Consider the following 230,686-nt stretch of genomic DNA (forward strand, 5'->3'; position numbering starts at 1 on the left):
CCAAAGTGGGGCCTGGGGCACCACCCAATAGATCGCAGCTGCGGCGTGGCGCGTTTTGCGCAGGCCGTAGCTTGCGACATCGAACAGCCTACGCGCATTTTCCTTGGTGAATAGGCTGCCGATGATCGGCACGGTCGGGCGGTCAGCACGGACGTCGCCGTGGCTCGTGAAGGCGTGTCGATAGAAGCGCTGCACGCTTAACCCATCGCGGCGCGTCCATTCCTTAAGATAGTCTTGGGCAAGTTGGATCAGGAGCTGGTATGCCTCGCCATCGTCTTCCCGCCGCGCAACAGCCATGCGCTCGACCATCTCGGCGACCGCAAGCCCCACTGCCTCACGATCTGACAACTCGTAGTCTGACTTCCACTCGGAAAGGTCGATGTCGGGTAAGGTTGGCTTGAGCCCCGATGACATCAACCGGACGCGCACGAGCGTCGAAAAGCGCTCCTCAGCCGCCACCCCGTCGATGGAATAGAGCGTGCGTCGCGGGGTCGAGATTGGATCGATCTTCAGCGCGAACTCGCGAAAGAACCGACGGAACGACGACGGCACCCTTTCCGTTGCCGAGCTGACTTGCTCAACGTCGGCCAGCGGCAGTTCGGGAAGGTTCCGCTCGAAGTAGCTCAGAAATTTCTTTTCGGCGGGCGCCAGCGAGATGAGGTCGAAGCCGACGCGTGCGATCTTGCGCTCGACCTCGTAGATAAGTGGTTCTTCGACACCAGGGCGGAAGAGCGAAAGCCCCGTCTGTGTCAGCGTGATGCGTCCCTCGCTCCGACGGATGTAGTCGGCGTCCTCGACCTCGTGGAAAACGTAGGCCATCTCGCGCCGGCTATATCCGAAGAAGGACTGGACCGCTTCCTCTGTGCAGCTTCCCATTGCGCGGACGAAGCGAATTAGAAACTCGGCTGTCACGGAGACCTTGCCAACATCAGCGACTTTGTGCTCGACGACGAACCGACGACAGGGCAGCGTTAGGTCGATCGTCGCCAACTGGAGCGGGCCGTCCTCCGATTCTTCGACGAGCCCCTCGCGCACGGGGCCGAGCGTCAGCTTACTGCGGGGCTGGACGGTCATTGTGCCTTCTCCAAGGCGCCATCAATGGGCGCGGCGTTGAGCCGATTCTCCAGTAAAGCCATTGCATCTACTTCCCTTGCGTGCCCGTATTCAACGTTACTGGCAAAGGCCCGCGCGATCCGGTCCATCGGCCCGGCCTCCTCCCATCGCTTCAAGCTACCCACGATAACAAGGCGGTCCATCGCGCGGCTGATCGCGACGTTGATGCGGTTGGGCCTTGCGAGGAATCCAGGCCGAATTGTCTTGAAGCCGCCCTGCACGGGCCCGTCCCAATTATTGCGAACAAGCGACACGATCACGATGGGGTTTTCCTTGCCCTGGTAGCTGTCGATCGTGTCCACCTTCATCGCGGCTCGCAGCGAGGGATGGATCGGTGCCAAGGCGATTTTGCGCCTCACGAGGTCACGTTGGGCCGAATAGGCGCAAATGATCCCGATGCCATGGGCATGCGTTGCTTGTTGGGCAAGCCAGTCGAGGAACAGCTGGCATTCGCTCCATCGCTTAAGAAGGCTTACGATCACGTCTGCCTCAACCGTATTGGTCAGGCTCTTGCGATGATTGGGATCGGCTTGCTTGGCGCGCTCGCCAAACGGCGCCGTGTCGAACCACGTGACAGGCGCGCTGAGGTCGGCAGGTAGCGCTTCTGCGTCGATGATCGGCGTCACGCGACCATGCTCAAGGCGCTTGCCATAGAATGACCGCGAGACAATCTCACCGATCGGGGGGAGCATACGATATTGCCGTCGCAGCGTGTGACCCGCGGCAATCCCATAGGGTGTCTCGAAGATGCGCTCGAAGTCGCTCCTCGCAACCTCCGCCACGCCCACGCCGAGGCGCTCGGCGACTTCGTCGACCACTGACTCCGGATGCTGTGGCTCAAGCTGTTTATGGTCGCCGACGAGTACGATCCATGCGCCCGCCTGGATCGGCACCGCGAGCTCGCTGGCGGTGCAGCGCGCCGCTTCGTCGACGATCACGAGGTCAAAGGGTGTTGAGGTCAAGCCAAGCGCCGATCTGCCGAGCCCCACACAGGTCCCAGCGACGATCTGGCGCGTTCCGGCGAGGAAAGTTTCGAGGCTCCGTTGCTCGGTCGAGACTGTTCCCACGAAGTCGCGTGCTAGCCCTGCGACTGCCTGGAACCTAGCAACACGGTCAGCGCTCGGGCGCTCGCCCTGCGGCATGGCCTGGAGGCAGGCGTCGACAATCGTCGTGACAATCTTCTCGGCCGCCAGGTCGGCGGGCAGCGTGTCGTCTATGCCAAGCGGCAAGACCTGCTGGCTGATTGTCTCGCGAAGCGCTGTTACTCGTTGCGCCGAACTTTCCTCGTCCTGCAAGCTGGCCAGCCGGGCCGCGACGGGCCTTATCGCAATCTCGACATGGGTCAGCGCGTCGGTCAGCGCCTCTGGAATGCCCAGTCCCTGGGCGGCGACGGCCAAGCGCTCGCGCATCTCGGCACGGAACCTATCCTTCTGGAGCTGCTCGACTCGCTCGACGTGGAATGGCAGCAGGCGGTCTGAGACAACACCCTCGTTGCCGACGCGAAGGATGCTCGGTATCTCACCCGCCCGAGCGAAGAGCTTAAGCACGGCCTCGGCGGCATTGTTGACCGCTTCATGCGCTTGGCTTGCGAGCAGGACATTGCGCGCCAGCCCCAAGGTGAGAGCGGCATGCACCAACGCCGCAATGAAGACCGTCTTGCCTGTTCCCGGCGGCCCCTGCACGAGGGCGAGCGGGCGTGTGGCGAGCACAGCTGACAAGGCCTCGGCCTGCTGGTCATTGAGCTCGTACTGCTCCTTCAACTTTTCGACCGGCTGGCGATCGGGCAACGACTGCGGTGTTGCCGCGGTGCGCGGATCGAGGATTCCGATCAGGTTGCGCGTACGCGAGGTGCGCCCGACGATCCGCCTGACCGCAGCCTGGCGACGGTCGAGGCTGGTCTCCTCCATGCGGCTCCGGAAGCGAAGCTCGTCGCCCTCCTCCACTAGCGGCGGTCCGTTTCGCTGCTCCGGCCGCATGCTTTCCAGATAGAGCGTGTCAGGCTTGGATCGCTGGAGGTCGAGTTGGCCGACGGGCCGCCAATTGCCTCGGCGGTCCTCGCGCTCGACCATGACACGGTCACGCCGATTGTAGTCAAACGACCCACTCAGCAGGTCAAACTGGACCTTGTGCCGGTTGATGCTTATGTCGAAGACGCTGTCCTCGGCAACCTGCCCATAGGTGACCAACTCCCGCTCGGCATCGACGAGGATCCCCCACAGCATCGCCACGTCTACCTGACCGTTCGGCGGTGGCTCAGCAGCGATCGCCTCGATCAGGTCGTCCTCGGGCGACTCGCCTGAAACGATGTCGCGTTGTTCGGCGGGCTGCTCGCCCTCCGCGCTCACCTCGGCGTCCGTCGCCCTGGGCTGCGTCGGACCCAGGGCCGCAGTGACATCCTCGCGTTCGAGCAGCGGAGTGAGGTCTTCCAGATTGGTAACTGGACCGTCCTCGACGATGATGGCAGCTTCGAGTGACGCGAACTCGAACCTCTGGAAAAGCCTGATCCTTGACTGCTCCAGAGCGCGCCGGTTGAGCCGGTAGGGCTTTCCGTCAGCCCCGATGCTGACCTCAAGCTCCTCGCAGGCCCCGCGGATAATGAGCGTACGTCCCCAGGGGGCGCGGCGCAGGAAATAATGGCCCTCGTCCGGTAGCAAAGGGCCTGCCCCTACGTGTGGGCTAGCGAGCCGGATCGTCGCCAAGTCCGCGTCGTGCGGCTCGCCGGCCGCCAGCACATCGATCAAGGGAAGCAACGTCGCGTTCGCCGGGTCGTCGGTTCGCACCTTCGCGATTGCCTCGCGAAGGCGGCCGGATATTCTCGAATCGCTTCCGGCGAGGAGCTCCTCGCCGATGACTGTGACCGCGAAGCAATCGCGTTCGAAGCGACCGCCGCTCTCGGGGGCATAGCGCGCAGTTACAGTGTCGCCTTCGGTGGCCGTCGTAAAGTCACTCAGGTCGACGATAACCGGGTCGCTCGGTGCTGCGGGATCGACGAGGATGTTGGCAGGTTTGAGGTCGCCATGCGCCAGGCGAAGGGTGTGCAACTCCTCGACCCGCCGGGCAAGAGCGTCGATTAATTGAAGCCGCGCTTCCTCGCCAAATTGCTCCGGGTGCTCCGCCATCAACAGCGCGAGGTCGGGGCGATCGATCCACTCCTGGATCATGACGATCGCATCGCCCAGCCACATCGCACCCAGAATTTTCGCGCATCCCTCGGGCTCGACTGCCGAGAGCTCGGCGAGCTGATCTAGGAAATCAAGGATGCGCGATCCTTCCTTCTTCTGGTCGCCCCACGAAGCACGCTTCCAGACCTTTACCAGCACCTCGCGACCGTCCTTGCAGGAGCGCCACAAGGCGCGCGTCTCGTCGTCTCGCAGGATCTCGGCAGGCGGATAGGCCTGGAAGAGAGCCATCTGACTCTTGATCGCGCCGCGATGCCGCTCAAGCCCTGCTATGACTTCCGCAGGCGTGGGCCGGATGGCGACTGCAGCGTTGAAGGCCGTCAGCGCGTCTCCCGCGTCCTTGAACCGGTGCATTGGGTCGGGCGCGAGCGCGGACGCCAGCCAGCCGTAAAGTTCGACGTAGTCGGATGCCTTGTCGCACTCGCTGTCCCACTCGGGAATTCCGCTCGAGGTTGCAGGGCCCGTGCCCAGGAGGATGCGGTGAATGGCGGAAGCGGCGAGGAACACGTCGCGACGTTTAGGGGTTGTTTCGACTCCGAAGATGTCCTCTGGCAGCTTGCCTGTTGACAGAAACTGGAAGCGCGACTCGCCGAGCGAGCGAACATCGGGGTAGCTTGCCGCCATCAGGTGCGAGAGCCGAACGGTGGACGGTCGCTGCACCCAGACGCTGTGCTGTCCGAGGTCGAGGTGCGCTGCCTCCGCGAGGTGAAGCGCGTCGAGGGATGAGAGCAATTGGCGAGCCAGTTCGATTCGATCGACCCGGCTAAGGTCAGCTAGCTCGGAGCTGCCAAAATCTGTCAGACGGTGAAGCCGGCGCCGGCGGTCATAGACCTCCCAGTATCGTACGCCGAAGGTCGGGTCGCGCGTCTTGCCGCCGACAATCACGCTGTCGCACTGTTCGCTTCGGTCCTGCAGGTAGGCGATGACCTCCTGCTCGCGACCAGCGATCTCGCTACGTCCTTCTTCGGTCTGGAAGCGAGTTTCCGCCTTGGAGAAATCCCATAGCCGCAGGACTCCGAGGGTTGGCGACTGCCGTTCGTCGCTCGCCTCGAACTCCGCGAAGATTCCCTCGGGGTGCTCGAACACCGGTGCGGCGGACGTGGCATAGAAGCCACCATAGGTCCGTCGGCCAGGTACGAAGACGCCCTTGCTCATATTGAAGAACTTCGAGAGCTGGTCCTTCCACTCCGCCGAGGTCAGGATGCCAGCGGGTGGCCCTTTGCCGAACACCTCGATCCGCTTGGGAACCGACTTGAGCGAAGAAGTGAACGCCGCGACGGGCATTACCGCCCGCCGCTCGGTCTCCGAAATGCCGCTGAGGTCTGTGGCCTTGGTCAGGACCACAAGGCCCTGTACCCTAGGGACGATCGGCTTTGCGCCCTTGGCGTGGCGCTTGAGGTGGGCCTCGAGCTGAATGAAGACGTGGCGCGCGTTGGCAGATATCTTCGCGACCGGCGACGGGCCATGGTCCCGCCCGGCGTTGTACCAATGCCCATCGCGGCTCTCGATCGGGCCGAACCAATCCTTGAGATCGACGACCAGTATGCGGTCGTCCGCCACGATGATGACGTCGATCTCGCGGCTTGAGCCGGGCGCGGTAGCAAGGTCGAGGTTCGTATAAGCGAACCAGTGCGAAGGCAATGAAGCTAAGGTCTCGATGCCCTTCACCTCGCGCACATGTAGGCCGTTCCCGCAGTTGATGATCTTCAAGCGAATTCCCCCGAGCCGCTACCGCGGCCACTCCAGATGTTAGCTTTCGTTTTTGCGCTGGCAACTTCCTTTGAGCAGGATACGCGCCTTGGCGGAAGGGGGTAGATCATAGCGAACAATGTTGTCCAGAAGATCGCGGGCCACTGGCGCGGGTCGACCGACTACGTCGCAGTCCTCGACCGAACGGCGGCTTCGGGGCTCTGCCGTGGACTATCAAGATGGCGATCGGAATGTCTGCTTCCAGGCGAAGGCAAAGTTTGCCTCACCGTCCGAAATTGGGCGCGAAGCAGCCTTGGTCAAGTGAGGCTCTCAGCAGTGCAGCCTCCAGTGATCCACAACACAGCCCAACTAAGCCAACTGTGCACCGTGCGGCATTCATCGCCGCCGCAGCGCGATACCGCCCTGTTGCCGACCTTCACAAGCACACCTTCCTTGGCCTCGATGTCGGCAAGTTCCCCCCTCGCCGCCAACAACATCGCGCATTGGCCGGCATCAATCATCTCCTGTGCGGCGCGGCACAGCCGACAGGTCTTGCCTTGTCCGGAACCGAAAGTGGGGCTTCGATCGACGCCGGCACGCCCCGCACATCCAATGGTCCGATCATATCTCGCCACCTGCAGGGCGTCTCGATTTGACGAAGAATCCACGGTATGCGCCGCGCCAAGGTCAGCCGCGCAGGATGAGATCGACCGCTTGAAGCAGGGCGTTTGCGAAAAGCGACACGCCGACCCCGTGCCTAAGCCGAGGAGCTGCGCCACAAACGCCTTGCGCTTGACGGAGATCTCCTCGCGCTCATCGACGAGTTCGGCCAGCATAGCATCGATCTCATCGGTGATTGCTGCCTCCGACCAGCCCGCCACTATGAGGGTCGCCAGAAAACGCCACACTTCAGGAGCGTCCAAGGTCTCGACGATGTGGCTGAACACCTTCCGGTGATATTCTTTCCGTCCGCCAGCGAAAGCGCAGCTCTAAGGTATCGAGATCCGCTGGACCTTTGCCATTTCGATGCGCGTTGCCGATTGACTCGACGAACTTTGCGAACGCATCCGTCCCATCGAGATTGTGATGAACCGGAATTCGGTTGGCTGTGCACCATTGCCCGCGGCCTCAAACAGATCTGGCAGCACCTCTTCAACGATCGTGCGCGAAGTCCAAGGCGCCATTCCCCGGCGGATCTTGATTTAGTCGACCCTGCGGACCACAGGTTGGAGCGTCTGGGCATCGCCGCCTCTCGCGCGCTCGACGACGATGCGGACGCTGGCACCGTCGCGGTTGGCTACCACTTCTTCGATCATTGCGGTGAGGCCGGCCTTCAACGTTGCAAGCAACTGGTAGAGGACACCGGAAAAGTTCCATTTCCCGACCGTCAATGCGCCGCCATCGCGCTGGTTCGCCATGCAAACGTCATATCCGCGACGCCCTCGAACCCAATCCCTAAGCCGAATTATACCGGCGCGATCCGATTGAAATGGCGACTGACGCGTATGGCTTTTTGAACGCCGTCGAGTACAACTCTCGCTATGGGGATCTCGCTCTATCGACAGTTCCGGAAAACCTTAAAGGGGACGCCGCTCACCGGGCGCTATATGCCCTACAATTGGTCGAACTTGCCCAATCCGATTGGCGTCCAATGGATGGCGTATTCGTGGATGCTCGACGAATTTGGGCGTGAGCTCGCCAATACCATCAATAGATTTACCAACGACGTCCATAGCCTGACAGCTTGGTCAAGGGTGATCCAGTCGCTAACGCAGAAGAAACAATTTGACGCGACCCATGAATTCATCGACACACTCGCCACCAACGCCTTGAACTCTCCCTATGTAGTCAAGGGGCGCTTCGGCTTCGCCGCCGCCCATCTGTGCCATCAGGCGAATATGCTCAAGCGGCCAGCCACCTGGAGCGACGACCTGCCGCTCGACTACGACATCTATCCCCACGTGGCTGACAAGTATGGCAAGTCTTGGCGAGGCTACAAAGGACTTAAGCGCGCGCTTGACGCCATTGGCGCAAGTGCCTTCCGCGGTGGCACCGACGATTTCCGCAATGCCTACAATCATCGTTTCTCGCCGCGGTTTGTGGTTGGAATGACGCAACTCGTAACGCGGATCGTCAACGAGAAGACGGGCCAGGTCCGTTACGGGTTCGGCGGACGTGAGCCGCTCGACCTTGCCAAGATTGTGACCTTGCTGGAGCGAGAACAGATGCTGTTCTACGTCGCGTTCGCTAGCTTCCAAGAACTCGTACGCGAACACGAAGCGGCAATCCGAGAACAAGCCCAATTCTAGTCAGCGAATGTTCAGTGGCGCAGGGGGAGTGCGCCGATCTGAGGGGTGCATTCAATATCTGCGTCTAGAAACTGCCGTCCGGTGCGGGCAACAATTCTGTCTGAAATCAGATCCTGGACAGAGTCGTTCTTCTATTGCCGGCAACAAAGCGCAATGCGGGACAGAAAGATTGGTTGGAATGATGGATTGGCTCCGGAGGGGCGGCGGTCTCTTGTCGCCGTCGTCAGCGCATTGGATTCATCGGCCATGACGAGTGGTGAATCTAGGCTGGCTGGTTTTCTGTCTTGCTTGCTTATCACCCCTTTTTCTCCCACAACTGACGGAACGTGCCTTGCTTCGTCAAGCTCCCTTTGGATATAAGCCACACAAGGTCGACCTTGGGAGGAATGTAACGTGCGAAAAGTTGAGACGGCGCTCAAGCTGCTTTCGATGACTTCAGGCAACGGTCCCGACTTTGCCGGACATTGGAAAAACGAGCTTGGTTCGAAGATGTTTCTTGCCGTTGTGGGGAACAAAGTGTCCGGTTCATATACGACCGCGAAAAGCGGGAGCGGGAAGTCCTTGACCGGAGACGTGGCCGGATTTGTAAATGGCGATCTAATCTCGTTTGTCGTCGCCTGGCCGGTAGCAGCGATAACTGCTTGGGTAGGGCAACTGACTACCGCTGCAGATGGTTCAGACGTTCTCGACACTCTTTGGCAGATGACGCAAAACGTTGCCGATGCCGAGGAACCCGACGATATGTGGGCTTCAATCAACGCAGGTGCGGATCAATTCGTTCGGGAATAGCCGCTGCCAGGTTTCGGCTGTTGCTCTCGCTCGAAGGTTCGGCGATGGTGGACCTGTGATCTGACGAAGGCTAGAATAGCCGGTCTTACCTGTCCCGGATGTATAAGTTCGTCAGACCATTTGGCGCACCGATTTTGACCGCAGCTTGCCAATTGCGAGATTTCCGCAACTTGGCAACAAGGACGGCGTCTGGCTGACCTTGTTCCTCGACCACCTGGCCCGATCCGGATCTAGCCGCCGAATTGGCAGCGGTGCCCTGGGCGCGCCTGGGTATCAGGACGGTGATTTCAGCGGAGAATCGTATGACGAGGCTGCTGCATCAGACGACCGAGGGGCTGAGCGAAGTGGCCGTGCCTGACTTCACCTTGGCGCAAGTGCGTGAACATCTCCGCCGGTCCGGCCGCGATCCTAAGTTCCTCCCTGACGACGTGCTGCTGTCGCTTACACGTCCCACATTGGCGGCGATCTATTGCCGAATTCCCGGAAGCGAGCGCTGGGCCGGCTGTCAGCGAATATGAGCTAATCGATCGATATTGGCGAAGGGCGACGATAGAGAACCGCACCCAGGCGCGTTCCATGCCAGCGACGGATATGCTTTGCTCCGTCTCGCTGGCACGCTACTTGATGGGAGTGCGATCTATCCGTGGACGGCCAGCGTTGCTGCCAGACTGGCCGTTGCAGACGCGACTCGCGATCGGCTCATCACCGCCGGCGTGCTGCGTCCCGCGCAGAGTCGGCCGCCTACCTGTTGTTGGAGCTCATGCCGAAAGGGCAGCGGACGTCGTGCTGGGCGACCACGCCGCAGCGCCGGTTCCCGTTCGCCATCAAATTAGGCGCTTGCTGTGCCGTGCCGCACCACGGCGACGCTTGGTCGAGACGATCACTCGCATGAGCGAGTGCACAGACAGTTCAGACCGTCTGATGGTCGCCGAACTTGCGGGATGGATGCCGATCGAGGAGTCTGTGGAGTTTCTCGAAGGCTTGGTCGACGGCGAGTCAGAAGCGGTTGAAAAGGCGGCTCTGGTCGCGTTGCGACAGCAACAGGCCGACGCCGAGACCGCAGAGCGCATCGCCGCTTTGCCGGACCAACCGCAACCGCGGCAGTGGGCTTGGCTACATGCCCTAATTCGGCGTGGCGACCCCGCTCACCTCGCAGACCCCAAGCCATCCGCGTTCGATCCATGCTTTGCTTGACCATCTTGGGGAATATTTCCGGGAGGAAGCGAATTCGCTGCTCAAGAAATGATCGAAGGAACTGGCGGACGCGGCCGAAAGGCTCGAGAAAAACTCCCACCGGTAGATCGCACGCATGCACGGCCCCGATACATACCAGGCGAGGTGGGGACTGGCGAAGGACTATCCCGTGGTCGCCCTGAACTATTCGGCCGCCTGATAAGCGCTGGCAAAATCGTTAGGTTTGGGAAGGAAGGCTGCTCCGGCCAAGAAAACCTACCTCAACGCGTAAAGCGAAAGCCTGATCTCAATTTTGCGAAGCGCTCGCTGGGACCGGCCGCAACGCGGTCAGGATCAAGAACCTAGCGTGCGACCAAACGACACCAAGCGCTACCCGTTGTCCAGCGTGGAAGATGATTGCCTTCGTGGTTTCTCCGACGCGCCAGCGCCCAGTAAACCTTCCTTTCTGGCCTTGGCAAATGCCCGGTCACCTTCCAGAAATCCGACCAGCATAAAGGGGATCAGTTCAGCCACGGTTTCGGACTCGCCATAGGTCTGACGGTAAAGTGCGGCATAGTCATTAAGTGCTTGGCTCAAGTCGGCGCCAACGGTGATGGTGATCTTCGAAGGTGTCCGGTCCGGAAGTTTTCCGAGTTTCAAATTAGCCATCAAGTCCTCCTGTTCACCCCGTATATGGCCGCAACACGAGGTCCTTGTGCACGACGACGCGCAACGGCCAACCAGGGCGGACAGTGATCGTGGGTTGGACGTTCAGGTTCTTTTCCGTGATCCGTTGGCCGGCTTGACTGACGTTCTGCTGGGCGGATTCACGAATTGCCTTGACCAAGTCGCTTTCATTTTCCCCAAAGCTCAACTCGGTACCAACCCCCAGCAATGTGGCCACCGCGACGCCTTTGATCAGCTGCCAAGTATGGAAATCCACTTTGTCCTCGAGCCCGGCATAGCCGGCCGCGTCGGTCACGGGCAGATTGTCGATTTCGGTAGAGGAGCCGTCCGGCATCACGATGCGTTGCCACACCAACAGAGCGCGCCTTTGCCCAAAGGCTACAACGCTGTCGTAGGTGCCGATCAGCCGTGAGCCCTGCGGGATGAGCAGGATGCTGCCGGTGACGCTGTCGTGCACATTCTCGGTGATCTGGGCGACGACAAGGCCGGGCAGATCGGAATTGATGCCGGTGATCAGGCTTGCAGCGATCACGCTACCGGCCATGATCTGATAGGGCGAAGCCGGCGTCTGCAGTGCATGCGGGTTGTAGATCCCGCCGGTGTTCCGTTGATCGATGAAATCGAGCTTGCGCTGTTGATTGTTCTGGTCGCCCTCGGCCGGCGCGACGGAAGCTCGCTGGCCTTCGGTATCTGGCTGCGGAGACGCCGTCTCGAAAGGCGAACGTCCGCCCTGCCCATTGCCAAAAGCTTCCGTCTGCTGGGGCCGGTTTTCGATGCGGAAGAGGACTTGCGACTCGCGCGCCTCAATCGCTTGTTGTGCAAGCCGCTGCGCCTCGGCGGAAACGTCTTGCCCAGGTGCGATGCCAAGCTGGCGCTGGTGCTCGAGAATAGGACGGCCGAGATCCCCGGGCAGCGGCGGTCCAAGCACCGGAGCCTTCGGCTTGCTCCCGGAATAGTCCTTGGGCAGCGATTCAAGTCCCTCGGCGGTCGGGTTGCGGTCGGTGCTGTAAAGCTCTTCAGCCTGCTGCTTCAGGCGCAGTGCCGGCCCCTGCAGCGCCATCATCGTGACGCCAAAGATGGTGGCGGAGCCAACAGCTGCGATCGCGACGATTATGCCGCGCTTGAAGCGCACGGCCCGGCGCGGTGAGGCCCGCAGCTGCAGCTGTTCGGGATCGAGTTTGGGCGGAACATTGGGGCGGGACGTGTCGGTCATGAGCCTCCCCTCACCTGCCAAACCGCGAAAAGAGCGATATCCGCCGCGGCAGTTGCCGTCCGTCGGTCCTGGTGATGCGCACCACCTGCTGCTGCTTGGCGCCGAGACGGAGTTCAGCCGCGGCAAAGAGGCGCTCGACGATGTAGTAGTTGCCGTGCATCCGATAGTTGACGAGCTGGTTGTCCCCGTCAGCACCGACGATGAAGAGCGGTGGCGCCTCGCCCTGATCAATGCGCTTCGGGAACTCTATGTAGACCTTGCTGCCATCATCGAAGGCGCGCGTCGGTCTCCACGGCGGCGTGTCGCCGGTGATCGAATAGCGGAAGCGGATGTTTTCGAGTGCTACGTTCGAGGCCGCGGGCATTTCAGCCTCTGCCTGAGCGTTGCGCCGCCGAAGCGCCACGAGTTGGTCTTCGCTGTAAATCCAGGAGAGCGCCGCCATGGCAGTTTTCTCAGTGCTTTGAAGCTGCAGGTGATAGGATCGCCTGTCCGTCGTGATGACCAGATTGGTGGCAAGCCCCGGCGCGAATGGCTTCACCAGCACATGAGTGCGCTGGTCATCGCCTGAGCCACTAACGGTGTCACCGATCACCCAACGGACCGTATCGCCGGCTGAGACCGAGGTCAGCTTCTCGCCCCGCTGCAATGAGATATCGGTGACGCGCTCCGGCGCGGCGTAGAGCTGGTAGAGCGCGCCGTCGGCAAAGGGGTAAACCTGCACCGCATTGACATAGCCAAACTTGGTGGGTTGTTGCGTCGCCGCCTTGTTGGCATCGGCGACCTGTTCTTCCGGCGAGCGCTTATCTGGGGCGGGCTTGCCGGGTGCGGGCATCAACTGACCAGGCAACGGTAACGGTTTCGGCACTTCCACGACCTTGACCGGCTTCTCCGGCGCCTTCTCGATCGCGGCTGGTTTGAAGTCCTCGTGGTCATAGGAAATCTGAGGCGGCGGCACTGGCTTCGAGGCACAGGCCGAAAGAACCGCAGCAGACGCCGACAGGATCAAGGCAGCACGAAGCAATGGGGCTCTATTTGTCATTGGCGGGCTCCTTAGGGGAAACGGGGGTTGGCGCGGCGCTGTCGAGCTCGCGCGACCAGTCGATGGCGTTGATGAAGACGCCGAGCGGGTTCTTGCGCAGCTGCTCGGTTGTCCTAGGCGGGCGGATGAGGATGGTGAGGATCCCGATCCAGCGCGTCGTGCTGGCGAGGCTGCCGCGCTCGAACACCTGCTCGGTCCATTTGACCTGGAACGAGCTGTCGGAAGCCCTGACCACGCTGGTCACCTGCACTGACACGCTGCGCGTGCCGATTTGGCCGAAAGGGTCGTTCGCCTTGGCATATTCGTTGAGGAAGAGAGCCGCTCGGTCGGTGGCAAAGTCGTAGGCCGACAGCCAATTCTGCCGCACCAGAACCGCATCGGTGGAAACCGAACGGACATTCTGGATGAAGCGGCTGAGATGCCAGGCGATCTGGGCATCGTCGGGCTGGTAGTTTTGGACTGCCGGCGCGACCGCGTGCGCCTCGCCAAAGCGGTCGACCTCGACGACATAAGGCACGACGCGGCCCTGCATCGACTGCCACAGAAGCCCACCGGAAAGCCCCGTCGTCAGAGCCAGGCAGCCAAAGGCCATGAAGCGCCAGTTCTTGGCCTGGACGCGCGCCGTGCCGATGCGCTCATCCCAGAGTTGGCTGGCCTTCTGGTAGGGTGTTACGGGTTCGGGCGTCTTTCCATAACGCTGAACGGGTCGCTTGAAGAGCATCTAGTCTTCCTTGTCATTGAGGGAGGGATTGGCGCCGCTTCCGCCCCGATCTCCATCGCGCACCGCCTGCGTGGCAGCATTGCGATGGGCGCGTGCGGTCTGTTCGGAACGCAGACGCCTTGCCCAGACCGGCGCGGGGTCAGAGGCTGCAGCGGGCGAGGTTCCTGTCTTTGACTCGGTCGGCATGCCGCCGGTCGCGGTCCAGCCGGCATCGCGACCGGCGTCGGCACTACGGCGGAATGGTTCTGCTGCGGATCGCATTCCCCGCATCGCGGCGCCGCTAGCGGCACTCGCAACCCCATGCAGCCCAGCAGCTACCCCGGACAGCCCGGACTCGGGCGATGTCGCGCGCCCCGTTTGCCAAGCGACGGTGGCAGCGGACCCCATGGCGGCGCCGGCACGGACTGCGGCGAGGCCGCCGCCTGTTGCCATGCGCGCGCCGGCAAACGCAGCGCCTCCGGCAACGAGCGTTGATCCAGCTGCGGCCGCCGTTGTTCCAAGTGCCGCGCCGGCGCCAAGCTGCGGCGCGCCGGAAACAAGACCCGAGGCAATCCCGGGGCCGAAAATGCCGAGCCCAAGCAGCGCCAGCGCACCCAGCACCTGAGACATGGCCGCCGCCAGGTCCGGCTCCTGGCCCTGCAGGGCGGAAGCGAACTCGCCAAAGAGCGTGGAGCCGATGCCGACGATGACGGCAAGCACCATCACCTTGATGCCCGACGAAATCACATTGCCGAGCACGCGCTCGGCCAGAAACGCCGAGCGGTTCCAGAGCGCGAAGGGCACCAGGACGAAGCCGGCCAGCGTGGTGAGCTTGAACTCGAGGATGGTGATGAAGAGCTGGATGGAAAGAATGAAGAAGGCGATGAGGACCAGGAACCAGGCCAGAAGCAGCACGAAGATGGTGAGCGCGTTACCGAAGATCTCGGGGAAGCCTACTAGCTGGCTCGCTTGATTGAGGAGCGGCCAGGCGCCCTCGAAGCCGGCCGCGGCAATGCGGCCTGGCCGCAGGAGACTGTCGGCGGACAGGTTGCCGGCCGATGCGTTGATGCCGAGACCGGCAAAGGAGCGGTAAATTATGTCGGCGAGGTTCTTGAAATTGTTCAGGACGAAGGCGAAGGCGCCGACATAGAGCACTTTGCGAACAAGCCGGCCGAGAATGTTGGGCTCGCCGCCGAACGCCCAGACCAAGCCCGCGAGCGTGATGTCAATGCCGATCAGAATGGTGGTGAGAAAGGCGACGTCGCCCGAAAGCAGACCGAACCCACTGTCAATGTAGCGGGTAAAGGTCTCCATGAAGCGATCGATGACTCCGAGGTCGTTCATGTCGCCGCCTTCCTCGTTGTCTTGAAGAACTGCCGCTCAGTTGCCGGGATAAGCCGTGCCGGTGCCCAGGAAACGCTTCGTCTTCTCGCGAGCGGCTTCCTCAGACTGCGCCTTGCGCGCCGCATCCTCGGCTTCGGCCCGGAACTGGGTCGCAAGCAGCGTCTGGATCTGCATCTGCTGCTTGGTCGAAAGCGCGATCAGCTGATTGGTAGCCTGGCTTGCCTCGAGGGCACCTGCCGCGCCCTGACTGCGATTGACGAGATCGGTAAGCAGGTCGCCATCGGCCTGCACGTTCTCGACGATCTGCGACTGCGCGCTCATGGTCTGGCGGAACGCCTGCATGGCGCTCTGCCAGCGCTCGCGCGCGGCGCTCGCCACATCGCTGACCTTGATGGTGGCGTCGTAGCTTTCCGGATATTGCTGGCGCCACTGGTCCTGCAGCTTGTCGAGATCGAAGCTCAGGCCGCTCGCCTGGGTCATCAGACCGTCAATCCGTTGGAGCGAGCCGGTAAGCTGGCCCACGGAAGAGAAATCCAGGCGCTGAAGGTTGCGCGCCATGTTCTGCAGCATGGTCGCCTGGTTCTGAAGCGACTGGATTTGGTTGTTGATCTGCTCCAATGCGCGTGCTGCCGACAGCACATTCTGCGTATAGTTGGACGGGTCAAACACGATGAGCGCATAGGCCGGCTGGACGTAGTCAGCCATCGGTTTGGCAATCAGGGAAACGGTGACCAGGCTAGTAAAAAGGCGGCGTCCGATCATGACGATTGCTCCTTGTTAGGTTGAGGAAATTGCTGGAGAAGCTCGGCAGCCCAATCCAGGCCGCGCGCACTGAAGAAACGGGCGGCAAAGCTGCCCTGCCCCTCTTCGGAAAGAATATTGTCGATCAGGGTCTGCGCGGCCGGGTCGGAGGCGCCGCAAAGCGCAAGAGCGATCGGGCCTAGCCCGAGCTCGAAGAGGCGATTGCCGCGGCGCGACTGCAGATAGTAGTGGCGCTTCGGCGTGGCGCGGGCGACCAATTCGATCTGTCGCTCATTAAGACCGAAGCGCTCATAGGCTGCCCGTGCCTGCGGCTCCACCGCACGATCATTGGGGAGAAAAATGCGCTGCGGGCAGCTCTCGATGATTGCGGGTGCGATAGAAGAGCCGGCGATGTCGGCAAGCGACTGCGTCGCGAAGATGACGGAGACGTTTTTCTTACGCAGCACCTTAAGCCATTCGCGGATGCGGGCGGCAAAGAGCGGGTTGTCGAGATAGACCCAGGCCTCGTCGAGCATGAGCAGCGTCGGCCGCCCGTCAAACCGGTCCTCAAGACGATGGAACAGATAGGTGAGCACAGGCAGCACAGCGCCTTGGCTGTGCATCAGCTCCTGGGTCTCGAAACACTGCACATCCGAGATGGCCAGCCGGTCGTCATCGGCATCGAGCAGGCGGCCGAATGGTCCGTCGAGCGTGTAGGGCATCAATGCCGATTTGAGCGCATTTGACTGAAGCAGGACCGACAGGCCAGTCAGCGTGCGTTCCTGCGCCGGCGCGGTGGCGAGGCTGGTGAGCGCCGACCAGATTGCCTCCTTCACCTCCGGGGTGACTGTGACATTCTCGTGGGCAATGAGGCCGGCGATCCATTCGGCAGCCCAGCTCTGTGTGGCCGGGTCGTCGATGTGGCGCAGCGGCTGGAAACCAAGCGCACCATTCGCACCCAACGCATGGTGGTCGCCGCCCATGGCAAGCGCGGCGGCGCGGGCCGAATTGCCTTTGTCGAAGACATAGATTTGCGCGCCAGCGTAGCGCCGGAACTGCAAAGCGATCAGGGCAAGCAGAACCGACTTGCCGGCACCGGTCGGCCCGACAACCAGCATGTGGCCGACATCGCCGATATGGGTCGAAAGCCGAAACGGCGTCGAGCCGCTGGTTTCGGCGAAAAGAAGCGGCGGAGCGTAATCGCCGGTGACCTCGGCAAGGTGCTCGTTCTCCGCTGGACCTGCCCACACGGACGACAGCGGCACGAGATGGGCAAGGTTAAGCGTGTGAACGAGCGGCTGGCGAACGTTGGCGTAGACATGACCCGGCAATGAACCAAGCCACGCTTCGACGGCATTGATGCTTTCGCGAATGGTGGTGAAGCCGAGCCCGTTGACGATCCGCTCGACGGCGCGAAGCTTTTCCGCGGCGGCTTTACGGTTCTGATCCCACACCGTCACCGTTGTGGTGAGATAGCCGAAGCCGACATGATCGCCGCCCAATGCCTGCAGTGCTGCATCGGCATCGAGCGCCTTGTTGTCGGCGTCACTGTCGACGAGAGGCACCGGTTCGTTGGTCACCACCTCGCGCAGAATAGCCGCGATCGATTTGCGCTTGGCAAACCACTGCCGGCGGAGCCGAGTCAGCGTCTTCGTGGCTTCCGCCTTGTCGAGTGGAATGAAGCGCGTCACCCAGCGATAGGCGAAATCCTGGTTATTGAGCGCATCAAGGATTCCTGGCCGGGTGACGTTCGGAAAGCCGAGAACTGTGAGCGTGCGCAGATGCTGCTCGCCCAGCATCGGCTCTAGGCCGCCGGTCAGCGGCGCGTCAACCAGGACGCCGTCGAGATACATTGGCGTTTCCGGCACGGCAACCGGATGACGGCGTGTCGAGATCGTGCCGTGCAGGTACGTCAGGCTCTCGGCATCGTCGAGCGCGCGCACCTCGGGCACGAAGCCCGAAAGAAGATCGAGAACGCGGTCAGTCTCGTCTCGGAACCGGGCAAGCTCCTGGCGCCAGTCTCTTTCCCCTCCCAAGTCATGCGAGTCGACGAGAGCACTTTCCGCGCGCGCTTGGCCATCGGGCCCAGGCATGAAGACCAAGGTCAGATGATAGATGCTCTCGAAATGCGCGACCTTGCCCTCGAAGGCCGCGCGCCGTTCCTCATCGATCAGCCATGAGGCAGCATCGGGAAGGGCCGAGCTCGCATAGCCCAGCGCTTCGATGCGCTCGGCCTCGAAGAATAATGCCCAGCCAGAGCCGAGCCTTCTCAGCGCATTGTTTGCCCGCGCGCATATGCCGATGAGTTCGGCCTCCGTCGCGCTTTCAAGGTCGGGGCCACGAAACCGCAATGTCCGTTGGAAGCTGCCATCCTTGTTGAGCACGATGCCGGGCGCGACGAGTGCTGCCCAGGGCAGATGGTCGGCAAGCCGGTCGGCTTTGCCGCGGTATTCGGAAAGCTTCAGCATGCAAGCCAGCCCTTTTGACGAAGATGACGGACAAGCACGCTGGCAAAATCCGGATCACGCCGTGCGGCAAAGACCGCGAGCGTGTGGCCGGCGATCCAGAGGATCACACCCGCAATCCACTGCTGCAGGCCTAGGCCGATGGCCGCGGCCACCGTGCCATTGAGGATCGCCACCGCCCGCGGCGCGCCGCCGAGCAGGATCGGCTCGGTGAGCGCCCGATGGACCAGAACCTCGAAGCCTTCGATATGCTGCTCTCCGGTGCTCATCAGACGACTGCCCCGCCGCCAAAGGAGAAGAAGGAAAGAAAGAAGCTCGAGGCCGCGAAGGCGATCGACAGGCCGAAGACGATCTGGATCAGCCGGCGGAAACCGCCCGCCGTGTCGCCGAAGGCAAGGGTCAGACCGGTGGTGATGATGATGATCACCGCGAGGATCTTGGCGACCGGCCCCTGCACCGATTCCAGAATCTGCTGCAGCGGCTGTTCCCACGGCATGCCGGAGCCGGCAGCGTGGGCCTGGGCCGTGAGAAGAAGCGCGACGGCGGCGAACGAAAGAAAGCGAAGCTTCTTGCGCATGAGGTGACCTTTCAGAGCTGCTGGACTTGCGGAAGTGTGAGCGGGGTGACGGCGTAATCGCCGCTGCCGTCGAGACCCGTGACCTCGGCGATCGCGTCAACGCGGCGCGCGGGTCCTCTTCCGGCAATAAAGATGACCAAGTCGACGGCATCGGCGATCAGCCGGCGGGGAACGGTGACAACGGCTTCCTGGGCGAGCTGCTCAATACGATAGAGTGCGGAGCGTGCCGAATTGGCGTGAACCGTGGCAATGCCGCCGGGATGTCCGGTGTTCCATGCCTTCAGCATATCGAGCGCTTCCGCGCCTCTGACTTCGCCGACGATGATGCGGTCGGGCCTCAGCCGTAAGGTCGAGCGTACGAGATCGGCGAGTGTGATGGAGCCCCGCCTCGTCCTCATGGCAACGCAGTCCTTGGCCGCGCATTGCAGCTCGCGGGTGTCCTCAATCAGGATCACCCGCTCATCGCATTCGGCGACTTCTGCCAGTAGAGCATTGGTAAGTGTCGTTTTGCCCGACGATGTGCCGCCGGCGACCAGGATGTTGCGCCGCTCGCGCACTGCCTTCCTCAGGGCATCAGCCTGCAGCGGGAGCATGACGCGATCGGCGACGTAGTTGGCCAGCGTGTAGAGTTTTGCCGCCGGTTTGCGGATGGCGAAGCATGGCGCCAGCACGACCGGCGGTAGCAGACCCTCGAAGCGCTCGCCTGATGGCAATTCGGCACTGACAATCGGACTATCTGCATGCGCCTCGGCGCGTACATGGGAGGCGACGAGCCGGATGATGCGTTCCGCCTCGGCAGGATGCATATGCACGCCTGTATCGACCCGGCCTTCTCCCAACTGGTCGAGCCTCAGCGCGCCGTCGGGGTTGACCATCACCTCGATGACGGTCGGATCGGCAAGGGCCTCGGTGATCGCGGCGCCCATGGCTGTGCGCAGCATGGCTCGGCGGCGGTGGTCCGCTGCGGGATGAGAGTTCATCCTTCGCCTCCGTTGCCATTGCCGTAACCAAGCGAGCGCTTCCCGGAGGCTATCTGGCGACCGACCTGCTCGACGAATTTGTCAAAGCGCTCTTGGGCGATCGCCTGTGTCGCCCGATCCGGAATTGGCGTGTGCGCATGAAGCGTGATTGAAAAGCGGATTAAGAGCGCCAGGCTCTCCAGAGTTATTTGGGCGTCGCGCCTGACATGGTCGAGATCGCGGGAAAGACGGTCCAGCCGCTTGCCGTAGCGCTGGTCGAGCTCGTTTTCACCACGCCGTTCGATGAAGGCCTCGACCGCTTTCGCGACGATTGCCGATTTCGTGGTCGACGGGTTGCGGCTGAGGGTTTCCAGCTTCTCGCTCAATTCGGGTTCGAGCAGAAACTGGTGGCGAATGCGATGGGGCTTCATACATCTCGTTCCGACTGGCCGGCGCTGATGCGCCGGCGGTGCGAACGAACATCGCCGATATCCGCAAAATCGCTTATGGGCGTTATCTACGCCGAGATACGCCTCAGTTGCGGAAAGCGTTCAGAAGCCGGGGATGATGTCCTTGTCGTCGCCCCTTCCCTCGTTGAGGCCGTAGGCGCTCGCCGCGGTAGAAACCCGGTCCATGACGCGCTTGTCTGCGAGTGCCTCGGCGTCATCGTCCGACAGATTGAAGAGGTCATCCTGATCAGGCTCCCGAGAGACGACGACGTGGTCTTCAGGCAGGCCGGGATGACGCTGCTGTTGCACGCCGCTCCCTTCTTCGATTGCCGCGCCGGCGTGTTCGTCATCGGCAGCGAGACGGCGGTCAACACTGCGGACTTGTCCGCTCCAATCGTCGGGGCGCGACGCAGGACAGTCCGCGTACAGACCGTCGCGCAACACCGGCGCCGGCAGCACCCGTTCGGTGAAATTCGGATCCTGGTAATAGCGCAACTTCTGGGCGCGGATCGGCGGCAACCCGGAAACAAGGATTAATTCGTCAGCTTGCGGCAACTGCATCACTTCGCCAGGCGTCAGCAGCGGGCGAGCGGTCTCCTGGCGACTGACCATGACGTGCGAAAGCCAGGGCGCCAGCCGGTGGCCGGCGTAGTTGCGCATGGACCTGAGTTCCGTCGCCGTACCGAGCGCATCCGATATGCGTTTGGCCGTGCGCTCGTCGTTGGAGGAAAAGGCAATGCGCACATGGCAATTGTCGAGAATGGCGTTGTTCTCGCCATAGGCTTTGGAGATCTGGTTCAAGGATTGCGCGATCAGATAGGCGCGGATGCCGTAACCCGCCATGAAGGCGAGCGCGGTCTCGAAGAAGTCGAGGCGACCAAGAGCCGGAAATTCGTCCAGCATCATGAGCAGTTGGTACTTGCGGCTTTTCTTCGGGTCACCTTCCAGCCGCTCCGTCAGTCGCCTGCCGATCTGATTGAGCACCAGTCGCACCAGTGGCTTGGTGCGCGAAATATCCGATGGCGGCACCACTAGATAGAGCGACATCGGTCGTTCCGCATCCATGAGGTCGGCAATGCGCCAGTCGCAGGCCGATGTTGCCGAGGCAACCGTCGGATCACGATAGAGCCCGAGAAACGACATTGCGGTCGAGAGAACGCCAGAACGCTCGTTCTCTGACTTGTTCAGCACCTCGCGAGCCGCCGAGGCCACGACGGGATGGACCCGAGGTGTGTCCGCCGTGCCGAGGTGGTTGGTGGTCATCATCCGCAGCAGTGTCGCGGCAAACGAGCGTTGCGGATCCGACAGGAAAGTGGCGACGCGCGCGAGCGTCTTTTCTTCTTCCGCGTAGAGCACGTGCAAGATGGCCCCGACCAAGAGTGAATGACTAGTCTTCTCCCAATGATTCCGCCGCTCCAGCGCGCCTTCCGGATCGACGAGAATGTCCGCGATGTTCTGAACGTCGCGGACCTCATCTGAACCCCTGCGCACTTCCAGCAGCGGGTTATAGCACGCCGATCTCGAGTCGGTCGGATTGAACAGGAGGCAGAAAGAGAACTTCGACCGCCAGCCGGAAGTCAGCTGCCAGTTCTCGCCTTTGATGTCGTGAATGACGGCCGAGCCGGTCCAGGAAAGAAGCGTTGGAACGACCAATCCCACGCCCTTGCCCGAACGTGTCGGCGCAAAGGCCATGACATGTTCCGGCCCGTCATGTCGCAGATAGTGGTCCTTCAGTTTGCCAAGGAAAACGCCGGCCGGCTCAAACAGGCCTGCCTTCTCGATTTCCCGAGCCGCGGCCCATCGTGAGGAACCGTAGGTGGTGACCAACCCCCTCTGCCGCGCGCGCCAGAGGGAGCCAGCTATTGCGGCCGCACACCCCAAGAATCCGCTGGCTCCGGCAAGCATGCCGGCCTTGTCGAAGACCTCAGGCGCATAGGCGTCGAAGTGAAACCACCATTCGAACAGTTTCCACGGCTTGTAGATCGGCCGGGCCGCCGCGGCAAACCATGGCGCGCCAAGCTGCGGCTGATAGTCCAGCATGTGGGCGCACCATTGCGTTGCCGCCCATATGCCAACGATGACGATGGCGAACACAACTACGATCTGGCCGACAAGGAGCTTCGTCGGTGTCACGGGCACAGCCTCCACTGTTTGGTAGTAGATGGAAGCAGCATGACGTGACGTTCCAGAATATTGAAGATACCCAACATACGCGCCCGTGCGATGCAGTGAACGTTGCAGGCTTGGAAGATTGGGGGGCGTCAAGAAATGTCATCGCGAAGGCACGAGCGAATGACTTGTATGGGCCGAGAGCGGACTGGCAGCTTACAGTATGATGATGTTCGGACGCAGCCGTTCCGCTGTTGGCCCGCGAGCTGACGTCAAAAACTCCTCGGGCATGCCGGAAAGTGTGAAAATCGCATTTTACACTCACAGACCATTCGAAATATGAGCGGCTTGGCGGCGCCTTCAGGTGCGCCTAACCCGGCAGCCAAGAGCTTCCTGGACTCGCAGAGCCACATCTTTGTGGATGACTTCAGCAAGTAGGTTTCAGACGTGTATAAGGTCCTCGACGGAGGCCTCTTGGGTTTTGAATGGTGGCACATGGCAAAGAAAATCGTTTGGAGAACGGATGGCCGGCTTTTTGAGCCCGGTGACGAGATGACCTCAGCCGGCGACCATGCGCTGACATCCCTGAATGCAGGTCACGCTCCGACCGAGCAGGCTTTCCGGGATGGAATCCCAAATGGACACGACCTTCGCGCCAACTCCCTCTATACATGGCGAGATGAGAGTTGGGCGCGGTGGACCTGGGACCACGAACCGGACAAGTTTCTCTACAAGCTTGAGATTGACGAGGACGAAACCAGGCACACCGGCGACGTGTGCTGGTATTCCGCAGCCGGGACGCTCATCGGGGAGGGCAAATCTCCCGCCGAAGCCGTGGACGCCTATGCGATCAGCCAACCCCATATCCAGGACCAGCACTACAAGCCGAGGGTGGAAATCCTAGTCAAGCGCGCGACCGTGCTGGAGCGCTACGAAAAGAAGTCCAGGAACGGCCCTTGCGGGCTTGGTACGGGCTAGGACAAGCGGACCAAGATGGGCCTAACACCGTGCTCTGCCTGCGGTGCTTGAGACGCAGGCTGCTCGCAATCCGCTTGACCCCCGAGAACCGGCTAGCCTTTCCCGGATACATGCATGGCGTACGCTTCCCGATATTGGAGTCTTCCGCGCGACCTTGGACGCGTGTACGGAACAAGTTATTAGAACGCAGTCCCGGCAACAGCGCAAATAAAAAGGCCGCTTTGCATGAAGTCTCCAAAAAAAGAAGTTGACGAAGAGCGGATGAAGACCAGGCACGTTTTCCTGGACACCCAGGTTTACCGCGCCTTGGGGCACAGCCCCGCTAATCCGGCCCTGCAACAATTGCAGGCGTTGATACAGGGCGGCCGCGTCGTCCTCCACATCACCGACATCACCTTTGCCGAGGTTGCCCGGCAAATCCGGGAGAAAGTGAATAGCAAAAATCGTGAGTTGCGAGCCATCGAGAAGGAGCTTGCCATCTGGAGAAAGCGAGCGCCCAAGGGGTTTCCAAAGGGCAACTTCGACTTCGACACGAAGGAAGTGACCTCTGCCCTCCAGAATCAGTTCAACGAGTTTATTCTCAGGGAGTGTGACGCCAAGCATCACCAAGCATCTCACCAGACAGCCGAGGCCGTTTTAATCGACTACTTCGACCGTCGGCCACCATTCGACGCCCCGAGCAGCAAGGAGTTTCCGGACGCTTTTGCGCTGAAGGCCCTCGCGGATTGGTGCAGCGCAAACGACAGCCATATGTATATCGTCACCGAGGATAAGGCATTCACAAACGCCGCACTCGCTGAGCCCGAGCTGTTCTTCCACCTCAACTCGATACACAAGGTATTGGATGCGGCGGCAGACCTGGGAGCGGAAGGCGAACAGGCGGTCGAGCAAGCTATCAATCAGCCCGATTTCGACGCCACCTTTGAGAGAAGGTTGGGCCTGGAATTGAAGGACGCTCATATCGTTTACATGGGGGATTTAGCCGAGGGTAACGCCTTCGACCCCAGGCTGCTAAAAATCTTCAGTGTTGAGTTCGAGGCTGTCGTTGCCTTGAGCGACAAGCTGGTAGTCGCCACAATGGTGGCAGAGGCTGAAGTTGAGGTTGACCTGGAATATGAAGACCACAGCGAGGGCGGTTACGATAGCGAGGACGGCGTTTGGCACGGCGCCCAAACCGCTACAATCGCGCTGGCTGAGCCGGTGAAAATACGAGTTATGGTTGAGATTGACCGAAACAGCGGCAAGGTTCGGGACGCTAAGCTTATCAAGCGAGATATCTATATGCACCACTCGCTGTACGAGTATCAGTAAGTGCGGCTTGGGGGGCGCAGATGTCTATTGCCGGCTGGTTTCGCACGAAGGTTTTTATCATCGCCTTCAGGTTAGCCCTGACTAAGGCTTCGCCCGGCGGCTTTACCATTGACGAGACCAACGACTTTTTGTCGGTCCGGCTTATCGATAAGGTAACTGACAAGAAGTTCCTGCTGACCGGCTTGGTCAAAGAGGGCGCCGAGGGCCTGTGGTTCAATGGTCATAACGAACACGGTCTTGAGTGCGTTATCCCCATGAAGAACCTTCGGGATTTCAGTTTTCTCGGCATCCACCACTACAGTGGCTATAACATCAAGTGGGACAACGCCCTCGCCTTCGTTTGGAGTTACTACACCCTGGGTTCTTGGAGAATCGAGAAGAAGGATAAGCGCGAGCAAGGCCGATTTAACAAGCGGACGTTGGCGCGGCAGGACCGGATGCAGGTGCTGGCCACTTTTGTCCAGCAGACGATCAAAGACCCGGACTTCAGAGCCAGTTCGTTTGCCTTGTTGGAGATCCTTTACACCCGTCGGTGGTTTCGGCACCCGGAGCAAGAAACCACCGGAGCCTACTACGATTTGGTGCTGGATTCGCTCATCGCCAGCGGCGACCTGAAGAAAGCGGATAATCTTATCTACTCCCTCCAGTCTCAGGGCCTCACCACGCTGGCCAACTACGAGTTGGAGGAGCGAAGGTTTCGAGATGCCGATACCCAGCAGCGGCGGATAGGCTGGCTTACAGCCGTGCTAGTGATTGTCGGGATAGTCCAAGCACTGGCGACTTACTATGCGCCAGGGTCGCCACCTGTGCTGTCGCCTGCGTCGGTTACTTCTGGCCGGTGAATGCGCGCATCGCGTCTTGGTGCCGCCGAAAGGATCTCATAGTAAGCCGTCGACAGGCCTAAGTGATCATCTAGGGCAACGATGGTCGGACTTTAGCGGGGGCTTCGCCTGCAAGTTGGCGGCTTGCTTGATGTGGCGCGATGTAGGCAAGCTCGTGTCGGCTTTCAGGTGATAAGAAATCTCGGCTCAAACGTCCGAGATGGTGAAGGGTTTCGGGTGCCGGCAGGCGTACGAAAGCCTCTCATGCAGGAACCCGCGGGCCACGAGGGTGGCTATGGGGATTTCGATTTACGGCTGATGTCGGCGATGTCGGGACCGCCGGAGGGAAGCGCCGCTATGGATGCTGCCAGGTCGCTTCGTCGCGTTTTCGCGGGGTGTTGTCGACCCGGCGCGCGACTGGACGTGTCCCCTTCGGCGTCGATGATCACCATGGACGCGCGTGGGTCCGTCGCCGAAGGCTGAGGGCCTGCGACTGAAGTCTGGACCATGCCATGCCGGGTCATGGGGAAGTCTCCCAGTTCGGTGCCGAAGTGTCCGGCGGTCCGCGCGGCGGCTTCCGGCGTTCGAACACTTCGATGATGATCATGCGTCCGCCGCAGCACGGGCACGGCGGGCGGAAGTCGTCCGGTTCGTTCGGGGTGTTCTCATCGGGCGGCGCAGCGACACTCAGCAGTTCGCGGGCACGTGCGAGGCTAGCCTTGCGGGCGGAGCCCGCGAGCAGGCCGTAGTGCCGAATGCGATGGAAGCCGCGCGGAAGGACATGGAGCAGGAAGCGGCGGATGAACTCGTCGGGGCCAAGCGTCATGACCTGCTGCCGGTCCACGCCGTCGCGGCGATAGTCCTTGTAGCGGAAGGTGACGCCGCTCTCGTCGAAGGCGATCAGGCGGCTGTTCGAGATCGCGACCCGATGCGTGTAGCGCGACAGGTAGGCGAGCACCGCATCCGGCCCGGCAAACGGCGCCTTGGCGACCCAGCGCTTCTTCCGGACGGCAGCAAGCTGGCGCAGGAAGGCGCGTCGCTCGGTGAAGTGCGCCATCGACTCGAAAAAGGTGAGACAGCCGGCGTCGTGCAGCGCGACCAGCCGGGTCAGGAACAGTCGGCGGAACAGCGCCCCAAGCACTCGCACCGGGAGCAGGAAAGCCGGGCGCGACGAGACCCAGCGTTTTCCGTCCGGTGCGATGCCGCCGCCCGGCACGATCATGTGCACGTGCGGATGGTGGGTCATTGCCGAGCCCCATGTGTGGAGCACGGCGGTGATGCCGATGCGTGCGCCGAGATGCTTGGGATCGGCGGCGATCGTCAGCATCGTCTCCGATGCCGCCTTGAACAGCAGGTCGTAGACCAGCGCCTTGTTGTGGAAGGCAATGTCGGCGATCTCGGCTGGCAGCGTGAACACGACGTGAAAGTAGCCGACCGGTAGCAGGTCGGCCTCGCGCTCAGCCAGCCATGTCCGCGCGGCCGCGCCCTGGCACTTCGGGCAGTGCCGGTTGCGGCAGGAGTTATAGGCGATCCGCCATTGTCCGCAGTCCTCGCAGGCCTCGACGTGACCGCCGAGCGCTGCGGTGCGGCAATGCTCGATCGCCGACATCACCTTGAACTGGATGAGGCTCAGGTGACCTGCATGGGCGGCCCGATAGGCGGGGCCGGCAGCACGGAAGATGTCGGCGACCTCGACAGAGGTGCGCACGGCTCAGCCGGGCGGCGTCTTGCCTTCCATCAGCGCCATCAGCCGGTCGAGCGGCCCTGCGACCGCATGGATCGTCCGCGTCGAGACCTTGGTGTAAAGCGCAGTCGTATCGAGCTTGCTGTGGCCAAGCAGCACCTGGATGACGCGGATGTCGACATCCTGTTCGAGCAGGTGGGTGGCGAAGCTGTGGCGCAGCGTGTGCGGGCTGACGCGTTTGCGGATGCCCGCGACTTCGGCTGCCTCCTGGACCGCCCGGTGCAATTGCCGCGACGAGATCGGCGCCGTGCAGCTGCGCCCCGGAAACAGCCAGCCATGCGGGAGCATCACCCCGCGCCGCCTGCCTTCGCGCCACCATAGCCGCAGCAGTTCAAGCAGTTGCGGTGAGAGCATCGCATTACGGTCCCTGCGGCCCTTGCCCTGCTCGACGCGGATCAGCATGCGCGTGCTATCGACATCGTCGACCTTGAGGTGTGCGACCTCGGACACGCGCAGGCCCGCGCCATAGGCGACGCCGAGTGCGGCCTTGTACTTGATGCCTGGTGCGGCTTCGAGCAGGCGCGCCGCTTCCTCCACGCTCAGCACGTCGGGGAGCTTGCGCTGATACCTCATGATCACCAGCGCACGCGCCAGATCTCGCCGCTTCAGCGTCACGAGGAACAGGAACCGCAAGGCTGAGACCGCGCCATTGATCGTCGCAGGGCCGACGCCGCTCTCATGCTGATGCAGCTGGAATCGACGGATGTCCTCAGCCGTCGCAGTGTGGGGCGAGCGGCCAAGGAACACAGCGAAGCGCCGGACGTGACGAACATAGTCCTGCTGGGTATGGGAGCCCAGGCCACGCATGAGCATGTCGTGCTGCATGCGCTGGCGAAGCGGAGAGATTGGTGCATCGGTCGACAGAGTAGCCATGGCGAGTTCCTCTCGTTGAAGGGAACTCCATGGTCAGATCGACGCCTCTACCCGCTCAAGGTCTATGAATATCGCGCCATCGCAGAACGAGGCGCCCCCTCCCGCGGAGTGGGTTCGTGCATGAGGCGCAAAACGGACGCCATGAAAAGTCTGGAATTAGGCCGTCAGCGGACGATCCGCCACCGGGGACGTTCAAGAGGAAAGCGGACATACCGTCGATGGAAGCCGGGGCGGAACTGGCCCGGCGCAAAATCTGGTGCCATTTCGAATTACCACCGAATGACGAGTTTCCTTCTTGCACGCTTGCACGGCGGCTCGCAACAAATGCACTTAATACGAAATGGCCGCCAGAGCCGCATCGGCCTTCGATATATGTGGCCAAAGCTGAGGAACAGCGCGGCAAAGCGCAAGAAGGTGGGAACGCAGCTGCGGAGCTTCCCCACGATCGATTTCGCCATCGGCGATTTCAAAGAACCATTCACCGACCGCTTTGCACCACTCTTCCAAATCCGATCTAGAGGCGCAGGCTGTAAGTGCAATTCGCATCTGATTGTCCGCGGCAGAGTCTATGACACCGCGGCGCCGGAGAACTCGCGACAAGATGCGCACCTCGTCGGCAAGCCCGGTATGCCGCGCCGAGGCGGCAATAATCGCGAGCCCTGATATGAGCGAGAAGCCGATATCGGAATCCGGCTCGAGCTTGAGGCGGTATTTCACCTTCCGGAGCAGGCCGGCGATGAGGTCAACGGTCTCCGTGTCGAACCGAAATACTAAGGAGAAGTTCACAACGCTCGCGAAGACACGCGCCTCAAGGGGTTTCTCGTCTCTCGGCTTGCGAAGCTCTTCCAGAAGGTCTTCCGGGAAAGGCAGCGGGGCGTCGATGCCGCCTTCGACAGGGCTAGGCGCGCAAGCCCATGGATGAGAAGTTCGGCTCTGGAGATCGTTCTCACCGTCTCCCAGCAGGAGGGTCTTGAGCGGGCCTTCCAGTAGAGTGTCTTTGGTTTCGTTGGCTACGATGCGGGCCCGCATCAAGAGCTCGACCTGGAATTGCTTCGCGCTTATCAGATCGGGAATACTACGTGGTTCCTGCCGTAGATCGGCGAGCGTTTGCATATAGAAGGGCTCTGCTCGCAAGCTTGCCCAGACGGAAGAGTCATCTCCGGTTCCTCCGAGCGCAACGATCTCCCTTTCGATCATAGACGCTTGCGCGCTCGCAGCGAGACGGCGCCAGAACGGGGGCTCGGCAGCGAAGAGGCGAAGGCGTGACAACTCCCCATCCACGAACACAAAGAGATTGACGGTGAGGGCTAGTCGTCCCGTTCTGTCCTCGGGATCCTCGTCTCGTATTCGCTCCAGCATCCGAACCAAAACGGGCTCAAGGATGGGAAAGCTTTTCAAACATCGGATGCCGATCTCAATGCCGGCAATCTGCGAAAAGAGATCGCCTCGCTCCGAGAGCCAGGCGAAGAAGGCTTCGACATCAGCTGCGGGGGTTTGCGAGATATCGATCAACGCACTGAGTCTCGGATTGGCGCAAAGTAAGAGACACTGGGCGAGGCCGCGCTCAAAATCCCATTTTAACAGCCGGCCGATCTGATCCCTTGCATTGCCAGCCGCATAAGCCTCGACATTGTTCGCGTCGCCACGTTCTCCGATAAGACCTCGGTAGTAGCTCGCTTTTCCGGGCACGATCACCGAAACTTGGCCGTCCGGCACGGTGAGCTCGCCACGTACTGCAGCTGCAACCGATTGCGGCGTTAGTTTCAGGTCCTCGCTCAGTGCATCCATCTCGTCTTCGCTGAGCGGACCCTTCTCGATCTTCTCCCTCCAGGCCTCGATCACGTTCGTAAGAAGATTGGCAGAACCGACTTCGTCTTCGAAGTAAGCAAGACGTACGCTTCGATCCTCAGCGAGCATCCAGAACGAAGGCATGCGATGACGCAGTTCGCCCAGCCTCAGGAAGAGCTCAGGTTTAGCGCCCCTTTCGATCGATAGTTCGACAGGCTCTCCCTCGATAGGTTGAACAAGGATCGAAGAATCTGGTCCTTTGAAGAGGGTTCGGATCGCTGGCAACAGCTGGGAGCTTCGGAATGCAATCCCAAGACCGTTGAGGGTCAACACCAAGTCCACCGTCAGCTCGTACTTTGAGCGGAAACTCTCAGAGTAAGAGATATCTTCCCGAATGGACTTCGGAAACAGCTTAAGCAGCTCCAGGGCAACATGACCGCGACGGTCAGGCTTGCTCGTCATCGTCTCCTCCTTCGAGGGTACGGGCAATCTGTTGCCCGACAATCTCGCGGATTGACGTGAGAAGCTCGGCGTACGATTCTGGCTGTTCTTCTTTGAAGCCCTTCAATACGACGCCCTCTAGCCAATCCCGGTACCGCGCTCGGACATCTTCGTCTGGCGTTGGAAGGATCAAAAGCATTAGGACTTGCGCGCGGTATCGCTCGATCGCGCCGAGCCCTGTTGCGGCCGACCTATGTGCCCAGCCGCGCGCATCGAACAGTTCAAGGAGCCAACTCGATCTCGCGCGTGCCGTCTCGTCCAGAACGGACCCCTGCCACTGGCTGCGCAAAGCCGCCGCTGCCTCTCGCGTAAGAGTATCGAGCCAGAGGCCTTCGTTGGGCAATTGAAGACCGTCGGTCATTCTTGCCCGAACGATGCTTTCGCGGATGGCTTTGAGTTCGGCCGTCTCTTGAACGAGGCCCTCGATAACGGGAGCAGCATTCAAGAGTGCGGCGAGCTCGCCGGGACGTAGCGGAACGAAAAGCATTCCTGCCTGCCGAATAACTGTCAGGGCTTCGGTCAGTTCCTCGGGGGTGAGCTCCCCGCTTTCGGTCATCGTTGCCAGTAGATCGATTGAGGTCGCGATGGGGTAGGTCTCGTGAGTCCCGAACCGATTTACAAATCGATCGTCGACGATCAGAGCGTCGACCTCCGGCCGCCCGGCAAAGAGCAGACGGCTGGGATGCAGATCGAAATGCTCGTCGTCGTCCTCTGCTGGCAGCAACCGACCGAGGCTCACCTTCCCGGATGCGATCCCATCGCGGAGGGCGACTTGTAGGTCCTCAACCATATGCCGGGCGTCATCTGCCGAGGCATCATAGCTGACAAGCTCATTCGCACGGTCGACTTCCGAGGAGGTGACAAAAACCTTAAACCCAGCCATCGGCAGACGGGACAGCAGGCCCAGATGCTGAAAGAACGATAGGGCGACATCGTCTAGATAGACCGTGGCGCCCGGCTGTACGACCGGATTGTGAGGCCAAGCCTGTTCGTGAAGGCGTAAGTATGCGTTGGCATTCGCATTCTCGACATCGGACAGATGTCCGCTGAGTTTGAGCGCCACGAACACATCGCCCACCCCGGCAAAAAAAGACTCGTACCCCGAAATATCCGCAGTCTCTTCGAGGAGAGAACCGGGTTTGGGAAGAGGCGCGGGCCGAACCACGAGCTTTTGCGACTTGTCTTGTTCGTCGAGCGTTTGGGCGGCAACGAGATATTGCGCGATGTCACCTCCGACCCGTAGCTCCAGGTCTTGCGGCGGAACTGCTCCCTCAAATCGGTGCACTCGATCCGCATCGATAAGCTGCTTTACCTCTCGCGCTCTCCGCACCTGACTTGGCTGATGGAACGCCAATTTATCTCGTTCTTCGAAGAGCCAGTCGAGCGTCGTGTGGGCGATCGTGACACTGTCCGCCCAGTTCAGGAACTTTCGAAGCCGGTCCGTTAGGCTGAGCGTAAGGAGGCTTGTAAGATCGATAGCAACGCGTTTACCCACATTCAAGCGTACAGGCTTCGTGCCGCCGAAAGCGAAGATCGGAGACCGTCTCCGAGGGTCCGCTTGTCCTAAGTTGCGCAGAGCGGGGCGCAAGAACACATCGAGCAGAGTGCGCCGGGCGACCTTTGCAGCGGCAAACAGAGGAGCCTCTCCACGAACGACGAGGTCCCAGGTCCGATCCATCCGCTCATCCCAATCGGGCTGCAGGTCCAAAAGCTCCCGAATATCCATGCGCCGAACCGGACCGTCTTCGCCCGACGCAACGATCGCTCCTTCGAGCCAGCCGTGAATTTCTTCCTCGTTTTCCCAGCCTGCCGAGGAAGCCGTGGAATAAGACGTTGAAAGGATGTCGGCATCGCCGTTCGCTTTGCCCGCAGCTTCGCGAACTAACTCTTGCGATCGAGCCGTGGCTCCAATCCGTTGGGCCAGCACACCGGCGCGCAGCAGTTCTGTGGCGCCCCGCTTCTCGCGATTCTGCCATTCGGTTTCGACGAAGGTGTTGAGTGAACTCCAATCGCCGGATGCAATCGCGATGTTCATTGCAAGGTGACGGTCGTTTTGAATGTCCCGTCCGGCGGAAAGCTTTTCTAAGCCGGCCTTAGCGTCGCCGAGCCTGCCAAGGCGGTAGTTGGCCCACGCCACCGTCGCGGCAATTTTGAGAGATGCGGCGACGATCCCCGGATACGTGTCCGCGAACGCAATGATCTTGTCGTCGGCATTCGTCTCGAAGAGAGCGAAGGTATAGGTTTCGGCGCTGGGAACGTTCTTGACCTGTTCGAAGAGAATCTCCGCGAATTCGGCAAGCTTCGAAAAATCCCGGATATGTTCTAGCTCACCCACAAGGTTGAGAAGGGCGGGTACTGTTGGGTTCGCTCGATATTCTGACTCCCTAAGCGCTGCGACATCGGCACCCGTCGCCCCCTCGACGAGATTACGCAATGTCGTGAGAGCGCTGGGCGGAACATCTTTGCCTTCCAGAACGGCGAGCTTCGATCGAGCCTCTTCGGTGCGTCCCGCTTTGACCAGCGATTCAATTTCAATCGAGGTCAAGAAATTCGAATGATAATATTCCAGGAGCTGCTCACGATGCCGGTCGATATAGGCGGCAACGTCCGATGCCTTTCGGTGCAAGGCCACTTCGAAGCGCGCAACCGCGGCGTCGAGCGATTTCCCGCCTGTGAGTGCTGTCGCCCGCTCTATGTCGTCTTCGACTGCCTGCAGGTTCAGATCGAGTTGGAATGCCAAAGCGAGCGGTATTCTACGAAGCCTAATCTTCTCGTCGGCCATGCTCGCTTGCAGATCTTCGAGAGCCTTTCCCACCAGCGAGGGGTCGCGCAACTGCAACCACAGCACTCTATCCGCCGCCGTCGATGCTGCCTGTTTGGCGCCGAGAGGTCCCAAGGCTGCAGCAGCTCTTTTGTAGTAGCCGATCGCTTTCGCGCGATGCGCCATCGCCTGAGTATCCTCGGCCAATGGGAAATCGGCAAGATTGGGAGGTAGCGGCGCCTGGAGCGCACCTCGAAGCTCAGGATGGACGGTCCGCTCCAGATACGCCGTCCCGGAAAGAACAAGGAGCGCAGGTGTCGTCTCGAAATCCGCCTCTCCAATCGCATCGACGACCTTAACCGCGGACTCGATGTCGTCCGCTGTGAGGTGCATACCGAGAATTCGGAACTTGCCGTCCGGATGAAATCTGTCGAGCGATAGACCGGTTCTCTCCAGCCATTGAAGGCCTTCTACCGGCGAAAGATCGTGAATGGCTACGATGAGCGAGGCTGCAAGAGACTCCGGTGTGTTGAGAGGCCCCAGAGCGGCGAGCGCCTTCGCCCTGTCGCCGTTCTGGGCGAAGGCTTCGACGAAGGCGCCCGCAATAGTCGTTTCTTCGCTGGGGCCGAACGCTTGGGCTTTCGATAAAGCATGCCGCGCCTTTTCGTGATCGACTGAAGCGAGAATTCGCGCGCACCAGGCAAAGATCGATTGACGGACGCTCGACGAAGCAGCGGTAAGCTCGCCGGTATCGACGGCCGTTAGAAGCGAATTGCAGGCAGCCGTTGAATCAAACCCGCCGGCGAACCGCGATTGCCGTAGTTCGCGAAGCCGTCTTTCCGCAAAATCGGTGACAACCGAGTTCTCTGCCGGAGCTCCGGAAAGCGCGCGAGCGATCTCCCGCTGGCCTACCAAAATTGCTTGCGTGTCTGCGCTTATGGCGGCCTGCGTTTCCAGAAGGCCTTTCGCAGCGGTCTTGATAAGAAGGCCATCGGCGGCAAGGGACGCTCGAAAGCTCTCGCCATCGAGGCGGCCTCTCTCTGTCATCGCATTTTGGCAATCGCGCTCGATCGCCTTGAACGCAGCCGGAGCCTCGTCCGGAAGCTCAAGCAGCCCCTTGAGCCTATCTTCGGCAAGCTCGCGCTGCGGCCCGCCGAAATCGTAGTCGATTACGTGAATGAACCTTAGGACTGCCTCGAGATCGAGGTCGGCAGGCGCGCCGTGCGCATCGAAAGCCGAACGCACCAACTTCTTGAAAGACGTCAGGAGTGTCCGCTCTGCGTACGTGAGCGTTGCGGTCGATTGCATCCTCAGCGCATCGAGCGCCTTTGCGAGGCCCACTTTGATGGGGCCGGACGTTTCGTGTCCGACCGCAAGAAGCATCGCGTCTTTGCCGCGGACGAGAGGGCGATCCCATCCTCTCTCGCCTTGGCCGTCTTTGGTCAGCAGCCACAGACGTGCAAACTCATCGCAGGTTTTTCCTAGTTCGCTCGTCAGAACGAAACGTCCCGTGAGCGAGTTTTTCGACTGGATAAACACCCACCCGCCGGAATCTGTTTCTATCAAGACATCGTCCACGGGTACTTCGGTTTCGAACCGGATCGCAGTCGCTTTGGCAGCGCCCAGTCCGAGCCGCTTATCTAACGCGACAGCGGCTAGAAGCCGGACCGCAATCGAGGCGGCAACCGAAGCTTGTATGGTGACGCCGCCGGCGGGCGCATTCCCGCCGCCCTTCGCCAGTAAACTCGTGTTTTCGGTTGCCCTCTTGGCCATCGTTTACTCGCCTAAGCCCGAATTGCTGCGACGGCGCTTCGGGTTCACCCTGCTGCAGTGCACAGCATCGCTGAAGAGGAGACCTACATTTCCGAGTCGCGACACCGTCCTCGATGGCCTTATTCGACGCGCGATTCAAGGATTTCCGCTGGTGGTGCAAAGGTGCCAACTTGCGCGTCTACGCCGATGTCCGCTTCCGGGAAGCTTTCAACACGGCGGCGGTGACCGGAATGCGGCGCAGAGCAGCGCGGTTTGGGGCCGCGAGTGAATCGACGGGTGTGGTCCTAAGTTAGTTACAATCATGCAAAAGTGGCTTGACGTTTTTTGGCGCTGACTGCAACGTGGTGATGGCCTCCCGCACAGGCCTGTGTGCCCACCATGCTAAGCCTCGCAGTGCGCTTTCGCTGAGTTTTAACCCACCATTCCCTCTGGGACGGGTCTGTCAGCAGTGGGCACATGTCGGATCCGTGACCTCGATAGGGATGGATCATGAGCAATAGCGATCAACTGAAAGAACTGAAGACCGCGGCACGGAATATCGCGCATGCCAAGCGGATCAAACACGTCGGCGCACTGGAAGTCGTTGCGCAGGCCTTGGGCTATCCACATTGGAACGCCCTCGCCAACGCGAACAAGAAAGGATGGCGCCCGTCTCCGGAGGATCTTGCCACCGCGGAGGCGCTGGTACTTGCCGAAAACCCGTTGATCTCCATCGACACTGATCCCTGGAGCGCACTTGGCGCTGACAGGTTCGAGGGCGAACTGCAGGGGCACAGCTATCGGGTGAGCACTCAGGCAGATGATGTTCGCATGTGGGGACGAGGTTGGGAACTCACCTTGCCTGAGGCCCCTTGGCTCCCCCTCGCTTCCGCGTCACGGATCGTCGACTTAGAGCAAACCCGATTGATGGTACGGACTTCCGGAATGCCGCGCTCGATGTAGCCTCGGGTTGGCGCAAGCTTGTCCACGCCCGGATCGCCTCCGATTGGCCTCGCCGCTCAACCGTGCCGGACAGCGCGGGCCGAGCCGAGCATCCCTTGGGTCATGGGGTGAGCGACATCTGGTTTTGCTTGCATTGCGACCGATCGTCTACCGGAGTTGAGATCGCCGCGAACCTCTTTCACTGCCCGCACTGCCTCGCGTCACCGCTTGACATTCACGCGTCGCCCTGGTGGCTTGGCGCGGCAGCGAAGTAGGCACCCTCAGCGACGGCCGGGCTGCTTTTGGAGCGTCAGATCTTGCTGCGCAATGACGCAGCGCGGCGAGATCGCCTCCGCGGGCTCAATGGATCGCAGCGCACAGGCACAGCCAACTAGTGCACGGCAATGTCGGCAAATACTGGAATCCTTGTAGGACATTAGCGGTCACCACCGTCACTGCCGGGTTGCACGACGTTCAAGCAAGAAGCCAGTCAGGGTCGAGAACTGATGTCTGTTCAAGATGCATGCGGTGGATGTCTGAGGAACGACTGATTTGCGGCGCATCGCTGCCAGGAGCATTGGGGCCGCAAGCAGACTGACTGCTTCCGGTTGTGATTGGCTCATAGCGGCCATATGAGGACGTATCCCCCGGCATCCGCTGTTTAGCTTACTCGCTGCCTGGAGCGACGCTCGCACGCTGGTTGACTGACTACTATTTGAACGAAGCCCGTATGCGCCCGTTGCCGCCTCTCACTCATGGTGCGAGGGTGTTGGGGGCGTATCCATCCGAGGCGCCAATGTCATGTTCCTGGGGTCGATAAGGAGCCTCAGATCGCAGGCCGTGGCCTGCTCCCTACCGTATTCTTCAAGGTCATCGACCTGTGGTCGGACATCGAGAGCTTCGAAACGGGTCGACCGATACTGCCATTCCGGATCATCGGACTGCTCGAAGAAGACCTTCGCGCTGAAGGTTATGCTGGTGTCGGCAAACGACGAGCTGCTGAAATACAGGCCTTCGGGCGGCGACGACGGTTCTTCAATCTCGAGGGTCTGGAACTCGAAGCGAGCCTGCGATTTCGGATTGAGCAGGATGTCCACCGCCATACGTGCTTCATTTGCCTCCCAGAACGCATCGAACTTGAATCTAGCGGTGGAGCGAAGGCCTGCATTCGTGAGGAGCTGAAGCCACCCATCCAAGAATGCGGAGATCAGCGGAATCTCCTTGAGGTACGGTCCGGTTATGGGTTGATCGACTGGGAAGGTAATTGACGGGATGCGGTCATTTCCGGCAATCGTCAGGGTCGCTCGCCCCGTCGCCATGAGCGTGAGCGCGCGAAGCAGCTCCGCCCATTCCTCCAGCGAATGCTCCGTGTCATCGATCGAGCCGACGGTCTCGAACCTGAGCGCCGGCCGTGTCAGCCGGATGATGAAGTCTGGGGCGCGGATGAGAAGCTCTGCTCCATGCGGCTCGGCCATCGGAGGGCCGATGAACATTTCGCCGTCGAATCGCGCTGCTTGTCCGAAGCCGGGTCCCCGGATCGAAATCTCGCAGGAACCCAGAGTAGGAGGCGTAAGACGCAGCTCCTCGATGTCGTCGAACAGCGTGCCCTGATAAAGAAGGCGTATGCCGAACCGGCTGTCAAACACGCGGAGCCGGTGCGGCTTCAAGGGCGCGAGGCCAAGCAATAGACTGCTGAAATGCTCCGGACCCTCGATTTGGATAAGTGCCTCGGCCTCGATCTGACCCTTCTCATATCCAAGTTCGGCGAGCTGCCGTTGCTTCTCAATCGTGTAGGCGCCAGGATTTTGACCGCAGGCTGCACTTATGGCCGCCAATAAGCCTGTGGGGGTCGGCTCGAAGCGCACCCCGACTTTCTCATAATCGTAGCTGATATCGGTGTGGTTGATGTCGTGGGCCTTGCTAGCCTCCGCCAGTCTCAATCGCCTGAGTACGCGCGCGAGCTCATTCCCAACAAGGTGGACAAGATAAGCGGATTGGAGTTCACCGTCGGCTCGCAGCCGAAACACAACGATGAGCGCCGGCCGAGGGTCCTTGGCCAAGCGATCGATGGCGGACAGGCTGAGGCGGATACGATTGCCGGTACGGCCGAGCGTCGACTTCAACTGAACCCGGGCGGCGTTGGTGGGGCGTTGATCGAGAGGTAGCGCTTGACCGGCCGGCGCCATCGGGAACTCCACGATGAAATCCCAGCCCATCACGTCGACGACGCTCTTGTTGCAATAGAGGCCTGCGCGCTCGCAGAGCACTTCGAACTGCCGTTCGCCGATGCGACCAATGCGATCGGAATCCAATTCGCTCTCCATGTCGTCCGTCCTCATCGATCGAGACGGACGCGAAGTCGCCGTGCGCGCTCCTTGAAGGCGCGGTCGCCACCTTCCAGGATGTCGCAGACATGCTTGCGCATCTCCGCGCTTTCGAGACCACCCGACAAGTAGCGAATGGGTGGCAGCTTGCCAGGCGTATGCGTGCCGGAAAACGCGACGATGACCTGGTCGGCATCCGTGTTGACGACGAGGTTCGCGTTGTGCGTCACCATGATGACCTGGCGCACATTCTTCGCGGCGATGAACAGCTCGACCAGCTCGTCGAAGATCGACTTCGGATCGAGGTTCTCCTCCGGCTGGTCGATGATTAGCGGGCGGTCATCGCTGTCGTCCAAGGCGAGATATAGCAGCAACAGGACGATGCCGCGCGTGCCTGGAGAGAGCTTGCGGATATCAACGGCTTCGTAGTCGATGCTGTAGATGATCTCGATATGCCTGCTGCCATAGAGCCATTTGGCGAACCGCCTCAACCAGGAGCGGTAATCCGCTTGCTGTGATCGCGGCACCTCGGAGAGATCGAGAAGCTCGGCTTGGTGGGCCTGACGAAATTCCACCATCGCATCGGCTACGGCTTTCGGATCGCCCGATTCCCACGCCGGCTTCAGCAACGCGTTGGCCCAGGTCTCCAACGTGCCCACGCCTTTGAAAGGGCCGGTGCGCCGCTTGTCGAACAAGCCTTCGCCCTCAGTCGCCCAGCGATGAACGTCCGCATGGCGAGACACCGAGAACGATAATTTGCGCAGCGTGCCGGACGCCTGCGCGAGGCGATCCATGAGCGGGCGATACAGCGCATGGAGCACTTGCTCTTCCGCGACGATGGACACGAAGACTCGCAAATAGGCCTGCTCTCGATCGGACTGAAGTTGGGTGGTCCGCACCGCGGCGCCTTCGCAATCCGCCAGCGCTTCCTTCAGGCGCTTCAGTGCAGCGTTCTCGTCCCCGATCTTGGAGGTTATCGTTCGCAGGCGATTGGCGGTGTCGGTATCGATGTTGATGAAGCGCTGAATACGGCCGATCTCAGCCTCAAGTTCGCCGAGCGACAATCGCATCAGGTCGGCATCGTCGGCTACATAAGGCTCCTGGTCGCTCGCCTTACGTGGCATCTCCTTACCCCGCCACCCGGCCGTTGCCTGCTCGGCCTTGGCCAGGCGCTCGGTCAATGTCCCATCGACATTCCCGGCGTAGGTCTGCCGGAATACCTCCCATGCGTTGTCATCCAGATGCGCGCCGACAAAGTTCTGCTTGGTCATCCGCAGCGCCATCGGCGCACGGTTGGTCCGGAAATCCGACACGTCGTTCTGCAAAGACCGCAGGGCTTGGCTCTCCTGCGACCACAACCGCATCTGGGTCCGGGCGTGATCGGCCGCTTCGGTCAGTGCGTTCAGCCGCGCGATACGTTCCGCGCTGCCGACGGTCACCAATGTGTCTCGGCTTTTGATGTAGCCGGCGATCAGTGCTTCGTTCTGAGTGATTTGCGACCTGAGGCCGGTGATCTGGCGTTGCTTCTCGCGTTCGAGCCCGATCTGGTCGGAGAGGGTCGCGATGGCGTCCTCGTCGCGGCTGCGGTTGTCGCGCAACACGGTCGTCCTCAGCTCCAGCAGTTCGCCGAAATCGGTCGCGCCGTCGCGTTGAAGCGTGCTGTGGGCTCCAAAGATGACCCGCTCGATCTCGCTCAGCAATTCGTCCTTGAGCCCGTCGGCCGAGCACAGCTCTTCGACGAATTTCTGTGAAAGATAGCGCGCCCGCGGATAGAGCGACGGATCGAAGGCATCGTCGAGCAAAGGGCGCACAGATGGATCCCCGGTCTCCCAGTTCAGCCGGACGCCGACGCCGTCGAGATGCTCACTGGCCCGCACGATAAACGACGCGTTACTCAAGCGGCCGTCCGTGGCGTCGCAGCCCGCCGCAATCGCATCTGCGAGCGCGGTTTTGCCCGAGCCGCGCGCACCAATTATGGCGACCAAACCCGGATTGAGGGCGAGCCTAGGCGTCTGTGCCCAGTCCGCACCCATCAATTCTATCTCCGCAATGACACGTGCGGGGGTGGCCCGAAGCGGGGGATGAGGGCCGACATAGGCCCGACCGGCGGGATCGATATAGGCTTGGCGCAACGCATCGAATTCCATCGTGCCCTTGATCCAGGAATAGCGGTCGCCCACGGGTTTGGCGACGGTAGCTTGCTCATGCGCGTCGCTGCCGTGCAGACAGGGCTTGCAGCCGTCGTATCGCTCGCGAAGCACGTCCTCTCCGACGCCGCTTTTCCGCCCCAGCCAGAAATCGCGCTGCGCCGGACTGCTGGCAAAAATGACGTGCGCGAACTTCTCGATTTCCTGCCGCAAGGTTGCGTCATTGGCATCCCGGATGCCGGAAGTGCCATCGGTTTCGGCCCCTGCGACGGCGATCAGGATGTTTTCTTTCGCCCAATCGCTCTTGCCGTATTCTTCGCGCAACTTCCCGAAGTTGACTTTAAACTGCGAAGCCCCGTGGCGGAACGCGGTCCGCTCGTCGCTCAGCTCCGGCTTGGATTTCCGGCCCAGTTTCGCGAGGTCTTCTCGCGTGCAGGCGAAGTTGTCGCCAAAGGCTTCGAATCTCAGTCGGCTGAGAAATCGCTCCACCTCCGCCACATGCTTCGGATCGTCGGGGCAGACGAGCAGGTGGATGTTGGTCCAGCGTTCTTTCACCGTCGCCACGTCGAGCCGGAGCTCGACATTGGGGAAAACAAGCGCAACCTTTGGCAGGCGGCCGTTCTCCCTCATCTCCCGGACGACGTCCTGATAGGTGTCGGCGCAATAATAGTCTGTCACCGCGATCGCGCGGATAACGGGCATCGCCTGTTCAAGGTTGGTTAGATAGTCGCCCCAGGCGTTCGGGCCTTTGAACTGGTTGTTGAACAGGGTGCCGGGCGCATGGATATGCGGCTCCCATCGATGCCATTCGGAACCGCGATTGATCATACACCCCCTGTTTTTCTTCCTTCTGGTTGTCTTGCGAAGCCGCGTCCGTTGCGGCCAGCGGCGGATCGGCCGGGAAGTCGACACCCGAGACGAACAGCTTCACGGTGTTTCCTTCGATGAAGATGCTGTCAGCATCATTGGTAATGAAGCCGGTGGCTGCGTCCCGGCTTCCCCTGATCCGCCCATGCGGCGTGTCGAAGGAAACTGCCTCGCAGATCGCGTAGCCGTAGCGAACGAAGTCGGAGCCGTAGAGGCCGTCCGTGCCCTTCGGGTAGCTCGCGAACCTCACCACATTGTAATCGGGCTTCAGGAGGCTAACGAAGGCCTTCTCGGCGTCGGCGACGATGCGCTTATGATCGTAGGCGCCGCTGAAATCCTCTTTCTCGAAGTCATGCTCCGGTTCGAAGGTCGTCATGATCAGCGGCTGGACGTTGAACAGGAACAAATAGATTTCGTCGGTCACCCGCGCTCCGGGATAGCGCTGGGGCTCGTTGCCAAGAATCGCCGTGCGGGCCTTGTGCCCATTGCTTATGAGGCGGTCGAAGCTGTCTCCGACTTTGGCGATGCCGACATAGAGGAGATCGTAGGTCGCGGCCTCGCGGTAACGATCGAAGCGTTGGATACCGGCGCGACCCCGTGACCGATTCCAGATCAACTTCTCGGTCGTGAACCACTCCAGAACGTTAGAGCCGAGCTCGCCGATAGGTCCGTCCCAGACCCTGATACCCTTCTCGCCAGCTTCGATCCAAAAGGATTCGGCTTCCGATAGCCCAACGGCCGGCAGGTCGCGGATGCGGATCTCGACGGGGTCGCGGAAATCGTCCCCAATCGCGAAGTCGAAGGTTATAACGTAGGTGTCGGGGTCGATGACGAGGTTCAAGTATTTGGCTTCGGCGCGACCGGCGATCACGTAGAAGTCGCTCTGCCTGAACAGCGCCTCAACCTCTGGATCATTTTGAAGCCAGACGGCCTCCTGATTGGAAATCGGCGGATAGACCGTTTCCAGGATGGTTAGCTTGGATTTTGTGCTCGTGGCTCGTTCGGACATGATCAACAGCCATAGTTGGAGACGAAGCAAAAAAGTCCTAGGCGTGTTGCCCGCGCGCAGTGTATCAGAGCAAACAATACTGGTTCATTATCGTATAGCTAAAATGCATACGTAGCGAGCCGGGGTCGATAGCTGAGATCGCCCGGCCGACCATCGCAATGGCAGCGAAAGAAGCGGCGTGTTTCTGAATGACCGGCATGCGGCGCGAAGCGGCCGTTCAAAACATGGTACTTGGAAGTCGTGCCGTCGCGCTATCGGGCGCAACGTGCCAAGGGGTCGATCCCTTCCAGAGCCATGCAAAAGCCGAATCTAGTATCCTACTTTGTCCATGAGCACCCGCAATTCGGACTGCGAAGCGACCCAGAAAGTTCGAAAAGCTTCCGGGAACCCCAGTCGATCGCGAATTGTAGAACTATCTGACGACCGGTTTGGGGCCCGACGCGGACCGATGGCATTGCAGTTACCTGCCATCGATCGATTTGAAAGTCGCGTCGCCTCGACATCGAAGCAAAGCCGCCGTCGCTGCCATGCGCCGTGCGGACTAGCCAGGACGTATGATGGTTACGCCAATCCACTCATTTGGGCGCGGCATCGCCAAATTGTGAAACTCTTCGAAATGGCACGGAAAATTGCGCGCCAGATATCGCACTACCCTGGCATTATCCATCAGTCGGTCAAAATAGCGACTGGCCACGACCAGTATCAGGCTCACGGAGCCACGTCGCTCCACAGCGCTCAAAAACTCACTGCTTAGCCCGCCAAGTTCAGCCGTCATCGCGCCCAGTTGGTCTTCAGACACGTTGGCAATCATCGCCGGATCGAAACCCTCGGCCAGCAGCGGGCGCGGCGTAAAAGCGACAAGGATCTTTGCGTACGTGAACGTGACCCGCTCCATAGCAACCATCAGCCGGGCAATTTCCAATCCCGTCAGGACCCGTCTTCGACGAAAGCTTATCCACGGCAACCGGGAGGAGCTTCGCAATGCTCGCCATATCGTCGGCAGCCCTCGTCGAAACTTCCTCTTCCTCGATTTTCTTTCGGCGACCTATCGACGGCTTTTCCTTGGGCTCCTCTTTGGCCGTAATGCGCACGATCGTGTCGCCGGCGACGACGACCCAGCCTTCCTCGCGTTGCTCGAAGAGCACCTGTCCCCCGTCGTGGAGCCCGCGCTGCGTCACGACTAGTGCGTCACGTCGCCGACGCGCGCCTCCGTCGCATCGTCTCGTAGTCATCCGTGTCGTCGAGGAACGGCACGATCTCCGGGTATCGATACAGGAGCGGCATGATGCTACTCCGAGCGAGCGACGCAAGGACGCCCGCGACTTGGGATTTCTACTCTTTGTTGATCCCGGAGATCATAATCTTGGCAGACCCGGGAATTGCCAAGCTTGGGTTGTTTGCTCCCTCTTCCGACGAAGCTCCTCCACCTATCCCCAAGGTAAGTTCGACCTTGTAGATGCCATCCGGGAACAAATAGGGTTTGTTGCTCACGGCCGTGCCGCTCGCCTCGCGTAGATCGGTTATGACATTCCGGAATGCTTCCACAAATCCAGTCTCGTCCGCCTGTGCATAACCGCCCTCATGCGGCTCGAAGGGTCCGACGTCGAGGCGCTCGCCGTACAGATCCTTCATACGCTTATCGATTTCCTTAACAGTATAAAGGCTCTTAGGGCCTGCCGCCTTTCTGAGCTGGACATGCGGCCAGTCCTTAAAGCTCGACCAATGCCCCCCTGCGTTAAGCCCGATCTGCTTGGTCTCGGCGAGGTCGGCGTAAACGTGATACCCTTTCACCCCGCCATGAACGGCATCAGGATCCCATTCGGGCTTGCCGTTGACTTCCCAGTAGCAATCCACCGCTTCGCCCCATTGGTGCCAACTCATGCCTGGTAGCGCGTTCGTCACATGCTGCCCTTTGGGTGCACTCGTCTGCTCAAGCACATCTGCAAGAAAGGGCGCGCCTTGCGCCCGAAGGGAGGAAACAGCCGCCTTGATCTGCGTAGCACTTCGCGATTGCTTCCAAAGCTTGGCCTGAACCTGAGGCGTTCTAACTCCGCCGGACGCCACCATCTTGACGCCCTGCTTCGCGCATTCCTGGATGAGCAAAAGGGTGCGGGCTTCCATGTCCGGATCGAGACCTTGTAGTGCACCCGCGGCGAGCAGGATTTCCCACTCTTCGTCAGCGGCCGCCGCAGTTGGCTTTACGAGAGCAACAAGACTGCTAAACGCGCCGAAATCTTTGCCACCTTGAGCTTCGTTATAGTCAACGCCGATCCTGCACAGGTTAGTGGACGGGTACTTCTGCAGAAGGCTCCAAAGATTGCTGTCTTTGAAGGCCCCATAACCGCTCCAACCAGTGGACTGTGCAAGCCATGTAAACTCAACAAGGCCCTTTTTGAGCAGCGTCGAGCAAGTTAGCCCACTTCCATACACGCCGATTTTGTAAATAGAGCCGGCAGCAGCCATTGAATCCCTGATACCTTGAAAGTACGGGACAATGCGCTGCTTTATGCTTGACTCGCTGACATCGAAGTCGATGGCAAAATAGATGGCTGAGCCGCTGGGCTGGCCGATCGCCTCACGCCCATACTTAATCGAATAGTCGGCATCCAACTTCCCAGATGCATAAGAAAAGAGCGAAAGGCTCGTTCCGATCTCATGGACGACCGCAATGCTCAGCTTTTCCGCAATAAGCTTTGTTGCTTCCGGTTCCCTGATGATTTTCCACGATCCCTGTGAGGCGCGACAATAATAACGTATGACTGTGTTTATACCCTCCTTCTTTAGGCACTTAGTGATATTTGTCGTTTTACTGCTGGCATCTATGATCGGAAATTTCCCTCCCAATCTCTGGTACTCGATTACAAATTCGTCATATTCATACTCAGAGATATCAAGATCGAGGCCCTCGAGCTCTGCTACCATAACTCATCCTCCCCCTTAACATTGGCGACGACAAACTGAACTCGCCACATTAGAAAGTCAAGATATGCATCTCGACTGCACTGATATGCATTCTCAGTGGATTTTGAAATATTGACCAACCATTTGATTTGCTTAAGAATTTCATATTTTGCTGCGGCGCACTAAGACAGCTAAGAGGTACTTCAGACTGCAAATTGCATCCTGCGTTGTATATTCATCAACCCGAGGCCAATTTCTGATCCCATTGTGGTTGTTCTGTTATGCCCTTTGCTTGCGCTTGCGAGCGCATTGTTGGCTTTCGGCTGGTTCGCTATCCGCGAGATGATCAACCACATGTTCCGCGAAATCCAATTTGAAGCGCTCAACCTGCATCGAAGGCCATCAGCCAAGCGTCAGGGAGGTGTCGTTTGGCGCAGTAGCGCTGCAAGCGACCGCGTGTCCTTTCTCCGCGACCCAAGCCCAGATACCGGACGGCGTTGCGCCAGTAGATATTCTGCAACTGGTCCGGCGTGAAGCCGGCGAGGCGAAGTTGCGCGTCGAGATTTGCGAGATAGTTGTTGTTGTCGAGTTCCTTGGCGATCATAGTCCAGTCGGTGCCGTACATCAGGTGGCGCACGTCTGGATCGTAAGCAATACGGAACGCTTCCAAACGGCGGCGGATCTCAGGGCGCTCTTCTTCTTGGCTATCCGGGATTGTCAGTTCGCTGAGATAGCTCAAATCAGCGAACAGAAAGTCACGACCATCGTCCTTGATCGTCTCACCGATAATTTCCTCCCACACTGGCCCAGAGTACTTATCTGCCTCGCATCTTAGTCCCTGAGGGGCATTGGCCCCAATGTCGAGTGCTTCGTCGAAGCCGCCGAAATGGGCAAGGTTGATTCGAAGGTGAGCATAGTTCGGCTTGGCAAGCACTTTGCGCCACCACTCGGGGCTTGCACGACGCCCATAGCCGCAAACTGAACCAAGGCTGTTTTCCGCATGCGCCATGATCGGCACATCTTCGGCCGCGCACCAATCGTATAGTTCCATAAGCGCGTGTTCAATGCTCTCCCCTTTTGGGCCTTCTGGCACTTTCGGAACGCCGAGCTTGCGGTTCTCAATGGGCTGAAATCCCATCGGCGGATAGAGCTTGACGCCAACGAAGCCGCAGTCGTTGATGGCATGCTTGACTACCTTTAAAACGTCGCGGTCTTCTGCCGAGCGGCGCGGATCGAAGCCCACCATGCTGTGCATGTGCATTCCGGTAGATTGCGCTATGGAAACCTGAAGCGCATCCATGACATCCACTTGTTCGGCGATGGACGAGATTGGCGGCTTGCCCAACCAACGATGCATATCGAGAAAGCTCGGCGTGATCATCTGCACGCAGCGCTTGTCTGCGAAGACCCGGATATATTCCCGCGCGATGGCCTCACGGCTGCCCAGCAGCAGACGAGCGAAATCTATATAACGTGCGATTTTCGAACCTTTGCCCTTTAGCTGACGGGCCACCTCAACCGATTTGGCTTTGTCGAGCGGCTCTCCACGTGCCTTGGCCGTCACAACGCCGGCTTCGGCGTAGATCTGGTTGAGCAGATCAGAGTAGTCGGGCTCGGCCTGGTCGCCGGCGATCGATTGAACGACCTTGTTTGGCGTGCGCTGGCTTTGATCAAGAGTCAGCAGTGCATCTGCCACTGCCTCGGTCTGGCGGTTGTCCAAGTGTTCGGGTGTTTCCATCGGCTGATGGCGGCGCAGATTGGCGGCTTCTCGCTTCGCGGTAATCGTATTGGCACTGAGGATTAAAACCAGCAACACAACCAGCGCGTCGACAATACCGCCCGCCCGGGCAACTTTTAGTTCCGGAATGACCTCTTCCCGGTGCTCGCCGAGCACGACATATCTGACAAAGCCTTCAACTGACACGTCCGAAGCGTTGAAGAGGTGGCAGTGGACATCAATGATGTTGCCCCGTCCATCTGCAACGCAGATTCCCGGGGGTAGCGGTCGCGTTACGCAGGCGGGCAGTATCGCGGCGGCTGCCGCACCACCCAGCCACTGTAGCAGTATCCGTCGATTTGGGATGCCCACAGCATCCACAACCAAGTTGCGCATTTGGCTGCCCCCTCGTTTCCCCAAGGTTATGTGCGTCAAAAAGGACCTGCTGTCGATCTGTCCGATCGCCCAGCATCACAGCTCTAATAGAGAACAATCGCCTGACGCGGGCCGATGCACAGCCTTTGGGGGAATGAACGTCTGCGTCCCAAAAATGGCTAGATTGAGCGAGCATAAAAGCAAGAGTTTCGCTGCGAACCGCGGAACGGGGTGTGGCACGTACGCGCCTGAGGTGCCACAACAGGAGTCGCGGGATCTAAGAGACAACAACCGCCGATATTGAGTTTGGAGGCGACTACCCCCATAACGAGATTCTCTCGATCGTCCGCAGCCACATCACCAATGCAGATGAGAAACTTCAGGTCTCAGTTCGTCGAGCGGACCGATCTCGCTATGAGCGGTGGGGCGACAATTCGCTCCTATCCGACGAGAAGTTGGAACTTTTCAACTATATCTTCAAAGAGCGGGAAAGGTTTATCAGACAGACCCGCTGGGTCACCAATTCCGAAACATAAGCCGGTCGCCGCTCTGCTCCAGCCACTCTTTGGCAGCCTTGTCGGCCTCCTCTTCCATGTTCTTCAACTGAGAAATCCGGTTGTAGATTTCACCCCCTTCGACCTCGAACACGGCAAGGGCACCGATCCAGTGGACATCGACTACGTTGCTGCCGAGGGTGGTTCACCTTGACCCGTGCTGCTCGGCTGTGGCCTTGTGAGATGGTCCAGCACCTCATCTAGGATCCGCTCCAGCTTGTCAGCCGGATAAGACAATCCAAATTTTCGGAGTTTTTTTATAGCGCGCTCAACGATACTAAGCTGGATATTTCGATCGGCTATAATGTCAGTAATTTTATCTACCTTATCGATAACATCATATATGGAATAGACGACAGAGCAGAACGTAACAATCTCATAGAGAAAAAGGTATATCGGCGCCCTCGGATTGTACTGGCCAGAGCGTGCTTTTATCGCCTCGCCTAATTTCGGATCGCCCTCATAGAACTCCGTCAGGAGGCGATCGAGCGACTGCGATGATATCGCACTGGCCGCCTCAGGGCGCAACGCCTTCACAATCTCTAGACATTGGTCGATTTCAGATGGCATGGTGACTTTCTCCCAGCATTTTTTGGATGGCCATGTCGAGCGTGAGCATCTTCCGGACGGCCTGATTGCGAGCGAAGATCGTTAGTATCACGAGGAGGGCGAATACTGTAGCCAACAGTCCGGTGGCGGGACGATGGATATCGGCATTCAGATAGATCCATAAGAACAATAGGCAGGCTGACGCATAGTGCGGCCAATTTGTCGGACGATGTCCGGCAAATTTCTCGACGGAAATTCCCCGCTCTAGTCTATTGAGATAGCCCGCGAGGTTAGCAACACGGGATTTGTTAATCAGTCGATCATATTGCGAAGTGAAGCTATTTGAATCGACAATTCGCTCCAGAAGTTTCCGAATCAAGGCCATCGCTAACTCCGGACTCTCGCGAGCGATATGAGTGAGCGCATAACCGTCTGCGAAGGTCTCGGCTGCGCTTTCGACTACGACCTTTCGAGAAAACACAAATGCGACAAGCAGCGTCAGCGCTATGGAGGCGCCGCCGAACCATGAGAGTCTAGCAACCGCGAGGCCAAAGACGCACGCGACGACTCCACTCAAGATCACCCATTTTGCGCCAACCCATATGACACCTCCCAACATAGATCCGTGAGCGATTTCGTGAAGCATAAGGTATTTCTGCAAGACCGGCATAGTCTTCATACTTAGGTCGCTGGCGATAAATAAGTACGAGTTTCCGAACATGTTAAAAGCGCATTGATAATCCATTAATCGACCTGTCGAATCATAAAGTATTGTCATGTTGCCCGCATTTTTCGCAAACGGTCCAAACCTAAATGCCCTATGCAGGTAGCCGTACTCTGTCGCCAGAACTTCGTTGGGGATGACGTCTGCGGTCCGGATTGAGTTCTTTTCGGAGTTGTGGACTATCCAATAGATCGACTAAAGGGACTTGGTCCCTTCAAAAATCGCTACCGCATTTGGAACAGATACAATGAAAAGGAACCCGGCAAACGCTACTGCCGCAGCGCTCCAGGTGGCGCTCGCTAACAAGTAGGCGAGTAGGGCTGCCTTCAGTTCGATAAAGGCCGGTTCGATGGCAAACCTGAGCAAAGCTCCGATGAGACGAACCATAAGGCGCTCCAAGCATGGATGGTCATGACCCCCGCGTGCGGGCTGCATTGAAAATCGTCCGGCATCGTTCGGCTTTGAGCAAGCTGAAACGCACAGAATTCATTGCGAAACCGCTCTGGACTTCATCGAACACGTTGTGGCACATACGCGATCGGGGAGCCACGCAGGAGTCGCGGGGGTCCCTGCAAAGACCATGAACGGACTGGCTGGTTGCATCCGGGTATGGTGGAATTGAAAGACGCGCTGGATTCAAAATGTAGCGTGTCTATCTGTCGGTTGCTTGAATGAATGTCGATCGACGCCCATGCGCTTTGGGTAGCCGTCGGACTGATGACGATAGAGGGCGCAACCGCTACCTGCCATCGCTGAACATCAGCAATGTCCGCTTTCGGGGAATGGTAACGCCCGGGCCTATGACCGACATTGGGCGCGTTCCCGCCTGGCAGCTTTGGGGCCGACTGCGGACTGTCCTCTTTCGGCTGTGAATTGGCGAATAGCTGCCATTAGATGCTGGTAGGAACCACCACTTTTGACCCCAAGTCGGATGCTTTCCTCAAGTTGTATCATGGTTTGATGATGTACCGCCGCCATCCCGTCTCTTTCCTCGAAGGCTAGTCGCCGCCGCCGATCGACAGACTGAAGAACATCGACGCAATCTTGCTCGCGGTTTCCCCAAAAGATATTGTCCAGCTGCGCCATTTGCTTGACCATTTCTGAAGCTGGACTTCCGTCTTCCTGCCGAAGGCATGCGACATTGGCTTGAACGAGACATCGCTGACCCCGGGGCCGAGCGGATTAGCGCAACGCCTTGAGCTCGCGGTGGGCAGGGAATTCGTCCAGTGCCGCGTCGATCACGCTCTCGCGCGAAATGCTGCCGCCACCGCCCAGGGAGATCAGGCGGAGCGCGGCGAACCACTGCGCTCGTCCGTTGCCGCTCAGCCTGAGGCGCGAGACGTCGCCCCCCGCCCGCAGCCAGATGTCCTGGTCCGTCGGGCCGAGCGGGAAGAGGTCCCCTCATGATCTGCTCGAGGTCCCGGTGGCGCTGATTGACGCCCGGCGAGATCGACTTGGTGCCGCCGAGCGCGAGTGCGACGGGGAAGTTCTCCTCAAGGTCGCTAGCCTTGAACACTGGGTGCTGCCTTCCCGGGACGGACTGCCTGACCGTCTCAGACACGTGGTTGAACAGGTCAAACCCGATGGTCCCGTCGCTGGCGGCGGTGGCAGCGCCCTTGAGGCCGGAGAGCATCGCGGTCGTGAACACGCTGTTCCGCTCGCGTCTGAGCACCAGAGACGTCTCGGTCGCACGCGACGACGCGAGCACAACCCGGCCTGTCCCCCGCGCCAGTTTCCGCAGAGACTTCTCGTCGAACCCTTCGTCGTTCCCGTCCTGCTATCATCGCCCAGGCCGGACTTAAGCGTGGCGGTGCCGGCGACATGGCACGCGTCGACGACGAGGATGACCCGCGGTGCCTTGATGGCGGCGATCGCAGCGGACAGCTCGGCCTCGCCGAGCGACGTTCCTGCGACGTCCGTGAGCTTGCAATCGTAGGGGAGGAGCGCGCTCGTCGCCTCGGCGCCACTGCCGATGCGCGCCCCGTGGCCCGAGAAGAAGATCGCGACGGTGTCGTCGGCGGTCGCGGTCGCCGCGAGGTAGGCAAGCGCTTTGCGGATGTTTTCGAGCGTGGACGCGTCGTCGGTGAGGACAGTGACGTTCGCCTCCGGATATCTGCGGCGGTCTGGTGTTCCAGCTTAGCGATGGAAGTCGTCTCGTTCGAACCGTGGTTCCGATGGCCTTTCAATCAGCGCTTGCCGGGATCATGCTTGCCGCAGACCTGGTCAAGCATAGTGCGGGTTTTCCGATGAGTCGGACAACCAGCACTCGCATGAATCTACTGCGCCCCCTTGGTTCTCACCTCCATGATCCGAAAGCCAAAGATTCCAGCGGCCGCTGCATCTGCAGCGATGAGGATTTCATTGCCGCCTACAGGCTGAAACACGGCTGTGCCGTTGGACAGCTGAGCAACGGGTCCGCCTAAGAAATATCTGAAGTCTTCGTTACCGCGGACGGCGAGCTGTCAAGCGCTCACCGATGTTTTCGACCACGATCGAGTGCCTGATGAGAGTGCGGGCGGATACTATGACACGCTCGGCCCGCTGCTTGCCAATGTCAGGCCCAGAACCCACGACAGAGATCCTTGAGCGACGGCTCGCCGTTTAACGTTTTTTGTACTGTTATCTACGTTCGACCATATTCGTCGTCGAAGCGAACGATATCATCCTCGGCGAGATAATCGCCGCTCTGCACTTCAATGATAACCAAGTCAATTCTGCCTGGGTTCTCGAGCCGATGCTTATGGCCGCAGGGGATGTAAGTAGATTCGTTTGTCCCCAGGAACAACTCCTGCTCGCCATTGACGATTTTGGCGGAGCCGCTGACCACGACCCAGTGCTCCGAACGATGATAGTGCATCTGCAGGCTCAACTGGCGACCGGGCTTCACCTCGATGCGTTTGATCTTGAAGCGCTCGCCTTCCTCCAGAACCGTATAGGTACCCCAGGGCCGGTGTACCGTGCTATGGACCAGATGAGCTTCATGTCCCGAAGCCTTGAGGCCCTCGAAGAGCTTCTTAACGTCCTGAACGCGGTCGCGGGATGTGACAAGCAAAGCGTCCGGAGAATCCACGATCACCAGATCGCTTACGCCCACCGTGCCGATGACGCGCTTGTCGGAGCTCACATAGGTGCCGGTCGTGTCGACCATATGCACATCGCCGCGTATCCTGTTCCCGCTTTCGTCGGGGGCGATCAAATCGGCCATTGCGTTCCAGGATCCGATGTCGTTCCAATCCATGTCGCAGGGAACCACGGCAAGTCTGTTAGTCTTCTCCATGACAGCGTGGTCGAGCGAGATTCGCGGCGCGGAACCGAAATGCTCAGGCGCGAGTTCGATTTTGGCAAAGCCTTGGCATTGACTGGCGCGGCCGTTCTCGTAGCTGTCGGCGACGGCCTGGAGCACCTCGGGACAATGCAAAACCATCTCGTCGAGCATGGTTTGCGCACTGAAGCAGAAGATGCCGGCGTTCCAGAAGAAGCATTTGGACGCGACATAGGCTTTGGCTGTCTCCAGATCCGGTTTTTCAACGAAACGGACGACGTTCTCACCATCTGCTTCGATGTAGCCGAATGCGGTTTCCGGTCTGGTTGGGGTGATGCCCAATGTGGCGATCCGCCCGAGCTTCGCATGTTCCATGGCCAGGCCCATGACGTCTAGAAACGCAGGCAGGTTGCTAATCAGGTGATCGGCCGGGAAGACGCACAGGATCGCGTCAGGGCCTTGCGTTGCCCTCGCATGGATCGCGGCTGCAGCCACGGCGGCGGCCGTATCCCGAGCTTCGGGCTCGAGCAGAAAGGTGCGTGGCAGGACCACGGAATCCAGTTCGTCAAATTCGTCCTTGGTCAGGAAGAGGTGGTCCCCGGATGTCACAGCGACGAGTTCCACGACACCTTCTATCGAAGCGGCGCGCAGCACAGTGTGCTGAATGAGAGAATATCCATCCGCTACTTTGAGGAAAGGTTTGGGGTGCGATTGCCTTGAGGCGGGCCATAGCCGCGATCCGGCTCCGCCGCTGATGATCACGGGAATGACTTTCATAACCAACCTCAATCTCGTCTCTGGAGTGATCGCCCGCGTTCTTTCGAGCGTCAGCGTCACGATCGCCGTCGCTCTGGCTTGTCTGCGGCCCCCGCGTAACAGCGAAGTTCTGGCGCGTTGCGGGCGGCGTCAGATGACGACGCTATCGGTAATGTACGACGCCTCCACTGGCGTCGGTGAGAAATGCGCATTCAACTATGCCTGTTGGTTGCGTCTGCCGAATTGCGCAGGTGGCGGGTCATAACTGAGATCAGAGACTTGGCTGTCTTCTATCAAAGTCAAACGACTTGGCTCTTTCAGATCGAATTCAATTACCCGTGGTGCGAAAAGGCGTGCATATCGTGTAAAGGCGCTCGTCGGGGGAAACCGAATTACGGTATCGCAGCGCCCGAGAAGATACATCTCAACGAGGGCGGAAATTCCGCCGTCAATCCCGAGTGCTGCAGTGTGTAAGGGGCCAGCTTGATTGGGTCCGAAGTGCTTCGGGACAGTGAGCAGATCGGGAAACCTGGCCGACAGAAGATCCAGTATCCGCGCGCTGTCCGTGCATAAGAACAGCCGCACAGGCCTAGGGTGCGGTAACGCCTTAGCCTTGTCAATTGCAGCGCACACTTGCCGAACGGCGAGCTCCGGATCGGCCCAGTAGGGCGCATGCTCCATGATGTCTTCACCGTTACCGTGCCGAACATGAATCCCGATGATGCTGTGCCCCTCAAAACGTTCCTGATAAATGGCATCTATGCGGGCTTGAATTTCTGGCCGAGGCTGGACACTCTGGAACACCTGCCGCTCTGCATCCTCATCGCACCGCCACATCAGACAAGCGTCACACACTACTGTGTTCGCTTCGACATCGTGTTCGGCCTGAAAGAGCTCGCCCAACTCATCGCGCTCTTGGAAAATCTGCTCATCTGGCCGGTAAAGGCACTCGATCGCCGGCCTGTTCCACCACTCCGGGAAGAATGGACCAGGGAAGGAAACGTCGTTGATCCGGTCGTCGGAAATAGCCGGCACGCCAGCGATGTCATTGATCGGCTGGAAGAACACCGGAAACGCATTTGTGAAGGGTTGGTCGAGGTAGCAGGCCCCCCGCCAGTCGATGACTAGAGTTCGTCCCGACCGCTGCGCGTAGCGCCAAGCGGCCGCCAATGACCACAGACAATCACCGAACCCCGTACGCCTCCGAGAGACGACGAACCGGCGCTTTTCCAATCCACTAACATGCATTTTCGGAAATCTCGTTCAGAGAGGAGGTTGCCCGGTTTGGTATCCTTAGTCGACACGTAGACCCTGACGCCGGGCGCTTGGCAGAGGCCGGGCCATAGGGCAGAAGAGCTCACTCAGCACTGCCCACTAATCCCGTGACGCTCGCACAGCTTGAAGCCGATGCCCTCGCTTCCGGTTCCGCCTTCTCTACTGGGCCTCCGCGGCATATGTAAAATCTATTGAGTGGATGCCGGCCATCCATGTGTTGGATGCCATGATGAAGGGGCTCGGCTGACGCGGGCCCGGCCAATAGAGCCGAAACAGCCGGGAAACGCTGCGACACTGCCTGCCGGAGCAAATCGTTCCGTCGACGCCATACGCCAAGGGTTCAAGGCTGCATACAGCAACCGGTACCGGGCGAGATGAGGTCGACAGCTCGACGCGCCTGGAACCAGCTGATCGACAGAATCTGCAGTCTGCTCCCAAAGTTCTGCACGACCTGTGCCGGATGCTGTGGTGAGGGCTCGCGGCCACGAACGTCGTCCTCGCCCCGAACGGAAGCTCGCGCCTACGACTCCGGGCCGGCGATGCGCCCCCGCTGCTCGGTCGGACCATCCATTCTGTGGATGCACTTTATCCAAACAATCGATTTCACTGATCCAAACAATTCCCATTAGAAGACGCTGAAGCAAGAAAGAAAGGCGTCCTCACTCGCTGATGGATGAGCAAATCAGCTGCAAGGTGCTGGGAGTACATGTCGCTCACGGCGTGAGCTGAGCGGCACTCAGACCGCATGTACGAAGCCGACAGGTTAGCGGCGCAACTCTATTTTGCTGTGACTCCGAGCAAGAGGTGTGCTCGGCTGGCGGACTGTCAATGACGAGCTTCGCGCCGCATCTGTCGAAGTGCTCCATAGCGCACGGGGCTGGCCGCACATTCTGTCGGCCTGGCGAGCCGGAGCCGAAACTTTAAACTTTAATAGGGCAGGAATAGAATGGGTGATAGCAGGAAAGTTGCTCTTATTACGGGCATAACTGGACAGGATGGTGCCTATCTTGCCCGTCTTCTTCTCAAAAAAGGCTACATCGTTCATGGGATTAAGCGACGTTCCTCTTCCTTCAACACGGGTCGTATCGAAGACCTCTACCAAGACCCGCACGAATCCGATCCGCGCCTGATCTTGCATTACGGTGACCTCACTGATTCGACTAACCTCATCCGCGTGGTTCAGGAATCTCAGCCAGACGAAATTTACAACTTGGCTGCTCAGAGCCATGTGCAGGTGTCGTTCGAAACACCTGAGTACACAGCAAACGCGGACGGTATCGGTACATTGCGACTTCTTGAGGCGATTCGCCTCCTCGGTCTGACGGACAAGACCCGCTTCTATCAAGCCTCGACTTCGGAGCTATACGGCCTCGTGCAGTCCGTACCGCAGAACGAAACGACGCCCTTTTATCCGCGCAGCCCTTACGCCGCCGCCAAGCTCTACGCCTACTGGATGGTCGTCAATTATCGCGAGGGCTATGGTATGCACGCTTCCAACGGCATTCTTTTTAATCACGAAAGCCCCCTTCGTGGCGAAACTTTTGTGACGCGCAAGATCAGCCGCGCTGCCGCTGCTATCTACCTGGGCAAGCAGGACAAGCTTTATCTTGGCAATCTCGATGCTCAACGCGATTGGGGCCATGCGCGTGAGTACGTGCGAGGTATGTGGATGATGATACAGCAGGATCAACCGGATGATTACGTGCTGGCTACGGGCAAAACGACTCCTGTCCGCCAATTCGTCGAGTGGGCTTTCGAAGATATCGGCGTCGAGATCGAATGGCGTGGCAAGGGTGTCGGCGAAAAGGGCTATGATGTAGCGAGCGGCAGATGCCTAGTCCAAGTGGACCCACGCTACTTCCGCCCCACGGAAGTCGATCTTCTCCTGGGTGACGCTACCAAGGCGAAGGAGAAGCTCGGCTGGGTGCATGAGACATCCGTGCGCGAGCTTGCTGCGGAAATGGTACGCGAAGACCTGAAGGTCATGCAGACATCTGTAGTCATGAAGGAAGCGTAATGTATGATCTGAACGGAAAAACCGTGTGGGTCGCTGGCCACAAAGGTATGGTGGGCAGCGCTGTTGTACGCCGACTCGCGTCTGAAGACTGCAAAGTTGTGGCCGCCCCTCGGGGAGAGCTAGACCTCAAGCGACAGACCGAAGTTGAAAACTTCGTGGCAGTGATGAAACCGGACGCTATCATTATGGCGGCGGCAAAGGTAGGTGGTATTCTCGCGAACGCCACCTATCCGGTCGACTTTCTTTACGACAATCTGATGATCGAGGCCAATATCTTCGCGGCAGCCCACGAAAACAATGTCGACCGCGTCCTCTTCCTCGGCTCGTCTTGCATCTATCCGAAGATGGCACCACAGCCCATTCCTGAAAGCGCGCTTTTGACCGGGCCACTAGAGCGCACCAACGAATGCTACGCCGTCGCCAAGATCACCGGCATCAAAATGGCTCAAGCCTATCGCCAGCAATACGGCCGCGACTACATCTCCGCTATGCCGACGAATCTCTACGGGCCAGGCGACAATTATGACTTGCAGTCAAGCCACGTCATCCCAGCGCTGATCCGGAAAGCGCATGAAGCTAAGCTCATAAGTGATAAGCAAATCACCATCTGGGGCACGGGCACACCACGTCGGGAATTCATGCACGTCGACGACTGCGCCGACGCATTAGTCTTCCTTCTGAAGAACTACTCTGACCATGATCACGTCAATCTCGGCTGCGGACAGGACATCACGATCCTAGAGCTGACTAGAATGATCTGCCGTGTAGTCGGATTTACCGGGGAGATCGCGCATGATCACTCTAGACCTGACGGTACACCGCGAAAGCTGATGAGCGTCGACAAGCTGCGCACTTTGGGATGGGCAGCAAAGATCACTCTCATGGAAGGCATCGAGAGTGTCTATCATGCATTTCTAAACGGGAGCTACACCGAACGGCGATAGATAAGAGGATTTGCTGCGTCTCAGGCCTGTACGCGCTTTCGGGACCCAGAGCTAATGTAGACTGAGACAATCACTCGATGGCGATAGCGCTCATGTGAGCCAGCCGCGAGGAGCCCCGCCGGACCCGGACCCCATCCGCTCCAACCTCGTCGCCGTGAAGGTCACGGTGCGCTGCCCACGCCGACGCCGACTGCGTCAATCCTCACAAGGGTAACCGTCGATAACCGAACGCGTCTACGGTAACCGAATGTACTTCTTGTTCTCGTCCGAGGGATCTGTCGATGGGCATTCCGGACGAGCCAAAGTTTGAGCATGTTACCTTCAAAACCCGGTTAGCAACGTCGGATTTGGTATGAAATTCGGAACAAGTGGATTACGGGGCCTGGCGACAGAATTGGCAGGAGCCGCCTCTGCCCTATATGCAACGGCATTCGCGACATTCCTGCTGGAATCCGGCCTGGCCAGAATTGGCGACGAGATACTCATAGGGCGCGACTTTCGCGCCTCGAGTCCGGCCATCGCCGCCGTCTGTGCGGCGGCACTGTCCGCGCTCGGCTTCATCGTAGTCGATTGCGGCGCAGTCCCCACCCCTGCCCTGGCACTGTATGCTCAGGCGCGTAAGAGTGGTTGTTTGATGATCACAGGCTCGCACATTCCGGCCGACCGTAATGGAATAAAATTCTATCGACCCGACGGTGAGATCGACAAGGGTGATGAGCGGGAGATAACGCGCATCGCCTTGCAGTTGGAGAAGCGCGGATACGTCCTTGAAGGTGCTGTTGCACGTCGGCAGCACCGGGAGGCCGAATGCAAGGCCTTTTTCATGGCGCGCAATCGAAAGCTTATGGAGATTAATGCTCTAAAGGGCTTAACGGTGGGCGTATATCAGCACAGCACAGTCGCGCGCGATCTCTTAGTTGACATTCTCTCATATCACTGTGCGACGGTCGTAACCCTGGGACGTTCGGAAGGTTTCATTCCTGTCGACACTGAAGCGGTCTCTGACGAGACTGCTCAACAGTTCAAGCTCTGGGCCAAAGAGCATCGGCTTGATGCGGTCGTCTCGGCAGATGGCGATGGTGACCGCCCACTGGTAGCTGACGACCACGGAGACCCCCTTCGCGGTGATTTGTTAGGCCTGATTACGGCGAACTTCCTGCAAGCGAAGGCAGTCGTCACGCCGGTCACATCAAACTCTGGTATCGAGACCGCAGGTTCTTTTAAAGTCGTGCGTACCAAGGTTGGATCGCCATTTGTTATTGCTGCCATGCTCGATTTGGTTGCGTCGGGTCACGAGCGCGTGGTTGGTTTCGAAGCAAACGGTGGTTTGTTGACCGGCACGGACTTTGACCCGAACGGAACTAAACTGACAGCGCTACCTACACGCGACAGTTTTCTCCCCATCCTTGCGGCACTTTCCCTTGTTAGTACAAGTGGGCAGCCACTGTCGGAGATTGGCAGTTCCTTTCAATTGCCGGCAGCGGCGGCGGATCGCTTGGAAAAGTTTTCCGTCGAAAGCAGCACTCGCCTCATGACATACCTTCGTACAGCGGAAACTAACATCGCCGCCTTCGTCGGGTCGATAGGAGTGGTAAGCAAGGTTAGCGATGTTGACGGACTTCGTATCACTCTCGCGGATAAGCGTGTCTTGCATTTGCGTCCATCCGGAAATGCCCCGGAAATGCGGTGCTACGTCGAAGCCGAAAATCGGGAGGACGCGGAGCTTTTGCTCCGGACTGGATTGGATCGAATTCGTAATTGGACGCAAGGCTAAATAAAAGCCGCCTCCCTGCGTATTCCAGGTGACCCTGGGGGTCGCACAAGCTACTCAAGCGCGATCAGAACGTCCACAGTGTCCCGGCCCTGTCCGCTTTGAAGCAAACCGGAACGCCCGTGGAAACAGCCGATCCGTACCAGCCACGGAGCATCCGGTAGCTCATGGTCAAGGCAGCGCCTTCCGGTAGCGAACAGCCGGTCCCGCACTCACCGCCTGTGCCGCATGTACGATGGCGTTGGTGTCCAGGCCGTGGTGACGGTATAGGTCCGCAATAGTCCCCGTCTGGCCGAACTGCTCGACCCCGAGCGCCTTCACGCGATGCCCGTTAACCCCACCGAGCCACGCGAGCGTCGCCGGGTGGCCGTCGATCACGGTGACGATGCCGCAGTCACGCGATAGCGGCGCGAGCAGCCGCTCGATATGACTCAGGGCGCCAATCGCGCCACGCTGCCGGGCACGTTCCGCCGCCTGCCAGCCCGCATTAAGCCGGTCCGCGGAGGTGATCGCGAGCAGCCCGACATCGCGCCGGTCCTCCGCCAGAAGACCCGTCGCGGCAATCGCCTCCGGCGCGACGACGCCTTGATAAGCAATGACGACACTCGCGTTGGGCCCAGGCGGACGCAGCCAATAGGCGCCATTGACGATGTCCCGCGCGAGCGCCGGGTTCATGTCGCGCGGCGGCTGCTCGAGCGGCCGGGTTGACAGGCGAAGATAGACCGATCCTCCGGTCTGATCACGCAGCCACGTCGTCTCATCCGGATCCCCCTCGCCATTACGTTGCATGTAATCGAAGGCAAAGCGCATGATCACGGACAGTTCGTCGACGAAGGCCGGTTCGAAGGCGCAAAGCCCATCCTGCGCCATGCCGATCAATGGGGTGCCGATCGACTGGTGTGCTCCGCCCTCGGGCGCTAGCGTCACGCCCGAGGGCGTTGCGACCAGCATGAAGCGCGCATCCTGATAGCAGGCGTAGTTTAGCTGGTCGGCCGATCGGTAGATGAAGGGATCATAGACTGTCCCGATCGGCAGCAGGCGCACGCCATTGATCGAGTGCGAGAGACCGAGCGCCCCGAGCATGATCATCAGGTTCGACTCGGCGATCCCGAGCTCGAGGTGCTGCCCCTTCGGCCCAAATTCCCAGGTAAAGGTCGACGGAATGCGTTCGGCCTTGAAGGTGTCCGCCATGGTCTCCCGGGCGAAAAGGCCGCGCCGGTTGACCCAGCCACCGAGATTGGTCGAGACCGTCACATCGGGCGAGGTGGTGACAATGCGATCGGCAAGCAGACTGCGCTCGCGTGCGATGTCGTTCAGGATCTGTCCGAACCCCATCTGGGTCGAGAGCGGCTTGCCGGGCTGCCCCGGTGACGGAAGGGTTTCAGGCACCGGCACCGACGGCGCAGACAGCCTCCTACGCCCCTCACTGAAGAACGGCGCCTTTGCGAAGAAGGCGTCAAGTTCCGCTTCCGGCAAGGTGGCGGCCGCCCATTTGTCCCACTCCTCACCCCGCTTTACGCCCATTTGCAGGCGGTAGTCTTCCATCTGCGTGGGCGTCATCTGCCCCGCGTGGTTGTCCTTGTGTCCGGCAAGCGGCAGACCGTAGCCCTTGATGGTGTAACAGATGAAGCAGACGGGACGGTCATGCCTGGACGCCGCCTCGAAGGCTTCGAGGAGGCTCGGCATGTCATGCCCGCCAAGGTTCGTCATCAACGCCTGCAACTCGTCGTCGGAGCGGCGTTCGATCAGAGTGGTGACCGGCCCTTGGTCTCCGATCTCGTCGAGCAGCCGCTTGCGCCAGGCAGCACCCCCTTGGAAGGTCAGCGCCGAATAGAGCTGGTTCGGACAGCGCTCTATCCACTCGAGCAGCTTCTCGCCCCCCGGCTCGGCAAAGGCAGCCTCTTGCAGAGCCCCGTGGCGCAGGACCATCACGTCCCAGCCGAAGTTGCGAAAAATCTGCTCGAACCGCTGCCAGAGGCCCTCCCGGATCACGGCGTCGAGCGACTGGCGATTGTAGTCGACCACCCACCAGCAGTTCCTGAGCCCGTGCTTCCAGCCTTCGATCAGGGCCTCGTAGATGTTGCCCTCATCCATCTCGGCGTCGCCGATCAGGCTGACCATTCGGCCCTCGGCACGCTCCTTCATCCAGCCGTGACCCGAGACGTAGTCCTGCACCAGCGACGAGAACAGCGTCTGAGCAACGCCGAGACCCACCGACCCGGTCGAGAAGTCGACATCGTCGACATCCTTCGTCCGCGAAGGGTAGCTCTGCGCGCCCTTGTAGCCGCGGAAGTTCATGAGCTTTTCGTGCGTCTGGTTGCCCGCCAGATACTGAAGTGCATGGAAGATCGGCGCCGCATGGGGTTTGACCGCCACTCGATCCTGCGGGCGCAGGACCGAACCGTAGAGCGCGGTCATGATGGTACTCAGCGACGCGGACGAGGCCTGATGCCCCCCGACCTTGATCTCATCGCCCTCGCGGACGTGGTTGGCGTGGTGGATCGTCCAGGCTGCGAGCCAGGAGACGCAGCGCTCGATCTCGTGCAGATATTCCAGTTTCCTCGTCATTCAGTTTCCCGCAAATCAGCTGCCGGTCTCACAGGACCCCCGCCCAAATGGTCAAAGATCGAGTTTCAACACACCTGTCGCGCGCGACACACAGGGGATGAAGCGGTGGTCGCGTGCCTCTTTGGACAGGACGGCATCCCGATGGATCGGCTGTCCCGCCAGCATTGCGCATTCGCAGGTCCCGCACACCCCGTTCTCACACGAGGCCATCAACGGCACACCGGCCGCACGCAAGGCGGCCAGTGCCGTGGTCTCAGCCGAAACCTCAATCACCCTGCCCGCACGGAGTTCTATGACGAATGGTTTCGGTGGCGCGCCATCAAACTCGGGAGGCTGGAAAGTTTCGAAATGAACCGTGCCCTCGGGCCAGGGTTCAGCCGCCCGCCCCACGGCGGCCATGAATCCGGGCGGCCCGCAATAGTAAACCTGAGCCTCGGCCGAACGGTTCGCCAGCAGCGCGGCGATGTCCTGGCGGGTCGCCGGCTCGTCGTCGAAATGGATCCGCACATTGCCGCCAGGAAGATCGCTCCCGATCGCCGCCAAGAGTGGGGTGAGCGCCCGGCTGCGGGTGAAATAGTGCAACTCGAAGGGCTTGGCCTGCCGGGTGAGCGCGCGCGCCATGGCCAGAATCGGGGTGATCCCGATTCCCCCTGCCAGCAGCAAAGTCGGCCCCTCGCCTGGCTTGAGCGCAAAATGGTTGCGTGGCGCGGAGACAGGCAGTGTGGAACCGACGGCAATGGTTTCGTGGATCCACGCCGAGCCGCCACGGCCGTCATTCTCGCGCTTCACCGCGATGGTGTAGCGGCCAAGCTCGGTCGGGTCGCCGCAAAGTGAATACTGACGCACCTTCCCTTCAGGCAGATGGACGTCGACGTGAGAACCCGCTTCGAACGCCGGCAGCACAGGTTTGCGTGGGTGTTTCAGGTCGATGACCAGCACCTCGCCCGGCTCCTTGCGGGCGGCGGTCACGGTCAGCTTCATGATGATGCGCGGCGAGGCCATGGCGTTTCACTCGTCGATGGGCAAGATCAGATCACCGGGGCGGATCACGCCCCCGACCTCGATTGTGCAGTTCAGGCCGGAGCGGTTCAGAAGCCCCTCGTAGAGACCCGGAAGCCCGAGCAACTCCTCGATATACTTGCACGGCACATTCATCCGGGCGGCCCTGAGAATCGTTTCCCCGACCCGGAAGCGTTTGCCGACAAGATGGCTAAGCGGAACGCCTCGTGTCGTCAGATTGCGCCGGTGATCTTCGGGTCCGAGCTTGGCCTTGAAGCCCGGAATCCTGGGCTCGCCCTTCGCGATGGCGTCCAGAACTTCAGCTTCGATCAATGTCACCTCCCGAACGTCGGGACGCGCCGAATAGGTCCCCGTCCCCAGGTAGTAGCGGTCTCCGACAATGCCTTGGCCGGCAATAAGCTGCGCCTGCGCCAGCTCCTCCATTTCATAGGAGGCGGCAGGCGCGATATGGACGTGAAGCAGCTTTCCTCGCCAGGTCATCATCGCTCTCGGAAATTCGTCTCGTGGAAACCTGCTGCAAAACTGGCCTGATCAACAGCGCCAGTTGCATGGCATTTTCCCGGTCCAGTTGGCTGTTTGGAAAGAAATACGGCGGGCCCTCGGACCGTTTTCAGCGCCAGCTTTCGGCGTCGCCCCGTCTCAGTTGTTCCGCGCCGGCATCGCGTCTTGCACCTGCTTGACAACCTCTCGCAGGACCTCAACGCCCTTCCCGATCTGCCGAATGCTCAAGGCGGCATAGCCCATGACAAGTCCGACGCGATCGGTGCGGCCTTGGTCCGATGGCCGTTCGTAGAGCGGCGAGATCAGGTGTAGCCCCAGGCCAGCGTCGCGGGCGGATTCGACCAAGGCCGTTTCCCGCGATCGTGGCAGGTCATTGAACCAAACCGCGACGTGCAGTCCCGCATCTGCTCCCTGGACAGTGATGCGATCCCCGAAGCTGTGCTGCAAGGCACCCAACAACGTTTCCCGACGCTCGCCGTTCAGCCTGCGCACACGGCGCACATGGCTTTCGTAGCCGCCGCTCTCGATCAACGATGCCAGCGCTTCCTGTTCAGCGACCGGCGAATGCCGGTCTGCGAATTGTTTGGCGGTTGCGAAGACCTCCTGCAATTCGGGCGGGACGACGAGGTAGCCGATGCGCAGCATCGGCGAGAGCGTTTTGGAGATCGTGCCGAGGTAGATGACAGCCCCGTGGTCCTCGAGACTGTGCAGCGGAGGGACCGGATTGATGTCGTAGCGATATTCGCTGTCGTAGTCGTCCTCGATCACATAGGCGTTGTTGTGCCGCGCCCATTTCAGAAGCTGATGGCGGCGCGCGATCGGCATGACGCCGCCAAGCGGAAACTGATGCGATGGCGTCACATACGCCAGTCGTGCTCCGATCCCCGCCAGCAACTCGGTCCTCATCCCGTCTTCGTCCACGATGACCGGGATGGGTGAGGCACCCGTACTGGCAAAGACCTGACGCGCCATCCTGTAGCACGGATCCTCGATGACGAAACGGTCGGCGGGATCGAGAAGCAGGCGCGCGCACAGATCAAGGCCCTGCTGCGAACCGTTCACAACTATGATCTGGTCGAGGTCGCAGCTCAGGGTCCGGGCGCGCCAGAGATAGCCCTGAAGCGCCTGGCGAAGCCGGCGCGAGCCGCGAGGATCGTCATAGGCAAGACGCAGCGGGCGCTGCCCCATCGCCTCGTTCATCGCGCGTTTCCAGACCAATGAAGGGAAATCCGACGGCGCGAGGTCGCCATAGCGGAACTCGACCTTCAGCCCAGTCGGCAGATAATCTGGCCAGGGTGACGTCGCGCGCAGCCGCTCGCCATATGCGGACAGGTGGATCGGGCCGACCCGTTGCGCGTGAGTGCGCCCCGTCCCATGGCCCATCAACGAAGACGCAACGCGAGGTCGTGCGCCTTGACGGACTTCGATGAAACCCTCCGCAGCCAGTTGCTCATAGGCGACCGTCACCGTGGTTCGCGAAACGCCGAGGTCATTTGCCAGGGCCCGGGAGGATGGCAACTGACTGCCGGTTTCGTAGACGCCGCCGAGGATTTGCTCGCGAAGGGCTTCGTATATCTGGCGTGCACCCATCGCGTGCGAGCGCGCTGCAGACCCGGCACTTGAAGACTGGACCATCTCTTTCATCGCCAACTGGATATTTCACATTGGCCAGGTTGCCGTCAATCTTTCGGAACCCCAAGAGAGATCGCAGAGGCCGAATGACCAGCTCCCATCAATCCGAAACCGATGCTCCCACGGGGTCGCTCAACCGCACCAGCCCCGGATTTGCCACCCGGGCGATCCATCATGGCTACGATCCGGCCGGCTTTTCCAATGCCGTCCAGCCGCCAGTGTTCCTGACGTCAACCTATGGGTTCGAAAGCGTGGCAGCAAACGATGCCGCCGCCGCCCTTGGTGGACGGCTCTATGCGCGCGAATACAATCCCACGACCGAGATCCTCGAGCAGCGGCTCGCGAATCTGGAAGGAGCCGAGGCGGGGCTGGTTGTTGCCTCGGGGATGGCGGCCTTCGGCACTCTGATCCTGTCGCTCCTGTCCCAGGGCGATGAACTCATCGTCCACAAGACGCTTTATGCGAACACGCTTGCCATGGTCGAACAGGCGGTCCCCCGCTTCGGCATCAAGGTCGTCGCGGTCGATCTGTCAGATCCCCAAAATCTCGATGCCGCGATCACCGAGCGGACGCGGCTGGTTTTCTTCGAGACGCCGGTGAATCCGCTGAGCCGCATCGTCGATATCTCTGCCATTGCCAAGCGCGCCCACGCGCGCGGTGTGAAGGTTGCCGTGGACAGCACCTTCGCCTCGCCCGCGCTCCAGCGACCGCTTGAGCACGGGGCGGACATCGTGCTCCATTCGCTGACCAAGTACATCAATGGTCATGGCGATGCGCTTGGCGGGGCGCTTCTCGGCGACGCCCAAACGCTCCGTACGCTGCATGAAACGGGCCTGCGCTACATCACCGGCGCAGCGCTCTCGCCCATGTCAGCTTTCCTGATCCTGCGCGGTCTGAAGACGCTGACGCTGCGTATGGAACGGCACAGCGCCACGGCCCTTGCGGTGGCTCGGGCGCTGGAAGCGCACCCGGCGGTGGCATTTGTGAGTTATCCGTTCCTCGACTCGCACCCTGATCAGGTGACGGCGCGAAAACAGATGTCCAACGGATCGGGCATGTTGGCCTTTGGCCTCCACGCTGGATACGAAGGAGCGCGCCGGATGATGGACCGGCTCAACCTGATCATTCGCGCCGTCAGCCTCGGCGATGCCGACAGCCTCATCTATCATCCAGCAAGCCTCACCCGTGCTCGGCAGCCGATCCGCAAGGATGCCCATTTGGCCGATGGAGTCGGCGAGGATCTCATGCGTCTCTCGGTGGGGCTTGAAGACGCTGATGACCTGATCGCCGATCTGCGGCGGGCTTTGGACGTCTTGTAATGACCTGGCGTGCGGCCATCTCTGCGCTCACACATAGATCTGGAGCCTTGCCATGGCATTCCTGAGCGGTCTTTCCGCGTTCCCCATCACCCCGACCAATCGTGACGGCCGCGTCGATAGCGTTGCCCTGCGCAGGCTGATTGCTCGGCTTGGCATTGCTCAGGTCGATTCCATCGGTCTTCTCGGCAGCACCGGCACATACATCTATCTGTCGCGCGAGCAACGGCGGCGGGCGCTCTCCGAGACCTTGGACCAAACGGCGGGGCAAATGCCGGTCGTGGTGGGTGTGGGCGCGCTGCGCACCGATGAAGCCGTGGGGCTCGCGCAAGACGCCAAGGCCCTTGGAGCAGCTGCGGGTTTGCTTGCCGCCGCCTCCTACACCCCGCTTACTGATGACGAGGTGTTCGAACATTTCTCCACTGTGGCGCGCGAAAGTGGCCTGCCGATCGTCGTCTACGACAATCCAGGAACGACGCATTTCCATTTCAGTCCACCCCTTGTCAGCCGCCTGGCAAAGGTGGCTGGGATTGTCGCCATCAAGAATCCGACAGACAAAAGCGATGCGATCAAGAACCACCTGACCGCCCAGAGGCGCACACTGCCGGAAGGGTTCTCGATTGGCTACAGCGGCGACTGGAACGCCGCCGAGGCCATGATCGCCGGCGCCGACACATGGTACAGCGTCCTTGCGGGCATCCTGCCCGAGGTCTGCATGACGATCGTCACAGCGGCGCAACAGGGCGATGCGGCCGAAGCGCGACGGATCAATGCCGCGCTGGTCCCGATCTGGAGCCTCTTCAAGGAGTTCTCGAGCCTTCGCGTCGTCCATGCACTCGCTGAATTGCTCGACGTTTGCAGTGCCGAACCCCCGCGTCCCATCCTGCCTCTGCCCCCAGCAGCGAAGCGCCAGATCGCCGCCGCGTTGAAAGGTTTGCCATCGGATGCCAGCCGGTGAACAGCAAACCCCGTTCGGCAAGTGAAAGGAAGTGCATGTATTTACCCGCTCATTTCGAGAATTGATCGAAAACAACGCACTCGGCGTGCTGATAGCCATGGCTGGAGCGGTCTCGACGCCAATCACACCCCTTCGAACTCGACAATCGACTGCGGAGGTACAGACTGCGCAGGGCACTCCGCCCATGCCGCACCGTTCGCCTTCAAACTAGGAATCGGTGGTTTGTCCATTTGAATGGCATCGAGCCGGCGCTTTACTCCGGCCCGGTGCGCGCATTGAAGCCGGTGCCAATGCCGCCGGCGAACACCAGATTTCCGTCCTCGACATTCGCCAGAGCACGCTTCCCGACCGCCGTAACTGTTGCCGGGTTCGCAGCCGATGACGATGAACTCATCACTCAGCACGCATTTTGTCTCACCCATTCTTGGCGCCGGCCGGATCGATATGGACTGACACGCAGCTTGGAGACGATGCCGTCGAGGCCGAACTGGCAGACTTGCGCGAGAATGTCGCTGCCGCCGCTGATCTCGTCGCTCAGAACGATGCCGTTTGGGCGGCGTCTCAGCAGGTTAACTAGCGCTTTGCGCCGATCGACGAGTGGCCGATCGCGAAGACCCTCGCCGTCGATCTTGAGCAGGTCGAAGCCGGCAAGCATGGTCCTGACGTCTCCCGCCGCGGCCAAGAACCCGCTGAAGACTGGGAATGCGCGACAAGCCTTCTGGTCAACGACGAACGCCTCACCGTCTATTATCGCGTCCGAGGCGCCGAGCTCGGCCACCGCCCGGGACGATAGTCGGAAACCTGAGGGTCCAGTCGTGGAGGTTGCGGGTCGAGGTAGGCCCCCATCGATAGTCGTCCCATTTCATTTCGTGTAGCCAATCAGGGCCCTGCCGGACGCGGCCGACCAGCGGTCGATGTTCGCGACGACCCGAATGTCCAGTCTCGTGTAACTCAGCCTAAAGCGGCCTGTCCGCCCAAAAAATGACATTCAGTTGCCTCCAGCCTTTCGACACGACCCACTTCACGATCTCGTAACTCGCCAACCTAGCGGCTTGTTGCTTGAGCTGCGCGTTCCTAGGGTGTGGTCGCTAGGCCTCAGCAACAAGAGCTGGTTGCCAGGCGGGCGGAGGCTCAACGAGATAGCCAGCTCAGGACAAGGAGAGCAAGCAATGGTCGCTTTTACCCTCAATGGCGAGGCGCGAACACTCGACGTCGATCCAGAGATGCCGCTGCTCTGGGCGGTCCGTGACGTCATCGGACTCACGGGAACGAAATTCGGTTGCGGGCTTGCCCAGTGCGGCGCTTGCACGGTTCACGTTAACGGCATGCCGACGCGCTCGTGCCAGACCGCAGTCGGCGACATCGAAGGAGCCTCGATCACCACCATTGAGGGTGTGTCGGGCAAGATAGGCGAAACGGTCCAGGCCGTGTGGGCCGAGTTCGACGTACCTCAATGCGGCTATTGCCAGTCTGGCCAGATCATGTCGGCCGTGGCCCTCCTTACAGAAACGCCTAAGCCGACGGACGATGATATTGATTCGGCGATGAGCGGCAATCTCTGCCGCTGCGCCACCTATCATCGCATCCGCGCGGCCATCCACGAGACCGCCAACCGGCTGGAGACTTGAGGCATGTCGCAGTTTCTCTCGAAGCATAACTCCGTGCGGCCCACGCGCCGCCGGTTCCTCGTCGGCGCGGGCGTCACCACCGCTGGCCTCGCCGTGGGCTACCGGCTAGTGCTGGCGGCGTCCGACATCGCACAAACGACTACTTCAAAGGTTCAGGCGAACCCCTTCCAGACCTATGTCGAGATCACAAAGGAGAACCGGATCATCATCTACTCCTCGCAGTTCGAGATGGGACAAGGCTCCTATTTCGGCATCGCCACCCTGGTTATGGAAGAGCTCGACGGCGACTGGGCGCAGGTGGACGTGGTCGGCGGATATGGCAATACCGCGCTCTACGGCAATGTCGCCTGGGGCGGGGCCGCACAGGTAACTGGTGGCTCCACGTCGATGAGTTCGTCGTGGGAACGCTACCGCAAGGCGGGTGCTGCCGCACGGGCCTTGCTGGTGGCGGCCGCGGCGCAGCGGTGGGATGTGCCAGCCGGCGAGATCAAAGTCGCTTCCGGGGTCGTGTCGCACGCCTCAGGGATGCAGGCGCGCTACGGTGACCTGGCTGAAGCCGCAGCGGGAATGCCGGTTCCCGACGACGTGCCGCTAAAGCCGCGCGACAAGTGGGCCCAGATCGGATCGGACAGCCTCAAGCGCTACGATTCCGCCGGCAAGACCAACGGCGCGCAGACCTACACGATCGACCTCATGATGGAGGGACTCCAGACGGCCGTTATGATCCATCCGCCGAAGTTCGGCGCCGAGATCGAGAGCTTCGACGCAACCAAGGCCAAGGCACTCGACGGCATTGTCGATGTCGTCCAGACGCCGCGAGGCATTGCCGTGGTTGGCAGGGACACCTGGACGGCGCTGAAGGGCCGCGACCTCGTGGAGGTGACCTGGAACGAGGAGAAGGCCGAAGAGCGCGGCACGGCCGAGATCATGGCCGAATACAACAAGGCAGCAGACGATCTGGGCGCGGCCACCGCGCGCGACGACGGTAACACTCCCGCAGCGTTCGCCAGTGCTGAGAAAATCATCGAGGGGCACTACGAATTCCCCTATCTTGTCCATGCTTCGATCGAGCCACTCAACGCGGCCGCCCGAATCAACGAAGACGGCACCATCGACGTCTGGGGCGGACACCAGATGCCCGACCTTTATCAGGCGGCTGCCGCTCAGGTAGGCGGCACCACGCCGGACAAGGTGAGGCTGCACGTGATGAAGACCGGCGGCAGTTTCGGCCGCCGCGCGGTCTTGGATGCAGATGTCATCATCGAAGCTGTTTCCACAGCGCGTGCACTGGGACGCGGCAAGCCAGTGAAGGTGCAGTGGACCCGCGAGAATGACATGCGGGGTGGGCGGTACCGGCCGGCCTATGTGCACGCAGTCAAGGCGGGGCTCGACAAGAAAGGCAATGTCGTCGCTCTCCATGACCACATCGTGGGCCAATCGGTCTTGGGCGGTTCGACCTCTGCGGCGATGATCAAGAACGGCATCGATCCAACCTCCGTAGAGGGCGCCACCAACCTGCCCTATGCGATCCCGAACCTGAAGGTCGAGCTGACCACCACGGACGTGAACATCCCGGTGCTGTGGTGGCGTTCGGTAGGCTCCACCCACACCGCTTACGCGGTGGAAACCCTGATCGATGAGCTCGCCGCCGCTGCGAACCGTGATCCGGTCGACTTCCGCTTGTCAATGCTCGGTCACCATCCACGGCATGCCGCCGTGCTTAAAGTGGCTGCTGAGAAGGCAGGCTGGGACAAGCCTCTGCCGGAAGGCCGTTTCCGCGGCGTGGCCCTGCATGAAAGCCTCTCGACCTATGTCGCCGATGTGGTGGAGATCACCCTCAACGATGAAAATGGTTTCAAGGTCGACCGCGTCGTCTGCGCGGTAGATTGCGGCACCGCGATAAATCCTGACCAGATTCGCGCTCAGATGGAGGGCGGTATCGGATTCGGGCTAGGCGCGATCCTCCAGGAGGAGCTGACCCTGAAGGGCGGTGTCGTAGACCAAGAGAACTACGATACCTATACACCGCTCAGGATCGAGCAGATGCCGCGAGTCGAGGTGCACATTGTGCCGTCCGAGGAGCCGCCCACGGGAGTTGGTGAGCCAGGTGTGCCGCCGATCGGCCCGGCCGTCGCCAACGCGCTACGGGCGGCGACGGGCAAGACTATCCGCAAGCTGCCGATTATAAAGAACATGTCAGGAATGACACCATGAAACAGCCGCGATGAAGATCGCGCCGTTTTCGAACGCCTCCTGACAGGCGCTCATTTCCATGGGTCAAATTCCGGCGGCTGCCCGCTCCAATAGCCGGTTTGGAGACGGCACCCCGTGTTCTGAACGACCACAGACGGGCCTTGGCGCCGGTTCCACTGAAGAACCGCTTTCGAGACGCAAATGCGTCCACTCCATTGAAGAGCACAACCGTATAGCACCAGGAAGGCTAGCTACCTCCATCGCTTCGGAGACCCAGGAACCCTCAGAAAACCGAACCTCCCGAGCTCAGAGGCGCTCGTGATCACAATCGCGCTGGTGCGTGGATCATTGTTCAAGGGTTTGCCGATAGGCAGGCGAGATGGCCGATCGACATGATCTTCGCCCGATGCCCTACAAACACAATGCCAGCCGCTGTCACGGAGTCGCGAAGACGAAGGCAATGAGGGTCGACGCCGATACTCGTCGTTTGGTTGACAGAGCGCTTGGAATGCCATGCGCTTCACATCGGAGTAGCCATCCGGGAAGCCTGAAGCGCTTTGAAAACGCATGTGCTGCGGCTGTTATTCATAGCGTGGATGACTTTGATCAAAACAATCGATTTCATCACTCTTCCGGAATCGTGCATGGACAAAAAAGAGCCTCACGCACCAATCACACGCTGCTCTATCGCGTGACGAAAGCTGCCTTAGGAATAATCCAAAGGAGAAAATCTTCGATGCGCCCTGACGTGCAGTGGAGGTCGTGCCGAGAAAGTGAGTTGCAACTGGCCGACAAAGTCGGGCGGTGCGACCATGGTCGCTTCGGAGAATGAAATCGGGCCAGTTCACGGGGGCGGTACTGTTATTCGTCGACGGCCGCCCTTCCCAAGAACAGGCGGCATCGCAAGTTGGTTCTGCCGATGAAAACGACATCGCCGGATACATTTCAGCAGCCGCTCAGGATTGGATGATCCAGCCAAGCTCTCGGCGTGATGGCACTGTAGGCGTCACAGTCGAAGCATCTCATTGATCGTTTATGAGGCTTTCTTCGATGCCGCTGATGCCTGACGGGCGGTCGCAGCTGCAGGCGACAACACGGCCTATTTAGTTGGAAACAGTCGAGGTAAGCCAATTTGGCTTCCCGTTACTATTTGGAGAAAGAAATGCTGTGCCTAGGAATCAGCGGCGGACTTGACCAAGTCCATGAAAACCGATTCGAGCGTCCGAACGCCTTTATGCACGATGGCGCCGCGGTGCTCGTCCGAGACGGAAAGGTGATAGCCGCCGTAGAAGAGGAACGCCTCAATCGAATCAAGCACTCGAACAAGCTGCCAAGTGGTTCGATTCAATACTGTCTCTCGACGGCCGGGGTTCAGCTCAGCGACATTGATCGTGTCGCGGTCTACGCCAGCGAGCCCTATGCCAACGCCATGCTTGAAGGTATGTCCGCTTCCCAACCGGACATTCTCTCCACTCCGTTGGATGCTAAAATGTTGGTGCAGAACCTGTTAGCGCGTGAGTTCGGCACTAAGTTGGACAGTTCGCGTATTTCATTCGTAGGTCATCATCAGGCGCACGCCGTGAGCGCCTTTGCAATGTCGGGCTTCGAACAAAGTCTCATTCTAGCGATTGATGGCTGTGGTGATTTCCTGTCGGGCCTTGTGGCGGTAGGGTCTGGCACAGAAATTACGCAAATCGAGGCTTTCCCGGAGGACAATTCTCTTGGGCTGTTTTATCTCGAGACGATCCGCTGTCTCGGCTACGGCATGTTCGACGAGTATAAGGTAATGGGACTCGCGCCCTATGGCGACCCCGCTCCCTATCGCGAGCTCTTCGAGCAGTTCTACGAGCTCTCCGCCAACGGTGGCTACCGTGTTCACCTCGACCGCATCGGTCCGGCGTTGCTCCGCAACATCGAGATCAGGCGAAAGGGAATGCCTTTCACCCAGCAGCATCGAGATGTGAGTGCGTCACTGCAGGAAGCGCTTGAGCGGATCGTGTTCCACATTCTCCGGCACCACCGTGAGGCCACCGGCATGAAGCGGTTGTGTCTGGCGGGAGGGGTAGCCCACAACTGCACGATGAACGGCAAGCTGCTGTATTCAGGGCTTTTCGAAGACATCTTCGTGCAACCCGCGTCTCACGACGCTGGCTGCGCATTGGGAGCTGCGCTGATAGTCTCTAACGAGATGGGCCGCCCCGCGCCGCGTGAGCGACTGCAGGAGGTCTATTGGGGTCCTGATCTCGGGAGCGACCGCGCCGTGGAACAGGAACTGAATGCATGGTCCGGACATCTCGAGGTTGAACGCTCTTATGACGTAGCGAGCAGTGCAGCCCACTGGATCACCAACGGCGCCGTGATCGGCTGGGTGCAGGGTCGTTCGGAGTTTGGGCCACGTGCGCTGGGCAACCGCAGCATTCTTGCCGACCCTCGGCCCGCTGCAAACAAGGACCGGATCAATGCCATGGTCAAGAAGCGCGAAGGCTATAGGCCTTTCGCACCATCTGTGCTGGAAGAGGATGCGAGCGAATTTTTCGACCTCCCGGACGGTAAGCACGAATTTCCATTCATGAATTTCGTCGTTCGCGTGCGTGACTCAAAGCGCGCCTTGTTGGGTGCCATTACGCACGTCGACGGTACGGCTCGGCTGCAAACAGTATCGCGCGATGCCAACCCCGCTTACTGGGAGGTCATCAATGCGTTCAAGAAGCGGACAGGCACTCCAATTCTGCTCAATACGTCCTTTAACAACAATGCTGAACCGATCGTGGATACGGTTGCAGACGCGATTGCCACATTTTTGACGACAGAGCTGGATGGACTTGTGGTCGGGCCCTTCTTGGTAAAAAAACGGGCTGCAACGCTGCAGGATTGGACTGCGCTTGCGATTTCATTGCCTCCCTCAGTCTCCCTCCATCAAACCCGTGCTTACACAGCGCGAGATCATCAGGAGACTGTCTGCGAGATTATTCCGAACCACTCCAGCATTGACAGTGTGCGAATTTCAAACGACCTGTTTAATCTGCTGATGCGGATTGAGGGCGAAGCCGTGTTAAGCGATCACCTCAATATAATTGCGCCGGATAAGGCTAAGCATGAAGCTCTGCTGGAGGACCTGCGAAGACTGTGGGAGCAGCGCCTGGTTCGGCTGCATCCCTCACAAGCTGCTCGGATGGATCATGGGTCCGATAAAACGCCGGACCAGCCTAATAGGCTATCAATGTGATAGAGATGCCGCTCAAGCTCGGCCAATCAATAGTGTTCATCGACCCCGCCTGCGAGCTCACCGCTGTGATTAGGGGGTCGAGGTCGCCCTGGTCAGTATGCTTAGGAATGCTATTGAATGGGTCGTGTGCCTGGGTTGGAAGGCGGGTCTGGCCTCACCGGACTTCTGTGTCGAGAGGTCCAGCCCGCAAAACTTTAGAAACTGGCGATGATGACCTAAGCGGCGAAGATCGCCGGCTTCGGCAATGACGGTCAATGCCTCGATCGGTCCGATGCCCGGGATTTGTCGCAGGAGCTGATAATCCTGGCTGTGCCGCAGCAGATCGTCGGCCTGTGCTTCGATCTCATTGCGGTGCCGGATCAGGCTGCGTGCTTCGTCAATGACCATCTGGAACATGCGAATGGCAGGCGCATCAAGTCATCCAGTGGCAGCGGCAATCCGATCGATGGGCGCGCTGTCTCGAAAACATCGTCAGAATCTGTGTCTTGCTGACCTTGCGGCCGACGGCATCCCAAGCTGCTGCCACAAACTCCTCCTTCGTCAGCGCCGTGAAGCTTGCTGGGGTCGGAAAGGCATGGAGGAAGGCAAAGGACCGATCGCTGCGGCTGTTCCCCCGGAAGCGATCGATCTCGGGAAAATACAGCGGCTGGTAGTGTGTCAGCATGCGGTGCTGGATCTCGGTCTAGGCCCTGGCGATCGCTTCATGTGTCTTCGACAGTTCATGCACTTCGTTGATGCCGGCTCGCAGCGGATCATGGTAGACCTGCGTCGCCTGTATCCTGAGCATGTGTAGGATCACCTGGGCATCGATCTTCTTGCCGAATATGACGCCGAAGGCCTAAGGAAGCCCAGGCATCTGTTCTCGATTTTGCCTGCTAGGCTGACGAGAAGGTCGCGTGCCGACAGCAGCACCCGCACGACACAGGTGCCGTGGCTCTTGATGCGACCTGCTTAAACCATCCGGTCCGTCCGATCTGAGCAAGGCCCGCCGCTCGCGGCGGCCCGATTTGTCCGGCATCATCGAGAGGGCGGCGCTTGACACGATCGGAAGTCCGCGCTTCGTTAACTCGTTCCAGAGCCAGATCGCAAGCGGTCACGGCTCCATGCCGATCCGCTCCGTCTCCGCAGCTCCACAGTCCCGCCCGCATCTCCCGGTCGCGCCCGGGTAGCCATTGCGCTGCAAGGCGGGTCTGATCGCTACGGCGGCGCCGCCACCATCAGTCGGTTCGGCGACAAAGCCAATCATCTCCCGTAAGAGAAGTGCTTTCGGGCAAGTTCCGCAGGTTCAAGGAGATCGTTGACGGCGCCGCCACTTGGGAGCTGCGTCGAGTGCATGGTCGAGCTTGCCGCCCAAGGTACGTGGCTTCGAAATGCGTGCGATTGCGCCTCATTCAAGACCGGTAGCGGGTGGTCGCCGACATACAACGGGGCGCCGGCGACTGAAACGAACCCGTCGGCCACGACGGAGCAATCCTGCCGCCTGACCAGGCGCGTGGAAAAATATCACAACGGTGACCACAGCGTCGCTTCAGGCCGTCAAAAGCTATTGCCGTGCGTCAAGGCGGGCTAGGTGACCCGTCGGAGGCCGGCACCAGCGGCTTTGTCGGGACAAGACCATGCTATTGGGATTTGGCCGCCGCAGCCGCGAGCATCGCTTCTCCCATCGCAATGGCCCCTTGGGCACGCAGCATTTCACCAGGGTTCTGAATGTCGCGCAAGTCTTTGTTCTGGCTGAGTTTTGATTTTCCAACCAGGCCGGTGATCTCGATCTCCAGGGCGACGATTGCCTTAACCATCGTGTCGATGAAGTCCTTCGGCGCGTCGCCCATCTTCCACGGGGCAGGCTGCGAGGCTTCTTGCATATGAGTGAGCTTCGCCACGTTACGGCGTACATATCGCTCATCATCCCGGACAGTGATGCGTCCGTGGGCGTGGACGACGAGATAGTTCCACGTCGGCACCTGCTTGTGGAGTTCGTGCTTGCTTGGATACCAGTTCGGCGAGATGTAAGCGTCGGCCGCACGGAAGATTACGAGAACCTCATCGCCATTGGCGACTTCCTCCCAGACTGGGTTCTTGCGAGCGACATGGCAATTGAGAACGCCCTTGTCTCCCTTCGAGCGGTCAAGCTCGAAGGGGAGGTGGTTCGCGTCCAGTGTGCCTTTGCTTTGGGTGACGAGGATACCAAGCGGGTGTTTCTCGATAAGCTCGAACAGGGCGTTCTGATCAGGGACGGCAAAATGAGGCGGAACGTACAACGGTTTATCTCCTGTCGCGAATGTGCGGTTGCTAGTAATCGGCGGAGCCTTACGGAACGGGCTCCTGAATCTTCGCTGCCGTCGACGAGTGCCCCGGATCTCGGTGTCCACCACGCTCAAGAACCGCCATCGAGAAATGGGCGGGCACATCAGATGCCGCCGCGTATGAGTGCGGTTGGTCAGTGACAAGCCGCGCACTCTCGCCTTCGCTTAAAATGACCACATGGGTACCTACCACAACGCTCAGGGCACCCTGACTGACCGAGATCAACTCGCGCGTATCCGGACTATGAGCATCCGCGGAAAACACGTCGCCCGGCATAATGACCCAGCTCCACAATTCGAACATCGTGCGTCCCGAGGTCGACGAATGCAGTTGTGCAGAGCTTCCCTTGGCGCTCGTCCAAAGCCTCCTGGTCTCTGTCCGCTCGATGGGAAGGCACACCGTGGAAGGGTGCTCGTTCAACAAATCGGCCACCGAGAGCGAAAACGCCGCCGCCAGCCGACACAGTATGCCGATACTGGGGTTCGCCCTACCCTGCTCCAGCGCGACCACGGTTCCCTTGGACAGGCCGCTTAGTTTAGCCAGTCGATCCAGGGTCAGGTTTTGGTCACGCCTCAAGTCTCGGATCCGGGCCGCTATCGCTTGCCCAAGAACCTGCTCGGCATCAAAGGCTGTCGTAACATCGGTCATTATATTGACTTAGGACCTCGGCTCACCTATTGCGGTCAGTATAATGACCGGGGCGAAATTGCAACTGCCCGTTAGGAAGGAAATAACCGATGCGTTTTGAGACGAAGGCGATCCACTGCGGCCGAGGGGTCGACGCGTCCACGGGGGCCGTATCCATGCCGCTGCACACCAGCACGACGTTCGAACGCGGCGTCAACGGGTCATTTCCGTCCGGCTTCGAATACACAAGGGATGGAAATCCTACACGCAATGCGTTCGAGGCGGCCATGGCGACGCTTGAGGGAGGGGAAGACGGCATCGCCTTCGCTTCGGGCATGGCCGCAATCGCTGCAGTTTTCGAGAGCCATCCGTCGGCGGGTCGGATCGTTCTGCCGGATGACATGTATTTCGGCATTCGTTCGCTGATCGAAGAGACCGACATTGGGTCTCGCTTCGACTTTGCCCCAGTCGACATGCGCGATTTGGACGCTTTGCGCGCCGCGGTGACATCGAAGCGGACTGGCCTCGTCTGGATCGAGACGCCGTCAAACCCGATGATCCGCGTTGTCGACATTGCGGCCATCTGCGCAATCGCGCACGAGGCAAACGCCTTGGCGGTGGTGGACAATACGTGGGCCACCCCAGTGCTTCAACTGCCACTCGAAATCGGGGCAGACGCAGTGATGCACTCGGCGACAAAGTACATTGGCGGCCACTCGGATTTGATGGCCGGTGTCGTCATTGTCCCAAACGCGTCACCCCTCGGTCGCCCATTGCGGATGGTCCAGAAACACAAGGGCAGCGTCGCAGCGCCCTTCGACTGTTGGCTGGCGTTGCGGGGCCTGCAGACATTGCCGGTCCGCATGCGCGCCCATTGCGAAGGCGCCCAGAAAGTGGCCGAGGCCTTGGCGTCTCATCCGCGCGTCGAAAAAGTGCTCTTTCCTGGTCTGCAAACTGATCCGGGACACGATCTTGCTACGCGGCAAATGAGCCATTACGGAGCGATGCTATCCTTTATCGTCGAGGGCGGAGCCGATGCTGCAATGGCCGTGGCCGGCCGCCTGAAGATTGTTGTCCGGGCGACAAGCCTTGGCGGGACGCATTCTCTGATAGAGCATCGCGCATCCGTTGAAGGTGCGAAGTCCAAAGCGCCAGGCGGATTGCTGCGAATCTCTGTAGGGCTTGAACATCCTCAGGACATTATCGATGACCTGATGCAGGCCCTAGGCGAAACCTGCAAAGCGGGAGTCCAATGACGGGTGCAAGACTCTGGCGCCGCTTTATGTGGCGGCTGGCGCAGCCGACGATCGGCAGAACAATGTTCCTGCTGAGTAGAACGCACGTCCTCTGGTGAACCGCTACCGCCGTGTCGCATCGTCTCGGGCGCGTGGTCGCATGGGTGATGAACGTCTTCGGGTTTCTGGACGATGGCCACGCGCCCGACCGGAAGCGGAAATACCCAGATTTGCCGTTGACCTGCTGATGCTCAACCTCGTCGGAGATCGCGGTCAGCAGATGGGATGGATGTGCTGGCACTACGGCAGTTTGACAAGCCGGCCATCGGGGCGCTAGCACCGTCCAAAGCCAATAGTCGCAGGGCAGAACTGACCGCACCAAGCGGGCTGCGGGACCCATCAGCTAACGGCCAGGTTGGTACCTCAACGCGCATCAGCACCGTGGATGCCACATTGTCCTTGTTGCGAGCGCGATCTCGGAACTTCGTTGTGACGCAGTCAGTGCACAGAGCGCACCGCTGCAAGCAAATGAGCGGAAGAACGACACCAGTGGAGGTGAGAAGTGATGCGGCGTCAAGATCCTCCGCGCTTTGCGGCAAACACACTGATCCCTCTTCACAACCCGGTCTTTCGTTCTATCTGGACAGCCACGCAGATATCCAGCCTTGGCTGGCTGGTGCAGAGCGTGGCTATAAGCTGGCTCATGGCCACGATTTCAGCCTCCGATCTGATGGTTGCGCTCGTACAGGCTGCATCGACACTGCCCGCGTTCTTCTTGTCGATCCTTGCTGGAGCCATTGCAGACAGCTTCAGCCGCCGTGGCGTGATGCTTGCCGGACACTGCCTGATCGCACTGGCATCCACGGCGCTGGCACTCTCTGTGGGACTGGGCTTTGCTAGTCCATGGCTAATCCTGGGACTGAGTTTCTTGGCCGGATGCGGCTTTGCCTTGAACGATCCAGCCTGGCACGCCTCGGTCGGCGATATCCTGGAAAAGCGCGACATACCCGCTGCAGTGACGCTGATGTCGGTGGGGTACAACGTGGTTCGGAGCATAGGACCTGCGCTGGGCGGTGTAATCTTAGCTTTGCTGGGCCCCCTTACGGCTTTCGCCCTCGCTGCGCTAAGTGACCTGGTCCCGTTGAGCGCTGTTTTGCGCTCACAGTGGCAAGTTCGCTCTTCGCCTCTTCCGCGCGAGCGGATGACTACGGCCATTCATGATGGCATGCGATTCACGGCGATATCCTCAGAGATCAGAGTGGCGATCGTGCGTGCAACCCTGTTCGGGCTATCAAGCATCTCGATCCTTGCTTTGCTCCCCCTCCTGGTTCGCGACCAACTGGCGGGAGGGCCAATTGTGTACGGCGTGCTATTGGCCGGCTTCGGCACAGGCGCCTTCATCGCCGGCATTGGCAGCAGCTACTTGAGACGCATCACGTCCCAGAACCGATTGATCACGCTCGCATCCGTTGCTTGCGCAACGTGCTGCCTTTTGATGGCCCTCACATCGTCGGTGGCTGTGGCGGCGATCGCGCTTGCAATCGGTGGCGCTGGCTGGGTTGTCACCTGGACCGGAACCGACGTGTGTGTGCAGTTGGCAAGCCCAAGGTGGGTCGTTGGTCGCACCCTGTCCATTTATTACGCCCTGACCTACGGCGGCATGGCAGCGGGTAGCTGGATCTGGGGTGCTGTCGCGCAGTACTATTCGCTGACGTGGGCTTTGGAAGGTGCTGCAGCGGCACTGTTGCTGGTCGCGGCTGTGGGAAAGCTATTGCCGGTGCGGCTATGGGAGGAATCGGATCAAGCGGCCGTCGACTTCAGGCCACCAGAACTGGCCCTCCCTTTGAAGCCCAGGAGCGGTCCGATCGTGATCAAGGTGGAGTACTCGATACTCGAGGAGAGTATCGATGAATTTCTGAGCTGCATGCGCGAAAGGCGGCGCGTTCAGAGCCGCGCCGGTGCGCGGGACTGGACCCTCCAGCGAGACCTTCAGAAGTCGACGCTTTGGACCGAGACATTCCGCACGCCGACATGGACGGACTATCTTCGTCTAAACCATCGACTAACGGTGAATGACAGGGACATAGGCGAGCGCCTTGCCGCTCTGCACATGGGTGATTCTCCGCCTCGCATCTCACTTTCAATCGAGCGGTCGACAAGCCCCGCCCCCGGCAGCCAAGTCCAGCCTGTGCCCTTTGTATCGCGCCCGTGAGAAAACCAAGACTTGTCTGGGCTTGCACACGGAACGAGCTACTCCTTAATTTGCCTGCCCGGATTGCAAATCGTTCCGGCCGGTTAGGCGAACATGAGGATTCGCGTGGCAATTATGTCCATCACGGGTCCCATGTTCAGCCCGAGACCCCCCTCTCTGCCGCCAGATCGGCTTGAGCACGGATTCAGGTCGCCTGTCCTTTGCATAGCGGCGGGCAACGAATAGCAAGGGGGCGGAGGGTATCCCCGTCTGCGAAGCGGGCAGAGGAGGAATCCGCAAGGCGGGTTGCTGGGGAGACGGGCCGCGCGCCTCTTTCCGCCTAGTTTTCTCCGTTACAAAGTCCCCCGGGACGGACTGCCAGTTCACGCCAGGGCCAACAGCATGGTTGCTCGCACGGGCGACCGCCGCGTCTGCCGGTCCTGCGAGTAGAATAAGATCGGGAAGTGCGCTTCATCCTCGATGCCAGAGCTCGCGTCGCCGTACCGCGGCCGCCAGAGCCCCTTGCGCTGTCACGAGTCAGCCCACCTTTCTAGCTGGCAGCCATCGGGAGCCGATCCGCAGCACCTGTCGGCGCGCCTTCCGTGTCAACGCAGAACATGATGCATATTCCCAGCGCTTTTTGACAGAGCGAACTACAAAATGCAGAACACAGACTCTCCGCCAAATGAATGCTGCGAGCAAGCAGCAGGCGGAGGAACTCCGTCTGGGCTGAGTATGTGTTTCAACGCGGACAAATAAATTATAGCCAGTTCACGAAACGCCGGGCCCGCTCCTCTGGCGTCCGATCGTCCAGGAAATCCCCTCGGCGCGCACCACGCCAGACACCTCCTTGCCGATATGATGCTCAAGCACCGGCCGCCAAGGCACCAGCGTGAACTCGCGCGATTTCTCGATGACACCGTATTTTCCGCCGGCGAGCTCGACGCAGCAGCGCAGCGTTCCGTCTATTCGATTGCCATGCTGCGCTTCAGAATACGAGAGCCCGAGTTCGTCCGAGAGCTGACTGGCAACACGGTTCAGCTCTCGTTGGCGCAGCATTGAAAGCATGTTGGCGCGATAGATGACCCGATCCTGCGCATCATGGGCAAGACCTTGCGCGATCAGCCACTGCTGTCGGCGGGCCTGGATCTGACGTACTTCGCGACCGAAGCCAGAGTCGCGCAAGGACTCAGGGTGGGCTGATACCAGCTCCTGGTCGATCCAGGTGGCGCCGTCGAAGCCTACTTGGCTCTCCAGCGGCATTGATGAGAGCTTGTCGACGACAACAGGCTGGGCCCTCGCTCGCTGACGCTCGTAATCCGCAACGCGGTTGAGATGGTCGGGCGCGACTGTCCATGTGCCGTCCGGCTCGCGCTCGACGCCACCGGTCGCACGGCGGATCGCCTCCAGTCGCCGCACGTGCGTTTCGGCAAAGCGTTCGGTGGCCGAGGGGTCATGCTTGAGATGGATATCGATGCTGTAGCGCCCGTCGTTGACCGTGGCGATGCCGGCAATTGTGCGGTCGACTTTTCTTGGCCCGGTGTCCCTCGGCCTGACCCGCACTATGCAGCCCTCTGGTGTCGGTTGGGTGGCCTCGCCTTTGCCGATATCAAAATAGTGGCTTTTGCCGTCCACGCCGTCGACGACGAGGTAATGGCGGTCAGTGATTTCGTCGGCCAGCCCGCGCCCGACGACACGTCCGACCACGGTTTGAGCCGACCCGTCGGATCGATCGTGGATAAGATGGTCGGCGTTACTGCGGACGAGCCCCTTGCCGGTCAGCTCGCGATGGATGGTCTTGACGATATCGCCGCGCGCGCCGATGCGGCGTAGCGTGGCTTCGAGCTCATCCTCCAGGCGCCAGCGACCGGCAGGCATCTCCCCGGCGAGGCCCATCCGCTCGAGCTTGCGCAGGCGGCCCTGGTGCAGCGTCTGGCGAAAGGTGTGTCGGCTGGCCAGTGAGACACACCCCTCATCGTCGCGCATGCGCATCAGCTGCCGGTCGATGCTGGTGAAGCGTTCCTGATCCATCTCCTGGCGCAAGCGCTGCTCGATCTCGCGGTCGGTGCGCGGGCCAAGGTCGAGGCTAACCAGTTCGGCTGCGCGCTCGCGCAAGCCAGAGGAGATGTAGTCACGCGCTATGACGAGGTTTTCGCCGTGATCATCCCTGCCGCGCACGATGATGTGGGTGTGGGGATGGCCGGTGTTGAAATGGTCGAGGGCCACCCAGTCTAGCGTGGTGCCGAGGTCTTCTTCCATTTGCGCCATGAGGCGCCGGGTGAGCGGCTTCAGGTCATCATACTCGATACCGTCTTCAGGGGCGACGATGAAGCGGAACTGATGACGGTCACCGTTCGCGCGATCGAGAAAGGCCCTGCCGTCCGCGCGGTCATTGTCGGCAGCGTAGAGCTCGCCACGCTCGCCTTCCCGGGTGACGCCGTCGCGCTGGAGGTAGCGGAGGTGCGCACGAGCCCCGTCGGCTCCCTTGCCGGCCAGCTTGACGATGCGTGCCTTGACGATTGCGCGCCGCTGCCGAAACGCCGCGTGGCGGTCGCGCGCTCTAAGAACGGCGGCAGCGGCCCCGCCGCGCCCCACCCGGCTTCCGATGAAGCGGCTGCCGCGTCCGCTCCTGCCGCCTGCTCGGTTGATCGCGGCCTGCACCTGGCCAGCGTAGCGTTTGCCCGCCTTCGAGCCGCGCGAGCCAATTTTGCCGAGCTTCGGCGTGAATTCGTCATCCTGCAAGCGGCCTCCGATGAACCAGCAGCAAAATCAGAAGCTTGCCCGCCAGACCCTCCTGGACCCGGAGGCAACCTCCTGGAAAAACGATGTGCAGACAAACACTTCGCCGCCTCCAGGAGGCGCTGCCTTTATCTTGCCTTCCGCGGACCTGCCTCCCTGCCCCCGCCCGAACCACGGTAGCCGCTGCCCTCACCTGCGATCCGGCCGGCCTGATCTTGCTCGCTCCGATCCGAGCGGCACCAGGAGTTGGCCATTCGGGCCGGTCACGGAAACACCGTTTCGGAGAAAAAACAGCGACTGCCCGGACGGGATTCCCGGCGCGCTTTTGGAACGGGATTTGCCGGTGAGCGCGTCCATATCGGCGGCCGAAATGCCCGCCGCCTTGATCTCTTCCAGATACGAAACCGTCTCGCTAGGCAGCGGTCGCCCGCGCTGCAAATGCTGCTCGTAGCGCTCCGGCCCGGCGTTATAGGCTGCAAACAGGCCTGGAAATCCGAAGCGGTCATACATGGCGCGCAGATAGGCAGTGCCTGCCAGAATGTTGTCGCGAGGGTCGTGCGGGGCGGCTCCCAGGCCAAGCTCTGCGCGCAACTCCTCGTAGGTGCCTGGCATCACCTGCATGAGGCCAATGGCGCCGGCGCTCGACGTGACCGGCCGCCCATTGAGCGTCGTCTGCCCCCGGCTTTCGGCATCCATGACGGCATAAATCCAGGTCTGTGGAATGCTGAAACGCCGGCTTGCTTCGGCTACGAAGGGCTGCCATCTTGCAAGCTGCGGACTATGGGAGATGACGACCGGCTTCGTGTTGGTCGCGGCGGAACAGGAGCATGGTGCGAGACACGCCATGCTCAGCATAAGGAGGGTCACTCGGTCCATAGCGGCACGAGCCTCCCGATGATGTTTTCGGTCGGCACCGGCCCGAAATAGCGGCTGTCGAACGAGCGATCTTTATCGCTGCCGAGCAGGAAAACCTCGTCGGCGGCGAGTTTTCGGCATGCATTCCACCAAGGCAGCGGACGGTGCTGCGTGTCGGTTGCAAGCCGGCGCGCGGCTATCTCGCCGCCGATGATGATGGCGTCGCCGAAGGTGCAGACATGCTCGCCGGGCAGCGCCGCAAGGCGCTTGACCAGCGGCACGTTGCTGGGCAGATAGAAGCGTTCGGCGGCGAGATCGGCGACCGGTCTTGGTGGGCGGACGAGTACGAGATCACCACGAGCGGGCGATCTGGATGCGACGCGATAGAGGCCGACCGGCGCACTCGCCGAGGCGTTCCAGACCAGCCAGGGCGATGGTTTGCCGAAGGCGGCGAAGCCGATCAGGCCAAGGCCGATTGTGGCAACGACGATCGTCTTGCGGGCTCGAATGCGCTGCAGATGGCTGCCGATCAGACGGATGGTGGGACGCCGGCTCATGAGCGGCCTCCCTCACCGGCCGAGCCGGATTCGTGCGCGCCATCCTCGGGCGCGGTCTCCGGCGCGTGCCCCTTCGACCAGTCGTCGAGTTCGTCGATGTGATAGCGGACATAACGGCCGTGCTTGCGGAATTGTGGGCCACCGCCTTTGAGGCGCATCTTCTCCAGCGTGCGCTGGGACAGCCCGATATAGAAGGCCGCCTGCGCGGTGTTGAGAAACGGACTGCCCTTCTTGGCGCGGGCTGCGCGTTCGTTTTCGTCGTCCATGATGATCCTCGGTTCGTTACGGGCAAGCGAAGCGAGGATCGGCGAGCGAGATCGTTTTGGGGACGGGCGAAGAGTGGGGGGCGAGTTTTCGCCGCCCCCTTCGGCGGCCTCACGGGTCCTGAGAGAGGCCCTGCGCCGGTTGGCGGCGCAGGGCTTTGCGGGTCGGCCGGTCAGTCGACCGGGTTCCAGATGATGGCGTAAGTGTCGTCGTCATCCTGGCCGGCGGCGCGGCCCAGATTGGCGTAGAGCTTGCGCGGGCCAAACTCGGGGGCCGCAATCGACAGGCTCACATAGTCCTTGCCGGAGGTCTCGCCGGTGCGGATCCAGGCCGCACCCACTTCGACCCCTTGCGTCAGCACCCGGAAGTCGGGATGGGTGTCGGCGCTCTTTGCCTGATTGGGCACGATGTCGATGTCGGCGCGGACGCTGAGCGTCTTGAGCTGGCCCTTGTAGCCGCCGTTTTCCTGTTTGGTGACGTATCCGATTGCGGTCATTTTCAGTCTCCTCTTGGTGCTCGCAGGGGACCATTCCCCTGCGATGGCGGACCGTGATGGGCGCGTCCGGACCGCCGGAACCGGCACGGCCGCAGCGATAGCGGAGGACCCGAACGGGGAGTTTTTTTGAAGCGAAGCGGCGCGAGGAAGCCGCCGCAGGCGGCGGGGAAAAAAGCTGCCGGCGAGGGTTTCGGGCCGGCCGGATCCGCCCATAGGTCGTCAAGCCAGGCGCAGGGGAATGGTCCCTGAGACACAATGGAGACAGGTTGCGCGATCGGGGGCACAACGAGCAGGCGGCAATATGCGGGGGGCCGGCGGCGCGGGCTCTCTCGGCAATCGGATGTACAATTGGCGCCATGCGCCTGGCGCCTCAGCAAGCAATCCGGGGCGGTGCGGGGCTGCCGAAATGGGGGCGAATTGGCGTTGGAATTTATCGCACGCGGCACTGGCTCGGCAAGACGATCAATCGGAGCCGGCGCGGCCCGGAGCGGCGCGCGCGTCCTCAGCGGCAGTACTCGAGAAAACGCCGCTCGGGCCGTGATCGACTATTCGCGCACGAACAGCGACTGCTTCCTTGCGCACAGATCGGCGAATAGGAAGCCTCGCGGCTGGTGTAGCTTTCGGCCGGGAATTTCACCCAGCGCGGCAGCCAGGTCTCAACCTGAAGCGGCCATTCTCGACGCCAGGGTAGTCTCGGTTTGGGACTCGACCTTCCAGGCGAAATTGCTGTCGGCGACATGCTTGAAGCCGATCTCGGTGAGCATCGAATCGGCGATTTCCTCGTCGCGCAAGCGATCGAAAAGCCATCGTCCGGTTGCCACCATATGCCCACGACGCGCACGAGATTGTCGTCGCAGAGCGCCCACCTTGCGCGCGAACATGCCGGCGGCAGCAAGGGGTCGCGATTGCCGCCGGCCACCACGCTATTCTCGGTCCGGTGATCCGAGCAGGGCCAACAGCTTGTGCCGCATTTGCCGAATGCGGCGTCAGCCTTGCAGCCGGCAAGGCTGGCAGTCACTGTCTCGTTGGCTGCGCGCTGCGGCTCGGGGCGCACCTTGGCGATGCAGATCGGCATAGTTCAGCATCGGGCCGGTGAGTTCCGGCGCCGTCAGAAATGGGCATCTGCTCGCTTTGCGGCGTCGGCCAGTTGAGCATGGTGCATCGTCATGCCGCAATCCCTTCTTGCGCCTCGCCTTCGGCATCGGCCTGAAGGCCAAGCAGGAAATCGGCGGCCTTCGAAGCGAGGCTGGCGGCACGGAATATAGCGCGGTTGTCCTCGCGCAGCACCTTCAGCCATGAGCCGATGTAATCGGCGTGACGCACGGTCGGCTCGATGCCGAGATTGCTGCAGACGAAGGCGGCAGTGATTTCGGCGACCAATTCTTCACGCGCGTAAGCCTTGGAGCCGAACGAGCCGGAGAGGTCGCGAGCAAGCCGCGTCGGGTGGCCGGTCCAGTGGCCAAGCTCGTGAAAGCAGGTCCGGTAATAGTCGATCTGCTGGTGGAACGCTGGCTGCGGCGGCACCTGAATGTGGTCGCTGCCCGGCATGTAGAAAGCGCGATCGCCGCCGATCCTGAAATCCGCACCGCTGGCGCGAATCAGGGTTTCGGCCTGCGGCACGATCTCGCACTGAGGCAGCGGCTCGGCGGGGGCATGGAGGGGTTCCGGAAGATTGTCGCACTGCGCGACATTGAAGACGGTGAAGCGCTTCAGAAAAGGCACGGCCTGTGGTGCATCGCCCTCGTGGCGTGCGCGCTCCTTCTCGTCCTTGGGGACAAAGCGGTCGGCATGCACGATGGTCGTGCCGCGCTCGCCTTTCCTGACATTGCCGCCCAGGGCAAGCGCCTGCCGGAAGGTCAGCCAATTCTGGCTGGGATAGCCGCGCTCGATGACGGCGCCCCACAGGATGAGGATATTGATGCCGGAATAGCTGCGCCCCGTGGACGCATTCCTCGGCAGGCCAAGGCCTGCTTTTGCGCTGCCCCATGGCTTGACCCATGGCACGGTACCGCGCTCCAGCTCGGCAATGATGCGGTCTGTGATCTCCTGATAGAGGCTGGCGCCCGGGCGCCTGCCCTTGCCTGCGCCAGCCTCTCCGCTGGTGGTACGCTTGCTGTTTGCATGCATCGTTTCATCCTCCGCTCACCAATCGCCGCGCCTTTCCCCGGAAGCGGGGTGGGCGGCGAGTCGCGACCGGAAAGGCCCGCCGTGGTAGGCGGACCGCATCCGAAGGACCGGAACGAAGAGGAGGACCCTGACCGGCACGCGAAGGGTTGCGGGCTGCCGCGGCGGGTCTAGAAGGGAGTGCCGCCCACCCCGCCGCCGGGAAAGGCCAACAGACAAACCGCGCCGCCCGCAAGGGCGGCGGCCGTCACAGCCCGAAGGGCTGCCCACGCCAAGGGGCGAAGCCGAATGGCCGAGACCGCCTGAGCTTGCCGAAGAAAAGCGGGCTCGGTTCACGAGCACCTGGTGCGCGTCGTCAGGCGCGCGGGCGCGCGCCAAGTTTTTTCGCACATGGTCAGGCGGCGCAGTTACGTCGAGAACCCAAAGGCACCGCCGCCGTGCGCGCGGCTTCCTCCGAAAACCAGCGCTCGCCTTTCAACAAATTGAGGCATTGTCCTAGACAATATTCCTGTCCGGATCATGATAGATGCGGCGCGCCCGCTAGGACCGGAGGCTGGACAGAATCTCGCACGGATCAGCGTCAATGGCCGCAGTTATGTCGAGAAACTCGATGACGTCGAGACGCCGCTCTGCGCCCTCGTACTTGGCCACGAAGGATTGGGGACGACCAAGCTTGTCAGCCAGCTGCTCCTGGGTCAGGCCTTTGGCCTTGCGCAGCGAAACCAGCTGGGCCAGAAACCGCTGGTGGCGGGGCGATCGAAGGGATTTGGGCATGGAGGCGAACCGGTCGGGTAAAGACCGGATCAGCGACTAATCCCGGTTTCGGATTATCCCATTTTGGGATATACTGCGTGCGCTCACAGGCGAGGTTCGCAGGCATGAATGGACCAATGGGAACGGATGAGACTCGAAGCTCAACTTTGAGCGATGAAGTCCCCTGGTCGGAGAACCTCACGAGCTACGACAGGGAGCATTTCACGATCTACCTGCGGATCCTGGATGCCTGCGCCGACAATGCCAGCGAAAAGGAGATGGCCGAGCGCATTCTCGGCATCGACCCGTCCATTGACCCGGTCCGCGCCCGCAAAGCTCTTCGCAGCCATATCGACCGTGCGAACTGGATGGTGACGACCGGCTACAAGGAACTGTTCGCCGGCTGATGCACAACGCCCACTGCCACGTGTTTCGAGCAGGCAAGTCTCTGTAGCCAAATTCGGCAGCGCACGGCCGCGACAGCCGGCGCTGCGGGAGCGGTCACAACTGGTTCGCGTACTGTTTGACTGCCATTTCCAGTGCTTGCATCAAAGGCACAGCCTTGGAGAAGAGGAAGCCCTGAGCGGTTCGGCAGCCAAGCTTGTGCAGGGTTTGCCGATCCGCCTCTGTTTCGACGCCCTCGGCCATGACCTCGATCCCGAGCATGTCACCGAGTTCGATGACCGATTTGACAAGCAGTCGGTCCTCTCGGGACTTGGCCAGGCCGCGAATGAAGCCCTGGTCTATTTTCACCTTGCGTATCCGACGGTCCTTGAGAGATGCCAAGGTAGAAAAGCCGGTGCCGAAGTCGTCGAGCGCGATGGAAATACCGGCATGCGAAAGCCGTCCGAGCTTTTCATCCACTCTGTCCGGATCCACCGGCGATTCTTCGGTAATCTCGATTTCGAACATCGTCGCAGGCAGGCCTCTTGCGGCCAGACCATCCAGAACCATGTCGTCGATATCGCCGGCTTCCAGTTCGCGCGGGGAAACATTCATCGCCACACGAATGTTACGACAGTCAGCTTTCACCAAGCCGTCGATAAAAGCACAACAGTCGGCGAATACGGTTTGCGTCAGCAGCTGAAGCATTCCGGTTTCGCGTGCGGCTGTGATGATTTCGGGTGGAGAGATGGCACCATGTGTCGGATGGGACCATCTCAGCAAGGCTTCAAAACCGACCACGGCCTCGGTGTCGAGTTTCACGATCGGCTGGAACCAAGGTTGCAATCTTCCCGTCTTTATCGCCGAATGAAGGTCCCGTTCGATGGACTGGCGGCGTTGGAGTTCCCGGTCGAGTTCGGCATCGAACAGGCAAAATTCGTTCCTGCCATGGCGCTTGGCCGTATAAAGGGCGATATCGGCCCGCAACAGCATTTCAGTCAGGCTCGACGTCTGCGCCAAGTATATCCCTATCGATGCCCCGACGCGCACGGACGCGACCCCGATATAGGGGCGAGCAATTTTGGCTATGATATTGGAGGCGAGATCACTGGCAGAAAGCGAAGCTCTCGTTGAGGGAAAAACCAGCACGAATTCATCGCCGCCGATACGAGCTAGCGTTGAGCCTTCCGGTGCTTCCTGCTCTATGCGGCGGGCGATCATGACAAGCAGTTCATCACCGGTCCTGTGACCGTAGGTGTCGTTGACAGATTTAAAGCCGTCCAGATCAATCAGCATTGCCACGAAGGGGCCATCCGCGGTCTTGAACCGACCGATGGCGTGTTCAAGGCCCCGCCTGTTGAGAAGGGCGGTCAAATGGTCCTCCCTGGAGTTGCGCTCCATTTCCGACGCAAGTCGCTCTGCCTCATGTCTCAGGCGGCTTGCTTCGCGGAAGCGCGCCTGCCCAACAAACGAAGCTCGGACCAAGCCGCCCATGAAGAGCAGAACGGTGAAAGCCAGAATGTAGCGTTCAAAATTGCCTTTCGCCAAAAGGCACGCCACCGTGATGAGGAGTGGAGGTGTGATGAAGCTGGTCGCCGCCGCGGCATACGAACTGCCATATGTAACCGCACCAGCTGAAATGCCCGCCAGTATGACCAGATGCATCGGTGCTTGAGGTGTTGTGTATCCAACAGTCAGCACGGCCGGGAAGGACCAGGCAAACCCTGCCAGAAGGGCAAGGACGCCAAACATGCGAAGGCGCGGCAAAACGCCAAGCGAATCCTGATGGCGCCCCGTTTCCTTTAGCTGAAAACGGGCGAGTGCAAGCCGGGCGGCATTCAGCGCATTGACGACCAGGAACCAGCTTGCAGCGGCAAAGCCGCCGCCAGAAAGGGCCTGCACCCCGCAAATCAGGCCTGACAGGATCGCGCTTATCGGCATCGACACGAAGAGCCCGGCCCTCAGGTCAGCAAGCTGATCCTGACGGATTTTGGCCTCCAGCGATTCTTCTTTCTTTAGGGGTGCCATGAATGGACCAGCTTGCTCCCGTCATTGTTCGCGAGGACCAAACCTATGCAAGCCCACTGAAGGACGGGTTAACTACCCAGCGAGGGTAACCAGTGCGCTCACCATGCTACGGGTCACACCTTTGGCTTAGCATTGCCGAATCATCAAGGTTTCGCCCGCGCGCGTGCCTTGATCCGAATCATGCCATGATCGGCAAAGTCACCAGGAAGCAGCCTTGCCCGCGACGCTGCGAGCCAGCAAGACAAAGAAGCCGCGCCAAGACAGCGCTCCAGAGCGGTAGCGCTCTGTGCGATTCACCGCCTGAGCATGGCCGAAATGCCATGGCGGACAAAGGGAAGATGTTGGGCAAAGCGGAGCCCAGCATGTCTTGCAAGCCGTGCCGCCGGGTGCTCGCTTGAGTAAAGACCGACAAGCATGTTGGTGGCATGATAGAGCGGCGCCGCCGACAGCCGCAGCCGGCTTTCATATCTGCCGAGCATGTCGGGATCGGCAATGTCGCGGCGGGCGCGACATGCTGTCAGTATGCTATGAGCGAGTTGCTTCTGGCCGCTGAGGCCGATGTTGAAGCCATGCGCGGTCACCGGGTGCATGCCGATGGCAGCGTCTCCTATAAGTGCCGCACTCGGTGCCGAGAACTTGTGCGCCCAGGTCGTGACCAGCGGATAGGCATGGCGGGTGCTTGCCAGGGTCATCTGCCCGAGGCGTCCTCGACACCGGTTCATCAATTCCATGAGGAACAATTCGTCATCGAGAACAGACAGTCTATCGGCCTCGATTGAGCGCAAAGTCAGAAGCAGCGACGACACGCCTTCCATGAGCGGCAACATCGCTATGGTCTGATGGTGGTCGAACCATTCGACCGCGATCTGGTGATGGAAGCGCTCGTGCCTCACTCGGCAAATCAGCATGGAGTGGCCAAGCGGATAGATGTTGGCGCCAATGCCGAGCAGGTCGCGCATCGCGGACAAACGCGAATCCGCTGCTACGAGCAGCCGAGCGGCCAATTGCCTGCCATCAGAAAGCGTTATGACCGCCTCGTCGTCGCTGGTTGTTGCATTCACGACCGAGTTGCCGCACAGCAGCCGGGCATGATCCTGGAAGTAGACAATTTTGAACAGGGCATCGCGGATCCGACAATTTGGGACCAGAAATCCGAGTGGTTCCCCAGATCCGCTGCGAGTATCGAAGCACAGGGCGAAAGGGCTCGATCCGTTGAGCACGCGCGCGCCATGAAGCGGTGATTTGTCAGATGCGGGCATGGCGTCCCAGGCGCCGAGCTCGCGAAGGATTCTCACCGATGCGTGCGTCAGCGCGATCTCGCGACCGTCGAAAGCCGGATTCGCCAGGCTGTCGAGCGACTGCCGTTCAACCACTGCCACCTTGAGTCGGCTCAGGGCGAGCGATGCTGCGAAGGCAAGTCCGACCGGCCCAGCTCCGACGACAATGATGTCGAATGTGTCGACAGAGCCGGCCATCAGCGTGCCGCCATAGCGGCTATCTGCGATACGAAGCGCTCTTGAAGCATCGCAATCACCCACGGTTTGCCGCTCATCTCCCCATCGTCGATAGACATGCGTTCTCCGTTGGAAGCCTGGTCAATGAAACCACGCCGACGAAGAGATAACGCTGATCTGGATCAACCAGGCTCGATAACCCGGCAACGGCGGGTTCACGGTCGAGTGGTCGATTGCCGTGAAAACGTTTGCATGTCTAGGCATTCTGAATGGTCGGCTTCCCAATCGCGTGCCCCTACTGGCCAAAGGTTCGGCAACGTATTGTGGCTGATCCGTTCTTCGCACGCGCGCCGATATCATCATGACGAGGCAATCCAGCAAAGACTCGGTCGACTGACGACCAGCATCCGCACAGTCGTTGGGCGCCGCCAACCGGTTCAGCCTCGCGGCTCTTCCCGATCGATAAGGATGCGCTGGGCGGAGCCGTCGAGATCTTCGTATTGGCCGCTCTTCAGATCCACAGGAAGCGCCGGTCCAAGCCCACCAAAACAGGCAGCGGCCATCGCATTCCGTCAGGACGGGCATCTTGCTGCCGACAGCGTACTCTCCGCCCATGACGGGCGCTAGACGCCGAAGGAACTCGCCGACGGCCTCATGTCCAAGTGATGTGGGAAGGGAGCAGAACCAAAGGGACTCTGCTTCGCGTCCCCGCCTTTTCCGCAGCTATGAAACCTTCACCGAACGGATCCGTACTGAGGAGGAGGCCGTCCTTGACTTGCCCGACGCCGGCAACCTTCTCAGCCGCAACGATCGCTGCCTTCCGCTGACGCTCGTCGACAATCGCCCCCTTCAGTTCGACAAGGCCGTCGCTGACCCTCACATCGATCAAGTCACCACCGCTCCAGGTTTGTGACTGCAGTTCGGCAAGGATAGCCTTGCGGATCAGGTCGTCATCGGGTGGCGTGGTTCCCTGTTTCGGCATGGCGCGGATCAGGACAAGCAGCAAATCAGTTCGCGTGATGATGCCGATGACCCTGTCCCGATCGACAATCGGAAGATTGTTGATGCGATGTTGCATCATCAGGTCGACAATATCTGCAATCGAGGCGCCAGGAGGCGCCGAGATGACGGGTGTGGTCATCACCTGATGGATGATCCGTCCGTTCGAGCGCGCATAGTCATTGGCGACTGTGCCCGGGCCAAGATCAAACTCCAGCCAGCGCGGACGCACACGCTGGGTCCCAAGTTCTTCTCGGCGCAAGAAGTCGCTTTTGCTTACAATACCAATCAGGGTGCCGTCGCTGTCTGCTACCGGCAGGCAGCTGACCTTGTTTGAAAGCATGAGCTCGACCGCTTGCGCGATCGTCGCGTTCGCATCCGTCGTGATGACTGGCTTTGTCATTATGGATTCGGCTTGCATCCTCACCCTCCTGATCTTTCGTCGGACGACGATAGGACATCCCGACCCGCGGCGCTTTGATCTGAGTCACTTGGAGCGAGGAGGATTCTCCGCGCCGTCGTCGCGGTCGATTAGAATGCGCTCCGCAGCGCCATCGAGATCATCGTACTGGCCGCTTCTCAACGCCCACAGGAAGCCGGACAGGCCGAGTGCGCCAAGGAACAGCGCCACCGGAATGAGATAGGCGAGCGTCGTCATGAGGATCGGGCCAAGGTGCCGGCCCGCGCGGGCCTGTCCTGCCGCGACGTTTCGGACGACGCACCCGTTGCGAAGCCTTGCAGACGCATCGCATTTCCAATCACAAGCAATGACGAGGCAGACATCGCGACCGCCGCGATCAGAGGCGTAACGTGGCCCAGAATGGCGATCGGCACGGCCACAGCATTGTAAACGATCGCAATTGTTATGTTCTGTCGGATCAGGCTTCCCGCCTTGCGCGACACGTCCAGCGCCAGCGGGATCGCCAAAAGGCTTTCGCGCAGAAAAACGAAGTCGGCTGCATTGCGGCCAATGTCGGCCGCCGTGGCGGGTGCGATCGAGACATGCGCGGCGCTCAGCGCCGGCGTGTCATTGAGCCCGTCGCCAACCATCAGAACCTTGTGCCCGTCTCTCGCTAGACTCTCGATGCGTTCAACCTTGCCGGACGGGAGCAGGCAGGGAACGAAGTCATCGACACCGAGCACGTCCGCAACCTCGGCGCAGGCTTTCGCGGTATCGCCCGACAGCATTTCCACGCACATACCAGCGTTGCGCAGTTGATCGATCGCTGCCCTGGTGTCGAGGCGTAGCGCATCTTCGAAAACGAAGGACGCGACAATCATGCCGTTTTTCGTCAGCACTGTTCCGCCGTAGCCATGTTTGCCTTCGCCGCCGGTTCGCGCCTTCCAGCCAGCCCATCCGCGTCGACCCAGCCGCCAGGTGATACCGGCGGCGGTGGCTTCGATCCCGAAACCCGGGTGCTCGGTCACCGCATCGAATTTGTGCTGGCTGCTGCTGACGGCAAAGCCGGCAATGGCCTTTGAATATGGATGACGCGAATGCGCGGCCAAGTCGGCAGCGATTGCCAGCATGGCGGGATCAATCGAAGCTGCGTTGACGAGCCGTGGCTTCCCAAGCGTGAGCGTCCCGGTCTTGTCGAACACGGCTGTATCGATCGTTGCCAGGCGCTCCATGGCCGAGCCGTCCTTGACCATGATGCCGTTTTCGAACAGGCGCCGCGCGGCCACCACCTGAACGATCGGCACGGCGAGGCCAAGCGCGCACGGGCATGTGATGATGAGAACAGCGATTGCGATCGTCATCGCCCGGTGCCAGTCGCCAGTCACCGCCATCCAGCCCAGGAAGGTTGCCAAGGCGGTGAGATGAACCACGGGCGCGTAGAGTGCCGACACGCGGTCGGCGATACGGCGATATCGGGCGCGACCACCTTCGGCGGCCTCCATCAACCGAACCATTTCCGCCAGGAACGAATCCTTGGCGGCCGCTGTCGCCTCAATCGTCAGCGGACCGGTGAGGTTGAGGACCCCGGCCTGCACGGTGTCTTCCGGCGCCACGCTACTGGGCGTGCTCTCGCCGGAGACCAGGGAGCAGTCGACGTCCGATGTCCCGCGCGCGATCTTGCCATCGACGGGGATCCTTTCGCCGGCGGCGATCAGCAACAGCATGCCCGGTTCGATCTCGCCCACCGGCAGATAGTCCCGAGCGCCATCGCCGCGCAGCACCATGGCACCGCGTGCGGCCAATTGTGACAGGCTCTTCACAGCGGTGCGGGCGCGTTCCCGCATCACGTGATCGAGCGTGCGACCGATCAGGAGAAAGAACAGCAGGGATACCGATGCGTCGAAATAGGCGTGGTCGCCATGGGTGATCGTCTCATAGAGGCTCATGGCGTAGGCCAGCGACACGCCGACGGCTATCGGCACGTCCATGTTCATGTGGCCGTGGCGCAGCGCATTCCACGCCGACTTGAAGAAGATGCCGCCGGCGAAGGCCAGCGCAGGAATGGCGATCAGAGCCGAGACCCAGTGGAACAGGTCGCGGGTGGCGCCCTCGGCGCCGGACCAGACCGACACCGAGAGCAGCATGATGTTGCCCGCAGCAAAGCCGGCAACAGCGACGGCGCGGATAAGCTCCGAAAGCATCTTGTCCTTTGCATCAATCTCGGCTTCGAACAAATGCGCCTGGTAGCCGAGCCGGCCGAGCACAGCGACCAAAGGTGGAGCCTCGTCGCCGCGCCAGCGGACTGAGACCCGCTTGGTTGACAGGTTCACGCGAGCTGCCTCGACGTGACCGAGTTTTCCCAAGGCCGTCTCGATCATCTGGATGCAGGCGCCGCAATGAACGGTCGGCACCGAAAGGTCGGTCTGATGAAGGTCGTCGCCAAGCGATCGGCTGGCCAGCCTGACCTCCTGGCTGGACGGCAGAACCGAAGCGGGGCTGACCAGATCCAGCGCCATTTCAGCGCCCGGCGCGCAGCAGCTCATTTCAGCGCTCCATTGGAAATCATGACCCTGCGCACGTCGCGATAAGGATTTGCCAGGCCGGCATCGGCGTCTATTTCGATGATCCAGACACCATCCCTTGGCACGTGTTGTGCTGCAAACTCCTGGCCAGAGACCAGGGCGAGCGTGACGGACTCATCCTCTTTCTCGTAAGCCGGATGGCGAAACAGCACCTTCACGCCATGCAGGGAAACCGGTTTGCCCGCGGCGTCGATGATGCCATAGCGGACTTCGCCCCATGCGATGGTCAGCTGGCCGGTCCAGCCAAGCGCCGCCTGCGCACGGCCTTCCTCGGCCTTCTTGTTGAATTGCTGGCTCGCCACATAGGTATTTTCGACGACAAGGCCGGTCCAGCTTGTATTGGCAAGCGTCGCCATCGTCAGATTGACCGCGATGACCACGCCGAAAAAGGCAAGGACGGTGGCCAACATGTGCCTGCCGGTGAACTCGCGGGGTTTTCGCGTGGTGGCGGTCATCTGGCGATCTCCGGCGCATTGAAGGTGGCGGTGTATTCGTTGGACTCGAAGCTGACCTTGTCTTCGACGCGGAATGTGAAGGTCTGCGCCTGGCGATTAATCTGATCGGCGGGCAGGCGCACGAAAACCTTCAGCATCTTCAGCCGGTCGGGTTCGACCTGGACCGCAAAGGAGCGATCGGCGGGGAGGTCGACGCCAACGATGCTCATCTCTGCGCCTGGCAAACCCCCGAGGGTGACGATAATCGTTCTCGGTTCGGGGATCATGTTCAAGAGCTTGACGGTATAGCCATTGCGGATCGAGCCGTCGGAGAGCGTCACGAATTGCGGGTTGCGGTCGTGCAGGACATTGATCTCGAGCCGGTCGCGGGTCAGCAGCGAAAAGAGCAGGCCCAGGCCGATCATCGACCACATAGCCATGTAAACGTAAGTGCGCGGCCGAAAGATCTTGCGGATATGGAAATGCGCCACCCTGTCCGAAAACACGCCGTCATCCGTCCTGACCAGCGACGGATCGACCGAGCTGGCGCCGCCGGCGGTGGCCAGCATCATGTTGGCGTTGTAGTCGGAGAGCGTCGCGTAGGAGATCAGTCCTCGCTCCTTGCCGAGTTTGTCCATGACGCCGTCGCAGGCATCGATGCAGAGCGCGCAGGTGATGCATTCGAGTTGCTGACCGTCGCGTATGTCGATCCCCATCGGACAGACGGCGACACAGGCATTGCAGTCGACGCAATCGCCGACGGGATGCCCTGCGGCAAGAACCTTCTTGGCGTGACGGGTGCGCGGTTCGCCGCGCCAGTCATTGTAGGTGACGGTGAGCGAGCTCTCGTCGAGCATGGCTGCCTGGATGCGCGGCCAAGGGCACATATAGGTGCAGACCTGTTCGCGCATCAGCCCGCCAAACGTGTAGGTCGTCGCCGTCAGAACCGCGACGGTGATGTAGGCGACAGGCGCTGCCGTGCCGGTGAAGAGTTCGCCGACCAGCGTCGGCGCATCGGCGAAATAGAAGATCCATGCGCCACCAGTCGCTGCGGCTATGACCAGCCAGATGACGTGTTTCGATGCCCGCAGCACAAGCTTACGAGTGGTCCAAGGACCGGCATCGAGCTTGATGCGTGCGTTGCGGTCGCCCTCGATCGCGCGCTCGACGACCAGGAACAGATCGACCCATACGGTCTGTGGGCATGTGTAGCCACACCAGGCACGGCCAACAGTCGATGTGATCAGGAAAAGACCGACGCCGGCCATGACCAGAAGGCCGGCGACATAGTAGAATTCCTGGGGCCATATCTCGATGAAGAAGAAATAGAAGCGCCGGTTGGCGACATCGAGCAGCACCGCCTGGTCGGGGGCAAACGGACCGCGGTCCCAGCGCAGCCACGGCGTGAGATAGTAGATGCCGAGCGTGATCGCCATCACGATCCATTTGAATCGGCGAAAGCTGCCAGAGGCCCGCTTCGGGAAGATCTTCCTGCGCGCGGCATACATTGGCTGGCGCACCTTGGCGGAGTTGAAAGTGGGTTCGATCCGTTCTATTTGCGTGTTATCGAGCACGAGAAGCTCCAGTCACCAGCGACGATTTCGCCGGAAGCCGACTCATCGGTTCTGGATGATGCCGAGGCCCGGCTTGCGCCGGGCCTCGTCGCTTGGCGGGAGGGGGAGGACGAGAATAGGCTGCTTTCCTATTCTCCGCCGCCAAGCGAATGGATGTAGACCGCCAGTTCCTTGACCTTGATCTCGCCGAGGCGCGCGCCCCAAGCCGGCATCACGCCGTGTTTCGGTGCGGTTACCTGGGCGGCGATGGCCGCTTCGCCTGACCCGTAGAGCCAGATGGCGTCGGTCAGATCTGGAGCGCCGAGTTCCTTGTTGCCCTTTGCATTGTCGCCATGACAGGCCACGCAGTTTTCGGCAAAGACCTTGGCGCCGGGCGCCACCAACACCTGATCGCTGACGGTTTGGGACAGGCTGGCAATATAGGCGCTGACCTGTTTGATCTGATCGGCAGTGATGATGTCGCCAAAGGCCGGCATTTCGGACAGGCGCGTATCCGGATCGGAGGCGAAGCGAATGCCATGGGTGATCGTCTGCTGAATCTGGTCCGCCTTGCCGCCCCACAGCCAGTCGTCGTCGTTAAGGTTGGGGAAGCCCTTGGAGCCCTGGGCGCCGGAACCATGGCACTGCACGCAATTGAGCTTGAACGCGGCACCGCCGGCGGCGACGGCGAATTCGCGCAGCGTGTCGTCCGCCGCGATCTCCGAAACACTTTTCGCTTCTATCGCGGCGACATATTTGCCCTTGGCCGCTTCAGCCGCGGACAACTCGTTCCCGACATCGTTGCGGCTGGAGTAGCCGAGCACCCCCTTGGTCGCCGTGTGCAGCAGAGGCCATGCCGGATAGGCGATCGTGTACCCGATCGCCCAGACTATGGTGATGTAGAACGTCCAGACCCACCAGCGCGGAAGCGGGTTGTTGAGCTCCCGAATGCCGTCCCACTCATGACCGGTGGTTGAGATGCCGGAAACCTCGTCGATGTGATCGCTGCTCATGATCAGTCCTCCTTCAGAGGAATTTGAGCTGCTTCGCCGGCTTGCCTGCGGCTTCCGGGACGAACTGCAAAGGCAACAGATCCGATGAAGAAAAGAGCCATGGCAAGTAGGCCCCAGCTGTCGGCAAACTCCCGCATGAAATTGTACGTCATGGCCATTGTCCTCAGCGGTAGCCGGCGGTCTCACCGTAGTTCTTGAAATCGACCAGCGTGCCCAGCATCTGGAGATAAGAAACCAGCGCGTCCATTTCGGTGACTTGCTGCGGGTTGCCGTCGAAGTCGCCGATCTTGGCCTTGGGGTAGCGGGCCTCGAGGCCGGATGTGTCGGCGTTGGGATCAGCCTGCGCCATCAAATCGGCATTGGCGTTGGCGATCATGTCGTCGGAGTAGGGGACGCCGACGCGCCTGTTGGCGACCAGATGCGTCGAGAAGTCCTTCACCGCGATCGGCTTGTCCTTCAGGAAGGCATAGCTCGGCATGATCGATTCCGGCACCACGGACCGTGGATCTGTCAGGTGATCCACGTGCCACAGGTTGGAATAGCGGTCGCCGACGCGGGCGAGATCAGGTCCGGTGCGCTTCGATCCCCACTGGAAGGGGTGGTCGTACATCGACTCGGCCGCCAGGCTGTAGTGGCCGTAGCGCTCGACCTCGTCGCGGAACGGGCGGATCATCTGGCTGTGGCAGAGGTAGCAGCCCTCGCGGACATAGATGTTTCGACCAGCAAGTTCGAGCGGCGAGTAAGGCCGCATGCCCTCCACCTTCTCGATCGTGTTGTCGAGATAGAAGAGCGGCGCGATCTCGACGATGCCGCCGATTGTCACGACCAGCAGCGACCCGAGGAGGAGAAGTGTAGCGTTCTTCTCGATGACCGCGTGTCTGTTCATCAACCTCATTTTCTGTCTCATCATCGCGCAAGCTGGAGGGCGGGGGTGGAGCGCGGCATCGGATCCTGCTCGCGCCGGTAGCCGAGGATGGTCATGGCGATGTTCCAGGCCATGATCAGGGTGCCGGAGAGGTACATGGCCCCACCGATGGCGCGCATGATGTAATAAGGGTGCATAGCGGCCACGCTTTCGGCGAAGGAGTAGACCAGGAAGCCCTGCTCGTCGTATTCGCGCCACATCAGGCCCTGCATGATGCCGGACACCCACATGACAGCGGCGTAGACAACGATGCCAAGCGTCGCCAGCCAGAAGTGCCAGGTAACGAGGCGAAGCGAGTAGAGCCGTTCACGGTTCCACAGCTTCGGCACCATAAAGTAGATCGCGCCGAACGAGATCATGCCGACCCAGCCGAGCGCACCGGAGTGAACGTGGCCAATGGTCCAGTCGGTATAGTGCGACAGAGAATTGACCGTCTTGATCGACATCATCGGGCCCTCGAAGGTGGACATGCCGTAGAAGGCGATGGCCATCACCATCATGCGGATGATCGGGTCAGTGCGCAGCTTGTCCCAGGCGCCCGACAGCGTCATCAGGCCGTTGATCATGCCGCCCCATGACGGCATCCACAGCATGATCGAGAACACCATGCCAAGCGTCTGCGCCCAATCGGGCAGGGCGGTGTAGTGCAGGTGATGGGGCCCCGCCCAGATGTAGAGGAAGATGATTGCCCAGAAATGGACGATCGACAGGCGGTAGGAATAGACCGGCCGGTTGGCCTGCTTGGGCACGAAATAGTACATCATGCCGAGGAAGCCGGCGGTGAGGAAGAACCCGACGGCATTGTGGCCGTACCACCATTGCGTCAGGGCGTCCTGGACTCCGGAAAATGCAGAATAGCTCTTGGAGCCGAGAAAGGAGGCCGGCATCGACAGGTTGTTGATCACATGCAGCATCGCGATGGTCACGATGAAGGAAAGGTAGAACCAGTTGGCGACGTAGATGTGCGGTTCCTTGCGCTTCAGGATCGTGCCCAGGAACAGGATCAGGTAGGCGACCCAGACGATGGTCAGCCAGATGTCGACATACCATTCGGGTTCCGCATATTCGCGGCTCTCGGTGATGCCGAGCAGATAACCGGTCGCGGCCATGACGATGAAGAGCTGGTAGCCCCAGAACACGAACCAGGCGAGATCGCCACCGAACAGCCGAGCGCGGCAGGTGCGTTGGACGACATAGAGAGACGTGCAAAGCAACGCGTTGCCGCCAAAGGCGAAGACGACGCCCGAGGTGTGCAGAGGCCGCAAGCGGCCGAAGTTGAACCAGGGCTGGATGTTGAGATCGGGATAGGCAAGCTCCAGCGCGATGACCACCCCGACCAGCATGCCAACCACACCCCAGAACATGGTGGCGATGGCGCCGTAGCGGATTGGCCCGTCCATGTAAGCGGACGGGTCGATCGGAGCGGCAGGCTTGAACTCAGTGTTGCGCAGTAGGATCGCAGTGAAGCCAGCCAAGGCGAAGAACAAGACCCACATATGCTGGCGAAAGGGTTCATCCACCCCAGCGCCAGCCGCCACCAAAGCCGCGAATGCGAACAGGCTTAGAAGCACGATTTCTTTGCCGAATTTCATCGCAAGCCCCGATTTCCAATTTCGGCGGATGCCAAACCGCGGTGCCTTATTGCGCAGCCGTCGCCTGCTCGCCCTGATCCATGTCAGAGCCGCACCATTTTGCTCGAGCAGCATCGAGTTCGGTGCGATCAGACTGCGACGATCGAATGTGGAAGCGCACCACCGGCCGCCCGTTTATGGATGGGGCCTGGCGTCCCCGGTCGGGCCCCGGGTGCGGAGGCGACCGCGGGCGTGTGGGGGAGCGCACCTTCTGCGACGCTGGAAAGCAGGTCGACGCCTTACCGAACCCCGCGTTCAATGCCTTGGAACAGCCAGCGCCAGCGTTACGCTGCCGTCGTGACATTCATGGCTTGGGGAGACGGCGATTTTCCCCTGCGGATGAGGCGTATTGACTTCGGCCAAGTGTGGATGCTTCGCCGACGAGCCGAAAGGCAACTGGCGCATACGATCGGATGGAGAACGGGCTGTCGCTACGCGACTTCTTCTGAGCCCAACGCGAGCATGCCCTGCCCCGAATGAAGTAAGTGACGGGGGCCATGCAGCTTCTGCGTCATTCAAACGGCTGTAGCGCCTCGGCCGCCGCAGCGCCGTTCCAGCCGGCTCATGCTGTCCACGGTGACGCGGCGGTTGTTCTCGATCCGAATCACGCCGTCCATTCTCAGGCTGGTCAGCTGACGGCTCACGGTCTCGTTTGTGATTCCAAGGAAATCAGAAATGTCGGCACGCGTCATCGGCAGCTCGAAGCACGTCGAGCTAGCCGTCGGGTCAACATTGGAGTCGATGTTCCGGGCAATCATGAGGAGAAAGCTCGCCACCTTCTCTGGTGCGGTCTTGCGCCCCAGAGTCACCATCCATTCGCGTGCCTCGTCAAGTTCGTTCAGCGCCTGCTTGAGCAGGCGATGCACAAATTCGGGTGACTGCTTCATCATCCGTTCGATGGCCGCTCTGGGAAACGAGCATAGCGAGACAGCTGTTGCCGCTTCCGCATTGATCGCACTTTTCATCTTGAAGGGCCGACCCAGAAAATCCGGGGCGAACTGCAGGCCGACAATCTGTTGGCGTCCATCTGACAGGCTCTTCGTGAGCTTCACCACGCCTGAAAGCACGTTCGAATAACAGTCGACCGCCTCGGCGTCGCCGATCAGTTCGACCCCCGGCTCGATATTGTGCCGCGACGACGTCTTGGCGAGCTGAGCCAAATGGTCTGGCTCTAGCGCGCCACAGACACCGCGGCGCCGTGCCTCGCAAGACAGGCAAAGAACGGGGATGCCGGAACTGTGAATATCCTGCCGTAATGTCATTCGATCGCTCTACCGGTCCGTGCGGGCAGGATAGCATCCACGGTAGAAAAATCCTTGCGGCAGTTTGTCCGTGCTGAAGGTTGATCGAAATCAGGGCTTAGGCTCATCCAAGCATCCACAGTTCGGGCGACGCAAACACGGTGGACCACGACATGCGACAAAAGCTAGTTGCCAGATTTGGCGAGAACGTCCCGCGCTACACGAGCTACCCGACCGCGCCGCATTTCAATGCAAGCGTTGACGCTACCGTTTGTCGTGGCTGGCTACAGCGGCTCGACGAGGGCGACGAAATCTCGCTCTATCTGCACATCCCATACTGCGACAAGCTTTGCTGGTTCTGTGCCTGCCATACCAAGCAGACACGCCATTACGAACCGGTGACCACATATCTGCGCTCACTGCATGCCGAGATCGCCACCGTCGCCAGTCTTGTTGGAGGCAAAGGTCGTGTGCGTGCCGTCCATTTCGGCGGTGGTTCGCCGACGATGCTCAAGCCCGAAGATATGGTGGCGCTGGGAACCGCCCTGCGCAACAGCTTCGGCTTTCTTCCCGGCGCCACGATCAGCGTTGAAATCGAACCCAACGATATGGACGATGCCCGCCTCGATGCGCTTGCCGAAATCGGCATGACCCGTGCGAGCCTCGGCGTTCAGGATTTCGATCCGAAGGTGCAAAAGGCGATCAACCGCGAGCAGAGCTTCCTGCAGACCAAGACGGTCGTCGACGGCGTTCGTTCGCGCGGCGTCGAATCGGTCAATCTGGACCTGCTCTACGGTCTGCCGCACCAGACCAGGGAAAGCGTCGCTTCTACGGTCACGCAGGCACTGACCCTGGAACCGGATCGGATCGCACTGTTTGGCTACGCGCATGTACCGTGGTTCAAGAAACATCAGACGATGATCGACGAGGCCTGGTTGCCGGGTCCCGCGGAGCGCTTTGCCCAGTCGCAACTGGCTGCACAGGCGATTGTAGACAATGGATACGAGGCAATCGGGCTCGACCATTTCGCCAAACCCGGCGATGCCCTGGCCCTTGCCGCCCGCACCGGGACTTTGCACCGGAACTTTCAGGGCTACACGGACGATTGCTGCGAAATCTTGATCGGGCTCGGCCCGTCATCCATTAGCCAGTTTCGGCAAGGCTATGCGCAGAACATGCCTTCAACCAGCGAATATAGACGCATGGTTGATGACGGCGGGCTGGCCGCTGTTCGGGGTATCGCACTTTCCAACGACGACCGCGTTCGCGGCTGGATCATCGAACGTTTGATGTGCGACTTCGCCTTCTCGGCCATCGATCTGGTGGAACGCTTCGGCGAGGCCGGCCAGAGGCTCCTCCTTCAGTCAAGTTCCATGGCCCTCCACGATCCGGTTCGATTGCTTGAACTTGATGGCGACAGATTCGTTGTGCCGGCTGAAAGTCGCCCTTTCGTCCGAAGCATCGCGGCCAGGTTCGACAAATATTTCGAAGCTGGAACGGCCAGGCACTCGGCGGCAGTCTGAGCACTCAGAGGAACGGTCATGCCTCTCAGTCGATCACCGCGGTACGTTTGTTGATCGGCGACCGTCTATCGAGACAAGATTCTGAGCGGACCAGACGCGTCTTGGCGCAGCGACGATATCGTCCGCTCGAGCCCTGTCTGTCGGATCATGGTTGTCGGCGACAGCTCCCTTCGACCTGAACCACCCGTTCACCCGAATTCTGCCGGCGCAGTTCCAGTGGAAAGGGCCTGGGCTAGACGGCTCTCTTGTTACCCCAGAGCACAACGTGCAGCTGCGGCAGCACGCGGGCCTCGAACCATCTGTCGCGGGTCACGCTGTCAACCAGCCACTCCATGCGCTTCAATATTCCGTCAAGGTCGACAGGCGCGTCATCATTTGTGGGGTGTGGCGGCGTGTGATTGCCGGGCTGCAGATAGATCGGAAGTTGCGGAAATTGCGCAGCGGCGTCTTTCGCGTAGGCGTAGTCCCTTTCGTCGAAAACAATGAGCTTGAGCACGATTTGGGGCTTGCCTTGTGCCGCCTGGAGGCACGCCTCGACAGCGGCCCAATCTGTCGTCATTCGGCTTGACGGCGGCTTTGGGCTGAGGATCAGCACGTCAAGCTGCGCAAACCAGTCCCTGGCAAGCGACCCTTGGGTTTCCAGCGCAAAACGGTAACCGTCACCATGGCCCCGGTCGATGAGCGCGCCGAGCGGCTGGATGGCCGGATTGCCGCCTGATAGCGACACCATCAGCGGGCGGCCACCGGAAAGGGCAAGCACATTTTTCCACACCGCCCCAACGGACATCATCTCCCATTCATGGCGGAATTGATTGTCCACAGCATGGAGGCTGTCGCACCAGGAACAGCGATAGTCACACCCGCCGGTTCTGACGAAGATCGTCGGCAAACCTATGAGCACGCCCTCGCCCTGGATCGTCGGCCCGAAAATCTCGCTAACGCGGATTGCGGGATGAGTATTCGTCATGGCCGGTATTCCGCCCAGGTTTTCGGCGTTTCGCTCACCCGCACGGCCGCGGTTTCGCTCAGGCGTGCCTTGCACCAGTCGTAGAAATGTCTGGCCAGATATTCCGCCGTGACTTGCTCGTGTCCCAGCACGTCGTTGAGATGCCGGTGGTCGAAGCTCTCGTCGATGTAGCGTTTGAATGGCGCCAAGTCGTGGTAGTCGCGCACGAAGCCGTGATCGTCCAGTCCATCCGCTGAAAGCTCCACTTCGACGATGTAGTTATGTCCGTGCAGGCGCGCGCATTGGTGATCGGGTGGCAATGAGGTGAGCTGATGCGAGGCTGAGAAGTGGAATTCCTTGGTGATGCGGAACATTACGCGGTGGTCCTTCGCAGCGCTCCGAGCCAGAAGTCGGAGTCCTCATACTCGGTTGGGTCCGGGTGCCCAGCGATGTGAAACGCCTCACGCCGCTCGACGCAGGTCCCGCACCTCCCGCAATGACGCTCGGTGCCCTTGTAACAGGACCAGGTCTGCGCAAACGGCGTGCCGTATGTGGCTCCATCCGTAACAATGTCCGCCTTCGTCAGGTTCACATAGGGTGCATAAAGGCGAATCTGCGCGTAGCCGTCGAGCGCGTGGTCCTGCATCATCTGGAAAGCGTCGATGAAGGCCGGACGGCAATCGGGATAGACAACGTGATCCCCACCATGCACGGCCGTCGCCACTGCGTCAGCGTCTTGCGCTGCGGCGAGGCCGAAGGCAATGGCCAACATGATGGCGTTCCGGTTGGGCACCACCGTTATCTTCATCGTGTCTTCGGCATAGTGCCCGTCGGGCACGTCCACATTGTCGGTCAGCGCGGAGCCGGAAAGGTCGCCGCCGATCTCGTGGATATCGATGATTCGCTGCGGGACACTCAGGCGCGCCGCGCAAAGGGTGGCGAAGCCCAATTCCTTCCTATGCCGTTGGCCGTAATCGAACGATAGCAGGCCGGTCAGCTGGTGCTCCGCTGCCACCTTGTGGGCAAGAGTAACGGAATCCAATCCGCCGGAGCAGACGACGAGAGTCTTCATCGTTGGGTCCTTGTTTTAACCGGGTAGGCTGCGACCGGAGATTTCTGCGCTCCAGTACTTCAGGAAAACCATTTTGTGAAGTGAACGGAGACCAATTCGTGCGCTTGCGTGCGATGCGCAAAAAGCCTTCGCGGTGAGCTGCAAGGACACGGACTGACGAGACGTCACCCTTCAGCGGAATGCTCAAAGTCGAACGCTTCTCGGGGACAAAGTTCTCGACGAGCAGAGCCTGTCGGTCCCGAGCGCCGAGCGACGCCATTGCAACGGTTTCGGAGTACAAAGCCGAGATGGGCTTGCCGCAAACAGCTCACTTACCAGGGATGTTCAGCGATGCCGAAATCCAGATATCGGGGTGGATTATGAGATCAATTGTCGCGACAGCTTTGGCTGGCCTGCTCGTCGCGCTTCGTAGATGCAGCGCATTCCACGTCAGGATCATTTTGATGAGCACGCCCTCAATGGATAACCGGCGAACCCTGAATAACCGGTCGTGAGCCGACATCTGTGAACAAGCGGTGTGGTCGATTGCAATCACCCATGTCTTGCGCACAGGTACCTTATGGCAGTGGATGAACTGAACTTGATGGTTTTACAGATGGCAGTCGAAAGCGTCCGCTCGCTCTCGTTGAGCTTCGCTGAAAAAGCCGCCGAGATAGCCACCAGGAGCCGCGGCAGCCTGCTTTTCAACGTGCGGATCGACGGTGACGCGCAGGTCCAGCGGGTCGCAGCCATCCGATATCACGGCGGCCAATTCGGCGTGCTGGCGTTAGACGGACACGGCCTAGTTACCCACTATTGCATCGTTAACGGTATGTTCTCACATTACATTGCGGCCTTGGAGAGCTGGCACAGGATGCCCCTGTCGATGCAGGCCAAGATGGATGCCAACGGCAATGCCCGTCTCTTCGTAGCGGCGTTGCGGGATGCCGGACATATGCTGGGCACCTAGCATTTGGCCAGAGTGCATCTCTGAATTTGCAAGTGCATCACTGCGATGGCGCCGGCATGATCGTCATGCTCGAAAAGGGCTGCGGCGGCCGCGGCAAAGCGGTCGCCGCGATAATGGTGTCAACGGCGTTGCATCGATGCGAGCGTTTAGAACAGAGGTCTCCTCCTGGCATCGAGCGCATGCAAGGAGCTACGCAAGCGCAAATGTATCAAGTATTTTGAAGGGACGACCCCTCATGCATACTTAGCTGCGATGCTCGGGCGGCATAAGCCTCGTTGCCATCTAGCCGCCTTGATGCACGGCGATAAGCTTTTGACGGCCTGAAGCGACGCTGTGGTCGCCGTTGCGGTGCTTTTCCAGGCGCCTCGTCAGGCTCCGGCGTGATGGCAGGCGGGGGACGAAGCGGATATCGCCACCGTGGGCGCCGACCTCGACCCGCGCGATGATGCGCTCGACGCGGCTCCAACTAGCGGCGCCGTCAACGAACTTCTTGAACCTGCGGACCTTGCCTCTCTTGGCCGACGCTTCGAAGCGTGCTGTCGTGCTGGCCTCCAGATCCGCCACATGCTTGCGCAGGGTCGTGGTGGGCGCGAGGCCAAAGATGAAGTCGACGCGCAGCACCAGTCGATGACCTGGGTTGCAATAATGGCTATCCCCGCGGAGCAGGATTCGAATGTTCGGCCAGTTGATCCGGATCGCCCGCACCAGACGGCGCAGGTGGGGGCGGATCTCAGCCCCACTCGGCCGCTTGGCCGGTCGCAGGATCGCGCTGACGAACCGTCCCGCACCATCGAACACGACGATCGGCTGGAAGCCGTACTCGTCATGGTGGGCATTGAACAGGCGAAGCTGTTGGCCTCCGTGCACAGCGTCGAAGGTGTCGTCAATGTCGAGTACGATCCGCTTCGGCACTTGCCGGAACGAGGCGCAATAGAGATCGACCATCGCCCGTCCCATCGCGACCAGCTCCCGCACCCCGGGTAGGTTCTCCAGCCGGCACAGCGTCGATTGCGACGCCAGATCCCGACCCTACGGCAGCGCATCCTGGGCCATCTTGAAGACCGGATCGCGGCGCAGCCGGTTGGCGTCGTTGCCGTCCTCGTAGCCGGCGCCGATCATCTTCATGCGAAAGTCGATCATGTCCGCGAGGCTGTGGACGACCTGGTCCGGGCAGCGCGGATCGTCGATGCAACGCGCCAGACGCTCGGCCACCCGCAACCGCTTTTCCACCTCGGCCAAGGCCAGAACGCCGCTGTTGGACGACAGCATGCCGCCGTCGAAACGGGCGACGACGGACTAGCCGCCGACTGATGACAAACCGCTCAGCGGCAGCGCAAGATCGTTCATGGTGGGTGTGGTCTCCGGGAAATTTCGGATCGGCTTAAGCAACCAAATCCTACGTCATTTCAACGGGCTTGCGCCACATCCACCAACCCCCATGAATTTGGTTAGGTTGATGCTGCGTGCCGCCGCCGTGAGGCCGCGCTCGCTAAGCAGCGCGTCGAGAACGACGAGAAGATTCAGATCGAGCCCTTTGAAACGCATGTCTTAGCTATCCATAGCGTGGATGAATTTGATTGAAACAAACGATTTTACCAATTTTCCGGAATGTCGCATGGACCTGGCAGGACCTCACGTGCGCCGATCACTGCCTCTATCGCGTGGCGAGTCCCTTGAGAAGAGCCCGAAAGAGGAAATCTGTCGCGTGCGGTGGAGATTGTACTGGGAATGAGAGGCAGCGCTCCAAATCATGTCGAACTCTCCGACGAATGGCGACCGGTACATAGTTGATCGCAACTGGTCCGGAGCTATGAAACATCTCGATTACATATGAGGTGCCGAGTGAATACGCTGACAGCACCCACCGTCGCAGCGTTTAGCTGACGTTTGACGACGGTTCCTATCCATTTACACGCAGATTCTTGATGTGCTGGCGCAAAAGCGGGAGGCCGGCGACTTTTCTTCGTCATCGGGCTGACGCCGCAGAAGCCGGAACTCGTCCGGTTCCTATGGGCATTGGGCTTGGTCGGCGCTCAGGCTCTATGAGGGGCAATTTTGGCAACGCGACGCGACTCGGGTTTTGAACGACGCCGAAAACGCAAGCTGGAAAGGAACAAGATGGCAGATCAACTCGCCAACGAAATAATCGCAATGATCAAGAAGCGCGCCGCGTCGGAGGGCGGCATAGCGCCTGCCACGGGCGGCGAAATAACGGCTGCCACGGGACTGACTTCGCTCGGTATCGATTCACTGGGATTGGCGGACGTTCTCTGGGACCTGGAGCAGGCCTACGGCATCGAGATCGAGATGAATACGGCCGAGGCATGGTCGGATCTCCAGAATGTTGGGGGCATGGTGGAAGCCGTGCGCAGCTTGCTCCCTACGGGGGTGTGAATGGACAGGCGCGTCGTGATTACTGGGATTGGCGGGATTTGCGGGCTTGGAACCAACGCCGCCGCCATTTGGACAGAGATGCGAGAAGGCCGCTCCGCCATCGGCCCAATCGTCAACTCCGAGTTCCATGAATTGAGGGTCAGGATCGGTGCCGAGATCAAGGCCCTGCCGGAGCATGACATCGACAGCAAGCAACTCATCTCCATGGACCGCTTCAGCCTGCTCGCTGTGCTTGCGGCGCGCGAAGCCATGCGTCAGGCCGGACTTTCCTCCAAAGAGGGAAATAGCTATCGCTTCGGTGCGACGGTGGGCGTTGGCGGCTGCGGGTGGGATGCGATCGAGCAAACCTACCGCGCCATCCTTCTGGGCGGTAAGCGTGCCGCTCTCTTGACTGTACCCAAGGCAATGCCGGGTGCCGCTGCCGGCCAGGTCAGCATGAGTCTCGGCCTGCGCGGGCCGGTCTTCGGCGTCACGTCCGCCTGTTCCTCGGCAAACCATGCGATTGCCTGCGCGGTGGACCAGATCAGGCTCGGCCGGGCCGACGTGATGCTTGCCGGCGGCAGCGAAGCGCCGCTCATATGGGGTGTGCTGAAGGCATGGGAAGCGATCCGCGTGCTTTCGCCCGATACTTGCCGGCCATTCTCGGCCGATCGCCAGGGCCTGTCGCTTGGTGAAGGCGCCGGCATGGCGGTGCTGGAAAGCTACGAGCATGCCTTGGCTCGGGGCGCCACCATCCTTGCCGAAATTGCCGGTGTCGGCCTTTCCGCCGATGCGTCCGGCATCGTCGCGCCGACTGTCGAGGGGCCGGAGGCAGCAATGCGGGCCTGCCTTGCCGATGCCAGGCTGGACGCCGAGGATGTCGACTATCTCAACGCGCACGGCACCGGCACCAAGGCCAACGACCAGATCGAGACGGCGGCGATCAAGCGCGTCTTCGGTCAGCACGCCTTCTCAATGTCCATTTCTTCTACCAAGTCCATGCACGCGCATTGCCTCGGCGCGTCCGGCGCGCTCGAGTTGATCGCCTGCGTGATGGCTATCCGCGAGAGCGTCGTCCCGCCGACTGCCAATTATCGTGAGCTGGACCCCGATTGCGATCTCGACGTCACGCCCAATGTGGCACGCGAGCGCAAGGTGCGCGTGGCACTGAGCAACTCCTTCGCCTTTGGCGGCACGAACGCGGTTCTGGCGTTCAGGCAGGTGTAGAAGCCATGAAAGATGCTTCCGGCAACATTATCTCTCGCATCCAGATGCTTGCCGGATAACCTTGTGAAGGGCGGGTCATTGACCGCCTCGGCGAATGCGGGAAGTGGCAGCGGAAGATCGAGGATCCGGGGGTATCGTCTTTGCGAAATTCTTAACTGTTGAACCGGCTTGGACGTATCGCCGCCCCGTAAAAGGTAAGCGAGGCCATGCGGGCTCGGCTTGAGGGTCTGAAGCTGTACACGACAATGTCTGGAAGCCGCAGGGTCGGCTCTGCGCCCGTTATAGTCGCCTGAGTGCTGCCGGCCCGGCCGCGCCGCGGGCGCCGTCAATGAGCTCCTTGAACATGCGGACCTTGCCTCTCTTGGCCGACGCTTCCAGGCGTGCTGTCGTGCTGGCCTCCAGATCCGCCACATGCTTGCGCAGGGTCGTGGTGGGCGCGAGGCCAAAGATGAAGTCGACGCGCAGCACCAGTCGATGACCTGGGTTGCAATAATGGCTATCCCCGCGGAGCAGGATTCGAATGTTCGGCCAGTTGATCCGGATCGCCCGCACCAGACGGCGCAGGTGGGGCGGATCTCAGCCCCACTCGGCCGCTTGGCCGGTCGCAGGATCGCGCTGACGAACCGTCCCGCACCATCGAACACGACGATCGGCTGGAAGCCGTACTCGTATGGTGGGCATTGAACAGGCGAAGCTGTTGGCCTCCGTGCACAGCGTCGAAGGTGTCGCCAATGTCGAGTACGATCCGCTTCGGCACTTCCCGGAACGAGGCGCAATAGAGATCGACCATCGCCCGTCCCATCGCGACCAGCTCCCGCACCCCGGGTAGGTTCTCCAGCCGGCACAGCGTCGATTGCGACGCCAGATCCCGACCCGACGGCAGCGCATCCTGGGCCATCTTGAAGACCGGATCGCGGCGCAGCCGGTTGGCGTCGTTGCCGTCCTCGTAGCCGGCGCCGATCATCTTCATGCGAAAGTCGATCATGTCCGCCAGGCTGTGGACGACCTGGTCCGGGCAGCGCGGATCGTCGATGCAACGCGCCAGACGCTCGGCCACCCGCAACCGCTTTTCCACCTCGGCCAAGGCCAGAACGCCGCTGTTGGACGACAGCATGCCGCCGTCGAAACGGGCGACGACGGACTAGCCGCCGACTGATGACAAACCGCTCAGCGGCAGCGCAAGATCGTTCATGGTGGGTGTGGTCTCCGGGAAATTTCGGATCGGCTTAAGCAACCAAATCCTACGTCATTTCAACGGGCTTGCGCCACATCCACCAACCCCCATGAATTTTTCAGGCTGGCAGAGAGGGTGCTTGCGGTGCACTCACTGACACGAGATCGCAAATGGAGGCGCGTGACCACCAGAACTGGCGACACCCATGGTGGTCCGCTGGACCCGCAGGAGGAACCACAAGGTGTCAGCGGGCAGAGCGCAAGCGAGTGCCTACTTCGATCTTTCTAGAAGCGCGCCGGCAGCCTGGGCGGGGGCTTGGGGGTCAGACTGCCGGCGCACGCCACTCACGAAGAGCGGCCCCTTTTCGTGGTTCGAACGCCCATAGTCAACCGGAAACGTCAGGATGCCCGCCATGTTACTTTCAGAGCGGCGCGACTTCGCCATGGTGGACGATTCAGCCTAGGACTAGCCACTCTCGTAGGCCGAGTTGATGCTCAAGCCAGCATCGCCTTGCCGAACTAGGAAGAGTTCGCCGTTAGTCCTTCGTCGCGAGCCGATGCCGTCGGGCACGTTTCGTAGCACTCCGGGCGGCTATATCGCTTTGTTGTTCGGCGAGCTGCGCCAGAAGGCATCGCATCAAATCGAATCAAGCGTCGACATCAGCCGCAAGCTTCACATCACAACAGCTAGTCCACCCATTGCAGATCATCCGACTGTTCAGGCGGCGTCCGAAATGTCCAACTCCGACTCAAGAATTCCCACAGGTATGGAAAGCGATTTCGCTATCCGATCCCGATAGCCCTTGCTGTACCTCAGACCTCGCTCGATGTTTTGGATTTCCTCAGCGGCCAGCCCGCACGCGACGGCCAGGTCGTCGATCGAATATCCGAGGTGCTCGCGATAAGCGCGGACGATGTGGGTTCCCTGGGACATAGCCGTCAAGACTGGTTCGGGAATGCGCGAATCCTTCATAAACATCTCCAAGAACTGGGAGCTCCCTCGGAGATTCCTCCCGAGGCGCACACCTAGCAAATAAAAAAAATGGTCGTCCATTCGGCCGAACCGGCCTCATGCATGGGATGGGCCGCTGAATTGGCCGGGCCGGAATATGGCGGCTCACCTGCTTCTGATCAAGTATCAAGACTGCCCGTGCTGAGAGCCTGGTCGGCGTAGCGCATGCGACCTGCGATCCTTCGTGGACCATTCTCGCCGATGGCTTTCTTGAACAGCAACTCGAACTTTCGGCACGGACACTGCTTCCTTCGGCAATCTCCACCGGCGAGGCAGCGAAAGACCCGCTCGTAACCGCTACCGAGTTTCGCAATTGCAGCAAACAATGGTCATCTGGTTTCATCCGGGCTTCGGATCCAGACAAGGGGTACCGCTTTCCTGGAGGCGCATCGCCACCTGTACAGGTTCACAATCATTCGACCGTGACCGATTTTGCGAGATTGCGCGGCTGGTCTACATCCGTCCCCATGAAGAGCGCCGTGTGGTAGGCTAGAAGCTGTATCGGGAGCGAGAAGATCATTGGCGCGATAATCTCGTCGACAACCGGCAGCACGAGCGTGTGCATGGTTTCGAGTTTCGATACGGCTGCCCCTTTTTCATCGGTGATGAGGATAATCCGCCCTCCACGGGCAGCCACTTCCTGCATGTTGGAAATGGTCTTGTCGAAAAGACGGTCATGGGGCGCGATGACGATCACCGGCATGTTCTCGTCTATCAAGGCGATCGGCCCGTGCTTCAATTCACCCGCTGCATAGCCCTCGGCATGGATGTAGGAAATCTCCTTGAGCTTCAGCGCACCTTCCATCGCTAGCGGGAAACTGGTGCCACGGCCGAGATACAGGACGTCACGACACTTTGACAGTTCGCGCGACAAGAACTCGATTTCCGGCTGGATGCTCTCGAGTACGTGGCCCATCACGCGCGGCAATTCGGCGAGGCTCCTGACGAGCTCCTGCAGCTCGTCTTCGGGGACCGTCCCGCGGGCTCTGGCGGCGCCGATGGCGAGTGCTGCTAGAACGGCAAGCTGGCAGGTAAAAGCCTTGGTAGAGGCGACGCCGATCTCCGGTCCGGCAAGGATCGGGAAAACCGTATCGGCCTCGCGAGCGATGGTCGATTCGCAGGCATTGACGATAGCGCCAATTTTCAGCCCACGCTCCTTGCAGTACCTCAATGACGCAAGCGTATCGGCGGTTTCGCCGGACTGCGAGATGAAAAGAGCTGCCGACTGCGGCGGCAACGGGATCTCGCGGTAACGGAATTCGGACGCAACGTCGATTTCAACCGTCAGGCGCGCATAGCGCTCGAACCAGTATTTTCCGATCAGTCCGGCGAAATAGGCGGTTCCGCAGGCAGAGATCGCCAAGCTCGGGACCTTGGCGAAATCAATGCCAGGAACCATGTCGCGACTGTCTATGATGTTAATGTAATGACGGAGAGCATGGGCGATGACCTCGGGCTGCTCGTAAATCTCCTTCTCCATGAAGTGGCGATGGTTGCCCTTGTTGGCCAGATCGGCCGCGGCCGTGGAGATATGGAGCGGACGCTCGACGGGACGGCCGTCGACATCGAAGATATGGGCGCCCGAATTGCCGACAACGGCCCAGTCGCCGTCGATGAGATAGGTAATTTCATTGGTGAAGGGAGCAAGGGCGATCGCGTCGGAGCCCAGGAACATCTCGCCGTCGCCGTGACCGATCGCGAGCGGTGGCCCGTTGCGCGCCGCCGTGATGGTCGACGGTTCATCTTCGAAGAGGATGGCAAGCGCATAGGCGCCCTTGACGCGTTTCAGCATGGCACGCGTGGCCTCTTGCGGCCTCATGCCCTCTCGGCGGTATCTTGCCAAGAGATGCCCAACGACCTCGGTGTCGGTGTCGGTCTGGAACTCGGCGCCATCCGCCGCCAATTCGTCCTTCAGCTCGGTGAAGTTCTCGATGATGCCGTTATGGACTACGGCGACACCGTCGCTAAAGTGCGGGTGCGCATTGCGTTCGGTCGAGGCCCCGTGGGTTGCCCAACGCGTGTGGCCGATGCCGACGTTGCCGCTCAGCGGCTCTTCCTTCAGTCGCCTCTCGAGGTTGACGAGCTTGCCCTCGGCGCGCCGGCGGTGCAAGGCACCCTCGATGATCGTCGCAACGCCGGCGGAATCATAGCCGCGATATTCCAAACCCTTCAACGCGCCGATCAACCGATCCGACACCGGCTGTTGCCCAACGATGCCAACAATCCCGCACATGTTCGTCTCCGCATCTTTGCGGGCAGCACCAGCCCACGCGAGACGGATACCCGTCCGGCCGCTCTAAGTGGCGGCCTTGTAGTAGAATTCCATGATATTGGTAAAATTGATTGTTGTGATAACTACCATCCACCCGATGGATAGGTCGGCCGCTGTGGAGCCACGACCCAAACTTCTATTCGCGCCTGACGCTCTTATGAGGATCGCAAACTCACACCCGCGGCAGGATCACGGCCTCGGAAAGGCCAGGAGGCCTTGGACAGTGGACGGACGACGGGCCTGCGGCCCCTTGTCAGGCAGTCGGCATCTAGGAGCATGGTGCCGCCGACTTGGGCATCGGCGATGGTCTGTCTTGGCGACAGCCTGAGTTCGCTTCAGGACCGTCGTCGTCTCGCGCGGCTGCCGGTGTCAGTTGACGATAACAAATGTCCGCCGGGGGCGAGCGCCTCGCGCACGGCACGTGCCAGCCGCGGTCGGTCCGGGACGCTGTCGAAGGCGTTGGCCGTGAAGACTCACGGGGCGTGACACCAGAGTAGCGAGTTCGTAGCGCGTAGCCGGCGACGAATTCGCAATTGGTCGCGCCGGCGCCGGTCAGCCGGCGCTGCGCGGCCTCCAGCTGGTCGGCGTAGTGCGACGACATGGCGGGTGATCGTGGCGATCGGCACAGCCGCCCCGCAACAGAGGTCGACCACCTCCATGCCCGGCTTCAGCCCGGTTGTCGCAAGCGCCATCTTCGCTGCAGTCGCGCTTGTCATGCTGCTCTTTCCTGGCCTTTGCAAGAACACGAACCTCGGCTTCGGTCGGAATGGCAATGTGGCGAAGGGCGACCCGATCTGCGTCAAGCTCATCGCCAGGGAAGAGGCGAATGATGAGCAGCCCCACTATCGCCTGATCACCACCGGCGGCCGCCGATGTTCCCAGCATTCGCGTTCCAAGGTCGGCATGTCGTGCTCCTCGCTGGCATAGCCGAGGCAGAAATAGCCGATCAGCGTCCATTCGGGCGGCGTGTCGAGAATTTCGGCCATCTCGGTCGCATCGAGGATCGACACCCAGCCCATGCCGATGCCCTCCGCCCGCGCCGCCACCCACAGTGTGTGCACTGCCATGACGGCCGAATAGTCGATGGTCGCCGCCATGGTCATGCGACCGAGCCCATGGCCTTGTCGGGTCGTGCGGTCGGCGAAGACCGCGAATTGACAGGGCGCCTCGTCGAGCCCGGCAAGCTTCAGCCGGGCATAGAGTGCGGCGCGCTCTCCCGAAAAGCGCGTGAGCGCCTCGGCATTGCAGCGCTCGAAGCAGTCTCTCACGGCAGTGCGCCGCTTGAGGCTCTCGACTACTACGAAGCGCCAGGGCTGGCTGAGGCCAACGGAGGGCGCAATGCTGGCGAGCTCGAGCAGGCGTTCCAGCGTACCCTCTGGCAGAGCCGTCGGCTCGAAGCGCCGCACATCCCTGCGCCAGCGCAGCAGCGTGATCAGTTCGGAGCGAAAATCGTCGGTGAAATCTGGAGGTGACGGCATGGCGGTCTCGTTAGGTATGGATTGGCATTAGGGAGTACAGTGTGGACAGCCTCTGCCTATTGCCAAGCTGGCTTGTTGCGTCCGACAATCGCGTCATGCGACCCCAACCGCAAACGATAGAAAAATCTTTCCTGGTGGGCGGCGCTATTACGATGCAATCGACCAAGCCAGTTTCGATCAGCTCGCACCGCGGTGAATCGTGTACCAGGCCGTTGCTAAATGCGCCATTGACACTCAGGCGCACCCGTATCGCTCACAGGCCTCGGAATGCAGAGAACGTCGGCCTGGAACGCGGAGACGGCGACAGGCATCTCAGCTTGCATATGGTCGTTCCTGCCGCACCGCCTGCAACTCAGTTTGCTTCCGACCACGTCGGCCTCGACGTCCCCGAAGATTCCCCAGGTCATTCGGCAGATACCATCGTCTGTCGTCATAGCGCCGCAGCGGACAGCACCAGCTGCCCAGTTTCATTTGGTGCATCGCTGAGCTTCCAGTCGCCACCGCAATTTCGTCTTCCACCAGCGTCAGGCATGACCCAAATTGGAGCTCATCCCTCTCACAGTCGATTCGCGCTTGAACTATATGTTCTACTTTCGTTCACTGTTCGGACGACACATTAGAAAGAGCTGGAATGGAATCTATCATCAGCCCTCGACAGCCGCCAAAGGTGGCCGCTGTTCAAGCCCGCCGAAAAATTTGGATGCCGTTCACAAGGGGAGAGCATTGGTGGGACCATGCCGGCACCATCTACCTCTTTGTTCTTCTCGGGGAACATCGCCCGGGCCAGTGGTCTCAATCGTGACCGGAGAGTAAAAATAACTGACGCGCATCAGGGCTCGCGCATGTGGAACGAGATGAGCATCCCAGTTACTGGCACATTCTACAATCAGCTACCAATTGACAAAACGTAAGGCAGGAGACGGTTGAGACGTGGAAGGTGTTCGACCGTCGTACCGCAGAGTCGCCATAAGTCGCATTTACGAGGCCCTAATATTTGATGCAAATGGCTGGGAACGTTGCTCACCCTCAACTCGGAGGTGACCGTTACCATCAACAGCGGATGGGCTGGTGCCGTCATGAAGTTGGAGGGCGACTTGCCTCCTCTAGCCGTTTTCGCAACCTATTCCGTCGCCGTCTCGGTCAAGATCATAGATATCGGTGCCCACGACAGAGACCGGCCCGTGTACGTATGCGGGACCATTGCCCTTTCCGGAGGAACAGTCGACATCGCTGGCGATTGGAACACAGGCGCCTGTGTAGTTAGGGTCGCAGGATTCTTGGCTATGAGCGCTGCTGATGAAGGACGCCAGACCCAGAGCGACCGCGCCTAGACGATGAAACCGCATCAAACACCCGCCAGCCAACACCCAAGAAATCTTAGCGGGCATTTTAGCTCCATGCAATATTAGCGCTGGCTTGGGCGCCTATATATCACCACCAAGCTCCAAAGAGATAAGTTATTGCCCCACTGCAATGATCAAGATCGCGTTGAGGGTCGCGCGATGGCGGGCTACTTGATTTCGGTTTGGCAGATGCGCGGCCAAAGACCGACGCGTGCTGCCAGGCATATGCATCTGCGGCGGGGTTTGACTTTGATATTGCGAGGCAGGAAGGTCGCTTGCTGTACAGAGGAGCTTATTGCCGAGGTCGAGAATCTTAGTGCCGATCGATGGTAGTGCATCCACATCAGTCTGATTTTCGACAGCCGTCGTCGAGCCGGAGTGCGCATCTCCCTCTGCGGTGAGGCCTCCGTAAGCGTCTGCGACGACCGACAGAGTCGACAACCACGCGCTTCGTTCAGCCCCCCGAGGTGATCATGGCTGAAAGCGGTCCTACAAGGGCGGGCGATGTTAGCCGTCAAGGCCGACAAAAGGCAAACGCTGTGGGATCGTGTGCAGGGCGAGGTCGGCGTCCCGGTCCCGAAGGAGCATAAGAAGGACAAGGCGGAATGGCTGAAGCCGGGACTGGTCGGCCGGGGTCAGGAGGTCGAAGAGCGAAGAGAAGCTGCGCCACGCAAGGCTACCGGATTTCTGGGAGGATAACCAAAGAGCGCGGTCAGTCTTGGGTATATTGTACGATTGTTACCCAAGGGGCGGCCGGCATGGAACTCTCATCCTCGTGGAGCTAGGGTTGTGCTATGGCACAGCCCTTTCAATCCGCCCCAGTGAGAGCTTCATATCAGCTGATCGTGGACCACTATGAGACAGCGGTTTCACTCCAGGAGCGCATTGTAACTCGCGTTCGACAACGCAATTTGTCAACGAAAGGTGATGACGAATTTCTGGAGCATCTGAATGCCGCGTTAGAGCGGGTGCGCCAAAGCTTGGCTCGGGCCGATTAACGTAATTGATTAAAAAATGGGACATCCGCGGTCGGCAGGCATACAGTGTGCCATCGACGGCAACTCTAAGGGCGTCCGTCGGCTGTGAGCGATCAACATGCTTCCGCCCCAATAGGGAGAGGGAGCTATGACAGACTCCAGTTCACAAACTCACACTGCCGCGCAACGCGACACCGGCCAAAATTCGATCTATCGCAATTCGCTGCTGCTACGAATGTGCTCGGCAGATTTGGCATTGCTGCAACCTCATTTCGAAAGCGTCTCCCTTGGGCTGAAGACGCATCTCGAAGTGGCGGGGTCACCAATCAGCACCGTGTACTTCTTCGAGAGCGGTCTCGGGTCAGTGGTGGGCGAGCTGCGGCCTGGTATCGAAGCTGAGATCGGAATCATTGGTTGTGAGGGCATGACCGGCTCAGCGCTTATCATGGGCGATGACCGGTCAACGCACGATTGTTACGTCCAATTAGAAGCCCGAGCCTTTGTTATCGACGCGGGCCTCTTCACCAAGGCGCTTCTGACAAGCCCAACCTTGCGAACCTTTCTGCTCCGCTACGTTCACTACTTTCACCTCCAGGCAAGCTTCACCGCGCTCAGCAATGCCCGGATGAACATAGTCGACAGGCTCTCAAGATGGCTGGTGATGTGTGATGATCGCGTCGACGGGAACAGCTTTGCGATTACGCACGAGTTCTTATCAGTTATGCTCGGTGTCAGGCGGCCCGGCGTCACCATAGCGCTGCAAACCTTGGAGGGCCAAGGTCTGATACGCTCAATGCGAGGAGAGGTAGTCATTCTTGATCGCGCGCGTCTAATTGCGCTGGCAGATGGGTCATATGGCAGGGCTGAAGCCGAATACGCTCGGCTAGTCGGCAAACTGCATTGATCGCAGGCGCCGCGGCGTCCGTAGCGCCGCGACGGTGATCGCCAACGAATGTGCTCGACAGGAGATGGTCGATCTCCTGCATTGGAGTCACGTAAGCCGCCTAGACAGAGCCTTCACCGCCGACGTTGCCGAGCATCGGGATCCAAGACGAAGCTGTCATGCCGGCACCGCTGCATGCGCCCCGCGAGGAACAAACCGCCCCTTGCCTTCGTTCAGGATCCCGAAGCACGATACGGCTGTGCACCACCTTCCGGCCACTCAAAGGAGACCCGAGACGACTTGGTCCGTAAAGGAGGTTTTCGAAGAGCATCTGAGGCTTCGCGCGGCAGGCGATATCGAGGAGGATCTCTTGGGCGCACTGCCATCTAACCTCGATTAAACAGGCACTGATGCGCTGGCTGGAGCAATGGCGAGACTCATTGCACCAGCCAAGTTCAGGGCATGTGCAGACAACCGCTTTTGGCCCGGAACAGATCGATTGGCGGCATAGCCTTATCTTTCCCTCACAACGGGAAGGCTGTTTCGGGACTTTTCGAAATCAGCGGATCACAGGCTCGCCATGGAAGCGGCGGCGCGATGGAGGAGAAACGCCGAAGCCAACTTCCATCATCAGCCGTGGCCTGTGCGACGGCACGGTGCCCATATGGAACCCGAACGGATCCTCGACGAAACCGAAACCGGCCTTGCCGGTCAGCGTGACCGGACTCTGCTTGCCGTAGACGTCCAGAATCTCTTGCGCTGGATGGCCGACGACAAGCGTGAATTGGTGCTTGAGGGCGCGGCGATCATGGCTGCCGCGAACATAGATATGCGGGCCGGTCCCCTCGTCGACGGGCACCAGATAGAAAAAGAACTTCAGCATCCGCCAGTCGTCCAGGTCGAAGTGGTATTTGCCGAGCGAAGCCAGGTTCTTGTCCGCGTCCGACGCCTGGCCGGTCGGGAAGCTCCACCAGACGCGCGTCGTGATCAGCGTCGCCTGGCCGCCGAGATAGTGCGCCGCGATATCCATGAGCAGCGGATCGTTTTGGATGGCAACGGCCGACTTACAGCCCAGAATGCGCTCGAAATAATGGCCGCTGAGCAACGGACGGCCAAATCGCGCCTCAGCCTCCGCATGCTCCGCCGGCATGAACTCGAGTCGGCGATCGAAATTGCCGAAACAAGGTGTGCACCTGGCGAATGCGGCTACATCTTCAGCCACCATTGCAGGCAGGACAAGGCCGGGAAAAAGCCCATCCATCCGCAGCGCGTCGACAACGTCGTGGCAATTGACACCGGCAAACATCGTGTCCTGGGCTCTTTGCGGCCTTCGGACCGGCTTTGCACCACGCCAGTGCATTCTCCGTGCCGGCATGGTGCGCGCCAACATGAACATGGGCAGCCACGCCGGGTTCTCGCGAATATCCGACAGGTAGGTCGGAATGCGTACGGCTATGCGACGCAGCATGCTGCCGTTTCGCGCGATTGTCTCAAGGCTTGCAGCGCCGGCTTTGTCGGAGTTCATAACGGTCATCGGGGTCCTCAGGTCATGAATGCACTTATCGACGAAGTTGGGTCCCGGTGTTTCGCCGAAACCCGATTCGCCGCGGAAGAACTAGGCGCTTGCCACGTTTTGTGCAACGCACCATTGCAGTGAGAAAATGGAGGTTGCGCGTTCGTATAAGACAATCGCAACCACTCCAATTACCTCAGGAACTGTCTGTAGCCGCCGCCCATCAGGTAGCGGCCGCGTTGGATGGCGCGACGTACCTGATCGCGAAGATGGCCGCCTGGATGACGCCAATCTTCTTCGACACGGCGTCTCCCGAACAAGGCAATGGCGACCTCCTGATGAGATGCTCCCGCCAGCGAGCCATCCAAAGCCTGCAGTACAATACGCAGACGCGCTCCGCGGTGTTCCGGCGGAAAGCAAGCAGCTGACACGCGGCGGCAATCATTGATGTCGTTCAGGAACTGAAGGGCAGCGACATGGAACTTGAGGTGCTGCGGCTGAAGGATTGCGTCGACATATAGCCGCAACGGGCGGAGGACGGACGCACCGGAAACGGCGATCTGCAGACTCCGGCAGTTCTCCCTCAGCAGCACGTGCTGCATGCCCGCAGCTGTCAGCAGGATGTCCTTGCAGCATGAGAGCGAAGAAAGGTGAAGCGGTTCAAAATCGTGGTCGAGCCCCAGCGGCTCCGCGGCCGCTCGTAGAATACAGGCGCAATCGCGCGGATCCCAAAAGACCCTCGCCGATGTAGCGTCCGACTGTGGCGCGTCCGCGAAAAAGGAGGCTCCATTGTCTTAGGAAAGCTGATTCTGTCGTCAACTCGATTATCTTCATGTCGGCCTGGGTTCCGACGAAGCAGGCGGACGGTGCCATTTTGGCGTGGTCGCGCTGGAATTGTGGATTGCGCCGAAGAAACTCCCAGGCCCAGCCAGTGCGTGGCAATCGTCTGGCGTAGTGGTAAGCGTCCTGGCGACGCCAGTCCGGCCAGCATACAAGGCCGACCGTCGCTTCCTTGGGCAAACCAGCATCCTTCATGGCACAGGTGTCCACAATGGCGCTATGCTGACGGGCCTAGAACCGGTTGCCACAGTACCGGTCCGCTCAGACGTCCCCTGCTGCGGATGCGCAAAAGGCTCGCGTGGGAAATCTCGAGAAACCCAGCCACCGCCTCCGTTTTGCCGACGCACTTGGGTTCTCCGATGCGCGACAATGGCCACGTAGCAAGGCGGAGGATCCGCTCCATGCGCGTGTCCGTCACCGTTACGATCCGGGTCAGATCCTTGGCCAAGCCGAACTCGATCATGCCCGCGAAGAGCTCGTAGGTCGCCTGAGCCAGCCCGCCCGCTGCCTTCGGCGCCGACGGAGGAAGATCGAGCGCGAAACGACTGCTCTCCCATATGTCGGTGGTCGAGGGCACGACGTCAGCACCCAGCAGCACCGGGAAGGTGTCGCGCAACATTGTGGGTCCGGTGCTGGGCAAAAGACGCACGCAACCGCGAATTCGCCAGTCGGATCCTTTGAGGAGCAGATAGACAGGCTTGAGAGCATCAAACGGATCGGATTCCATCTGGTCTTCGGTATCAACTTCCCAATCGAGCCTTTCCTTGAACACCCGAAACCTGAGCCCGTGCATCTCTCTGAGCTCGCCTGCAAAATCACTGTAAAAGTCTGGTGCTATCAGTTGCATCATGGTCGCCTCCATGTGGGATGTGTTCCCGCCATCGAAGGGCAAAGCTGACAGCGATGCAGCCTGTAGAGGTTTACAGGTATCGTGGCTGAGAATCAGGATCTCGTCAGGCCGGAGGCAGCCATTCGTGCAACGGCTTGGTTGATCATTCGAACGCCAAACTTTGCCTTGGCGTTTTCCAGATGAAAGGTCACGGTGCGCTTTGAGACGCCGAGAAGCTGGCTAGTATCCCAAGCCGACTTGCCGCGCGCCGCCCATTTCAGACACTCGAACTCCCGCGGGGTGAGCGTTACACCATCCACCACGCGATGATCGGCGAGCCTGCGCCGGACATGGATATGAAAGTTGATGGCCACCAGCTGCAATGCTTTTTCGTAACGTGCCAGTGACCGCAACAGAGGCGGACGGGACTCGTCGGAAGCAAAGGTCAGGGCAGCAAACCGGCCGAGATGATCATGCATGGACATCGTCAGGCCGCCGCAGATGCCAAACTCAGCCGCACTCTCTAGAATTTGTTGCTGCGAATTCGGCAGACCGTGCCGAGCGCGATCCACACCCCAATCGAATGTATCCCAGCCTTGCAGCCCGCGCAGGATGACCGGATCGAGACTGTGGTACCGCTGTTGCAGATAACGTGACGTCCAGGATGAAGGATAGTTTGAAATCAATTGGGGGGCGTCGCCGGAGGCTGACGGGTAGGTGAAATAGGCGAATAGCGGGAAGTCGAAGCCGGCTGCAGCGGAGGCCATTGCCTCACAGAGATCGGCAGCATCAACACTTGCAGACAGTTGCTCGACGAAGTTCTCAAACACGCGATGCATGTGTCCTGTGCGTAACCTCCGTAACGCTCAATGCCAGGCAGAGACCTTGTTTTAGATGATCCCGGACGAATACGGCGCGTGCCGAGAACGTGGCTAATCTGTTGAACCAATCCGAAATAGTCTGACGTTGTCTATGAGCCGTGTGCCGCCGAGCCAGGCGGCGGCAAGCAACCGTGCCGGTCGATCGAGGCTTGTTATCGGGTGCAGATCTGCCTCATCGCGAAGTTCCAGGTATTCGACCTCGCGATAGCCTGCAGCCAGAATTGCTGCGCGAGATTCTGCAAGCGTTGGCAGGATGGGTGAGCCGCGCTCAAGCCGCTCAGCCGTCTTGAGCAGGACCGATGATAGCTTGGGAGCAACAGCGCGTTCCGCTGGCGAGAGCCGCACATTGCGCGATGATAACGCAAGACCGTCGGCTTCACGGACTGTCGGACAGGCAACAATGGTGATTGGAATATCCAGATCCCGGGCCATGCGCCTGACCAGGTGAATTTGCTGAAAGTCCTTTTCGCCAAAGAAGCCGAAGTCAGCGCTGGTCTGCAGGAAGAGCTTGGCGACGACGGTCGCCACGCCGTCGAAATGCCCCGGCCGGAATGTACCGCACAGGCCTTCGCTCACACCGCAAACCGAAACGGTGGTGGCGAAGCCCGCCGGATACATCTCCTCTGCATCTGGCGCATAAAGCAGGTGCGCGCCAACCGGTGCCAGTTTGGCGGCATCCTCGTCCTCGGTGCGGGGATACGCGGCAAGATCGGCCTGGCTGTTGAATTGCTTCGGGTTGACGAAGAGCGTCACTATCACACGGTCTGCCTTCTCGAGTGCAGCGCGCACCAGGCTGAGATGGCCCTCATGCAGGACGCCCATCGTTGGCACCAGGGCTATCCTCACACCTTCGCAGCGCCATGCGGCGACGCTTTCGCGAAGCTGGTCAACGCTCCTGACGATCGGCACGCTCACGCTGCTTCTCCGCTCTTGGTGGCGTCCGTGTCGGCGGGCTTGGGCGCATCGGCAAACACGTGCTCTGCGGCGGGAAACTGGCGCTCCTTCACCTCGCGCGCATAGGAAGCGATCGCAGCCGCAGCCGCCTCCCGGAGTTCAGCATAGCGCTTGACGAACTTGGGCCGGAAGTCGCCGAAGAGGCCCAGCATGTCGTCGACGACGAGAATCTGGCCGTCACAGGCTGCCGAGGCACCGATGCCAATGGTCGGGGTCGCCACCTCCTTGGTGATCCGGCGGGCGAGCGCCTCAGGAACCTTCTCCAGGACGACCGCAAAGGCGCCCGCTTCGCCCACCGCAATTGCGTCGCGCCTGATGCGCTCGGCATCCCCGCCCCTGCCCTGTACGCGGTAGCCACCGATGGTGTTGATGGCCTGCGGCGTCAATCCGACATGGGCCATGACGGGCACGCCGCGTGCGGCGAGGAAGCCGATCGTCTCTGCCATCGCTTCGCCGCCTTCGAGCTTGACGGCCGTGCAGCCGGTCTCGGCCATGACGCGCGCGGCATTGCGGAAAGCCTGCTCTGGGCTTTCCTCGTAGGAACCGAACGGCAGGTCGACCACCATCAGCGCCTGCTTAATGCCACGGCGCACCGCCTGGCCGTGCGTGATCATCATCTCCAGCGTGACACCGAGCGTCGAGGGCAGGCCGTGGAGAACCATGCCGACGCTGTCGCCGACGAGCACCACATCACAATGGGGATCGACAAGCCGGGCGACTGGGGTGGTGTAGGCGGTAAGGCAGACGAGCGGCGTCCCACCTTTGCGCGAACGAATATCCGGCGGTGTGATCGCCCTGGTGTCACCATAAGCGCTCATGGGACCCTCCTTCCCCTACGTTACCAGCTGCGGCTGTCGCCTTTGGCACATTTTTGTGCAGGTGCGAAGAGCAAAAAAATGGCCATGCAGCTGCGGGGTGTTGACGTGCCAATTGGCACGCTTACACTAAATCGATTAAGGTGCCCCCGAGTTGGCCAAATAATGGACGATCAGGCAATAGGACTCAGGAAAGACAGAGCCGCCGGCAAGGCCGACAACGTCAAAGTGGACTTGATCGCCTTTGTGGTCGCCGTAAACGGCAGTCAACCCTGTGTCCTCACCATCGGCCAGGCGGACACCTTGCCCTCCGGTCCCTTTGCGCTTGAGCACCGATCGCTGCAATCCGGCTTGAGGGGATGGGTCGAGCAGCAAACCGGCCATCGGCTGGGGTACATTGAGCAACTCTACACGTTCGCGGATCGGGATCGCATCGGCGCCGAGCGCCAGCAGCGCGTCATCTCCATCAGCTATCTGGCATTGACGCGCAAGGAACAGGCAGCGGGCTCGCCCAAGTGCGGATGGCAGAGTTGGTATGAATATTTTCCATGGGAGGACCACCGCTCCGGCACGCCTGCGGTCGTGCTGGACGTTCTGCGGCCGCGCCTGATCGAATGGGCAAACGGGGTTGGCGATTCGGCCACGCGACGTGAACGCTGGCAGCGGGCGACGATAGCCTTTGGCTTCGACGACCGCCTTTGGAACGAGGAACTCACGCTTCAACGCTATGAGTTAGTCTACGAAGCAGGCCTGGTCCAAGAGGCCGTAAGAGGGCGGGACGCAGGACCCCCGCCGCTGGTGCCCAGCAAGTCCATGGTCGCCGATCATCGCCGCATCGTGGCGACCGGCATTGCGCGGCTGCGCTCCAAGATCAAATACCGCCCAGTCGTCTTTGAGCTGATGCCGCCGGTCTTCACGCTTTTGCAGCTGCAGCGAACCGTGGAGGCGCTCGCCGGCAGGCTCATCCACAAGCCGAACTTTCGCCGACTGATCGAACAGCAGGAGCTGGTCGAGGAGACCGGAGAGGCCACCACTGAGACCGGCGGCCGGCCAGCGAAGCTTTTCCGTTTCCGCCACGCCGTTCTCGACGATAGGCTCATCGCCGGGACAAAATTGCCGCTGGCGCGGGGTTGACATCCCTTATACTCACAGCAAGTATATGCTGGTTATTTTCAGTTAGAGTATAAGCGGGAGGGGGTCGATGGGCGCCATGCTGCCTACGGCCGCGTTGCTCTACGAGCGCGTCCGACGAGTGATCCCGCCGATTGAATGGCCGGCTTTCGCAGAGGATATCGAGGCGATCCTTGCGCTGAAGCGCGAGCGCAACGCGATCATCCTGGCGCACAATTATCAGACGCCCGAGATCTTCCACTGCGTGGCCGACATCGTCGGCGACAGCTTGGCACTAGCCCGCACGGCTGCGACGGTCGAGGCGCAAGTCATCGTGCTGGCCGGCGTCCATTTCATGGCCGAAACGGCCAAGCTCCTCAATCCGGGCAAGACCGTGCTCATTCCGGATCTCAGCGCCGGTTGCTCGTTGGCGGACTCAATCACGGCAGAAGACGTGCGCTTGATGCGCCAGCGTTATCCCGGCGTTCCGATCATCACTTATGTAAATACGTCCGCCGAAGTGAAGGCCGAGTCGGATATCTGCTGTACATCCGGCAACGCCAAGGCGGTCGTCGAATCCCTTGGGGTTCTCCGGGTGATCATGTTGCCGGACGAATATCTGGCCCAGAATATCGCCGCTCAGACAGATGTGCAGATCATCGCCTGGAAAGGGCGTTGCGAGGTGCATGAGCGCTTTACACCGGCCGACATCCGCGAGTTGCGCGAAAGCCATCCCGGCGTGGTCGTGCTCGCCCATCCCGAATGCCCGCCCGACGTCGTGGCTGAAGCAGATTTTTCCGGCTCGACGGCTGCCATGTCCGACTATGTCGAAAGGCAAAGGCCGCCACGTGTCGTGCTGATGACGGAATGCTCAATGAGCGACAACGTCGCGTTAGCGCACCCAGAGGTCGAGTTCATCCGGCCCTGCAATTTGTGCCCGCATATGAAGCGGATCACGCTTGCCAACATCCGCACGGCGCTCGAGCAGAACCACCATGTCGTAACCGTCGAACCCGGGATCGCCGGGCGCGCGCGGCTAGCGGTCGAACGGATGCTGGCAGTTTGAGCGCCGACCTCCGCAGCTTCTTCGGGCGGCCCATCATCATCGGCGGCGGCATCGCCGGACTGATGACCGCGCTTCAACTGTCGCCGGAGCCGGTGCTTCTTCTGTCAAGGTCGCTGCTGGGAGCTGACAACTCGAGCACCTGGGCCCAGGGGGGCCTGGCTGCAAGTTTCGGCGAAGACGACGATCCGGCAATGCACCTGGCCGATACGGTTGCCGCCGGGGATGGTCTCTGCGACAGAGACGTGGCGAGCCGCATCCTCCAAGCCGCGCCCAAGGCCATAGAGGGGCTTGCGGGCTTTGGGGTTCGCTTTGACCGCACGCCGGAAGGATCACTGTGCCTCGGATTGGAGGCCGCACACAGCCGACGTCGCATCGTTCATGCGCATGGGGACGGCACCGGGCGTGAGATCATGCGTGCGCTGATCGCGGCTGTGCGTTCCACTCCGTCGATAGTTGTCGTGGAGGGCGTGGAAGCGCGCCGGCTCGCCGTGCGAGAGAATGCGATCCGAGGCGTCTGGGCGAGCTGTTCGATCGCACCTTTCTTCTTCGGCTCACGGCGGGTGGTTCTCGCCACCGGTGGCATCGGGGGACTGTTTCTCGACACCACGAACCCTTGGGGCAGTTGCGGACAAGGCCTTGCGCTTGCGGCCCGCGCTGGAGCTGTCCTAGCCGACCTCGAATTCATTCAGTTCCACCCGACCGCGCTTGACGGCCCAAAACGCCCTATGGCGCTGGTCAGCGAGGCTGTGCGAGGCGAAGGTGCTGCCCTGATCGATGAAACCGGCCAGGCTTTTCTCCAGAGCGTGCCCGGGGCGGAACTTGCGCCTCGCGATGTCTTGGCCCGCGCCGTGTGGAACCATCTTGCGGACGGCCACCATGTTTTTCTCGATGCCCGACAACGGCCAGGCCCGGCATTCGCTCGACATTTCCCGACAATCGCATCAGCCTGCCTTGGAGCGGGCATCAATCCCGCGCGCGATCTCATCCCCATTCGTCCGGCCCAACACTACCACATGGGTGGCGTTGCCGTGGACAGCTCGGGCAGGACCTCCGTCAAGGGGCTGTGGGCCTGCGGCGAAGTCGCTTCGACAGGACTGCATGGCGCCAACAGGCTCGCCAGCAATTCCTTGACGGAGGCAATCGTGTGCGCCCGCTGGGTCGCTGAAAGCGTCGCCGGAACGCCTGCGCGCAGAACAAGGCCTGCGTTTGCGAACGTTTACCCACCGCCCGCTCCGATAGCCGTGCGCGTTTTTCTGTCGCGCGCACTCGGCATCGTCCGGGATGGTCAAGCGTTGAAAGCAGCCGCGCGTGCCTTATTGCCGCTCGCCGAAAGCAAGGATGCGGTCTCGGATCCGGCGGCTGTCGGGCTAATGATTGCTGTTGCCGCCTTGTTGCGCGAAGAAAGCCGCGGCGCTCATTACCGGACAGATTTTCCTCATCATGCGACTGCCGCCCGACGGTCCGAAATCACGCTCGAAGCCGCCTTGGCGGCTGCGCGGGAACTCGGACACTCGCCAAGCTCCGAAGGTGCAAAGGGATGATGCTCTCACCGCTCCCCACGGTCCTGCTTGAGCCGCTTGTACGGGCATCTCTTCTTGAAGACCTTGGCAGAGCCGGCGACTTGACCACGGACGCCATCGTCCCGAAGGAATGCCAAGCGGGAACCGTGTTGGTGGCGCGACAGTCCGGAGTTGTCGCCGGCATCGATCTGGCGATGCTCGCTTTCGGCTTGATTGATCCTGGTGTCGAAATCTCCGTGGAGCGGGCAGACGGCTGCAATGTCGTGGATGGAGAGGTCATTGCATCAGTGGTTGGCCCGGCCCGGGCCATTCTCACAGCCGAAAGGACGGCACTCAATTTTTTGTGCCATCTGAGCGGCATCGCCACAGCAACGGCATCGATGGTCGCTGCGGTTCGTGGATATGGCGCGAAGATCGTCTGCACCCGCAAGACGACGCCCGGATTGCGGGCAGTCGAAAAGTATGCCGTGCGCGCAGGTGGCGGGTCCAATCACCGCTTCGGCCTGGACGATGCAATTTTGATCAAGGACAACCACATCGCCATCGCAGGCGGCGTCCGGCCAGCGCTCGAGCGAGCACGAAGAGCGGCCGGTCATCTCGTCAAGATCGAAGTCGAGGTCGATACTCTGGCCCAGTTGGAGGAGGTACTTGGCTTCGCTCCCGATGCGGTTCTGCTCGACAACATGTCCCTCCCCGATCTTCGCCGCGCCGTCGCAATGGTCGGTGGCCGCGCTATCACCGAGGCTTCTGGCGGGATCACGTCGCATACAGCGCGAGCGGTTGCCGCGACCGGCGTTGATCTGATTTCGGTCGGCCGACTCATCCACAGCGCGCCGATCCTGGATATCGGCCTCGACCATCGGGGCTCATGATTGTCTGAGTAACGAACAGGATTGGGTCAACTGTCCTTTCCGATCATCATAGTCAGATAGCAAAGACCCGCAAGACAGACCGGAGGAACAGCATGGAGATGCAAACGGCAAGTTCAACGCAGACACCGCCACAGGCCAAATCTCTTGACCCCCCTGACCCTGGAGCGTGGACCTTGGAGAAGGCTCAGGCACTTTACCATGCCCCCTTCAACAATCTCCTCTTCCTGGCGCAAACGGTGCACCGCCAGAATTTCGATCCAAACAAGGTCCAGCTCAGCCGGCTGCTCAGCATCAAGACCGGAGGATGCCCGGAGGATTGTGGCTATTGCAGCCAGTCGGCGCGTCACGAAACCGGGTTGGAGGCGTCCAAGCTGATGGATGTCAGGCGCGTCATCGCCGAAGCGACCAAGGCGCGTGATGCCGGCGCCACGCGTTATTGCATGGGCGCGGCCTGGCGAAACCCCAAGGCGCGCGACATGGATGCGGTGGTGGCGATGGTCGAAGGCGTCAAGGCGCTGGGCCTGGAGACCTGCATGACACTCGGCATGCTCGATCTTGAGCAAGCCGCTCGACTGAAGCAGGCGGGCCTCGACTACTACAACCACAACATCGATACGTCAGAACGCTACTATAGCGAGATCATCGGTACGCGGAGCTTTGCCGAGCGGCTCGAGACGCTTGACCACGTTCGCAAATCCGGCATCAAGGTCTGCTGTGGAGGCATTGTCGGCATGGGCGAGGAGCCGGTGGACCGGATCGACATGCTGGTGACGCTGGCCAATCTGCCGGAACATCCGCAAAGCGTTCCGATCAACATGCTGATCCCGATCGCCGGTACGCCGCTTGCAGACGCCAAGCCCATTGAGCCGATCGAATTCGTGCGCGTGATCGCGCTGGCGCGCATCATGATGCCGAAATCGCATGTCCGTCTGTCCGCCGGCCGCACCGCGATGACTGACGAGATGCAGGCGCTGTGCTTTTTTGCCGGCGCCAACTCGATCTTCTTCGGCGACACGCTGCTGACGGCGGACAATCCCGGTGAGGACAAGGATACCCTGCTGTTCCGGCGCCTTGGCATCGATCCGATGGAACTCGAGGCGCAATGAACGGGGCGCCGCTTGCCCGTTATGATGCGACCTTGCAGGGGCTAGCGCGCAAGGACCGGCTGCGGACGCTTTCGCCCCGCGCCGGGCTGGACTTCTCGTCGAACGACTATCTCGGGCTGGCCGCGTCCAGAAGACTTGGCGATGCGGTTGTGGCGGCGATTGCGCGGGGCACGCCGGTTGGCGCCACCGGGTCGCGGCTGTTGCGCGGCAATGCACCGGAACACGAGCAGCTCGAGGCAGACGCGGCGGCATTCTTTGGAGCCGACCGCGCGCTGTTCTTCGGCAGCGGCTACATCGCCAACTTCGCTCTGCTGAGCGCCCTGCCGCAGAAGGGCGATCTTTTGGTTGTCGATCAGCTCGCCCATGCCAGCATGCATGAGGGTGCGCAGGCCGGGCGCGCACAGTTCGTGCTGGCCGCGCACAACGACGCCACCGCTGTCGAGGATGCGATTACACGTTGGCGCGTCGCAGGCGGCATGGGATGCGTCTGGATCGCGGTGGAAAGCCTTTACAGCATGGATGGCGACTGCGCGCCTTTGGAGAGCCTGGTCGCACTTGCCGATCGGCACGGCGCATTCATCGTCATTGATGAGGCGCATGCCACCGGCGTCTGGGGACCGGATGGCCGGGGGCTTGCCGCCGATTTCGAGGGCCGCGACAACATCATAGCGCTCCACACCTGCGGCAAGGCGCTCGGCGCATCTGGTGGGCTCGTCACCGGGCCGAGGGCACTGTGCGAATATCTGATCAACCGTTGCCGGCCATTCATCTACGCAACCGCGCCATCGCCACTGATGGCGGTCGTGGCGCGCGAATCACTCGCAATGCTCGCCGACGAGCCTATGCGGCGTGTTCAGCTGCATGAACGCGTCGCCAGCGCCGGCCGGTTGGTCAATCGCTGGGGTGTGACACCAAGTGGCTCTCAGATCCAGCCCTTAGTAATCGGCGATGTCAGGCGCACCATGGCAGTGGCGGCGCGCCTGCAGGCCCGCGGCTTCGACATACGCGGCGTTCGTCCTCCGACCGTGCCCGAGGGCACGTCGCGGCTGCGCATCTCACTGACGCTCAATATTGGCGAAGCCGACATTTCCGCCATGGTCGAGGCGCTGGTCGAGGTGTTGGCCGAAACATCACCGGAGGCGATATGACCCAACGCATCGTCATCACCGGAACGGATACCGGAGTTGGCAAGACCGTGTTTGCGGCTGGGCTCGCCGGTTTGCTGGACGGCTTTTACTGGAAACCGGTGCAATCGGGCCTCGACGGCGAGACCGACAGCGAGGTTGTCGCGCGGCTTGCCGGCTTGCCCTCAGAGCGCGTGCTGCCGGAAGCCTACCGCTTGCGGAGCCCGCTGTCGCCGCATCGTTCGGCCGAGATCGACGGCGTGGCGATCAAGGCTGCCGATCTTGCTTTTCCCGTCCTACCGACGCCGCTCGTCATCGAAGGCTCCGGCGGCCTAATGGTGCCGCTCAACCGGCGCACAAGGTTAATCGACATCTTCGCTGAATGGCGGCTGCCCGTTATTCTGTGCGCCCGCACCACACTCGGCACCATCAACCACACCTTGCTATCGGTCGAGGCGCTCCGCGCCCGCTCCATCCCGTTGGCGGGCATCGCTTTCATCGGCGATGAGATGGCCGATACGCAACGGACCATCGTGGAATTCAGCGGTGCCCCGCAGCTCGGCAGGCTGCCGCACCTCGATGTGCTGACGGGGAAAACACTGAGGGACGCAATGGTTGCCGGCTTTGCCTTCGCCTCGATTACTGGAGGTGACTGATGTCGCAGTCTCATGTGTGGCATCCCTTCACCCAGCACGCACTCGAGCCTGCGATCCCAGAAATCGTCCTGACTGAGGGCGCCTATCTCCACAGGGCCGACGGCGCCCGCATCCTGGACGCCATCTCCTCCTGGTGGGTCGTCACACATGGCCACCGCCATCCCCGCATCATGAAGGCAATCGAGACAACCGCGTCGAGCCTCGACCAGATTATCTTTGCGGGCTTCACGCACGAGCCGGCAGAGCGCTTGGCCAAGGCGCTTGTCGGCCTCGCTCCCGCTGGACTCGACTGGGTGTTCTATTCCGACAGTGGCTCGACCTCAGTCGAAGTCGCGCTGAAGATGGCGCTCGGTTATTTCCGCAACATCGGCGCGCCGCGCTCTCGCATCGTCGTCATGGAGCATAGCTATCATGGTGACACGATTGGAACGATGAGCGTCGGTGCGCGTGGCGTCTTCAACGCCGCCTATGAACCCTTGCTGTTCGAGGTCGACATCATCCCCTTTCCGGCCGCGGGGCACGAGCAGGAGACTCTGGATCGTTTCGAGGCTGTGACCCGCGATCGACGAGCCGCAGCCTTGATCGTCGAGCCGCTGGTGCTGGGCGCCGGCGGCATGCTGATGTATCCAGCATCGGTTCTGGCCGAATTGAAGAAGATCACTGAGGCCTCCGGCTCGCTGCTGATCGCCGACGAGGTGATGACCGGCTGGGGACGCACCGGAACCATGTTCGCCTGCGAGCAGGCATCGATTTCTCCAGATATCCTGTGCACCTCCAAAGGCTTGACCGGCGGCACCATCCCGCTGGCCGTAACGCTTGTCACCGATGCCATCTTCCGGGCGCACTATTCCGAGGACCGGAAGAAGACGTTTTTCCATTCGAGCTCCTACACCGCCAATCCGATTGCCTGTGCGGCAGCACTCGCCAATGTCGAGATCTGGCGCGACGAGCCAGTGGCCGGGCGGATCACGGCCTTGAGCGTGATGCAGGCCGTCGGGCTGCAACGCTTTCGGGACAATCCATATTTTGCCGACTGTCGAGCCACGGGAACGATCGCGGCGCTCGACCTGCGAACCGGTTCAGCAGGTTATCTCGCCGAGATTGGTCCGAAGCTGCGCGCTTTCTTCCTCGAGCGCGGCCTACTTGTGCGCCCGCTCGGCAATGTCCTCTACCTTCTGCCACCCTATTGCATCGCAGGCGACGAGCTCGAACGACTATATGACGCCATCGAGGAGGCCGGGGAACGCTTCGGGTCAAGGCCATGAGCAAGTCGTCGCGCATTCTCGGACTTGGCCATCACGTGCCTGGGCGCAAGGTGGCCAATGCCGAGATCGAGAGCAATCTCGGCCTCGAGCCGGGCTGGATCGAAAGGCGTACCGGAATCCGTTCGCGCTTCTGGGCAACGGACGAAGACACGCTGTCGGGTCTTGCCACCCGGGCTGGCGACATGGCGCTGGTGAACGCCGGTATTGCGCGCCACGACATCGGTCTGCTGTTGCTTGCCACCTCGACGCCCGACCATCTTCTGCCGCCAAGCGCGCCGCTGGTCGCACACAAGCTTGGCCTTGGCCGCGCAGGCGCGGTCGATCTGACCGGCGCCTGCGCCGGCTTCATCTATGCGCTCATGTTTGCGGACGGGTTCACCCGCCTGCATGGCAAACCAGCGCTGGTCATCGCCGCCAACATCCTCAGCCGCCGCATCAATCCAGCCGAGCGCGCGAGCTCAGTCTTGTTCGCCGATGCCGCCGGCGCCCTGGTGATCGGTCAGTGCGATGATGCTGATCGGGGCATTCTCGGTGCCTCGGTGGCTTCGGACGGCTCGCGCTACGGGCTGATCCAGATTCCCGCAGGAGGAAGCAACACGCCGTTCCATGGCGACCTCGACCTCGGGCAGACCCGGATGACGATGACCGACGGGCCCGAAGTGTTCGCAAAGGCCGTCGAGATGATGACCGATTGCTCGACAGCCGCGCTAGCCACTGCGGGAGTGCGGCCACACAATGTCGGCCGGTTTGTGCCGCATCAGGCCAATACTCGGATTTTCGGCGCGGTCGGAAGAAACCTCGGCATTGCGGACCAAGCAATTGTCAAGACGATTGCCGAATACGGCAACTCTTCGGCCGCGACGGTCCCGCTGTCGCTCTCGCTCGCCAACCAGATGAAGCCATTCCAGCCAGGAGAGAAAATCCTTCTGGCGGCGGCGGGTGCGGGTCTCAGCGGCGGCGCTCTCGTGGTTGGAATCTAGCCGGCCGGCTCACGCGCGCAGGATTGGTCATGAATGGCAATAGGAGCAACAGAACCAATGCCAAAAAATGGCCTTCTGAAGCTCGACATGACCAAGCTGACGCAGCACGACCCGTGCGAGCCTCTGGATGAGTTCAAATGCAACACCCGTTGCACCAATCGTACCATCTGAATAAAGCTCAATTACAAAGGGTGAGCCGCCCCATATATGTCGGATACCCGACATTGCTCACATAAAAGGCTCGATGCTTACACGCTCTTTGCTGGCTGCTCTTTGCTGTCTTCTCTTTTCTCTTTGCTCTTTGCTCTTCCGTCTTGACTAGCAGGAGCCTGCGGCTTATCTCATTGCCGCGTTAGCACTCGCTTCGGCTGAGTGCTAGGCATGCTCCGGCAACGGAGCACCGTTCAACATCCGCACCAAGGAAATCCAAAAATGGCAAAGTCGAATTTCCGGCCGCTGCATGACCGCGTGGTCGTACGCCGGGTCGAATCCGAATCCAAGACCGCCGGCGGGATCATCATCCCGGATACGGCGAAGGAAAAGCCGCAGGAAGGCGAGATCATCGCCGTCGGCTCCGGCGCTCGCGACGAAGCCGGCAAGCTGGTCCCGCTGGACGTCAAGGCCGGCGACCGCATCCTGTTCGGCAAGTGGTCGGGCACCGAAGTCAAGCTCAATGGCGAAGACCTTCTGATCATGAAGGAATCCGACATTATGGGCATCATCGGCTGATTATCGGCCTCACCGTCAACTGAATTTCGGGCTTGATCGCAAGCCCCTGCCAGGAGCTAAAAAATGGCTGCCAAAGACGTAAAATTCTCCCGCGACGCGCGCGAGCGCATGCTTCACGGCATCAACATCCTCGCCGACGCGGTGAAGGTGACCCTCGGCCCCAAGGGCCGCAACGTCGTCATCGACAAGTCGTTCGGCGCACCGCGCATCACCAAGGACGGCGTCACCGTCGCCAAGGAAATCGAACTTTCCGACAAGTTCGAAAACATGGGCGCGCAGATGATCCGCGAAGTTGCTTCGAAGACCAACGACATCGCCGGTGATGGCACCACGACCGCGACCGTCCTGGCGCAGTCGATCGTCCAGGAAGGTAACAAGGCCGTTGCCGCCGGCATGAACCCGATGGACCTGAAGCGCGGCATCGACTTGGCCGTGACCGAAGTGGTCGCGGCTCTCGGCAACGCTGCCAAGAAGATCAAGACCTCCGAGGAAGTTGCCCAGGTCGGCACGATCGCCGGCAATGGCGACGAGTCGGTCGGCAAGATGATCGCCGAAGCGATGCAGAAGGTCGGCAATGAAGGCGTCATCACGGTTGAAGAAGCCAAGACCGCCGAGACCGAGTTGGAAGTCGTCGAAGGCATGCAGTTCGACCGCGGCTATCTCTCGCCCTACTTCGTCACCAACGCCGACAAGATGGTTGCCGAGCTCGAGGACGTCTACATCCTCCTGCACGAGAAGAAGCTGTCCAACCTCCAGGCCATGCTGCCGGTTCTCGAAGCCGTCGTGCAGACCTCCAAGCCGCTGCTCATCATCTCGGAAGACGTCGAAGGCGAGGCTCTGGCCACGCTGGTCGTCAACAAGCTGCGCGGTGGCCTGAAGATCGCCGCCGTCAAGGCGCCGGGCTTCGGTGATCGCCGCAAGGCCATGCTGGAAGACATCGCCATCCTGACCGGTGGCCAGGTCATTTCGGAAGACCTCGGCATCAAGCTCGAGAATGTCGGCCTCAACATGCTCGGCCGCGCCAAGAAGGTGTCGATCTCCAAGGAGAACACCACCATTGTCGACGGCGCCGGCAAGAAGGACGAGATCCAGGGCCGCGTTGCCCAGATCAAGCAGCAGATCGAAGAGACCACGTCGGACTACGACAAGGAGAAGCTGCAGGAACGTCTGGCGAAGCTCGCGGGCGGCGTCGCGGTGATCCGCGTCGGCGGCGCGACGGAAGTCGAAGTCAAGGAAAAGAAGGACCGCGTCGACGACGCCCTCAACGCGACCCGCGCGGCCGTGGAAGAAGGCATCGTTGCAGGCGGCGGCGTCGCACTGCTGCGCGCTTCGGCCAACATCAAGGTGACCGGCGTCAATGCCGACCAGGCTGCCGGCATCAACATCGTTCGTCGTGCACTGCAGGCTCCGGCCCGTCAGATCGCTTCGAACGCAGGTGCGGAAGCTTCGATCGTTGCCGGCAAGATCCTCGACAACAAGGGCGCGACCTACGGCTACAACGCCCAGACCGGCGAATATGGCGACATGATCGCCATGGGTATCGTCGATCCGGTCAAGGTCGTTCGCACTGCCCTCCAGGACGCGGCCTCGGTCGCCGGCCTGCTCGTCACCACCGAAGCCATGATCGCGGAGGCTCCGAAGAAGGAGTCAGCTGGCGGCGGCATGCCTGGCGGCATGGGCGGCGGCGGTATGGGCGGCATGGGCGGGATGGGCGGTATGGATTTTTAATCCAGCCCCTATCAACTTACAGCGGACAGGGCGGCAGCAATGCCGCCCTTTCCTTGTGTGCCGAACATGATCGAAACCTTGGAGTGCGTCCCGAGGATCTCGTTCGAGCCTCACCGCATGGTCGAGAATTAGGATCTTGTCTGATCGAGCAATTCGCGGGCTCAACCTGGTCAAACCGGCGCCCCCTACGAACTGCCCGATCCTTGAGGATTCCGCTGCGCGACAATCACGATGATTCATTCAGTTGGTAGCTATAGGCGGTGAATCATGAGGGGCATTGAGGAGCGTGGCAAGGCGCCCATCTCGGCATTTAACTCCATCGAGCGTGATATCAGGGACAATTCTCTCATCGGAACCGGCGGCTGGCGTTGAAGGACCCGGTGAATCATCCTGATCTATAGTGGAGCAGACGCGCTCTGAGCCTCAAGAGCGTTTCCTCCTCTGAGTATCCTTGATCTGCCGCTGGACATTCTCGTTGATATTGCTGAGCGGCTCAGCCCGATGGATCTGCTGAGGATTTCGCACACCAATCAAGAGCTGCGTGTCGCCGCGATGATAGTCGCAACGCCTCAAGAAAGGCGGATTCAGGTTCAGGCCATCTGTGGCAGCCCTTGCACCGGGCTCCAGCAACGTCTCGTCGTCGTGGCCGAGGGGCCTCGTGACCCCGACGACTGCGCTTCGGCCTTGTGGGGCCTCGGAGCGGGCGTGGCAGCGCTTGCACCCGAGCGCGGCGTCTCATCCTCCTCGCCGAAGACCATTGCCCTGGAGGGCCTCGGAGCAGGCGTGGGTGGCGGACATAGCAGCCTGTCCCATACCTATGAATACGTTTGGCTGAAGCAGACCGATGGCTGCGCGTCGAAGCCGAAGCCGTCGAGTTCGCGGACAAACGGGAACTGCGCGATCTTGCTCGACATGAGCGTGTCGAGCTGGTCGCGGATCGCCGTCAACTTCAGCCGATCCAGGATTGCGATCAGCAGGTCATGATCTAGGGTCGTCATCACCAGCTCCCTCCGGCCACCGCTCCGTACTCGGCGAGTGGCCGCAGCAAGGTGGCCGGGGGTGATCTTGATCCGCTCGGCGCGCACCGGCCCTTCGAAGCCGGCAACGCCGACAAAAGGCTCTGTCGCAAACCTGGAAATGGGGTGTGAACGGCCATTTCGGCCTGTCCGTCAGGCAGCGAGGAGATCGAAACAGCGATCGACAGACTTGTAGGCATACCTCGCCTGTCGCTTGCCCATCATGTGGATCATCTCGATGCCGGAGAGGATAACCACGTCGTTCGCATGCGACTTGAAGCCGAGCATGGATCGAATGCGGCTTGATACGCCGGTGATCCTGTTCGATCCGATTGTTGAGATGCCGGCTATTGCGGAGCGGATCGGCTTCAGCGGTCGCCGCGATCGCTGCCGCAGCCGGCTTTCAGCGTCGCAGGAAAGGATTGCTTCGTGATTGGTCTGGCTGCCGTCGATGACGATGCGCTCCGGCCGGCCATGGCGCGTCAGCGCCTTGCGGAGGAAGCGTTGGGCCGCCACCTGGTTACGGTTTTCGCTAAAGAAGAACTCGACCGTATCGCGGAGGATGTCGATAGCGCGGTAGATATACCGCCGCGGACCTTGATGTACGTCTCGTTTGCTGCCGACCACACGCTTGCGCCGGTTGAAGCGCTCCAGCAGCTGCGGCGAGAAGTGGGCGACCCAGCGATGCACAGTGGAGTGGTCGACCTCCAACGCGTTCGGCCATCATCTCTTCCAGATCGCGCAGGCTCAGAGTGTAGGCCAGGTACCAGCGCACGCACAGCAGGATCACCGACTGGTCGAAATGGCGGCCCTTGAACATCACGTGCTCCTCCACAGCTGAGGCGTTTTTCTTGCCATGCTCGCTTACAAAAAGGTTTGCGACAGAGCCGTTCGAACCGCATGCCGACACCATCGTCAAGGGCGGCCGCGGTGTCCATTATGGCCACAAGCTCAACCTGACGACGGCAGGCAGTCTGTTCTTTCAATTTAGACCAACTATGCGGATGCCGCCTCAGTCAATTCAAGAATGTAACCAATGCCGCGCATGGTCGTGATACGTGGCGTTGCACCTGACCTACTCAGGTGTCCACGTAAGCGATAGATTCCGACTTCAAGCGCGTTGGCAGATACCTCGTCGTTGAACGAATAGAGGTGATCTTCCAACTGCGCACGAGGCACGATGCGGCCTGCACGGATAAGCAGATGCTCTAAAATACATAGTTCGCGGCGTGCGATCTTCAGAGGATGACCCGAGACGGAAACCTGTCGGCCGATCGGATCGAAATTGAGATTGCCAAATACAACGATGGGGTCGGTCACCTGTGTCGACCGGCGCAGAATGGCTCTCATTCTGGCGATGAGCTCATCGAAAGAGACGGGCTTGAGCAGAAAGTCGTCCGCGCCACCGTTGAAAATTGCAATCCGCTTCTCGAGATCGTTGATGCTACTCATAATGAGGGTTGGAACTGAATGCCCGTTGCTCCTTAGCTGTCTCAGCCAGCCCAAGCCATCGCCATCTGGCAGAGCCAACTCCAGCAGGAGAATTTCATAGGTTGCGCAACAAAATGCCCTCGAAGCCTGTTCCAGGTTGCCAACTACATCAACGGCAAAACCGCTATCCCCGAGCGCAACTCGCACAGCGCGCGTAAGATCCACATGATGATCAATGAGCAGCGTTCGCATTTCACGTCCTATCAAGGTCGGACAGGTCACCGTCCGCTGTAAGACCGGGGCGACAGCGGAAGTCGCGCAACTCTTCGTAGTGTTCGTAACGCTCTTTCCGATGGGTGATCGCGGGAGCATGCAAGCCGCACGCCTGCAATAGTCGGGGATGGAACACGTGAAGACCTGTTGACGGGCTGAAACCGTCGGTCGGCGGGCCCACAATGCCACCGACTCTGCCTGCGATTTCTCTGCGCATCGATCCTCCTATGGGTTGCGTCGCAACATCCAGCTGAGGTCGCAAGGGCAGGTTGCGGCTTTGTTCATTGAGAGGACCCCTGGAGGCAATACCAGGAGGATTCCCTATATGGCACTTCCCGATTTGCCACCGGTCATTCCGAACCACGTTCGGCGGCTTTGAAGACACTCATTGAGCGCGGCTAGGTAAATCAAGGGTACGACCTGCCGGGTGTCGATGCCGCTTTTGAAGCAGGCATCGGCACCAGCTCGGTGAGCGTCGCCCGCGCAATTCAGCGGACGCGCTCGATACGCGCAGTCGAATCGTGCCGCAACTTGCCGCGCCGACAGGACGCCCGAAGAGTTCAGACTTGTGACCGAAGGTCTACGCCCAGTCCTCCTCCCATTATCCACCTCCCTCAAATCAAAGTGGACGTTCAATCTGAACAAATTACGCCATCGTATCACAAACGACTTACCGATCCCCGACGTGCTCTAGCCTTAGTGCTTGTTAAGAAGGTCGGCTACTGTCTCTCCGCGTCGCCGGGCATCGGCGGCGAGCCACACCTCCCCCACCTCATACACTTCGCCGTGGGTACTGAACGGCACAATGACGTCAATGGCAGCCGACAGCAGGTCAAGAAGCGTGTGGTCTTCCACAGCAGCTCCTTGCGGGCTGCTCTTGACGAGTGAAAAGAGCTTTTTAAAGCCTTGGACCGGATCCGCCCCATGAATCGTTGATATTGATCCCGCATGGCCGGAGACGACTTCGCTAAGGTAGGCCCAAGCAGCATCATCGCGCATCTCGCCAAGCAATATTCGATCAGGGCGCATGCGCAAGCTGGCTTGCAACAGTTGCTCGGCTGTCACCGCACCTACGCTTGCTCGGTCCTTCGGATAGAGTAACCGGACATGGTTCTCGTGCGGGATTGCAAGTTCGAGCGTGTCCTCGATACTTATCAGCCTCTCTTGCGGGGGTATAGCGTTGATCAAAGTCTTGCTCATTGTCGTTTTGCCGCTTCCAGTAGGTCCGCAAAGCAGCATCGTGAGCCGCCCGCAAACGCATGCCCGCAAAAATTGCTCCAAGTCACCATGGTCGTAGTGCTGAAGAATCGTTTCGTCCTGCCGCTCTTGGCGCTCCTTTCGTGACCGCCATTGATTCCAACGCGAGTATTCGTAGCGAGAAGAAACTTCCTTGAGTTCGGTCACACGACTTGAGGGACGCCGTATCGTCAGGCTTATTGTTCCTGAGGGAACAGCGGGCGGCAAACAGATCTGCAGCCGCTCTCCGTTCGGCAGCTCAGTCGCACAGAGGGGGCTTTGCGGTCCGACATCTTGCTTGCGCAGCGCTCCAGCGAGGATCGCGATGTCCTCCAGATCGTCATAAGATAGCGGCAGCGGATGTTTCGTGAAAATGCCGGCCTGTCGGACAAAGGCTTCCCCAGGCCGGTTGATAGCGACCTCTTCGGTCCTTGGCTCCTCAAGCCATTTCAAAACAGGGTTGAGAAGCAAACGCAATTGAGGGTCAGCCTCCGGTCGCATTGTTGTCTCTCCGGCGTTGGCGATGTTGGGGGGCTGGCGCCACGGCGATCGGTCTAAGATCGTATACATCTGAGAAATCGAGGTCCCGAGCCACAAAGATGGATACAGCATCTCCCTGGTTTTTCTTCAGAGTTGGCGGAACGTTGATCGTTGCTCTAAGGGTCGTGTCAACGGCTTGTCCGGCGTTGCTCTGGAAGCTGTTGATGCCGCTTCCTCCACCTGAGCTGCCAGCGTATTGACCGGCGGCCTGAAACGCGCCTTGAATGACGCTCATGAGCATTGCTCCGCCAAAGCGCTGCCAGAAGTGATTATCCACCGTGCCAGGCATTCCGGAGCGGCCGAGCTCGTCAGCGCCCGGCGACGCTAGCGAAACGAGGGCATGGTCAGGCGTTTCGATGCGCGTCCACAGCACGAAGACACGCGCATCCCCCTGTTGGAGACCACGCTGGATCTCGCCAATCACGGTCGTCCCGCGATCCAAAAGCACCACGTTGTTGGTGGCGCCGCGGACGTCTTTAGGTAAGACGCACTTCACATAACCCGGTAAATTTGTGTCGACTGCCGTTTGCAAAATGCAGGGAATTATCGTTCCTTGGGTAATCACGAGATCAGGGTGCGGCAAAAGTGTGGCCCGGCTTGGCTCCTGTATATCTGGTTTCAATCGCCCCGTCAGATCGCCAGCGTCTGAAATCTCATGCGAGGTCGCGGGAGCATCCCTATGGTTGTCTTCGCTCCGCTGACCGTCGTTGGGCATTTGACCGCTGCCACTGTAGGCGAAAATTGGTGTTTCCTCCGGCGGCGGATCAGCTGGCGCCGAAGGCGGCGTGGATGGCGCAGAATCTCCTGCCTGCGCCGCCTGTACGGGTGCTGGAGCTTCGGGAGCAATCTCAATCGGCACGGGGCGGAATGGCTCGGCGTCGGCGACAATTGGAGGTTTTGGCTGAGTTGGCTCGTCTTGTGTGCTGGGACGACCGCCGAGCCAGATGAGCGATAGAGATGAGATGAGAACAAGAGCAGCGACGGCCAACTTCTGCAATCCCGAAACATGCCGGCGGGCCGGCTCCGAGACCATCGATCCTGAGGCATGGACATCATGTCCCGACTGTGGGCCGGTTTCATTCATCGGCCGGGCCTTTCAAAACGCGCCACACGTCGGGTGTCACTGTACCGGTCCCTGGCGCTCGTCCCACAGGGTCATAAGCCCTGTTGAAAATGGACAAGACCGTATTGCCATCTCTCAGACGCCATTCCCGGGCGACTGCGGATACTTCAACATAGTCTCCTTTGACCGTGTAATTGGCAGCGGCTTCCTTGCCGTCGGGATTGATAATGTAGAGGGAGGGTATGCGGGAATTGCTTGCGAAGCCAAATACGGTGGTAAAGCCATTATCGAAAACTTCCAGCGGCGCCAGCGATCGATCGCCCTTTGCGACGTAGTGAAAATTGCTTTCGTCCGGACTGGTAGTTGCGGCGGGCCGATTCAACAAATCCTGAACTCTCTCGTCGCGCAGCACTTTCGCCCGGGCCTGACCAAGAATCGAGCGCCTTTCTGCGTCCTTTCTCTGAGCAGCAGCCTCATCAGCAGGATAGGTGAACTGCACACTGTAGTATAGGTCAGGTTGCTGCTCATCGAGTTTCGGCATCGCTCTCGTTGAAATACTGAAGACGTATCTCCGTGTACCCGACTCACTCTCGGCCAGCACGATGACCGGCTGCGGCGGGAGCATCCGGCTAGCCTTAAAAAAGAGATAGTTGGCGCGCGGGAGCGCAGCCAGGTCTTTGCTATTGGAAACGGCCACGGCTGCGACTGTCTCGTTGGCCGCGAATGTGACAACCAGCGTTGCCCCCACTGCGGTAGACAGGCGCACCACTTCGTCAGGACGGTAAGCCAGGTAGCGCATGCGCGCATCATGCTTGCCGGCAAGTGGTGTGTCTTCCGCGGACGCTTCCATCGTTAAGAAGAGTGAACAGACCAGCGCGAGAAACGCTCTTTTTGTCATGGCTGCACATAGCCCAGGTTCGATACGCTATCTTCCGAGCTTTGATAGGAAGTGACGAGTAGACCTCCCGGATTGGTGAGCCTCGATTGCCCAGGCAGACCCGTCAAGCGCTCGTAGCGGATGGTAGCTGTCCAGGTGGTCACTATCGGCATCTGCCCATCGACAACAAGCGAACGTTTGTAACGGATCTGTTGAACGTCCGGACTGATGTCGTTTGAAGAAATATGCCCGACCTCGAGCTTGCCGCGTTTGCCGACCGTGACTTGCGGCGAGGTGGGATTCGGATAGTTGAAGAAATCTTGATATTGCTGTCGCACAGCCGGCGCGCTGAAACTGGATACGAGGTCATAGGCGTATTGGGCTGTATCTGCTGTGTACCCCTCGCGCAGGCGTACATATTCCCACAGCGAAGCATTTATGACGGCTCGGTCTTGGGTTGCCGGCAGTCGAGAGACTGACACTTCGCTGTCGACGGTCCCATCCGGCCGGACCCAGAGGAACACAGGTACGAGCTTGGCCAACGGGACCATGGCAGCAATGGTAAATGCCTGGGCAACATTTCCTAGGACCGCCGCTGCGGCAAAGGCTATCAGGGCCTTTGACAGGCGCCGCGCAGACTTCGCTCGTGAAGTTTGAAACGCTTCCACCTTCTTATAGTGGGCGGCTAGCGTTTCTCTCTCCACCAGAAGGGCATGTTCAGGAACTTTCACTTTGGCTCTTCCGCGCATTCGACCTGAAGATCCTCAGGGGTGGTTTCCCATTGTCCCACGTTCAGTTGGAATGGGGCACCCGCGCATGTCGCAAGCCCATGGCTCGTCTTGCAGGCGGCCAAAGCGAGGATTGACAGAAGTAGGCAATATTTCATGTTTTTGGCACCGAGCTTGTCGATTGATTAAGCACCCGCCGTTTTGGCAAAGTGGCGATTGAGGCTATTAAGAGGTCGGTTCGCACCTCCCCAAGAGCCGCCGGCGATGCTGCTGGCGATCGTCGGAAGCGCGACGATCAGAGCGTCACCAGCTAGGAAAAGCATGTCGAGCTCGTAAAGCCCGATGATCTTGGCTGCTGTCGTGCCCGAGAATTTGATCATCAAAAGCATGGCTGCCAGCGAGACTGCTTCGGCAGCGATTACTATCGTTGCAACGATGTTGAGGAGGAGAAGCAGCAGCCCGTACGAGAGCAGTTGGCCGATCCATCTGGTGGCTATGTCTCGAGTGTGATCAAAAAGGTAGCCTACAAGGACCAGGGGGCCGATCGTCAAGAGCACCTTCGTCAGAATTCCAACGGCATCGTAGATCTCGAACGCTGTCCACAGCGCGCCGTAGAAAATCCATTGCGCTCCCTCGAAAGCAAGTATGTCCTGGCCGTTCATAGGCCCAATTTCGGAAGCAATCAGCTGAAAGACATACTGGCTTGAAGCAAACATGAGATCGAGCTTCTGGGGGATTCCGATGAAGGGCAAGTCGCTGCCACTGATGTCGTGAGCCAACCTCGGAATCGTGTCGTCGAAGAGCGCTTCAATGTACTGCTGATAGTTGGCCTGCCCTAAGATAAGGGCGACGACAATCGACACCATGATTACGCGCGAGATACCCCCGCGCGCATCGACTTGACCACGCATGACCAGACAGCCTTGGATTATTATCCAGAGCGTGACACACGCAACCAGAGGCGCACTGACCGCCGCTTGGACGTTTTCAAGCACTTTGTGCAGCCCGGACGTGAAGGCCCCATGAAAGATCGTGTGTATAGTCGTGAATGGCGCGGGAATTTTGAAATTCATGGCGTGAGCCTGATGTGTCCCTGATCAGCGCAGCTGAGCCTGATGAACTCTGTGTGGTTTACGGGAGGATGCTAAACATATTAGCGGTGTCCTGATGTTCGCGACGCTGCGTGGCGGCCTCCTCCACGGCGTGAAGGCTCCCTTGTGCAGTGGCCATTGTCAGCAGACTCGTGGCCTGGACATTTTGGATCATCGCATCGTGAATCTGCTTGAGGACCAGACCGTTGGTCACGGTGGCCTGCATAATATTTCCCGAGCGGGAAAGCTGACCAAGCGTGCCGGCGTTATCCTTAAGGCGCTTGTCCATCATGCCCAAAGTGTCGGCTGCAATAGCTGCGGCATTGGCGGCCCCGGCGATTTGTCCCTGTAACAGTTTCGCTTCTGAATCGGTGCCGTTGACTATCCGATTTGGGTCCTTCGCAATGTTACGGGCCATAATCGAAGCTGGCGCCCGAGCATCAAACATCTGCTCCTCCAGCTTATTGCTCGACGGGTAGTGATTTCCTTGGTTCAGTGAGCTTAGCAGTCCCGTGACAGCGAATGACGACGTTAGAATTGTCACCATTTCAATCGTGGTAGCGAGCGTCTCGATTGACCTCTCAAGGATCGCCGCATTGGAAAGCGCTGTTAAGGTCGCTTGTGTTTCTGTTACAGGGTCGCTGACGATAAATTGCGAACGGGCCTGTCCGTGAAGCAGAAGGGAAGCAGCAAGGGTCGTTACTGCAAGTTTGGCAAATTTCATGAATATTCCTCCGTCAGTCTTGAACTTCGTGGTACCGGGCCATGAACTTGTCGAGCCACCCACTTGGGGCGTCTCCGTGCTGGTTACGAAGCTGGTCGGCAAAGCGCACTGTGTTGGCCCGCCCCGAGAGTACGGCTACGTACTCGCGCATCTGCCCAAGATCGAATTCGCAAACAATACTCCCGCTATCGCGCTTGAGCAAAAACTTGCGGCTGCCGATTGCCATTCCCTGGCGGATTGCCTCGAACTCCTGCGCAGTGCACTTCAAGCCATCGACATACGCAGAGCGGTCCGCCGTCGGTGATGGGTAGAAAATTTTCGTCATACATTGCGCAACGAGACTAGCTCCGAGAGGCGATTCCAGAACGTGTTCAGGCTGCTGCGTTGCGAGTATCAACATGCCGTTGTTTTTGCGGACCGTGAGCAAGAACTTGTCGATAACGGCCGAGAATTGGGGGTTGAGTAGATAGAATCGAAATTCGTCGCAGCTCATGACGAACCGGCGACCATCGACGATAGCGCCCACTCGATGCAGAAGGTATGCGGCGGCCGGTGCACAGACCTCCTCATATTCCAGGAGCTGCGTCATGTCGAAGCCCGTAATGGAGGCATCCAGCCTTACTTCGTCCACGTCGCCGTCAAAGGCCCATCCAAGCGCCCCCCCTCTACACCACCGCTGCAGCCGTGCTCCTGCGCCCTCGGAGGGGCTGTGCAATAGGAACTCGCGCAGGCCCGCAAGTGAGCGCATAGGGGGTTCGAACGAAAGCTGACGAACAATGCCGCGTTCCAGCCGACGGCTTTCCTCCGGCGAGATCGGTCCACGGCCGTCACTCTCGATCAGGGCCATCAACCACTCGCGCAGAAAGTCCCGGGAGGCGGAGGTGTTGTCCAGTCCACGCAGAGGGGCCAAGCCGCTCGGAGCGCCTCTGCGCAACGCAAGATATGTCCCTCCCGTGGCTCGCACCAGCAGTTCACCACCCCGATCCTTGTCGAAGAAGACGATCGCACCATTGCGATCGACCAAGCTTTGCTCAAGCATCGCGAGGACAAAGGTCATCAGCGTCGTCTTGCCTTTGCCAACGGGCCCGAATATTGCCGTCATGCCGACGTCATTCTCATGGGGGATGTAGTCGAAAGAAGTTCCACCGTTTGTGCGAAAGCGCGCAACAGCATTGCCCCAGTGGCCGGAACTGGAACCGCTTGGGAAGTTCTCAAATGAGACGAGCCCGGCAAAATTGTGTGAGGTGATCGCCCCCGGGCGCGTGCGCCACCTGTTGTTCCCCGGAAGTTGGGACCAATATGCGGCCTCCATGCCGATGCCCTCTTGGACGATAACGGCGCCCGCGTCGGCCAGCCGTGCGCGGGCACTTGCTGCGCGATCTGCAAGGCTATTGAGGCTGTCGGCATAGACGCACAGGCTCAGATGATGCGAACCCATCACGAATTCGTTGCTGGCCAGTGCGTCCTCTGCCTCGGCAAGTTCATTGATCTGGGTGAGAGCCTTGTCGCCGGCACTCGTCATCTGGCTGGACTTAAGGCTTAGTTTGGCATGAGCTTGTGGGCGAGTGAGGAAGGAAAAGCTCTGGCTCAGGACAAGCGGGAAGTTGGCGGACAGCAAGGAATTTAGCATGCCCGGCCGCGTCGTCGCCGGATATTCACGGAACGAAAACAATGATCCGACGGAGCTATCCCCGGGCCTTCGAATCTCAAGCGCCCGCTTCCCGCAGATGACCTGGTCAGTGTAGATCGAGGCGCCAAGTGAGCCGGTAACCATCGGAACCGGAAGAAACCGGCAAGTCATCATGAGCCGAAGCGCCTCGCCGATTTCCGTGAAGAGCACGTTGCCTTTCTCACGAATGCCCAACCGGCGCAGACCGTAACCGCCGAGTGCGCCAGCAGTGATGTGCCAGAGGTCTTCCAGGCTCCGCATTTGGGTGGCTAGATCGTGCTCATTCCGTCTGCGGGACTTGGCAATCCGCAAGCCGATCTTGCCGATTGCGGTGCGGGGGGACACGATCAAAGTGAGGAAGTGATCGTTGCGAAAGAGCTTTCCCGACAGCACACGACGCTCGTAGGCCTCGCTCAGACTGCCAGCGAATGCACTTTGAAACTGGCGCGGCGCCGGCGCCGGCACATCGTTGTGTCTCACAAGATGAGCGTATATCGAGACATTGTCATCGGCGATGTTGCGCAAGAGAGTGTTGAACGCGCGGCAGCGCGAGTTGCGCATCTCAGCGTCTTCCAAATCAAAGGGCACACCGTTCACATGTGCCATGGCCATGATCGATCCGTCTTCCAGAAGGACAACCTGATCGCTTACGTGACCAACATACGGAAGGTAGATCTCGCCAGACCTCTCGGTCCGGCCGCTGGCGCCGAACATTACACCATTCCTCTTCCGCGTTTCGGCACTCTGATCGGATTGGCGCTGACGCTTGCGCCTCCCCAGACCGGCCCGTCCACGCTTCTGCCGGCCGTCTGCAAATAGAGCAGCACGACGCTTGCCGCGTTATAGTCACGCTCAACAACCAGCCGTGCTCCGAACCAGAGTGGCACGAGAACGATTTCGTAGAGCGGGTTCTGAAGGATAATGATAACAAGCCCAGCCAACATCATGAGCAATCCGGCCAGCGTCAGCGGCACCCCCAGAAACAGTGCGGGGCGCGTCGCCGCCACATAGAGGGTGCTCACTTCCAACCGGTCGCTCATCAGCCGCCGCCTATGAGCGCCTTGCCCAGGAAGCTGGCCCCGAACATGATGACGATCCCTCCAACGACACCCGCAACCAGGCCAAGTGAAGCACGACCGAACATCCAAGAGATACCGATGGCTACGAGCCCGAGCACGGCCAGTGATTGTCCAAAGGGGCCAAGTATGAACGTGCAGATATTCTGGACCATCTTGGCAGGATCCGTCCCTCCGGTCACCTGAGCCGCGGCTGGCCCGCTGTAGAAGACCGTCCACGCCGCGCCTGCAGCAGCGGCCGGTACATATTCAGCCGCCATGCGCAGCATGGAAAAAGGCGAAGGAACACGCGTTTTAAGCGCACGAAGTATCTTGAGTGGCGTCATCATTGCATCTCCATGTTTCAATCGAATACGAGTTTGTTCGGGTTCGAGGGTTCCCGTGCTTTCGCAGCCTGGCTGCCTGTCGGATCGGAGGGATCGGCCCCGGAGCGGTCTGGCTGATACGAGCCCCAGATGTCCCAAGAATCTTGGTTGGGCTGCTTCTTTCTATTGGCCTGTTGGCTCTGCTGGAGCAGAGGCGGCACGGCTTTCCGACCGGGTGCCTCAAGGTGCGGCACATCTCGAGCAGTCGGCTCCAGCGTTCTCTCAAGGAGACTTGAGATGTCCTTTGCGGCCGACTCGACCTTGCGTACATAACCGTTGGCGAAGCCATGCGTGACGTCGCCCGTGTTATAGGCCGAGATGGCACGGCGAAGCGCCAGTTGCTGTGCCACAGCAGTGGTGCCGCCGGCATACCGGCTTTCAAGCAGGTGGGCGGCAGCCGAAAGCGAGGCGCAGGGCTCGAAAGCCCTTTCCGGCGTGAGATTGAGCATGGCAAAGTTCTTGCTGTTTATCTGCATCAATCCAACATCGACAGAATGTTGTGCTTCGAGGCGTTCCTTGATGCCCCGCGTGGCTTCCAGGTGGTCTATCCAGCGAAGCTGCTCACCTGTGGTGTTGTCATGAGCCACCAGCGTTTCAAAGCCACTTTCAATCTTGGCAATCGCGGCCAGGGTGGACGGCGCAACCCAGGGGGCGCATTTGCGCGACAGGCTGCGGAACTCACGCGGAGAAAGTGGCGCGGGCTCGGCTGGGAGTGACATGGATGTCATCAGGACGATGGCCAGCGGCCAAGCTGCAATAAACATTCCCTATCACCTACCTTTCCAAGCCGCCGGACGGGTTCTGGCCCTGTCCGGCACGCGCTTATCGGGGAGGTTTGTTACTGTGTGATGTTCAAGTTCAGCTTTTCGGTTTCAATTGAAGCAAAGACCGTGTTCGTATCAGCGTGGGTGAGCATCTTGCGCATGCGTGGGTGGCGCGGGCCCGATCAGCCAGCGACATCCGGAGCATCTTGGTACAATGACTCCTGTACAGGATTGCTCGTCCCGGCCGTCCGTTGCTCCTGGAGTGTGGGCCGCGACTTTGGCGTCATGGACGGTACTTCTGTCAGCGCCAAGCCAAGGACAAAATGGGGAGCTTGGCGGGCTTGTTCAGGCTCGGGATCACCGTGGGGAATCGACTAAGGCGATAAAGCGGCCCAACTTTGCCGGTATGCTGCCGGTCCTTAAAGAGCAGCCATGCGCGGCCCTGCATACTCAGATCATTGCTTGAGACGCGAGCTCGTCCGCGAAGCTGGCTCGAAGGCGCAAATCCGCGGCGGCGAGGGTCAACTGGGAAGACGTGGCGGCGCAGCCCATCCTGGTGCGAGCCTCGTTCAGCTGTTCGGCCGCCGCCGCCAAAGGGTGGATCATGCACAGTCCCATCGGCAGATAACCGCACGTCATTGACGCAGTCCGACGGCGCAATGGACAAGCATAGTGACACGCTCAAGATGGAGGAGTTGCAGTAACTGAGAAATGTTAGCCCGGACGTTCACCGCAACCGGCGACCTGCCGGTCGCCGAACAGCATTTGAGGCCGCCGGCCACCTTGGACGAAGCCGGCTTGGCAGGAGACACACTATTTTGCACAAGGCCGCTGCAGCGAATCACGGTCTTCTTCCGCCGACCGCCTCTCCGATCAAGCCAAACGCCGCGCTGCTCAACCATGTCCGAGCTGGATCCACGAGCCGGAGGATATCGAGATGATCCAGGTCCGCAAACTCCAGGATGACCAGGATGCAAGGGCATAGCAGGAAACTTGGCATCCATGAGGTCGAACTTGAGTGATATTGGCAGGCCTGCACCAACGGGGGAGCTCGAAGCGAAAAAGCGAAGGACCACACGGCAGGGTCATGTCGGCGCTGGGACCTGTCTGGTGGCCACGGGCTGCCTTGGTGCGGTCAATTCGCTGGGGATGAAAAGAACAGGACGAGCACGGCCTCACATTGGCCGCACGCAACGGCGAGTGGTATCAAGGAGCAGCTGTTCTGGGTCGGTGCCCCAGGGTTGCTCGGCAACAGGTTTAGACAAGGGGATTCAAGATTGAAGGTGTGCCGTTGAAACATGTTCTTGTCATTGACGATGATGCCGCAATGCGGCGCCTCATCGCCGAGTATCTCACGATGCATGCCCTGAAGGTAACCGCAGTCCACGATAGCAAGCAGTTTGACTATGTTCTTTCACGTGAGCCAGTCGATCTCGTGGTTGTTGACCTTAACCTAGGCCGGGAGGATGGACTTGCGATCGTCCGCAATCTGGCGACAAAATCGGATGTTCCTATCATAGTGATCAGCGGCGACCGGCTTGATGAGGCGGAAAAAGTGGTTGCACTGGAGCTCGGCGCAACCGATTTCATTCCCAAGCCTTTCGGGATGCGCGAATTCTTGGCCCGCATTCGAGTAGCGCTACGCCAGCGCATTTCTAGTCCGCGAACCAGAGAGCAGCGCTCATTTCGCTTTGGGGCCTGGAAGCTAAGCGTGAAGCAGCGGCGACTGATCTGTGCGGAGCGCGGCGAGGTCAAGCTTACCGCATGTGAGTTCAATCTCTTGATCGCATTTCTGGAGAACCCCCGCAACGTGCTATCCAGAGAACGGCTTTTGCTCGCGAGCCGTGTGCGTGGAGAAGAGGTGTACGATCGAAGTATCGATGTCCTAATCATGCGCTTGCGCCGAAAGCTGGAGGCTGATGCGGCCAACCCTCGCCTGGTCAAAACATCCCGTGGCGCAGGGTACTTCTTCAACGCTGACGTAGATGTTAGCTACGGAGGCACGTTGGCCGCGTGACAGTGAGCTATGCTGGAGATTGGGGTGACGAGGCTGATCAAGCCTTCCAACAGTACCAGCCTGATCAATTACAGCGAGAGCTACCGGTCCGGAGATCGCATCAGCGCCTCTCTGCATATGCACGCGGCCGCCTGAATTGCCGATTTCGCTCAGCTGCTGCTGAATGGCGACGGCTTGCGGCGCATTCAGGGCCCTCTGCGTCTGCGCTGGCCACAACAGCGCTGTGGAATGTTCATTGTTGGGACTACTCACTCGGGTGGCAGGTGGTTGCATGGTCAAGCTCATCCGGCGAAGGGCGGATCTGCTGTCGGCTGGCAGCCAAGACTGGGGGCGGCGGCCCGAACTCCGGCGTCCCAGAGCTTGCGAAAGCCTCCGACACGCTTCTGTTGAGGTCATCCCGTCCATCGGGCATCCCTGGGTTGCTGAAAAAAGACGAGGCGGCTTGATGATCCTGCCCTCGCTGAAGCACCTCGCGAAACCCCTGTTCCAGTCGCAGAAGCTCCTCTGGATTGGTTGGCGGCTCGTCAGCTCGACCATCGAACAGCGGCCGGAGCGCCTCGGACACGTGCTGCTCAAAGCCCACTCGCCGGGCCTGGACCGCTTGCCCGTCTTCCAAGCCGGCGTCCTGCACCTGCGACAAAGCTGTTACACGGGATGGATTACTATTTCGCCGGGTCCACACCAGCCTCACATCAAACTGTATCGTCAAAGTCCTGCGCCAATTCACACAGCGGGTCATCGAGTTGAGATTCGGCGGAGAGCGCCTCCTCTGCTCCCGTCAAGGGCGCCGGCTCCGGGAGGGCGCCTGTCTGGCGTTCAAAGATGCGTTTCAGAATGCGATCCGAGAAATAACGCACCTTCCTCAATTTTAATGGTGGCAGACCTTTGATGAGAACAATCTCGTAGTCGTCATCGAGCAGCCGAACCTGTTCGGGACGCAATAGCGGTGCACCTTGATGTGAATTCTGAATGGTCCAGTCGAACGTTCGCGCCTGGCTGTGGGAAATCGATTTTGCTTCAAAGGTGTATTCACCGATGGCCTTGGAAATGTAGTTCGGAGTCTCGTCATCAGCCGTGGCCATGAACACTTGCAGTCCGGTATTGCTGAGAAAATTCTGCTTGCCAGCCTCTCCATAAGCCCCCGTCAGTGCCGAAAGGCTTTGGATGATGAGCATGAAACGCCCCTTGTAGCCCGCGATAGTCGTGATTGCGGTCTCGATCGCCTCAAGCTTACCCAAGTGCTTGAACTCGTCGAGCAGGAAGAGAACCTCGTGCTTTTCATCCCGGCGGGCCAGCGACCGCTGCAGAATTGAAACGATTTGCTGAAAAAACAAGCGTATCAAAGGCGCGATCACCTCAAGGTCGTTCGGACCAACGCAAAGATAGATGCACGTTCTGCGACGGCGAAGATCATAGACCGAAAAGTCCGAGCGACTTGTGGCCGCCTTTACAGCGGGATCCGCCCACAGGTTGAGCCCGCCATCGCCGAGCACGGAAGTGTAGGAGGTTAGGATTTTCGTATCGTTCCCCGCCATGTCGTCGAAGATGCGTTGTGCCTCTTTGTTCTGAGTCTCCATGGCGAGTCGCGCGAAGAGCTTAAACTTCTCCCCCGGCTGGGCGAAGAGGTCATAGACGGCGCCGATTGTTGGCGTGCCCCGCTCGATGCAGGCAAGGATTCCCGCGACAAAGATATCTCGCGCGCCGCTGACGAAACCTTCCGCGCCCTCCCCCTTGGCCGTAATCAGGTTTGCCGCCAAGCGGCGGGCTTCGGTGAATTGCTGCTGTGGAGGCAGCGCTATAAGATCCAACAGCGGATTGTAGCAGTTTGTGCGCCGCTCCGAATCCAGCGGCGCGAATTTAAACACGTCGTCACCTGCGGCTTTGCGCGCCCTCGAGGTGAGCTCAAAGAGCTCCCCCTTGACGTCCAGAGCTATCACCGAGCCTTTGAATGTAAGTAGCGTTGGAATGACTATGCCGACGCCCTTGCCAGCGCGGGTCGGTGCAACGATGAGGCTGTGAGGCTGCTCGCCATTGGTCAGGAAGTAGCCAGGCCAGAAAGGGCCACTTGTCTTCCCAAACACCGGCCCTGTCACGCCACGGTATCGTCGCAGATATCCCGTGCGTCGCATTTCATCCACTCGAGCCCAACGAGCCGTCCCGTGGTGTTCGAGCTTGCGGCGCAATACGATCTGCTGAATCAGCAAGACGACCGCGGACGTCGAGAGCACGATAGCCGCGCCCCGATAGAAAACGGGGGTTGCGAAACCCAAATAGAAGGGCGTTTCAAACCAAAAGGCACGGACATCAAACGCCATCAGAGCCTCGCCGCTGCCGCCGTGGCGGAAGGTTGCGTAAAGACTTGCCGCACAGAAGCCCACGGCGAGTGAGCACGCGATGCTAATGGCTATGTTGGGGGGCGTCGTTTTTGTTGAAAGCATTGTTCCATTGCCGGATTAGCCGTAGCTAATGCTGCGCGTGCTTCAGAGACCGAACCGGCGTCGCGCGATGTCGCCGCTCGACAGATCGATGCCGCAGTGGGTGGTGCGATGCTTGCAGCGCATCACCCGGCAGACGTGGTTTTTGAAAGTTACACTAAGCAGGTACGTCAACGGCCAGCGAATTGGAAACGGCAAGGCCGTAGACGGAATTCGGGAGAGAAAGCGTCACTGTACCATGGCCGAGACATCAACGGCCGGAGCGATCTCTGCTTCTGGTGGCCTCCATTAGGTCCTCTCGGGCGTGATTGTAGGCTTGGCTTATGGACCGCCCGACTTGAGCACCCCGCTGCAGCTGTTCATAGGAGGTTTGCGGGCCTACTGTATCACGGACTGCAGCCTCAATACCTGCTATGTGGCCGTCCAGATTCGCACTCCGTTCCTCTGCTGCATGCTGCGGCGGCGGCATGTGCGGCAAGATGTCTTGCATGCCGGGAAAAACTGAGTGAGCTTGGGCCTGTTGATTTGCGTCGAACTGGTGATACATGTTGAGAATAGCATTGGATGCCATGTTTCTGACATTGCCATCCGGATCAGAAGAAGCCAATCCAATGGCCTGATCAAGAATGCGAGATTTGTTTTCCTCAGTAAACTTACTGAAGTGTGGCGCAACGTAATAAGTTCCGAGAGCTTGCGACGGCGGATCCATGTTGCCAATGCGATTAACAATAGCATCTTGCAGCCCTGGCGTTAGGTAATTGCCTAGATTACTGGCCGCTCCGACTTTCTGCAATGCTATGTCATCCGTGCTGTACCCCAATTCGGCTGTTAATGTCGCGGCCAGATTGATGGCTGATCGTCCAAGCCGATTGGTCCGCCTTTCAAATCTCGCGAGGTCAGTTTCTGGCCCGGGTTGAGTGCCCCGAACGGCTGTTCGCTCGTGCGTCCCGAGGCCTTTGAAGCCCCCAAGATTTCGCGCTGTATCGCGCGGGTTAGCGGTTACCAGCCGTTCTGCAACATCGCTCAATGGCCCCTCTGGAACGTCACGGAGGCTACTGCTCCCCACGCCTTGAGATGATCTTGCAGCTGCGCGTGCCCGTTTGTTATCGCGATCCATTGCTCGCCTCCAAAGTAGTTATTCTACCCAATGAGGTTACCACCGAAGCTTGACCTGCTAAACCGATATGATGTTACAGTTGTAGTATGGCAAAGGGTTCCCAGCTCTGTGGGTCTGCCAAGTGCCCGTCCAAGCCGAAGAAAATACGATCAAGCTGGCATCAAATGCGATGTGAACTGCCCCGGGCTTTCCGGAGGCCGTTTCGTTTGAGTTACGCGGCTATGGCTGGTTCATCCAACATGGCGTAGTAGCGTTCCTCGGCTTCGGCCGGCGGGATGTTGCCGATGGGCTCCAGCAGCCGGCGATTGTTGAAGCAGTCGACCCATTCGAGCGTGGCGAACTCGACGGCCTCGAATGAGCGCCAGGGTCCGCGTCGATGGATCACCTCGGCCTTGTAAAGACCGTTGATCGTTTCGACGAGAGCATTATCGAAAGAGTCGCCGGCACTGCCCACCGAGGGTTCGACCCCGGCCTCCGCCAAGCGCTCGGTGTATCGAATGCTGACGTATTGGGCGGATTCAACCGGTCGTCGCGACACCAAGGGATTGGAGGTGGCAATGACGGTTCACCAACGCGCTTAGATCGGTGCACTCGAAAGAAGCTGGATTCGCCCGGGCGTCCGCCTGCCTGGCAGCGTGAGAATCGCTTCCGGTTCTGGCAAGCTATTGCCTTGGGACATTCGAGCGAGGAGGCCGCACTGGATGCCGGTACATCAACGCCTCTTGGTCCGCGCTGGTTTCGGAGTACAGGAGGGATGCCGTCAACGCATTTGGCGCCGTGGGCGAAGCCGCTTTCGGGGCGATATCTTTCTTTCGGGAGCGCGAGGATATTGCGCTTGAGCTTGCCAAGGGGATCGGCATCCGGGCCATTGCTCGTAAGCTAGGTCGGCCGCCGAGCACAATCTCGCGGGAGGTCAGGCGCAATGCCGCGACGCGTAGCGGCAATCTGGATTACCGGCCAGTGCCGCCCAATGGCACGCCGATCGTGAGTCCCGCCGGCCTCCTGGCAAGCTGGCGGTCAATCCGGCTCTGCGTGAATATGTTGAGGAGCGCTTGGCCGGCAAAGTCACCAACCCCAATGGCGCCTCATTCGAGGGCCCCAAGGTGGGTGTGGAAAAAACGACAGAGCCGGAGGTGGTCGGCAACCTGGAGCCCCGAGCAGATCGCTAAATCGGCTTCAGATCGATTACCCAGAGGATCAAACCATGCGGATCAGCCACGAGACGATCTATCAGTCCTTGTACATTCAAGGACGCGGAGCATTGCGCCGAGGACTGACCGCATGTCTGCGTTCAGGCCGAGCGTTGCGCGTACCGCCCGAACGCGCGTACCGCGCGAACGGGCCCGAGTTCGCAACAAGTCCTTCATTGGAGACGCCCTTATAATAAGCGACCGTCCGGCCGAAATTGCCGATCGGGCTGTCCCCGGACATTGGGAAGGCGACCTCATCCTTGGCCTCGGAAGCTAGGCGATCGGTACGCTCGTGGAACGAAGTTCACGCTTCACAATGCGTGCTTCACCTGCCGCGCATGCAATGGCTATCAGCAGAGCCTGCGCATCAAGAACGGTCCACCACTTGCCGGCCACGGCGTTGAAGCAGTCCGCAGAGCCATAGCCCGATCCATGGGCAAACTTCCCGAGCAACTGCGTCAGTCGCTGACTTGGGCCCATGGAGCGGAAATGGCGCAGCAGCCGACCTGCGCATCGACACCGGGCTCGAGATTTTCTTCTGCGACCCCCAAGCCCGTGGCAGCGAGACTCCAACGAAAACACCAACGGCTTGCTGAGACAGTACTTTCCAAAGGGCACGGATCTCAGTCGGCACACAGCCCGGGAACTGGACGCAGTCGCCCATGCTATCAACACAAGACCGCGCAAAACGCTCGGCTGGAAAACACCTGCCGAACTCCTCGACCAACTCCTTGGGGGACAGTATGATGCCGGTGTTGCGACGATCCGGTTGAATCCGCCTTGGCTGCCTCTATCGCTGTGATGGATGAGCCCGCCTCCCCGCACGGGCCGCCGATCATCGAGAGCCTGTTCCAGGGCATCGAGAACGAAGGCTGCATGCGCCGTCCGGCTCACCCGCCAGCCGACGATCCGACGGGCATAGGTGTCGATGACAAAGGCGACATAGACGAAGCCCGTCCAGGTCGCGACGCAGGTGAAGTCGGAGACCCGCAGCATGTTCGGCGCGGAGCAGTGGAACTGGTGGTTGACGTGGTCGAGAGGGCAAGGTGTGGCCTTGTCGCTCACCGTAGTGCGGATCGGCGGACGATGCCTTCGAGGCTCATGGCCTTCATCAAGCGGGCAACCGTGCAGCGGGCGACGTCGAAGCCCTCGCGACGCAACCGCCGCCAGACCTTGCGAACGCCGTAGACGCGGAAGTTCGCCTCAAACCGTCGGACCTCATGCTTCGAGGCTGTATCCCATCTTGCCCGAGCCGACAGCCGGCAGGGGTCGACGCGCTTGGCGACATGGTCGTGGTAGGTCGACGGGGCGATCGGCAGCACCTTGCAGATCGGCTCAACCCCATGCGCCTTGCGGTGATCGTCGATGAACGCGATCGTGGCCTGAACCGGCGGTCGAGCTTCGCCTGGGCAAAATACGCGGAAGCCTTGCTCTCGTTGGCCTGCGAAGCTCGCGGCTCTCGCGTTCCAGAGCCTTCAGTTTCGTCGCAGCATCCGTGGGAACTCCGGCGCGCACGCCGCCGTCACGCTCGGCTTTCTTGCAGCCGATCTTGGCGGCGATCGATGAAACCGCCGCCCAGCGCGACGTATGCTCGCGTTCGTGATCCAGAACCAGCCGCACCGCGGGGGGTCCGGACCTCGGGAGAGAACTTGTTGGTCGCCTTGCTTGTCATGGTTCCACCTTCTCAGGAGTTGGAGCCTCCGATCAACCCGGGGCGGAACACAACAAGGGGCACGGATCAATCTGGGCGGAAACCCTAGAGAATCAGCCCTCAGAGCCTTTGGTAATAACCGACCCCTCGCACCTGTTTGGGCTGGGTGTACAAGTCAGGTTTTCATCAGGTTGGACGAGTATGTCTGGCAGCCAGAGCGCGACCACTTCCGTGCCCGCCCGCTCGTCTGGCAGACACACAAAGGAGAAAGATATGCCGTCAGCTACAAGCAGCGCCATCGTTTCCTGCCGCAGATCATCGCCCATCCGGTCTGGCCCTCCTTCAGGTCCCCTTGAGCCTGTGTCTCGTCGAGGAAATGGCCCGGGAGCGGGATCGTGGTTTCGTATGAGACAATCCGCCGGTGCGGCAACAAATGCGGTCCGCATCCGGAGCCATTACGTCGCGGCACTTGATATTGCAGTGCAGCAAAGGTAGAGGGCCGCCCCTTATCGGAGTGTCGTGCATGGTCCTTACCAATACCGGTAGCGAGGCAGAACCCGTCGAACAGTCGAGCCATCCGGCAATCGAACAGCAAAGCCCCAAGGTGCTGATGCTAGGCGCGCTCGGCGTTGTCTATGGCGATATTGGCACCAGCCCGATCTACGCGTTCCGTGAGGCGCTGGTGGCGTCGTCGGGCGGCAATGTCGCCGAGCGCGGCGATATCCTCGGCGTGCTGTCGCTGATCATCTGGTCGCTGACTATCATCGTCACCATCAAGTACATCATGTTCGTGCTGCGCGCCGATAACGGCGGCGAGGGCGGCGTGCTGTCGCTGATGGCGCTAGCGCGCGGCAGTTTCCCCAAGCGGTCGGCGGTGATCCTGGGCATCGGCATCGTCGGCGCCTCGCTGTTTTTCGGCGACGCGGTCATCACGCCCGCGATTTCGGTGCTGTCGGCTGTCGAGGGTATGAACGTCGTCACGCCGACCTTCCAGCCCTATGTGGTGCCGCTGACACTGGTCATCCTGGCCATGGTGTTCGCGGTGCAGCGCTTTGGCACCGGCGGGGTGGGATTGGTGTTCGGCCCGGTGACCGCCGTATGGTTCCTGGCAATTGGCCTTTCCGGTCTCAACCACATCATCGCCGATCCAGAAATCCTGTGGGCGGTGAGCCCGCACTACATCGTCGCCTTCCTGATCCATTCGCCCGACGTCGCTTTCGTGACCATCGGCGCCATCTTCCTCGCCGTCACCGGCGCCGAAGCACTCTATGCCGATCTCGGCCATTTCGGATGCAGGCCCATCGTGGTCGCCTGGCTGTGGATCGTGTTTCCCTGCCTGCTGCTCAACTATGCTGGGCAGGGCGCTTTCGTGCTGGCGAAGAACGGTCACGTCGGCCACCCATTCTTCGAGATGAACGAAGGCTGGACGCTGATCCCGATGGTGGTGCTGGCAACCGCCGCGACGGTTATCGCCAGCCAGGCGGTGATCTCCGGCGCCTTCTCGCTGACCAGGCAGGCGGTGCAGCTCAATATGCTGCCGCGTCTCGAAATCCTGCACACCTCGGAACGGCAGTCGGGCCAGATCTACATGCCACGTGTCAATCTGTTGCTGGCGCTGGCGGTGATGCTGCTGGTGGTCGGTTTCGGCGAATCGAGCAAGCTGGCCTCGGCCTATGGCATCTCGGTGACCGGCAACATGCTGGTGACGACGGTGCTGCTGTTCGTCGTCATGACGCGCATTTGGAAATGGCGCCTGTGGGTGGCGGTGGCGATGACGGCGGTGTTCGCCTTCATCGACATCGGCTTCTTTGCCTCCAACATCGTGAAGGTGTTCGAGGGCGGCTGGGCGTCGCTTGCGGTGGCCTTCACCATCGTTCTGGCGATGTGGACCTGGGTGCGCGGCAGCCGCTATCTGTTCGACAAGACCCGGCGCAACGAAATCCCGCTCGATTTCCTCGCCGGCAATCTGCTGAAGAAGAAGCCGCAGCTGGTGTCCGGCACCGCCGTGTTCCTGACCAGCGATCCGCAAAGCGCGCCGACAGCGCTGATGCACAGCCTGAAGCACTACAAGGTGCTGCACGAGCAGAACGTCATTCTGTCGGTGGTCACCGCACCGCAGCCGCTGGTGCCCGACAGCGAACGGGTCAAGATGGAGACAGTCAACGAGCTGTTCATGCGGGTGACGCTGACCTTCGGCTATATGGAGCAGCCCAACATTCCGCGCGCGCTGGCGATCTGCCGCAAGCAAGGCTGGAAGTTCGACATCATGACGACGTCGTTCTTCCTGTCGCGGCGCTCGCTCAAGGCATCGCCCAATTCCGGCATGCCGGTGTGGCAGGACAAGCTGTTCATCGGGCTCGCCCGCTCGGCGGCCGATGCGACGGAGTATTTCCAGATCCCGACCGGACGTGTGGTCGAGATCGGCACGCAGGTGGCGATTTAGGGCATGCCGCGGTTGAGAAGAATCGGTGCTGTCACATTGAATGAGCGTTAAGGAAATTCAGGTAGCAGCGCGCCCGGCACTGTAAGTTTCAGCGGCTTGATGCAGCGATAGCTGGCCGGGACGGCTGTCACGCTGTGGCGACACACGCGATTTTGTTCAGATTTGCATGGGAGCGTTACGCAGGTCTCGATGTTGAGCCGATGACAGCGCATTGCAGGGAAAGTGAGCAGGTCGGCAATCGGATCATGGATGGAAACGAACCGCTGAAGCTGGCGTGCCGACTTGAAGCGTTTCATGATCCTTTGGCGTCGTCGGGTCGGCTGGTGCGAATTTTCCGCTCGATTAATTCAGGCCTGTGTGCGACCGGTGTTCGACGCCGGGCATGAGGTCGCGCATGGCGGCATCATAGGATCGGAGCTTGTCGGTGATCATGATCCGTGGTGTCCGCCCTTGAGCTTTCAGCAACTTGCGCATCAGACGCTTTGCCGCCTTGGCATTTCGGCGGCTTTGTACCAGCACTTCGAGGACGAAGCCGTCCTGATCGACGGCACGCCAGAGCCACTGCTTCTTGCACTGATAGCCACGACACATTCGTCGAGATGCCATTTGTCGCCCAGGCAGCCGGCTGATATTGATCTCCTGGGCGAAATGCCGTCCGAATTTCTCCGCGCAGCTTCGAACGGTCTGATGCGTGACGATGATGCCGCGGGCCGCCAGCATGTCCTCAACCATGCGCAGGCTGAGCGGAAAGCGAAAGTAGAGCCATACCGCGTGCGCAATGATCTCGGGGGAAAGCGGTGGCGACCATAGAGCGGACCACGAGCAACTTCTGACATGGCCCAATGTAAGCACATCTTCATAAGCTGTCGGTTGACTTTACGGTGCCGCGCCAAGCGAGCAGCATCCGGCCGGCGGGGCCGACCCCGTCTCCCGGCCGTGAGCAGAACGGCATCACGCAGGGGCCGCTTCATCCTCGACGCGGCCAGCCTGCTTTGCCGTTACCGCCGCCGCCGAAAGCGCCAGGCGTTGCCGCCAGGCGCCGGTCCGCCGGCAGCGGTTCGTCTCCACCGATGATCCGATTGCCAACCAATTCCACTTTCCCCCATACCTGCGTAACGCCGCTATGCAAATCTGGACAAAATCGCGTATGTCGCCGCAGCATGACAGCCGTCCCGACCAGCTATCGCTGCATCAAGACGCTGATATCTTTACAGTGCCCGCACGCCTCTCGCGCGCCAACGGCCAGTCGGTGTCGCGAATTGAGGCGCGCTGAAGCCGTCCGGCTCAGCCGATCATGGCGCTTCGGTTGCCGGGTTCGAGGTCGTGGCCTCTGCCGCTGCGCGATTCTAGCAATTGCGCCTTGGAGAGCTCTGCTTCAGCCTCGGCGAGGCATGGCTCGGCTGCGGTTCTCTGCCGCAGAAGGTCCGATTGCGAATTCTTGACGTTGTCACGACGTAGGCGAGCGGCCTTGGCGAACGTCGGATAAGCGAAATGATTGACATCGGAGATGCCGCCCTTCGTTTCCTCGGCGTTTATCTGGAAGTCCAGTTCTCGCGCCATGCGTTCGAAATCGGCAATCATGATGTCTAGCTGGTGCAACTGTCGCCGCTTCTCATTCACCTGAAATTGCTTCAGTCGGACCAGATTACCTCGTGGCTTCATGACTCGGTACTCCGGTACCCATTTCGTCCAATCAAACCGCTCTCTCCCCTTGACGTTAGGCCTACAGCGACTCTCACGTTTTCTGCTGCGAGCGGAAACATATTTTCCAAAATCCTTGGCCGATGGCTATGAGTTCAATGCATCGACAAGCATGCGAGCGGGGGACTTAAGGGGCGGTAAAAAAAGGCGGAATAGGGCGATTTTCACAATGTCTGCATATGAACGCGTTGAGACCTGCGGCGGGCTTGACACACAAAGCAATCGTCAACATTTGCGACATGGACGCCGGGGGGCATGAATACGCCCGCCGTCAGCTACACGCCCCCCGATTTCCGCCGCCCTATTATCGCCCACGCGCTCTGGCTTTATTTCCGGTTTCCGCTGAGCCTGCGCCTGGTTGAGGAAATGCTGCTGGAACGCGGCATCGTGGTTTCGTATGAGACAAGTCGCCGGTGGGGCATCTAAGTTCGGGCTGGACTGCGCTCGCTGCTTGCGCCGCAAGCCGCCGTGCCGGAATGATGTCTGGTACCTGAACGAAGTGGCGTCACCATCGCCCGGCAAAAAGCTTTGGTTGTGGCGCGCCGTCGACCAGGATGGATATGTGCTGGACGAAATCGTGCAAAACCGCCGCAACACCAAGGCCGCCAAGCGCTTGCTGACGCGGCCGTTGAAGAAGCAGGGGCTCGCGCCGAAGCGCATGATCACCGACTAGCTGCGCTCGTATGGAGCGGCAAAGCGACAGGTGATGCCGGACGTCAAGCACCGGTCGCACAAGGGGTTGAACAACGGAGCGGAGAATTCCCATGTGCCGCCGCGAAAACGGGAGCGGATGATGCAGAGGTCCGATCGCCGGGAGGCCTGCAACGCTTCGTCTCGACCTTGTCAGCCCTCCGCAACCTCTTCGTCCCGCCCCAAACGTTCTGCTCTCGCCATACATGTTCATCGCCTCAGCGCGATGGCGCTGGTGATATCACGACGCGTTTGTACCGCTCGACCTACGCCACAGGTGCCGACGCTGTGACGAGCTTCGTCGGTCGCGTGTCGAGTGACGGCACCGGGGACAATTATCGTCGACCGCAGTCCATTGCCCAGACCAAGGCGCTTCTCGGCGTCGGCACGATGGCAAATCGCAGCGTCACGATCTCGGCCGCTGCCCCTTCTGGCGGCGTGGACGGTGATTTCTGGGTGCAGCCGTAATGGCCCTTTACGTCAAAGCCTCCGGGGTCTGGGGGGCGGCTAGCGCCGTATGGGTGAAAATCTCAAGCCTCTGGACCAAGGCTCGACAGGTCTATGTGCGCAGCTCGGGCGTCTGGGAGAAAATGTTCCCGATAGATCTGGTCTTCAATGGCACTCACGAAGACTCGACTGCCACGACCGTTTACACCCACACCAGCATTCCGCTTCTTGTCGCGCCACACGCTAATCGTCGTGTCATCGTGACAACTGAGACCACTGACACCGAAAGTGCAGTGACCGTCAACAGTATGACGATTGGGGGTGTGGCTGCCACCCTTCTCGCTCAGGTGGAAAGCATCTTCAATTCTGGTGTGGTCTATCTGTCAGTGTGGTCGGCCCTCGTGCCAACCGGTACGACGGCAACGATCGTGACCACGTATAGTGAGAGCGTGTTCCGTGACTACATGTCGGTCTATACGACCACCAATTGGGATGGTGTGGTGGGCACTGTTGCCTCTGACAACAATTCAACGGGTGGCCTGACAACGACCGTCAGCATTGGTGCCCTGGGCGCAGCGATCGCAATTGCGGGCAACGCCACCAAGGGGGCATCGGCACTGCGACATGGACCGGGCTGACCCAACAGTTCTCAAACACACCAGTCACGAATAGAAACCACAGCGGAGCAATGGCAATAGCTACCGCCGCCCAAGCTGCCCTCACCGTAACCTGTGCCTACAGCACTACTCCAGCACTTGTCGCACTGCTGGTGGTTCCGCGGTGCGCAACTCCTGACTGGCGACGGCGTCGGCGACATGCCTTACGGACTCGTATTGCCAGAGCTTGTAATCGTCGACAAACCAGCCAAGTCGGCTCTCGATCGCCGTAGCAAGCTCGTTATAGTCGAGGCTGTCGAGGCCGAGATCCCGCATTCTGGTTGTCATCGACACCTCTACTTTTTCGGCAACTAGAGCGTTGAGGGTTTTGAGAACCAGTTGTTCAATTTCAAGTAATGTCATCACTAATACATGCCTTTTGCTTGCAGACTCAGGTAATGCAACCCTGATCGGGGCGCAACCCCCAAAACGAGGTGTGCCGTTGAAACATGTTCTTGTCATTGACGATGATGCCGCAATGCGGCGCCTCATCGCCGAGTATCTCACGATGCATGCCCTGAAGGTAACCGCAGTCCACGATAGCAAGCAGTTTGACTATGTTCTTTCACGTGAGCCAGTCGATCTCGTGGTTGTTGACCTTAACCTAGGCCGGGAGGATGGACTTGCGATCGTCCGCAATCTGGCGACAAAATCGGATGTTCCTATCATAGTGATCAGCGGCGACCGGCTTGATGAGGCGGAAAAAGTGGTTGCACTGGAGCTCGGCGCAACCGATTTCATTCCCAAGCCTTTCGGGATGCGCGAATTCTTGGCCCGCATTCGAGTAGCGCTACGCCAGCGCATTTCTAGTCCGCGAACCAGAGAGCAGCGCTCATTTCGCTTTGGGGCCTGGAAGCTAAGCGTGAAGCAGCGGCGACTGATCTGTGCGGAGCGCGGCGAGGTCAAGCTTACCGCATGTGAGTTCAATCTCTTGATCGCATTTCTGGAGAACCCCCGCAACGTGCTATCCAGAGAACGGCTTTTGCTCGCGAGCCGTGTGCGTGGAGAAGAGGTGTACGATCGAAGTATCGATGTCCTAATCATGCGCTTGCGCCGAAAGCTGGAGGCTGATGCGGCCAACCCTCGCCTGGTCAAAACATCCCGTGGCGCAGGGTACTTCTTCAACGCTGACGTAGATGTTAGCTACGGAGGCACGTTGGCCGCGTGACAGTGAGCTATGCTGGAGATTGGGGTGACGAGGCTGATCAAGCCTTCCAACAGTACCAGCCTGATCCATTACGGCGAGAGCTACCGGTCCGGAGATCGCATCAGCCCCTCTGTCGTCAAGAGAGCTGTTCTGCTTGACCCCAGCCATGGGAGCTCAACGCCCCGCGTCGGAGCGCTCCCTGCTTCTGAAGGAAGCCATTAGGTCCGCTCGGGCTTGATCGGAGGCTTGGCTGATGGACGTCGTGGTTGCTTCGCTCAGTTGCCGCCCCATGGCGCGGCTTTGCGGATTATCAATCCTCTGCCTCTTCGCCGGTCTCAACAGCGCTGTGTAATGTTCATTGTTTATGATGACGCCCCCGCTGTTCACGAGGTTGCTCCTGTCAAGTGTACTCGTCAGTCCGTCCTGGGCCTCACGCTTGTTGCCCAAGTGCCGTTCAAACGGCGCTGGCGCGACTTGTTGAGCTCGAGAGATGGGTCCCTGCTCTCCTGCGTGGCCATGAGCTTGTGCCGCGGTCTGCGCAGCGGCGTCCCCAATGGCACGAGCCTCCATGCCGACTGCGTCTTCCGGACGAGCAGCAAGGGCAATTTCGCGCCCGAGTGCGAACTTCCGGACATGAGTTAGTGCACTGATGTCAGCGGTTTTCATATAGCGCTTGGCATCTTCATCCAGCGACCGCTCGTGAAGCCGATCCGCAATCCCCGGCTTTTTGTTTTCAACCAGGCATTGACTGAAACGTCTAAGAGCAGACCCATAGACCTCAACGGTACGGGGTTTCGGCCCCGTCGGCGCTGCCTCGTACGCTTTGATGAGAGCCGCTGTGTACTCTCTGATGAGCACGGCGTCGGCAGGGTGGGGATTCAGGGCAGGGCGGCCCACCACTGGCGCTCCGCCCGCCCACGTCTTGAGACGACCCAGTGACCCAGCCACGGCCGAGGGGCCGCCACCCCAGATCTCGTACTCCTTGCGATCCCGATCCAGCGACGAATCGTGAAGCCGATCCGCAATCCCCGGCTTGTTATTTTCAACGAGCCAATGACCAAAGCCGAAAAGAATATCTACATGGCGCTTGACCGTGATCTCCCCGACCTTACCGGCATAGAGTGCTGACCTCAGCCCTTCGACAAGGGTCGCATCGTTGGAATAAAGAGGACCCTTGTCGGGACCGGAGACCACTTTTGGGCGATCTGGCTGCACCGCCGCCGGCACAGAACGAGCATGGTCACGCAACTCGGACGGTGCGGGGGGATTCAGATCAACCACTGACGAATCCGGCGCATGATGATGGCGCGCCGTTGAGTGACCCGGCTGCAGCACCGAGGCACCCAGCATCGACCCACTGCCTCCGGCGTACGGCGCCGCGGCGTGTTCTTGTCCGCTCCCTTGCATCATGGGCTGCGCCTCCCATGGCAATGCACCCACTTGATGGGTGGGGGCCTGCATCAGCACGCGAGCGCCTGAATTGCCGATCTCGCTCAGCTGCGGCTCAGTGGCAACGTCCTGCAGACGACTGTTCGGGGTCCTTTGCCTCTTCGCTGGTCTCAACTCCGCTGTATCATGCTCACGGTTGATGAGGACCTCCTCGCTTGGTAGCTGGTTGCTCCTGTCCTGTGCAGCGATCCGCTCGTCCGGCGCGCGCTGGTCGCCGTCGCGCCAGCTCAGGGGACGAAAGGACCCTGCGGGATCCGAGGCTTGGTGATGGGGCCCAGTTGGCACGAAAGACGATGCCAGAACAGCGTCGTCTTCATTAGCTTTCCCAGGGGGAGATACTCTGGCCAACTGTATTCCTCCTGCGGCCCGCTGCGCTGCGCAGCGGCGCCCCCCTTGCTCTCAAGACTTTGAAATTTAAATGGGTCCCCGGGAGCAACGTCTGGCGCTGACTGGCCGAGCCGCTTGATCTGCTGGTGAAACGTCCCAACGGGGCTTTCCTTAACCGCGTCTCGGGCCTGTCGGTCCATGAGTTCAAAGTTCGTAAGATTATTTGCCGTTCCGAATGTATTGTCACCCCTGAGGCGGGTTTGTAGTGCCTGCCGATTGACGACGAGGTTGTTGAGGTTCAGGTTATCTGGCTGCGATTGCAATCGCCCAACCAGCGCCCGCGTGCCGTCCACCACGTAGACTCCGCAATCCACCACGTTGCTCTGCTGGGCGATGCGGGATACGCCCACGCGGGTCTCCAGGCTGGCGCCCAGATTTTCTGCGAGCTCTTTTGCAAGCGTGTCATTGCATCCGTTGTAGGAGTCATAATGATAGGCAACCGGCCGTTCCCGGTCGCTGCGATCAACGAACAGCAGCGACCAATGGGTGCCGCGCTCCGCAAGAGTCTTACCGCCATCGCTCACTGGCACGAACAGGAAGTCGGCTGTGTCGTTACCGTTCTGATTATGGACGATGCGCTGGAATGCGCTTAGCTTGTCGCTCTCGGAGCCCAAGCGCAGATGATAATTGGCTACGAGGGGATCCACGAACCGCGTCCGGGCGGCGAGTTCTGGATTGTTCCCCTGCAACTCCTGCTCCAGGAGCTGGTAATCCCTGTGGATATGTTCGTCGCCTAGCAATTGCAATGCGCCGAGCACCCGCCCGTCTTTAGCTTTCCCAGGGGGCCTCTCTGGCCGACCCAATGCCTCCTGCGTCCCGCTGCGCTGCGCAGCGGCGTCCCCAATGGCACGAGCCTCCATGCCGACTGCGTCTTCCGGACGAGCAGCAAGGGCAATTTCGCGCCCGGGTGCGAACTTCCGGAGATGAGCTAGTGCACTGATCCTCCGGTTACCACCGGAGTTCACATAGCGCTTGGCATCTTCATCCAGCGACCCCTCGTGAAGCCGATCCGCAATCCCCGGCTTTCTGTTTTCATGCAGGTATTCACTGAAACGTATAAGAGTAGATCCATAGACCTGAATGGTACCGCGATTCGGCCCGGTCGCAGGCGCTTCTTTGTACTCTTTGATGAGAGCCGCTGTGTAATCTCTGATGAGCGCGGCGTCGGCAGGGTAGGGATTCCGGACAGGGCGGTCGACCACTGGCGCTCCGCCCGCCAACGTCTTGAGACGACCCAGTGCTCTAGCCACGATCGAGGGGCCACCCCTGCTCTCGTACTCCGAGGGGCCACCCCTGCTCTCGTACTCCTTGCGATCCTGATCCAGCGACGATTCGTCAAGCCGAGCAGCAAATCCCGGCCTGTTATTGTCAAAGAGCCAACGACCAAAGCCGAGAAGAGAATTTACATGGCGCTTGACCGTGCTCTCCTTGACCTTACCCGCGTAAGCTGACCTCAGCCCTTCGACAACGGTCGCATCGTTGGAATAGAGGGGACCCTTGTCGGGACCGGAGACCACTTTTGGAGGATCTGGCTGCACCGCCGCCGGCACAGAACGAGCATGGTCACGCAACTCGGACGGTGCGGGGGGATTCAGATCAACCACTGACGAATCCGGCGCATGATGATGGCGCGCCGTTGAGTGACCCGGCTGCAGCACCGAGGCACCCAGCATCGACCCACTGCCTCCGGCATACGGCGCCGCGGCGTGTTCTTGTCCGCTCCCTTGCATCATGGGCTGCGCTTCCCATGGCAATGCACCCACTTGATGGGTGGGGGCCTGCATCAGCACGCGAGCGCCTGAATTGCCGATCTCGCTCAGCTGCGGCTCAGTGGCAACGTCCTGCAGACGACTGTTCAGGGGCCTTTGCCTCTTCGCTGGTCTCAACTCCGCTGTATCATGCTCACGGTTGATGAGGACCTCCTCGCTTGATAGCTGGTTGCTCCTGTCCTGTGCAGCGATCCGCTCGTCCGGCGCGCGCTGGTCGCCGTCGCGCCAGCTCAGGGGACGAAAGGACCCTGCGGGATCCGAGGCTTGGTGATGGGGCCCAGTTGGCACGAAAGACGATGCCAGAACAGCGTCGTCTTCATTAGCTTTCCCAGGGAGCTCGCGCCCGAGTTCGGACTTCCGGAGATGAGCTAGTGCACTGATCCCACCGGAGTTGTTATAGCGCTTGGCATCTTCATCCAGCGACCCCTCGTGAAGCCGAGCCGCAATCCCCGGCTTTTTGTTTTCAACGAGGTATTCACTGAAACGTCTAGGAGCAGATCCATAGGTCTGAATGGTACCGGGATTCGGCCCGGTCGGCGCTGCCTTGTACTCTTTGATGGGAGCCGCTGTGTAATCTCTGATGAGCGCGGCGTCGGCAGGGTCGGGATTATTCAGGACAGCGGCGCGGTCCAGCACTGGCGCTCCGCCCGCCCACGTCTTGAGATGACCCACTGCTCTAGCCACGTCCGAGGAGCCACTCTTGCTCTCGTACTCCTTGAGATCCGGATCCAGCGACTCCTCGTGAAGCCGAGCGGCAAATCCCGGCCTGTTATTATCAAAGAGCCAACGACCAAAGCCGAGAAGAGAATTTACATGGCGCTTGACCGTGCTCTCCAATGCTGACCTCAGCCCTTCGACAATGGTCGCATCGTTGGAATAGAGAGGACCCTTGTCGCGACCGGAGACCCCTATTGGAGGATCTGGCTGCACCGCCGCCGGCACAGAACGAGCAGGGTCACGCAACTCGGACGGTGCGGGGGGATTCAGATCAGCCACTGACGAATCCGGCGCATCATGATGGCGCGCCGTTGAGTGACCCGGCTGCAGCACCGAGGCACCCAGCATCGACCCACTGCCTCCGGCGTAGGGCGCCGCGGCGTGTTCTTGTCCGCTCCCTTGCATGAGTTGCGCCTCCCATGGCGATGGTAGAAGGTCCGCGAGCGGAATCGAGTCGAAATATCCCGACAAATCAGCGTCGACCATCTGCTTTTGCGACCGAGCCAGCGTTTCGGCCACCGCGGCCTCGCCAACCGCGGAGGGCGTCTCCTCAGCCCCGGCGAACGCTGGCCCGGCAGGCGCCGCCGGCACAGAACGAGCATGGTCACGCAACTCGAACGGTGCGGGGGGATTCAGATCAACCACTGACGAATCGCGCGCCGTTGAGTGACCCGGCTGCAGCACCGAGGCACCCAGCATCGACCCACTGCCTCCGGCGTAGGGCGCCGCGGCGTGTTCTTGTCCGCTCCCTTGCGTCATGAGTTGCGCCTCCCATGGCGATCGTAGAAGGTCCGCGTGCGGAATCGAGTCGAAATATCCCGACAAATCAGCGTCGACCTTCTGCTTTTGCAACCGAGCCCACCTTTCGGCCAACGCGGCCTCGCCAACCGCGGAGGGCGTCTCCCCAGCCCTGGCGAACGCTGGCCCGGCAGGCGCCGCCGGCACAGAACGAGCAGGGTCACGCAACTCGGACGGTGAGGGGGGATTCAGATCAACCACTGACGAATCCGGCGCATGATGATGGCGCGCCGTTGAGTGATCCGGCTGCAGCACCGAGGCACCCAGCATCGACCCACTGCCTCCGGCGTAGGGCGCCGCGGCGTGTTCTTGTCCGCTCCCTTGCACCATGAGTTGCGCCTCCCATGGCGATGTATCCACTTGAGGGCCGGGATCATGCACTGGTTCATCCATTTGCTTTTGCAACCGAGCCCACCTTTCGGCCACCGCGGCCTCGCCAACCGCGGAGGGCGTCTCCTCAGCCCTGGCGAACGCTGGCCCGGCAGGCGCCGCCGGCACAGAACGAGCATGGTCACGCAACTCGAACGGTGCGAGGGGATTCAGATCAACCACTGACGAATCCGGCGCATCATGATGGCGCGCCCTTGAGTGACCCGGCTGCAGCACCGAGGCACCCAGCATCGACCCACTGCCTCCGGTATGCGGTGCCAGGTGCTCGTCCCCCAGCATCATGGGCTGCGCCTCCCATGGCAATGCACCCACTTGATGGGTGGGGGCCTGCATCAGCACGCGAGCGCCTGAATTGCCGATCTCGCTCAGCTGCTTAGCTTTCCCAGGGAGCTTCTCTGGCCGACCCAATGCCTTCTGCGGCCCGCTGTGCTGCGCAGCGGCGTCCCCAATGGCACGAGCCTCCATGCCGACTGCGTCTTCCGGACGAGCAGCAAGGGCAATTTCGCGCCCGAGTGCGGCGTACGGCGGGAACTTCCGGAGATGAGCTAGTGCACTGATCCACCGGTTACCACTGGAGTCCAAATAACGCCTGGCATCTTCATCCAGCGACCCCTCGTAAAGCCGAGCCGCAATCCCCGGCCTGCTGTTTTCATGCAGGTATTGACTGAAACGTCTAAGAGTAGCCGCATAGTCCTGAGTGGTTTTGGGATTCGGCCCGGTCGCAGGCTCTGCCTCGTACTTTTTGATGAGAGCCGCTTTGTAATCTCTGATGAGCTCGGCGTCGACAGGGTCGGGATTCAGGGCAGCGCGGCCCACCATTGGCGCTCCGCCCGCCGACTCTTTGAGACGACCCAGTGCTCTAGCCACGTTCGAGGAGCCACTCTCGCGCTGGTACTCCTTGAGATCCTGATCCAGCAACGGATCGTCAAGCCGAGCAGCAAATCCCGGCTTGTTATTATCAAAGAGCCAACGACCAAAGCCGAGAAGAGAATTTACATGGTCCGTGACCGTGCGCTCCCCGACCTTACCGGCATAGAGTGCTGACCGCAGCCCTTCGACAACGGTCGCATCGTTGGAATAAAGAGGACGCTTGTCGCGACCGGAGACCACTACTGGAGGATCTGGCTGCACCGCCGCCGGCATAGAACGAGCATGGTCACGCAACTCGAACGGTGCGGGGGGATTCAGATCAACCACTGACGAATCCGGCGCATGATGATGGCGTGTTTCCCCGGGAACAACGTCCCGTACGAACACCGAGTCTGGGTTGCCTTGGTCCGGCGCGACTGGAGCCAGGGCTCTGTCGTGCAACGCTCGCGCTGACTGGCCGAGCCGCTTGATCCGCTGGTGAAACGTCCCAACGGGGCTTTCCTTAACCGCGTCTCGCGCCTGTCGGTCCATGAGTTCAAAGTTCGTGAGATAATTTGCCGTTCCAGATGTATCGTCACCCATGAGTCGGGTTTGTAGTGCCTGCCGATTGACGACGAGGTTGTTGAGGTTCAGGTCTGGCAGGTCTGGCAGGTCTGGCTGCCATCTTTGCAATCGCCCAACCAGCGCCCGCGTGCCGTCCACCACGTAGACTCCGCAATCCCACTCGTTGCTCTGCTGGGCGATGCGGGGTAAGTCCACGCGGGTCTCCAGGCTGGCGCCCAGCCTTTCTGCGAGGTGTTTTGCAAGCTTGTCATGCCATCCGCTGACGGAGTCATAATGATAGGCAACCGGCCGTTCCCGGTCGCTGCGATCAACGAACAGCAGCGACCAATGTTTGCCGCGCTCCGCAAGAGTCTTACCGCCATCGCTCACTGGCACGAACAGGAAGTCGGCTGTGTCGTTACCGTTCTGATTATGGACGATGCGCTGGAATGCGCTTAGCTTGTCGCTCTCGGAGCCCAAGCGCAGATGATAATTGGCTACGAGGGGATCCACGAACCGCGTCCGGGCGGCGAGTTCTGGATTGTTCCCCTGCAACTCCTGCTCCAGGAGCTGGTAATCCCTGTGGATATGTTCGTCGCCTAGCAATTGCAATGCGCCGAGCACCCGCCCGCTGGGGTCGCCGAAAACACCAAAAAACCCTTCGACCGCGGGGGACATCCCCTCAGGAAAGAGCTCTGGCGAGGCGGAATTCCCCGCCCGCAAGCTGGGCGGAGCGAATTCCGGTGGCCTCAGTGGCACCTCCTCGCTTGGTACCAGGTTGCTCCTGTCCTGTGCAGCGATCCGCTCGTCCGGCGCGCGCTGGTCGCCGTCGCGCCAGATCAGGGGACGAAAGGACTCTGCGGGATCCGAGGCTTGGTGATGGTGCCCAGTTGGTACGAAAGACGATGGCAGAACAGCGGCGTCTTCATTAGCTTCCCCAGGGAGCTTCTCTGGCCGACCCAATGCCTTCTGCGGCCCGCTGTGCTGCGCAGCGGCGTCCCCAATGGCACGAGCCACCATGCCGACTGCGTCTTCCGGACGAGCAGCAAGGGCAATTTCGCGCCCGAGTGCGGCGGACGGCAGGAACTTCCGGAGTTGAGCTAGTGCAATGATCCTCCGGTCACCACTGGAGTCCTTATAGCGCTTGGCATCTTCATCCAGCGACTCCTCGTGAAGCCGAGCCGCAAGCCCCGGCTTGTTGTTTTCAACCAGGTATTCACTGAAACGTCTAAGAGTAGCTCCATAGTCGTGAATGGTTTGGCGATTCGGCCCGGTCGCAGGCGCTCCCTTGTACTCTTTGATGAGAGCCGCTTTGTACTCTTTGATGAGCACGGCGTCGGCAGGGTCGGGATTCAGGACAGCGCGGCCCACCATTGGCACTCCGCCCGCCGACTCTCTGAGACGACGCAGTGCCACAGCCACAGTCGAGGAGCCACCACTGCTCTCGTACTCCTTGAGATCTTCATCCAGCGACTCCTCGTGAAGCCGAGCAGCAAATCCCGGCTTGTTATTTTTAAAGAGCCAACGACCAAAGCCGTAAAGAGAATTTACATGGCGCTTGACCGTTTCCTCCTTGGCCTTACCCGCGTAGAGTGACCTCAGCCGTTCGACAACGGTCGCATCGTTGGAATAAAGAGGACGCTTGCAGCCGCGACCGTCGGAGACCACTACTGGAGGATCTGGCTGCACCGCCGCCGGCACGGGGGAACGAGCATGGTCACGCAACTCGAACGGTGCGGAAGGATTCAGATCACCCACTGACGAATCCGGCGCATGATGATGGCGCGCCGTTGAGTGACCCGGCTGCAGCACCGAGGCACCTAGCATCGACCCACTGCCTCCGGCGTACGGCGCCGCGGCGTGTTCTTGTCCGCTCCCTTGCATCATGGGCTGCGCTTCCCATGGGGCCGCGCCTTCGATGAGGCTCAGGTCTCCCTGAGACGGATGAGGATAGAACGGGTCTGGCAGAGCCGGAACGCCGGGGGCGGGAATTTGGGCAGCGGCTTGGCGCGCCTCGCCCGAGCGCTGCTCAAAGCCCTCTTGCCCGGCCTGTGCCGCTTGCTCTTGAGATGCCGGGGGCTGCACCTGCCGCCAACCTGTTACATTGGATAGGTCAAATTTGTGCCGGTTCACGCTAGCCTCACGTCCACAGATCAGCTGAGCAACCTACTCGGGCATACTTACGAGAAGCTGACGAGGTCCGCGGTCCCGGAGCGGGTAGGCCTAATTTTCTGCGCGCCGATTGCGCTGGCGCGACGTAGCCCGGCCTTTTGCCAGCTCGGCAGCTACGGCTCGCAAAGAGCGTCGTAAGGCTTGCGGAGCCGCCCCTCAGCTCCCGTCGAGGAGCAATCCACAATTCACATATTTGGAGATGGCTCGCTGGTTTACCGGTCTGCGAGCCCTGCAAGCCCTGCAAGCCCATGCTTCAGATGCCGCCCGTGCAGAGGTATTTCATTTCGAGGTAGTCCTCGAGGCAATGGCGGGAACCCTGCGTCAGCGGGAGCGTCAGCTACATAGTCGATAACACGCGCTTTTTACCTCGGTCTCGGCTCGCAACGATGGATTGCTAACGGCGAACTCATGCTGGTCGGCAAGGCGATACTGGCTGGAGCATCAACTCGGCCGACGAGAGTGGCCACACCATCCTAGACAGGATCGGCCGATATGCCCGGCATCGCCGCTCTGCAAAAAGCACAGCGGGCATCCAGACGTTGCCGGGTTGACTATGGGTGTCCGAACCGCGAAAAGAGGCCGCTCTTTATGAGTGGCGTGCGCTTGCAGTCTAACCCCAAGCCCCCCGCCCGGGCTGCCGGCGCGCTTCTAGGAACATCGAGGTAGATGACGAGACTCCGAACTAAATTTCCAAAGCTATCGGTGGATTCACATTTCAAGCCCAATCGATTTCCTACAGCCAGGCGCGAACGTTCGATTGGAACATTCAGAATTCACATCAAGGTGCACCGCTATTGCGTCCCGAACAGGTTCGGCTGCTCGATGACGACTACGAGATTGTTCTCATCAAAGGTCTGCCACCATTAAAATTGAGGAAGGTGCGATATTTTCGGATCGCATTCTGAAACGCATCTTTGAAAGCCAGACAGGCGCCCTCCCGGAGCCGGCGCCCTTGACGGGAGCAGAGGAGGCGCTCTCCGCAGAATCTCAACTCGGTGACCCGCTGTGTGAATTGGCGCAGGACTTTGACGATACAGTTTGATGTGAGGCTAGTATGAACCCGCGAAATAGAAATCCATCCCGTGTAACAGCTTTGTCGCAGGTGCAGGACGCCGGCTTGGAAGACGGGCAAGCGGTCCAGGCCCGGCGAGTGGGCTTTGAGCAGCACGTGTCCGAGGCGCTCCGGCCGCTGTTCGATGGTCGAGCTGACGAGCCGCCTACCGGTCCAGAGGAGCTTCTGCGACTGGAAAAGGGGTTTCGCGAGGTGCTTCAGCGAGGGCAGGATCATCAAGCCGCCTCGTCTTTTTTCAGCGATCCAAGGATGCCCGCTGGACGGGATGACCCCAAGGGAAGCGTGTCGGACGCTTTCGCAGCAGCCGGCTCTAGGCACGCCGGAGTTGAGGCCGCCGCCCCGCCAGTGTTAGCTGCCAGCCAACAGCAGATCCGGCCCTCGCCAGTTGCGTTTGACCGACCGGTATCATCCTCGGCTGCTGCAGGCGTGCGCTTGTATGCCCCTTCGATGATCTCTCGGAAGACCAGTTCCGAAAACTGCAATCAGTTGCCCGCCTTGTGCTGCCGCCTCGCCGTCGAGGTCGAAACGCCCGCGAATCAATGGAAGGTCAGCGGGCCATGGGGGCAGAGTGCAACGGCGTCTACACCGCCTATTTGAGGGGAGAGGTACACTTGGCTTTCCTGTTCCAGCAGCATCCGGCCGCACACCGACGCGATGGGGAGCTAGAATTCAAATCGGACCTTCGCAAGGCACGCACCGCGGATCAAACGCCGTTCGTTTGGGAAAAATGGCTCAGTACCGACAAAGCTTCTGTAATGGCCCTAGTGGCCTCGGTCGCGCTCTTGGTCGCGATACAGTGGCAAGACCCCCAGATCAACGAGGCGGTCCTAAGCGAACTGCGGACGATTCAGATCAACTACGCATTGCTCCAGCGAGACGTCGCCCGCGCAGACATGGTATTGGACTTCCGTTCCGTTGCTTCTACCGGGCAAGCATTAAAAAGGAACCTTCAAAACTACCAACGCCTTGTTGAGATCTCGCCCAATGAGAGCTCCGGGGTGCACTCCAGGTTGGTTGCACAGCTCAAAAATTCCCTCGAAAACACAGAAGCTGCCATCTCGGCCTCGGCCGCGCAAAATGAGCTTCTGCAAAGCTCTCTGGTACGCTTTGCTCGCTCGGCTAATCGCCTTCGGGGGGGAGTGTCGAACAGGCCTGAATTTTCCAATCTGATCCTTCAATTTTCGGCCAGACCGGGATTCAGCCTCGCATTACAAATCGATCAGTCTCTCCGCCGACTTCCTCCTAGCCAGGACCAAGTCACGGAGGATGTTGCCCGCGAGGGCCGCGCTATCCTGTCCTCAATGTTGAGGTTGGACCGCGCTGTCAATCGGATCCCATCCTTCGACACGTTCGCCAAGGCTGCCGAATTGGAGCGAGAACATCTGAAAGCCTACAGCTTCGCCAGCGCGCAAGCGCAGCGTACACGACTTTTCTTTGGCTTGGTGTCCATATGCCTCTGCTTGTTTGCGACCATTCGAGCCTCCACGCTGCATGTGCGGACGAACCGGTTGGAAAGGCGGTTAGAGCTTGAAGCGGCGATGAGTGAGATCGAAGCTTGTTTCATCGACAGTCAAGCAACGAAGGCTTCGCGGCGCTTCTCCACCGAAGCAGCGCTTAGACTCATTCAATGCGTTTTCGATGCGGATCAATGCGCGCTTGCTCTGGTGGATCCGAGTATCAGCAGGAATACCGAGTACTTTGTCGCGAACAAGCGCATGCGCGTCTGGAACGCCACGCTAATCCATGAAGTCGTCTCACTTGTACACCCGGAACAGCCAGTGTTTCGCGTCGTTCCGGCGTCGGAAGTGGTTCGGACTGCCGTAGGCACTACCGGCGTTTGTCAAATTGTTGGTTGCCGGGCCTCCGATCAGCAGGCTGCGGTTTGTATCCTTGTTTTTGAAGGAGATCGCTCACCACCCTCCACAGACGACCTCCTGGTTCTAGCGAGCGCTACTGTGCGTTTAGGCAACCATCTTGAAATGCAACGTGTACACACGGAACGTAACCTTTTTGAGAGTCGATGGGAGCATGCGGAAAGGCTGACGGCTGTCGGCACAATCGCAAGCGGCGTTACACATGAATTCAATAATGTTCTAGGAGCAATAGTCGGCTACGCAGAGATGGCTAAAGGTCTTGTGCGTCGCCCCTCGAGAATTCGGGGCCACATCGGCCAAATTATCTTGGCCAGCAACCGAGCCAAACTGATTATTGATCAAATTTTGTCACTAAGCCGAAATCGGAAGCGCGTGACGATGCCTTTCGACGTCTCGGAGAGTTTAATGGATCTCGCGCCATTGCTGCGGGTTACACTTCGTGCGGATGTTCAGTTGAATTTCAAGATCAACGAGTGGCAAACGGTGATCGAGGGCAGCCCGACCGAGATACAGCAGATCCTTATGAATCTATGCAAGAACGCATCGGAGGCTCTCTTGAATGAGGGCCGTGTCGAGATTAGCGTTTCTCGCGCTCACGTCTGTCAAACGAAGCCCGTGGCTAAGGGCACCTTGAAACCGGGAGATTACGTTCTCCTCTCCATCAGCGACGATGGCCAAGGAATCGCAAGTTCGGTGCTTCCGCATATCTTTGAGCCCTTTTTTACCACGCGCTCTCGCGTCGGCGGGACCGGACTGGGTCTTGCTGCAGTGGACCGCCATGTGAGCGCGCTCGCAGGATGCCTTGACGTCACCTCGGCTGTTGGCCGAGGTACACGCTTCGATCTCTACTTACCGGCCTGCGCTGAGGAGCAGGTCAGAGCTGATAGCGCTTTCGGCCCATGCGATGGATCACTTGGCAACGGAGAAATCATTGCAGTCGTTGACCCCGATCCAGCAGCGTTGGAGATCTACAAGGATAAGATCGCCGCGCTGGGTTATAAGCCGGTCGGCTTCGCGACCTTCGAGAGTCTTTGCGACTGGATCGAGAGCGGGAAGGCAGCCGACCTCCTAATTTTCGATAAAGCGACTTTCCTCGGGCCAGGACAGCCCGAAGCCGTACGTACCACCCTGATGACGGTGCCCATCATCGTCGTTGGTGGAAGCGACCCCATGCCGATCACATCTGGTAATCAGACCTTCGTCCTTTGGCTAGCCAAACCGGTCTCGTCCAGGACGATGGAGCATGCAATTCGTAGGATGATAATGGCATGATGCCGCCGACGCGCTCAGGATACCGAGCTGTCGAGGCAGTCGGAGGCGGAGCCGGCTGGGATCCAGCAAATACAAGAGCGTCGGACGATCTCTGCGCACCCGGCTCATGGCGAGTTCCCCTCGAACACTGTCGTCGGCTTCCGCTCAAGGAAGGCTCCCCGACCACGGCAAACCTGCCGCCGTGCTCGTGACCGTCAAGGACAAGTCGCCGCGCGATGGGGTCTGCGGGCCTCCATCCTTGAAGTCACTGCGCGCTGGCGGCGACAGGCGACGGGCAATATAAGGTCGGGACGAGGAGATGGTCGCCAATCGGTCACGCAAGATGGTTGACGAGATGACTCGAGAGCAAAGCTTGACAATCATCGCCCCATTCACGCCAGACTTCTCCTGTGCGTTCATCATCGGCCACGGCTCCTCGCTGCCCCGACAAGGCTATCGCCGCCCGGCCGGGCAAGCGATATCCCAGGTTCCGACGTGTTCCTTTCATGCTTGATGGACCTAGGCCCCGGCAGGCATGTGGCTGGGTTCTCGGTCGCGGATCTGTGAGGCAAGCACGGGGTAAGCGACGGCTCGACCCACCATTGGGAAGGCCGGCTTCGGCACGGAGGTGCGGCCTCGGCGTTGAGAGGCATCGGATCGGGTGTAGCAGGACTTTCGAACTAACTGCCGACAACACACTGGATAGGCCGTTCTCGTCGTTCGGTCCAGTTCACCAACGCCTATGTCGACATTTTACGGCGCTTCACTACTAACCGGGCACCGCACGATGGCAGCTCGTTCTCTCCGGCAAAAGGTACTCCCTGTGTTAGCTTCCGTGTTGTGTGCTTGCCCTCAACTGCGGGATACGTAAGGCCATCCCTAAAAGCATCGAATGCGGCAGCAACAGCGCGAATCCCAAGCGATGCTCCGCCGTACGCGGACAAGACCGTTTTCGAAGTCCACTAGTCCGTCCTTGGCCAGCATCGCCAAACGCTCATCTGAACCGCGAAGACGGATCGGATCAGATCCGTGGGCGACACAGATTGCCGGCACGTCAGCCTCGAAATCGCACATTAATCGCTCGATGATTGCGGCTCGCACGCGGTCGTCGTCTGTGAGGCGATGGCCCTTCGATGTCGCCAGTCGGCCAACTGCGATGTGCTGGATGTAGATATCCCGTGTAACTTCGTTTTGAACGTACCCCTGGCCGATGCGGCCGATAGCCGACGCGCCGAAACCGATCAGGGTTCTGCAGGTATCGGCAGAGTAGCCCAACGAGTTACGTCGCAGGCGACCGGTTTCCTGTGCCAGCGCGAGCTCGTCGTGCGGCAAGGCGAAATGGTCGAGCCCGATCTCCCGGTAGCCGGCGGCAACCAGCGTCACGGCGACAGCCGCATGCTGTTCAGCGCGGGCAGCGCTGGCAAGCCGGTCGGGGCGCATGGCGACCGCTGCCCTCGCCGTCTCGACCCACGACACCACCGTTTGACGCGGCAGGCGTCCCACGGTGATAACAAACCAGTCAGCTCCGCCTGGGAAATTTTGCCAGCTTGCCGGATCCGACGAGATAATGCAGCGCTGGGACGGACTTTGCTCGCCAGCTAGCGACCGTGGTGATCTCTGCCAAAAGGACGAGGCCATGAACGCGATCGGCGCTAACGGTGGGCGTTTGTATAAGCCTTGGGGTGGGAACTGGGCCTTCTATGCTGGCGCCACATACAAGCTCAACGAGACAACTTCGTTCTACCTTCGGCTCTCCCGGTGACCAGCTCTCAGTAGCGTCGCGGCAAACGTTGCCTATGGGCTTCTTTTCGATTTCACAGCTACGGCGACTCCAAACTCAGCAGTCGGCAAGATGGAAGCTTCCAACGGGAACTGCCCAATGCGAACAAGAAGAGCAGTGTCGGCAGTAATCCTGCGCTTCGAACGCTCATCCTAACGCCGTGAAGCGTTGAGCTCCGAGGTTGGGCAGACCAAGCCCGCAACACGCTCCAAGAGAACGGCGCATAGAAGCCATACGAGATTGCAGCCTAGCTGTTTAGTCCCAAGGTTTGATGGGTTGGATCGAGCCTGAATCGTTCGGGCTCTTTTGTCCAGATTTTGCAGATGTATTCAAAGGGCGTGAGGCCCTTGAGGGTCTTCAGTCGACGGCCGAAATTATAGGCTAAGACGAAATCGGCGAGATGCTGGCGCAGTTGGTCATGGCTCTCGTAGTAGAAGCGTTTGACGGTCGCATCCTTGATCGTGCGGTTCATGCGTTCGACCTGGCCGTTGGTCCATGGGTGCCTTGGCTTTGTCGTTCGGTGGTCGATATCGGCCTTGGCGCAAGTATGTTCGAAGGCGTGCGCCCATATGATTTCTCCCGCCGCCATGGCTTCCTTGATCAGCGGAACGGCCGAGCCGCCGGCACCTGGGGTCGTGAACTGAATGCCGTTGTCGGTAAGCACTGTGTGGATCTTGTAAGGGACAGCATCAAGAAGATGGCGCAGGAAATCGGCGGAGACCGCTGTCGTTGCCTTCTCGTGCAGCTCGACGAAAGCGAACTTCGAGGTCCGATCTATGGCCACGAACATATGCAGCTTGCCCTGCTCGGTTCGGACCTCGGCGACGTCGATATGGAAGTAGCCGATTGGATAGGCCTTGAACTTCTTCCTTGCCGGCTTGTCGCCCTCGACATCCGGCAACCTGCCTATCCCGTGACGCTGCAGGCAGCGATGCAAGGATGACCGCGACAGATGCGGGATCGTCGGTTGGAGAGCATAGAGGCAATCGTCCAGTGGCAGCAGCGTATAACGCCGAAAGGCGACGATGACCGCCTCTTCCTCAGTCGATAGCACTGTCGACTTCGGATCTCTGGGGCCAGTCGGAAGATCGGCGGCCGACGTCCGGTTCCTCCACTTCCTAACCGTCTTCTGATTGATGCCGTAGCGCTTCGCCAGCGCCCTCAGGCTCTCTTGACTATGCTGTATCGCTCGACGGATCGCCTCTGTCGTCGTGGCGCTCCCATGAAGAACCTGGCCCATAGCGCATCCTTTGATTCGGACGAAAAGTATGCGCCATCAAAGCCTGGGATCAAACACCTAGCCTTCGGGGCCGGACGTTGTTTCATATCAGACCGGTGGGGATGAAGCCTGCCATCCAGCACCCGGTCAGTTTCAGGTCAAACTTGAAATCCCAGTCGGGTCAGAACGCGATCAACTGGCAGTCCGACGCACTTAAAAATGACAAATGGATCGCCTGCTTTTGGGCCATCCATGGGGAATTCGGGCGCGAGAGAACAAGCTCACACAGCATAAGCGAAGCTCCAGGCGAATCTTGCGCTGGCCGAGGCAGAACCATGTTTAAAGCTGCCTGTTTTCCACCTCGAACCTGTCTGAGTCCGGCCGATCGTCATAGATCGGCCAAAGCATCGGCCAGATGGCTCCCCCAATTACGGTTTGTGCATGGTTGTCAGTACGATAGGCCTGCCGAACATCGGCCATGATCATCATCGGCAGCATCGATTTGTGTCCAAGCCTGGCGACGTCGGCTGTTTTGGGCAAAAGCCTGCACTCGCGTACCGCAGCCAACCTCGCCCATCTCGTGCGCATCATGAACACCTACTACAGCAACCTGATCGAAGGCCACGATACGCGCCCGCGCGACATCGAAGGGCGCTGGTCGGAATTTCGATGTTCTTGCACCTCAGCTCAATACACAAGGTTTTGGGAGCCGCAGCCGACTTAGGAGAGGAAGGCGAACAGGCGGCCGAGCAAGCCATGAACCAGTCCGATTTTGACACCACCTTCGAGAAAAAGTTGGACATTGAGTTAGAGGATGCGCGAGTCGTTTACATGGGCGATTTGGCTGATGGTAACGCCTTCGACCCCCGGTTGCTTCAAATCTTCAGTGTTGAATATGAGACCACCGTAGCCTTGAGCGACAAGCTTGTCGTTGCGACCATGGTCGTCGAAGTCGAGGTTGAAGTGGACTTGGAGTACGAAGACCGCAGCGAGGGTGGGTACGACAGCGAAGAGGGTGTTTGGCATGGTGCCCAAACTGCCACAACCGCACTGGCCGAGCCTGTTAAGGTGCTCGTTCTTGTTGAGATTGAGCGAAATAGCGGGAAGGTGCGGGCCGCCAAGCTTATCAAACGAGAGATCTATTTTTACCACTCGGTGTACGACTACCGGTAAGAGCCGCTTCAGTGATCCCACAGGGCGGCGTAGCACGTCACTTCTGAGATAGAGCTTCGCTTTTCGTTGAGTTGGATGCGGCAGTCGGATGCCAGTTTACATAGTACGCGCGGTAATGCAGCATATTGGTTCCAGTCCGAGCAGCGGGCACGCCATCGCCATATTCACATAGACCATGGAGCCGTCGGCGACTGGCAGAGTTCGCGCCATCTGATTGCGGACATTATTCGCGGTGTTGGCAACCCTGTGGACTTTCGGGGATGCGATGGTGAATTCGCCATCAGGCAGATCGTGAACGCATGGAATGGCTTTTCCGCCTGAACCGCTCAACCAACGCCCGGATGCACTTGCGGGAAAATGGCTGCCGATTGTGTCGACACACCGTTACGGCATTGCGAAGCCATCAATCTTCGTCCTGACAAAACCGCATTGTAGATTTCCCGTTCGTTCTCTATCTCTCTTGCAGTGCCTTGCGGGGGATGAGCACATGGCAGAGCCCATAGATTTCGATAACTTACCGGAGAATCCGTTCCAGGCGTTCGTCATCCTCGTGGGGTTGTTCGATGAGCAGCTTGCCGAGGACATCCGAGGCAACGAGGAGGGTGACACCCGCCTCGCCCTTATCAGTCACATGAACAAGATTACCGGTGCCGCGAGGGCGCTGCATATCGAGGCGCTGAGAGATTGGGAGCTGCCCGACTACGACAACACGTACAACGTCCACCGCGAATTCGACCTTGCCACCAAGAGCATCGTCCTGCAAATCCAGATTCAGAAGGCCCGCATCGGTGCCATCTACTCGGTCGAGCTGGACGCTGCCACCAAGGCTCGCATCCACAACCTCGTCAATGAAATCCGCCAGTTGGTTGAAGCCGCCGACCTTGAAGTCGGCAAAAAGAACTCGCTATTTTCCAATCTCAACGCGTTCGACGCGGACGTTGACCGCGCGCGGACGCGGTTCGACAACGGGATGCTGATGGGCATCTCCATCGCCGACCTCATCAACAAAGGCGCCAACGCCTTGAAACCAGCCAACGAGCTGCTGAAGCGTATCAATGAGCTTCTTGGCGGTGCGAAGACCAAGGAAGCCGCCCCAGAGAAGCTGCCGTCCCCGGACGACATCAAACGCGTCGAAAAGCCAAGGAAGCAAATCCAGGACTTCAGGCGCGCAAGCCGAGAGCTGGACGACGAAATTCCATTCTGACGGCTTGCAGGCTGATTCCCCTCCAGCTCCTCGCTCCGGGCCTGCACCTGCGCTCGCATCTTCGCCTGGTCGCCGTTGTACACGTTGAAGGCTGCGAACAGCTTCATCACGTCCTCCTCCAGTTCGGTGCCGCGGTGGACGCTCGGCATCAGAACCTCAGAAAGAGATCGGAGCGCTGCCATCAGGGTTTCGCGATCGGCCGGAGCCATCTCGGGTTTCGCCGACAGATTCTCAGCCCCACGCTCCCCGCTACTGCCAGCGCCTGTTCCGTGGCGGTGATCCACGACTGCACTGACGCAAGTCCTCCACCAGCCGTTCCGCCAGCGCCACTGCCTCGTCCGCCGTAGCGGGCGGAGCGACGGTAATGAGGGCGCCAGGTTGCGAGCAAGTCAGCCTCGATACCGTCGCCGATGCCAGCTTAGGCTTGCCCGATGGTGAGGCCGACCTTACTCGCTTCCGACCTAAGCATCTTCATGAGGGAGGGATTTGGCAGTTCAGTGACCTCTACCAGCGTAAAGTCACCTCCATCCGAAGTGACACTCATCCGCTGGAATTTTTCTGTCATAATGCGATCGATAAAGCCCTGAATACGGGCAGGAGCATCTGGTCCATTGCCCTGTATGCCTAACGTGTAGGTCTGCGGAGAAATATTCCCAGCCTTGCCGAACCTAAAAGCTGCCGCGCGAGTGAACCCCTGCTCAGGCCTTTCGAGCGCGCTGACCCGGTTTAGAATTGCATCGAGCTGATTCTGAAAGATCTTCTCTGCAGGCGTGGCCGACTGTGCGAACTCCACTTTCCCGCGAGAAAATGTGACCGGGTTGTCCACCTCGTACCCATCGGCCAGCACTGCCTCAATAGCCATCTTGAGCGCGCCCTGAGCAAGCTCTAGGTCTTTAGGTCTTTTCCGGGAAAAGCTGAGTGTGCGGAATGACGCAATATCGAAGGGAATAGGCTGCTTTTCCAGGCGCACTGGATAATGGGCTTCTGGGTCATGTGCCGGATCCCGATTTCATAAAAGGCGTTCGGGTTCAGAGTTGTTAAATCAGCCACAACCAATTCAGCGTCCAGCAGGGCGGTGATGACCTGGGCATCAATGCGGCCTGGTTCTGCGATCTTGTCCGCCCGCTTCACCTCAAACTCAGGGAAATGCTCGGCAAAAACCGGTTCAACGATGCCCTCAAGGAACCAGTCCGCGTGAATTCTTTCGTCGCTATCATCGCCACCAATCGGCCCGACTACAAAGCAAAGCTTTTTCGCTTCTTTCTTGGCCATAATCCCCCCTGGTCACTATCCGCCGATGTCTACTGCCTGAGAGGTATCGTTGAGCAAACGACCTTCTTGTCAGCATCTGGCACGCCTGCCTCTTCCAAAAGCGCGACCGTCGCCTCCCGCAGTTGGTCAGGAAACTCGGTTGGGCCGATGATTATGCGATCGACTAGCTTGGGCAGCTCCGCACCAACAAATCCCTCCTCCGGGTAGTCCTTGAAAGGAATGCTGTATACGACTTGCGGCACCCCCCGTATTAGCTCGATGCTCTTCACGAGCTTGTGCTCTGTCGAAAACCGCGGGTCGAAAATGACGCGCCACTCGCGCTCCTCTTTGAAGCCGGGGTGCTTGGTGCAAAGAACCGCAAAACGGAATGCATTAAACAGCGAGTTGATAAGCGCTTGCCGGCCATTTGCCTTAAGCATGTCTTGGTGGGTTTTAATCCCATCCGTCACCCGATTGAATTGCGTTACGAACCCCCGCTCATCGAGATACGCTACCGGCGATGACACGACGCCGAGAACCGTACTGGATGAATAGAACGCCTCTGGATTTAAGACCACAGCCACGCCAGAAGGCCCGCCGTAGGCTCGCCACATTGAGAGGCGTCCGAGATCGTCTTCATCGCTGTCATGCTCCGAGAGACAGCTTATGTAAGTTTCCCTTCCGAAAAGGGGAACCCAGCCCCTGAGAAGGTCGGCTATTTCCTGGGAAATGCCTTCAAACAGGCCATCGATAGTTTGCCGAAACCGATCGCCGTCAGGACTGTCCCAGGCGTTCGCTAAACAGCTGCTTCCGTGTTCGATTTCCATAAAGTCGTTCATCACCTTCGCGTTGCGAAGCCGCATTCTGTTGGACCTCACGATGTGAAAAGCGGTCTCGGCGCTGCAGTAATGAACAAAGCGAGATTTCTTCGTCATGGCGACCATGTACTGGTCGACGGCGTGAGGGTGGAAAATTCCGAAATTAAGAAGCTCTTCTGGCGTTATCCGCATATCAGTACCTGTCTGCGTCGGTGTCCGCTCTGGTGCCTCATTGCCGGATCGCACCCGGTAATCTTTCAGATCCTTACCGGGCTCGAAATGCCACCGGAAGGCCTCCTCTGCCTTTTTTTCCCACCCTGGCCCGTCCGGCCCTTCTTTTTGTGGGCAGTCCAGTACTTGAACTGCGGCACCGAACGCCGTGGTTTGGCGGTGTCATCGGCGGGGCCAGCTTGCTTGACTTTTAGCTCCGCAAGGTTCTTTTCACGCTCTGCTATCTGCTCAATTTCTGGACTGACTCTAAGCCGAAACAGTCGCATCCTTCATTCGGGGTGAGAGGGCGTGGGGAAAATCCAGCATCATATCGGTGCCGACCTGGCTGACCAGCGGCGCAAGAACGCCAAGAAGCGGCGGCGCGGCTTATGGCGGCTTGAGTATCTGTTTGCACGGTACCCGTAGCCGTGGTCGTCTCGCAGAACCCCGGCATCATCGGCGCGACGCCCAGCCTCATGCAGCTTACCGACGAAGTTGATGACGATACATCTCCAAACGCCTCTCTATTGTCCACGGGTGCGGGATGCACGATCAAGGGCAACATCAGCATCAACACCGGCGAGCACATCTACCATGTACCCGGACAGCAACACTACTCCGAGACAAAAATCAGCCCGCAGTATGGTGAGCGATGGTTCTGCAGCGAAGCAGAGGCGCGGGCGGCCGGATGGCGCCGAGCAAAGCGATAGTAATAAATTCGGATTTCTCCGCGACCGCCAAATTTTGAAACGACGACCAGCCATCACAGGTTGCGATGCTCATCTTCTCCCGACGTACGCTGCAATCCGTCATTGATACGGTCTCTGGTCACACACCGGATTCGCAGTTGCGTTCCCTTATCAACGCGGTGGAGAAACCGAACAAGAACGGGATACCTGGAGTCTGGGAGCTTTACCTTTTGGCCGGCCATATTCTGGCGCACAACGCCAAGGTTGAGCCAACGCTCGCCAACGGGAAGAAGCCTGATATCTTGCTGCCAGAGCATCTTATCTATGCCGACGTAAAGGCGATTTCTGATGATCAAGCTCACCACGACTATCCGATTGAATTCTTTATTGAAACTTTTTCGGATCAGATATTGCGCCGCTTGCCGGTGATGGGGAATTTTCAAGTTGATTTCGGATCACGCAAGGCTTCGATAGATGGCCAATTGGTGTCAGTCCCTGTGCTGCCACCGAAAGCAGATATTGCTCAGATCACAAAACAGATTGCCTTGGACCTGAGACTGCAGGGCGGCGATTTTAAACGCCCTTTCGAATATTTGATCGTTTTCGACGGCGTGCCGACCAAAATATCGTTCACGCCTGGCCGCCATGACTTTCCGACGCTTGGTTGGAATTCGGCGCATTTCACGACACATCGCAGACACGATCGCGAGGTCGATTCTGTTGCAAAAAGCGCTCTCGACGGTGCTCGACCGCAGTTGGAGTCATCACCGGAAGGGTCCCTCAGAGGTGTTTACCTTTGCGATGGCGGCACGGAGCTCTGGACAAAAGGGGCAGCACATAAAACTTTCCCGATACATGACATAGTACGCCGCTATATCGCTTCGTCGTCGTGGCTCGACTTCGTCGTGCTCTTTTCCGTGGAGCAGGAGCGAGATCCGACAGATCGGATGGCACCGTCTCTGCGATCACGACGGGCGACGTACAGGGTCAGCCATAGCGTCATGGCTCGCGATGAGGCAATTCGTGACAAAGTCTATCGCCTAGTACGGGAAGCGTTAGCCAAGCTGGATTCCCCGCTCCAGAATATTGAGAGTGCTTACCTCAATCGCATGAACACAGCGACAAGTATTGGCTTTCGAGGAGGCTGGACGACTATGGGAGACGACAAGTTTCGCATCCCCGCGCGATCGCTCGGCGAAATACTCGCTGGCGGCAACGCTCGATCGATTTTGGACGGCGACGAGGACCGTCTTTGGATCTCAGAGAGGCTGGCACAATGCCACCGCGATGGAAGGATGATCGTCAAGACCGAGCTGGTGAGCGGCCGACCAAGTGACGACGATTGGATCGACATCACATTCGGACCCAAAGATGCAGCTGTCTCCCCACTTGAGTTGCCAGCAAGCAAAAAGAAGGATCCTAGCTAAAACGTCTCGATAGCGTCCCGGCGTGTAGTGATGGCTGACAACGACCGACCGAAACCACCCGATGAGCACCTGATAGAGTTTCTTGACGGGCTGCGACCATTCGCAGCAACGTTCTGCATATGTGTTGCTGGGGAGTAGAGATCGCCGGTCTTGTTGAACTCACCACGATGGACCTCCTCCAATAGTGAAGGACTTCTTAGCGGAGGAGCCCTGACTTAGGGCGTATCGGTGCGGACAGCTCATTGGCGTAACCGAAATTGTACTCGCGCCGCCAAAAGTAAATGAAGAGCTAAACCAGAAAATCTACGAAGAAACTGGTCACGAGGCGTTTCGAGATGCTGCCATCCGCGCTCCATTGAATGAACGTCACTTTGAGCGCGCTCGCCAACAATTCGCTGAACTGCGGCGGACATCCCTGAGTCCTGAATCTCTTTCGCTATGGCGAGAGATCTACCGGGATTGACGCCCAGTGAAACCAAGACTGCCGCAGCGGCGTCTTGACCGACTGCCCGCCGGCTGTCTGTTCGACATCGTTTCATAGCGACCACCAAGCCAGCGCCAGCACGACGCCCGCGGCGAGGGTGAAGGCGAGGAAATGTATCATGCGGCATCGTCCGGCCTTCCGCCCGGCAAGACCGTGAGCCGCGGTTTGGCTTTGCCGGGCAGGATCCCCACGCCTATCGTGCCTGCGACTAGATGCTGCAGGCGCGGGATATGCGAGATGTCAGCGACGGCGGTGAAGGAGCGCGCGCACATACTCCGATTCTTATCGCTTGGGAGGCCCAAAGCGCATGACGCCTAACAGGAATGTCATTAGCGGTTGAAACGAGTTGGATCTGAACACGGCACGCCGGCCCTCCTCCGACTTGAACTCCACATTCGGATGTCAATTAAGATTATCCGATGGGAAATTCTGTGAACCCAGCCTCCTGCGCGAGCGCGCGCAATTTGGCTGGAGGAGCCAGACAAAAAGTTCGAAAAGCTTCCATAGAACCCCAGTCGATGGTCAATTGTAGAACCGTCTGACTGTCCTCCTAGGGGTCGACAGCGGTCAGTCCGCTTATGGGAGCGGATGGCGGAAGGCTGCGGTTCGGCTCTCGACCGCATTGCCGCCGCTCCTGCGCTCCGGTAGGACTGCTTTTAGCCCTTAGCGGACTTGTGTCTCGGCTTTCCTGGTAAGCCTGCACCGCGGATGGCCAGTGGATGCCGCAAGCTGCCAATCCGCCTTAATTTCGTAACTCCGACTCAGTCGCTTTCTACAACGTAGTGCTCCCTAATCTCTTTTTCTTCGTAGAGATCATCACTAACCATCGCCACGATGATGGCGGCGACGGCAAAGCACAGATCAACGTCGGCCTTAGCAATCGGCTCTGTTTTCGTGTTGTGAGCGATAGCGTTTCTGAGTTTTTCGCACTTGTCGAAACCGTTCTTAACGTCTCCCCATATCTTCACTTTATCGAGGCCGCCGACAGATGGTGGCATGTTCGCCTTTATGATCGCCTGCAGTTTCTGCATCAGTCGGATGTCAGGTTTGATCCGCTGATCGTCGGATTGCCCCTTGTTGAGTTTCTCACGCTCCGATTCAACGAAGCTGTCGAGTGCCGAAAAATATGAGAAAAATGCCTGCTTGAGCTTTCCCTCTTCCTCGAACGCGAAACCTTCGGCAATCGCTTCCGCAGCATATCCGATACGACTGCTTTCTCCGGAGTAGGAGGCCACGATGAAATTGAAGCGCACATCCATGTTCATTTCCATGGAAGTACCAGACAAGCTTCCCCTGACCAGTGCTCGGCACCCAAAGCGGTCTGCCATCTGGAGTTCCAAGGCAAGCTTCCCTGTGCTTTCAGAAGTTGCTTTCGGTAGCTCATATTCGGGATCATCGTGCGGGTCATCGTCAACGAAGTACCCATAGTCGTCCAGTATCAAACTATGGATGAAAATCGCTTCGTCCGAGAGATCGAACTCGTGCCAGACTGGGTAGTCCTTATCGGTTCCCCCGTCGTACGGGATGAAATCGAAGTCGGGAAGGAGTTCAGTGGTCCTATAGACGCGCTTGACCTCGGAGGCCTCCAATTTAAGGCAAACACCGAGCTTGTCCTGGCTCAACGCCTCCGTCAGCTTACTCATGAATTCGACCTCGAATCTTGCAGAGCATTCATATCCAGATTCTGCAGATCACGTCGTCTGCGTGAGTACAACCATCAATGACTGAAACCCATGGGGGATTTATGACCACTTCCGCCGGCCAAAAACCAAGCTTGATGGACTTTGCTCGCGCAAAAACTTTGTTGGCGGCTCGACTTCGCAAACTCGAAGCGACCGGCACGAGTGGATTTGAAGGTCTCATGCGAGACGTCCTGTCAGAAACCACAGGTCAGCTGTTCAGGTTGGCCAAATCAGGCCCGCAGGCAGGATCCGATGTCCGGACGATCGAGCACAATACATTTCGCCTCGGTCTGGAAGCCAAAAGATATGGCGCGAAAACACGGCTTAGCCTTGATCAGATGAAGGCAAAGGTCGTCGACTCCGCTCTTCAAAGCGACCCTGTCGATCTATGGATACTGGCTGCCTCGCGGGAGATCCCGGTCACCGATATCGAAGCGCTCCGAGACATCGGAAACCGCCTGGGAGTAGCTGTGCTGGTCCTCGATTGGCCAAGCCACAAAGACTCGCTTCCCGACTTGGCGGTCCTTTGCCTTGAAGCGCCAGTCGCCATGGCGCGCCACTTTGGGAACGACCGATCTCTGCGGGACGTGGTCAGAGCAATTGGATCCCACCCGGATTTCGCAAAGTCTCGCGAGAGGGTCCGCCAAAGGCTGCTGGACGCCGATATCGGATATGCGGCAGCTGTGAGCGCCATGAAGACCTGGATTGAGGTTGGTTTGTCCAATCCCATGAACGCGGCATCACGTCTTGGCGGGAGCTTTAACAATCTGCATGACCCTGCCGTGAGGAAAGTCTTACGGCCATCGCTGAACGAACAGCTCGACAAATGGCTCATCAGCGGTCGACCTGCGGTTCTGCTCGGCGATGAAGGCATGGGGAAAACCTGGTCCTTCTTGTCCTGGTGGGCAGCGAATTCCGCAGACGGCCGTAATCTGCCTCTGTCGGTTTTCGTCTCGGCCAATGACGTCCGGGACGACAACGCCGAGGAGCTGCTGGCCAAGGTTCTAGCCAGACGGCTCGGCCATGGCGATGCGACGTTCTGGCTACGCAGAGTTGGGCTCTGGCAGCGCGCCGATTTCGCCGGTCAGCAGTTCATTCTGGTCGTCGATGGACTGAACCAGAATTGGCGAAAACGCGATTGGTCGGATTTCCTGCAACCGCTCTACGACGAGCGCTGGAAAGGTCGCTTTGCCGTTCTGACCAGCTGCTGGCCAGACCATTGGGCCGATCTGCACAGGCTGGCGCCGTTGGCTCCCCGTCCGGATGAAATTCGTGTTGGTCCCTTCAGCAACGACGAGCTGAAAGCGCTGTTGAAGTTGCACGCGGTGGAGGGTGAGGCGTTTGGAGATCGGATGCTGGATCTTATGAAGGTGCCGCGTCTCTCCCAGTTGGCTATCGAACGGCGTGAGGCCCTCGCGCCAACAGGCGACATAACGCCCGAGCGGCTCGCATACGAAGATTGGAAGCACAGGGTAGGTCGGCGCGGAGCAGCGCTGGCGATTTCCGATGAGGAATTCCGAGATTTCATCCGCGATCTCGGCAGCGGCGTGAAGGTTTCGCTCGATGACGCAATGTTCACCCGCGTTGATCTGGTTACCAAACTGGGCCGGGAGAGCGGCAAGGGCCAGGACGACCTTCGCGAAACCGTGGCGGAGCTGATCGCCGGGCGTTGGCTGGAAGCAGGTGACGGTCCTCATCGGTTTAAACTCCGCAAGGAGCTTACGCCTTTCGTGCTCGGCCTAATATTGGCGGCTGAACTGAGAGGCCTGGGCGATGAAGGCGAGGCCGCTGCCATCATCGCCACGTTCGTAGATCCCTACAAGGGGCAACGGCTCGGCGTTTCGATCCTGCGAGCGACAGCAACAATCGCGCTCCTGGACGGGCTTGTCGGCCGGCCTGCTCGGCGTGCCATCGTTCATCGGTGGGTAGCCGAACAAAACTTCTCTCAGGTGGACTATGATGCTTTCTGGCGTTTGATCGGCCTGGATTTTGAACTTTTTTGCCAGATTGCTGAGGAGACCTGGCTCGCCCGGTCCGGCAACAGATCGATGGATGAAATCCTTATCAAGGGACTGGCACGAGCCCATTCCTTCGCAGAGATCGCGCCACGCCTCGTCAGGCAGGTGACGATCTGGCTGGGATGGCTCTGGGCAGACCCAGACGACGGACGCTTCCTTGGTAAGATTGATCCGAACTCCGAGCGATCGGTCACAAATCGCAAGCGAACTCATGACAACCTGAAACGATGGAATGACTCGCCGATATCGTCGACCTGCCCGACCGTTGAACTGGTGGCCACGGGCGACGTGAGTTGGCTCGCTCACCGGGTGTTCGGGATTCTTTCGTTCCTGCCGCTGCAGGCATTCACTGACGCGTTCCTGGCCTGGGCAATCAGCCGGGCAATCATGGCCACCGCCAATCATTTCGAGGAGCTGGCCTGGGTCTTGCGCCTGGGCGGCGGCAAATCTGGCGATTTTCATGCCGCGCTGCTGAAAGCCGTGGACGAACTGACCGCAACAGGTGATGACATTGCGCTAACTGGCGGGCAATGGCTTCTGGAGGCTTTTGGAGACGCTGTCGCCGGGACGCACTTGGCTGCGTTAGTAAAGGACAAATCACCTACACTATTTGCAGACCGCGCGGATACCCAAAGTCCGCTTGATCCGAACGCATGCGTAGCGAACCATGATGCCAAGTTCGCAGGCGACCAGCTTTGGCTGCTCGGGCGCCAGTCGAGTGATGACGACAATCGTTTTGAGCGCCTAAAAGCTATGTTGGCCCGCACAGACCCAAATCTCCTGCAACAAATCGTTCGCTTGGCGGCCCTGAGCGCCCCGGGGCGAAACGAACTCGAATTGCAACGTCTTGTGGCCGAGGCCAACCGACTTTCGCTACTGTATAGACAGGAGGAGAGACTTCTAATCGCCGATGCCATCAAGGATTTGATCGACGCCTCGGCCATCGCCAAGGACGATGATCTTCCTTGGTGGCGAGCACGCGAGCTGGAATTGCGTCTTTGGGACCTCGAACCGGAACAACTGCTGGATAGAGTGCTCGACGATTGTCTGAAGCTGCCGATCCTCGCCAGGATCGAGAAGGTGCTGCTGCGTTGTGGACAATCAGCCATACGATCGCGCCTTTCCAGATTCCCGCTAACCGGTCCTCGCGATGACGTGCTCAGCGGGCTTCTGCTCCTGGGCGCCATAGCTGATGAAGAGGCTCTGGATGGTTGGTCAGATTTGGCGCCACTTGTCAGCAGCGTGGACGCAGAAATACGCGGCGCCGCTTTCGAACTGGCACCAGAGACACGCGACACTCAGGTGCTGCAGGCGATCGCCGATAGCGGATGGAAAGCTGCGGAAGCGAACAACCTCAAAGACCGCTGCCGGGGATCATTGGCGTTGCTGGCTGCAAGCGAGATTCTGCAACGCCCGGAACTGATGGAAGAGGCGGATCCCGAAATCTGGGCCGTCATGCTTCAACGAAATCCTGAAGACCCGGTCGCGCTGCAAAAATATCATGACTTCGTTCGCGGTGCCTTCGATAGGCTGGATCAAAAGGGAGGCTCCTGGTCCTACCCGAGATATTGGGCAAACCACGACCTGCCGATGACCATCTTGATTGCGAAGCAAGGGGCGAGCCTCGTGGCCTGGTTGAACGCTTGGCTCGACGAGCGTAACCACATTTCGAACGTTGATACGCTCGATGAATTTCCTCTCATTGCCCTGTGTGAGGGACTCATTCGATCCTTGCCCGCGGCTGGCATCCCGTTGTGGCGGAAGTTGAATGACGCAAGGGACCGAGGCATCATAAAGAACCCTCGGATAACCCTGTTGCCAGTTGAGGCGCCAGCATGCGCTGCCGGAGATGAAGGACGCCGGGAGGCTCTTGACCTCTGCACGACTGACAATGTGTTGCTTGACATGGCGAGGGCCGCCATCCAGCACGGCCAATCGAGCTGGCTTGAGGCCACCATCCGAGATGACGAGGCCAGTGGCGATGCGGCCCGGATCGCGCGGGCTTATACGCTCCTGGGTTTCTGCGATCTGACACCCGCATTCGAAAAGATATGGACCGAGTTCGAGGCGAGGAAGCCACGAACAGGCTGGCTGGCCGAGGTTTACGCGACTGGCAGTGATCACTATCGTCGAAACAGATGGGCGCGCGAGTGGTATCGACGCTACCTACACGCCGCTGATCAAGCGACCGCATTTGCCGCCCACGAAGTTCTCGCGAAGACGATCGACGGGCGAGGCAACCTTTGGATCAAGGGTAAGGATATTGAGCTGCTCACGACTCCGGTCGGGCGACACTGGGACACGAACCTGACCGTGCTGAACCAAGCCATCAAGAGCAGAAGCGAAACCCTTCAGGATAGGCTTTATGGCGCGAGAATCATGAGGCAAACCCAATCGCCTTGGCTCTGACGGGGATTCGACACCGAGCAAACCTGTTGGCAATGCGAATTCGAAGCGCTTGAACCAGCCGAGTATGTAAGTTGGGTTTCCGCGCAAGCTCGGTGATTAGATAAAAAGCAACCTTCTCGGCGGCGTCGCCCGAGATCGTGTCCCTTGTAGCTGACGGCTTGGTCGCCGCGCTCTCCGGGATGGGGCCGGGCTGATCAGCGTGCCACGGCTGGCAGGCTGATCAGACGGATCATCGCTCATTTGGCTGATGGTTTCCAGCGTCATGTATCTGGCGCGCTGCACGGCCCATTCGTCGTTCTGTTCGAGCAGGATCGCGCCAACCAGGCGGACGATGGCGTCGTCATTTGGGAAGATGCCGACGACCTCGGTGCGCCGCTTGATCTCGCCGTTGAGGCGCTCGATCGGGTTGGTCGAGTGCAGCTTGGCGCGGTGCTCCTTGGGGAAAGTCATGTAGGCAAGCACGTCGGGCTCGGCGTCGTCCATGATTGTCGCCAGCTTCGGCACCTTCGGCCGGATCTGGTCGGCAACGGCGCGCCATTGCGTGCTAGCAGCCCCGGGCGTTTCCTGGGCGAAGGCGGTGGCGATGAAAGCGGAGACGACGCGGCGCCCGCTCTTGCCGGCATGGGCCAGCACGTTCCTCATGAAGTGGACGCGGCACCTCTACCATGTCGCGCACAGCACCTTGGTGACGGCCGCCTTGATGCCTTCATGGGCATGGGAGACGACGAGCTTGACGCCGCGCAGGCCACGGCGGGTCAGCTTGCGCAGGAACTCCGTCCAGATCGGCTCGGCCTCAGACGTGCCGACCTCCATGCCCAGAACCTCTCTCGGGCTTTCGCCCGATCATGCGGGAAACCTTCTCGATGGCATGATCGACTATCTCGAACAGTTGTTGAGTGTCCCCAGAAGGTATCTTTCGGAGAGATATCTTGTCCGAGAGCGGGGTAAGGAGACCTACCAGCCAATTTGTCCGGCTGAGCTCGATTGCCATAAAGCATGTGTTCGTTATCCGCGTAACGGACTGCACCGATGGATTGGCGGTCATGGATATCCTCCTGTCTTTCGCCGAGAGAGGGAGCAAAGCTGCCCCAGCCGCAGGCCCCCTGCATAGGATCTACTTCCAGTACCTTTGCGGCGAGGAATTCTTCTGCCACGCGCTGCCGTTCGATCGCTCGTCGATGACGCGCTGGCGCGGCCGCATGGGCGAGGAGCGGATCATGGCGCTGTTGCAGGAGAGCCTCAGCCTTGCGGTCAAGACCGGGGCGATGAAGCCGGCCGACACGCGCCAGGTGATCGTCGACACCACCGTGCAGCCGAAGAACGTCATGTTCCCGACCGACGCCAAGCTCATTCACCGGGCGCGTGAACGGCTGGTGCGGCTGGCCAGGAAGACGGGGCTCAATTTGCGCCAGAGCTATGTGCGGGTCGGCAAGCTGGCGCTGATCAAGCACCAGCGCTATGCCCACGCCAAGCAGTTCAAGCGGGCCAACAAGGCGCTGCGCAGGCTCAAGACCTATCTCGGCCGGACCATTCGCGACATCGGTCGCCAGATTGCCGGCGATGCGGGGCTGGACGCGCTCTTCAAATGGCCGCTCTACCAGGCCGCCACCGTTCTCGAGCAGCGTCAGCGTCAGCGCGGCCGCAAGATCTACAGCCTGCACGCGCACGAGGTGGAATGCATCGGCAAGGGCAAGGCGCACATGCCCTACGAGTTCGGCGTCAAGGCCTCGGTGGCCACCACGCTGAAGCGCTCCAAGGGCGGCCAATTCGCCCTGCATGCAAAAGCACTGCCCGGCAATCCCTATGACGGCCACACGCTGGCAAGCGTCATCCCCGATATCGAAGAGACCATCGGCAACGAGATCGGCCGCATCCTTGCCGACGCCGGCTATCGCGGCCACAACGCACCCCAGAGCCACAGGTTCAGGGTCGTCACCAGCGGCCAGAAACGCCGCGTCACCCCGGCAATCAAACGCCAGATGCGGCGGCGGTCGGCGGTCGAGCCGGTGATCGGCCACATCAAGGCCGAGCACCGCATGGGCCGCAACTACCTCGCCGGCCAGCAGGGCGACGCCGTCAACGCCATCCTGGCCGCCGCCGGCTACAACTTCTCCCTCCTGCTCAGGTGGCTGAAGGGTTTTTTGTCGCTCTTGATCGCTCTCTTCCAACTCCGGCCCAAGCCGGTCGCCGCTTAGGGGCTGGATTGTTCACGGTCGACTATCTGTTCGGCCGGTCAGACCGCCAAATTCGGTTCATTCAGAATTGGATGGGTACCGACCAAAATGAATCCCTAATCGACCGACTTCACAGAAACGAAGCGATCTCCGGCCCTGACGAGCGAGTTTCGGCGTTGTCCGGGTGCTCCTGGATGAAAGATCGGGCTTCGCGCCTCATTTGGACAACGCCGCCAGGTAACCGTTTCCCTGAAACCTGCCCTTCATTCAGATTTGCAACATCAACGACTACCGGCTTCCTAGACCTACTTGGAGCCAATCGGAGGACAGCCGTGTCGGCGCCAGCCCGACCGCAAATTGCGGCCGACCCCATGGCAAACGTTGATTAGCCAATGAACTTGATCCACAGGCGCTTGAACCATGCGACGATGGCCCTGAGCCCCTTCGGCTGGGCGCCGCGCTTGAGCAGACGGTCATGGACGCGGCCCGCTTCGATCTGCGCGCGAGACATCTTGCCGGCCCATTGGATGCGGCCGCTTTTAATGATGTAGTGCGAGCCACAAGGGAAGTCGTGATTGCCGATCGACGGCCATATCGAGGCTCCCTCGTCTTCCATAATGAGGTCATATTCAGTCGGAACGAGCGGTGTTGAAACCTCCTCGCCGCACCCACACGCGCAATTATGCAGCGCGACGTGGCATTCGCGCGACACGTAAAGGACACCGTCTTCCAGTTGTTCCGGAATGTCTTCGACGAAGACCGTTGTAAGACAATCCACCCGAGCCATCATGTCACCCGGTTTGTGATATTGTTGCCCTCGATCATGTATGTCGCGTTCCTTTCGTTGCGCTCATCACGATAGAAGGTCAGCCAGCGTTTCCAGCGCATGACCGCCATAATCGCGTTCAAAGAATTGAGTTCGGCGATCTGGATTTCGGTTCCGTACACATCGGCCTCTTCGTCGTCGTCACCGAACGACAGATGGGTAGCCACTTCCGCCCACGGCATGCCAGGGGCAATAAACGTTGCCCTTGCGCAACCGTCGAGCGTGTTGTCGTCCAGCCCTATACCTATGCCAGTGTCGACGAATGCAATGCCCAGGCGAACCAGCCCTTCGGCAATCACGCGCCGCGACGATCCCTTATCAACGCAGACAAATACGAAGTCATAGGTTGAAAATTCGTCAATGTTGTCAGCCGTCACTCGAGTGGTGTGCGGCTTCACGCCCTTGTGCATGCGCGCGTAGAGCGCAGCGTAATAATCTACCTTGCGGGGGAAATTCTTCGCTAGCACCAGTTCGGGAGCACCAGGCGAACGGAAAAGATTGTGGTTGAGAAGCTGGTCGTCATCGTAGATGTGGATCTCGGCAACACGGGTCTTGGCGGCGAGGTCGAGCAGATAGGCACCGGTTCCGCCGAGGCCGATGATCGCGATGCTGCCCCTGAGTTTGCGGTTGGCGGCGAGGATTCCGTAGCGGACTGACGCAGAATCGGGAATCGCGAAGGGACTATCGTCCTCCGCACTGGCCAACGTGACGCCTGTACGCGCGTTGGCGGTCTTGTCGTGAGACCGCGCAGCAGCACCGAGGTGAGACTCATAGGTGACAACCTTGTCGTAAATGTTGGCATACTGGCCGGTGCCTTCTGGCTTCGACGAGAAATAATGGTGGACCTTGATGTCCGACCCCACAGTCGCCTCCTGACTATTATGGATGATATTTGTCATTGGCGTGCCATCGCGATGGCAAGGCGTCTCGCCGGCGAACCACATGGTGTGGTCCGTCAGTGGAGTCGAGGTCAGGCCTTCCGTATCCAGCGACAGAGTGCAGACAAGTGTGCCTCGACCAAGCGACATGTCCCGCTTCACATAGGGCACGCTGTGAACGAGGAGGACGAGGTCGCGCATCTCAAGCTCAAACCCCTCGTCCAGCAGTTGCTTCAGATGTGGATCACGACTTATCAGATCGGCGGACATTGAAGACCATCCCATTCTTGACTTCGATCTTTTCGCCCTCCACCAGATCACCTTCCGCGCCGTGTACACCTTTCAGGTAAGTTATCGTGTACTTGAATTTCTCGAAGTCGGCGTCAGGGTAGGCGAGAAGTGCAACCTCACGATAGCTGAGCTTTTTCTTGGGCACCGTACGCGGTCGCCCGTTGACTTTGATGACCACCGTCTTCGCTTCGCGGCTGCGGATGCGCTCGACTCCCTGTCCGCCCAGAGTCACCTCGCCATCAGCGGGAATGACCGCGTCGCCGGCGCTGTCCAGGATTAGCTCGAGTTCCTCATCGATGCTGGCGTAACGGTAGATGTCAGCTGCGGAGAGTTTGGCCGCCCCCCATTCCCAGCCGCGCTCGTTGACGGTGAGGGAGAAGGTCCGATCACCTTCGAATGAAAGGAACTCAGGCTGCGGCATCTGTCGCAGGTCGGTCGGCTCCTCAAGCCCGATCGAACGCGTCGACCCGTCCGCAATCTGGATGAGAATATAACCGCTAGCTGGATTGAGCCCGCCGATGGTGCGGACCTCGCGACCTGAGATTATGGCGTCATTGGTGGCGATCACGCGACCATCCAGCTTATATGTAAAGTTCGTTACGTCAGGCATTGAACCCTCCTTGTTTCTCATTCTGCACAAATCATATATGGAGTTTTTAGCCAATGTCTAGCTATTAATTGGCTAGTTAATGGTTGTTTTTTGATTGACAGGTATGGACTTTATAGCTACATGGAGAGTGCTGGTTAGGGAGAAGCGCCTGTGAAGCGTACGATGACGCTTAATTTGTCGGACGCAGAAATGAGCGTCCTTGAAACCATGTGTGAAGAAAAAGGGTTGTCTAAAACCGCACTCGTTCGCCAAGCGCTGCGGCTCTACAAATCAGTCGATGATCGACTGGCGCGGGGCGAAAAGGTGTTCGTCGAAAGCGCGGATAAATCAGAAAAAGTAGAGCTTATGGTTCTATGAAAGGGCTGATCGATCGAGTCTTTCTCAAAAATCGTGCCACAGGCCTGTACGAAGATGCACACCTGTATCATGGCTTGGACAGCACGAATCTCGCGCATATCGAAGGACGCTGGCGACCTCTTTTTGAGTTGCGTCGGAGGGAGGCTAAGGCTTCCCTTCAGACGTTAGCAGAGGTCAATGCTGAAGACGCCCATTGGGAATGGGGCAAGAAGGCGCTGGTTGCGCTGAACGACCCCTTCCTGTTCGATTTCTTCGTGCTTGAATGTGGTGGCAGTACCCAAGCCATCATGATGACGCGCAAAGGCGGTCAGGATTGCTTCAGTCGCCACCCCGAGCATCAGCGAGCGCCGCTGATCTACGTGGAGTTTTTGGCGACGGCTCCATGGAACCGACCAAAGTTGGTTGCTGACCCGACTTACAAGGGCGCGGGCCGTGTGCTCATCGGTACGGCCGTCAGCTTGAGCCTAGAAGAGGAATTTGGTGGCCGAATTGGTCTGCATTCTCTTCGTGGCGCAGAAGTTTTCTACCGGGATGCGATCGGAATGACGGATTTCGGAACGGATAGCGAAGGAGTACATAAAGGACTTAGATACTTCGAGCTTTCCAGCAGGGATGCTGCGACTTTCCTATCCGTGCAACACTAACAAGAGGAGTCGACCATGAAATTACATTTCACTGCCGATTGGCTGCGCAGCCATATCGAACATGATCCGGATGTCGATTGCGACGTGGGGCTCCCGCTCCGCGACGCAGCTCCGCTTGAGCGTCTTATGCAGGAGAAGTCTCGTCATCAAGCAACTGCGGGGCAGCCTAATTCGGCTGCCCCCGAACAGAAATCTGCTGTGTTGTTTAAGTTGGTGCATCAGCTTCGACGCAAGGACGGTTTAAGCATTGCGCAGTTGGCTGCCAAAATTCGTGTTGATGCGGCGGAATTGGAGCAGGTGGAGAAGGATCCCAACTATGTTCCAGGCCCGCGTACCGTTCATCAGCTAGCCGAGTTTATTGGGGTTTCAGCACGTGCTGTAGGACTGCTGACTGCGGCGGCGTCCGCGCAGAATGACAATCTCACCGAAGCGGTGCATCGTTTTGCTGCGAGTTCAGACGACCTATCGAAACTAAGCCAGGCTGAAAGGCGCGACCTCAACGATTTCGTTAAGGTACTGGCGTCAATCGATAAGAAGAATGGATGACCATGTCTGCGATTGAGCCGATAATCGGGAACTTTGAGCGCCGAGATATCCATGAGCACATATCACGTTTGCTACGTGATCTCGGCAATCCAGAGCCCCCATTAAGGCTCGAGCAGGTGCGCGCGCTGCAAAAGCTTGACCTTACCTATTATAGCAAGGCGAACTTGAGCCTATTAGATGAGATCGCCCACAGGGCGCGAATGGCTGGGAACGAGATCACCAGCACGGCTAAGCGCATGGTCGATGTAGTCCAGCAATATGGCCTTCGTGGTATCCTAATGTTGAAGGAAGGCGACAAAAGAATCTTCATCGATGACGAGGTAGCCGAGCTAAAGCGACGCTTCCTCATCGCACATGAAATTACACATGACCTTCTACCGTGGCATCGCTCCCTGCTTCTGGGCGACAACGAGTCCACGCTGAACCCAACATTCCATCAGGCAATGGAAGCAGAAGCTAACTATGGCGGACGCCATCTCTTGTTTCTGGGAGGAAGGTTTCGACCGGAAGCGCTGGACTGCTCATTGGAATGGAAGAGTATCGAGCAGCTTCGCAAGCGCTATGGGAACACACTTACAACAACACTTTGGCAAATGGTTTGTGAACGCGACCCGGAGTTTCCTGCCTTCGGCGTTGTCAGTCGGCATCCGTATCACAGAGATATTTGCGAGAAGGCAGGGAATGACAATGTGGCATATTTTCCAAGATCGATAGCTTTAGCTGAGCACTTTCCCGGAATCACCACCACAGTTGCCTATTCCGCGATCTGCGATCACGCAACGAACCGCAAACGGGGTCCAGTAGGCGAAGGCGAAAGCATCTTTTATGATGCGAACGGCGAACCCCATGTATTCTGGTTGCACAGCTTCTCAAACACCTACGATCTGCTCACTTACTGCATCTACAAGAAGAAACACCAGCGCATTTTCCCTGTCGGCTTTAGGGCAGCCTAGGCACAGGCAGACGGTTATCTCAACGGCAGCTTGCCCATACTGTAAGCACACCACCGCTGTTTCGCTTGCGGCATATTTCTTGGCGGACGTCGCTTATTGTCGGCGCGACATTGGTATGACCTCGCCGAGCTGGCCGGACGGCCCCTCACCGCGGGTCGGCGCCACGAGCTTCAGCTTCACGACGCGAGCAGGCTCTTGCGAGAGCCAGCCCGGAGGAAGGTCCATCCGGTGAAGACCGCAGACGTGCGCATCCGGCAGCCAGGAGAACCTGTGCACCGGAGTGCTGGGGTCAAGCTTACTTGGAGGAAGTGCAGCCAAGCTCTCAACATCATGAGCGAACAACGGCAGATCGTGCCGAAGCTCTTCCTTGGACAGCCCCCGTCATCCACCACGGTCCGAAATACATCAGCCAGTAACGTAGGTTGCTGCAGCGGCCAAACGTCATCGTAGGGCTCGGATCCTGAGTAGCCCTTGGCGCTGTAGCTACGATAGAGGCGGGTCGCTCCCTCGGCATCGACAATGCAGAGGCGTTGGAGACGCATGATCTGAGCCTTGATGGACACGCGCCAGCGAACCTTCAGCCGCTCCAGCTCCCAAAGCGAGGCACTAGTGACCTCAGCCGAGAACTGACTCGCCGGCAGAAGCAACGCTGAAGCGAACCGATGAGCTTGGTCTTGGATCAGCTTGAAATTCTCGACAAGCTCATCCTCGGACACTGCACGGTGCAGCAAGAGGTGGGCCAACTCGTGCGCGGCATCAAAATTGTCTTCGCGCGAATGACTGCGCTAGAAATACGTGTGGGCGACGATCAGATCCCCACCTGCTTAGCCCATACAACTGTGTGGTTTCCATTGGTTCGCTCGCCACGACGACGCCGATCTGCTCCAGCAGAGCAACTACGTTGGGGTCGGTCGCAATCCGATTCCCCAGTGCTCTCGCGCTGTTTGGGCAATGCCCTCCAGATCCTCATCCCCAGGCTTCGGTAGCCTAAGCCGTTGAGTAAATCTGGCAGGTCGACTTCAGGGAGAAACGCATAATGGCCGGCAACTGCCGTAATGTCTTCAAGCCAGCGGTTGACCGGATAATCCTTGGTCACAGCCACGCCCTGTACGGTGCGGCCCTCGTCCAGCAGCAACCGCAACGCCCCCAGTCGCCGCCCTCCGGCGACGACTTCGAACTTGGCTCCCTTCGGGGCCTTGCGGGTCAAAAGGTTATGGATGAGGCCATGGGCCTCGATGCTGGCGGCCAGTTCGGCCCTACCTGCGGGCGGGATAGTGATAACAGCGGTATTCATGGACTTGCTCGTGTTGATTTCAGCGATTGACCTGATGGGTTCAGGTCCCCTGAACCCCTGCCTCGCGGCGAGTAGCGGGGAGCGAGGGGGGGGGCAAGTCCCGGGGGCGGAGGGGTCTCCCCGGTCTGCACCTAGCGAAGCGGAGGAAGATGGGGGAACCCGCCCGCGGCGGCTTGCTGGGGAGAGAGGGCCGCGCGCCTCTCTTCCCGCTACATAGGAGAGGTGCCGCTAGGCACATCCATGTCGGCGCAGCCGTGCCGCGAAGCGGCCCAAGAAAGAAGAGCGTACAAAACGGAAGCACCTAAATGCCCGCCAGCGGGACCAAGTCAGATCGGTGCAGGAGAAAGACCGTGGCCCTGAGACCGGCTCAACAGGGCGGCCGTAGGAGCATCAGCAACGCGCCGCCGTCAGGCGGGATGCGGAACGGACGGCCCCCCGGCGAAGGGCGCCGTTCTCTTTGAGCTGCGACCCTGGTGAGCGCCTTCGTGCCTAAAGCTGTGCCGTCGGGCTAAGCTTCAGCTTCAGATCGTTCTGAAAAGCCGAACATGGTTCGTCGAGTAACCCTTGAGGGAAGGATCCTTGTCGGGTTCCCTGTTTTTCGACAAAATCGCCCTGCAGAATTTATATTGCGTGATTTGGCGGCATCGCACTGCTGGGTGTCCGCCTTATAGCAAGCGTGGACCAAAACGGCTCCCACGTAATCATGCTCGACGTTGTTGGAAGAAAGGTGGGTCTGAATGTCTTGGAGAATGGCAACTCCATGGGACATCCCATCTGCTCCGGAGTAGGTCATTACGAGTTGACCGGGTCGTTCAAAGCCGCTTACCGAGCCGCTCCCTGCAACGTTCTCGTAGGTGCCAGACAAATCCGGGGCCGACGTGAATGTCACCTTGAAGGGGTGCCCCAGGCCGACGGGGGTGACATCCGTAAAGTCGGGACCGCAGTACACCGAGAGATCACGCAGTATGGAGATGATAACCCGATTGCGGCTTTCAAGTGTCCTCGCATCCCCCGAGGGCGCCACCTGATCTCTCGGGCAACCTTGTTCGGCGCCGCAGTTATTGAGGCGGCCGGCTTGGAAGCAGTTCCTTATGGCCCTCATGCATAAACCAGAGCACCCGTTTGAGGTGACTGCGAAGGGCCTTACGGGCGCGGATTGGCTCTTTGACCGGATCGATACCCAGTACATCCAGCGCCATCTCCTCTTCGCTGGCACTGTCGGCGCAAGCGTCCATGAGCTTCAAATAGAGCTGGAAATGCTTGTCATCATATGCGGTTAGGCTTTCCGACCAGGGGACTTCCGTTGCAATGGTTGGATCAGGCGTTGGGCGCGATCTGCTTTTCATCCATGTCTCGCTTTGGCGATGAACCAGGCCCCCGTTCCAATTCAGAATATCTCCATCTAGCGCACTTTCAACCGTTCTCGGCCTTCTTCGGACAGTGCCCAATCGTTGCATATGGTCGTGGGTTCCAAATTGGCGCGCGGCTGCTCGCGACCAATACATCCTCAACTTGGCGAGGCGATGTAACGCCCGGCTGAACCAGAATGGCGCGGGTATTGAGCATCGCCGATTGGATCGAACCTTCTTTTAGCTTCGCGATAATCTTGTCTGGCTGCTTGCAAGCGTCCATCATGCCGCCGTACATACGCTTAAGGATCTCGCCCATCACCGTACGAGCAGCAAACATTTCCAAAATCGATCTTGCAACTTGAGGCTTTGCGTTACTGCATAGCTGCATTGCACAAAATGTGTTTGCGCATTGCACAACTTTTAGCCATTAAGCTTACAGCTGATGCATGCGATGGTTTCCTCCCATTCCATGGTATCAGCTGTTCCCCTCTGAAGGTTTTGACTTTACACCTAAAGGGCCTCGGTTTTCCGATGCCCTTTTTTTTGGCGGTCGCCACGTCGTTAATGGAACGCGGCTCGATCGCCGGTTCAGCCATCAGGCTTTGGAACCCGTTCTGCCCGGCCGACCCCTCCCGACAACAGTCTGACCTTCGCCAGCCTTCTACGGGCAAGCGTTCGCGCCAAAAGTTCAAAGCCGCGTCCGTAACATTCGACGATGAAAGCCAATGTCATCAGGTCGAGCAGAAACTCGTCGATCGCATGTGTGAGCGCATCAGACTTTTGTCCGAACTGAAGGAGCAGGGCGCGCGCGTCTTCGATCGCGGCCTGGCAATCGTCTGCATCTATCAGGGAACTGATCCTGTCAAAGATCTGCAAGCGTCCTCACTTTTCGGAAGCCGCACTCAGCATCGAACGCCGCTGATGAGTGAGTTTCCAACAAAAGAACAGGGTAACGTTTCGCGAAAAATCGCTCGCAGCGCGTCGAACGAGCATGATGCCTCAAATGACATGTGAATTCCGGCTCACCAACATGTCGTCGAAGGCGAGTGAGCCGGCCCATGTCTGCGTCCCGGCCGCCAGACCACTGGTCAGGAGGAACTGTGGCCACATCGTCGGAGACAAATGGGTCCATCTATTCTTCCAGCCGCCACGGTTCAGCCTAGATTACATGCGAAACGACAATAACGGAAAGCAAAGGTTCGCAAAATGAGTAGGGTGGCTGGATCAAACGAAGATTTGGCTGCACCAACGACCTTTGGGCCACTTCTGCAGCCGACCTTTCGTTCGATCTGGCTCGCGACGCAGGTTTCAAGCCTCGGCTGGTTGATGCAGACTGTTGCCATCAGCTGGCTGATGGCAACGATCTCGACTTCCGATCTGATGGTTGCGCTGGTGCAGGCTTCATCGAACCTGCCCGCTTTCGTCCTGTCCGTTTTTGCCGGAGCTCTCGCCGACAATTTCAGCCGGCGCAGGGTGATGTTCGCCGGTCGGTGCCTTATGGTGATTGCGTCCGCGATGCTGACCGCGTCTGTAGCGCTGGGCTTTGTCAGTCCGTGGATGATCCTCGGCTTCAGCTTTTTGATCGCAAGCGGCGGTGCTCTCAATGATCCGGCCTGGCAAGCGTCGGTTGGCGATATCGTGGATCGACGAGATGTTCCCGCTGCCGTAACCCTGCTTTCTGTTGGCTTCAACACCGTCCGGACCGTGGGTCCGGCGCTCGGCGGCATTGTGGTTGCCTCTTTTGGCCTCATGGCGGCATTTGCGGTGACCACGCTCACCTATTTCGTACCTTTGGCCACTATTTGGCGCTGCAAGTGGAAGGTTCGCTCGTCCCCTCTTCCACGCGAGTCGATGAGGACGGCGATCTATGACGGGCTGCGCTTCACGGCGATGTCATCGGAAATCAAAGCGGCGATCGCGCGCGGAACCCTCTTTGGCCTGGCGAGCATCGCCATACTCGCGCTGCTGCCGGTGGTTGTCCGCGACCAGCTGGGAGGAGGCCCGCTCGCCTATGGCGCGCTCATGGCCGGCTTCGGGACCGGTGCCGTCTTCGCCGGCCTCTCCAACAGCCTGTTCAGACGGAGCTTGTCGCAGGAGCGGCTGATGAGGCTCTCCTGCGTCGCCTGCGCGGCGTGCTCACTTTCCCTGGCACTGACCTCTTCGATCGGGGTGGCGGCAATTGCACTCGCTTTGGGCGGCGCGGGCTGGGTCACCGCCTGGTCAGGGGTCGGTGTGAGCGTGCAGCTGGCGAGCCCGCGCTGGGTCGTGGGGCGCACCATCTCGATCTACTATGCTTTGATAGACGGCGGCATCGCGCTCGGTAGCTGGGTGTGGGGCACGGTGGCCGAAAACCATTCGTTGACCTGGGCGCTAGAGGGTTCCGCTGGAGCCCTGTTGATCGTCGCTGCAGCCGGCGTTCTCTTTCCGCTTCGGGAGCGCCGCGACTCCGAGCCCGATCCCTTGGAGGAATTCGATGCCCCAGCTGTCTCTCTCAATTTGAAGCCGAGGAGCGGCCCGATCGTGGTCAAGATCCAATACCTGATAGCCGAGAGAAATCTCGAGGCCTTCCTCGACCTCATGCGGCAGCGGCGCCATGTACACAGCCGCGTCGGTGCCCGGAACTGGACGCTCCAGCGGAACTTGCAGAAGCCTATGCATTGGACAGAAACGTTTCGCACGCCGACCTGGACGGACTACCTTCGCCTCAATCATCGTCTGACGGAAGTAGACAAGGAACTGGACGAGCGTGTCTTTCAGCTGCACGCGGCCGAGACCCCACCTCAAATGACACTTTCCATCGAGCGGCCGACAAGCTCGGCCCGCAAGCCCGAGCACTCAGCTTTTCGCCATCCCCGTCATTGAAGCCCGGCCGGCACAGAAAACGCGATTCTTGTCTATCGCGCTCAAACCGGTGCGGGAGACGGACAATCCACCAAAATTCGATGATGGGTGGCAGAGAAGAACCCCAGGCTGAGAGTGCGACCGATCGGTCCCCACGGTGAAGCGGAGCCTGGGGCTACAGCGGCACGCGACTATTGCCGCGTGTCACCTTTTGAATTTAAAGTCTTCCTCAGTCCGCCTCGCTGATCCGGGCCAACGCTATCTTGAGGTTGGCATTTTGTCCCGCCAGCTCGCTGAGACGATCACGTTCGGCGGCGACCACATCCGGACTGGCGTTGGCAACGATGCACCCGCGCGGAGCGTGCTGTTGCTGGAAGCAGGAAGGCATGATCGGCCAAAGCCGGGAGAGGTGCTGCCGGCAGTAGCGAATGGGCTGCTGCGTCAGCTTGGTGTCTGGACGCCGTTCGCCGAGGCCGGCTTCGTTGAAAATCGTGCGCTTGTTTCGGTGTGGGCCAATGAAGTTCCCAGCGAGCGGCACGGCATGTTTTCCGCTCAAGGTGCCGGCTGGCAGCTCGACCGGACGCGATTCGACCGGCTGATGGTGCAGGCGGCCAAGGCGGCAGGTGTGGACACGCGGTTTGGCTCGGCCGTGGGTTCGGCAGTGCGCGACGATCAAGGCTGGCTGCTCAAGCTGGCCGATGAAGCTATCGTTGCCCGCGCCGTGGTTTGGGCGACCGGTCGCAGTTGGAGGCTGGCGCGATGTTTCGGCGCCAAGCTCACCATGCACGGACATCTTGCCGCCTACACACGCTTTTTCGACCGCGCACCGGGCGATTGCAGCATGGTCGTCAAGGCGCGTCCCGAAGGCTGGTGGTACAGCGCCGACTTGCGCGTGCCTCACCGATCCGGATCTGGGCAGCGAACTGCGCAAAGCCGGACATTGGTACCAAGCTTTAGCCGCAACGCAGTCCATCGCGCCGCTCGTGCCGCCCAACGCAATCGAGACCGCCAGCATGATCAAGGCGGCGGGAACCGCAATCGATCCCGCCGCCGGTGACCGCTGGGTCGCGGCGGGCGACTGCCTGTTCTGTGCCGATCCACTGTCATCACGCGGGATCGTGCATGCACTCCGCTCAGGGATCCTGGCGGCCTACGCGGCATCGGACATGCTGGACGGGCGTGGCGATTCGCCTGCGCCCGCTATGCAAAATCGCCACACGCGGCTTTGCCGATTAGCTCCCAGCACTGCTGCCCACTATGCAGCCGCCGCGCGATGGGACACGCCTTTCTCGCAGCGGCGGCGCAGCCATGTCTTCCACGCGTCTAGCATCGAAGGAGGGAGGTCAGAGGTGGTCTCGGGACGGGGTGCTCGGCATTTATGAACCGACCGAGCGCCAGCGAGTGGTCGTCGGCGGGCTCAATGGCGGCATCAGGTCAGGGAACTCGGCCTCCATGATCATCTCCGATTTAATTCAAATTTGTCTGTATATATTGCCGATTGCACTACCTTCACCTCGTAGACGGCAATGCGGGCGGGTAGAGAGGGTTCTATGATATGACAAGCGATTTTTCCGCCGCCCGAGTGCATTTAGATCGAGCGTATGACTACCTTTGTGGGGATGACCCGATGAGTCAAAGGGGCCGCGAAGCCTTGGACCTGCTAATTGAGGCGGTTGCCGTCGAAGAGTTCAAGCAGCCACGCCAAAGCGCTGAGGTGCTAAGGTTTCCGATCGGGCGCCGCTGCTGAGGTAATCTCCACGGCCGCCATGTAGCCTCGCGGGTGAGGCGCTCACGGCAGGGACTCCCCCGTGAGGGCCGGGAACGAACGCATTGGCAAACGGAAAGCCCACTTGCCAGACCAGCGCCCGGCCGGCGTGGCAAGTAGGCCGGCGGTTCCAAGCGGAGACATTGATGCCGGACTATGTCGTGCTTTGCATCGCATTAAGCTGCTGCGGGATATACGTAACGCCATCCCTAAAAACATCGAATGCGGCAGCGACAGCGCGAATCCCAAAGCGATGCTCCCGCCGTACGCGGACAAAGCCGTTCTCGAAGTCCACTATCCCGTCCTTGGCCAGCATGGCCAAGCGCTCAGCCGAATCGCGAAGACGGATCGGATCAGATCCGTGGGCGACACAGATTGCCGGCACGTCAGCCTCGAAATCGCACATTAATCGCTCGATAATTGCGGCTCGCACGCGGTCGTCGTCTGTGAGGCGATGGCCCTTCGATGTAGCCAGTCGGCCAGCTGCGATGTGCTGGATGTAGGAATCCCGTGTAACTTCGTTTTGAACGTATCCCTGGCCGATGCGGCCGATAGCCGACGCGCCGAAACCGATCAGGGTTCTGCAGGTATCCGCCGAGTAGCCCAACGAGTTACGTCGCAGGTGACCTGTTTCCTGTGCCAGCGCGAGCTCGTCGTCCGGCAAAGCGAAATGGTCGAGCCCGATCTGTCGGTAGCCGGCGGCAATCAGCGTCACGGCGACAGCCGCATACTGTTCAGCGCGGGCAGCGCTGTCGGGAAGAAATTCCGCCTCGATGAGGCGCTGATTCTTTACTTGGGATGGGATGTGCGAGTAGCCGAACAAGGCAAGCCGGTCGGGGCGTATGGCGACCGCCGCCCTCACTGTTTCGACGCACGACTCCACCGTTTGACGCGGCAGGCCGTAGATGAGGTCGAAGTTGATGCGGCTTACTCTATGCCGGCGCAGCACTTCCACGGCAGCCGACGTCTGGGCCTCGCTCTGGATTCGGTTGATCGCTTTTTGAACAATGGGATCGAAGCTCTGTACGCCCAGGCTCGCGCGGTTCACGCCGGCCGCTCCCAAGCCTTCCGCCATCTCGGGCGTGAGCGTGCGTGGATCGATCTCGATGGCGACCGTAGCTGCTTTCGAGATGGCGAAGCGGCATCGCAGGAACTCCATCAGAGCGAGGAACTCGGCTGGTCCGATGAGAGATGGCGTTCCGCCGCCGAAATGTATGTCGCTCACGGGCAACGTCTTCGGCACTCGCTCCGAAACCAGACGGATCTCGTCACGCAGCGCCGCCAGATAGTTGAGGATGGGCGCATCACGGCGGGTGATGGTGGTTGGGAAGCCGCAATACCAGCAGGCTGATCGGCAGAACGGAACGTGCAGATAGAGTGACACCGGATCATCAGCCGGCAGGTTCCTGAGCCATTCCTCATAAGCCTCGGCGCCGACCGCCCCAGAGAACTCCGACACAGCCGGATAGATAGTGTACCAAGGCAGCCGGGCCTCTCGAAATTTCGTGGTCTGCAACGGTCACCGTCCCATGCTGATAACATCCAACCTTACCGCTGCGCTCGCCTGCGTCTTTGCGCTATGTCAGTCCGTTCCGCTTTGGGCTCGAAATTTTTTAGCAATGGGCGCCGTTCAGTCTTGGCTGGACAGCGATGGTCTGAGCGCACTCGGTCAGCGACTGACGATGGTGTTCCCGCCGAAACCCTCACGCGCACCGTTTTGTTCCACCGTCCCTTCCCTTCATCTGCGCGTGGGAGACTCTTCTGAGCGCAGATGAAGCATCCGATGAGACAATATACGGTGTTGGGTCCAGACTTTGCACGCCAGCTACCGCCGCCCATAATGATCTCTGCCGTCTCGATGAGCTCGTTGTGTGAATTGCTGGCAGAAGCATTAGCTGTGCCGCGCCGCTTTCAGCACGAAAACCTGCTCGACGCGACCGTCAGGTCCGCCGCAATGCCAAGGCTGGCGCCTACCGACTCAGTGGTGCAAGGCTGCGGCGCGTGGTTATCGACCATCAGCTCGCCAAAGTGACGGCGTCGTACCGAGCGGTGGCCGCCGCATGATGCCTCAACGGCGGGGCTCACAGCAAACAATGCCGTCGCCATTAAGCCAAACTGTCGCGAAGCGAACAGACGAACCGTAGCCGAAACGTTTGCCGTTCGTGCTTGGGTGGATCCGCAAGGCAAAAAGAACGGAAACGCGAACCAAGGTCCGCCCGCACATTTGAGCTTCAAGCCGCAGCTGGGCCGTCAGGGTGGCACGTCATTTGCAGTAGTACCCTTTGTGAGGCCCGCCGCGGAGGTGAAAAGGGTGATTGTACAAAAATGTTGTATGACCGTCTGGGAGTGATAACTACTTAATATATGTGACAACAAGTCTCAATCACATTCTAAATTCTCCTGAGCATTAGCACGACAGGTGCAGCAACACTCCTAGAATTCAGCTTGATGCGCTATCAACCGTTTGCTTAGCAAAAATCATTTATCGGTCTCGATTCCTTTTACTATTTAGACGGAGATCAACAATGACCATTGGGAGCCTCCTCCTCGGCTCAACTGCGGCACTGGTCGCCGTTTCCGACGCTCGCGCCGTGATCATCGTCCCCGAGCCTGATCCGACTGAGTACCTCAAGATCTGCGACGTCTACGGCTCGGGCTACATCTACATTTCAGGCACCGAGTCCTGCCTGCGCATCGGCGGCTATGTCAGTTACGACGTCGGCTTGGGCCATGTCGGATTGTTTGACCACGCAAGAACCTCAGATGTGAGGACTGGTGAGGATCAGGGTACATGGCAAAACAATACGCGCTTCACACTGAAAGCTTGGACCGGCCAGGAGACCGAACTCGGCACGTTGAAGACCTACACCGAAACCCGCGTGAATTTCGGTAACCGCCACACTTTGGTTTCGGACAGTTCTCGGTCCTATGCCTTCAACGGAGACAGCATCTTGACTTTCGCCTGGATTCAGCTTGGTGGCCTCCGAGTTGGTAAGGACTGGTCGGCCTTCGACATGTTTATTGGCGGCGCGGGTGACGTACTCAACCAGACGCCGGTTCCGTACGGCGCTTTGGATACCGATGTGGTCCAGTACTACTTCGACGCCGCGAACGGCTTTTCCGCCGTGGTTTCGCTCGAAGAAGGCTCAGGCGTGGTGGGCACAATCGACAACTACGCTCCGCACATAGTCGGCGGCTTGAAATACACACATGGCTGGGGAGCGATCACCGGCGTTGCTGGTTATGATAGCAACTACGAATCGGTAGCCGCCAAGGTCCGTGTCGACATCAATGTCACCAACGAACTGTTGCTGTTCGGAATGTTCGGCTACGGTTCCAATGGCAAGCTCAACGACGACTCCATGAACGCGATCGACGCTCATGGTCGCGGCTTCTATAAGATTTGGGGCGGGAACTGGGCTTTCTGGGCTGGCGCCGCTTACGAGGTCAACGAGACAACTTCGTTCAACCTTCAGCTCTCGGGTGATCAGCTCAAGAACTATGGTGTCGCTGCGAACGTCGCCTATGCGCTTCTTCCAGATTTCACAGTTACGGCTGAACTCGACTACGACCGCTACGGAGGCTCCGCCGTCGGAAAGGTGAAAGCTTCCGAAGTGAACTGGGCCAATGCCAACAAGAAGAGCAGTGTCGGCGGTATCCTGCGTTTCGAACGCTCATTCTAATGCGATGAAGCGTTGAGCTCCGAGGTGCAGTTGATGCGCGGACATTTCCCCTACATTCCGTTTGATTGTGGATGCGTGGCTCGGACGGCCGTCGTACGCGGCGACGTCATGGAGCTCGGGTTTGACGCCGTGCTCCTGAACACGGCGGTCCCGAGGGCGGCCGATCCGGTCGGGATGGCGCGTGCGTTCGGCAAGGGCGGTCGATGCCATTCGTGAAGCTAGCACTGGAATGCTCGAACCGCGCTACTCACCGAAGGTCGGCAGGGCTGTCTTCTCATGAAGCTCGATCCCTTCTATCTGAATTTCGACGTGCCGGCTGGGTTGACCGGCTGGCGCCGCTCGGCGTGCGTCTGCTGCAGCTCCGGATAAAGGATATGGACGAGAAAGGACTGCAGACGGAAATCCGCCGCGCGAACGACGCCTGCGCGGTCCATGGTTGCCAAGTGAGCGTCAACGACAATTGGCGCACGGCAATCGAGGAAGGCTGCGACTTCGTCCATCTTGGTCAAAAGGATTTGGCTGCCGCCGATGCTGACGATTAAATACGACGGAATGAAGCTCGGTCTTTCGATCCACGATCACACCGAACCGGAAACGGCGCCAGTGGCCGAGCCGGAGTATGTGGCGCTCGGCCCAGTCTATCCAACTAGCCTCAAGAAGATGAATGGGCGTCGCAAGGGCTCGAGCGGATCAGCGAGTGGAAGCACCAGGTCGCGCCGATCCCATTGGTCTCCATCGGCGGCCTCAACCTGACCGGCTCGAAGGCGTTTTTCGAGGCTGGCGCGGAAAGCGCAGCCGTGGTCACCGACCTTGCGCTGAACGACGCCCCAGAAGCGCGCACGCGAGAATGCATCGAAAGACAGAACAATGGCGCTGGGGCGAGAACCGCATCTGCTCGTTGTTGTCGGGTCAGATTCCCGCGGTGGGGCTGGAATTGCCCGCGAGATCGAGACGATCGCTTGCCTTGACGTGCGCACCTGCCTTTGCTGTCAGCGCGCTGACGGTGCAAACCCAGGAAGACGCCTTGGAAATCCAAGTTACGCAACCCGGTCTGGTGACGGGTCAAATGCGCGTTGCGCTTCAAGCTAACAGAGTGGCCGGCACCAAGGTTGGCATGCTCGCAACGGCTGAGATCATCTCGCTGCGGTTGCAGGCTGTGCTGCGCGAATATCGGGCGCATATCGACAGTCCAGATCCGGTGCTGGCTTCCACGTCAGGCCGAGCGCTTCTTGAAGCAAGCGCCATCCCGCATCATGAAGTAGCATCTGATGCCGCTTTGCCGTGTCGACACCCAATGTCATTGAACTGGCGCTTCTTGCCGGCTCAGTGCTACCGGTGAATGAGGCCGGCGCGCTTCAACAAGGACCACAAGCCACCCCGTCTGCTGGACTCCTCCAAATTCGAAACACGGATGGTTACTATCCAGACAATTGATTTTATCAATCTGCGACAATACCGCATAGCGGCGCCGGCGGAATGATCACCGGTAGCAAGACGAGCTGCTTTCAGTGGCCTGCACGACGCGCACCGCGACCGAGTACAAGCCGGCTCGTCTGCAGCCATGTTCGGATCGGCCGCATCGGTGCGCCGAATGAGATTGCCGGCGGAACGCTCTATTCGTGCAGCTGTGACGGCAGTCATCTCACCGGAGCCATCCTGCCGATGGATGGCCGGCAGTCGGTGCAGCATGGGCTGACACTGTTCACGGAATGAAGCCGCTCGCGCTTCGGACGGTTGAAATGGAGGACATTAGCTTGGAACCGATCAGTCTCGACGAGCTTCTGGCCAGCGTCGGCAAGGAAGTCGGCGTGTCGCCGTGGCGGGTGGTCTCGCAGCGGATGATCGACCAGTTCGCCGAGTCCACCGATGACCACCAGTTCATCCACTGCGATCCGGAGCGCGCCAAGCGCGAGACGCCGTTCGGCGGCACCATCGCACATGGCTTCCTGTCGCTTTCGCTTTTGTCGGCGATGACTTTCGAGACCATGCGGCCGCTCGAAAACTGCAAGATGGGTGTCAACTATGGCTTCGAATCGCTGCGCTTCCTGGCGCCGGTGAAAACCGGATCGCGCATCCGCACCCGTTTCGTACTGGCCGACGTCAAGGTCAGGCCGTCGGGCTGGGTGCAGACGGCGCTGGGCGTGACGATTGAGATCGAGGGCTCGAAAAAGCCGGCGCTGACCGCGCGCTGGTTGACGCTGACGCTGATCAAACGCCAGCCGGAGGCGGCCTGAATTGTCAACGAGCGTCAGCAGAGACGATCTTCACGTGCCGGGGCGATGTAGGCGACCAGTGCGCACCGATCGGCAACGCGGCCACGGGGTCGGCTAGATAGAGTGGCAGGAATGCCTAATCGGGGCTCCGTCTCGGAAGGGGCGTCGATGTATCGGAAGCGCTTCGGCTTTCGGCGCTGCATTCCTTCTTCACGAAGTCCATGGAGAATTCCCGACCACGGGGTTGAAAGATCGGCTTGTGATCGGAGTGGGCAGATCCTCCCCGACTGAATCTGCCAATAGGGTGTTATCGAGTTAATGGGGTCGAACTTGAGGTCGCGGGTGTCGCTGATCGGCTGCTCGTCGAGCTCGAGAGCTGCCAGCTAAAGGCAGAACACGGCGATGCCAAGAGCCTCCGCAGTTGATGTGGACGCCCAGAGCTGGGAGTACAGACCGACGAGTTCCCGGCGGGCGAACTTGCCATTGGTAGCGCGCCAGACCAGTCGCGAGAAAGCCTCGATGAGAAGGCCCCGAGCCGCGCGCGGCATCGACTACAGTGGCGTTTGGCGAGAGGCCTTCGAAGACGAGATCGAGTGTAAGATGGACGAGCTCGACACGCATATCGCGCAGTCCCTGCGATCGCTTTGTCCGCGGCGCTCGTGCGAGCGAACTGTTGGTAGATCGAGCTGACTAGATGAACCGGGATGGCATTAAAGCGGAACTGGAAGAGACGCCCTGGCCGAACCAAGCAAGATCAATCCAGCCATCGCTAAAGGTAGGCGAACACGAGACGTTCGGACTCCGTGCCGCTGAAATCCTCAAATTGAATCGGCCGGACCGTTGGAGCTATCATCACCCGCTTGGCTTCCAGAGCTACGGAGCGGGTTGATTATCTGAACGTCCTCGAAGTCCTTTTCATTGTCGGTCACTACGACACACTCGTTGGCTTCGGCTACAGCGGCAATGATTGTGTCTAGGGCGCTCCGCGAATGGCCTCTGGCTTTGCCGTTGGCCATCAGCCGCGCCCACACGAGGCCAGCTTTCTCGTCGAACGATAGCACGCGGCCAGCGAACAGCGCTTGCGGGCCTTCGGAGCCCTCGAACCAAGTTTCAAGGCTGCTGCGCTTTTTCCCCTTCGGCTTCTCTAGGATGCCTCGGCGAATTTCGGCGACAGTAAGCGAAGCAATGAAGAGGTCTTCGTCCTTCTGCGCGCCCATCCAGGCCAGCAACGAGCCCGAAGGCTCCGGCTTTATGACGTTGCTGATGATATTGGTATGAAGAAGGTAGCGCGTCACAGGTCGATCTTGCGCCCCTCTTCGCGCGGCCGGCTGAGGTCGAGATTGGAGCCAACCAGAGGCGAGCGACGCAACGCGGCGAGAATGCTGCCCGCTTTCGGTGGCTCACCCGCCACGGCTTGCTGTATGGTCCGACGAAGCTGTCGGGCATCCGGCCCGCTCTCCGTTAATTTTCGGGCAAGAGTTCGCAGTAGATCGCGGTCTGCGTCGAAGGCCTGGATATCGAACCGCGCGATGCCGCGCTCAGCCAGGCGAGAGCGATAATTCTCGATGGCTCTCTTCTGTGCAGTGTTGCCCATCGCGTGCCTCCGTTCTCTATCCGGATATATAGCCATGGCTTCTTCGGAGCACAAGGTGCCCCGTCATCGGCCAGCACTGGCTCCTGCGCGACGCGCGTATTGATAGAATTCCAGCTTGTCGAAGCACTGACTTGGCATCATTGTCGCGAAACGGAGTATTTCGCGTCAGGACAGGAACGCGATCATAGCGCGCCGAAACGGCAACAGCCGAAAAGCTTCGTGTGGTCGCCGGCGCGGCCCGCGAATCGGCTGTGTCTGCGTCGCCGAAGCCCGATCGACGCTTCGTCAATCTGGTCCGGCTGCTGGCACGACAGGCCGCACGGGATTTCGTTCAAGCCGAAACGGATAGCCAGACGCGAGACCGCGTCCCGGAGTAAGGGGCCGCCTCATGAAGGTCGCGCTTGGCGCTCGCTACTCAACTGACAATCACCGAGACGCCTCGATCGAGGATCAGTTGCGGCTCTGCTGCTTGCGTGCTGAAAAGCAAGGCTGGACAGTCGTCGACAGCAATACCCACCGCGCGATCTGCGGCGGGTCGCTGTTGCGTCCCGGCCTTCAGGAGCTGATCAGCGATGCGATGCAGGGCAAATTCCTGATCGTGCTCGCAGAGGCGATGGATCGCCTGACCATGACCGCTGCAAACCGGGAGCAGGCCAGGCTGGGCAAACGTTGCAACAGATCCTTCAAGGAAATTCATAGACTCTTAGCAACTCCGGCTCGCTGTGAATGGTAGGCTTATTGCAACGTCTGAGGTCAGTGGTTCCAAACCGTGGCCCCGCTTGTCTTCGACTGGCCGAACTGCTTGCAATTTCGGCTAAAGGCAAAAGAACGCCCTTTGTTGTTCGACAGGGCGATATCGGCAGTCGCCACAGCCACCGAGATTTGTCCGGTCGTTGGACAACCTTCAAAAGCTGCGACTTCTGTGGAGGACGCGAATGAGAAATTCGGTAGGACTTGGTCCTGAGCCATGATGACACTGGTTAGTCGCCTACGCATGGCAGCGCATCCTGACCGCCTTCGAATCCTGGGCCTTTGTGCGCATGCGGACCTAACTGTCTGCGAGCTAGCGGAGATTCTGAGCGTGTGTCGAGAGCGGGTTGCGCGACACGTCCGGCTGCTCGCCAGAGCCGACTTTCTTTGCTGCAACGAACAGCCTCCGTGGCGCTCGTACCATCTCAACGCAGGATCCAACGACGGCGGGCTGGTTCAATTATTGGTCGATCTCCTGCCCCATCGCGACGGCTATCATAAACAGGACCTGCAGCGGCTCGAAGCGGTACGAGACACGCGGCCGAAAGGGACCGCGTGCTTGATCGTGAAATAGGTCAATCCAATTGGAGCGCGAAGCTACCATGGACAACTCCGCAGACGGCGCGATCGCACAGCCGGACACCCATGGGCGGTCTTCCTTGGCCGCGGTTGATTGCCGCGTCCACGAGCTGCTTCTGAGACAGGAGCGGCAGGAGCGGACGACCCTGAAGCTCATCGCCTCAGAGAACTTTGCGTCCTCGGCCGTGCTGGAAGCGAACGGCTCGATTTTCACGAACAAGTACGCCGAGGGGTACCCCGGCGCGCGCTACTACGCTGGAAACGAGATCGTTGATGAGCTTGAGAAGCTAGCCATTGAGCGCTTGAAAACACTATTTGGCAGCGAGCATGCCAACGTCCAGCCTTATTCCGGCTCGCCGGCCAACCAGGCTGTCTATCGTGCGCTTTTGAGTCCCGGTGACAAAGTCATGGGCTTGCCCCTTCCGGAAGGGGGCCATCTGACTCATGGTTGGGCCATCAACTTTTCCGGTACTGACTATAAACGCGTCCCCTATGGGTTGGATGAAACGACACAGCAGATTGACTATGACCGCTTGCGCGAGACAGCCAAGCGGGAACGGCCGCGGCTCATCTGGGTCGGCGGAACTGCTTACCCGCGTGTCTTTGACTACGCGGCAATGGCAGAAATTGCCCTGGAAGCGAACTCCTATCTCGTAGCCGACATTGCGCACATCAGCGGCCTGATTGCCGCGGGAGCGCACCCGAATCCCGTGGGCCATTGCGACGTGGTCAGCAGCACGTCCCATAAGTCGATCCGCGGTCCCCGCGGTGGCTTCATTTTGTCAAGGAACGAAGATCGCTATCAGGCCCTCTATCATACAAAGAGCAAATACAATCTCGCCAGACGAATAGACCGGGCGGTCTTCCCTCACCTGCAAGGCGGACCTCACATGAATGCCATCGCTGCGCTAGCGGTTGCCTTGCACGAAGCCGCGAACCCGTCCTTCCGAAGCTACGGCCAACAGACGGTCAAGAATGCCAAGGCTCTGGCACATGCACTGCTTGAGCGAGGTTATGACCTGGTGACCGGGGGGACGGACAATCACATGCTGATCCTTGATCTTCGCGATCGGCCACTATCGGGCAAGGCCTATGCCGAGCGACTAGCAAAGGCAGGAATCATCACAAACTTTAATATGGTGCCTGGCGACCCGCGGCATCCGGCGGTCACAAGCGGAATTCGCCTGGGCGCGCCAGCAGTGACGTCAATGGGCATGCGCGATGTGGAAATGGTGCAGATTGCTGGCTTCATTGACTCCGTCCTCCAGCGGCCAGACGACGAAGATCTCCATGCCTGCGTGCGAAGAGACGTTGCCGACTTGTGCGCTGCGTTCGAGGTCCCGGGCATCTGCGACAAGTAAGGTGGGCCAAGCAAAATGCCCATACCACATCCAACACGCGAAGCGAGGTATTCATGGCTAGGCAGTTCGTGTTCTCTTCCGAATCGGTTGGCGCGGGGCACCCGGATAAGTTGGCCGACAACATCTCGGATGCCATCCTCGATGCCATCCTCCGCACAGATCCCAAGGCGCGCGTCGCCTGTGAAGCGTTGGTAAAATCAGGGATAGTCGTTCTGGCTGGCGAGATTACCAGCGATGCCCAGGTGGATTACAGCCAAGTTGCGCGCGATACGATTCTCGACATTGGCTACGACGACGAGGCCGTCGGCTTTGACGGCCGGCGTTGCTCCGTCGTTCATGCCCTCACCGAGCAGTCGCCCGACATCAGCCAAGGCGTTGACGAGGGAAGAGGGCAAGACCTCCAGCAGGGAGCGGGAGATCAGGGCCTCATGTTCGGCTACGCATGCCGCGAAACCGATACACTGATGCCTTTGCCGATCCAGCTCGCTCATCGCTTGACGAAACGGCAGGCGTATGTCCGGAAGACACAACAGCTTGGCTGGTTGCGTCCTGACATGAAATCCCAAGTCTCAGTGCGGTATGAGGGGTTGCGCCCGGTCGCGCTGGATACCATCGTCGTGTCGACGCAACATGACGAGCAGGTCTCGCAAGAGACTGTCCGCGAGGGCGTCATTGAGGAAATCATAAAGCCTGTCCTGCCGACCCACCTGGAGACGGAAGGCATCAGAATTCTGGTCAACCCGACGGGGCGGTTCGTAGTCGGCGGGCCGCGCGGCGACTGCGGTCTCACTGGACGCAAGATCATCGTCGATTCCTATGGCGGGATGGGTCGTCATGGCGGCGGCGCCTTCTCGGGCAAGGACCCGTCCAAGGTTGACCGCTCGGCTGCCTATGCAGCCCGCTATGTCGCAAAGAACATCGTCGCTAGCGGACTTGCGGACGTGTGCGAGGTGCAGCTTGCTTACGCAATCGGCGTGGCCAGTCCGGTTTCCGTCATGGTCAACACGTTCGGCACAGCCAGGGTTGAGGAAAGCAGGATCGAGCGCCTCATTCTTGAGTTGTTCGATCTCAGACCGAAAGGCATTATCAAGATGCTTGATCTCTTACGCCCTATATATCGCAATACAGCGACCTATGGCCATTTCGGCCGTGAAGAGCCTGATTTCACCTGGGAGAAGACAGACAGGGCGGACGAATTGCGTCGCGAGGCAGGACTCGCCGCCCCGTGAGAGCCGCCGGCGAACGGATTGGCAAGCGGAAAGCCCATTTCCACCGGGCAGACCCGCGCCTGGCAGGCGTGGCGAGAAGCCGGCTCGGGTTTTTTGGCGGAGACATTGATGCCGGATTATGACGTGCTTTGCATCGGCAATGCCATTGTCGACATCATCGCCCAGTGCGACGAGGCATTCCTCGAGATCAACGGCATCATCAAGGGCGCGATGAACCTGATCGACACGCGCCGCGCCGAACTGCTCTACAGCCGCATGGGCCCGGCGATCGAGGCCTCCGGCGGCAGTGCCGGCAACACGGCGGCCGGCGTAGCCAGCTTCGGCGGACGCGCCGCCTTCTTCGGCAAGGTCTCCAACGATGCGCTGGGCGAAATCTATGCGCACGATATCCATGCACAGGGTGTCGCCTTCGACACCAGGCCGCTCAAGGGCGAGCCGCCGACGGCGCGCTCTATGATCTTCGTCACGCCCGACGGCGAGCGCTCGATGAACACCTATCTCGGCGCCTGCGTCGAGCTTGGCCCTGAGGATGTCGAGGCCGACAAGGCATCCGGCGCCAAGGTTACCTATTTCGAGGGCTATCTGTGGGATCCGCCGCGCGCCAAGGAGGCGATCCGGCAGACGGCGAAGCTCGCACACGAGGCCGGACGCGAAGTGTCGATGACGTTGTCGGATTCGTTCTGCGTCGACCGCTACCGGGACGAGTTCCTCGAGCTGATGCGCTCGGGCACTGTCGACATCGTCTTTGCCAACAGCCACGAGATCAAGTCGCTCTACCAGACAAAATCCTTCGACGAGGCGCTGGCTCAGATCCGCAAGGACTGCAAGATTGCCGCCGTCACCCGTTCCGAAAAAGGCTCGGTGATCGTGCGCGGCGACGAGACCGTGGTCATCGAGGCGACCGCCATCAAGGAGTTGGTCGACACCACCGGCGCCGGCGACCTCTACGCCGCCGGTTTCCTGCATGGCTACACGCAGGGCCGCAACCTCAAGACCTGCGGCGACCTTGGCTCGCTGGCGGCCGGCCTGGTGATCCAGCAGATCGGCCCAAGGCCAAGGCAGAATTTGCGCCGCGAGGCGGAAGGGGCTGGGTTGCTGTAGATGCGCCGGCAACTAACCAGCCGCCCTACTGACGCGATGACCGCAGTGGCGGAACTGTGTCAAAGCTCGCTGATAGCGACAGCCATTCGCTTCGGAGAACTGACCCATGCTGCTGCCGTGAAGCTCGCTGGAGGAGCGGTGCAAGGCGTGCTTGCCATGACGGCATTCACCGTCATCCAGATCGTCACCAGCATTTTCCAGAAGCTCAGCTTGGGGAAGGCCAGTAAGGTTCCTGAGGTAACGGAGAACTCGCGGCGTCCGTCGGACTTGACTTGCGATCACGTCCCACGATGCCGAATGCGGGCAGCAGACTGAATATTTCACAATGCTAGACAAAGGCGTAAAAGCGCGATCACATAACGACATAAACATTTCGTTATGCGTCATTGACAAAAGAGCGAACTGCTGTGATTGTCTGCGTGTCGTGGTTCTCGCGTGCGGCGCTGCCGCAGCGGAGCTAAGAGGGAAGCCGGTGCGATGCCGGCGCTGCCCCCGCAACTGTTAGCGGCGAGCCAACCCCAATCACGTCACTGAGGCGAATACCCTCAGGAAGACGGGTAGAGGCTATGACCCCGCGAGCCAGGAGACCTGCCACGCGAATTACGTCCACGGGCGGGGTGTCTCGGTGGCCGCTGCAACCCGGCGTTGATGCCGGCCTGCTAGCGCCTTCCTTGTCACCGACGCCCCAATCATCGGGGTATGACATGACTGTCTCTCAGCAAATTCCTGTAGCAACGCTCGGCGTGCCGCGCTTCGGTCGTCGGCGAGAACTGAAATTCGCCCTCGAAAGCTACTGGTCCGGAACATCGTCCGCTGGCGACCTTCTTGCGACGTCGAAGGCGCTCCGAGCCGCTAGCTGGGAAGAGCAGCGCGATCGCGGCGTGTCGAAAATCCCGTCGAACGACTTCTCGCTTTACGACCATGTGCTCGACACCGCAGCCATGGTCGGGGCCATTCCATCCCGGTACGGCTGGAATAGCGGCGAGGTCCCACTTGACATCTACTTCGCAATGGCGCGCGGCAACCAGGGTCAGACGGAGGATTGTGGACACGCTGGTCACCAGGAGGAGGCTCATGGACCTGGTGTAACCGCGATGGAAATGACCAAGTGGTTTGACACCAACTACCACTACATTGTGCCGGAACTCGATGATGATCAGACGTTCGCCCTCTCGTCATCGAAGCCGGTCGATTACTTCCTCGAGGCTAAAGCTCTCGGCATACACACACGCCCAGTCATCCTTGGACCTATCACCTTCCTCAAGCTGGCGAAATCGCGTGCCGAAGGGTTCGGTCCCATCGCGCTCCTACCGCGGCTGCTGCCCGTTTACGAGCAAGTCCTGCAGAGGCTGAAGCTGTCGGGAGCCGACTGGGTGCAGATCGATGAGCCAGCGCTTGTCCTCGATCTGAACCCGAACGAACGAGCTGCGTTCGAATTCGCCTATGGCCAGCTGTCGAAAGCCGCGCCCGAGCTGAAGATCATGCTGGCTACGTATTTCGGGTCGCTGGGAGACAATCTCGAAACCGCGGTTTCTCTGCCCCTGGCCGGCCTGCATATTGATCTCGTGCGCGCTCCCGAGCAGCTGGAAACGGTGGGTCGGCTCGCTCCGAAGGATCTGGTGCTCTCGCTCGGCTTGATCGATGGCCGCAACGTCTGGCGTGCGAACCTGCCCGCCATTCTCGACCGCATCAAACCGATCGTCGCCGGCTGGCCCTTGGACCGCGTCGAAATTGCGCCTTCTTGCTCGATGCTGCATGTGCCGATTGACCTGCGCATGGAGACGGAACTCGAGGCCGACATCAGGTCGTGGCTCGCCTTCGCGGCCCAGAAGACCGACGAGCTGGTCTTGCTGGCCCGGGCCCTTTCCAAAGGCAGGGATGCGGTGGCAGCCGCGTTGAAAGCTTCTGCCGAGGCTGCCGCCACTCGCTTGACGTCCACGAAGATCCATGACCCGCTTGTTGAGGGGCGGATCGCCAGCATTGACCATAGCATGAAACGACGAGAGAGCGCTTTTGGCGAGCGCTCCAGAGTCCAGGCCGGCACGCTCGGGCTGCCGCCGTTCCCGACGACGACAATCGGGTCCTTCCCGCAGACGCCGCAGGTACGCCGCGCGCGGTCCGCTCATGCGAAGGGCCAGCTCAGTTATGTCGACTACGAGATTTTCCTGAAGAAGGAGATCGAGTCAGCAATTCGTTGGCAGGAAGAGATCGGGCTGGACGTGCTGGTGCACGGTGAGTTCGAACGAAACGATATGGTACAGCATTTCGGCGAGCAGCTGTCCGGCTTCGCCTTCACTCAGCATGCCTGGGTGCAAAGCTATGGGTCGCGCTACGTGCGTCCCCCCATCATCTTCGGGGACGTATCGAGGCGCAATCCGATGACGGTGCGCTGGTGGCAATTCGCCCAGTCGCTTACGGAAAAGCCCGTGAAGGGAATGCTCACAGGCCCAGTGACCATTCTCAACTGGTCCTTTGTTCGAGACGACGTACCCCGCTCCGAAGCCTGCCGCCAGATCGCGCTCGCCATCCGCGACGAAGTGACGGATCTCGAAAGGTCCGGCGCAAGGATGATCCAGATCGATGAGGCCGCGTTTCGCGAAGGATTGCCACTGCGCCAATCTGACTGGAAAGCCTATCTCGACTGGGCTGTCGAATGCTTCCGGATCGCTTCAACGGGTGTAAAGGACGCGACTCGAATCCATACCCACATGTGCTATTCGGAGTTCAACGAGATCATCGACGCGATCGCTGGAATGGATGCGGATGTCATTTCGATTGAGACGTCGCGCTCCAAGATGGAACTGCTGGACGCCTTCACGAGCTCCAAATATCCGAACGAGATCGGTCCCGGCGTCTATGACATTCACTCACCACGTGTGCCGGAGGTCTGCGAGATTTCGGACCTAATCATGCTTGCCCGCGAGCGACTGTCCGACGGCCAACTGTGGGTAAACCCGGACTGTGGCCTCAAAACACGCAAGTGGGAGGAGGTCCGCCCTGCCCTCATTAACATGGTCGCTGCAGCGCGCGCGCTCCGGGAGAAAGTGGCCTGAGGCTTCTCCTTCCTCACCGTGTGGTGAGCTACCGGCTGGCTCCTGTCGGCCGTGAACATGCCAAACCGGCACACTCTTGGAAATGAGCCACTCGGCGCAAATGTGCAATTTCCCTCCGGCACGTGTCTTAATCCCGCAGAAATATAAATGTGGCACTACGCTATAATATTGGTTCCTTGGGGACATACAGGCCCCGCGCCTCGAACACTACGAACACGCGTCGTTTCTCAAAGTAGACTGCTTGGCGCGTTCGCTCAGGCAGCGACAATATATGGTGCTGCGTCTGTCCGCCCCCAGTTGATCGCGCAGACTACGGGCGAGGTAGGGTTCGGGTATCGCTAGCGTCCCGCCAATTCGGAGATGGACGTCGCAATTCGTGTCGCCAAGTAAAAATCGCCAATCATTTTCGATTGCGAGTCCGCAGCCAGTTGGCCCTTATTTTCCTGAGATCTGCGTTACAGGCCGGGGCGTTGTCGCCGTTTCTGAGGGTAAGATGGGATAGGCGACGTCAGGTGCCTCTCCGGTCAGCGAGTTGAGGAAGGCAACAAGCAGGTCAACTTCTTCGTCCGCCAGTACTACGCCGAGCTGGGTGGTCCCCATAATGGCGACGGCCTGTTTCAGATCCCAAACCTTGCCCGAATGAAAGTATGGCGCGGTGAGTGCAACGTTGCGCAGCGGCGCCACGCGGAAGACATAGGAATCGTCGGCTGCATTGGTGACCTCAAATCGGCCCTTGTCTTTGTCCGGCAGGACTTCGGCGCTGGGCGGTTCTACGAGGCCGAATGGGTAATAGGCTTGCCCACCAACGTTGATGCCGGCATGGCAGGACGAGCAGCCTTTGTCCATGAAAAGCACCAGGCCCTGTTTCTGTTCGGAAGTCATGGCAACCTCATCACCATTCAGGAAGCTGTCGAACGGGGCAGGTGTGACCAGTGTCGCCTCGAAGGCTTCGATCGCCTTGGCGAAGTTGTCGAAGGTGACCCGATCGGCTTCAGCCGGAAAAGCTGCATCGAACCACTCGACATATTGCGGCATGGACTTGAGAGTGGCGATGAGTTGGCCCGGTGTATTGGCCATTTCGATCCCGGCTTGGACCGGTCCCTTCGCCTGAGCCTTCAGGTCTTCGGCACGACCATCCCAGAACTGGGCGATATTGAAGACAGCGTTCAGTACAGTCGGCGCGTTGCGCTGTCCCTTCTGCCAACCATGGCCAATCGAGGTTTCGTGATTGTCGTCGCCGCCGGTGGCCAGGTTGTGGCATGAATTGCACGACAAGACGCCTGACGCCGAGACGCGTGGATCGAAGAACAGTGCCTTGCCGAGAGCGATCTTTTCCGGGGTGATCGGGTTATTGGCGACTGTCGGCGTGGTGGATGGCAAAGCCGTGAAGGTGGCCAATGCCGTATCTCTGAGGTCGGTGGGGATCCAATCCGCAGCAAAGGCGGTGGGTGCCAGCAAGGTGACAGCCATCGTACTGAATAGGATTTTCATAATTGGTCTTCCTGCGTCGTCCACGCAGTCATTATGCGATCTGCGGCTCATGAACGCCCTGAGCTAGATCAGCTTGAGGGAGAGGACGGGGTCTCACACCTGTTTTCGCAGCTGAGCTGGGACCCTCTTGGAAGTGATCGCTCTTCTCGATTGGACTTCAGGGAGGAGGAGTATCCCTGGTTGGCAACCGGTTTTATGCATCAAAGCACGCCCTGAGGGCGGCTTCGTAGATTCGGTCACTGCGATCTTCCAGCCAAGGTTGAGAAAGTCGACAGCATCCGCAAAACTGGCAATCTCTTGCACGATGTGCGCTGCACGCCTTGCGAAAAGTGAGCTTCTGAAACGTCAGGGTTCATTCGTTCCTCCTGACCTGCTGATTACGCAATCGGCCTTGTCGACACCCGCCGACTGCACATTGTGATGTCACCAGCGATGGCGGTTTCAACACCTAAGCAGCGACGGTCTATACGACAGTATGGATCTCGTATCGGAATAGGCGTTCCGCCTTGGTGGACCGTCACACCGGCATATAGCTCCGCTTCTACGAACATCCCATCACGCCAGGAAAGACATGGCCAACACGCGCAGTATCGCCAATCTAGCCCTTTGTGTCGACGGCGCCGCGCTTGAGCAGGTCCACCCGCTGTAACTGCCTCACCTTGATCCACAGATCCTAGGCGCCGACCACGTTGTCGTCATCATTTGACGGGCGGGGGGCATTGGCCCATAAGCGAGCCAACGCAAACTGTGCGGTTGCCAATGCGTACTGAAGTGAATTGCAATGATCTTCGGTTTGCGAAACACGCACTTCCGACGCAGCTTGCGTTGACAGAGGCGGTTTTAGGCGCAATAGCACTTCCGCTGGCCTATTTAGTGGAGTTCCATTGTGGTTCGGCCAAGGGCGCGGGGCGCCGGACCGGCCACTTGTAAACCTAATCAAAGAGAGAGAGACCCTGCATGGAAGAAATCTTACCGCGCATCGCCACTGGTGCCGGCATCGGCCCGGCTCTCGCAGAGAAGGCCGTAGGGTTAATGCTGGGTTTCCTGCGGAGCCACGCGGCCGACGGTCCCGGCGCGCGCATGATCGAGGCCATTCCGGGAGCTTCGGAATTAGTAGCGAAGTATCATGGCGACGACCCAGAGGGTGGCGGCCTTATGGGGCTCGGGCAGCAATTGATGGGTGAGGGTCTCAGCATGGCAAAGATCGCCGCCCTCGCCAACGAGACGATCGCCTGCGCCAAGGAACATGCCGGCGACGAACTCGTGGACGAGGTCCTCAATTCCGTTCCTGGCCTTCCCCAGTTCGTCTGATCAGCGGCAGCCGGGGGCGCATGACCTTGTGCGCCCGTGCCGGCCCGTCTGCGCAGCAGGCATTCTCCGCCGAGCGCTCCGCACCGATCTCGCCAGACCACCAACCGCCGGGCACGCGAAGCGAGCGTTGGATTAATTCATTCGTCTGTTGCAAAATCAACTTCAGGCGATTCGATGTGTATAATTTCTGGCGGTAAGGGTTTATCCTGAACGCTTTCGATGAAGCCCGCGAGATAGGCAAACGTATTGTATTTCTCGAGGACTAGCCGCTTCGCCTCTCTTATTGCGCCGCGACGTTCCTTCCAGAGGTCTGAGTTGATAATTTCTTGAATTTTTTGGATTACGTTCTTGTCCTCTGGGTCAATCAGAACCATAGAGTCCGAAGGGAAGAACCTCGTGATTGCCGGGCTGCCGTAATAGATCGGCATTGTTTCAGCGACGAAGCAGTCCATAAGCTTCTCTGTAAAATAGTAATCAGCACGAGTATTCTCGAACGCTATACTGTAGCGATAAGGTGCGAGTGCGTTCCATTTATCTCCAATCAGCCGAAAACCTCGGCCGAACAGGTCAAAATCGAGCTCCTTTCTTAGCCGTTCCAGAAACGCCAGCCGATACCGATGTCCTTTAAGCAGGGCGATGTTACTGGTAATCCATGAGAGCCGAAGTGGCTTATCCATGGCTTCGCTGACCAGAAGTTGGTCATATGTCTTGTTTACAGACCAAGACCGAGTGATCGGTGGAGACAAAACGAATCGGCGAGCTGCATTCTGCCGAGCAACCAGCTCTGCGTCAGACGTTAGGACGATAGTATTTTTCCCCTGCCCTTCATGAAATGCACGATGAGCTTTCGTCGGCGGTTCGCCGATTGCAAAAATTGTCCTGTTGGGGCTCGCCTCGATATCAACAGGGAGCCCAAAAAGAGAAGCAGAGTTAAAGACAATATGCCAATCGGGCACGAAGGATGTCGTGCGTACAAAAGCGACATTGTTCCAGATTCCACTGCCCTTTGGAGTGAGGTGGTGGATTGCATCATCCAAAACGCCCCAAGAATCTAGACATGTAGCAACAATGGGCGCCGGGCGTTCCGTCAACAATTTGGCCGACAAAGCAGTTCCACTCCCTTCACTCGCGAAGGTACTCAATCGCCATTCAGGATTGCGGTAACATCGGGCAGCATAAACCTTCCGGGACCTGCTGTCGAGGCAATTGTCGCTTTGCACTTGACCAGGTTCTTCCTCGCTTCGTGTGGTGATTAGGCCGGCTGAGTGGCAGCATGCGTGCCTAAGGAGTTCGCAGCCGGCGCTGCCTAATGGTACGTTTGATCGTCTTCAGGCGGTTGATCAGCCCTTCCGCCTCGGCCGTTCTCCACGGCAGTTCAATGGCATCGCGAACGGAGTCAACGTCACGGCGTAGGACCAGACCGAAACGCGTGATGGCGATCAGCCGGGTAACGCCAAGTCGACCGAAGTGTCGAGCTTGCCCAACTCACAGGCCCCGCAAAATGTCGAGGAAGGGCATGGCAAGCCTGCGCATAGTGGCAAA

The 230,686-nt window shown here is 59.8% G+C and carries 178 protein-coding genes, 19 pseudogenes, 1 riboswitch and 1 other annotated feature (1 of these 199 only partly in view); of the genes and pseudogenes, 73 read left to right on the forward strand and 124 right to left on the reverse strand.

Translation table 11 applies throughout. The features are described from left to right. From NL532_RS29010 to NL532_RS29025, 4 genes are all read right to left on the reverse strand, one after another. Positions 1-1,074, reverse strand: the 5' portion of a protein-coding gene (locus NL532_RS29010; protein WP_023692440.1) for a hypothetical protein. 441 nt of this gene lie to the left of the window's left edge; the window shows 1,074 of its 1,515 coding nt (coding positions 1-1,074); it begins with the start codon at positions 1,072-1,074; its stop codon lies off the left edge, out of view. Continuing rightward, a complete protein-coding gene (locus NL532_RS29015) occupies positions 1,071-6,002 on the reverse strand; it encodes an AAA domain-containing protein (protein WP_023692441.1) in 4,932 nt (1,643 codons plus the stop codon). Before NL532_RS29015 ends, NL532_RS29010 begins: the two co-directional genes overlap by 4 nt. A gap of 296 nt (positions 6,003-6,298) precedes the next feature. Further along, positions 6,299-6,928 carry a hypothetical protein gene (locus NL532_RS29020; RefSeq protein WP_023829581.1) on the reverse strand — a complete coding sequence of 210 codons (630 nt, stop codon included), beginning with the start codon at positions 6,926-6,928 and terminating at the stop codon, positions 6,299-6,301. A 255-nt stretch (positions 6,929-7,183) separates the two neighbouring features. Next, positions 7,184-7,399, reverse strand: coding sequence for a hypothetical protein (locus NL532_RS29025; protein WP_023692444.1), 216 nt, complete (start codon positions 7,397-7,399; stop codon positions 7,184-7,186). Positions 7,400-7,522: 123 nt separating this feature from the next. Here NL532_RS29025 and NL532_RS29030 point away from each other — a divergent pair, with 123 nt between their 5' ends. From NL532_RS29030 to NL532_RS29050, 5 genes and pseudogenes are all read left to right on the forward strand, one after another. Beyond that, complete coding sequence (locus NL532_RS29030; RefSeq protein WP_023829582.1) at positions 7,523-8,290, forward strand: hypothetical protein; 768 nt, start codon at positions 7,523-7,525, stop codon at positions 8,288-8,290. Positions 8,291-8,683: 393 nt separating this feature from the next. Further along, on the forward strand, positions 8,684-9,079 hold the full coding sequence (locus tag NL532_RS29035; protein WP_023692446.1) for an avidin/streptavidin family protein: 396 nt from the start codon (positions 8,684-8,686) through the stop codon (positions 9,077-9,079). A gap of 302 nt (positions 9,080-9,381) precedes the next feature. Then, the gene (locus tag NL532_RS29040) at positions 9,382-9,597 is read left to right on the forward strand and encodes a hypothetical protein (protein ID WP_023692447.1); all 216 of its coding nucleotides are present in this window, start codon (positions 9,382-9,384) and stop codon (positions 9,595-9,597) included. A gap of 370 nt (positions 9,598-9,967) precedes the next feature. Next, on the forward strand, positions 9,968-10,273 hold the full coding sequence (locus NL532_RS29045) for a hypothetical protein (RefSeq protein WP_155922416.1): 306 nt from the start codon (positions 9,968-9,970) through the stop codon (positions 10,271-10,273). Between the two features lie 124 nt (positions 10,274-10,397). Beyond that, positions 10,398-10,469, forward strand: a pseudogene (locus NL532_RS29050) (MucR family transcriptional regulator); the annotation flags it as partial. Between the two features lie 173 nt (positions 10,470-10,642). On the opposite strand, the gene NL532_RS29055 reads toward NL532_RS29050, so the two are convergent. From NL532_RS29055 to NL532_RS29110, 12 genes are all read right to left on the reverse strand, one after another. Further along, entirely contained in the window at positions 10,643-10,921 is a 279-nt protein-coding gene (locus NL532_RS29055) for a DUF2274 domain-containing protein (RefSeq protein ID WP_023692449.1), read from the reverse strand. A gap of 13 nt (positions 10,922-10,934) precedes the next feature. Continuing rightward, entirely contained in the window at positions 10,935-12,152 is a 1,218-nt protein-coding gene (locus tag NL532_RS29060; protein WP_023692450.1) for a TraB/TrbI/VirB10 family type IV secretion system protein, read from the reverse strand. A gap of 10 nt (positions 12,153-12,162) precedes the next feature. Then, entirely contained in the window at positions 12,163-13,191 is a 1,029-nt protein-coding gene (trbG, locus tag NL532_RS29065; protein WP_023724107.1) for a P-type conjugative transfer protein TrbG, read from the reverse strand. Further along, positions 13,181-13,912, reverse strand: a complete 732-nt coding sequence (trbF, locus tag NL532_RS29070) for a conjugal transfer protein TrbF (RefSeq protein ID WP_023724108.1) — start codon at positions 13,910-13,912, stop codon at positions 13,181-13,183. Before trbF ends, trbG begins: the two co-directional genes overlap by 11 nt. Further along, a complete protein-coding gene (gene trbL / locus NL532_RS29075; RefSeq protein ID WP_023724109.1) occupies positions 13,913-15,235 on the reverse strand; it encodes a P-type conjugative transfer protein TrbL in 1,323 nt (440 codons plus the stop codon). 36 nt (positions 15,236-15,271) lie between these two features. Continuing rightward, positions 15,272-15,997, reverse strand: a complete 726-nt coding sequence (gene trbJ, locus NL532_RS29080; RefSeq protein ID WP_023776466.1) for a P-type conjugative transfer protein TrbJ — start codon at positions 15,995-15,997, stop codon at positions 15,272-15,274. Beyond that, positions 15,994-18,444, reverse strand: a complete 2,451-nt coding sequence (trbE, locus tag NL532_RS29085) for a conjugal transfer protein TrbE (RefSeq protein WP_023829585.1) — start codon at positions 18,442-18,444, stop codon at positions 15,994-15,996. The genes trbJ and trbE overlap by 4 nt, the downstream gene beginning before the upstream one ends. Next, positions 18,438-18,710 carry a VirB3 family type IV secretion system protein gene (locus tag NL532_RS29090; RefSeq protein ID WP_023776464.1) on the reverse strand — a complete coding sequence of 91 codons (273 nt, stop codon included), beginning with the start codon at positions 18,708-18,710 and terminating at the stop codon, positions 18,438-18,440. The genes trbE and NL532_RS29090 overlap by 7 nt, the downstream gene beginning before the upstream one ends. Then, positions 18,710-19,018: a TrbC/VirB2 family type IV secretion system protein gene (locus NL532_RS29095; RefSeq protein WP_023669260.1), complete on the reverse strand. Its 309-nt coding sequence runs from the start codon at positions 19,016-19,018 to the stop codon at positions 18,710-18,712. The genes NL532_RS29090 and NL532_RS29095 overlap by 1 nt, the downstream gene beginning before the upstream one ends. Positions 19,019-19,029: 11 nt before the next feature. Beyond that, entirely contained in the window at positions 19,030-19,998 is a 969-nt protein-coding gene (gene trbB / locus NL532_RS29100; RefSeq protein WP_031203392.1) for a P-type conjugative transfer ATPase TrbB, read from the reverse strand. Next, positions 19,995-20,408, reverse strand: coding sequence for a CopG family transcriptional regulator (locus NL532_RS29105; RefSeq protein ID WP_023829587.1), 414 nt, complete (start codon positions 20,406-20,408; stop codon positions 19,995-19,997). The genes trbB and NL532_RS29105 overlap by 4 nt, the downstream gene beginning before the upstream one ends. 120 nt (positions 20,409-20,528) lie before the next feature. Next, positions 20,529-22,559, reverse strand: coding sequence for a conjugal transfer protein TraG (locus tag NL532_RS29110; RefSeq protein WP_031203393.1), 2,031 nt, complete (start codon positions 22,557-22,559; stop codon positions 20,529-20,531). Positions 22,560-23,030: 471 nt separating this feature from the next. Here NL532_RS29110 and NL532_RS29115 point away from each other — a divergent pair, with 471 nt between their 5' ends. From NL532_RS29115 to NL532_RS29125, 3 genes are all read left to right on the forward strand, one after another. Continuing rightward, positions 23,031-23,513 (forward strand): hypothetical protein, encoded by a 483-nt coding sequence (locus NL532_RS29115; protein WP_155923846.1) that lies wholly within the window; start codon positions 23,031-23,033, stop codon positions 23,511-23,513. A 225-nt stretch (positions 23,514-23,738) separates the two neighbouring features. After that, complete coding sequence (locus tag NL532_RS29120) at positions 23,739-24,824, forward strand: PIN domain-containing protein (RefSeq protein ID WP_023829591.1); 1,086 nt, start codon at positions 23,739-23,741, stop codon at positions 24,822-24,824. 20 nt (positions 24,825-24,844) lie between these two features. Then, positions 24,845-25,666 (forward strand): hypothetical protein, encoded by an 822-nt coding sequence (locus NL532_RS29125; RefSeq protein ID WP_023829592.1) that lies wholly within the window; start codon positions 24,845-24,847, stop codon positions 25,664-25,666. Positions 25,667-26,165: 499 nt separating this feature from the next. On the opposite strand, the gene NL532_RS29130 is transcribed toward NL532_RS29125, so the two are convergent. The 4 genes from NL532_RS29130 to NL532_RS29145 all read right to left on the reverse strand — a co-directional run bounded on the left by NL532_RS29130 (position 26,166) and on the right by NL532_RS29145 (position 35,085). After that, positions 26,166-27,353, reverse strand: coding sequence for an IS91 family transposase (locus NL532_RS29130; protein ID WP_023829593.1), 1,188 nt, complete (start codon positions 27,351-27,353; stop codon positions 26,166-26,168). A 3-nt stretch (positions 27,354-27,356) separates the two neighbouring features. Then, positions 27,357-28,262 carry a tyrosine-type recombinase/integrase gene (locus NL532_RS29135; protein WP_031203396.1) on the reverse strand — a complete coding sequence of 302 codons (906 nt, stop codon included), beginning with the start codon at positions 28,260-28,262 and terminating at the stop codon, positions 27,357-27,359. A gap of 330 nt (positions 28,263-28,592) precedes the next feature. After that, positions 28,593-30,512: a hypothetical protein gene (locus NL532_RS29140; protein ID WP_023829595.1), complete on the reverse strand. Its 1,920-nt coding sequence runs from the start codon at positions 30,510-30,512 to the stop codon at positions 28,593-28,595. Next, positions 30,496-35,085 (reverse strand): HTH domain-containing protein, encoded by a 4,590-nt coding sequence (locus tag NL532_RS29145; protein WP_023829596.1) that lies wholly within the window; start codon positions 35,083-35,085, stop codon positions 30,496-30,498. The genes NL532_RS29140 and NL532_RS29145 overlap by 17 nt, the downstream gene beginning before the upstream one ends. 489 nt (positions 35,086-35,574) lie before the next feature. On the opposite strand from NL532_RS29145, the gene NL532_RS29150 reads away from it, so the two are divergent. Next, complete coding sequence (locus tag NL532_RS29150) at positions 35,575-36,027, forward strand: glyoxalase superfamily protein (RefSeq protein ID WP_286487827.1); 453 nt, start codon at positions 35,575-35,577, stop codon at positions 36,025-36,027. Between the two features lie 728 nt (positions 36,028-36,755). Here the strand turns inward: NL532_RS29150 and NL532_RS29155 are convergent. From NL532_RS29155 to NL532_RS29170, 4 genes are all read right to left on the reverse strand, one after another. Continuing rightward, a complete protein-coding gene (locus NL532_RS29155; protein WP_155923847.1) occupies positions 36,756-38,330 on the reverse strand; it encodes a hypothetical protein in 1,575 nt (524 codons plus the stop codon). An 11-nt stretch (positions 38,331-38,341) separates the two neighbouring features. Then, positions 38,342-41,305 carry a TrlF family AAA-like ATPase gene (locus NL532_RS29160; protein ID WP_023829600.1) on the reverse strand — a complete coding sequence of 988 codons (2,964 nt, stop codon included), beginning with the start codon at positions 41,303-41,305 and terminating at the stop codon, positions 38,342-38,344. After that, entirely contained in the window at positions 41,187-42,353 is a 1,167-nt protein-coding gene (locus NL532_RS29165; RefSeq protein ID WP_023829601.1) for a hypothetical protein, read from the reverse strand. Before NL532_RS29165 ends, NL532_RS29160 begins: the two co-directional genes overlap by 119 nt. Before the next feature lie 541 nt (positions 42,354-42,894). Further along, a complete protein-coding gene (locus tag NL532_RS29170) occupies positions 42,895-43,248 on the reverse strand; it encodes a plasmid partitioning protein RepB C-terminal domain-containing protein (RefSeq protein ID WP_245270344.1) in 354 nt (117 codons plus the stop codon). On the opposite strand from NL532_RS29170, the gene NL532_RS29175 reads away from it, so the two are divergent. Further along, a complete protein-coding gene (locus NL532_RS29175; protein ID WP_155923848.1) occupies positions 43,229-43,537 on the forward strand; it encodes a hypothetical protein in 309 nt (102 codons plus the stop codon). The genes NL532_RS29170 and NL532_RS29175 overlap by 20 nt on opposite strands. Positions 43,538-43,685: 148 nt before the next feature. Here NL532_RS29175 and NL532_RS29180 read toward each other — a convergent pair whose 3' ends face one another. From NL532_RS29180 to NL532_RS29225, 10 genes and pseudogenes are all read right to left on the reverse strand, one after another. Then, positions 43,686-45,275, reverse strand: coding sequence for a glycoside hydrolase domain-containing protein (locus tag NL532_RS29180; protein ID WP_023829605.1), 1,590 nt, complete (start codon positions 45,273-45,275; stop codon positions 43,686-43,688). A 361-nt stretch (positions 45,276-45,636) separates the two neighbouring features. After that, positions 45,637-47,367, reverse strand: a complete 1,731-nt coding sequence (locus NL532_RS29185) for an amidohydrolase family protein (RefSeq protein ID WP_081731035.1) — start codon at positions 47,365-47,367, stop codon at positions 45,637-45,639. A 495-nt stretch (positions 47,368-47,862) separates the two neighbouring features. Further along, positions 47,863-47,994 (reverse strand): hypothetical protein, encoded by a 132-nt coding sequence (locus NL532_RS29190; protein WP_023829607.1) that lies wholly within the window; start codon positions 47,992-47,994, stop codon positions 47,863-47,865. Positions 47,995-48,023: 29 nt separating this feature from the next. Beyond that, entirely contained in the window at positions 48,024-48,470 is a 447-nt protein-coding gene (locus tag NL532_RS29195) for a hypothetical protein (RefSeq protein ID WP_023829608.1), read from the reverse strand. Then, positions 48,460-49,227 carry a hypothetical protein gene (locus tag NL532_RS29200; protein WP_155923849.1) on the reverse strand — a complete coding sequence of 256 codons (768 nt, stop codon included), beginning with the start codon at positions 49,225-49,227 and terminating at the stop codon, positions 48,460-48,462. The genes NL532_RS29195 and NL532_RS29200 overlap by 11 nt, the downstream gene beginning before the upstream one ends. 141 nt (positions 49,228-49,368) lie before the next feature. Beyond that, positions 49,369-49,560, reverse strand: a complete 192-nt coding sequence (locus tag NL532_RS29205; protein ID WP_031203404.1) for a hypothetical protein — start codon at positions 49,558-49,560, stop codon at positions 49,369-49,371. Between the two features lie 795 nt (positions 49,561-50,355). Then, positions 50,356-50,559: pseudogene (locus tag NL532_RS29210) on the reverse strand (caspase family protein); the annotation flags it as partial. 15 nt (positions 50,560-50,574) lie between these two features. Continuing rightward, positions 50,575-51,231, reverse strand: coding sequence for a caspase family protein (locus NL532_RS29215; RefSeq protein ID WP_245270348.1), 657 nt, complete (start codon positions 51,229-51,231; stop codon positions 50,575-50,577). A gap of 565 nt (positions 51,232-51,796) precedes the next feature. Continuing rightward, a complete protein-coding gene (locus NL532_RS29220; protein ID WP_023776443.1) occupies positions 51,797-53,212 on the reverse strand; it encodes a mannose-1-phosphate guanylyltransferase/mannose-6-phosphate isomerase in 1,416 nt (471 codons plus the stop codon). Positions 53,213-53,407: 195 nt separating this feature from the next. Next, entirely contained in the window at positions 53,408-54,439 is a 1,032-nt protein-coding gene (locus tag NL532_RS29225) for a nodulation protein NodZ (protein ID WP_023735778.1), read from the reverse strand. A 973-nt stretch (positions 54,440-55,412) separates the two neighbouring features. Between NL532_RS29225 and gmd the strand changes: the two genes are divergently transcribed. The 3 genes from gmd to NL532_RS29240 all read left to right on the forward strand — a co-directional run bounded on the left by gmd (position 55,413) and on the right by NL532_RS29240 (position 59,201). Further along, a complete protein-coding gene (gmd, locus tag NL532_RS29230) occupies positions 55,413-56,483 on the forward strand; it encodes a GDP-mannose 4,6-dehydratase (RefSeq protein WP_023692482.1) in 1,071 nt (356 codons plus the stop codon). After that, entirely contained in the window at positions 56,483-57,427 is a 945-nt protein-coding gene (gene fcl / locus NL532_RS29235) for a GDP-L-fucose synthase (protein ID WP_023689384.1), read from the forward strand. Before gmd ends, fcl begins: the two co-directional genes overlap by 1 nt. Before the next feature lie 352 nt (positions 57,428-57,779). Next, a complete protein-coding gene (locus tag NL532_RS29240; protein WP_023829615.1) occupies positions 57,780-59,201 on the forward strand; it encodes a phosphomannomutase in 1,422 nt (473 codons plus the stop codon). 168 nt (positions 59,202-59,369) lie between these two features. Here the strand turns inward: NL532_RS29240 and NL532_RS29245 are convergent, their stop codons facing one another. The 4 genes from NL532_RS29245 to pdxR all read right to left on the reverse strand — a co-directional run bounded on the left by NL532_RS29245 (position 59,370) and on the right by pdxR (position 64,922). Continuing rightward, positions 59,370-61,766 carry a transketolase gene (locus NL532_RS29245; RefSeq protein ID WP_023735780.1) on the reverse strand — a complete coding sequence of 799 codons (2,397 nt, stop codon included), beginning with the start codon at positions 61,764-61,766 and terminating at the stop codon, positions 59,370-59,372. Between the two features lie 51 nt (positions 61,767-61,817). Next, complete coding sequence (locus tag NL532_RS29250) at positions 61,818-62,768, reverse strand: PDR/VanB family oxidoreductase (RefSeq protein ID WP_023829616.1); 951 nt, start codon at positions 62,766-62,768, stop codon at positions 61,818-61,820. A 6-nt stretch (positions 62,769-62,774) separates the two neighbouring features. Then, on the reverse strand, positions 62,775-63,266 hold the full coding sequence (locus tag NL532_RS29255) for an MOSC domain-containing protein (protein WP_023735782.1): 492 nt from the start codon (positions 63,264-63,266) through the stop codon (positions 62,775-62,777). 159 nt (positions 63,267-63,425) lie between these two features. Next, on the reverse strand, positions 63,426-64,922 hold the full coding sequence (gene pdxR, locus NL532_RS29260) for a MocR-like pyridoxine biosynthesis transcription factor PdxR (protein ID WP_023735783.1): 1,497 nt from the start codon (positions 64,920-64,922) through the stop codon (positions 63,426-63,428). A gap of 83 nt (positions 64,923-65,005) precedes the next feature. Between pdxR and NL532_RS29265 the strand changes: the two genes are divergently transcribed. Both NL532_RS29265 and NL532_RS29270 read left to right on the forward strand, forming a co-directional pair. After that, positions 65,006-66,238, forward strand: coding sequence for a trans-sulfuration enzyme family protein (locus NL532_RS29265; protein WP_023672390.1), 1,233 nt, complete (start codon positions 65,006-65,008; stop codon positions 66,236-66,238). 52 nt (positions 66,239-66,290) lie between these two features. Continuing rightward, positions 66,291-67,193 (forward strand): dihydrodipicolinate synthase family protein, encoded by a 903-nt coding sequence (locus NL532_RS29270; RefSeq protein ID WP_023735784.1) that lies wholly within the window; start codon positions 66,291-66,293, stop codon positions 67,191-67,193. A gap of 253 nt (positions 67,194-67,446) precedes the next feature. On the opposite strand, the gene NL532_RS29275 is transcribed toward NL532_RS29270, so the two are convergent. Then, a complete protein-coding gene (locus NL532_RS29275; protein WP_023689392.1) occupies positions 67,447-67,587 on the reverse strand; it encodes a hypothetical protein in 141 nt (46 codons plus the stop codon). 3 nt (positions 67,588-67,590) lie between these two features. Next, positions 67,591-67,971, reverse strand: a complete 381-nt coding sequence (locus NL532_RS29280; protein ID WP_023689393.1) for an ATP-dependent DNA ligase — start codon at positions 67,969-67,971, stop codon at positions 67,591-67,593. Positions 67,972-68,362: 391 nt separating this feature from the next. On the opposite strand from NL532_RS29280, the gene NL532_RS29285 reads away from it, so the two are divergent. From NL532_RS29285 to NL532_RS29295, 3 genes are all read left to right on the forward strand, one after another. Continuing rightward, positions 68,363-68,821, forward strand: a complete 459-nt coding sequence (locus NL532_RS29285; protein WP_023689394.1) for a (2Fe-2S)-binding protein — start codon at positions 68,363-68,365, stop codon at positions 68,819-68,821. Positions 68,822-68,824: 3 nt separating this feature from the next. Continuing rightward, entirely contained in the window at positions 68,825-71,035 is a 2,211-nt protein-coding gene (locus NL532_RS29290; protein ID WP_023829619.1) for a xanthine dehydrogenase family protein molybdopterin-binding subunit, read from the forward strand. A 1,141-nt stretch (positions 71,036-72,176) separates the two neighbouring features. Then, positions 72,177-74,240: a carbamoyltransferase family protein gene (locus NL532_RS29295; protein WP_023689396.1), complete on the forward strand. Its 2,064-nt coding sequence runs from the start codon at positions 72,177-72,179 to the stop codon at positions 74,238-74,240. 147 nt (positions 74,241-74,387) lie between these two features. Here the strand turns inward: NL532_RS29295 and NL532_RS29300 are convergent. The 3 genes and pseudogenes from NL532_RS29300 to NL532_RS29310 form a co-directional block, all read right to left on the reverse strand. Then, positions 74,388-75,048, reverse strand: a pseudogene (locus NL532_RS29300) (transposase); the annotation flags it as partial. A gap of 811 nt (positions 75,049-75,859) precedes the next feature. After that, on the reverse strand, positions 75,860-76,498 hold the full coding sequence (locus tag NL532_RS29305) for an FMN-binding negative transcriptional regulator (RefSeq protein ID WP_023783766.1): 639 nt from the start codon (positions 76,496-76,498) through the stop codon (positions 75,860-75,862). Positions 76,499-76,547: 49 nt separating this feature from the next. Then, a complete protein-coding gene (locus tag NL532_RS29310) occupies positions 76,548-77,192 on the reverse strand; it encodes a helix-turn-helix domain-containing protein (RefSeq protein ID WP_023776436.1) in 645 nt (214 codons plus the stop codon). An 89-nt stretch (positions 77,193-77,281) separates the two neighbouring features. Between NL532_RS29310 and NL532_RS29315 the strand changes: the two genes are divergently transcribed. Further along, positions 77,282-78,427, forward strand: a complete 1,146-nt coding sequence (locus NL532_RS29315; RefSeq protein WP_023740430.1) for a trans-sulfuration enzyme family protein — start codon at positions 77,282-77,284, stop codon at positions 78,425-78,427. A gap of 544 nt (positions 78,428-78,971) precedes the next feature. Further along, on the forward strand, positions 78,972-80,618 hold the full coding sequence (locus NL532_RS29320) for an MFS transporter (protein ID WP_031203413.1): 1,647 nt from the start codon (positions 78,972-78,974) through the stop codon (positions 80,616-80,618). 750 nt (positions 80,619-81,368) lie between these two features. Here NL532_RS29320 and rlxS read toward each other — a convergent pair. The 8 genes from rlxS to NL532_RS29360 form a co-directional block, all read right to left on the reverse strand. After that, complete coding sequence (rlxS, locus tag NL532_RS29325) at positions 81,369-83,339, reverse strand: relaxase/mobilization nuclease RlxS (RefSeq protein ID WP_023829623.1); 1,971 nt, start codon at positions 83,337-83,339, stop codon at positions 81,369-81,371. 186 nt (positions 83,340-83,525) lie between these two features. Next, a complete protein-coding gene (locus NL532_RS29330; RefSeq protein ID WP_031203415.1) occupies positions 83,526-84,212 on the reverse strand; it encodes a lytic transglycosylase domain-containing protein in 687 nt (228 codons plus the stop codon). After that, the gene (gene lepB / locus NL532_RS29335; RefSeq protein WP_023829625.1) at positions 84,200-84,748 is read right to left on the reverse strand and encodes a signal peptidase I; all 549 of its coding nucleotides are present in this window, start codon (positions 84,746-84,748) and stop codon (positions 84,200-84,202) included. Before lepB ends, NL532_RS29330 begins: the two co-directional genes overlap by 13 nt. Next, the gene (locus NL532_RS29340) at positions 84,745-85,014 is read right to left on the reverse strand and encodes a helix-turn-helix transcriptional regulator (RefSeq protein WP_023740428.1); all 270 of its coding nucleotides are present in this window, start codon (positions 85,012-85,014) and stop codon (positions 84,745-84,747) included. The genes lepB and NL532_RS29340 overlap by 4 nt, the downstream gene beginning before the upstream one ends. 170 nt (positions 85,015-85,184) lie before the next feature. Continuing rightward, complete coding sequence (locus tag NL532_RS29345) at positions 85,185-85,508, reverse strand: DUF736 domain-containing protein (protein WP_023762782.1); 324 nt, start codon at positions 85,506-85,508, stop codon at positions 85,185-85,187. 656 nt (positions 85,509-86,164) lie between these two features. Beyond that, entirely contained in the window at positions 86,165-86,389 is a 225-nt protein-coding gene (locus NL532_RS29350) for a hypothetical protein (protein WP_155923851.1), read from the reverse strand. Positions 86,390-86,672: 283 nt separating this feature from the next. After that, positions 86,673-87,635, reverse strand: coding sequence for an ArdC family protein (locus NL532_RS29355; RefSeq protein WP_023829626.1), 963 nt, complete (start codon positions 87,633-87,635; stop codon positions 86,673-86,675). Between the two features lie 537 nt (positions 87,636-88,172). Then, positions 88,173-88,406: a helix-turn-helix domain-containing protein gene (locus NL532_RS29360; RefSeq protein ID WP_023735803.1), complete on the reverse strand. Its 234-nt coding sequence runs from the start codon at positions 88,404-88,406 to the stop codon at positions 88,173-88,175. Positions 88,407-88,510: 104 nt separating this feature from the next. Between NL532_RS29360 and NL532_RS29365 the strand changes: the two genes are divergently transcribed. Continuing rightward, positions 88,511-88,792, forward strand: a complete 282-nt coding sequence (locus NL532_RS29365; RefSeq protein ID WP_081731037.1) for a DNA -binding domain-containing protein — start codon at positions 88,511-88,513, stop codon at positions 88,790-88,792. Positions 88,793-88,886: 94 nt separating this feature from the next. Here the strand turns inward: NL532_RS29365 and NL532_RS29370 are convergent, their stop codons facing one another. The 13 genes from NL532_RS29370 to NL532_RS29425 all read right to left on the reverse strand — a co-directional run bounded on the left by NL532_RS29370 (position 88,887) and on the right by NL532_RS29425 (position 103,050). Then, on the reverse strand, positions 88,887-90,797 hold the full coding sequence (locus NL532_RS29370) for a putative bifunctional diguanylate cyclase/phosphodiesterase (protein WP_023685543.1): 1,911 nt from the start codon (positions 90,795-90,797) through the stop codon (positions 88,887-88,889). A gap of 293 nt (positions 90,798-91,090) precedes the next feature. After that, positions 91,091-92,272 (reverse strand): 5-demethoxyubiquinol-8 5-hydroxylase UbiM, encoded by a 1,182-nt coding sequence (gene ubiM, locus NL532_RS29375; protein WP_023697812.1) that lies wholly within the window; start codon positions 92,270-92,272, stop codon positions 91,091-91,093. 416 nt (positions 92,273-92,688) lie between these two features. Next, positions 92,689-92,814: a cbb3-type cytochrome oxidase assembly protein CcoS gene (gene ccoS / locus NL532_RS32300; RefSeq protein WP_023829628.1), complete on the reverse strand. Its 126-nt coding sequence runs from the start codon at positions 92,812-92,814 to the stop codon at positions 92,689-92,691. Positions 92,815-92,903: 89 nt separating this feature from the next. Continuing rightward, positions 92,904-93,671 (reverse strand): CBS domain-containing protein, encoded by a 768-nt coding sequence (locus NL532_RS29380; protein ID WP_023740425.1) that lies wholly within the window; start codon positions 93,669-93,671, stop codon positions 92,904-92,906. A 66-nt stretch (positions 93,672-93,737) separates the two neighbouring features. After that, positions 93,738-93,908, reverse strand: a complete 171-nt coding sequence (gene ccoS / locus NL532_RS29385) for a cbb3-type cytochrome oxidase assembly protein CcoS (protein ID WP_023697810.1) — start codon at positions 93,906-93,908, stop codon at positions 93,738-93,740. After that, a complete protein-coding gene (locus NL532_RS29390; protein WP_286487829.1) occupies positions 93,905-96,193 on the reverse strand; it encodes a cation-translocating P-type ATPase in 2,289 nt (762 codons plus the stop codon). Before NL532_RS29390 ends, ccoS (NL532_RS29385) begins: the two co-directional genes overlap by 4 nt. Continuing rightward, entirely contained in the window at positions 96,190-96,687 is a 498-nt protein-coding gene (locus NL532_RS29395; RefSeq protein WP_286487830.1) for a FixH family protein, read from the reverse strand. Before NL532_RS29395 ends, NL532_RS29390 begins: the two co-directional genes overlap by 4 nt. Continuing rightward, on the reverse strand, positions 96,684-98,240 hold the full coding sequence (gene ccoG / locus NL532_RS29400; protein WP_286487831.1) for a cytochrome c oxidase accessory protein CcoG: 1,557 nt from the start codon (positions 98,238-98,240) through the stop codon (positions 96,684-96,686). Before ccoG ends, NL532_RS29395 begins: the two co-directional genes overlap by 4 nt. 128 nt (positions 98,241-98,368) lie before the next feature. Next, positions 98,369-99,232: a cytochrome-c oxidase, cbb3-type subunit III gene (gene ccoP / locus NL532_RS29405; RefSeq protein WP_286487832.1), complete on the reverse strand. Its 864-nt coding sequence runs from the start codon at positions 99,230-99,232 to the stop codon at positions 98,369-98,371. 2 nt (positions 99,233-99,234) lie between these two features. Continuing rightward, complete coding sequence (locus tag NL532_RS29410) at positions 99,235-99,384, reverse strand: CcoQ/FixQ family Cbb3-type cytochrome c oxidase assembly chaperone (RefSeq protein WP_023690689.1); 150 nt, start codon at positions 99,382-99,384, stop codon at positions 99,235-99,237. An 11-nt stretch (positions 99,385-99,395) separates the two neighbouring features. Continuing rightward, a complete protein-coding gene (ccoO, locus tag NL532_RS29415; protein ID WP_286487833.1) occupies positions 99,396-100,127 on the reverse strand; it encodes a cytochrome-c oxidase, cbb3-type subunit II in 732 nt (243 codons plus the stop codon). Positions 100,128-100,138: 11 nt separating this feature from the next. Then, positions 100,139-101,749 (reverse strand): cytochrome-c oxidase, cbb3-type subunit I, encoded by a 1,611-nt coding sequence (ccoN, locus tag NL532_RS29420; RefSeq protein ID WP_286487834.1) that lies wholly within the window; start codon positions 101,747-101,749, stop codon positions 100,139-100,141. 554 nt (positions 101,750-102,303) lie between these two features. Beyond that, entirely contained in the window at positions 102,304-103,050 is a 747-nt protein-coding gene (locus NL532_RS29425; protein WP_023708062.1) for a Crp/Fnr family transcriptional regulator, read from the reverse strand. Between the two features lie 152 nt (positions 103,051-103,202). On the opposite strand from NL532_RS29425, the gene hemN (NL532_RS29430) reads away from it, so the two are divergent. Further along, positions 103,203-104,552, forward strand: coding sequence for an oxygen-independent coproporphyrinogen III oxidase (gene hemN / locus NL532_RS29430; protein ID WP_023694870.1), 1,350 nt, complete (start codon positions 103,203-103,205; stop codon positions 104,550-104,552). Positions 104,553-104,784: 232 nt separating this feature from the next. Here hemN (NL532_RS29430) and queE read toward each other — a convergent pair whose 3' ends face one another. From queE to queC, 3 genes are read right to left on the reverse strand one after another with little or no spacing between them, the layout of a single operon-like run. Then, positions 104,785-105,519 carry a 7-carboxy-7-deazaguanine synthase QueE gene (queE, locus tag NL532_RS29435; protein WP_023830268.1) on the reverse strand — a complete coding sequence of 245 codons (735 nt, stop codon included), beginning with the start codon at positions 105,517-105,519 and terminating at the stop codon, positions 104,785-104,787. Continuing rightward, entirely contained in the window at positions 105,516-105,872 is a 357-nt protein-coding gene (gene queD / locus NL532_RS29440; RefSeq protein WP_023673552.1) for a 6-carboxytetrahydropterin synthase QueD, read from the reverse strand. Before queD ends, queE begins: the two co-directional genes overlap by 4 nt. Next, complete coding sequence (queC, locus tag NL532_RS29445) at positions 105,872-106,570, reverse strand: 7-cyano-7-deazaguanine synthase QueC (protein ID WP_023673551.1); 699 nt, start codon at positions 106,568-106,570, stop codon at positions 105,872-105,874. Before queC ends, queD begins: the two co-directional genes overlap by 1 nt. Before the next feature lie 559 nt (positions 106,571-107,129). Here queC and NL532_RS29450 point away from each other — a divergent pair. Further along, positions 107,130-107,519 carry a hypothetical protein gene (locus NL532_RS29450; RefSeq protein ID WP_023673549.1) on the forward strand — a complete coding sequence of 130 codons (390 nt, stop codon included), beginning with the start codon at positions 107,130-107,132 and terminating at the stop codon, positions 107,517-107,519. Between the two features lie 396 nt (positions 107,520-107,915). On the opposite strand, the pseudogene NL532_RS29455 reads toward NL532_RS29450, so the two are convergent. Further along, positions 107,916-108,866: pseudogene (locus tag NL532_RS29455) on the reverse strand (IS1380 family transposase); the annotation flags it as partial. Between the two features lie 96 nt (positions 108,867-108,962). Beyond that, positions 108,963-109,064, reverse strand: a pseudogene (locus tag NL532_RS29460) (LysR family transcriptional regulator); the annotation flags it as partial. Positions 109,065-109,637: 573 nt separating this feature from the next. Here NL532_RS29460 and NL532_RS29465 point away from each other — a divergent pair. Together NL532_RS29465 and NL532_RS29470 are read left to right on the forward strand one after the other, a co-directional pair. Continuing rightward, entirely contained in the window at positions 109,638-109,913 is a 276-nt protein-coding gene (locus NL532_RS29465) for an acyl carrier protein (protein WP_023673543.1), read from the forward strand. After that, positions 109,914-111,119, forward strand: coding sequence for a beta-ketoacyl-[acyl-carrier-protein] synthase family protein (locus NL532_RS29470; protein ID WP_023707447.1), 1,206 nt, complete (start codon positions 109,914-109,916; stop codon positions 111,117-111,119). A gap of 318 nt (positions 111,120-111,437) precedes the next feature. On the opposite strand, the pseudogene NL532_RS29475 reads toward NL532_RS29470, so the two are convergent. The 4 genes and pseudogenes from NL532_RS29475 to bluB form a co-directional block, all read right to left on the reverse strand. Continuing rightward, positions 111,438-112,311: pseudogene (locus NL532_RS29475) on the reverse strand (IS1380 family transposase); the annotation flags it as partial. 699 nt (positions 112,312-113,010) lie between these two features. Beyond that, the gene (locus NL532_RS29480) at positions 113,011-113,265 is read right to left on the reverse strand and encodes a helix-turn-helix domain-containing protein (RefSeq protein WP_031197535.1); all 255 of its coding nucleotides are present in this window, start codon (positions 113,263-113,265) and stop codon (positions 113,011-113,013) included. A 451-nt stretch (positions 113,266-113,716) separates the two neighbouring features. Then, the gene (gene glmS, locus NL532_RS29485; protein ID WP_031203595.1) at positions 113,717-115,537 is read right to left on the reverse strand and encodes a glutamine--fructose-6-phosphate transaminase (isomerizing); all 1,821 of its coding nucleotides are present in this window, start codon (positions 115,535-115,537) and stop codon (positions 113,717-113,719) included. An 881-nt stretch (positions 115,538-116,418) separates the two neighbouring features. Further along, entirely contained in the window at positions 116,419-117,054 is a 636-nt protein-coding gene (gene bluB / locus NL532_RS29490; RefSeq protein WP_023694898.1) for a 5,6-dimethylbenzimidazole synthase, read from the reverse strand. Positions 117,055-119,522: 2,468 nt separating this feature from the next. On the opposite strand from bluB, the gene NL532_RS29495 reads away from it, so the two are divergent. After that, positions 119,523-120,278, forward strand: a complete 756-nt coding sequence (locus tag NL532_RS29495; RefSeq protein ID WP_023731597.1) for a Crp/Fnr family transcriptional regulator — start codon at positions 119,523-119,525, stop codon at positions 120,276-120,278. A gap of 538 nt (positions 120,279-120,816) precedes the next feature. On the opposite strand, the gene NL532_RS29500 is transcribed toward NL532_RS29495, so the two are convergent. The 7 genes from NL532_RS29500 to panB form a co-directional block, all read right to left on the reverse strand. Further along, a complete protein-coding gene (locus NL532_RS29500; protein WP_023708080.1) occupies positions 120,817-121,791 on the reverse strand; it encodes a hypothetical protein in 975 nt (324 codons plus the stop codon). A gap of 170 nt (positions 121,792-121,961) precedes the next feature. Next, positions 121,962-122,372 carry a DUF2285 domain-containing protein gene (locus NL532_RS29505; protein WP_023673629.1) on the reverse strand — a complete coding sequence of 137 codons (411 nt, stop codon included), beginning with the start codon at positions 122,370-122,372 and terminating at the stop codon, positions 121,962-121,964. A gap of 58 nt (positions 122,373-122,430) precedes the next feature. Further along, entirely contained in the window at positions 122,431-122,805 is a 375-nt protein-coding gene (locus NL532_RS32305; RefSeq protein ID WP_352461172.1) for a transcriptional regulator domain-containing protein, read from the reverse strand. Between the two features lie 22 nt (positions 122,806-122,827). Next, a complete protein-coding gene (locus NL532_RS29510) occupies positions 122,828-123,460 on the reverse strand; it encodes an acyl-homoserine-lactone synthase (protein ID WP_031197522.1) in 633 nt (210 codons plus the stop codon). Positions 123,461-123,552: 92 nt separating this feature from the next. Further along, positions 123,553-124,278, reverse strand: a complete 726-nt coding sequence (locus NL532_RS29515; protein ID WP_286487835.1) for a LuxR family transcriptional regulator — start codon at positions 124,276-124,278, stop codon at positions 123,553-123,555. A gap of 93 nt (positions 124,279-124,371) precedes the next feature. After that, complete coding sequence (gene panC / locus NL532_RS29520; RefSeq protein WP_023740408.1) at positions 124,372-125,235, reverse strand: pantoate--beta-alanine ligase; 864 nt, start codon at positions 125,233-125,235, stop codon at positions 124,372-124,374. Beyond that, positions 125,232-126,092 (reverse strand): 3-methyl-2-oxobutanoate hydroxymethyltransferase, encoded by an 861-nt coding sequence (gene panB / locus NL532_RS29525; protein WP_023707031.1) that lies wholly within the window; start codon positions 126,090-126,092, stop codon positions 125,232-125,234. The genes panC and panB overlap by 4 nt, the downstream gene beginning before the upstream one ends. Positions 126,093-126,254: 162 nt before the next feature. On the opposite strand from panB, the gene NL532_RS29530 reads away from it, so the two are divergent. The 11 genes from NL532_RS29530 to groL all read left to right on the forward strand — a co-directional run bounded on the left by NL532_RS29530 (position 126,255) and on the right by groL (position 138,245). After that, a complete protein-coding gene (locus NL532_RS29530; RefSeq protein WP_023673634.1) occupies positions 126,255-127,223 on the forward strand; it encodes an NUDIX hydrolase in 969 nt (322 codons plus the stop codon). 67 nt (positions 127,224-127,290) lie between these two features. Beyond that, positions 127,291-128,265: a quinolinate synthase NadA gene (gene nadA, locus NL532_RS29535; protein ID WP_023673635.1), complete on the forward strand. Its 975-nt coding sequence runs from the start codon at positions 127,291-127,293 to the stop codon at positions 128,263-128,265. Next, a complete protein-coding gene (locus NL532_RS29540) occupies positions 128,262-129,806 on the forward strand; it encodes an L-aspartate oxidase (RefSeq protein ID WP_023830164.1) in 1,545 nt (514 codons plus the stop codon). The genes nadA and NL532_RS29540 overlap by 4 nt, the downstream gene beginning before the upstream one ends. Further along, positions 129,803-130,657 carry a carboxylating nicotinate-nucleotide diphosphorylase gene (nadC, locus tag NL532_RS29545; RefSeq protein WP_023673637.1) on the forward strand — a complete coding sequence of 285 codons (855 nt, stop codon included), beginning with the start codon at positions 129,803-129,805 and terminating at the stop codon, positions 130,655-130,657. The genes NL532_RS29540 and nadC overlap by 4 nt, the downstream gene beginning before the upstream one ends. Before the next feature lie 92 nt (positions 130,658-130,749). Continuing rightward, positions 130,750-131,763: a biotin synthase BioB gene (gene bioB, locus NL532_RS29550; RefSeq protein ID WP_031203143.1), complete on the forward strand. Its 1,014-nt coding sequence runs from the start codon at positions 130,750-130,752 to the stop codon at positions 131,761-131,763. Then, complete coding sequence (locus tag NL532_RS29555) at positions 131,760-132,911, forward strand: 8-amino-7-oxononanoate synthase (RefSeq protein WP_023830163.1); 1,152 nt, start codon at positions 131,760-131,762, stop codon at positions 132,909-132,911. The genes bioB and NL532_RS29555 overlap by 4 nt, the downstream gene beginning before the upstream one ends. Beyond that, positions 132,908-133,543, forward strand: a complete 636-nt coding sequence (bioD, locus tag NL532_RS29560) for a dethiobiotin synthase (RefSeq protein ID WP_023673640.1) — start codon at positions 132,908-132,910, stop codon at positions 133,541-133,543. The genes NL532_RS29555 and bioD overlap by 4 nt, the downstream gene beginning before the upstream one ends. Continuing rightward, positions 133,543-134,808, forward strand: coding sequence for an adenosylmethionine--8-amino-7-oxononanoate transaminase (locus tag NL532_RS29565; RefSeq protein ID WP_023673641.1), 1,266 nt, complete (start codon positions 133,543-133,545; stop codon positions 134,806-134,808). The genes bioD and NL532_RS29565 overlap by 1 nt, the downstream gene beginning before the upstream one ends. Further along, positions 134,805-135,788: a 3-oxopimeloyl-[acyl-carrier-protein] synthase BioZ gene (gene bioZ, locus NL532_RS29570; protein ID WP_023685574.1), complete on the forward strand. Its 984-nt coding sequence runs from the start codon at positions 134,805-134,807 to the stop codon at positions 135,786-135,788. Before NL532_RS29565 ends, bioZ begins: the two co-directional genes overlap by 4 nt. A gap of 432 nt (positions 135,789-136,220) precedes the next feature. After that, positions 136,221-136,517 carry a co-chaperone GroES gene (gene groES, locus NL532_RS29575; RefSeq protein WP_019863563.1) on the forward strand — a complete coding sequence of 99 codons (297 nt, stop codon included), beginning with the start codon at positions 136,221-136,223 and terminating at the stop codon, positions 136,515-136,517. Positions 136,518-136,580: 63 nt separating this feature from the next. Continuing rightward, complete coding sequence (groL, locus tag NL532_RS29580) at positions 136,581-138,245, forward strand: chaperonin GroEL (RefSeq protein WP_286460910.1); 1,665 nt, start codon at positions 136,581-136,583, stop codon at positions 138,243-138,245. 839 nt (positions 138,246-139,084) lie between these two features. Here groL and NL532_RS29585 read toward each other — a convergent pair. From NL532_RS29585 to NL532_RS29650, 14 genes and pseudogenes are all read right to left on the reverse strand, one after another. Next, a pseudogene (locus NL532_RS29585) lies at positions 139,085-139,243 on the reverse strand (ATP-binding protein); the annotation flags it as partial. 171 nt (positions 139,244-139,414) lie between these two features. After that, positions 139,415-139,951, reverse strand: a complete 537-nt coding sequence (locus NL532_RS29590; RefSeq protein WP_196813906.1) for a DDE-type integrase/transposase/recombinase — start codon at positions 139,949-139,951, stop codon at positions 139,415-139,417. Positions 139,952-140,257: 306 nt separating this feature from the next. Continuing rightward, complete coding sequence (locus tag NL532_RS29595; protein WP_023679590.1) at positions 140,258-140,944, reverse strand: response regulator; 687 nt, start codon at positions 140,942-140,944, stop codon at positions 140,258-140,260. A gap of 717 nt (positions 140,945-141,661) precedes the next feature. Beyond that, entirely contained in the window at positions 141,662-142,702 is a 1,041-nt protein-coding gene (gene virB11, locus NL532_RS29600; RefSeq protein WP_023749035.1) for a P-type DNA transfer ATPase VirB11, read from the reverse strand. Beyond that, positions 142,686-143,825, reverse strand: a complete 1,140-nt coding sequence (gene virB10, locus NL532_RS29605) for a type IV secretion system protein VirB10 (protein WP_031194319.1) — start codon at positions 143,823-143,825, stop codon at positions 142,686-142,688. The genes virB11 and virB10 overlap by 17 nt, the downstream gene beginning before the upstream one ends. After that, positions 143,818-144,702 (reverse strand): TrbG/VirB9 family P-type conjugative transfer protein, encoded by an 885-nt coding sequence (locus NL532_RS29610; RefSeq protein WP_023679588.1) that lies wholly within the window; start codon positions 144,700-144,702, stop codon positions 143,818-143,820. Before NL532_RS29610 ends, virB10 begins: the two co-directional genes overlap by 8 nt. Beyond that, the gene (locus tag NL532_RS29615; RefSeq protein WP_023685154.1) at positions 144,699-145,412 is read right to left on the reverse strand and encodes a type IV secretion system protein VirB8; all 714 of its coding nucleotides are present in this window, start codon (positions 145,410-145,412) and stop codon (positions 144,699-144,701) included. The genes NL532_RS29610 and NL532_RS29615 overlap by 4 nt, the downstream gene beginning before the upstream one ends. After that, positions 145,409-145,567: a type IV secretion system lipoprotein VirB7 gene (locus tag NL532_RS29620; protein WP_081731114.1), complete on the reverse strand. Its 159-nt coding sequence runs from the start codon at positions 145,565-145,567 to the stop codon at positions 145,409-145,411. The genes NL532_RS29615 and NL532_RS29620 overlap by 4 nt, the downstream gene beginning before the upstream one ends. Positions 145,568-145,594: 27 nt before the next feature. Further along, positions 145,595-146,482: a type IV secretion system protein gene (locus NL532_RS29625; RefSeq protein ID WP_023673703.1), complete on the reverse strand. Its 888-nt coding sequence runs from the start codon at positions 146,480-146,482 to the stop codon at positions 145,595-145,597. A 58-nt stretch (positions 146,483-146,540) separates the two neighbouring features. After that, complete coding sequence (locus NL532_RS29630; protein ID WP_023673704.1) at positions 146,541-147,224, reverse strand: TrbJ/VirB5 family protein; 684 nt, start codon at positions 147,222-147,224, stop codon at positions 146,541-146,543. Between the two features lie 13 nt (positions 147,225-147,237). Continuing rightward, positions 147,238-149,607, reverse strand: coding sequence for a type IV secretion/conjugal transfer ATPase VirB4 (gene virB4, locus NL532_RS29635; protein ID WP_023685155.1), 2,370 nt, complete (start codon positions 149,605-149,607; stop codon positions 147,238-147,240). Next, the gene (locus tag NL532_RS29640) at positions 149,607-149,933 is read right to left on the reverse strand and encodes a type IV secretion system protein VirB3 (RefSeq protein WP_023673706.1); all 327 of its coding nucleotides are present in this window, start codon (positions 149,931-149,933) and stop codon (positions 149,607-149,609) included. Before NL532_RS29640 ends, virB4 begins: the two co-directional genes overlap by 1 nt. Beyond that, entirely contained in the window at positions 149,933-150,238 is a 306-nt protein-coding gene (virB2, locus tag NL532_RS29645; RefSeq protein ID WP_023673707.1) for a pilin major subunit VirB2, read from the reverse strand. The genes NL532_RS29640 and virB2 overlap by 1 nt, the downstream gene beginning before the upstream one ends. A gap of 74 nt (positions 150,239-150,312) precedes the next feature. Further along, on the reverse strand, positions 150,313-151,098 hold the full coding sequence (locus NL532_RS29650; protein WP_023673708.1) for a type IV secretion system lytic transglycosylase VirB1: 786 nt from the start codon (positions 151,096-151,098) through the stop codon (positions 150,313-150,315). 1,291 nt (positions 151,099-152,389) lie between these two features. On the opposite strand from NL532_RS29650, the gene virG (NL532_RS29655) reads away from it, so the two are divergent. After that, positions 152,390-153,115 carry a two-component system response regulator VirG gene (gene virG / locus NL532_RS29655; RefSeq protein WP_023685159.1) on the forward strand — a complete coding sequence of 242 codons (726 nt, stop codon included), beginning with the start codon at positions 152,390-152,392 and terminating at the stop codon, positions 153,113-153,115. 692 nt (positions 153,116-153,807) lie between these two features. Here virG (NL532_RS29655) and virD4 read toward each other — a convergent pair. The 3 genes and pseudogenes from virD4 to NL532_RS29670 form a co-directional block, all read right to left on the reverse strand. Next, complete coding sequence (gene virD4 / locus NL532_RS29660) at positions 153,808-155,553, reverse strand: type IV secretion system ATPase VirD4 (RefSeq protein WP_023727267.1); 1,746 nt, start codon at positions 155,551-155,553, stop codon at positions 153,808-153,810. 247 nt (positions 155,554-155,800) lie between these two features. Further along, positions 155,801-156,667 carry a hypothetical protein gene (locus NL532_RS29665; RefSeq protein WP_023685161.1) on the reverse strand — a complete coding sequence of 289 codons (867 nt, stop codon included), beginning with the start codon at positions 156,665-156,667 and terminating at the stop codon, positions 155,801-155,803. A 211-nt stretch (positions 156,668-156,878) separates the two neighbouring features. Beyond that, a pseudogene (locus NL532_RS29670) lies at positions 156,879-157,181 on the reverse strand (integrase core domain-containing protein); the annotation flags it as partial. 30 nt (positions 157,182-157,211) lie between these two features. Here NL532_RS29670 and NL532_RS29675 point away from each other — a divergent pair. After that, a pseudogene (locus NL532_RS29675) lies at positions 157,212-158,659 on the forward strand (IS30 family transposase). On the opposite strand, the pseudogene NL532_RS29680 reads toward NL532_RS29675, so the two are convergent. Beyond that, positions 158,638-159,529: pseudogene (locus tag NL532_RS29680) on the reverse strand (IS3 family transposase); the annotation flags it as partial. The pseudogenes NL532_RS29675 and NL532_RS29680 overlap by 22 nt on opposite strands. Beyond that, positions 159,162-159,278, reverse strand: a sequence feature (AL1L pseudoknot). Its footprint overlaps the pseudogene before it by 117 nt. Positions 159,530-160,031: 502 nt before the next feature. Between NL532_RS29680 and NL532_RS29685 the strand changes: the two are divergent. Next, entirely contained in the window at positions 160,032-161,951 is a 1,920-nt protein-coding gene (locus NL532_RS29685; protein ID WP_286487837.1) for a potassium transporter Kup, read from the forward strand. 47 nt (positions 161,952-161,998) lie between these two features. Here NL532_RS29685 and NL532_RS29690 read toward each other — a convergent pair whose 3' ends face one another. The 4 genes and pseudogenes from NL532_RS29690 to NL532_RS29705 all read right to left on the reverse strand — a co-directional run bounded on the left by NL532_RS29690 (position 161,999) and on the right by NL532_RS29705 (position 163,613). Then, positions 161,999-162,247 carry a hypothetical protein gene (locus tag NL532_RS29690; RefSeq protein ID WP_245270296.1) on the reverse strand — a complete coding sequence of 83 codons (249 nt, stop codon included), beginning with the start codon at positions 162,245-162,247 and terminating at the stop codon, positions 161,999-162,001. 46 nt (positions 162,248-162,293) lie between these two features. Next, positions 162,294-162,794 (reverse strand): IS6 family transposase, encoded by a 501-nt coding sequence (locus NL532_RS29695; RefSeq protein ID WP_286487838.1) that lies wholly within the window; start codon positions 162,792-162,794, stop codon positions 162,294-162,296. A gap of 43 nt (positions 162,795-162,837) precedes the next feature. Continuing rightward, positions 162,838-163,001 (reverse strand): annotated as a pseudogene (locus tag NL532_RS29700) (DUF1403 family protein); the annotation flags it as partial. Positions 163,002-163,235: 234 nt separating this feature from the next. Further along, positions 163,236-163,613: a hypothetical protein gene (locus tag NL532_RS29705; RefSeq protein WP_023693588.1), complete on the reverse strand. Its 378-nt coding sequence runs from the start codon at positions 163,611-163,613 to the stop codon at positions 163,236-163,238. Between the two features lie 294 nt (positions 163,614-163,907). Here NL532_RS29705 and NL532_RS29710 point away from each other — a divergent pair. The 3 genes and pseudogenes from NL532_RS29710 (at position 163,908) to NL532_RS29720 (ending at position 165,427) form a co-directional block, all read left to right on the forward strand. After that, positions 163,908-164,634: pseudogene (locus NL532_RS29710) on the forward strand (IS6 family transposase). After that, entirely contained in the window at positions 164,631-164,810 is a 180-nt protein-coding gene (locus tag NL532_RS29715; RefSeq protein WP_031194388.1) for a hypothetical protein, read from the forward strand. Before NL532_RS29710 ends, NL532_RS29715 begins: the two are co-directional and overlap by 4 nt. Then, positions 164,810-165,427 carry a hypothetical protein gene (locus NL532_RS29720; RefSeq protein WP_023679572.1) on the forward strand — a complete coding sequence of 206 codons (618 nt, stop codon included), beginning with the start codon at positions 164,810-164,812 and terminating at the stop codon, positions 165,425-165,427. Before NL532_RS29715 ends, NL532_RS29720 begins: the two co-directional genes overlap by 1 nt. Before the next feature lie 105 nt (positions 165,428-165,532). Here NL532_RS29720 and NL532_RS29725 read toward each other — a convergent pair whose 3' ends face one another. Continuing rightward, the gene (locus tag NL532_RS29725) at positions 165,533-165,937 is read right to left on the reverse strand and encodes a phosphopantetheine-binding protein (RefSeq protein ID WP_081730999.1); all 405 of its coding nucleotides are present in this window, start codon (positions 165,935-165,937) and stop codon (positions 165,533-165,535) included. Here NL532_RS29725 and virG (NL532_RS29730) point away from each other — a divergent pair. Next, a complete protein-coding gene (gene virG / locus NL532_RS29730) occupies positions 165,888-166,613 on the forward strand; it encodes a two-component system response regulator VirG (protein WP_023685159.1) in 726 nt (241 codons plus the stop codon). The two genes, NL532_RS29725 and virG (NL532_RS29730), sit on opposite strands and share 50 nt — an antisense overlap. A 153-nt stretch (positions 166,614-166,766) precedes the next feature. On the opposite strand, the gene NL532_RS29735 is transcribed toward virG (NL532_RS29730), so the two are convergent. Together NL532_RS29735 and NL532_RS29740 are read right to left on the reverse strand one after the other, a co-directional pair. Beyond that, positions 166,767-167,873 (reverse strand): hypothetical protein, encoded by a 1,107-nt coding sequence (locus NL532_RS29735; protein ID WP_286487839.1) that lies wholly within the window; start codon positions 167,871-167,873, stop codon positions 166,767-166,769. A 395-nt stretch (positions 167,874-168,268) separates the two neighbouring features. Beyond that, positions 168,269-175,648, reverse strand: coding sequence for a Ulp1 family isopeptidase (locus NL532_RS29740; RefSeq protein WP_286487840.1), 7,380 nt, complete (start codon positions 175,646-175,648; stop codon positions 168,269-168,271). A gap of 704 nt (positions 175,649-176,352) precedes the next feature. Between NL532_RS29740 and NL532_RS29745 the strand changes: the two are divergent. Together NL532_RS29745 and NL532_RS29750 are read left to right on the forward strand one after the other, a co-directional pair. After that, positions 176,353-176,729, forward strand: a pseudogene (locus NL532_RS29745) (type IV secretory system conjugative DNA transfer family protein); the annotation flags it as partial. Between the two features lie 641 nt (positions 176,730-177,370). Then, on the forward strand, positions 177,371-179,905 hold the full coding sequence (locus NL532_RS29750) for a two-component system VirA-like sensor kinase (protein WP_031196191.1): 2,535 nt from the start codon (positions 177,371-177,373) through the stop codon (positions 179,903-179,905). A gap of 854 nt (positions 179,906-180,759) precedes the next feature. Here NL532_RS29750 and NL532_RS29755 read toward each other — a convergent pair. Further along, positions 180,760-181,378: pseudogene (locus tag NL532_RS29755) on the reverse strand (oxygen-independent coproporphyrinogen III oxidase); the annotation flags it as partial. Between the two features lie 142 nt (positions 181,379-181,520). Between NL532_RS29755 and NL532_RS29760 the strand changes: the two are divergent. Next, positions 181,521-181,646, forward strand: coding sequence for a porin (locus tag NL532_RS29760; protein ID WP_245260350.1), 126 nt, complete (start codon positions 181,521-181,523; stop codon positions 181,644-181,646). A 265-nt stretch (positions 181,647-181,911) separates the two neighbouring features. Here the strand turns inward: NL532_RS29760 and NL532_RS29765 are convergent, their stop codons facing one another. Then, positions 181,912-182,904: an IS481 family transposase gene (locus tag NL532_RS29765; RefSeq protein WP_023697158.1), complete on the reverse strand. Its 993-nt coding sequence runs from the start codon at positions 182,902-182,904 to the stop codon at positions 181,912-181,914. A 457-nt stretch (positions 182,905-183,361) separates the two neighbouring features. On the opposite strand from NL532_RS29765, the gene NL532_RS29770 reads away from it, so the two are divergent. From NL532_RS29770 to NL532_RS29780, 3 genes are all read left to right on the forward strand, one after another. Continuing rightward, positions 183,362-183,607 carry a hypothetical protein gene (locus tag NL532_RS29770; RefSeq protein WP_081731043.1) on the forward strand — a complete coding sequence of 82 codons (246 nt, stop codon included), beginning with the start codon at positions 183,362-183,364 and terminating at the stop codon, positions 183,605-183,607. Positions 183,608-183,639: 32 nt separating this feature from the next. Further along, positions 183,640-184,056 (forward strand): hypothetical protein, encoded by a 417-nt coding sequence (locus NL532_RS29775; RefSeq protein ID WP_081731044.1) that lies wholly within the window; start codon positions 183,640-183,642, stop codon positions 184,054-184,056. Between the two features lie 487 nt (positions 184,057-184,543). Further along, entirely contained in the window at positions 184,544-185,260 is a 717-nt protein-coding gene (locus NL532_RS29780) for a hypothetical protein (protein WP_023697161.1), read from the forward strand. A gap of 418 nt (positions 185,261-185,678) precedes the next feature. On the opposite strand, the gene NL532_RS29785 is transcribed toward NL532_RS29780, so the two are convergent. The 3 genes from NL532_RS29785 to NL532_RS29795 are packed head-to-tail and all read right to left on the reverse strand — an operon-like array spanning position 185,679 to position 187,521. Next, entirely contained in the window at positions 185,679-186,122 is a 444-nt protein-coding gene (locus tag NL532_RS29785) for a hypothetical protein (protein ID WP_023697162.1), read from the reverse strand. 23 nt (positions 186,123-186,145) lie between these two features. Further along, a complete protein-coding gene (locus tag NL532_RS29790; RefSeq protein ID WP_023697163.1) occupies positions 186,146-186,532 on the reverse strand; it encodes a hypothetical protein in 387 nt (128 codons plus the stop codon). 29 nt (positions 186,533-186,561) lie between these two features. Then, positions 186,562-187,521 (reverse strand): DUF2971 domain-containing protein, encoded by a 960-nt coding sequence (locus NL532_RS29795; protein ID WP_031196130.1) that lies wholly within the window; start codon positions 187,519-187,521, stop codon positions 186,562-186,564. A 446-nt stretch (positions 187,522-187,967) separates the two neighbouring features. On the opposite strand from NL532_RS29795, the gene NL532_RS29800 reads away from it, so the two are divergent. Together NL532_RS29800 and NL532_RS29805 are read left to right on the forward strand one after the other, a co-directional pair. Then, a complete protein-coding gene (locus NL532_RS29800; RefSeq protein WP_023833143.1) occupies positions 187,968-188,249 on the forward strand; it encodes a sunset domain-containing protein in 282 nt (93 codons plus the stop codon). 65 nt (positions 188,250-188,314) lie between these two features. Then, on the forward strand, positions 188,315-189,655 hold the full coding sequence (locus NL532_RS29805; RefSeq protein WP_023829681.1) for a hypothetical protein: 1,341 nt from the start codon (positions 188,315-188,317) through the stop codon (positions 189,653-189,655). Between the two features lie 1,245 nt (positions 189,656-190,900). Here the strand turns inward: NL532_RS29805 and NL532_RS29810 are convergent. Then, positions 190,901-191,782 carry a hypothetical protein gene (locus NL532_RS29810; protein ID WP_023697168.1) on the reverse strand — a complete coding sequence of 294 codons (882 nt, stop codon included), beginning with the start codon at positions 191,780-191,782 and terminating at the stop codon, positions 190,901-190,903. Between the two features lie 101 nt (positions 191,783-191,883). Here NL532_RS29810 and NL532_RS29815 point away from each other — a divergent pair, with 101 nt between their 5' ends. After that, positions 191,884-196,248 (forward strand): NACHT domain-containing protein, encoded by a 4,365-nt coding sequence (locus NL532_RS29815; protein ID WP_031203442.1) that lies wholly within the window; start codon positions 191,884-191,886, stop codon positions 196,246-196,248. 194 nt (positions 196,249-196,442) lie between these two features. On the opposite strand, the pseudogene NL532_RS29820 reads toward NL532_RS29815, so the two are convergent. After that, positions 196,443-197,076, reverse strand: a pseudogene (locus tag NL532_RS29820) (IS256 family transposase); the annotation flags it as partial. A 287-nt stretch (positions 197,077-197,363) separates the two neighbouring features. On the opposite strand from NL532_RS29820, the pseudogene NL532_RS29825 reads away from it, so the two are divergent. Then, positions 197,364-198,443, forward strand: a pseudogene (locus tag NL532_RS29825) (IS5 family transposase); the annotation flags it as partial. A 364-nt stretch (positions 198,444-198,807) separates the two neighbouring features. Here NL532_RS29825 and NL532_RS29830 read toward each other — a convergent pair. From NL532_RS29830 to NL532_RS29840, 3 genes are read right to left on the reverse strand one after another with little or no spacing between them, the layout of a single operon-like run. Continuing rightward, complete coding sequence (locus tag NL532_RS29830; RefSeq protein ID WP_032898265.1) at positions 198,808-199,209, reverse strand: ubiquitination-like system serine protease family protein; 402 nt, start codon at positions 199,207-199,209, stop codon at positions 198,808-198,810. Then, on the reverse strand, positions 199,209-200,396 hold the full coding sequence (locus tag NL532_RS29835; protein WP_023829684.1) for a ThiF family adenylyltransferase: 1,188 nt from the start codon (positions 200,394-200,396) through the stop codon (positions 199,209-199,211). Before NL532_RS29835 ends, NL532_RS29830 begins: the two co-directional genes overlap by 1 nt. Next, complete coding sequence (locus NL532_RS29840) at positions 200,371-201,027, reverse strand: multiubiquitin domain-containing protein (protein ID WP_032898264.1); 657 nt, start codon at positions 201,025-201,027, stop codon at positions 200,371-200,373. Before NL532_RS29840 ends, NL532_RS29835 begins: the two co-directional genes overlap by 26 nt. 150 nt (positions 201,028-201,177) lie before the next feature. Between NL532_RS29840 and NL532_RS29845 the strand changes: the two genes are divergently transcribed. Genes NL532_RS29845 through NL532_RS29860 form a run of 4 tightly spaced genes read left to right on the forward strand, consistent with a single transcriptional unit; the run spans position 201,178 to position 203,527 of the window. Further along, complete coding sequence (locus NL532_RS29845; RefSeq protein WP_010913797.1) at positions 201,178-201,384, forward strand: ribbon-helix-helix protein, CopG family; 207 nt, start codon at positions 201,178-201,180, stop codon at positions 201,382-201,384. Beyond that, on the forward strand, positions 201,381-202,028 hold the full coding sequence (locus NL532_RS29850; RefSeq protein WP_023697175.1) for a hypothetical protein: 648 nt from the start codon (positions 201,381-201,383) through the stop codon (positions 202,026-202,028). Before NL532_RS29845 ends, NL532_RS29850 begins: the two co-directional genes overlap by 4 nt. Before the next feature lie 15 nt (positions 202,029-202,043). Continuing rightward, positions 202,044-202,574 (forward strand): helix-turn-helix domain-containing protein, encoded by a 531-nt coding sequence (locus NL532_RS29855; RefSeq protein WP_023830723.1) that lies wholly within the window; start codon positions 202,044-202,046, stop codon positions 202,572-202,574. Then, entirely contained in the window at positions 202,571-203,527 is a 957-nt protein-coding gene (locus tag NL532_RS29860; RefSeq protein WP_023697178.1) for an ImmA/IrrE family metallo-endopeptidase, read from the forward strand. Before NL532_RS29855 ends, NL532_RS29860 begins: the two co-directional genes overlap by 4 nt. 176 nt (positions 203,528-203,703) lie before the next feature. Here NL532_RS29860 and NL532_RS32315 read toward each other — a convergent pair. From NL532_RS32315 to NL532_RS29875, 4 genes and pseudogenes are all read right to left on the reverse strand, one after another. Then, a pseudogene (locus tag NL532_RS32315) lies at positions 203,704-204,294 on the reverse strand (ImmA/IrrE family metallo-endopeptidase); the annotation flags it as partial. Positions 204,295-204,335: 41 nt separating this feature from the next. Further along, positions 204,336-204,821 carry a ParB N-terminal domain-containing protein gene (locus NL532_RS32320; protein WP_023697180.1) on the reverse strand — a complete coding sequence of 162 codons (486 nt, stop codon included), beginning with the start codon at positions 204,819-204,821 and terminating at the stop codon, positions 204,336-204,338. A gap of 1,058 nt (positions 204,822-205,879) precedes the next feature. Further along, positions 205,880-206,167 (reverse strand): hypothetical protein, encoded by a 288-nt coding sequence (locus NL532_RS29870; protein WP_081731045.1) that lies wholly within the window; start codon positions 206,165-206,167, stop codon positions 205,880-205,882. A 67-nt stretch (positions 206,168-206,234) separates the two neighbouring features. Further along, positions 206,235-206,510 (reverse strand): hypothetical protein, encoded by a 276-nt coding sequence (locus NL532_RS29875; RefSeq protein WP_023829685.1) that lies wholly within the window; start codon positions 206,508-206,510, stop codon positions 206,235-206,237. A gap of 194 nt (positions 206,511-206,704) precedes the next feature. Here NL532_RS29875 and NL532_RS29880 point away from each other — a divergent pair, with 194 nt between their 5' ends. The 4 genes from NL532_RS29880 (at position 206,705) to NL532_RS29895 (ending at position 210,761) form a co-directional block, all read left to right on the forward strand. After that, positions 206,705-207,187 (forward strand): hypothetical protein, encoded by a 483-nt coding sequence (locus NL532_RS29880; RefSeq protein WP_084624820.1) that lies wholly within the window; start codon positions 206,705-206,707, stop codon positions 207,185-207,187. A gap of 192 nt (positions 207,188-207,379) precedes the next feature. Then, entirely contained in the window at positions 207,380-209,035 is a 1,656-nt protein-coding gene (locus tag NL532_RS29885; protein WP_031201897.1) for an MFS transporter, read from the forward strand. 136 nt (positions 209,036-209,171) lie between these two features. Beyond that, on the forward strand, positions 209,172-210,071 hold the full coding sequence (locus tag NL532_RS29890) for an NAD(P)/FAD-dependent oxidoreductase (RefSeq protein ID WP_155923854.1): 900 nt from the start codon (positions 209,172-209,174) through the stop codon (positions 210,069-210,071). A gap of 498 nt (positions 210,072-210,569) precedes the next feature. Further along, positions 210,570-210,761: a hypothetical protein gene (locus NL532_RS29895; protein WP_023727257.1), complete on the forward strand. Its 192-nt coding sequence runs from the start codon at positions 210,570-210,572 to the stop codon at positions 210,759-210,761. 172 nt (positions 210,762-210,933) lie between these two features. Here NL532_RS29895 and hemN (NL532_RS29900) read toward each other — a convergent pair whose 3' ends face one another. After that, positions 210,934-212,295 (reverse strand): oxygen-independent coproporphyrinogen III oxidase, encoded by a 1,362-nt coding sequence (gene hemN, locus NL532_RS29900; protein ID WP_286487845.1) that lies wholly within the window; start codon positions 212,293-212,295, stop codon positions 210,934-210,936. 1,009 nt (positions 212,296-213,304) lie between these two features. Between hemN (NL532_RS29900) and NL532_RS29905 the strand changes: the two genes are divergently transcribed. The 5 genes and pseudogenes from NL532_RS29905 to NL532_RS29925 all read left to right on the forward strand — a co-directional run bounded on the left by NL532_RS29905 (position 213,305) and on the right by NL532_RS29925 (position 216,696). Further along, entirely contained in the window at positions 213,305-214,462 is a 1,158-nt protein-coding gene (locus NL532_RS29905; protein WP_023697187.1) for a porin, read from the forward strand. Between the two features lie 33 nt (positions 214,463-214,495). Further along, positions 214,496-214,742: pseudogene (locus NL532_RS29910) on the forward strand (thiazole synthase); the annotation flags it as partial. Beyond that, a pseudogene (locus NL532_RS29915) lies at positions 214,739-215,336 on the forward strand (thiamine phosphate synthase); the annotation flags it as partial. The pseudogenes NL532_RS29910 and NL532_RS29915, both read left to right, overlap by 4 nt. A gap of 129 nt (positions 215,337-215,465) precedes the next feature. Continuing rightward, positions 215,466-215,801: a bifunctional hydroxymethylpyrimidine kinase/phosphomethylpyrimidine kinase gene (locus NL532_RS29920; protein ID WP_444848985.1), complete on the forward strand. Its 336-nt coding sequence runs from the start codon at positions 215,466-215,468 to the stop codon at positions 215,799-215,801. A gap of 400 nt (positions 215,802-216,201) precedes the next feature. Further along, on the forward strand, positions 216,202-216,696 hold the full coding sequence (locus tag NL532_RS29925) for a MaoC family dehydratase (protein ID WP_031194149.1): 495 nt from the start codon (positions 216,202-216,204) through the stop codon (positions 216,694-216,696). A gap of 797 nt (positions 216,697-217,493) precedes the next feature. On the opposite strand, the gene NL532_RS29930 is transcribed toward NL532_RS29925, so the two are convergent. Together NL532_RS29930 and NL532_RS29935 are read right to left on the reverse strand one after the other, a co-directional pair. Next, entirely contained in the window at positions 217,494-217,970 is a 477-nt protein-coding gene (locus NL532_RS29930) for a type II toxin-antitoxin system VapC family toxin (RefSeq protein WP_023697194.1), read from the reverse strand. After that, positions 217,967-218,269: a hypothetical protein gene (locus NL532_RS29935; RefSeq protein WP_023697195.1), complete on the reverse strand. Its 303-nt coding sequence runs from the start codon at positions 218,267-218,269 to the stop codon at positions 217,967-217,969. The genes NL532_RS29930 and NL532_RS29935 overlap by 4 nt, the downstream gene beginning before the upstream one ends. Positions 218,270-218,657: 388 nt before the next feature. Between NL532_RS29935 and NL532_RS29940 the strand changes: the two genes are divergently transcribed. From NL532_RS29940 to metE, 5 genes are all read left to right on the forward strand, one after another. Further along, positions 218,658-219,002 carry a recombinase family protein gene (locus NL532_RS29940; RefSeq protein WP_023690648.1) on the forward strand — a complete coding sequence of 115 codons (345 nt, stop codon included), beginning with the start codon at positions 218,658-218,660 and terminating at the stop codon, positions 219,000-219,002. Positions 219,003-219,621: 619 nt separating this feature from the next. Then, complete coding sequence (gene glyA, locus NL532_RS29950) at positions 219,622-220,959, forward strand: serine hydroxymethyltransferase (RefSeq protein ID WP_023697196.1); 1,338 nt, start codon at positions 219,622-219,624, stop codon at positions 220,957-220,959. A 53-nt stretch (positions 220,960-221,012) separates the two neighbouring features. Next, positions 221,013-222,188 carry a methionine adenosyltransferase gene (gene metK, locus NL532_RS29955; protein ID WP_023697197.1) on the forward strand — a complete coding sequence of 392 codons (1,176 nt, stop codon included), beginning with the start codon at positions 221,013-221,015 and terminating at the stop codon, positions 222,186-222,188. 108 nt (positions 222,189-222,296) lie between these two features. Continuing rightward, positions 222,297-223,289 carry an adenosine kinase gene (locus tag NL532_RS29960; RefSeq protein ID WP_023697198.1) on the forward strand — a complete coding sequence of 331 codons (993 nt, stop codon included), beginning with the start codon at positions 222,297-222,299 and terminating at the stop codon, positions 223,287-223,289. 408 nt (positions 223,290-223,697) lie between these two features. Continuing rightward, a riboswitch (cobalamin riboswitch) is annotated at positions 223,698-223,899 on the forward strand. A gap of 94 nt (positions 223,900-223,993) precedes the next feature. Continuing rightward, entirely contained in the window at positions 223,994-226,342 is a 2,349-nt protein-coding gene (gene metE, locus NL532_RS29965) for a 5-methyltetrahydropteroyltriglutamate--homocysteine S-methyltransferase (RefSeq protein ID WP_031194851.1), read from the forward strand. A gap of 435 nt (positions 226,343-226,777) precedes the next feature. Here the strand turns inward: metE and NL532_RS29970 are convergent, their stop codons facing one another. Further along, positions 226,778-227,833 (reverse strand): cytochrome-c peroxidase, encoded by a 1,056-nt coding sequence (locus NL532_RS29970; protein WP_023697201.1) that lies wholly within the window; start codon positions 227,831-227,833, stop codon positions 226,778-226,780. A gap of 957 nt (positions 227,834-228,790) precedes the next feature. On the opposite strand from NL532_RS29970, the gene NL532_RS29975 reads away from it, so the two are divergent. Continuing rightward, the gene (locus NL532_RS29975; protein WP_023690586.1) at positions 228,791-229,144 is read left to right on the forward strand and encodes a hypothetical protein; all 354 of its coding nucleotides are present in this window, start codon (positions 228,791-228,793) and stop codon (positions 229,142-229,144) included. A gap of 137 nt (positions 229,145-229,281) precedes the next feature. On the opposite strand, the gene NL532_RS29980 is transcribed toward NL532_RS29975, so the two are convergent. After that, positions 229,282-230,286, reverse strand: coding sequence for a glycosyltransferase family 10 domain-containing protein (locus NL532_RS29980; RefSeq protein ID WP_155923855.1), 1,005 nt, complete (start codon positions 230,284-230,286; stop codon positions 229,282-229,284). Positions 230,287-230,686: the final 400 nt, after the last annotated feature.

Source organism: Mesorhizobium sp. C120A (assembly GCF_030323105.1).
In the GTDB taxonomy this organism is placed as follows: domain Bacteria; phylum Pseudomonadota; class Alphaproteobacteria; order Rhizobiales; family Rhizobiaceae; genus Mesorhizobium.

Excerpts from the sequence above, each read along its gene's own strand:
- NL532_RS29025 (WP_023692444.1), bottom strand. The coding sequence starts at position 7,399 with ATGGCGAACCAGCGCGATGGCGGCGCATTGACGGTCGGGAAATGGAAC.
- NL532_RS29030 (WP_023829582.1), top strand. The coding sequence starts at position 7,523 with ATGGGGATCTCGCTCTATCGACAGTTCCGGAAAACCTTAAAGGGGACG.
- NL532_RS29040 (WP_023692447.1), top strand. The coding sequence starts at position 9,382 with ATGACGAGGCTGCTGCATCAGACGACCGAGGGGCTGAGCGAAGTGGCC.
- NL532_RS29045 (WP_155922416.1), top strand. The coding sequence starts at position 9,968 with ATGAGCGAGTGCACAGACAGTTCAGACCGTCTGATGGTCGCCGAACTT.
- NL532_RS29055 (WP_023692449.1), bottom strand. The coding sequence starts at position 10,921 with ATGGCTAATTTGAAACTCGGAAAACTTCCGGACCGGACACCTTCGAAG.
- NL532_RS29060 (WP_023692450.1), bottom strand. The coding sequence starts at position 12,152 with ATGACCGACACGTCCCGCCCCAATGTTCCGCCCAAACTCGATCCCGAA.
- trbG (WP_023724107.1), bottom strand. The coding sequence starts at position 13,191 with ATGACAAATAGAGCCCCATTGCTTCGTGCTGCCTTGATCCTGTCGGCG.
- trbF (WP_023724108.1), bottom strand. The coding sequence starts at position 13,912 with ATGCTCTTCAAGCGACCCGTTCAGCGTTATGGAAAGACGCCCGAACCC.
- trbL (WP_023724109.1), bottom strand. The coding sequence starts at position 15,235 with ATGAACGACCTCGGAGTCATCGATCGCTTCATGGAGACCTTTACCCGC.
- trbJ (WP_023776466.1), bottom strand. The coding sequence starts at position 15,997 with ATGATCGGACGCCGCCTTTTTACTAGCCTGGTCACCGTTTCCCTGATT.
- trbE (WP_023829585.1), bottom strand. The coding sequence starts at position 18,444 with ATGCTGAAGCTTTCCGAATACCGCGGCAAAGCCGACCGGCTTGCCGAC.
- NL532_RS29090 (WP_023776464.1), bottom strand. The coding sequence starts at position 18,710 with ATGAGCACCGGAGAGCAGCATATCGAAGGCTTCGAGGTTCTGGTCCAT.
- NL532_RS29095 (WP_023669260.1), bottom strand. The coding sequence starts at position 19,018 with ATGCGCAAGAAGCTTCGCTTTCTTTCGTTCGCCGCCGTCGCGCTTCTT.
- trbB (WP_031203392.1), bottom strand. The coding sequence starts at position 19,998 with ATGAACTCTCATCCCGCAGCGGACCACCGCCGCCGAGCCATGCTGCGC.
- NL532_RS29105 (WP_023829587.1), bottom strand. The coding sequence starts at position 20,408 with ATGAAGCCCCATCGCATTCGCCACCAGTTTCTGCTCGAACCCGAATTG.
- NL532_RS29115 (WP_155923846.1), top strand. The coding sequence starts at position 23,031 with ATGGCAAAGAAAATCGTTTGGAGAACGGATGGCCGGCTTTTTGAGCCC.
- NL532_RS29120 (WP_023829591.1), top strand. The coding sequence starts at position 23,739 with ATGAAGTCTCCAAAAAAAGAAGTTGACGAAGAGCGGATGAAGACCAGG.
- NL532_RS29125 (WP_023829592.1), top strand. The coding sequence starts at position 24,845 with ATGTCTATTGCCGGCTGGTTTCGCACGAAGGTTTTTATCATCGCCTTC.
- NL532_RS29135 (WP_031203396.1), bottom strand. The coding sequence starts at position 28,262 with ATGGCTACTCTGTCGACCGATGCACCAATCTCTCCGCTTCGCCAGCGC.
- NL532_RS29140 (WP_023829595.1), bottom strand. The coding sequence starts at position 30,512 with ATGACGAGCAAGCCTGACCGTCGCGGTCATGTTGCCCTGGAGCTGCTT.
- NL532_RS29145 (WP_023829596.1), bottom strand. The coding sequence starts at position 35,085 with ATGGCCAAGAGGGCAACCGAAAACACGAGTTTACTGGCGAAGGGCGGC.
- NL532_RS29150 (WP_286487827.1), top strand. The coding sequence starts at position 35,575 with ATGAGCAATAGCGATCAACTGAAAGAACTGAAGACCGCGGCACGGAAT.
- NL532_RS29155 (WP_155923847.1), bottom strand. The coding sequence starts at position 38,330 with ATGGAGAGCGAATTGGATTCCGATCGCATTGGTCGCATCGGCGAACGG.
- NL532_RS29160 (WP_023829600.1), bottom strand. The coding sequence starts at position 41,305 with ATGATCAATCGCGGTTCCGAATGGCATCGATGGGAGCCGCATATCCAT.
- NL532_RS29165 (WP_023829601.1), bottom strand. The coding sequence starts at position 42,353 with ATGTCCGAACGAGCCACGAGCACAAAATCCAAGCTAACCATCCTGGAA.
- NL532_RS29170 (WP_245270344.1), bottom strand. The coding sequence starts at position 43,248 with ATGGAGCGGGTCACGTTCACGTACGCAAAGATCCTTGTCGCTTTTACG.
- NL532_RS29180 (WP_023829605.1), bottom strand. The coding sequence starts at position 45,275 with ATGGTAGCAGAGCTCGAGGGCCTCGATCTTGATATCTCTGAGTATGAA.
- NL532_RS29185 (WP_081731035.1), bottom strand. The coding sequence starts at position 47,367 with ATGCGCAACTTGGTTGTGGATGCTGTGGGCATCCCAAATCGACGGATA.
- NL532_RS29195 (WP_023829608.1), bottom strand. The coding sequence starts at position 48,470 with ATGCCATCTGAAATCGACCAATGTCTAGAGATTGTGAAGGCGTTGCGC.
- NL532_RS29200 (WP_155923849.1), bottom strand. The coding sequence starts at position 49,227 with ATGACAATACTTTATGATTCGACAGGTCGATTAATGGATTATCAATGC.
- NL532_RS29205 (WP_031203404.1), bottom strand. The coding sequence starts at position 49,560 with ATGGTTCGTCTCATCGGAGCTTTGCTCAGGTTTGCCATCGAACCGGCC.
- NL532_RS29220 (WP_023776443.1), bottom strand. The coding sequence starts at position 53,212 with ATGAAAGTCATTCCCGTGATCATCAGCGGCGGAGCCGGATCGCGGCTA.
- NL532_RS29225 (WP_023735778.1), bottom strand. The coding sequence starts at position 54,439 with ATGCATGTTAGTGGATTGGAAAAGCGCCGGTTCGTCGTCTCTCGGAGG.
- gmd (WP_023692482.1), top strand. The coding sequence starts at position 55,413 with ATGGGTGATAGCAGGAAAGTTGCTCTTATTACGGGCATAACTGGACAG.
- fcl (WP_023689384.1), top strand. The coding sequence starts at position 56,483 with ATGTATGATCTGAACGGAAAAACCGTGTGGGTCGCTGGCCACAAAGGT.
- NL532_RS29240 (WP_023829615.1), top strand. The coding sequence starts at position 57,780 with ATGAAATTCGGAACAAGTGGATTACGGGGCCTGGCGACAGAATTGGCA.
- NL532_RS29245 (WP_023735780.1), bottom strand. The coding sequence starts at position 61,766 with ATGACGAGGAAACTGGAATATCTGCACGAGATCGAGCGCTGCGTCTCC.
- NL532_RS29250 (WP_023829616.1), bottom strand. The coding sequence starts at position 62,768 with ATGGCCTCGCCGCGCATCATCATGAAGCTGACCGTGACCGCCGCCCGC.
- NL532_RS29255 (WP_023735782.1), bottom strand. The coding sequence starts at position 63,266 with ATGACCTGGCGAGGAAAGCTGCTTCACGTCCATATCGCGCCTGCCGCC.
- pdxR (WP_023735783.1), bottom strand. The coding sequence starts at position 64,922 with ATGGTCCAGTCTTCAAGTGCCGGGTCTGCAGCGCGCTCGCACGCGATG.
- NL532_RS29265 (WP_023672390.1), top strand. The coding sequence starts at position 65,006 with ATGACCAGCTCCCATCAATCCGAAACCGATGCTCCCACGGGGTCGCTC.
- NL532_RS29270 (WP_023735784.1), top strand. The coding sequence starts at position 66,291 with ATGGCATTCCTGAGCGGTCTTTCCGCGTTCCCCATCACCCCGACCAAT.
- NL532_RS29275 (WP_023689392.1), bottom strand. The coding sequence starts at position 67,587 with ATGAGTTCATCGTCATCGGCTGCGAACCCGGCAACAGTTACGGCGGTC.
- NL532_RS29285 (WP_023689394.1), top strand. The coding sequence starts at position 68,363 with ATGGTCGCTTTTACCCTCAATGGCGAGGCGCGAACACTCGACGTCGAT.
- NL532_RS29290 (WP_023829619.1), top strand. The coding sequence starts at position 68,825 with ATGTCGCAGTTTCTCTCGAAGCATAACTCCGTGCGGCCCACGCGCCGC.
- NL532_RS29295 (WP_023689396.1), top strand. The coding sequence starts at position 72,177 with ATGCTGTGCCTAGGAATCAGCGGCGGACTTGACCAAGTCCATGAAAAC.
- NL532_RS29310 (WP_023776436.1), bottom strand. The coding sequence starts at position 77,192 with ATGACCGATGTTACGACAGCCTTTGATGCCGAGCAGGTTCTTGGGCAA.
- NL532_RS29315 (WP_023740430.1), top strand. The coding sequence starts at position 77,282 with ATGCGTTTTGAGACGAAGGCGATCCACTGCGGCCGAGGGGTCGACGCG.
- NL532_RS29320 (WP_031203413.1), top strand. The coding sequence starts at position 78,972 with ATGCGGCGTCAAGATCCTCCGCGCTTTGCGGCAAACACACTGATCCCT.
- NL532_RS29330 (WP_031203415.1), bottom strand. The coding sequence starts at position 84,212 with ATGGACCGAGTGACCCTCCTTATGCTGAGCATGGCGTGTCTCGCACCA.
- lepB (WP_023829625.1), bottom strand. The coding sequence starts at position 84,748 with ATGAGCCGGCGTCCCACCATCCGTCTGATCGGCAGCCATCTGCAGCGC.
- NL532_RS29340 (WP_023740428.1), bottom strand. The coding sequence starts at position 85,014 with ATGGACGACGAAAACGAACGCGCAGCCCGCGCCAAGAAGGGCAGTCCG.
- NL532_RS29345 (WP_023762782.1), bottom strand. The coding sequence starts at position 85,508 with ATGACCGCAATCGGATACGTCACCAAACAGGAAAACGGCGGCTACAAG.
- NL532_RS29350 (WP_155923851.1), bottom strand. The coding sequence starts at position 86,389 with ATGTTCGCGCGCAAGGTGGGCGCTCTGCGACGACAATCTCGTGCGCGT.
- NL532_RS29355 (WP_023829626.1), bottom strand. The coding sequence starts at position 87,635 with ATGCATGCAAACAGCAAGCGTACCACCAGCGGAGAGGCTGGCGCAGGC.
- NL532_RS29360 (WP_023735803.1), bottom strand. The coding sequence starts at position 88,406 with ATGCCCAAATCCCTTCGATCGCCCCGCCACCAGCGGTTTCTGGCCCAG.
- NL532_RS29365 (WP_081731037.1), top strand. The coding sequence starts at position 88,511 with ATGAATGGACCAATGGGAACGGATGAGACTCGAAGCTCAACTTTGAGC.
- NL532_RS29370 (WP_023685543.1), bottom strand. The coding sequence starts at position 90,797 with ATGGCACCCCTAAAGAAAGAAGAATCGCTGGAGGCCAAAATCCGTCAG.
- ubiM (WP_023697812.1), bottom strand. The coding sequence starts at position 92,272 with ATGGCCGGCTCTGTCGACACATTCGACATCATTGTCGTCGGAGCTGGG.
- ccoS (WP_023829628.1), bottom strand. The coding sequence starts at position 92,814 with ATGGCCGCTGCCTGTTTTGGTGGGCTTGGACCGGCGCTTCCTGTGGAT.
- NL532_RS29380 (WP_023740425.1), bottom strand. The coding sequence starts at position 93,671 with ATGCAAGCCGAATCCATAATGACAAAGCCAGTCATCACGACGGATGCG.
- ccoS (WP_023697810.1), bottom strand. The coding sequence starts at position 93,908 with ATGACGACGCTCGCCTATCTCATTCCGGTGGCGCTGTTCCTTGGCGCA.
- NL532_RS29390 (WP_286487829.1), bottom strand. The coding sequence starts at position 96,193 with ATGAGCTGCTGCGCGCCGGGCGCTGAAATGGCGCTGGATCTGGTCAGC.
- NL532_RS29395 (WP_286487830.1), bottom strand. The coding sequence starts at position 96,687 with ATGACCGCCACCACGCGAAAACCCCGCGAGTTCACCGGCAGGCACATG.
- ccoP (WP_286487832.1), bottom strand. The coding sequence starts at position 99,232 with ATGAGCAGCGATCACATCGACGAGGTTTCCGGCATCTCAACCACCGGT.
- NL532_RS29410 (WP_023690689.1), bottom strand. The coding sequence starts at position 99,384 with ATGACGTACAATTTCATGCGGGAGTTTGCCGACAGCTGGGGCCTACTT.
- ccoO (WP_286487833.1), bottom strand. The coding sequence starts at position 100,127 with ATGAGGTTGATGAACAGACACGCGGTCATCGAGAAGAACGCTACACTT.
- ccoN (WP_286487834.1), bottom strand. The coding sequence starts at position 101,749 with ATGAAATTCGGCAAAGAAATCGTGCTTCTAAGCCTGTTCGCATTCGCG.
- NL532_RS29425 (WP_023708062.1), bottom strand. The coding sequence starts at position 103,050 with ATGACATTACGGCAGGATATTCACAGTTCCGGCATCCCCGTTCTTTGC.
- hemN (WP_023694870.1), top strand. The coding sequence starts at position 103,203 with ATGCGACAAAAGCTAGTTGCCAGATTTGGCGAGAACGTCCCGCGCTAC.
- queE (WP_023830268.1), bottom strand. The coding sequence starts at position 105,519 with ATGACGAATACTCATCCCGCAATCCGCGTTAGCGAGATTTTCGGGCCG.
- queD (WP_023673552.1), bottom strand. The coding sequence starts at position 105,872 with ATGTTCCGCATCACCAAGGAATTCCACTTCTCAGCCTCGCATCAGCTC.
- queC (WP_023673551.1), bottom strand. The coding sequence starts at position 106,570 with ATGAAGACTCTCGTCGTCTGCTCCGGCGGATTGGATTCCGTTACTCTT.
- NL532_RS29450 (WP_023673549.1), top strand. The coding sequence starts at position 107,130 with ATGGCAGTGGATGAACTGAACTTGATGGTTTTACAGATGGCAGTCGAA.
- NL532_RS29465 (WP_023673543.1), top strand. The coding sequence starts at position 109,638 with ATGGCAGATCAACTCGCCAACGAAATAATCGCAATGATCAAGAAGCGC.
- NL532_RS29470 (WP_023707447.1), top strand. The coding sequence starts at position 109,914 with ATGGACAGGCGCGTCGTGATTACTGGGATTGGCGGGATTTGCGGGCTT.
- NL532_RS29480 (WP_031197535.1), bottom strand. The coding sequence starts at position 113,265 with ATGAAGGATTCGCGCATTCCCGAACCAGTCTTGACGGCTATGTCCCAG.
- glmS (WP_031203595.1), bottom strand. The coding sequence starts at position 115,537 with ATGTGCGGGATTGTTGGCATCGTTGGGCAACAGCCGGTGTCGGATCGG.
- bluB (WP_023694898.1), bottom strand. The coding sequence starts at position 117,054 with ATGCCGTCACCTCCAGATTTCACCGACGATTTTCGCTCCGAACTGATC.
- NL532_RS29495 (WP_023731597.1), top strand. The coding sequence starts at position 119,523 with ATGACAGACTCCAGTTCACAAACTCACACTGCCGCGCAACGCGACACC.
- NL532_RS29500 (WP_023708080.1), bottom strand. The coding sequence starts at position 121,791 with ATGACCGTTATGAACTCCGACAAAGCCGGCGCTGCAAGCCTTGAGACA.
- NL532_RS29505 (WP_023673629.1), bottom strand. The coding sequence starts at position 122,372 with ATGCAGCACGTGCTGCTGAGGGAGAACTGCCGGAGTCTGCAGATCGCC.
- NL532_RS32305 (WP_352461172.1), bottom strand. The coding sequence starts at position 122,805 with ATGAAGGATGCTGGTTTGCCCAAGGAAGCGACGGTCGGCCTTGTATGC.
- NL532_RS29510 (WP_031197522.1), bottom strand. The coding sequence starts at position 123,460 with ATGATGCAACTGATAGCACCAGACTTTTACAGTGATTTTGCAGGCGAG.
- NL532_RS29515 (WP_286487835.1), bottom strand. The coding sequence starts at position 124,278 with ATGCATCGCGTGTTTGAGAACTTCGTCGAGCAACTGTCTGCAAGTGTT.
- panB (WP_023707031.1), bottom strand. The coding sequence starts at position 126,092 with ATGAGCGCTTATGGTGACACCAGGGCGATCACACCGCCGGATATTCGT.
- NL532_RS29530 (WP_023673634.1), top strand. The coding sequence starts at position 126,255 with ATGGACGATCAGGCAATAGGACTCAGGAAAGACAGAGCCGCCGGCAAG.
- nadA (WP_023673635.1), top strand. The coding sequence starts at position 127,291 with ATGGGCGCCATGCTGCCTACGGCCGCGTTGCTCTACGAGCGCGTCCGA.
- nadC (WP_023673637.1), top strand. The coding sequence starts at position 129,803 with ATGATGCTCTCACCGCTCCCCACGGTCCTGCTTGAGCCGCTTGTACGG.
- bioB (WP_031203143.1), top strand. The coding sequence starts at position 130,750 with ATGGAGATGCAAACGGCAAGTTCAACGCAGACACCGCCACAGGCCAAA.
- NL532_RS29555 (WP_023830163.1), top strand. The coding sequence starts at position 131,760 with ATGAACGGGGCGCCGCTTGCCCGTTATGATGCGACCTTGCAGGGGCTA.
- bioD (WP_023673640.1), top strand. The coding sequence starts at position 132,908 with ATGACCCAACGCATCGTCATCACCGGAACGGATACCGGAGTTGGCAAG.
- NL532_RS29565 (WP_023673641.1), top strand. The coding sequence starts at position 133,543 with ATGTCGCAGTCTCATGTGTGGCATCCCTTCACCCAGCACGCACTCGAG.
- bioZ (WP_023685574.1), top strand. The coding sequence starts at position 134,805 with ATGAGCAAGTCGTCGCGCATTCTCGGACTTGGCCATCACGTGCCTGGG.
- groES (WP_019863563.1), top strand. The coding sequence starts at position 136,221 with ATGGCAAAGTCGAATTTCCGGCCGCTGCATGACCGCGTGGTCGTACGC.
- groL (WP_286460910.1), top strand. The coding sequence starts at position 136,581 with ATGGCTGCCAAAGACGTAAAATTCTCCCGCGACGCGCGCGAGCGCATG.
- NL532_RS29595 (WP_023679590.1), bottom strand. The coding sequence starts at position 140,944 with ATGCGAACGCTGCTCATTGATCATCATGTGGATCTTACGCGCGCTGTG.
- virB11 (WP_023749035.1), bottom strand. The coding sequence starts at position 142,702 with ATGCGACCGGAGGCTGACCCTCAATTGCGTTTGCTTCTCAACCCTGTT.
- virB10 (WP_031194319.1), bottom strand. The coding sequence starts at position 143,825 with ATGAATGAAACCGGCCCACAGTCGGGACATGATGTCCATGCCTCAGGA.
- NL532_RS29610 (WP_023679588.1), bottom strand. The coding sequence starts at position 144,702 with ATGACAAAAAGAGCGTTTCTCGCGCTGGTCTGTTCACTCTTCTTAACG.
- NL532_RS29620 (WP_081731114.1), bottom strand. The coding sequence starts at position 145,567 with ATGAAATATTGCCTACTTCTGTCAATCCTCGCTTTGGCCGCCTGCAAG.
- NL532_RS29625 (WP_023673703.1), bottom strand. The coding sequence starts at position 146,482 with ATGAATTTCAAAATTCCCGCGCCATTCACGACTATACACACGATCTTT.
- NL532_RS29630 (WP_023673704.1), bottom strand. The coding sequence starts at position 147,224 with ATGAAATTTGCCAAACTTGCAGTAACGACCCTTGCTGCTTCCCTTCTG.
- virB4 (WP_023685155.1), bottom strand. The coding sequence starts at position 149,607 with ATGTTCGGCGCCAGCGGCCGGACCGAGAGGTCTGGCGAGATCTACCTT.
- NL532_RS29640 (WP_023673706.1), bottom strand. The coding sequence starts at position 149,933 with ATGAGCGACCGGTTGGAAGTGAGCACCCTCTATGTGGCGGCGACGCGC.
- virB2 (WP_023673707.1), bottom strand. The coding sequence starts at position 150,238 with ATGCTGCGCATGGCGGCTGAATATGTACCGGCCGCTGCTGCAGGCGCG.
- NL532_RS29650 (WP_023673708.1), bottom strand. The coding sequence starts at position 151,098 with ATGTTTATTGCAGCTTGGCCGCTGGCCATCGTCCTGATGACATCCATG.
- virD4 (WP_023727267.1), bottom strand. The coding sequence starts at position 155,553 with ATGCTTTCAACAAAAACGACGCCCCCCAACATAGCCATTAGCATCGCG.
- NL532_RS29665 (WP_023685161.1), bottom strand. The coding sequence starts at position 156,667 with ATGGATCGCGATAACAAACGGGCACGCGCAGCTGCAAGATCATCTCAA.
- NL532_RS29685 (WP_286487837.1), top strand. The coding sequence starts at position 160,032 with ATGGTCCTTACCAATACCGGTAGCGAGGCAGAACCCGTCGAACAGTCG.
- NL532_RS29690 (WP_245270296.1), bottom strand. The coding sequence starts at position 162,247 with ATGAAACGCTTCAAGTCGGCACGCCAGCTTCAGCGGTTCGTTTCCATC.
- NL532_RS29705 (WP_023693588.1), bottom strand. The coding sequence starts at position 163,613 with ATGAAGCCACGAGGTAATCTGGTCCGACTGAAGCAATTTCAGGTGAAT.
- NL532_RS29720 (WP_023679572.1), top strand. The coding sequence starts at position 164,810 with ATGGCCCTTTACGTCAAAGCCTCCGGGGTCTGGGGGGCGGCTAGCGCC.
- NL532_RS29725 (WP_081730999.1), bottom strand. The coding sequence starts at position 165,937 with ATGAGGCGCCGCATTGCGGCATCATCGTCAATGACAAGAACATGTTTC.
- NL532_RS29760 (WP_245260350.1), top strand. The coding sequence starts at position 181,521 with ATGAACGCGATCGGCGCTAACGGTGGGCGTTTGTATAAGCCTTGGGGT.
- NL532_RS29765 (WP_023697158.1), bottom strand. The coding sequence starts at position 182,904 with ATGGGCCAGGTTCTTCATGGGAGCGCCACGACGACAGAGGCGATCCGT.
- NL532_RS29770 (WP_081731043.1), top strand. The coding sequence starts at position 183,362 with ATGATCATCATCGGCAGCATCGATTTGTGTCCAAGCCTGGCGACGTCG.
- NL532_RS29775 (WP_081731044.1), top strand. The coding sequence starts at position 183,640 with ATGAACCAGTCCGATTTTGACACCACCTTCGAGAAAAAGTTGGACATT.
- NL532_RS29780 (WP_023697161.1), top strand. The coding sequence starts at position 184,544 with ATGGCAGAGCCCATAGATTTCGATAACTTACCGGAGAATCCGTTCCAG.
- NL532_RS29785 (WP_023697162.1), bottom strand. The coding sequence starts at position 186,122 with ATGGCTATTGAGGCAGTGCTGGCCGATGGGTACGAGGTGGACAACCCG.
- NL532_RS29790 (WP_023697163.1), bottom strand. The coding sequence starts at position 186,532 with ATGGCCAAGAAAGAAGCGAAAAAGCTTTGCTTTGTAGTCGGGCCGATT.
- NL532_RS29795 (WP_031196130.1), bottom strand. The coding sequence starts at position 187,521 with ATGCGGATAACGCCAGAAGAGCTTCTTAATTTCGGAATTTTCCACCCT.
- NL532_RS29805 (WP_023829681.1), top strand. The coding sequence starts at position 188,315 with ATGCTCATCTTCTCCCGACGTACGCTGCAATCCGTCATTGATACGGTC.
- NL532_RS29810 (WP_023697168.1), bottom strand. The coding sequence starts at position 191,782 with ATGAGTAAGCTGACGGAGGCGTTGAGCCAGGACAAGCTCGGTGTTTGC.
- NL532_RS29815 (WP_031203442.1), top strand. The coding sequence starts at position 191,884 with ATGACCACTTCCGCCGGCCAAAAACCAAGCTTGATGGACTTTGCTCGC.
- NL532_RS29830 (WP_032898265.1), bottom strand. The coding sequence starts at position 199,209 with ATGGCTCGGGTGGATTGTCTTACAACGGTCTTCGTCGAAGACATTCCG.
- NL532_RS29835 (WP_023829684.1), bottom strand. The coding sequence starts at position 200,396 with ATGTCCGCCGATCTGATAAGTCGTGATCCACATCTGAAGCAACTGCTG.
- NL532_RS29840 (WP_032898264.1), bottom strand. The coding sequence starts at position 201,027 with ATGCCTGACGTAACGAACTTTACATATAAGCTGGATGGTCGCGTGATC.
- NL532_RS29850 (WP_023697175.1), top strand. The coding sequence starts at position 201,381 with ATGAAAGGGCTGATCGATCGAGTCTTTCTCAAAAATCGTGCCACAGGC.
- NL532_RS29855 (WP_023830723.1), top strand. The coding sequence starts at position 202,044 with ATGAAATTACATTTCACTGCCGATTGGCTGCGCAGCCATATCGAACAT.
- NL532_RS29860 (WP_023697178.1), top strand. The coding sequence starts at position 202,571 with ATGACCATGTCTGCGATTGAGCCGATAATCGGGAACTTTGAGCGCCGA.
- NL532_RS32320 (WP_023697180.1), bottom strand. The coding sequence starts at position 204,821 with ATGAATACCGCTGTTATCACTATCCCGCCCGCAGGTAGGGCCGAACTG.
- NL532_RS29870 (WP_081731045.1), bottom strand. The coding sequence starts at position 206,167 with ATGAAAAGCAGATCGCGCCCAACGCCTGATCCAACCATTGCAACGGAA.
- NL532_RS29875 (WP_023829685.1), bottom strand. The coding sequence starts at position 206,510 with ATGTTTGCTGCTCGTACGGTGATGGGCGAGATCCTTAAGCGTATGTAC.
- NL532_RS29880 (WP_084624820.1), top strand. The coding sequence starts at position 206,705 with ATGCCCTTTTTTTTGGCGGTCGCCACGTCGTTAATGGAACGCGGCTCG.
- NL532_RS29885 (WP_031201897.1), top strand. The coding sequence starts at position 207,380 with ATGAGTAGGGTGGCTGGATCAAACGAAGATTTGGCTGCACCAACGACC.
- NL532_RS29895 (WP_023727257.1), top strand. The coding sequence starts at position 210,570 with ATGACAAGCGATTTTTCCGCCGCCCGAGTGCATTTAGATCGAGCGTAT.
- NL532_RS29905 (WP_023697187.1), top strand. The coding sequence starts at position 213,305 with ATGACCATTGGGAGCCTCCTCCTCGGCTCAACTGCGGCACTGGTCGCC.
- NL532_RS29925 (WP_031194149.1), top strand. The coding sequence starts at position 216,202 with ATGGAGGACATTAGCTTGGAACCGATCAGTCTCGACGAGCTTCTGGCC.
- NL532_RS29935 (WP_023697195.1), bottom strand. The coding sequence starts at position 218,269 with ATGGGCAACACTGCACAGAAGAGAGCCATCGAGAATTATCGCTCTCGC.
- NL532_RS29940 (WP_023690648.1), top strand. The coding sequence starts at position 218,658 with ATGAAGGTCGCGCTTGGCGCTCGCTACTCAACTGACAATCACCGAGAC.
- glyA (WP_023697196.1), top strand. The coding sequence starts at position 219,622 with ATGGACAACTCCGCAGACGGCGCGATCGCACAGCCGGACACCCATGGG.
- metK (WP_023697197.1), top strand. The coding sequence starts at position 221,013 with ATGGCTAGGCAGTTCGTGTTCTCTTCCGAATCGGTTGGCGCGGGGCAC.
- NL532_RS29960 (WP_023697198.1), top strand. The coding sequence starts at position 222,297 with ATGCCGGATTATGACGTGCTTTGCATCGGCAATGCCATTGTCGACATC.
- metE (WP_031194851.1), top strand. The coding sequence starts at position 223,994 with ATGACTGTCTCTCAGCAAATTCCTGTAGCAACGCTCGGCGTGCCGCGC.
- NL532_RS29970 (WP_023697201.1), bottom strand. The coding sequence starts at position 227,833 with ATGAAAATCCTATTCAGTACGATGGCTGTCACCTTGCTGGCACCCACC.
- NL532_RS29975 (WP_023690586.1), top strand. The coding sequence starts at position 228,791 with ATGGAAGAAATCTTACCGCGCATCGCCACTGGTGCCGGCATCGGCCCG.